201 protein-coding genes, 1 tRNA gene and 5 pseudogenes (2 of these 207 running past the window's edge) are annotated in these 227,430 nt (G+C 61.8%); 89 read left to right on the top strand and 118 right to left on the bottom strand.

The genetic code is table 11. The features are described from left to right. From sufC to SIN04_RS17100, 3 genes are all read right to left on the bottom strand, one after another. On the bottom strand, positions 1-681 hold the 5' portion of the coding sequence (gene sufC, locus SIN04_RS17110) for a Fe-S cluster assembly ATPase SufC (RefSeq protein ID WP_341264094.1). The gene continues 75 nt to the left of window position 1, outside the view; the window shows 681 of its 756 coding nt (coding positions 1-681); it begins with the start codon at positions 679-681; its stop codon lies beyond the left edge, outside the window. Between the two features lie 152 nt (positions 682-833). Further along, on the bottom strand, positions 834-2,306 hold the full coding sequence (sufB, locus tag SIN04_RS17105) for a Fe-S cluster assembly protein SufB (protein ID WP_134491147.1): 1,473 nt from the start codon (positions 2,304-2,306) through the stop codon (positions 834-836). A gap of 90 nt (positions 2,307-2,396) precedes the next feature. Continuing rightward, positions 2,397-3,578, bottom strand: a complete 1,182-nt coding sequence (locus SIN04_RS17100) for a cysteine desulfurase family protein (protein ID WP_341264093.1) — start codon at positions 3,576-3,578, stop codon at positions 2,397-2,399. Between the two features lie 589 nt (positions 3,579-4,167). On the opposite strand from SIN04_RS17100, the gene SIN04_RS17095 reads away from it, so the two are divergent. Beyond that, positions 4,168-4,857 (top strand): alpha/beta hydrolase, encoded by a 690-nt coding sequence (locus SIN04_RS17095; protein ID WP_174513778.1) that lies wholly within the window; start codon positions 4,168-4,170, stop codon positions 4,855-4,857. Positions 4,858-5,062: 205 nt separating this feature from the next. Here SIN04_RS17095 and SIN04_RS17090 read toward each other — a convergent pair whose 3' ends face one another. Next, a complete protein-coding gene (locus SIN04_RS17090) occupies positions 5,063-5,683 on the bottom strand; it encodes a hypothetical protein (RefSeq protein WP_134491143.1) in 621 nt (206 codons plus the stop codon). A 193-nt stretch (positions 5,684-5,876) separates the two neighbouring features. Between SIN04_RS17090 and SIN04_RS17085 the strand changes: the two genes are divergently transcribed. Both SIN04_RS17085 and SIN04_RS17080 read left to right on the top strand, forming a co-directional pair. Beyond that, a complete protein-coding gene (locus SIN04_RS17085) occupies positions 5,877-6,980 on the top strand; it encodes an anhydro-N-acetylmuramic acid kinase (RefSeq protein WP_423135983.1) in 1,104 nt (367 codons plus the stop codon). 81 nt (positions 6,981-7,061) lie between these two features. Then, the gene (locus SIN04_RS17080) at positions 7,062-7,631 is read left to right on the top strand and encodes a carboxymuconolactone decarboxylase family protein (protein WP_134491139.1); all 570 of its coding nucleotides are present in this window, start codon (positions 7,062-7,064) and stop codon (positions 7,629-7,631) included. Between the two features lie 99 nt (positions 7,632-7,730). On the opposite strand, the gene SIN04_RS17075 is transcribed toward SIN04_RS17080, so the two are convergent. Then, positions 7,731-8,648 (bottom strand): hypothetical protein, encoded by a 918-nt coding sequence (locus tag SIN04_RS17075; protein ID WP_341264092.1) that lies wholly within the window; start codon positions 8,646-8,648, stop codon positions 7,731-7,733. Positions 8,649-8,937: 289 nt separating this feature from the next. Here SIN04_RS17075 and tyrS point away from each other — a divergent pair, with 289 nt between their 5' ends. Next, the gene (gene tyrS, locus SIN04_RS17070; protein WP_134491137.1) at positions 8,938-10,197 is read left to right on the top strand and encodes a tyrosine--tRNA ligase; all 1,260 of its coding nucleotides are present in this window, start codon (positions 8,938-8,940) and stop codon (positions 10,195-10,197) included. A 229-nt stretch (positions 10,198-10,426) separates the two neighbouring features. Here tyrS and SIN04_RS17065 read toward each other — a convergent pair whose 3' ends face one another. Then, positions 10,427-14,023, bottom strand: a complete 3,597-nt coding sequence (locus SIN04_RS17065; protein WP_341264091.1) for a DUF3971 domain-containing protein — start codon at positions 14,021-14,023, stop codon at positions 10,427-10,429. Between the two features lie 307 nt (positions 14,024-14,330). On the opposite strand from SIN04_RS17065, the gene SIN04_RS17060 reads away from it, so the two are divergent. Further along, positions 14,331-14,798 carry a peroxiredoxin family protein gene (locus SIN04_RS17060; protein ID WP_134492619.1) on the top strand — a complete coding sequence of 156 codons (468 nt, stop codon included), beginning with the start codon at positions 14,331-14,333 and terminating at the stop codon, positions 14,796-14,798. Between the two features lie 241 nt (positions 14,799-15,039). Beyond that, positions 15,040-15,279: a hypothetical protein gene (locus SIN04_RS17055; RefSeq protein WP_134491133.1), complete on the top strand. Its 240-nt coding sequence runs from the start codon at positions 15,040-15,042 to the stop codon at positions 15,277-15,279. 148 nt (positions 15,280-15,427) lie between these two features. Here the strand turns inward: SIN04_RS17055 and SIN04_RS17050 are convergent, their stop codons facing one another. From SIN04_RS17050 to carA, 3 genes are all read right to left on the bottom strand, one after another. Then, on the bottom strand, positions 15,428-16,021 hold the full coding sequence (locus SIN04_RS17050; RefSeq protein WP_134491131.1) for a DUF1134 domain-containing protein: 594 nt from the start codon (positions 16,019-16,021) through the stop codon (positions 15,428-15,430). A 300-nt stretch (positions 16,022-16,321) separates the two neighbouring features. Then, positions 16,322-17,194 (bottom strand): 3'(2'),5'-bisphosphate nucleotidase CysQ, encoded by an 873-nt coding sequence (cysQ, locus tag SIN04_RS17045; protein WP_341264090.1) that lies wholly within the window; start codon positions 17,192-17,194, stop codon positions 16,322-16,324. A gap of 346 nt (positions 17,195-17,540) precedes the next feature. After that, positions 17,541-18,734 (bottom strand): glutamine-hydrolyzing carbamoyl-phosphate synthase small subunit, encoded by a 1,194-nt coding sequence (gene carA, locus SIN04_RS17040; protein ID WP_134491129.1) that lies wholly within the window; start codon positions 18,732-18,734, stop codon positions 17,541-17,543. A gap of 255 nt (positions 18,735-18,989) precedes the next feature. Between carA and SIN04_RS17035 the strand changes: the two genes are divergently transcribed. Next, entirely contained in the window at positions 18,990-19,445 is a 456-nt protein-coding gene (locus tag SIN04_RS17035) for a GatB/YqeY domain-containing protein (protein WP_134491127.1), read from the top strand. A 3-nt stretch (positions 19,446-19,448) separates the two neighbouring features. On the opposite strand, the gene panB is transcribed toward SIN04_RS17035, so the two are convergent. Beyond that, positions 19,449-20,261 carry a 3-methyl-2-oxobutanoate hydroxymethyltransferase gene (gene panB, locus SIN04_RS17030; protein ID WP_134491125.1) on the bottom strand — a complete coding sequence of 271 codons (813 nt, stop codon included), beginning with the start codon at positions 20,259-20,261 and terminating at the stop codon, positions 19,449-19,451. Positions 20,262-20,529: 268 nt separating this feature from the next. Here panB and SIN04_RS17025 point away from each other — a divergent pair, with 268 nt between their 5' ends. The 3 genes from SIN04_RS17025 (at position 20,530) to SIN04_RS17015 (ending at position 23,403) form a co-directional block, all read left to right on the top strand. After that, entirely contained in the window at positions 20,530-20,943 is a 414-nt protein-coding gene (locus SIN04_RS17025; protein ID WP_341264089.1) for a hypothetical protein, read from the top strand. A gap of 203 nt (positions 20,944-21,146) precedes the next feature. Next, a complete protein-coding gene (locus SIN04_RS17020; RefSeq protein WP_134491123.1) occupies positions 21,147-21,818 on the top strand; it encodes a carbonic anhydrase in 672 nt (223 codons plus the stop codon). 79 nt (positions 21,819-21,897) lie between these two features. Continuing rightward, positions 21,898-23,403 carry a SulP family inorganic anion transporter gene (locus tag SIN04_RS17015; protein ID WP_134491121.1) on the top strand — a complete coding sequence of 502 codons (1,506 nt, stop codon included), beginning with the start codon at positions 21,898-21,900 and terminating at the stop codon, positions 23,401-23,403. Between the two features lie 269 nt (positions 23,404-23,672). Here SIN04_RS17015 and SIN04_RS17010 read toward each other — a convergent pair whose 3' ends face one another. After that, on the bottom strand, positions 23,673-24,869 hold the full coding sequence (locus SIN04_RS17010; RefSeq protein ID WP_166795970.1) for an acyltransferase family protein: 1,197 nt from the start codon (positions 24,867-24,869) through the stop codon (positions 23,673-23,675). Between the two features lie 377 nt (positions 24,870-25,246). On the opposite strand from SIN04_RS17010, the gene dnaG reads away from it, so the two are divergent. Together dnaG and rpoD are read left to right on the top strand one after the other, a co-directional pair. Next, complete coding sequence (gene dnaG / locus SIN04_RS17005) at positions 25,247-27,205, top strand: DNA primase (protein ID WP_134491117.1); 1,959 nt, start codon at positions 25,247-25,249, stop codon at positions 27,203-27,205. Between the two features lie 448 nt (positions 27,206-27,653). Continuing rightward, on the top strand, positions 27,654-29,705 hold the full coding sequence (gene rpoD, locus SIN04_RS17000; protein ID WP_174513167.1) for an RNA polymerase sigma factor RpoD: 2,052 nt from the start codon (positions 27,654-27,656) through the stop codon (positions 29,703-29,705). Positions 29,706-29,873: 168 nt separating this feature from the next. Here the strand turns inward: rpoD and SIN04_RS16995 are convergent, their stop codons facing one another. Further along, positions 29,874-30,116: a hypothetical protein gene (locus SIN04_RS16995; protein ID WP_134491113.1), complete on the bottom strand. Its 243-nt coding sequence runs from the start codon at positions 30,114-30,116 to the stop codon at positions 29,874-29,876. Between the two features lie 560 nt (positions 30,117-30,676). Here SIN04_RS16995 and rpmH point away from each other — a divergent pair. Both rpmH and yidC read left to right on the top strand, forming a co-directional pair. Continuing rightward, positions 30,677-30,811 carry a 50S ribosomal protein L34 gene (gene rpmH, locus SIN04_RS16990; protein ID WP_012590238.1) on the top strand — a complete coding sequence of 45 codons (135 nt, stop codon included), beginning with the start codon at positions 30,677-30,679 and terminating at the stop codon, positions 30,809-30,811. Between the two features lie 61 nt (positions 30,812-30,872). Further along, the gene (yidC, locus tag SIN04_RS16985) at positions 30,873-32,690 is read left to right on the top strand and encodes a membrane protein insertase YidC (RefSeq protein WP_341264088.1); all 1,818 of its coding nucleotides are present in this window, start codon (positions 30,873-30,875) and stop codon (positions 32,688-32,690) included. Between the two features lie 107 nt (positions 32,691-32,797). On the opposite strand, the gene bluB is transcribed toward yidC, so the two are convergent. The 4 genes from bluB to SIN04_RS16965 form a co-directional block, all read right to left on the bottom strand. Then, the gene (gene bluB / locus SIN04_RS16980) at positions 32,798-33,454 is read right to left on the bottom strand and encodes a 5,6-dimethylbenzimidazole synthase (RefSeq protein WP_134491109.1); all 657 of its coding nucleotides are present in this window, start codon (positions 33,452-33,454) and stop codon (positions 32,798-32,800) included. A gap of 27 nt (positions 33,455-33,481) precedes the next feature. After that, positions 33,482-34,579 (bottom strand): redox-regulated ATPase YchF, encoded by a 1,098-nt coding sequence (ychF, locus tag SIN04_RS16975; protein WP_341264087.1) that lies wholly within the window; start codon positions 34,577-34,579, stop codon positions 33,482-33,484. Between the two features lie 485 nt (positions 34,580-35,064). Further along, complete coding sequence (gene pth / locus SIN04_RS16970; protein WP_341264086.1) at positions 35,065-35,661, bottom strand: aminoacyl-tRNA hydrolase; 597 nt, start codon at positions 35,659-35,661, stop codon at positions 35,065-35,067. 118 nt (positions 35,662-35,779) lie between these two features. Then, positions 35,780-36,463 (bottom strand): 50S ribosomal protein L25/general stress protein Ctc, encoded by a 684-nt coding sequence (locus tag SIN04_RS16965; protein ID WP_134491105.1) that lies wholly within the window; start codon positions 36,461-36,463, stop codon positions 35,780-35,782. Positions 36,464-36,707: 244 nt separating this feature from the next. On the opposite strand from SIN04_RS16965, the gene SIN04_RS16960 reads away from it, so the two are divergent. The 3 genes from SIN04_RS16960 (at position 36,708) to ruvB (ending at position 41,048) form a co-directional block, all read left to right on the top strand. Continuing rightward, the gene (locus SIN04_RS16960; RefSeq protein WP_134491103.1) at positions 36,708-38,510 is read left to right on the top strand and encodes a chloride channel protein; all 1,803 of its coding nucleotides are present in this window, start codon (positions 36,708-36,710) and stop codon (positions 38,508-38,510) included. Positions 38,511-38,928: 418 nt separating this feature from the next. Further along, positions 38,929-39,834, top strand: coding sequence for a 2OG-Fe(II) oxygenase (locus SIN04_RS16955; protein WP_134491101.1), 906 nt, complete (start codon positions 38,929-38,931; stop codon positions 39,832-39,834). A gap of 164 nt (positions 39,835-39,998) precedes the next feature. Next, the gene (gene ruvB / locus SIN04_RS16950) at positions 39,999-41,048 is read left to right on the top strand and encodes a Holliday junction branch migration DNA helicase RuvB (protein WP_174512388.1); all 1,050 of its coding nucleotides are present in this window, start codon (positions 39,999-40,001) and stop codon (positions 41,046-41,048) included. Here the strand turns inward: ruvB and SIN04_RS16945 are convergent. After that, entirely contained in the window at positions 41,025-41,855 is an 831-nt protein-coding gene (locus SIN04_RS16945; protein WP_134491097.1) for a lysophospholipid acyltransferase family protein, read from the bottom strand. The genes ruvB and SIN04_RS16945 overlap by 24 nt on opposite strands. Positions 41,856-42,045: 190 nt before the next feature. Here SIN04_RS16945 and SIN04_RS16940 point away from each other — a divergent pair, with 190 nt between their 5' ends. Beyond that, positions 42,046-42,957 carry a GNAT family N-acetyltransferase gene (locus tag SIN04_RS16940; RefSeq protein ID WP_134491095.1) on the top strand — a complete coding sequence of 304 codons (912 nt, stop codon included), beginning with the start codon at positions 42,046-42,048 and terminating at the stop codon, positions 42,955-42,957. A 7-nt stretch (positions 42,958-42,964) separates the two neighbouring features. Here SIN04_RS16940 and SIN04_RS16935 read toward each other — a convergent pair whose 3' ends face one another. Both SIN04_RS16935 and SIN04_RS16930 read right to left on the bottom strand, forming a co-directional pair. Beyond that, the gene (locus SIN04_RS16935; RefSeq protein ID WP_134491093.1) at positions 42,965-44,323 is read right to left on the bottom strand and encodes an MFS transporter; all 1,359 of its coding nucleotides are present in this window, start codon (positions 44,321-44,323) and stop codon (positions 42,965-42,967) included. 84 nt (positions 44,324-44,407) lie between these two features. Continuing rightward, entirely contained in the window at positions 44,408-44,623 is a 216-nt protein-coding gene (locus tag SIN04_RS16930) for a tautomerase family protein (protein ID WP_134491091.1), read from the bottom strand. A 277-nt stretch (positions 44,624-44,900) separates the two neighbouring features. Between SIN04_RS16930 and SIN04_RS16925 the strand changes: the two genes are divergently transcribed. Genes SIN04_RS16925 through fliI form a run of 3 tightly spaced genes read left to right on the top strand, consistent with a single transcriptional unit; the run spans position 44,901 to position 47,746 of the window. After that, positions 44,901-45,680 (top strand): DUF1217 domain-containing protein, encoded by a 780-nt coding sequence (locus SIN04_RS16925; protein WP_134491089.1) that lies wholly within the window; start codon positions 44,901-44,903, stop codon positions 45,678-45,680. 3 nt (positions 45,681-45,683) lie between these two features. Continuing rightward, entirely contained in the window at positions 45,684-46,409 is a 726-nt protein-coding gene (gene flgF / locus SIN04_RS16920) for a flagellar basal-body rod protein FlgF (RefSeq protein ID WP_341264085.1), read from the top strand. After that, positions 46,406-47,746 (top strand): flagellar protein export ATPase FliI, encoded by a 1,341-nt coding sequence (gene fliI / locus SIN04_RS16915; protein ID WP_134491087.1) that lies wholly within the window; start codon positions 46,406-46,408, stop codon positions 47,744-47,746. Before flgF ends, fliI begins: the two co-directional genes overlap by 4 nt. A 34-nt stretch (positions 47,747-47,780) precedes the next feature. Here the strand turns inward: fliI and putA are convergent, their stop codons facing one another. From putA to SIN04_RS16900, 3 genes are all read right to left on the bottom strand, one after another. Continuing rightward, complete coding sequence (gene putA / locus SIN04_RS16910) at positions 47,781-50,948, bottom strand: bifunctional proline dehydrogenase/L-glutamate gamma-semialdehyde dehydrogenase PutA (RefSeq protein ID WP_341264084.1); 3,168 nt, start codon at positions 50,946-50,948, stop codon at positions 47,781-47,783. 86 nt (positions 50,949-51,034) lie between these two features. Continuing rightward, complete coding sequence (gene rocD, locus SIN04_RS16905; RefSeq protein ID WP_341264083.1) at positions 51,035-52,267, bottom strand: ornithine--oxo-acid transaminase; 1,233 nt, start codon at positions 52,265-52,267, stop codon at positions 51,035-51,037. 103 nt (positions 52,268-52,370) lie between these two features. Continuing rightward, on the bottom strand, positions 52,371-52,841 hold the full coding sequence (locus SIN04_RS16900; RefSeq protein WP_244605999.1) for a YcgN family cysteine cluster protein: 471 nt from the start codon (positions 52,839-52,841) through the stop codon (positions 52,371-52,373). 157 nt (positions 52,842-52,998) lie between these two features. Between SIN04_RS16900 and SIN04_RS16895 the strand changes: the two genes are divergently transcribed. The 4 genes from SIN04_RS16895 (at position 52,999) to SIN04_RS16880 (ending at position 57,087) form a co-directional block, all read left to right on the top strand. After that, positions 52,999-53,412, top strand: a complete 414-nt coding sequence (locus SIN04_RS16895; protein ID WP_134491081.1) for a hypothetical protein — start codon at positions 52,999-53,001, stop codon at positions 53,410-53,412. A 170-nt stretch (positions 53,413-53,582) separates the two neighbouring features. Next, entirely contained in the window at positions 53,583-55,811 is a 2,229-nt protein-coding gene (locus tag SIN04_RS16890; protein WP_341264082.1) for a PBP1A family penicillin-binding protein, read from the top strand. An 80-nt stretch (positions 55,812-55,891) separates the two neighbouring features. After that, positions 55,892-56,512, top strand: coding sequence for a DUF1214 domain-containing protein (locus SIN04_RS16885; RefSeq protein ID WP_134491079.1), 621 nt, complete (start codon positions 55,892-55,894; stop codon positions 56,510-56,512). Continuing rightward, positions 56,509-57,087, top strand: a complete 579-nt coding sequence (locus tag SIN04_RS16880; protein WP_134491077.1) for a DUF1254 domain-containing protein — start codon at positions 56,509-56,511, stop codon at positions 57,085-57,087. Before SIN04_RS16885 ends, SIN04_RS16880 begins: the two co-directional genes overlap by 4 nt. 432 nt (positions 57,088-57,519) lie before the next feature. Here the strand turns inward: SIN04_RS16880 and SIN04_RS16875 are convergent, their stop codons facing one another. Further along, on the bottom strand, positions 57,520-57,897 hold the full coding sequence (locus SIN04_RS16875; RefSeq protein WP_134491075.1) for a DUF2267 domain-containing protein: 378 nt from the start codon (positions 57,895-57,897) through the stop codon (positions 57,520-57,522). Between the two features lie 239 nt (positions 57,898-58,136). Between SIN04_RS16875 and SIN04_RS16870 the strand changes: the two genes are divergently transcribed. Beyond that, on the top strand, positions 58,137-59,765 hold the full coding sequence (locus tag SIN04_RS16870) for an inorganic phosphate transporter (RefSeq protein WP_341264081.1): 1,629 nt from the start codon (positions 58,137-58,139) through the stop codon (positions 59,763-59,765). Positions 59,766-59,873: 108 nt separating this feature from the next. Here SIN04_RS16870 and SIN04_RS16865 read toward each other — a convergent pair whose 3' ends face one another. Both SIN04_RS16865 and SIN04_RS16860 read right to left on the bottom strand, forming a co-directional pair. Beyond that, entirely contained in the window at positions 59,874-60,590 is a 717-nt protein-coding gene (locus tag SIN04_RS16865; RefSeq protein WP_341264080.1) for a peptidoglycan-binding domain-containing protein, read from the bottom strand. After that, on the bottom strand, positions 60,583-62,415 hold the full coding sequence (locus SIN04_RS16860; protein ID WP_134491071.1) for a PAS domain-containing sensor histidine kinase: 1,833 nt from the start codon (positions 62,413-62,415) through the stop codon (positions 60,583-60,585). Before SIN04_RS16860 ends, SIN04_RS16865 begins: the two co-directional genes overlap by 8 nt. Before the next feature lie 273 nt (positions 62,416-62,688). On the opposite strand from SIN04_RS16860, the gene SIN04_RS16855 reads away from it, so the two are divergent. Both SIN04_RS16855 and SIN04_RS16850 read left to right on the top strand, forming a co-directional pair. Further along, the gene (locus SIN04_RS16855; protein WP_134491069.1) at positions 62,689-62,982 is read left to right on the top strand and encodes a hypothetical protein; all 294 of its coding nucleotides are present in this window, start codon (positions 62,689-62,691) and stop codon (positions 62,980-62,982) included. A gap of 86 nt (positions 62,983-63,068) precedes the next feature. Next, positions 63,069-63,497 carry a SufE family protein gene (locus tag SIN04_RS16850; RefSeq protein WP_134491067.1) on the top strand — a complete coding sequence of 143 codons (429 nt, stop codon included), beginning with the start codon at positions 63,069-63,071 and terminating at the stop codon, positions 63,495-63,497. 209 nt (positions 63,498-63,706) lie between these two features. Here SIN04_RS16850 and SIN04_RS16845 read toward each other — a convergent pair whose 3' ends face one another. Beyond that, entirely contained in the window at positions 63,707-64,120 is a 414-nt protein-coding gene (locus tag SIN04_RS16845) for a MucR family transcriptional regulator (RefSeq protein WP_134491064.1), read from the bottom strand. 563 nt (positions 64,121-64,683) lie between these two features. On the opposite strand from SIN04_RS16845, the gene SIN04_RS16840 reads away from it, so the two are divergent. Further along, positions 64,684-66,723: a S9 family peptidase gene (locus SIN04_RS16840; RefSeq protein ID WP_134492617.1), complete on the top strand. Its 2,040-nt coding sequence runs from the start codon at positions 64,684-64,686 to the stop codon at positions 66,721-66,723. A 19-nt stretch (positions 66,724-66,742) separates the two neighbouring features. On the opposite strand, the gene SIN04_RS16835 is transcribed toward SIN04_RS16840, so the two are convergent. Further along, a complete protein-coding gene (locus tag SIN04_RS16835; RefSeq protein WP_134491062.1) occupies positions 66,743-67,762 on the bottom strand; it encodes a hypothetical protein in 1,020 nt (339 codons plus the stop codon). A gap of 321 nt (positions 67,763-68,083) precedes the next feature. Here SIN04_RS16835 and SIN04_RS16830 point away from each other — a divergent pair, with 321 nt between their 5' ends. Then, positions 68,084-68,683 carry a superoxide dismutase gene (locus SIN04_RS16830; protein WP_341264079.1) on the top strand — a complete coding sequence of 200 codons (600 nt, stop codon included), beginning with the start codon at positions 68,084-68,086 and terminating at the stop codon, positions 68,681-68,683. 103 nt (positions 68,684-68,786) lie between these two features. Here the strand turns inward: SIN04_RS16830 and SIN04_RS16825 are convergent, their stop codons facing one another. Further along, the gene (locus SIN04_RS16825; protein ID WP_134491060.1) at positions 68,787-69,410 is read right to left on the bottom strand and encodes an HPF/RaiA family ribosome-associated protein; all 624 of its coding nucleotides are present in this window, start codon (positions 69,408-69,410) and stop codon (positions 68,787-68,789) included. A gap of 405 nt (positions 69,411-69,815) precedes the next feature. On the opposite strand from SIN04_RS16825, the gene lexA reads away from it, so the two are divergent. Next, complete coding sequence (lexA, locus tag SIN04_RS16820) at positions 69,816-70,535, top strand: transcriptional repressor LexA (RefSeq protein WP_134491058.1); 720 nt, start codon at positions 69,816-69,818, stop codon at positions 70,533-70,535. Between the two features lie 26 nt (positions 70,536-70,561). Here the strand turns inward: lexA and SIN04_RS16815 are convergent, their stop codons facing one another. Beyond that, positions 70,562-72,835 (bottom strand): ComEC/Rec2 family competence protein, encoded by a 2,274-nt coding sequence (locus SIN04_RS16815; RefSeq protein WP_341264078.1) that lies wholly within the window; start codon positions 72,833-72,835, stop codon positions 70,562-70,564. A gap of 398 nt (positions 72,836-73,233) precedes the next feature. Between SIN04_RS16815 and gltX the strand changes: the two genes are divergently transcribed. The 5 genes from gltX (at position 73,234) to xth (ending at position 79,527) form a co-directional block, all read left to right on the top strand. Next, positions 73,234-74,655, top strand: a complete 1,422-nt coding sequence (gltX, locus tag SIN04_RS16810; RefSeq protein WP_134491054.1) for a glutamate--tRNA ligase — start codon at positions 73,234-73,236, stop codon at positions 74,653-74,655. A gap of 458 nt (positions 74,656-75,113) precedes the next feature. Beyond that, entirely contained in the window at positions 75,114-76,403 is a 1,290-nt protein-coding gene (gene gltA / locus SIN04_RS16805) for a citrate synthase (protein ID WP_134491052.1), read from the top strand. A gap of 142 nt (positions 76,404-76,545) precedes the next feature. Continuing rightward, positions 76,546-77,799 carry an FAD-dependent monooxygenase gene (locus SIN04_RS16800; protein ID WP_341264077.1) on the top strand — a complete coding sequence of 418 codons (1,254 nt, stop codon included), beginning with the start codon at positions 76,546-76,548 and terminating at the stop codon, positions 77,797-77,799. Positions 77,800-77,829: 30 nt separating this feature from the next. Then, on the top strand, positions 77,830-78,648 hold the full coding sequence (blaOXA, locus tag SIN04_RS16795; RefSeq protein WP_134492615.1) for a class D beta-lactamase: 819 nt from the start codon (positions 77,830-77,832) through the stop codon (positions 78,646-78,648). A gap of 102 nt (positions 78,649-78,750) precedes the next feature. Beyond that, positions 78,751-79,527 carry an exodeoxyribonuclease III gene (xth, locus tag SIN04_RS16790; RefSeq protein WP_134491050.1) on the top strand — a complete coding sequence of 259 codons (777 nt, stop codon included), beginning with the start codon at positions 78,751-78,753 and terminating at the stop codon, positions 79,525-79,527. Between the two features lie 66 nt (positions 79,528-79,593). Here xth and SIN04_RS16785 read toward each other — a convergent pair whose 3' ends face one another. The 5 genes from SIN04_RS16785 to mntR form a co-directional block, all read right to left on the bottom strand. After that, positions 79,594-80,397 carry a DUF72 domain-containing protein gene (locus tag SIN04_RS16785; protein WP_134491048.1) on the bottom strand — a complete coding sequence of 268 codons (804 nt, stop codon included), beginning with the start codon at positions 80,395-80,397 and terminating at the stop codon, positions 79,594-79,596. 185 nt (positions 80,398-80,582) lie between these two features. Then, on the bottom strand, positions 80,583-81,014 hold the full coding sequence (locus SIN04_RS16780; protein WP_134491046.1) for a DUF1772 domain-containing protein: 432 nt from the start codon (positions 81,012-81,014) through the stop codon (positions 80,583-80,585). A gap of 75 nt (positions 81,015-81,089) precedes the next feature. Continuing rightward, positions 81,090-81,932 (bottom strand): tetratricopeptide repeat protein, encoded by an 843-nt coding sequence (locus SIN04_RS16775; RefSeq protein WP_244605856.1) that lies wholly within the window; start codon positions 81,930-81,932, stop codon positions 81,090-81,092. Continuing rightward, positions 81,916-82,245: a hypothetical protein gene (locus SIN04_RS16770; protein ID WP_134491044.1), complete on the bottom strand. Its 330-nt coding sequence runs from the start codon at positions 82,243-82,245 to the stop codon at positions 81,916-81,918. Before SIN04_RS16770 ends, SIN04_RS16775 begins: the two co-directional genes overlap by 17 nt. A 454-nt stretch (positions 82,246-82,699) precedes the next feature. Further along, the gene (gene mntR, locus SIN04_RS16765) at positions 82,700-83,146 is read right to left on the bottom strand and encodes a manganese-binding transcriptional regulator MntR (RefSeq protein ID WP_174512398.1); all 447 of its coding nucleotides are present in this window, start codon (positions 83,144-83,146) and stop codon (positions 82,700-82,702) included. A gap of 319 nt (positions 83,147-83,465) precedes the next feature. On the opposite strand from mntR, the gene SIN04_RS16760 reads away from it, so the two are divergent. Then, on the top strand, positions 83,466-84,782 hold the full coding sequence (locus SIN04_RS16760; protein ID WP_134491042.1) for an Nramp family divalent metal transporter: 1,317 nt from the start codon (positions 83,466-83,468) through the stop codon (positions 84,780-84,782). Positions 84,783-84,813: 31 nt separating this feature from the next. On the opposite strand, the gene SIN04_RS16755 is transcribed toward SIN04_RS16760, so the two are convergent. The 7 genes from SIN04_RS16755 to SIN04_RS16725 form a co-directional block, all read right to left on the bottom strand. Next, entirely contained in the window at positions 84,814-87,522 is a 2,709-nt protein-coding gene (locus tag SIN04_RS16755; protein WP_341264076.1) for a valine--tRNA ligase, read from the bottom strand. Positions 87,523-87,745: 223 nt separating this feature from the next. Further along, a complete protein-coding gene (locus SIN04_RS16750; protein ID WP_134491038.1) occupies positions 87,746-88,282 on the bottom strand; it encodes a PopZ family protein in 537 nt (178 codons plus the stop codon). A 243-nt stretch (positions 88,283-88,525) separates the two neighbouring features. Then, on the bottom strand, positions 88,526-89,893 hold the full coding sequence (locus tag SIN04_RS16745) for a TolC family outer membrane protein (protein WP_423135982.1): 1,368 nt from the start codon (positions 89,891-89,893) through the stop codon (positions 88,526-88,528). A 174-nt stretch (positions 89,894-90,067) separates the two neighbouring features. Next, positions 90,068-90,775 (bottom strand): protein-L-isoaspartate O-methyltransferase family protein, encoded by a 708-nt coding sequence (locus SIN04_RS16740; RefSeq protein ID WP_134491036.1) that lies wholly within the window; start codon positions 90,773-90,775, stop codon positions 90,068-90,070. Positions 90,776-91,138: 363 nt separating this feature from the next. Beyond that, positions 91,139-91,669 carry a hypothetical protein gene (locus SIN04_RS16735; RefSeq protein WP_341264075.1) on the bottom strand — a complete coding sequence of 177 codons (531 nt, stop codon included), beginning with the start codon at positions 91,667-91,669 and terminating at the stop codon, positions 91,139-91,141. Positions 91,670-91,852: 183 nt separating this feature from the next. Next, the gene (tsf, locus tag SIN04_RS16730) at positions 91,853-92,785 is read right to left on the bottom strand and encodes a translation elongation factor Ts (protein WP_134491032.1); all 933 of its coding nucleotides are present in this window, start codon (positions 92,783-92,785) and stop codon (positions 91,853-91,855) included. A gap of 61 nt (positions 92,786-92,846) precedes the next feature. Next, positions 92,847-93,878, bottom strand: coding sequence for a 30S ribosomal protein S2 (locus tag SIN04_RS16725; protein ID WP_134491030.1), 1,032 nt, complete (start codon positions 93,876-93,878; stop codon positions 92,847-92,849). Between the two features lie 264 nt (positions 93,879-94,142). Here SIN04_RS16725 and SIN04_RS16720 point away from each other — a divergent pair, with 264 nt between their 5' ends. The 3 genes from SIN04_RS16720 to SIN04_RS16710 all read left to right on the top strand — a co-directional run bounded on the left by SIN04_RS16720 (position 94,143) and on the right by SIN04_RS16710 (position 96,827). Further along, positions 94,143-95,630 carry an FAD-linked oxidase C-terminal domain-containing protein gene (locus tag SIN04_RS16720; RefSeq protein WP_134491028.1) on the top strand — a complete coding sequence of 496 codons (1,488 nt, stop codon included), beginning with the start codon at positions 94,143-94,145 and terminating at the stop codon, positions 95,628-95,630. 198 nt (positions 95,631-95,828) lie between these two features. Then, the gene (locus SIN04_RS16715; RefSeq protein ID WP_341264074.1) at positions 95,829-96,209 is read left to right on the top strand and encodes a nuclear transport factor 2 family protein; all 381 of its coding nucleotides are present in this window, start codon (positions 95,829-95,831) and stop codon (positions 96,207-96,209) included. 18 nt (positions 96,210-96,227) lie between these two features. Next, positions 96,228-96,827, top strand: a complete 600-nt coding sequence (locus SIN04_RS16710; protein WP_134491026.1) for a DNA-3-methyladenine glycosylase — start codon at positions 96,228-96,230, stop codon at positions 96,825-96,827. 89 nt (positions 96,828-96,916) lie between these two features. On the opposite strand, the pseudogene SIN04_RS16705 reads toward SIN04_RS16710, so the two are convergent. The 4 genes and pseudogenes from SIN04_RS16705 to dnaE all read right to left on the bottom strand — a co-directional run. Continuing rightward, positions 96,917-97,000 (bottom strand): annotated as a pseudogene (locus SIN04_RS16705) (IS5/IS1182 family transposase); the annotation flags it as partial. An 18-nt stretch (positions 97,001-97,018) separates the two neighbouring features. Next, on the bottom strand, positions 97,019-99,250 hold the full coding sequence (locus tag SIN04_RS16700; RefSeq protein ID WP_341264073.1) for a TonB-dependent receptor: 2,232 nt from the start codon (positions 99,248-99,250) through the stop codon (positions 97,019-97,021). 148 nt (positions 99,251-99,398) lie between these two features. Continuing rightward, the gene (locus SIN04_RS16695; protein ID WP_341264072.1) at positions 99,399-99,773 is read right to left on the bottom strand and encodes a DUF2946 family protein; all 375 of its coding nucleotides are present in this window, start codon (positions 99,771-99,773) and stop codon (positions 99,399-99,401) included. A 222-nt stretch (positions 99,774-99,995) separates the two neighbouring features. Further along, complete coding sequence (gene dnaE / locus SIN04_RS16690; protein WP_134491024.1) at positions 99,996-103,454, bottom strand: DNA polymerase III subunit alpha; 3,459 nt, start codon at positions 103,452-103,454, stop codon at positions 99,996-99,998. Positions 103,455-103,779: 325 nt separating this feature from the next. On the opposite strand from dnaE, the gene SIN04_RS16685 reads away from it, so the two are divergent. After that, on the top strand, positions 103,780-104,679 hold the full coding sequence (locus tag SIN04_RS16685) for a cupin-like domain-containing protein (RefSeq protein ID WP_166795968.1): 900 nt from the start codon (positions 103,780-103,782) through the stop codon (positions 104,677-104,679). 158 nt (positions 104,680-104,837) lie between these two features. Here SIN04_RS16685 and SIN04_RS16680 read toward each other — a convergent pair whose 3' ends face one another. From SIN04_RS16680 to SIN04_RS16660, 5 genes are all read right to left on the bottom strand, one after another. Continuing rightward, on the bottom strand, positions 104,838-105,164 hold the full coding sequence (locus SIN04_RS16680; protein WP_134491020.1) for a hypothetical protein: 327 nt from the start codon (positions 105,162-105,164) through the stop codon (positions 104,838-104,840). A gap of 135 nt (positions 105,165-105,299) precedes the next feature. After that, on the bottom strand, positions 105,300-106,070 hold the full coding sequence (locus tag SIN04_RS16675; RefSeq protein WP_134491018.1) for an amino acid ABC transporter ATP-binding protein: 771 nt from the start codon (positions 106,068-106,070) through the stop codon (positions 105,300-105,302). A gap of 1 nt (position 106,071) precedes the next feature. After that, positions 106,072-107,226: an amino acid ABC transporter permease gene (locus tag SIN04_RS16670; RefSeq protein WP_341264071.1), complete on the bottom strand. Its 1,155-nt coding sequence runs from the start codon at positions 107,224-107,226 to the stop codon at positions 106,072-106,074. Position 107,227: 1 nt separating this feature from the next. Beyond that, on the bottom strand, positions 107,228-108,448 hold the full coding sequence (locus SIN04_RS16665) for an amino acid ABC transporter permease (protein WP_244605855.1): 1,221 nt from the start codon (positions 108,446-108,448) through the stop codon (positions 107,228-107,230). A gap of 12 nt (positions 108,449-108,460) precedes the next feature. After that, on the bottom strand, positions 108,461-109,477 hold the full coding sequence (locus tag SIN04_RS16660; RefSeq protein ID WP_341264477.1) for an amino acid ABC transporter substrate-binding protein: 1,017 nt from the start codon (positions 109,475-109,477) through the stop codon (positions 108,461-108,463). A gap of 316 nt (positions 109,478-109,793) precedes the next feature. On the opposite strand from SIN04_RS16660, the gene metC reads away from it, so the two are divergent. The 5 genes from metC (at position 109,794) to SIN04_RS16635 (ending at position 113,852) form a co-directional block, all read left to right on the top strand. Continuing rightward, positions 109,794-110,981, top strand: coding sequence for a cystathionine beta-lyase (gene metC / locus SIN04_RS16655; protein WP_134491013.1), 1,188 nt, complete (start codon positions 109,794-109,796; stop codon positions 110,979-110,981). Positions 110,982-111,117: 136 nt separating this feature from the next. Further along, entirely contained in the window at positions 111,118-111,921 is an 804-nt protein-coding gene (locus tag SIN04_RS16650; RefSeq protein ID WP_134491011.1) for a hypothetical protein, read from the top strand. 277 nt (positions 111,922-112,198) lie between these two features. Then, on the top strand, positions 112,199-112,486 hold the full coding sequence (locus tag SIN04_RS16645; RefSeq protein WP_134491009.1) for a hypothetical protein: 288 nt from the start codon (positions 112,199-112,201) through the stop codon (positions 112,484-112,486). Between the two features lie 433 nt (positions 112,487-112,919). After that, positions 112,920-113,492 carry a TetR/AcrR family transcriptional regulator gene (locus SIN04_RS16640; RefSeq protein WP_134491007.1) on the top strand — a complete coding sequence of 191 codons (573 nt, stop codon included), beginning with the start codon at positions 112,920-112,922 and terminating at the stop codon, positions 113,490-113,492. Positions 113,493-113,633: 141 nt separating this feature from the next. Beyond that, positions 113,634-113,852, top strand: coding sequence for a hypothetical protein (locus tag SIN04_RS16635; protein ID WP_134491005.1), 219 nt, complete (start codon positions 113,634-113,636; stop codon positions 113,850-113,852). 163 nt (positions 113,853-114,015) lie between these two features. Here the strand turns inward: SIN04_RS16635 and SIN04_RS16630 are convergent, their stop codons facing one another. The 4 genes from SIN04_RS16630 to SIN04_RS16615 form a co-directional block, all read right to left on the bottom strand. Further along, entirely contained in the window at positions 114,016-115,692 is a 1,677-nt protein-coding gene (locus SIN04_RS16630) for a formate--tetrahydrofolate ligase (RefSeq protein ID WP_134491002.1), read from the bottom strand. 26 nt (positions 115,693-115,718) lie between these two features. Then, on the bottom strand, positions 115,719-116,660 hold the full coding sequence (locus tag SIN04_RS16625) for a D-2-hydroxyacid dehydrogenase (RefSeq protein WP_134491000.1): 942 nt from the start codon (positions 116,658-116,660) through the stop codon (positions 115,719-115,721). 253 nt (positions 116,661-116,913) lie between these two features. Then, positions 116,914-118,107, bottom strand: coding sequence for an aminotransferase class V-fold PLP-dependent enzyme (locus SIN04_RS16620; RefSeq protein ID WP_134490998.1), 1,194 nt, complete (start codon positions 118,105-118,107; stop codon positions 116,914-116,916). Between the two features lie 156 nt (positions 118,108-118,263). Next, complete coding sequence (locus SIN04_RS16615; protein ID WP_134490996.1) at positions 118,264-119,535, bottom strand: glycerate kinase type-2 family protein; 1,272 nt, start codon at positions 119,533-119,535, stop codon at positions 118,264-118,266. 425 nt (positions 119,536-119,960) lie between these two features. On the opposite strand from SIN04_RS16615, the gene SIN04_RS16610 reads away from it, so the two are divergent. The 5 genes from SIN04_RS16610 to cutA all read left to right on the top strand — a co-directional run bounded on the left by SIN04_RS16610 (position 119,961) and on the right by cutA (position 126,658). After that, positions 119,961-121,145 carry a malate--CoA ligase subunit beta gene (locus SIN04_RS16610; RefSeq protein WP_134492606.1) on the top strand — a complete coding sequence of 395 codons (1,185 nt, stop codon included), beginning with the start codon at positions 119,961-119,963 and terminating at the stop codon, positions 121,143-121,145. Positions 121,146-121,223: 78 nt separating this feature from the next. Continuing rightward, complete coding sequence (sucD, locus tag SIN04_RS16605; RefSeq protein ID WP_174511623.1) at positions 121,224-122,156, top strand: succinate--CoA ligase subunit alpha; 933 nt, start codon at positions 121,224-121,226, stop codon at positions 122,154-122,156. Positions 122,157-122,467: 311 nt separating this feature from the next. Further along, complete coding sequence (locus tag SIN04_RS16600; RefSeq protein ID WP_134490994.1) at positions 122,468-125,227, top strand: phosphoenolpyruvate carboxylase; 2,760 nt, start codon at positions 122,468-122,470, stop codon at positions 125,225-125,227. Between the two features lie 40 nt (positions 125,228-125,267). Then, a complete protein-coding gene (locus SIN04_RS16595) occupies positions 125,268-126,245 on the top strand; it encodes an HpcH/HpaI aldolase/citrate lyase family protein (protein ID WP_134490992.1) in 978 nt (325 codons plus the stop codon). 95 nt (positions 126,246-126,340) lie between these two features. Further along, entirely contained in the window at positions 126,341-126,658 is a 318-nt protein-coding gene (gene cutA, locus SIN04_RS16590) for a divalent-cation tolerance protein CutA (protein ID WP_134490990.1), read from the top strand. Here the strand turns inward: cutA and SIN04_RS16585 are convergent. After that, positions 126,655-127,086 (bottom strand): hypothetical protein, encoded by a 432-nt coding sequence (locus tag SIN04_RS16585; RefSeq protein ID WP_134490988.1) that lies wholly within the window; start codon positions 127,084-127,086, stop codon positions 126,655-126,657. The genes cutA and SIN04_RS16585 overlap by 4 nt on opposite strands. 172 nt (positions 127,087-127,258) lie before the next feature. On the opposite strand from SIN04_RS16585, the gene SIN04_RS16580 reads away from it, so the two are divergent. After that, the gene (locus SIN04_RS16580) at positions 127,259-127,747 is read left to right on the top strand and encodes a molybdopterin-dependent oxidoreductase (RefSeq protein ID WP_134490985.1); all 489 of its coding nucleotides are present in this window, start codon (positions 127,259-127,261) and stop codon (positions 127,745-127,747) included. 31 nt (positions 127,748-127,778) lie between these two features. Here SIN04_RS16580 and ada read toward each other — a convergent pair whose 3' ends face one another. The 4 genes and pseudogenes from ada to SIN04_RS16560 all read right to left on the bottom strand — a co-directional run bounded on the left by ada (position 127,779) and on the right by SIN04_RS16560 (position 132,030). Then, positions 127,779-128,864: a bifunctional DNA-binding transcriptional regulator/O6-methylguanine-DNA methyltransferase Ada gene (gene ada, locus SIN04_RS16575; protein ID WP_134490983.1), complete on the bottom strand. Its 1,086-nt coding sequence runs from the start codon at positions 128,862-128,864 to the stop codon at positions 127,779-127,781. Positions 128,865-129,096: 232 nt separating this feature from the next. Continuing rightward, complete coding sequence (locus SIN04_RS16570) at positions 129,097-129,792, bottom strand: hypothetical protein (protein WP_134490981.1); 696 nt, start codon at positions 129,790-129,792, stop codon at positions 129,097-129,099. A gap of 351 nt (positions 129,793-130,143) precedes the next feature. Then, positions 130,144-130,603, bottom strand: a pseudogene (locus tag SIN04_RS16565) (IS701 family transposase); the annotation flags it as partial. A gap of 248 nt (positions 130,604-130,851) precedes the next feature. Then, the gene (locus SIN04_RS16560) at positions 130,852-132,030 is read right to left on the bottom strand and encodes an alpha/beta hydrolase (protein WP_134490979.1); all 1,179 of its coding nucleotides are present in this window, start codon (positions 132,028-132,030) and stop codon (positions 130,852-130,854) included. Positions 132,031-132,286: 256 nt separating this feature from the next. Between SIN04_RS16560 and SIN04_RS16555 the strand changes: the two genes are divergently transcribed. Next, on the top strand, positions 132,287-133,171 hold the full coding sequence (locus SIN04_RS16555; RefSeq protein ID WP_134490977.1) for an AraC family transcriptional regulator: 885 nt from the start codon (positions 132,287-132,289) through the stop codon (positions 133,169-133,171). Between the two features lie 298 nt (positions 133,172-133,469). On the opposite strand, the gene SIN04_RS16550 is transcribed toward SIN04_RS16555, so the two are convergent. The 16 genes from SIN04_RS16550 to SIN04_RS16480 form a co-directional block, all read right to left on the bottom strand. Next, positions 133,470-133,545 (bottom strand) — tRNA-Glu (locus SIN04_RS16550). Between the two features lie 92 nt (positions 133,546-133,637). Continuing rightward, a complete protein-coding gene (gene recJ / locus SIN04_RS16545) occupies positions 133,638-135,455 on the bottom strand; it encodes a single-stranded-DNA-specific exonuclease RecJ (protein WP_134490975.1) in 1,818 nt (605 codons plus the stop codon). Between the two features lie 67 nt (positions 135,456-135,522). Then, on the bottom strand, positions 135,523-135,978 hold the full coding sequence (locus SIN04_RS16540; protein ID WP_134490973.1) for a low molecular weight phosphatase family protein: 456 nt from the start codon (positions 135,976-135,978) through the stop codon (positions 135,523-135,525). Positions 135,979-136,018: 40 nt separating this feature from the next. Then, positions 136,019-136,507, bottom strand: a complete 489-nt coding sequence (locus SIN04_RS16535) for a UPF0262 family protein (protein WP_174511631.1) — start codon at positions 136,505-136,507, stop codon at positions 136,019-136,021. Then, positions 136,504-137,805 carry a histidinol dehydrogenase gene (gene hisD, locus SIN04_RS16530; protein ID WP_341264070.1) on the bottom strand — a complete coding sequence of 434 codons (1,302 nt, stop codon included), beginning with the start codon at positions 137,803-137,805 and terminating at the stop codon, positions 136,504-136,506. Before hisD ends, SIN04_RS16535 begins: the two co-directional genes overlap by 4 nt. Before the next feature lie 1,246 nt (positions 137,806-139,051). Continuing rightward, on the bottom strand, positions 139,052-139,321 hold the full coding sequence (locus SIN04_RS16525) for a hypothetical protein (RefSeq protein ID WP_134490967.1): 270 nt from the start codon (positions 139,319-139,321) through the stop codon (positions 139,052-139,054). Next, a complete protein-coding gene (locus tag SIN04_RS16520; protein WP_134490965.1) occupies positions 139,308-139,538 on the bottom strand; it encodes a hypothetical protein in 231 nt (76 codons plus the stop codon). Before SIN04_RS16520 ends, SIN04_RS16525 begins: the two co-directional genes overlap by 14 nt. Continuing rightward, entirely contained in the window at positions 139,535-139,984 is a 450-nt protein-coding gene (locus SIN04_RS16515) for a hypothetical protein (RefSeq protein WP_341264069.1), read from the bottom strand. The genes SIN04_RS16520 and SIN04_RS16515 overlap by 4 nt, the downstream gene beginning before the upstream one ends. A gap of 4 nt (positions 139,985-139,988) precedes the next feature. After that, the gene (locus SIN04_RS16510; RefSeq protein WP_134490961.1) at positions 139,989-140,354 is read right to left on the bottom strand and encodes a hypothetical protein; all 366 of its coding nucleotides are present in this window, start codon (positions 140,352-140,354) and stop codon (positions 139,989-139,991) included. 75 nt (positions 140,355-140,429) lie between these two features. Beyond that, complete coding sequence (locus SIN04_RS16505; protein ID WP_134490959.1) at positions 140,430-141,206, bottom strand: glycosyl hydrolase 108 family protein; 777 nt, start codon at positions 141,204-141,206, stop codon at positions 140,430-140,432. Positions 141,207-141,287: 81 nt separating this feature from the next. Continuing rightward, complete coding sequence (locus SIN04_RS16500) at positions 141,288-142,553, bottom strand: SGNH/GDSL hydrolase family protein (protein WP_134490957.1); 1,266 nt, start codon at positions 142,551-142,553, stop codon at positions 141,288-141,290. Positions 142,554-142,557: 4 nt separating this feature from the next. After that, complete coding sequence (locus tag SIN04_RS16495) at positions 142,558-143,490, bottom strand: hypothetical protein (RefSeq protein WP_341264068.1); 933 nt, start codon at positions 143,488-143,490, stop codon at positions 142,558-142,560. An 86-nt stretch (positions 143,491-143,576) separates the two neighbouring features. After that, positions 143,577-144,050, bottom strand: a complete 474-nt coding sequence (locus SIN04_RS16490; protein WP_134490953.1) for a hypothetical protein — start codon at positions 144,048-144,050, stop codon at positions 143,577-143,579. Between the two features lie 72 nt (positions 144,051-144,122). Next, a complete protein-coding gene (locus SIN04_RS16485; RefSeq protein WP_134490951.1) occupies positions 144,123-144,908 on the bottom strand; it encodes a hypothetical protein in 786 nt (261 codons plus the stop codon). Next, entirely contained in the window at positions 144,841-145,047 is a 207-nt protein-coding gene (locus SIN04_RS20290) for a hypothetical protein (protein WP_166795967.1), read from the bottom strand. Before SIN04_RS20290 ends, SIN04_RS16485 begins: the two co-directional genes overlap by 68 nt. Continuing rightward, positions 145,044-147,641, bottom strand: a complete 2,598-nt coding sequence (locus SIN04_RS16480) for a phage tail protein (protein WP_341264067.1) — start codon at positions 147,639-147,641, stop codon at positions 145,044-145,046. Before SIN04_RS16480 ends, SIN04_RS20290 begins: the two co-directional genes overlap by 4 nt. Positions 147,642-147,751: 110 nt before the next feature. Here SIN04_RS16480 and SIN04_RS16475 point away from each other — a divergent pair, with 110 nt between their 5' ends. Beyond that, positions 147,752-148,024 carry a hypothetical protein gene (locus SIN04_RS16475; RefSeq protein ID WP_166795966.1) on the top strand — a complete coding sequence of 91 codons (273 nt, stop codon included), beginning with the start codon at positions 147,752-147,754 and terminating at the stop codon, positions 148,022-148,024. 74 nt (positions 148,025-148,098) lie between these two features. Here SIN04_RS16475 and SIN04_RS16470 read toward each other — a convergent pair whose 3' ends face one another. From SIN04_RS16470 to SIN04_RS16390, 17 genes are all read right to left on the bottom strand, one after another. Further along, positions 148,099-148,941, bottom strand: a complete 843-nt coding sequence (locus SIN04_RS16470) for a DUF2163 domain-containing protein (RefSeq protein ID WP_244605854.1) — start codon at positions 148,939-148,941, stop codon at positions 148,099-148,101. Between the two features lie 20 nt (positions 148,942-148,961). Beyond that, positions 148,962-149,570, bottom strand: coding sequence for a DUF2460 domain-containing protein (locus SIN04_RS16465; protein ID WP_134490940.1), 609 nt, complete (start codon positions 149,568-149,570; stop codon positions 148,962-148,964). Then, positions 149,567-151,831 carry a baseplate megatron protein TIM-barrel domain-containing protein gene (locus SIN04_RS16460; RefSeq protein WP_341264066.1) on the bottom strand — a complete coding sequence of 755 codons (2,265 nt, stop codon included), beginning with the start codon at positions 151,829-151,831 and terminating at the stop codon, positions 149,567-149,569. The genes SIN04_RS16465 and SIN04_RS16460 overlap by 4 nt, the downstream gene beginning before the upstream one ends. A 17-nt stretch (positions 151,832-151,848) precedes the next feature. Further along, positions 151,849-153,108: a hypothetical protein gene (locus tag SIN04_RS16455; protein ID WP_341264065.1), complete on the bottom strand. Its 1,260-nt coding sequence runs from the start codon at positions 153,106-153,108 to the stop codon at positions 151,849-151,851. A gap of 128 nt (positions 153,109-153,236) precedes the next feature. Next, a complete protein-coding gene (locus SIN04_RS16450) occupies positions 153,237-153,473 on the bottom strand; it encodes a hypothetical protein (protein ID WP_244605851.1) in 237 nt (78 codons plus the stop codon). Positions 153,474-153,535: 62 nt separating this feature from the next. Next, on the bottom strand, positions 153,536-153,844 hold the full coding sequence (locus tag SIN04_RS16445; protein WP_134490938.1) for a hypothetical protein: 309 nt from the start codon (positions 153,842-153,844) through the stop codon (positions 153,536-153,538). After that, the gene (locus tag SIN04_RS16440; RefSeq protein ID WP_134490936.1) at positions 153,844-154,581 is read right to left on the bottom strand and encodes a hypothetical protein; all 738 of its coding nucleotides are present in this window, start codon (positions 154,579-154,581) and stop codon (positions 153,844-153,846) included. Before SIN04_RS16440 ends, SIN04_RS16445 begins: the two co-directional genes overlap by 1 nt. Before the next feature lie 90 nt (positions 154,582-154,671). After that, positions 154,672-155,118 (bottom strand): hypothetical protein, encoded by a 447-nt coding sequence (locus SIN04_RS16435; protein WP_134490934.1) that lies wholly within the window; start codon positions 155,116-155,118, stop codon positions 154,672-154,674. A 48-nt stretch (positions 155,119-155,166) separates the two neighbouring features. Then, positions 155,167-155,613 (bottom strand): hypothetical protein, encoded by a 447-nt coding sequence (locus SIN04_RS16430; RefSeq protein ID WP_134490932.1) that lies wholly within the window; start codon positions 155,611-155,613, stop codon positions 155,167-155,169. After that, positions 155,610-156,437: a hypothetical protein gene (locus SIN04_RS16425; protein WP_134490930.1), complete on the bottom strand. Its 828-nt coding sequence runs from the start codon at positions 156,435-156,437 to the stop codon at positions 155,610-155,612. The genes SIN04_RS16430 and SIN04_RS16425 overlap by 4 nt, the downstream gene beginning before the upstream one ends. An 83-nt stretch (positions 156,438-156,520) precedes the next feature. Continuing rightward, positions 156,521-156,985, bottom strand: a complete 465-nt coding sequence (locus SIN04_RS16420; RefSeq protein WP_134490928.1) for a hypothetical protein — start codon at positions 156,983-156,985, stop codon at positions 156,521-156,523. Positions 156,986-157,069: 84 nt separating this feature from the next. Next, positions 157,070-158,587, bottom strand: coding sequence for a hypothetical protein (locus tag SIN04_RS16415; RefSeq protein ID WP_341264064.1), 1,518 nt, complete (start codon positions 158,585-158,587; stop codon positions 157,070-157,072). 172 nt (positions 158,588-158,759) lie between these two features. Further along, the gene (locus SIN04_RS16410; protein WP_244605848.1) at positions 158,760-159,884 is read right to left on the bottom strand and encodes a hypothetical protein; all 1,125 of its coding nucleotides are present in this window, start codon (positions 159,882-159,884) and stop codon (positions 158,760-158,762) included. Positions 159,885-160,032: 148 nt separating this feature from the next. Next, on the bottom strand, positions 160,033-161,388 hold the full coding sequence (locus SIN04_RS16405) for a phage portal protein (protein ID WP_134490926.1): 1,356 nt from the start codon (positions 161,386-161,388) through the stop codon (positions 160,033-160,035). Between the two features lie 52 nt (positions 161,389-161,440). After that, entirely contained in the window at positions 161,441-162,748 is a 1,308-nt protein-coding gene (locus SIN04_RS16400; RefSeq protein WP_134490924.1) for a phage terminase large subunit, read from the bottom strand. Between the two features lie 1,031 nt (positions 162,749-163,779). After that, positions 163,780-164,280: a hypothetical protein gene (locus SIN04_RS16395; RefSeq protein WP_134490922.1), complete on the bottom strand. Its 501-nt coding sequence runs from the start codon at positions 164,278-164,280 to the stop codon at positions 163,780-163,782. 2 nt (positions 164,281-164,282) lie between these two features. Continuing rightward, positions 164,283-164,624, bottom strand: coding sequence for a hypothetical protein (locus SIN04_RS16390; RefSeq protein WP_134490920.1), 342 nt, complete (start codon positions 164,622-164,624; stop codon positions 164,283-164,285). Between the two features lie 141 nt (positions 164,625-164,765). On the opposite strand from SIN04_RS16390, the gene SIN04_RS16385 reads away from it, so the two are divergent. The 5 genes from SIN04_RS16385 to SIN04_RS16365 all read left to right on the top strand — a co-directional run bounded on the left by SIN04_RS16385 (position 164,766) and on the right by SIN04_RS16365 (position 169,118). Further along, complete coding sequence (locus tag SIN04_RS16385; RefSeq protein ID WP_134490918.1) at positions 164,766-165,401, top strand: S24 family peptidase; 636 nt, start codon at positions 164,766-164,768, stop codon at positions 165,399-165,401. Positions 165,402-165,492: 91 nt separating this feature from the next. Next, positions 165,493-165,837 (top strand): hypothetical protein, encoded by a 345-nt coding sequence (locus tag SIN04_RS16380; protein WP_134490916.1) that lies wholly within the window; start codon positions 165,493-165,495, stop codon positions 165,835-165,837. A gap of 242 nt (positions 165,838-166,079) precedes the next feature. Further along, on the top strand, positions 166,080-167,369 hold the full coding sequence (gene egtB, locus SIN04_RS16375) for an ergothioneine biosynthesis protein EgtB (RefSeq protein ID WP_341264063.1): 1,290 nt from the start codon (positions 166,080-166,082) through the stop codon (positions 167,367-167,369). Continuing rightward, the gene (gene egtD, locus SIN04_RS16370) at positions 167,369-168,340 is read left to right on the top strand and encodes an L-histidine N(alpha)-methyltransferase (RefSeq protein ID WP_134490912.1); all 972 of its coding nucleotides are present in this window, start codon (positions 167,369-167,371) and stop codon (positions 168,338-168,340) included. The genes egtB and egtD overlap by 1 nt, the downstream gene beginning before the upstream one ends. A gap of 109 nt (positions 168,341-168,449) precedes the next feature. After that, on the top strand, positions 168,450-169,118 hold the full coding sequence (locus SIN04_RS16365; RefSeq protein ID WP_174511659.1) for a sterol desaturase family protein: 669 nt from the start codon (positions 168,450-168,452) through the stop codon (positions 169,116-169,118). Positions 169,119-169,235: 117 nt separating this feature from the next. Here the strand turns inward: SIN04_RS16365 and SIN04_RS16360 are convergent, their stop codons facing one another. Beyond that, a complete protein-coding gene (locus tag SIN04_RS16360) occupies positions 169,236-170,399 on the bottom strand; it encodes a glycosyltransferase (RefSeq protein WP_134490910.1) in 1,164 nt (387 codons plus the stop codon). 202 nt (positions 170,400-170,601) lie between these two features. Here SIN04_RS16360 and mutM point away from each other — a divergent pair, with 202 nt between their 5' ends. Continuing rightward, positions 170,602-171,480: a bifunctional DNA-formamidopyrimidine glycosylase/DNA-(apurinic or apyrimidinic site) lyase gene (gene mutM, locus SIN04_RS16355; RefSeq protein WP_134490908.1), complete on the top strand. Its 879-nt coding sequence runs from the start codon at positions 170,602-170,604 to the stop codon at positions 171,478-171,480. A 95-nt stretch (positions 171,481-171,575) separates the two neighbouring features. Here the strand turns inward: mutM and SIN04_RS16350 are convergent, their stop codons facing one another. After that, positions 171,576-172,325: a L,D-transpeptidase gene (locus SIN04_RS16350; RefSeq protein ID WP_134490906.1), complete on the bottom strand. Its 750-nt coding sequence runs from the start codon at positions 172,323-172,325 to the stop codon at positions 171,576-171,578. Positions 172,326-172,567: 242 nt separating this feature from the next. On the opposite strand from SIN04_RS16350, the gene SIN04_RS16345 reads away from it, so the two are divergent. After that, positions 172,568-173,134, top strand: coding sequence for a PadR family transcriptional regulator (locus SIN04_RS16345; protein WP_166795965.1), 567 nt, complete (start codon positions 172,568-172,570; stop codon positions 173,132-173,134). 9 nt (positions 173,135-173,143) lie between these two features. On the opposite strand, the gene SIN04_RS16340 is transcribed toward SIN04_RS16345, so the two are convergent. Then, positions 173,144-174,124 carry a phosphoribosylaminoimidazolesuccinocarboxamide synthase gene (locus SIN04_RS16340; RefSeq protein ID WP_134490904.1) on the bottom strand — a complete coding sequence of 327 codons (981 nt, stop codon included), beginning with the start codon at positions 174,122-174,124 and terminating at the stop codon, positions 173,144-173,146. 17 nt (positions 174,125-174,141) lie between these two features. Beyond that, positions 174,142-175,962, bottom strand: coding sequence for a translational GTPase TypA (gene typA / locus SIN04_RS16335; RefSeq protein WP_134490902.1), 1,821 nt, complete (start codon positions 175,960-175,962; stop codon positions 174,142-174,144). Positions 175,963-176,308: 346 nt separating this feature from the next. Here typA and SIN04_RS16330 point away from each other — a divergent pair, with 346 nt between their 5' ends. Further along, positions 176,309-176,536 carry a hypothetical protein gene (locus tag SIN04_RS16330; protein ID WP_134490900.1) on the top strand — a complete coding sequence of 76 codons (228 nt, stop codon included), beginning with the start codon at positions 176,309-176,311 and terminating at the stop codon, positions 176,534-176,536. 19 nt (positions 176,537-176,555) lie between these two features. On the opposite strand, the gene SIN04_RS16325 is transcribed toward SIN04_RS16330, so the two are convergent. Both SIN04_RS16325 and cysG read right to left on the bottom strand, forming a co-directional pair. After that, entirely contained in the window at positions 176,556-177,884 is a 1,329-nt protein-coding gene (locus SIN04_RS16325) for a TAXI family TRAP transporter solute-binding subunit (RefSeq protein ID WP_134490898.1), read from the bottom strand. Positions 177,885-178,004: 120 nt separating this feature from the next. Continuing rightward, a complete protein-coding gene (gene cysG / locus SIN04_RS16320; protein WP_244605847.1) occupies positions 178,005-179,468 on the bottom strand; it encodes a siroheme synthase CysG in 1,464 nt (487 codons plus the stop codon). Positions 179,469-179,645: 177 nt separating this feature from the next. Here cysG and SIN04_RS16315 point away from each other — a divergent pair, with 177 nt between their 5' ends. Then, complete coding sequence (locus SIN04_RS16315) at positions 179,646-180,488, top strand: transporter substrate-binding domain-containing protein (protein WP_341264062.1); 843 nt, start codon at positions 179,646-179,648, stop codon at positions 180,486-180,488. 15 nt (positions 180,489-180,503) lie between these two features. On the opposite strand, the gene SIN04_RS16310 is transcribed toward SIN04_RS16315, so the two are convergent. Next, positions 180,504-181,091, bottom strand: a complete 588-nt coding sequence (locus SIN04_RS16310; protein ID WP_134490894.1) for an SCO family protein — start codon at positions 181,089-181,091, stop codon at positions 180,504-180,506. A 318-nt stretch (positions 181,092-181,409) separates the two neighbouring features. Between SIN04_RS16310 and SIN04_RS16305 the strand changes: the two genes are divergently transcribed. The 8 genes from SIN04_RS16305 (at position 181,410) to thiD (ending at position 188,231) form a co-directional block, all read left to right on the top strand. Further along, on the top strand, positions 181,410-182,150 hold the full coding sequence (locus SIN04_RS16305; RefSeq protein WP_134490892.1) for a metal ABC transporter ATP-binding protein: 741 nt from the start codon (positions 181,410-181,412) through the stop codon (positions 182,148-182,150). Positions 182,151-182,179: 29 nt separating this feature from the next. Next, a complete protein-coding gene (locus tag SIN04_RS16300; protein ID WP_134490890.1) occupies positions 182,180-183,046 on the top strand; it encodes a metal ABC transporter permease in 867 nt (288 codons plus the stop codon). A gap of 29 nt (positions 183,047-183,075) precedes the next feature. Then, positions 183,076-183,987: a metal ABC transporter substrate-binding protein gene (locus SIN04_RS16295; RefSeq protein ID WP_341264061.1), complete on the top strand. Its 912-nt coding sequence runs from the start codon at positions 183,076-183,078 to the stop codon at positions 183,985-183,987. Positions 183,988-184,157: 170 nt separating this feature from the next. Next, positions 184,158-185,216, top strand: a complete 1,059-nt coding sequence (locus SIN04_RS16290; RefSeq protein ID WP_134490885.1) for a CobW family GTP-binding protein — start codon at positions 184,158-184,160, stop codon at positions 185,214-185,216. Between the two features lie 11 nt (positions 185,217-185,227). After that, positions 185,228-185,668 (top strand): hypothetical protein, encoded by a 441-nt coding sequence (locus tag SIN04_RS16285; RefSeq protein ID WP_134490883.1) that lies wholly within the window; start codon positions 185,228-185,230, stop codon positions 185,666-185,668. Positions 185,669-185,722: 54 nt separating this feature from the next. Beyond that, on the top strand, positions 185,723-186,730 hold the full coding sequence (locus SIN04_RS16280) for a WD40 repeat domain-containing protein (protein WP_341264060.1): 1,008 nt from the start codon (positions 185,723-185,725) through the stop codon (positions 186,728-186,730). A 105-nt stretch (positions 186,731-186,835) separates the two neighbouring features. Then, positions 186,836-187,339, top strand: coding sequence for a DUF2937 family protein (locus tag SIN04_RS16275; RefSeq protein WP_166795964.1), 504 nt, complete (start codon positions 186,836-186,838; stop codon positions 187,337-187,339). A gap of 76 nt (positions 187,340-187,415) precedes the next feature. Beyond that, the gene (gene thiD / locus SIN04_RS16270; protein WP_134490877.1) at positions 187,416-188,231 is read left to right on the top strand and encodes a bifunctional hydroxymethylpyrimidine kinase/phosphomethylpyrimidine kinase; all 816 of its coding nucleotides are present in this window, start codon (positions 187,416-187,418) and stop codon (positions 188,229-188,231) included. 15 nt (positions 188,232-188,246) lie between these two features. Here the strand turns inward: thiD and SIN04_RS16265 are convergent, their stop codons facing one another. Further along, a complete protein-coding gene (locus tag SIN04_RS16265) occupies positions 188,247-188,672 on the bottom strand; it encodes a DUF1810 domain-containing protein (protein WP_134490875.1) in 426 nt (141 codons plus the stop codon). Between the two features lie 186 nt (positions 188,673-188,858). Between SIN04_RS16265 and SIN04_RS16260 the strand changes: the two genes are divergently transcribed. The 3 genes from SIN04_RS16260 to SIN04_RS16250 all read left to right on the top strand — a co-directional run bounded on the left by SIN04_RS16260 (position 188,859) and on the right by SIN04_RS16250 (position 192,186). Then, positions 188,859-190,433, top strand: coding sequence for a peptide chain release factor 3 (locus SIN04_RS16260; RefSeq protein ID WP_134490873.1), 1,575 nt, complete (start codon positions 188,859-188,861; stop codon positions 190,431-190,433). Between the two features lie 125 nt (positions 190,434-190,558). Next, positions 190,559-191,506: an IS1595 family transposase gene (locus SIN04_RS16255; RefSeq protein WP_134490871.1), complete on the top strand. Its 948-nt coding sequence runs from the start codon at positions 190,559-190,561 to the stop codon at positions 191,504-191,506. 233 nt (positions 191,507-191,739) lie between these two features. Continuing rightward, entirely contained in the window at positions 191,740-192,186 is a 447-nt protein-coding gene (locus SIN04_RS16250; RefSeq protein ID WP_134490869.1) for a Panacea domain-containing protein, read from the top strand. 438 nt (positions 192,187-192,624) lie between these two features. Here SIN04_RS16250 and SIN04_RS16245 read toward each other — a convergent pair whose 3' ends face one another. The 4 genes from SIN04_RS16245 to SIN04_RS16230 form a co-directional block, all read right to left on the bottom strand. Further along, on the bottom strand, positions 192,625-193,506 hold the full coding sequence (locus SIN04_RS16245; RefSeq protein ID WP_134490867.1) for a hypothetical protein: 882 nt from the start codon (positions 193,504-193,506) through the stop codon (positions 192,625-192,627). Between the two features lie 169 nt (positions 193,507-193,675). Then, positions 193,676-193,993 (bottom strand): hypothetical protein, encoded by a 318-nt coding sequence (locus SIN04_RS16240; RefSeq protein WP_134490865.1) that lies wholly within the window; start codon positions 193,991-193,993, stop codon positions 193,676-193,678. Between the two features lie 427 nt (positions 193,994-194,420). Beyond that, the gene (locus tag SIN04_RS16235) at positions 194,421-195,776 is read right to left on the bottom strand and encodes a ferredoxin reductase family protein (RefSeq protein ID WP_134490863.1); all 1,356 of its coding nucleotides are present in this window, start codon (positions 195,774-195,776) and stop codon (positions 194,421-194,423) included. Positions 195,777-196,248: 472 nt separating this feature from the next. After that, positions 196,249-196,479: a helix-turn-helix transcriptional regulator gene (locus SIN04_RS16230; RefSeq protein WP_341264059.1), complete on the bottom strand. Its 231-nt coding sequence runs from the start codon at positions 196,477-196,479 to the stop codon at positions 196,249-196,251. Between SIN04_RS16230 and SIN04_RS16225 the strand changes: the two are divergent. Together SIN04_RS16225 and SIN04_RS16220 are read left to right on the top strand one after the other, a co-directional pair. Then, a pseudogene (locus tag SIN04_RS16225) lies at positions 196,478-196,696 on the top strand (IS481 family transposase); the annotation flags it as partial. The gene SIN04_RS16230 and the pseudogene SIN04_RS16225 overlap by 2 nt on opposite strands. Positions 196,697-196,909: 213 nt before the next feature. After that, positions 196,910-197,386 (top strand): annotated as a pseudogene (locus SIN04_RS16220) (SDR family NAD(P)-dependent oxidoreductase); the annotation flags it as partial. On the opposite strand, the gene SIN04_RS16215 reads toward SIN04_RS16220, so the two are convergent. Next, a complete protein-coding gene (locus SIN04_RS16215) occupies positions 197,294-198,067 on the bottom strand; it encodes a TMEM175 family protein (RefSeq protein WP_423136030.1) in 774 nt (257 codons plus the stop codon). The pseudogene SIN04_RS16220 and the gene SIN04_RS16215 overlap by 93 nt on opposite strands. 106 nt (positions 198,068-198,173) lie before the next feature. Continuing rightward, positions 198,174-198,761, bottom strand: coding sequence for a TetR/AcrR family transcriptional regulator (locus tag SIN04_RS16210; protein ID WP_341264057.1), 588 nt, complete (start codon positions 198,759-198,761; stop codon positions 198,174-198,176). Positions 198,762-198,882: 121 nt separating this feature from the next. Here SIN04_RS16210 and SIN04_RS16205 point away from each other — a divergent pair, with 121 nt between their 5' ends. The 4 genes from SIN04_RS16205 (at position 198,883) to SIN04_RS16190 (ending at position 203,880) form a co-directional block, all read left to right on the top strand. Continuing rightward, positions 198,883-199,746: a type 1 glutamine amidotransferase domain-containing protein gene (locus tag SIN04_RS16205; protein WP_134490853.1), complete on the top strand. Its 864-nt coding sequence runs from the start codon at positions 198,883-198,885 to the stop codon at positions 199,744-199,746. Positions 199,747-199,806: 60 nt separating this feature from the next. Next, positions 199,807-200,700, top strand: coding sequence for an alpha/beta hydrolase (locus SIN04_RS16200; RefSeq protein ID WP_341264056.1), 894 nt, complete (start codon positions 199,807-199,809; stop codon positions 200,698-200,700). A 639-nt stretch (positions 200,701-201,339) separates the two neighbouring features. After that, on the top strand, positions 201,340-202,086 hold the full coding sequence (locus SIN04_RS16195) for an SAM-dependent methyltransferase (RefSeq protein WP_134490849.1): 747 nt from the start codon (positions 201,340-201,342) through the stop codon (positions 202,084-202,086). Positions 202,087-202,524: 438 nt separating this feature from the next. Next, entirely contained in the window at positions 202,525-203,880 is a 1,356-nt protein-coding gene (locus SIN04_RS16190) for a tyrosine-type recombinase/integrase (RefSeq protein ID WP_134490847.1), read from the top strand. A gap of 36 nt (positions 203,881-203,916) precedes the next feature. On the opposite strand, the gene SIN04_RS16185 is transcribed toward SIN04_RS16190, so the two are convergent. The 10 genes from SIN04_RS16185 to SIN04_RS16140 all read right to left on the bottom strand — a co-directional run bounded on the left by SIN04_RS16185 (position 203,917) and on the right by SIN04_RS16140 (position 216,737). After that, positions 203,917-207,021 carry a DEAD/DEAH box helicase gene (locus tag SIN04_RS16185; protein WP_134490845.1) on the bottom strand — a complete coding sequence of 1,035 codons (3,105 nt, stop codon included), beginning with the start codon at positions 207,019-207,021 and terminating at the stop codon, positions 203,917-203,919. A gap of 11 nt (positions 207,022-207,032) precedes the next feature. Continuing rightward, positions 207,033-207,269: a DUF2158 domain-containing protein gene (locus SIN04_RS16180; protein ID WP_134490843.1), complete on the bottom strand. Its 237-nt coding sequence runs from the start codon at positions 207,267-207,269 to the stop codon at positions 207,033-207,035. A 307-nt stretch (positions 207,270-207,576) separates the two neighbouring features. Continuing rightward, positions 207,577-208,017, bottom strand: coding sequence for a DUF6527 family protein (locus SIN04_RS16175; RefSeq protein WP_134490841.1), 441 nt, complete (start codon positions 208,015-208,017; stop codon positions 207,577-207,579). Beyond that, entirely contained in the window at positions 208,014-209,186 is a 1,173-nt protein-coding gene (locus SIN04_RS16170; protein WP_134490839.1) for a ThiF family adenylyltransferase, read from the bottom strand. The genes SIN04_RS16175 and SIN04_RS16170 overlap by 4 nt, the downstream gene beginning before the upstream one ends. Then, on the bottom strand, positions 209,161-209,907 hold the full coding sequence (locus tag SIN04_RS16165; RefSeq protein WP_134490837.1) for a multiubiquitin domain-containing protein: 747 nt from the start codon (positions 209,905-209,907) through the stop codon (positions 209,161-209,163). Before SIN04_RS16165 ends, SIN04_RS16170 begins: the two co-directional genes overlap by 26 nt. Positions 209,908-209,989: 82 nt before the next feature. Further along, a complete protein-coding gene (locus tag SIN04_RS16160) occupies positions 209,990-213,391 on the bottom strand; it encodes a UvrD-helicase domain-containing protein (protein ID WP_134490835.1) in 3,402 nt (1,133 codons plus the stop codon). A gap of 1 nt (position 213,392) precedes the next feature. Beyond that, a complete protein-coding gene (locus SIN04_RS16155) occupies positions 213,393-213,968 on the bottom strand; it encodes a hypothetical protein (protein WP_134490833.1) in 576 nt (191 codons plus the stop codon). Further along, positions 213,965-214,822, bottom strand: a complete 858-nt coding sequence (locus SIN04_RS16150; protein ID WP_134490831.1) for a response regulator transcription factor — start codon at positions 214,820-214,822, stop codon at positions 213,965-213,967. Before SIN04_RS16150 ends, SIN04_RS16155 begins: the two co-directional genes overlap by 4 nt. Continuing rightward, positions 214,819-215,898, bottom strand: coding sequence for a nucleotidyl transferase AbiEii/AbiGii toxin family protein (locus SIN04_RS16145; RefSeq protein ID WP_134490829.1), 1,080 nt, complete (start codon positions 215,896-215,898; stop codon positions 214,819-214,821). Before SIN04_RS16145 ends, SIN04_RS16150 begins: the two co-directional genes overlap by 4 nt. After that, complete coding sequence (locus SIN04_RS16140) at positions 215,895-216,737, bottom strand: DUF6088 family protein (RefSeq protein WP_341264055.1); 843 nt, start codon at positions 216,735-216,737, stop codon at positions 215,895-215,897. The genes SIN04_RS16145 and SIN04_RS16140 overlap by 4 nt, the downstream gene beginning before the upstream one ends. A 280-nt stretch (positions 216,738-217,017) precedes the next feature. On the opposite strand from SIN04_RS16140, the gene SIN04_RS16135 reads away from it, so the two are divergent. The 4 genes and pseudogenes from SIN04_RS16135 (at position 217,018) to SIN04_RS16120 (ending at position 222,899) form a co-directional block, all read left to right on the top strand. After that, a complete protein-coding gene (locus tag SIN04_RS16135; RefSeq protein WP_134490827.1) occupies positions 217,018-218,214 on the top strand; it encodes a DUF932 domain-containing protein in 1,197 nt (398 codons plus the stop codon). A 234-nt stretch (positions 218,215-218,448) separates the two neighbouring features. Then, positions 218,449-220,533, top strand: coding sequence for a ParB/RepB/Spo0J family partition protein (locus tag SIN04_RS16130; protein WP_166795963.1), 2,085 nt, complete (start codon positions 218,449-218,451; stop codon positions 220,531-220,533). Positions 220,534-220,591: 58 nt separating this feature from the next. Continuing rightward, a pseudogene (locus SIN04_RS16125) lies at positions 220,592-221,643 on the top strand (DUF7146 domain-containing protein). 326 nt (positions 221,644-221,969) lie between these two features. After that, positions 221,970-222,899: a DUF2493 domain-containing protein gene (locus tag SIN04_RS16120; RefSeq protein WP_134490823.1), complete on the top strand. Its 930-nt coding sequence runs from the start codon at positions 221,970-221,972 to the stop codon at positions 222,897-222,899. Between the two features lie 16 nt (positions 222,900-222,915). Here SIN04_RS16120 and SIN04_RS16115 read toward each other — a convergent pair whose 3' ends face one another. Then, positions 222,916-224,184, bottom strand: coding sequence for a HEPN/Toprim-associated domain-containing protein (locus tag SIN04_RS16115; protein ID WP_166795962.1), 1,269 nt, complete (start codon positions 224,182-224,184; stop codon positions 222,916-222,918). Between the two features lie 185 nt (positions 224,185-224,369). Between SIN04_RS16115 and SIN04_RS16110 the strand changes: the two genes are divergently transcribed. After that, entirely contained in the window at positions 224,370-224,810 is a 441-nt protein-coding gene (locus tag SIN04_RS16110; RefSeq protein ID WP_134490821.1) for a hypothetical protein, read from the top strand. A 591-nt stretch (positions 224,811-225,401) separates the two neighbouring features. Then, positions 225,402-225,728: a DUF736 domain-containing protein gene (locus SIN04_RS16105; RefSeq protein ID WP_134490819.1), complete on the top strand. Its 327-nt coding sequence runs from the start codon at positions 225,402-225,404 to the stop codon at positions 225,726-225,728. A 92-nt stretch (positions 225,729-225,820) separates the two neighbouring features. Here SIN04_RS16105 and SIN04_RS16100 read toward each other — a convergent pair whose 3' ends face one another. Then, a complete protein-coding gene (locus tag SIN04_RS16100; RefSeq protein ID WP_134490817.1) occupies positions 225,821-226,075 on the bottom strand; it encodes a helix-turn-helix domain-containing protein in 255 nt (84 codons plus the stop codon). A 228-nt stretch (positions 226,076-226,303) separates the two neighbouring features. Here SIN04_RS16100 and SIN04_RS16095 point away from each other — a divergent pair, with 228 nt between their 5' ends. The 3 genes from SIN04_RS16095 to SIN04_RS16085 form a co-directional block, all read left to right on the top strand. Next, a complete protein-coding gene (locus SIN04_RS16095; protein ID WP_134490815.1) occupies positions 226,304-226,567 on the top strand; it encodes a DNA -binding domain-containing protein in 264 nt (87 codons plus the stop codon). A gap of 119 nt (positions 226,568-226,686) precedes the next feature. Next, positions 226,687-226,896 carry a transcriptional regulator domain-containing protein gene (locus SIN04_RS16090; protein ID WP_134490813.1) on the top strand — a complete coding sequence of 70 codons (210 nt, stop codon included), beginning with the start codon at positions 226,687-226,689 and terminating at the stop codon, positions 226,894-226,896. Continuing rightward, positions 226,838-227,430: the 5' portion of a DUF2285 domain-containing protein gene (locus tag SIN04_RS16085; protein WP_134490811.1), read on the top strand. The gene runs 43 nt beyond the window's last position; the window shows 593 of its 636 coding nt (coding positions 1-593); it begins with the start codon at positions 226,838-226,840; its stop codon lies beyond the right edge, outside the window. The genes SIN04_RS16090 and SIN04_RS16085 overlap by 59 nt, the downstream gene beginning before the upstream one ends.

Here is a 227,430-nt window from a genome sequence, read left to right as displayed (position 1 = left end):
CGTTTTCACGATTTTGCCCTTTGTCATGACATGCACGGTGTCGGGCACGATATAGTCGAGCAGGCGTTGATAATGGGTGATGATGAGGAAGCTGCGTTTTGGCGAGCGCAGCGCGTTGACGCCGCTCGCGACGATCCGCAGCGCGTCGATGTCGAGCCCCGAATCGGTCTCATCGAGAATAGCGAAGCTCGGCTCGAGCAGCGCCATCTGCAGAATGTCCATGCGCTTCTTCTCGCCGCCGGAAAATCCGACATTCAGCGCGCGCTTCAGCATCTCCTGCTTGATCTCGAGCTTGTCGGCGGCGCCTTTGACGCGCTTCATGAATTCCGGCGTCGTCAGCTCCGCCTCGCCGCGCTGCTTGCGTTGCGCGTTCAGGGCGGCCTTGAGGAATGTCATCGTCGCGACGCCCGGGATTTCGAGCGGATATTGGAAGGCGAGGAAAACGCCATGCGCCGCCCGCACGTCGGGCTCGAGGTCAAGGAGATTGACGCCGTTCAGGAGAACTTCGCCGGATTCGATCGTGTAATCCTTGCGGCCGGCGATGACATAGGAGAGCGTCGACTTGCCGGTGCCGTTCGGACCCATGATCGCGGCGACTTCGCCGTCCTGGACCGTCAGGTTGAGTTCGTCGAGAATGGTCCGTCCATCAATCGAAACAGTGAGATTCTTGACTTCGAGCATGATTTAAAATCCTTGCATTCATTTGGCTGACGCCAGGCGCGGCAAAGGCGCGCTCCCTGGCTGTTGCGGCGGCGCGGGCGGCCGCCGCCATTTGATGCTGAGCAGGTCCGCAGGGGCCGTCGAAGGCCGGACGTCAGCCCCGGCCTTTTTCGCTAACCGACGCTGCCCTCGAGCGAGATCGCGATCAGTTTTTGCGCCTCGACCGCGAACTCCATCGGAAGCTGCTGCAAGACGTCGCGCACGAAGCCGTTGACGATCAGCGCCGTCGCTTCCTCGGCCGAAAGACCGCGCTGCTGGCAATAGAACAGCTGATCGTCGGAAATCTTCGAGGTCGTCGCTTCATGTTCGAATTGCGTGCTCGTATTGCGCGATTCGATATAGGGCACCGTATGCGCGCCGCAGGAATTGCCGATCAGCAGCGAATCGCAATTCGTAAAGTTGCGCGCTCCCGTAGCCTTGCGATGCGAGGAGATCTGGCCGCGATAGGTGTTTTGCGACGCCCCCGCCGCGATGCCTTTCGAGATCACCCGGCTCGTCGTGTTCTTGCCGAGATGGATCATTTTGGTGCCGGAATCGACCTGCTGGCGTCCGTTCGAAATGGCGATCGAATAGAACTCGCCGCGCGATTCGTCGCCGCGCAGGATGCACGACGGATATTTCCAGGTGATCGCCGATCCGGTCTCGACCTGCGTCCAGGAAATCTTCGAGCGCGCGCCGCGGCAGTCGCCGCGCTTGGTGACGAAATTATAGATGCCGCCCTTGCCGTCCGCGTCGCCCGGATACCAGTTCTGCACGGTCGAATATTTGATCTCGGCGTCTTCATGCGTCACGAGTTCGACGACAGCGGCGTGAAGCTGATTTTCATCGCGCTTCGGCGCCGTGCAGCCCTCAAGGTAGGACACATAGGAGCCCTTGTCGGCGATGATCAGCGTGCGCTCGAACTGCCCGGTGTTTTGTTCATTGATGCGGAAATAGGTCGAGAGCTCCATCGGGCAGCGGACGCCCGGCGGGATATAGACGAAAGATCCGTCCGAGAAGACGGCGCTGTTCAGCGTCGCGTAATAATTGTCGGTGGTCGGCACGACCGAGCCGAGATATTTTTTCACGAGCTCGGGGTGGGAGTGAACCGCCTCGGAGATCGGGCAGAAGATCACGCCGGCTTTCGCCAGCTCTTCCTTGAAGGTGGTGACGACCGAGACCGAATCGAACACGGCGTCGACGGCGACGCGGCGCTCCGGGGCGACGCCCGCCAGAATTTCCTGCTCGCCGAGCGGAATGCCGAGTTTGGCGTAGACTTTCAGAAGTTCGGGATCGACCTCATCCAGCGATTTCGGTCCGGCCGCCGTCTTGGGCGCCGAATAATAATAGAGATCCTGATAGTCGATCTTGGGAAAGTCGACGCGCGCCCAATGCGGCTCGGGCATGGTCAGCCAGCGCCGGAAAGCCTCAAGCCGCCATTCCGTCAGCCATTCCGGTTCGTTCTTTTTCGCCGAGATGAATCTGACAATGTCCTCATTCAGACCTTTTGGGGCCTTTTCGGACTCAATGTCGGAAAAGAAACCGTACTTATATTCGCTGACGTCGACCGACTTGACCCGGTCGACGGTCTCCTGGACCGCTGCCATAACACTCTCCTCACCCTGCCGGTTTCAAGGACCGCCGGTTCAGACCTCAACCCTAGTCCGGGCTTCGTCCGCCGCCTCAGCGGCGTAACGTCACGCTGCCTGACCTGGCGCTCCCGGCAGTCTCGCCTTGAGAGAGCGAACCGCCTTTTCGAGCGCCTTGACGAACAATGCGCAATCGTCCTCAGACGAATCCCAGCCCAGACTGACCCGAATTGCTCCGTTCGCCAAGTTTGGCGCGACGCCCATCGCCGTCAAGACGTGGGAGCGCTTTACCTTTCCGGACGAACAGGCAGACCCGGACGAGACCGCGACGCCTTCGACATCAAGACACATGAGCAAAACCTGTGCCTCAATCCCGGGAACAGCAAAGCACGAGGTATTCGGCAACCGTTCCCGCGCCGCTCCGAAAAACGCCGCGTCGGGCGCGATGCGCGAGACTTCGGCCTCAAGACGGTCGCGCCAGGAGGCCAAAACTTCGCTCTGCCGCCGCAACCGCTCCGCCGAAATCCGCAAAGCCGCCGCCATCCCGGCGATCGCCGCGACATTCTCGGTGCCCGCGCGGAGCCCGCGCTCCTGACCGCCGCCGCGAATCATCGTGGCCCTTATATGGGAAGCCGGAGAGGCAAAACAAAGCGCGCCGACGCCCTGAGGGCCGCCAAATTTATGCGCCGAGAGAACGAGCGCGTCCGCGCCGAGCCGCGTCATGTCGCAATCGATCTTGCCGGCGGCCTGCACGGCGTCGCAGAGGACAAATCCGCCGGCGGCATGGACGAGCTCCGCCGCGGCCGCCACCGGCTGGATGACGCCCGTCTCATTATTGGCGGCCTGCAGCGCCAGCATGACGCGCTCCCCTTTGTGGCGCGCGAGCGCGGCGCCCAGCGCCTCAAGGTCGAGCGCGCCGTCGCCGGCCAGCGCAACGATCTCGGCGCGATCGGCCGGAAAGCGATGACCGTTTAGAACGGCAGAATGTTCCGCGGCGCCGATGAGCAGACGGTCGAACGGGCGAGGACCATCGGCTCCGTCGATCGAGGGCGTCAGCGCCAGATTGAGCGCTTCCGTGCCGCCCGACGTGAAAATGATCGCCTTCGCGGGCGCATTGACGAAAGCGCCAAGCTCAAGCCGGGCGTTCTCGATCGCGGCCCGGGCCGCGCGCCCTTCGGCGTGAACGGAAGAGGCGTTGCCAGGCCTCGCCAAGACCGCGCGCATAGCCTCAAGCGCCGCCGGATGCAAAGGCGTCGTGGCGTTATGGTCGAGATAGGCGCGCGGCGGCACGGCGGCATCATCCTGTTTAAAGAGACAAATTCTCGCTCATTCGCCTAAAGTGCTTGCAATCCTTTGGGGCGAACGTGCTAAAAAGGCGAGTATTCGCCTCGGGGGGCCAAATGAGCCTCATTTGGCGAGGTCGCCAAGAACCTGCTCGGGCGCTTTTCGGGATCCCGAAGGACCCTTCTCGGGCTCACATGAGACAAAGGAGCGTCTGGAGTTGATCTGCGGCGCTCTGGTTTTGACGACAAAAGGGCCCTCTCCATTTAGGGGTCGCGCGGGAGGCAAGTCAAGGATGAGCCGGGCGCCCATCGTCGCCCGCTTCGGCCAGACCCCGGAAGCGGGACGCCTGCGAGCTTGCTTGCGAACGAGGGCGTGTTTGCTTGCAGACAGCGAATGACGCGCCGAACACGGAAGGCGAGCGCCTCCGCGCCGCCGTTTTTTGAGAGAAATCATGGACGATAACGAAAAATAGGCGGCGTGGTGGAAACGATCATGCCGCAAGGTCCGGCGCGTTGATGGAGCGCCAAAGCGTGGCGGGGTTCTGGCGTAAAAACGCTCGCCGCGGAAAAATTCAAACCCTGATCATGGAGCAAAGATGCCCGAGGTAATGTTTAACGGTCCGGCCGGCCGCATCGAGGGTCGGTTTCACCCCTCGACCGTACGTGGCGCGCCGATCGCCATTATTTTGCATCCCCACCCGCAATTCGGCGGGACGATGAATAATCAGATCGTCTACAACCTCTATTATGCTTTCGCCGAGCGCGGCTTCGCGGTCCTGCGGTTCAATTTCCGCGGCGTCGGGCGCAGCCAGGGCGGCTTCGATCACGGCCAGGGGGAATTGTCGGACGCCGCCGCGGCGCTCGACTGGGCGCAGGCGATCAATCCGGAAGCCCGGGCCTGCTGGATCGCCGGCATCTCCTTCGGCTCCTGGATCGGCATGCAGCTTCTGATGCGCCGTCCGGAGATCGAAGGATTCATTTCGATCGCGCCGCCCGCCAACCGCTTCGATTTCTCCTTCCTCGCCCCCTGCCCCTCCTCGGGCCTCTTCGTGCATGGCGACCAGGACCGCGTGGCGCCTTTGAAGGAAGTCACCGGACTCATCGAGAAGCTGAAGACGCAAAAGGGCATATTGATCGAGCATGCCGTGATTCCCGGCGCCAATCATTTCTTCGAAAATTGCGTCGAGCCTCTGATCGAGGAAGTCGGCATCTATCTCGATCGCCGCCTCGGCAATCCGCCGCGCCTGCCGACGCCGACCCGCAGCGAGCCGGCGGAACGGCGCTAACGCATGATGCCGGAAAGTCGCAGGCTTTTCGGGCCGGCGGCATGCAGTAAAACAAAGGCTTAAAGAGCGGAATGCGATTGCGCCTGAACGCACCTGCTCTTTTTTGATCGAATGGAGTCATTCGATCGATCAGCAATCGCTCCAGATTCAAAAGCTTGAGCATATTCTTGTCGATCAGATCGAACCGATCTGACCGGAATATGCTCTAATCCGGCTCCATCGCCGGTGGACGCGGACAGCGGATTCCATTCATCAACTCGATATCGGGAACCGTCTTCCCGGCCTTTTTTGCCCGTAGGGCGTCGGCGCTCCGAAGGATGGCGCCGACAAAGCTGACGGCTTGCGGATCGACCACGAAAACGCCGTCTCTTTTTCTGACCGCATCGCTGGCGATGGCGAAAAGAGAGCCGTGAAAATCTCCATCCCGCCTGACGCTGTCGCCAGCGAGCAGTGAATAGATCGTCTGGGCAAGCCAGCATATAAATTCATTATCGGAGCGCCGCACGGGTTTGCCGGGGTGGGTGGCGTCGATCAACGCATGGGTGCCCTCGTGAATGATCTGCGCGCGACCGCTGGGCGTAGCGTAAAATCCGAGGTTTCGATTGCTGAACCTCAGCGTATCCGTCGTGTGATCATATTCGGCCGAGGCCGCTGGATCGACGACGCCGAATTTAATATCGACGCAGTATTGGGCGACAAGGTCAGCGAGGTAACCGTAATGATAACCCATGACCGAAATGCCCGCCGCCTGAAATGCGATCGCGCCACAGGCTTTCGAATTCAGGGCGCTCAGGACTTTGAGGCGGAGCTTGAATTCATCGGACATCTCAAATCTCCTTGACTCAGCCAGCTCGACCCGGTCGCTTTTCGCAGGTGGATCGACAGCGATCATCCGATTGAACAATGATGATGTCGGTGCGCGCTCACACGATGTTATGGTCTCTTGCGGGCGTGGCCGGCGCTGAAGCGTGTTTGCAGTTTATGTTGGCGGGACGCCAATCCGGGAGGCGATGATGACAATGGTTCGGACGATCGGCCTGATGAGCGGAACCTCCATGGATGGGGTCGACGTCGCCTTGATCGAAACCGATGGAGAAGCCGAGATTTCGTTCCGCGGCTCGGGGTTTCTGCCCTATCAGGACGAGGATCGCGCGCTGCTGCGGGCGGCCATCGCCGACGCCGCGCCGCTGCATGACCGCCGCGCGCGTCCGGGCGCTCTGGCCAGCGCGGAAGCCATGGTGACGCAGCGCCATTGCGAGGCGGTGCGGCGCTTTCTTGACGCGCAGGGCGTTGACGGCAAGACAATCGACGTCATCGGCTTTCACGGGCAGACCGTGCTCCACCGGCCAGAGAAGCGGCTGACCGTCCAGATTGGCGACGGCGCGGCGCTGGCGCGAAGCCTTGGGCATGACGTGGTCTATGATTTTCGCGCGGCGGATGTGTTGCGCGGCGGCCAGGGCGCGCCGCTTGTGCCGGTGTTTCACAGCGCGCTCGTCAGGGCGACGGGCTTTGCCGAGCCTGTCGCGGTGATCAACATCGGCGGCGTCGCCAATGTGACCTTTATCGAGAGGGAGCGGGAGCCGATCGCTTGCGACGCCGGCCCCGGCAACGCCCTTATCGACGACCTGATGCTGCTCCGCAAAGGCGTTGCTATCGACCGCGACGGCGCCACCGCCGCGCGGGGCAGGGCCGATGAGAAAATTCTCAAGGATCTGCTGGCGCATCCCTTCTTTGCGCTGGCCCCGCCAAAGTCGCTCGATCGCAATGCGTTTTCGGCGGCCGCCGTCGCCTCGCTCGCCACCGAGGACGCGGCGAGAACGCTGACGGCGTTCTCCGCGGCGGCGATCGCCCGCGCCCTCGATCTCATGCCCCAGCGCCCGGCCATCGCTGTGATCTGTGGCGGCGGCGCGCGCAATCCGACGCTCATGGCGGAGCTTTCCGCTCGCCTGCCGTGCCGCGTCGCCGACGCCGACGCTTTCGGCTGGTCGATCGACGCCATGGAGGCGCAAGCCTTTGCCTATATGGCGGTGCGGCGGCAGAAAAATTTGCCCATTACCTTCCCGCAGACCACCGGAATCGACGCGCCGCTGGCGGGCGGCCTCATCGCGCGTCCCGTGCGGTGAGGCGCCATCGAAATGATGTGATCGCGGCTTAGGCTGGTGCGTCCCCCCGGTCCGGGGACGCGATCATTTAACGGAGCCCTCATGCGCCTTCCGCTCATTCCTCCTTCCGAACTCACCCCAGAGCAGCGCGCCCTTTACAATGATATGAGCGAGGGCATCGCCAAGAATTTCAAAGGCTTCGTCGCAGTTCGCGAAGATGGCGCGCTGGCCGGGCCGTGGAATCCCTGGCTGCATGAGCCGGTTTTCGGCAAGCCGAGCTGGGAGCTTGTCAAGGCGCTGGCTGATAATCCCTCGCTGCCGAGGGCGGCGCGCGAGGTCGCCATTCTGGTGACAGGCGCGCATTTCAACTCGGCCTATGAGATTTACGCCCACGTTCTCGTCGGCGAATTGCGTGGATTATCGGATGAAAAGCTCGCCACCATCGTCGCGGGGCAGCGCCCCAACGATCTGACGCGGCACGAGGCGATCGCCTATGATTTCGCGAGCGCGCTGGTCAGGGGCGGCACGCTGCCGGAGCTGACCTATAACACCGCGGTCGAGGCTTTCGGCCAGCATGGCGCGGCGGAATTGTCCTATCTCGTCGGGCTCTATTGTCTGGTTTCAGTCACGCTGAACACGTTTGACGTGCCAGTTCCCGAGCCCAAAGCGTAGAGGCGCCGGTCGTTGGGAACGCATCTCGGCATCCCCGGAGCCGCTCAGGCGGCGGCTCCTTGAGGCTCCCGTAGGCTGGAGCGCTTTCCGTGGCGAACCTCAGCCGACGAAGGCCGAGACGTCGAGACTGTAGAGTCCTCTTTGCGGCGCCGGCGGCGCCTGAAGCAGCGTTGCGACGAGCCCGGTTCCATTCGCAAACCATTTTGGATGATTGCCGTTATATTTATAGTCCGTGACCTGCATGGCTGAATTCACGCCGCCAGAGTCCTGAACATAAATGGCGTAATGGCCGGAATTTGCCGGGGCGTCGCGGTTTGATTCAAAAGCGATCCAGTTTCCGTCCGGCGACCACCATGGCGCGCGCCCCTGATAGGCCGCTTCAAACGGCCCTGTGACGTTTGCGTTCTTGTCGAGCGGCCGGATGACGACGGGATCCTGCCCTCTGTCGACGAACCAGATATAGTTCGTATCTTGATTATACTTTATCTGGCTGCCGATATATTGGCCGGCGAAGGCGAATTGTTGCGGGTTTTGCGGATTGACCGAGGGCATGCCCGCCCAGACCGTCGTACCGGCGACGACGGGAATATCAAGCTCGCCAGAACCGCTGATGACCGACGTATGCGGATTGGGGGCCGGGTTGTTGTTCATCACCGCGAGGGCGGGGACGTTCGGATACCAGGCCGGATAGATCATTCCTTTCGTGGACGAAAGAAACGAGACATTTGAGCCGTCCGCGTCGGTTATGACGATGCCGCCGTCGATGCAAAACGCGATTTGGCCATTAGACCAGGACCAGTCCGGACGAGTGGCGGAGTTGTAATGCGAGTTCGGTGGAAACAGCGAAGGCTGAATGGGGCTGTTCAAAGCCGCGTAGAACAGAACAGCCGGGCTCTTGTTCACTGAGCGCTCGAAAATGATCTGATCGCCCTCAGAGTTGAGCGCGAAACGATAGTCGCTGACCGAAGCGTCAGGGTAATTTAGCAACGGGACTGGTGTGACGGGAGGCGGGGCCATTGGCTAAGCTCCAATAAATCCATGATCGACGAATTGAAATCTTGGCAGGCATAAGCATGGGCGTCCGGCGCGGAGTCGAGATCATCCGGCTGCGCGACTGGGGGCTCAGGCGCAGCTTTGCATTCTGGCTTCCAAACCGGGGGCGGATCAAGTTTCTATTGCAAGGCGGAGGTTTGCCGATCGAAGAGCACGCGCGACATTGCCTTCATCTCTCACTGCCCTTAAACCTCGCCCTCGCCGACGGCCCGCCCGCGCCCGACATTGGGCGCTTTGCGCCAGCAGGATAAACATGTCCGACGATTTCTCGCCCGCCTCCGATTTTCTGCGCGCCCTAATCGAGCGCGGCTATCTGCATCAATGCTCAGACCTTGCCGGGCTTGACGCCAAGGCGAAGTCCGGCGAACTCGTCGCCTATATCGGGTTTGACTGCACCGCGCCCTCGCTCCATGTCGGCTCGCTGGTGCAGATCATGATGCTGCGCTGGCTGCAAAAGACCGGCGGCAAGCCGATCGCGCTGATGGGCGGCGGCACGACGCGGGTCGGCGATCCGTCCGGCAAGGACGAAAGCCGGAAAATCCTGACGCTCGAGGCGATCGAGGACAATAAGAACGGCATCAAGCGCGTCTTCTCGAAGTTTCTGACTTTTGGCGAGGGGCCAAAAGACGCGATCATGCCAGACAACGCCGAATGGCTATCGAGCCTCAACTACATCGATTTTTTGCGCGACATCGGCCGGCATTTCTCCGTCAATCGCATGCTGGCCATGGATTCGGTCAAGACGCGCCTCGAACGCGAGCATGAGCTGTCCTTCCTCGAATTCAACTACATGTGCCTTCAGGCCTATGATTTCGTCGAACTTTTTCGCCGTTCCGGCGCGATCTTGCAGATGGGCGGCTCGGACCAGTGGGGCAATATCATCACCGGGCTCGACCTCGGCCGCCGGCTCGGCACGGCGCAGCTCTACGCCTTGACCTCGCCGCTCTTGACCACCGCCTCCGGCGCCAAAATGGGCAAGACGGCGCAAGGCGCGGTTTGGCTCGACGAAAGCCTTTTGCCTGTGTTCGACTATTGGCAGTTCTGGCGCAATTGCGAGGATCGCGACGTCGGGCGGTTCTTGAAACTGTTCACCGAGTTGCCCCTGGACGAGATCGCAAAGCTTGAAGCCCTTGGCGGGGCCGAGATTAATGAGGCCAAGAAAGTGCTGGCGACCGAGGCGACCGCCATGGTGCATGGGCGGGAGGCCGCTCTTTCTGCGTCAGAGGCCGCGCGCAAAACTTTCGAAGAAGGGGCGCTGGCGGAAAGCCTTCCCTCGGTCGAGATCGCAGCCAGCGAGATCGAGGCCGGGCTCGGCGTTCTCGCCGCCTTCGTCAAGGCGGGGCTCGTCGCGTCGACGAGCGAAGCGCGCCGCCAGATCAAGGGCGGCGGCCTCAGGGTCAATGATGAAGTAATCTCCGACGAGCGCGCCGTGATCGCGCCCGCCGCCGCCGTAAAGGGCGTCGTCAAACTCTCGCTCGGCCGCAAGCGGCATATTTTGCTAAAGCTGGTCTGAACGAAACGAGAGGGGATCGCGCATCGATTTCCTTTTGACGTCGACTGGATGAGACAAAACGTCAGCCAGCAGCACGGTAAGCCCATGGTCGGCAAAAACTGGGACGCCCCGGATTGACCGATGCTTTGAGCGCGCGGGACCACCCCGGTCTCGCTGCGATTGGCGCGGCGCGCAACGCCCCTCCCCCTTGAAAAAGGGGGAGGACCATCAAGGCATCCCGTCTTAAAAATTACTGCCCCGCGGCGCCTGTTGAAGGGATGTGGGCGCCGACGCCAAAAATCTGGCGGAAAATGCCGGGCGCGATCGCCGAGAGCGGATTGATGCTGAGCGTCGGCGCGCTGATCTTGCCCTCGACGCGGTAATTCACCCCGATCAACCCCTCATTCGATCCGCCGCCGAGAATCAGGCCGACGACGGGAATTTTCGAGAACAGATTATTGACCGCATAGGCGGGCACGAAGGTGCCCTTCATATCGACGCCGTCATGGGCGAAATCGAGCCAGCCGTCCACCGTCAGGCCGATGGCGTCGCCGTTCATTACGCCATCACGCAGCAGAAGCCGCGTTCCGGCGCGGTCATAGCGCACCTGGAGCCGGTTGAAGGCCATCGCCCCGGCGTCGATTTTCGGCATCCTGCCTGTGGCGTCGGGCGGGGGAACGCCTTCGGCGACAAGCCTTCGCAGCGCAGGTTCGTCGCGCAGGACAAAAGTGTCGATGGTAAGAACGCCGGACAACCCGCCGCCGATCTGCATGGTCGCTGAAAGCCGCCCGCGCTCCATGTGCTTATAAAGATCGGTGAACAGCAAAAGCGATCCGGCGTCATCGGAAAGGATCGTCAATTGCGACGCCGCCGGCGGCCCGGTGAGATTGCCGGACACCGTCTGGCGGCCGAAGCGCCCGGCGAAGGAGAGCTGCTTATAGAGCTCGTCACGCTTCAGCATGCGCAGTTCGAGGCCGGTCAGCACCTGTTTGTTGTAGCCGCTGAGCAGAGCCGATTTGACGTCGAGGTCGATCTCCTTGATCGGCGAAGGCGAAACGCCCGGCGGAAGAGAGGCCGCGGCGGACGGCGCCGGCGTATCGGAGGAGGACGCGAACAGGGTTTTCAGGAACGGACGCGCGTCGATGGTTCCCGCCCGCACCATGACCTTCAAGGTTTCGCCAACCCGCAGCGCGTCGACCTTCATATCGTCGCCAGGCGAAAATTTGACCTGGCCGAATTTCGCGCTTTGCAGCGACTGGTCGGGACCAAGTTCGATCTGGCCATGCGCCTGCACGGCGCCGGCGTCGAAGACGATCTGATCGAGCGACGTCAGACCATTGTTGACGGCGAGCAAGAACTTTGCCTTGCCGGGACGCCCCGGCGGCTTCGAGGCGCCAGGCCATTCGATGCCGGCGTGAGTGAGATCGAGCTCGACATCCGCCCTGATATTTTCTCCGGTCCCGAGCGGAGCGGTTATGGTCGCCGCGATCGGACCGGTGACGCCCGGCACGCCGCCGAGGCCCTGTTTGGCGCGCGCGGCGTCGTCCATGATGATATGGACCATCGCCGAGGCCGCTTTGCCGGAAGGCTGATTCATCTCGACCGTCGCAGGCGCGCCGAACATGCGTCCTTGCCCGCTCGCCTTGAGACCGCTCGCATCGACATTGATGGCGAGAGTCGCGGCCTCGAGCGCCTCCTTGCCGAGCAGATTGTCCGCCGTAAAATTGGTGACGACCGAATTGATCTTGAGGCTCGTATCGGCGGGGCTCATGTTTGGCCCGAGGTTAAGGTCGATTTCCAGCCGTCCGTCCACCTGCCCGCGCAAGGTCGAGGCGGCAAGAGGCAGATTGGCGTAAGGCTTCAGCGCGTCGCGCGCCAATAGATCGCCGATCGTGTCGACGGTGCTCGAAACCTTGGCGACGATGACGGCGGGCGTCGGCTTTTGATTCGCATCGGCGATGTGGAACGTGCCGCCCGGGGCTGTTGTCAATGTCCGGCCTTCGCCGGCGTCGAGCATGCCGACGCTCGTCGTCGTGAAAGTCGAGGTTCGGCCGGTGATGCGGCCAACCCCGTCTACGCCGGTCAGAGGCGGCACGCCCGACAGAAATTCGACGCTGCCATTGGCGACGGTGAAATCCAGCAGCAGGCTTTCATCCGGCGGCGGGTGCTCATCGCGCATGGCGTCGAGATCGGCGGCGTTGAAATCGATTTGCAGCGTCGCCTTCTCTACAGCCCCCGCCTTGACGTGATCCAGCAGATAGTTCCTCACCGGCGCGCAGATGAACGAGGGCCAAAGACGCGTCACGACGGAAATCGGCGTCGGATCGAGCGCGGCGCCGAAACGAAGCCGTGGACCATTCGTCCAATCAACGTCGCCCGCCATCGAAAAGCCGGCCTGCGGCCCGCCAAGCAGGATCCGATCGAACACAAGCCTTTTCTCGCCGAGCAACAGCCGGGCGGTCATTGCAACGTAATCGACGATGACGGTTTTCTGGCCCGGACGCTCGGGAGCGGCAATGATCGGCTCGGCCTGGACAATGTTGATCAGCCACGGATCGCCCTCCTGCACGGGCAAGGCGACCGAACCAGAAACCGCGCCATGCGTTTCTCCCGCCGTCAGCTTTACCGGATCGATGATGATGCGCCGCGTCGCGCCGTCCCAATGCGCGCCGCCCTGGATCGAGTCGACCATCATCGGCTCGTCATTTGGATCGTCGAAGCGCAGATAGCCGGCTCCCATGCCAAAAGAGGCGACGGCTTCAGACAGCACCCCGTCAGGGCGGAGGCCGATGGAGAATCTGGCGGATAGCGGCATGTCGAAATCGGCGCCGATCGAACGCGCGCCCGTCGCCAGCAGGATCTCGTCGATCGACAGATTTTGCAACTGCAGCATCAGGCTGCGCTGGGCGCCCGGCGCGCCGCTGGCAAGGCCCGTCGCCGACCAGCGCCCGTTGGGCCCATCGACGGCAAGGTTGAATGTCGTCGAGCCGGAGTTCCTCTGAAAGCCGAGGTTGACGCCATCGAACGTCACTTTCTGATGCGTCGTGCGGTCGTCGATGATGACGCGTCCGCGCGAGATGGCGATGCGATCGACCGCGGCGATCTGGCTGTCTGGACTGGTCAACGCATCCATCAACAGGCGCAGCGCCGACGACATCTGCCTGACAAGCAAAGCGCGCGGCTTCGGTTGCGTCCCCGCGGCGGCGGGCGGCGATCCGTTCTGATCGGCGGCCGGCGAAGAGGCGGCCACGCCAACCTCGGCCGGAGAGGCGCCCGCCTTCACAAGCGATTCCGCAAGGGGCGGCGTGATGGCGACGGTTTCGTCTGAACCCGGCGCGATCGGCTGCGCGATCGACCCGTCCGGCAGCAGCGCGAGGCGCACTTCGACGTCAAAAACCTCAAGCCGCTTCGGCACGACGCGTCCAGCGATCAGCGACAAGAGATCGATGGACACTTCCGCGCGGGGCGCCTTGAAGATCGTGCGCCCGGATCCGTCCTTCAGCGACAGTCCGTCTATGCTCAGCGTCGGCGAAACGCCATGCTTGACCATGGAAGTCTGGCCCAGAGTGAAATCATAGCCCCGGCCAAAACGCTGATCGAGCGCATCGGCGATGAGCGGACCGAGCCCGTCGATCGACATGGGTCCGCGCGTCAGGCGCGCAACCAGAAGGCCGCCGCTCAGCAGCGCAAGCACGAGTATGCCGACAACGGCATAACCGCAGGATTTCGCGACGAAGGCGCCCCGGCGAGGCTTTTTGAGGCGCGGCGCGTCACTCCCCGCGGGCGATCCCGCGCCGCAGGCCAGCGTCGCCCCATGCGCGGCGGCCGATTCCTTTTGCTGTTTCACCAACCGCTCGCGGCCCTTCCAATGCAAGCTGAAGCTGGAAACCTCGATGTTACGCCGAAACACCGGCCTCGTCGAAAGGCTGATTCCAGCGTTTTTCTTCAATCATCCCGTGCACGCCGCGCCCCTCAGGGCAACAGGAATTTACGAGCTGCGGGCCGCAACGCGGCGTGGCGATTTGGGACAGATTCTGATTTAAACTTAAGCGGATCAACGATCGCCAATCCGAACGTTTATCCCCAATATCGTGACTAGGATCGATGGCTTTTCAATGCGACGAAAGGAAGGCGACATGAGCAAGGACGCGACCATGAAACTCGGGGCGGGCGTCGCGGCGCCAAGTTTTGCTCTGCCGGGCGACGCCGGGGCCAAGATCACGCTCAAGAACTTCAAAGACCGCAAGCTTGTCCTCTACTTCTATCCGAAGGACGACACCTCAGGCTGCACCAAGGAAGCCATCGACTTCAATCGTCTCAAGGGCGAATTCGAGAAGGCGGGCGCTGCGATTGTCGGCGTATCTCCTGATTCGCCGGCGAGCCACGCGAAGTTCAAGGCCAAGCACGGATTGGAGCTCGAGCTCGCCTCCGACGAGACCAAGGCGATGCTGGAGGCCTACGGCGTCTGGGCTGAAAAAAGCATGTACGGACGCAAATATATGGGCGTCGAGCGCACGACGTTTCTCATAGAGCGCGACGGAACCATCGCGCAGGTCTGGAACAAGGTGAAAGTGCCGGGCCACGCAGAGGCCGTACTCGCCGCGGCGCAAGCGCTGAAGTGAGGCTGGCGTGAAGCATGTGGCGCTGCCGCCCGCCACACGCAAACTGACGAATATCACTTGATCGCAATTCCTACGTGCATACAATCGTGGCCAAGCCTCATTTCACAAAAGCAAAGCCTCCTTTCACAAAAGGATGAAATGAAGCGAAACGGAACAATCCAAAAAGGGGCGCCTTGGCGCGCCAACGCAACCTTTCCGGATTCACTTCTTGTCCGCCAAGCTGGAAACGGAGAAAGCCGTGATGCAAAATTTGGAGACCGAGGCAAGCCGCCGAGGCGCCGCTCCGGTCAAGTCGCCGCCGCCTTCGCATCATGCGATGGTTGGCGACAGGACTGAACCAGAAGCTCGCTCAACCGCGATTTATATTGCGCAGATGGCGGCTGAACTGATCAAACTGGCGCGACGGGAGCGGCTCGATCTCCTGACCCATCTGCTTGAAATGGCAAAGCTCGAAGCCGAGTTTTCAGTGGGAGCGCGGTAAAGCCAAGGCTTTCGAAGCAGCCGCGCCCGCCGGTCTCGAACACCGGCCGGAAGCTTCGCCGGCCGGCCCGCGATGGCGCGCACCGGCAGCCTCGGCCATCGCGAGGCTTGCCGCAAGCGTCAGCGTTTCCCCGAAAGCCGCCGGCGGCTCAGAACGGGTTCCATGTCGACGTCGGCGTGAATTTCAAATAGCTGACGTTGAAGCCGAGCCGCGCCCCAAGCCCGGAGCGAATGGGGACGACATAGACGTCATCGTTGATAAGGGCTGTCATGCCGAAGCCGCCGACGAGATAGGCCGAGCCGTCGACGCCGCCATAGCGGCGGAAAATAGCGTTCGTGGCCGGAAGATTATAGACCAGCATCATGGTGCGGTCGCCGTCGGCGCCAGCGTCGAGGCCAAGCGAGGGGCCTTGCCAGAACACGTGCAGATCGCCGGCGTTGCGCGTGTGCATGACGCCTTCGCCATAGCGCAAGCCGCCGATGAACGCCCCGCCCGCCTCCTGGCCCAGAATATAGCCGTTGGGCTTGCCCCAGCGCCGCGTCGCCGCTTCGACAACCTCCGCGAGGCCGCGCGAGATCGACCCGAAAAATCGATGACCATTGGCGACGATCTCGTCGGGAGCATAATCAGCTGGCCGGTCGGGCGCGGGATTTGCCGCCGCGGCGATTGGCCTTAGCCCCAGAAAGGAGCCGCCAACAGCGATCGCCGCCATTTGCCGCGTGAACTCTCTTCGCGATTGCATTTTCGATCCTCTGCGAACCAGTTATGCGTTCGGGCGCGCGCTAAGCACGACGTCGAAAAGTCGAAAGCTGGTTTTCGGACGGCATCATGCTCTGGCTTATCGACGAGAGACGAATTTAAGACTTCGAACGGAAACCGTCCCTCCGCAGTCATCCGGCTCTAAATGCCAAATTTGACGCAATAGAGTTAACGAAGCGTTGAAAGATTGAATCAATGCAAGCGCGACGCGAAAAAATGATTCTCCGCGTCTTTTCGCGCGCGCGGCTTCGCGGCAAAGGAGAAAGACGCTCCTGGGGCCCAATCAGCGATCGGCGGCGCTCGATGGCTTAATCGCCTTGCGGTCTCCCCAGGCGACGAAAGGCCCGTTCCTGAACTGGAGGCCAGCCTTGCCATATCGCAGTGGATGCTGTTCGCGATCCAGCACGATTCCACCCGCGGCCCGCAGCACGGCGTCGCCCGCGGCCGTATCCCATTCCATCGTCTGGCCAAAGCGCGGATAGACGTCGGCGTCGCCTTCGGCGACGGCGCAGAACTTCAAGGACGATCCCGCCGCGCGCCGCTCCTTGATCGGCAGTTGGGCGAGAAAAGCCTCGGTCTCGGGATCCGAATGCGAACGGCTCGCCAGCGCGGTCAATCCTTGGGTCGGCGCGGGTCGCACATGGATTGCGCGGCGCTCCCCGATTGGCGGCAGGGTTGCGCCCGGCGCGATTTTGCAGGAGGTGGCCGTGGCGCCGCCGATCCAGATCTGCCCGAGGGCGGGGGCGTAGACGACGCCGGCGAGAGGCGCGCCATCGACGATCAGGCCGATATTGATCGTGAACTCCCCATTTCGGTTGAGGAACTCACGCGTGCCGTCGACTGGGTCCACGAGAATAAATGTCGAGCCCGCGACGGTCTTTTTGCCATGTGCGGCGGCTTCTTCGGCAAGGACAGGGAAACTTGGAAGGCGCTCCGCGAGACGCTCCAATATGATCGCCTCTGCATATTCGTCGGCGTCGCAGACGGGGCTTTTATCAGCCTTGCGGCGCGCGTGGCTGTCGGATGTATAGACCGACATGACCGCTATGGCGGCCTCAAGCGCGATTTCGGCAAAGATTTCGGCGATTGCGTCGCGATCGACGGATGCGCCGCCATGCGGCGCTCCGGCGAGCAAAGAGTTCATCTCGGTTGACATGAATATCCGTTTGTTCGGCGCGCAGACCATCGCCCAAAAAAGCAGCGGATCGAAGCGGCTCTGCTTTAGCCGCCGCGCGGTCGACTGGGGCTTATAGTAACGTACGGTCGGCGCGACGGATATAAAGTACTTTTCAATTATTTAATAAATCGCTTTAAGGATTGTGATGAACACTCGAACGGGACCAGCGCGCGTTTGCGGCCGTCCACCCTATTATTCCTCAGACTGAGCCCTTCAGCGCTTTAAGCTGAAGCATAGCCGCTCTGTTCCAGCGCGCTCGATTCGAGCTCCGCTCAAACTTACCGCATCGGCGACGCGGGTGACAAGACCGCTTCGGCTTGCGGACTCAGGCCTGCGCTTTTTCCATCATCTGCGTGAAACGCTGGAACAAATAATGGCTGTCGCGCGGGCCGGGCGAGGCTTCGGGATGATGCTGGACCGAAAACGCAGGCCGATCCAACAATTCAAGACCGCAATTCGACCCGTCGAACAAGGAGCGATGCGTCTCCCGCGCATGAGCGGGCAGGCTGGAGGCGTCGACCGCGAAGCCATGATTCATCGAGACGATCTCGACCTTGCCCGTGGTAAAATCCTGCACCGGATGATTGGCGCCATGATGCCCCTGGCGCATTTTCATCGTCCGCCCGCCAAGCGCCAGGGCCAGCATCTGATGTCCAAGACAGATGCCAAACGTCGGCACCTTCTTCTCAAGCAAAGCCTTGATGACGGGAACGGCGTATTTTCCCGTTTCAGCCGGATCGCCGGGACCATTCGACAGAAATACGCCATCCGGCTTCAGGGCGAGAATGTCCTCGGCCGTCGCCGTCGAAGGCGCAACCGTCACGTCGCAGCCGGCCTCGGTCAGCAATCGCAAGATGTTGCTCTTGACGCCATAGTCAATGGCGACAACCTTGAACTTGCCTCCCTCTTTGGAGCCATAGCCTTCGCCCTGCCTCCAGGGGGTCTGCGTCCAGTCATAGCGCTGCGTCGAGCCGACGCTCGGGACGAGGTCCATGCCCTCCAGCCCCGGCCATTGCGACGCCTTCGCGCGCAGATTCTCAATATCAAAAACGCCATCGGGCGAATGGGCGATCACCGCGTTCGGCATGCCGCGCTCGCGGATGCGCGTCGTCAGCGCGCGCGTGTCGACGCCGCTGAGGCCGATAATGCCCCGGCTCTTCAACCAGGCGTCGAAATGCCGCGTCGAGCGGTAATTCGAGGGATTCGTGATGGGCGCATGAACGATGACGCCGCGCGCCGCCGCGCTGGCGGCGGGATTGCTCGTTTCGATATCCTCCTCATTGGCGCCGACATTGCCAATATGGGGAAATGTGAAAGTGACGATCTGTCCTGCATAGGAGGGATCGGTGAGAATTTCCTGATAGCCGGTGATCGCGGTATTGAAACACACTTCGCCAACCGCCTCGCCCACCGCGCCGAGCCCCGCTCCTTCGAGAACAAGGCCGTCGGCGAGAACCAGAAGCGCGGTCGCGCGCGGTTCCTGCCAAAAACCCGGCGCTTTATCTTGATCCTGCGTCATGCTCACTCTACACCCATGCGCTCGTCCAGCGTCGCGCCCATCGGCGCGGCCGGCCTAATTCTAACAGTTCTATTTGGGACTTCGATGGGCGCGAAGCTAGAGGCAACGCCGGCTTGCGTCAATTCTTTAGCAAGGCGCGGGCGCTTCGCCAGATAGCGATCGCGCTCCTTATGTCATTGGTTTGACGCATGATTCTGGCGGCGAAAATGAGCCGTCGCCAGCCGCGTCATAGGCTCAAAAAGAAAAGGACCAGCGATGCGCGAACAATTCACGAGTCAGTTGAAGCTAGCGATGAAGGCCGGAGAAAGGCGGCGCGTCGACACAATCCGCATGATCACGGCGGCGCTGAAGGATAAGGACATCGAAGCGAGAGGCCTGGGCAAGAGCGTCGGCGACGACGACATCCTCGCCTTGCTGCAGAAAATGGTGAAGAGCCGCCAGGAATCGCTTGAGATCTACGAGAAGGCCGGACGCGCCGATCTCGCCGGCCAGGAGGCTGAGGAGATCGTCATCATCCGGAGTTTCTTGCCCGAGCCGATGGATGAGGCGGCCGTCGAGGCGGCGATCACTGAGGCCATCACTGAGACCGGCGCGGCCTCGATCAAGGATATGGGCAAGGTCGTCGCCGCGCTCAAAGCGAAATACGCCGGCCGAATGGACTTCGGCAAGGCCAGCGCTCTCGTCAAGGCAAAGCTTGGGCCAGCAGGCTGAACCTCACGCGTTGACGCGCAAAAACAGCTCCAGCTCCTCCGGCGCCATATGCGTCAGATTTTCCTCGGCGGGAAAATCACCGTCGTGAACATCGCGCACATAGGCGCGCGCCGCCTCGACCATGATCTGGCCGACATTCTGATAGCGCCGATTGTGCCGGAAGTTCTTTGGGCCAAACCCCAGAACATCCGTAATGACCAGAACCTGACCGTCAGTCTTGCGCCCCGCGCCGATCCCGATCGTCGGCGCCTTGACCGCGCGCGTCACCTCGGCGGCGACTTCTTCGGGGATCATTTCGAGCACGAGCAGCTTCATGCCGGCGCCATCCAGCGCGAGCGCGTCAGCCAGGAGCTTCGACGCATCCGTGGCCGAACGGCCTTTGACGCGCTTTTCAAGATGGTTTTGCGGCTCGAGCCCAAGATGGCAGCAGACCTCGATCGAGGCGCCCGCGAGCGCTTCGACGATCGCAAGATGCGCGCCCTCGAACTTCACAATATCGGCGCCGGCCTCGATCAGGCTTCGCGCGCTGGCGACCGCCGCGCCTGGCGAATCATAGCTCCCGAACGGCAGGTCGCCGATGACGACAGCCTCGGGCGCGCCCCGGCGCACCGCGGCTATATGATGGCGCATGTCGGCCAAAGTGACGTCACGCTCGCTCTTGTAGCCGAGCATGCTCACGCCGACGCTGTCGCCGACCAGGATCAGGTCGACCTCCGCCTCCGCCTGCGCGCGCGCCGTCGGAGCATCATAAGCGGTCAGCACCGCGATCGGCGCGCCGCGCCGCTTCATCTCAAAAAAACGCGCTGTTTTGCTCATCGGCGGTCACTTCCATATTGACCGCGAGCCAGGGAGGCGCCGGCGGCCTTCGGGATGACGCGATATATAGGAGCGATCCGAGGGACGGAACACTATTCGTGCAAAATTCGCGTGCGCCCCGGACGCGCTCCGGTGTTTGGGCGCGTCCGCTCAACATGCGCCTCAAAAAAATGTGTGCAGTGCAGCACTACCGCCCGCGCCCATCCGGTGATACCTTGGCAGTATCGTCATAGGGTTGATTTTGATTAATTTTCGCTTGCCTCTACTGATGCGGGAGAAAGTCGTCGAGCCAAGGCTGCGCGGCGTTCGCTTGCTCATTCCTGCTCTTCTGACGATCCTTTTCGCGCATGTGCTTTTGGGATCGGCGGCGCAGGCCGGTTTTGCCAAGCCCCTCTCCGCAAGCTTCTGGACCATTGCCTCGAGCGCGCATGAACCGGGTTCTTTCATGGAATCCCGCGCGGACGCGGGAATTGAGACTGAGACCGATCATTTGGATCGCTTCGCGTCGGAACGTTTCGCCGATGACGACGACGGAGCCTACCCCGATTTCTCAGCCCCTTTGCTCTTCGCGTTTTCCTGCCGCCGCGGCGGCTGCGTTCGCCTTCGGCCCTCGCGCGCATGCCTTCCAGCGTCTGGCGCCTATGATCCGCCGCTGCGCCCTCCCCCACTGACCGGCGCCTGATCCTGCCGCGAGTCGGCCGCCGCTTTTGGCGGCTGCAGCCGCGCGACGCCGCTCGCTCTTGACGCCAAGAGAGCGAGCAAGAGCAGGCCATCGCCAGACCCCGCGGCGCGTCTCAAAAGACCTTGACCTCCCAAATTTCAGCTGGGCGCCGACTGCGTCGCGCGCAAGCCGACGCGCGCCCCTTACCCGAGCGAGAAAACGCTATGGAAAGTCTCATCGAAGGTTTCAACCACTTCCAACAGTCCGTGTTCCCCGCGCAGCGGGCCGCCTATGAGCGCGCCGCGAAAGCGCAGACGCCGCATACGATGATCATCACCTGTTCGGATTCGCGCATCCTGCTGGAGCGGATCTTTTGCTGCGAGCTCGGCGAATTATTCGTCTATCGCAATGTCGGTAACATCGTTCCGCCCTATGGCCAGCAGGTCACCGGGGAGGCCGCCGCGATCGAATATGCGGTGAGCGCGCTGAAGGTCAGGCATATCGTGATTTGCGGCCATTCCGACTGCGGCGCGATGAAGGCGCTCGCCCACCCGCACGAGCTTGAGGACAAGCCCTCAACGGCCGCGTGGCTGAAACACGCCGAAACGGCGCGCCACATCGTCGCCCATCGCAAGCACGGCGCCGATCCGAACGCGCAGTCCCATGAGCTCTCTCATCTGATCGAGGAAAATGTGATGGCCCAGCTCGATCATTTGCGGACGATGCCGATCGTCGCTGCAAGGCTGGTCTCCGGCGATCTCCAGATCCACGGCTGGATCTACGATATCGCCAAAGCGGAGCTGCGCAGCTTCGACCCGGCCGCGCGCATGTTCAGCCTGATCGAACCATCGCAGCCCTATGGGCCGAGGCGCGAAGGCGCCCTCGCCGCGAGCTGAGCACAGCGCTCACGTTAAGGGGCGGGTCCGGCGTCCGGGCCCGCCCCACCGCCCATCTCTATCATTGGAAAGGTTCGCCATGCGCGCTTTCTTTGCACGCCGATCGTTTGCGGACGATCTTCTCGCCTCCGTCGTCGTCTTTCTTGTCGCTTTGCCCTTATGCATGGGCATTGCGATCGCCTCCGGCATGTCGGCCGCGAGCGGTCTCATCACCGGCATCGTGGGCGGCCTCGTCGTCGGTTTTCTCGCCGGCTCGCCGCTCCAGGTCAGCGGCCCGGCCGCGGGCCTCGCCGTGCTCGTCTTCGAGCTCGTTCGCACGCATGGCGTCGCCGCCCTCGGCCCGGTTGTCCTGCTCGCCGGGCTCATTCAGATCGGCGCGGGCCTTTTCCGCGTTGGCGTATGGTTCCGCATGACCTCGCCGGCGGTCGTCTACGGCATGCTGGCCGGCATCGGCATTCTGATCGTCGCCTCGCAATTGCATGTCCTCGTCGACGCCGCGCCGCGCGCCAGCGGGCTCGACAATCTTCTCGCCATTCCTGAGGCGCTGCTCGGCGCCGGAGCCGGCGATGGCCTGATCGCGGGGTCTCTCGGATTGGCGACGATCGGGCTGATGCTCGCCTGGGAGAAGCTGCGGCCGGCGGCTTTGCGGGCTCTGCCGGGCGCCCTCATCGCCGTCGTCATCATCGCGGGTCTCGCGCAGGCGCTTTCGCTCGACGTTAAATATGTCGACATCCCCGCCAATCTGTTCGATTCGGCGCAATTCGTCTCACTCTCGACGCTCGCCTTCTGGCTCGATCCCAAGATCATCGTCACCGCCCTCGCCTTCGCCTTCATCGCCAGCGCGGAAACGCTGCTGTCGGCAGCCGCCGTCGACCGGATGCACGACGGCCCGCGCACGCAATATGATCGCGAACTCGCCGCCCAGGGCGTCGGCAACGCAATCTGCGGCGCGCTTGGCGCGCTGCCGATGACCGGCGTTATCGTGCGTAGCGCCGCCAATGTTCAGGCTGGCGCGAAAACGAGGGCGTCCGCGATTCTGCACGGCGCCTGGATTCTCGCTTTCGCCCTGCTCGCGCCCGGCCTCCTGCGCTCCATTCCGGTCTCATGTCTTGCGGGCATCCTCGTCTATACCGGCTTCAAGATGCTAAGCCCGGCCCATCTGCGCCAGCTTCGAGCCTATGGCTATGGCGCCATGGGCGTTTACGCCGCAACGGCGATTGCGATCGTCGCGACCGACCTGCTGACCGGCGTGCTGGTCGGCTTCGCCCTGTCGCTGTTTCGCCTGTCGCTGCGCTCCGCGGCGCTCGACGTCAGGCTCGTCGATTCGCCCAAGCCCGGCGAAGCGAGGCTTCATCTCGACGGCGCGGCGACATTCCTCAAGGCTCCCGCGTTGGCCAACGCCCTCGACAAAGTGCCGGCCGATACGGTTCTGCATGTCGTCATCGACCGCCTGACCCATATCGATCACGCCGCGCTCGAACTTTTGCGCGACTGGGGCAAGAACGCCGGCGCGCGCGGCTGCGCGCTTGTCGTCGATTGGCCGGCGCTGCAAAGCCGCACGGAAGGCGCAAGGCAGGCCGCCTAGAGCGCTTTTCGATCAGAAATCGATCCATATTTAAAAGCTTGAGCATATTCTTGTCGATCAGATCGACCGATCTGATCGGAATATGCTCTGGGACATGACGCCGAAAAGTGGAAACCGGATTTCGGACGACATCATGCTCTAGCTTATTGAGGAGCGCATTATCGCAGCGCTCCTCAAGGCGGGTTGGGGCGGGTTGACGCCGGAGGAGGCGCTGAGCGCCTCCTCCGGCGGATCCTGCGCGCAGCGGAGCAGAATCGCCGGCGACCGCGTTACGCGACCGCTGCGACCCTGGCGGGGGCGGCGAGGGAAGGCCCGAACAGTTTGCGTATGAAACGCCGCCCCCGTTCGACGCCGGGCCGTTCGACGCACCAATAGGTGATCGTCGCCAGAAGCATCGTTAGGCCAAGGGCGGGGAAGCCCAGCAACGCGAGCCGGACTTGCGGCGACAGCGCTTCGAACTGCGGAAATCCCAACAAAAATTCCTGTGCTTTATCAATGACAAAGATATGCAACAGATAGCCGCTATAACTAATTTTGCCGGCGTAACAGAAGAACGGATTGACGAGGCCCTTGAACGGAAAGGTCGCAAGCGCGTAGACGAGCAGCGCATAAGCGACGCCATAACCAATGTGGCCCGGAATTCCAGCAATCATTTCGACCCGGCCGGTCCATCGCATCGGTAAGCAGATGAGAACGACCAAGGCCACGGCGATGCCCGCGCGACGGCGCGGCCCGGCGGGCAAACAGGCTTCAATTCTTCGCAGTTTGGCGCGTTCCGCCCCCATGAGAAGGCCCAGGATTATCCCACAGAAAAAGACCGGCAATTGCGTGGGCAAGGAAAAATAAGCGAACTGGCTCATCAAACCCGGAGGCTCCGAGGGAAGGAGCCATGAGCCAAGGCCTTTGATCGCGGGAGACGCCGCGATCGCGATCAAGAGAGAGAGAACAAAGAGCGGAACGGCGCGCTTCAGCGTGCGAGCCCAGGCGAAGATCAGCGGCAGCAACAGATAGAATTGCATTTCGACCGCCACCGACCAGCCGCCGGGAACAACGCTATTCAGGGCGTCGGGGTCGAAGCCATGCAGGAAAAGCGACGCGACGGCGATGTCGTGTGTTTCGAGTCCGTTCGGCGCTCCCCATCTTGGTCCGAAACCCAGAACGACGGCATAAAGAACGATGGCGCACCAAAACATCGGCGCGACGCGGCAGAGACGGCGGATGAAATAAGCCCTTAGCGGCGCGGCGTCGTTCTTCGTGCGATTTGTCATGGAGTTGAAAAGGGTCAACGCCGAGACGACAAAAAACAGTTGAACGCCGGAAAAACCCCGCCCCAGAATATCCCCGAGCAGATTCGGAAGGTTTTCGATAGACTTACTTGCATGGAACCAGAATACAAGAAAAAACGCCAGCCCCCTGAGCGCATCTATGTAATGGACGTGGCCTTTTTCTTCGTTAGGTAATGCCATTAAGATTTTTTCAGCTCGCGCGCCACGAAGTTTGATACGGTGACCCATCGTTGCATATTATTGTTTTTTGAATGGATGAGGCGCGGATGCCTGTTCGCATTTTCCGAAAGAAATACACGATTTAAGACTATTTGAAGGAGGTGTTTTCTAAATTAAATTTTCATTCGCGCCGTCAGGACGTCGGCCACGAGAAGCAGCAGGCATGGTCCGCTCTCGGATTTTCGATGGCGGCCGCTTGCTCAGCCGCGCAAATCCGTTCAATCAGGCCGGAGGCGCCGAGGCTTAAAAGTCAGGGGCCATGTGTATAGCCGGGACAAGCGCGAAAGAGCGTTGCGTGGAACCGCCTCATCCGCGACACTGGATCTTGAAGAACGCCCATGCGATTTCCGCCCTCCTTTCTCGACGACGTCAAAGCCCGCCTCCCGGTCTCCGAGGTTGTGCGCCGGCGCGTGAAGCTGGTGCGGTCGGGACGCGAATGGAAGGGGCTCTCGCCCTTCAACACGGAAAAGACGCCATCCTTTTTCGTCAATGACCAGAAAATGGCGTGGTTCGACCTGTCGGCCGGCAAAAACGGCAATATCTTCGACTTTGTCATGGAAACGGAGGGGCTGAGCTTCCCCGAGGCCGTCGAACGTCTCGCGGGGGAGGCGGGGCTGCCGCTTCCCCAGCTCTCGCCCGAAGCGGACGCGCAGGAGCAAAAGCGGGCCGGGCTGCATGAGGCGCTGAATATGGCGGCGGATTACTTTTCCGCTCAGCTGAAGGGACCGTCCGGCCATCGTGCGCGGGAGTATCTGGCCCAAAGAGGCCTTGCGGAAAAAATGCAAAAGCAGTTCCGGCTCGGCTTCTCGCTGCCGGAGAAATTCGCTCTGCGCGATCACCTCGCCGCCAAGGGCGTCTCAAAAGAGGTCATGATCGAGGCCGGGCTTTTGATCCACGGCGAGGACATCGCCGTCCCATACGATCGATTCCGCGACCGCATCATGTTTCCGATCTGCGACCGTTCCGGCCGGCCGATCGCTTTTGGCGGCCGCGCGCTCGCCAAGGACGTCGCCGCGAAATATCTGAATTCGCCGGAAACCCCGCTCTTCCATAAGGGAGCCGTGCTTTACAATCATCATCAGGCGCGCAAAGCGGCGCATGACTCGGGGCAGGTCATCGTCGTCGAAGGCTATGTCGACGTCATCGCCATGGCCTCGGCCGGCCTTGCCGGGACCGTCGCGCCGCTCGGAACGGCTCTGACGCCGGATCAGGCCGAGCTTTTGTGGAAAATGGCGGAAGAGCCGATCCTCTGTTTCGACGGCGACAAAGCCGGGCGCAAGGCGGCCTATCGGGCGATCGACATGGCCTTGCCCCTCATCGGGCCCGGCCGTTCACTGCGTTTTGCGCTATTGCCGGAGGGCGAGGACCCTGACGATCTGATCCGGTCCGGCGGCGCGGGGGCGATGACGGATGTGTTGTCGCGGGCGCTGCCGCTCGCCGAGCTGATCTGGCTGCGGGAAACCGAAGGACAGGATCTTGCGACGCCCGAGCGCCGCGCCGGGCTTGAGCGCCGCCTTGGCGAGATCGCGCGCGAAATCAAGGATGAGACGCTGCGCCGCTATTATCAGGCGGACTTCAAGGATCGTCTTTTCAGATTATTCGACCAGCGGCGCCAGCGCCCGGTTCAGTCGCGGGAGGGGCAGAGCCGGCCGCGCGAAGGGCAGAGCCGGCATGGCGCCTTTGGGGCGCGCCCCGGCTTTTCGCGCGATGGCTTTTCGCGCGAGACGAAGGACCAGTCGCCACCGAGGGCGAGCATGAACCTCTCGCAATCGCCGCTTTTTCGCTCCGACAAAGCCAGCCTGCCGCCGCGCGAGGCTCTGATTCTTCTGATCCTGCTCAATCACCCCGGCCTTCTGGAGCGACATCTCGAGGCGATCGCGGAGATCGAGTTCGCCAATGCGGAGGCGGGCGCCTTGCGAGGCAGGCTGCTCGATTGCGCCGGTTCAGGCGCTCTCGATGAAATCGGCCTTCGCGGAGCGCTCGAGGGCGCAGGCTTCTCGGCGATCCTGAGAAAGCTTGACGCTTTGGCCGCGCATTCGTCGCACTGGTACGTAAAGGCCGGCGCGGCCGAAGCCGACGCCGAAGAAGTTCTAAAGCAGGCCTTGACCTTGCATCGCCGCGCCCGCAGTCTACATAAGGATCTTCACATTGCCGAGATGGCCCTTGCCGTAGAGGCGACTGACGCCAACTTGGCGCGTCTCATGGACATTCAAGAGCAATTGCTCGCGCTGAGCGGGACGGAGGCGACGGTTGAGGGGTTTGGCGCATCGTCTGGCCGCTCGGGGGGGACATTGTGACGGCGGGTCTTTGACTCCCGCAAATCCGATCATGTAGAAGGACGGGCGACCACCGGACGGCGACGTTCGGTCGCGGCGGGCCGCGCTCACGTTTTCAGGATGGGCGAGGTTGCGCGCAAGGGTCTCAACTTCAAATAGTCGGGTGAATTCAGTCCGTTCGGCTTGACGAATTTTCGCATCTTCACAATCTGATGAGTTATCGCGATTTCAAAGCCTGTCACGTTCTTGACGCCCAACGGAGCCGGGGCCGCCGCGTGCGGTTTTTGCCGGGCGGTTGATCGCGGTTTTGAATAAGGCCTCCTGGCTGCGGCTTGGCTTTATGTCCCAAAGACGCCGATTCGACGGGACGCTCGGACGAGGCGATATCGAATGTGTGCGCCGGCTTCGGAACCGGAGCGGGCTGAGCTGACTGAACGTCAGTCGAGTTTTTTAACGGCGGAGGCCATGGATGGCGAAGAAGGATAACGAGAAGACCGAAGCGGAAGGCGGTGCGGTGGAGACCGCCGACAGCCCCCTGCTCGATCTATCCGACGCCGCCGTCAAGCGGATGATCAAGGCTGCAAAAAAACGCGGCTTTGTGACTTATGCTGAATTGAACGCCGTGCTTCCCTCCGAAGAGGTCAATTCCGAGCAGATCGAAGACATTCTCGCGATGCTGAACGAAATGGGCATCAATGTCGTCGAGACGGAGGACCAGGAAGAGGGCGAGGGCGAGGAAGCCGCCGAGGAGGAAGAGGCCGAAGGGGGCGACCTCGTCGAGGTCGCTCAGCAGAAGGCCGTCGCCATTCGTTCGTCGGAGCCGGCGGATCGCACGGACGATCCCGTTCGCATGTATCTGCGGGAAATGGGCTCCGTCGAGCTTTTGTCGCGAGAGGGCGAAATCGCCATCGCGAAACGCATCGAGGCCGGACGCGAGGCGATGATCGCCGGCCTTTGCGAAAGCCCGCTGACGTTCCAGGCGATCATCATCTGGCGCGATGAATTGAACGACAGCAAAGTGCTGCTGCGCGACATCATCGACCTCGAAGCGACCTATGCCGGTCCTGACGGGCGCAACACGCCGAAGATCGACATGACGGCGCCGGGAGCGGCGGAACTCCTCGCGGAGCAGCAGGCGGCCCCGGCGACGGCGCCTCTCAATCCGCCCGCAAGGCTCCGGCCGGCGGGCGAGGAAGGCGTCGATCCGCCGATCCCCGAAGACGTCTTCGATGAAGAAGACGATATGGAGAACTCGGTTTCGCTCTCCGCGATGGAGGCTGAACTCAAGCCCAAGGTTCTGGACACCTTCGACCGCGTCGCCGACGCCTATAAGAAGCTGCGCCGCCTGCAGGATCAGAATGTCGAGAACAAGCTCAAGAACGAGACGCTGAGCCCCTCGCAGGAGCGCAAATACAAGACTCTCAAGAAGGAAATCGTCACCGACGTCAAATCGCTTTCGCTCAACCCGAACCGCATCGAGGCGCTGGTCGAGCAGCTTTATGACATCAACAAGCGCCTGATCGGCCTTGAAACCAGACTTTTGCGGCTCGCCGAGGGCTGCGGCGTCACCCGTGAGGACTTTCTCAAGAATTATCAGAATTCCGAACTCGATCCGAAGTGGCTGCTGCGCGTCTCAAAGCTTGGCGGTCGCGGATGGAAGGATTTTGTCGCCAGCGCGAAGGATGCGATCAAGGATCTCCTGAACGAGATTCACGCTCTCGCCACCGAGACGGGTCTCGAAATTCAGGAATTCCGCAAGATCGTCCATATGGTGCAAAAGGGCGAGCGGGAGGCGCGGCAGGCCAAGAAGGAAATGGTCGAGGCGAACCTTCGCCTGGTGATTTCCATCGCCAAGAAATACACCAATCGCGGCCTGCAGTTCCTGGATCTGATCCAGGAAGGCAATATCGGCCTGATGAAAGCCGTCGATAAATTCGAGTACCGTCGCGGCTACAAATTCTCGACCTATGCGACCTGGTGGATCAGGCAGGCGATCACCCGCAGCATTGCCGATCAGGCAAGAACGATCCGCATTCCGGTCCATATGATCGAGACGATCAACAAGATCGTGCGCACCTCGCGGCAGATGCTGCATGAGATCGGGCGCGAGCCGACGCCTGAGGAACTCGCCGAAAAGCTCGCCATGCCGCTCGAAAAAGTGCGCAAGGTGCTGAAGATCGCAAAGGAGCCGATCTCGCTCGAGACCCCGATTGGCGACGAGGAGGATTCGCATCTTGGCGACTTCATCGAGGACAAGAACGCGATTTTGCCGATCGACGCCGCGATTCAGTCGAACCTGCGCGAAACCACGACGCGCGTTCTCGCTTCGCTGACGCCGCGCGAGGAGCGCGTGCTGCGCATGCGCTTCGGCATCGGCATGAACACCGATCACACGCTGGAAGAGGTCGGCCAGCAGTTCTCCGTGACGCGCGAGCGCATCCGGCAGATCGAGGCCAAGGCCTTGCGCAAGCTGAAGCATCCCTCGCGCTCGCGCAAGCTGCGCAGTTTCCTCGACAACTGACGCATGAGCGCCCTCCGGCGCTTGCGTAACTGCTTATGCGCCAAACAGAAGGGACCACAAGCGACGCCCCGGCGGCGTTCGTGGTCCGTCAGTGTCATGCCTGGGTCCGTGGCGAGAGGCTGATGGCGCGACTGAGAGTCGCGCCTCCTCGCGTCAGACCGCGCGCGGTTAATGCCCGACCGTGAAGAGCTGCTGATGCAGCGCGTCGGGTATCTTGTCCTCAGGTATGGCGACCATCGTGTGGCCATCCATCTTCACGACATAGACCGTGGCCTTGCCGCCGTCGGCCATCGTGACTTCCTGCGATTTGATCATTTCCACTTTCATCATTTTGCCGTGCTTGGCTTCGGCGGCGAGGGCGAAGAGGACGGCGGCTGTTACGAGAGCAGCCGTGATTAAGCGCTTAGGCATGAAATCCTCCTTGTAGCTGGAAACGTTAGTCTTCAATTTAGCGCAAGAGGTCGTTCAGACTGCTCGCGGTTTTTATTGCGGGGACTGCCGGCCCCGCTCATCCATCAGGGAGATCAGCGCCGAACCGGCGCTTTGGAGTATGTTTTTTCAGCAGTACATGATGTGTACCATTTTCGTTTCATTTGGCCAGATGGCTTGAGCCAAAGGCTGTCATTTCGTCTGCTTTGGTAGACGGACTTCGCCCCGCGACTCTGCGGCGGCCCGGCCGGGCCGTGGGTCGCAGTTCGCCGTCAAAACAATCTTCGCCGCGAACCGCGATATGTTACGTCGCGCTTCCGGCGGATGACGCGCCGGAGCTCTTGCGGCCGAGGCTCTGCTTAAATTGACTTCGCTGCTTTCTTGCCCCTATAAGGCTCGCGATTTTCCGGCTCCCTTGATGCGCGTCAGCGGCGTCTTTCAGAAGCAGCCGGTTCTGTTCAGCGAAGCTGGTCCGTCGCCAGCGCGCCGCAAAGCTTGCCGGCGCGTCTGGACGCCCGCCTGTTCGAGATGGAGCATTTGAAGTGAAGCGGACATATCAACCGAGCAAGCTCGTTCGTAAACGCCGGCACGGGTTTCGCGCCCGGATGGCGACTGTGGGCGGGCGGCGCATCATCGCAGCGCGCCGCGCGCGCGGCCGCAAGAAACTGTCCGCCTGAGTTTTTGCAGAGGCCGCGCGAGGCGGCGCTGTTCAAAGCATTGAGGCAAGGCGGCGAGTATATGACGAAGGATTCTCGGAATCTTTATCTTGCGATCGGTCTGTCGTGTCTTGTGATCGTTGGCTGGAGCTATTTCTTTGCGCCGAAGCCCGATCGGGCGCGGCAGTTTGCGCAGCAGCAGGCGCAGACGGCGCCGGGCGCCGCGCCCTCCTCTTCACCCTCGGCCGCCGGCGCGCCGCAGGACGCGGTTTCGCGCGATCTCTCCGCGCTTGACGCCGCGGCGCCGCAAACCCGCGCTGAGGCCCTGGCTGATTCGCCGCGCGTCAAAATCGAGACGCCGGCGATTTTTGGCTCGCTGGCGCTGAAGGGCGCGCGCATCGACGACGTCGCGCTGAAGGCCTACCGCGAGACGGTCGATCCAGACAGCCCGAACATCGTCCTGCTGTCGCCGCCCGGCGCGCCCGACGCCTATTACGCCGAGGCCGGCTTTCTCTCGGGCGCCGGCGCGGCGCTGGCGCTGCCCCGCGCCGACACGCTCTGGCGCGCCGACCGCGACACGCTGACGCCGCAAACGCCGGTGACGCTGAGCTATGACAATGGCCAGGGCCTCGTCTTCCATCGCCAGATCGCGGTCGACGAACGCTATATGTTCACCATTCGCGACAGCGTCGAGAACAAGTCGGACAAGCCGGTCACGCTCGCCCCTTACGCGCTGGTGGCGCGGCACGGCCTGCCGAAAACGGTGAATTATTCGGTGCTGCATGAAGGTTTCGTCGGCGTCATCGGCGACGGCGGCGTCGAGGAGATCAAATACGACAAGATCGAGAAAGAGGATCACGCCGCGAAAACGCTGTCAGGCGTCGGCGGCTGGCTCGGCTTTACCGACAAATATTGGGCCGCCGCCGTCATCCCGGACCAGAAGGAGACGATCGAGGCGCGCTTTTCGGCCGGGCTGACAGGGCCGATCAAAAGCTATCGCGCCGATTTCGTCGGCCCGGCGCAGGTGATATCGCCAGGCGCGTCGAGCGAGGCGACGAGCCGCCTCTTCGCCGGGGCGAAGGAAGTGCATACGCTCGACGCCTATCAGGCCGATCTCGGCATCAAGAAATTCGAGCTGCTGATCGACTGGGGCTGGTTCTACTTCATCACCCGGCCGATGTTCCAGCTGTTGCACTTCCTTTATACGCTGACCGGCAATTTCGGCGTCGCCATCCTGATCGCCACGGTGATCGTCAAGGGCCTGTTCTTCCCGCTCGCCAGCAAGAGCTATCTGTCGATGGCCAAGATGAAGGCGGTCGCGCCGCAGATCGCCGCCATCAGGGATAAATATCCTGAAGACAAGATGAAGCAGCAGCAGGAAACCATGGCGCTTTACAAGCGCGAGAAGATCAATCCGGTGTCGGGCTGCCTGCCGATGCTGATCCAGATCCCGGTGTTCTTCGCGCTTTATAAGGTTTTATTCGTCACCATCGAGATGCGGCATGCGCCCTTCTTTGGCTGGATCAAGGATCTCTCCGCCCCCGATCCGACCAATATTTTCAATCTGTTCGGGCTTTTGCCTTTCGACCCGACGCAAATCCCGATGATCGGCCATTTCCTTGCGCTCGGCGTCTGGCCGCTCATCATGGGCGTCACCATGTTCGTGCAGATGAAGGCGAACCCCGAGCCGGCCGATCCGACGCAAAAACAGATCTTCACCTGGATGCCGGTGATCTTCACCTTCACCCTCGGCGGCTTTCCCTCCGGCCTCGTCATCTACTGGGCCTGGAACAATACCCTCTCCGTCGCCCAGCAGACGCTCATCATGAAAAGAGCCGGCGTCAAAATAGAGCTCTTCGACAATATCGCCGGAATGTTCAGAAAAAAGGCCACGAGTTAGAGCATATTCCGATCAGATCGGTTCGATCTGATCGGCAAGAATATGCTCAAGCTTTTGAATCTGGAGCGATTTCTGATCGATCGAATGACCCCATTCGATCGGAAATTCTAACGCGCATAAAGTTTGGCGTTCTGCGCCACATGCGCCTGCCAGCCGCGCCGCTCGAGCTCGGGATCGGCGTGCTCTTCCTCGGGAAATCCGACGCAGAGATAGGCGATCAGCTTCCAGCTCTCCGGCGCGTCGACCGATCTTGCAAGCTCCAGCGGATCGATGATCGACACCCAGCCAACGCCGAGCCCATGCGCGCGCGCCGCCAGCCAAAAAGTATGGACCGCCGCGACGACGGAATAATCCAGCATCTCCGGCATGGTTTTGCGGCCGAGCCCCATGCCCGCCCCGGTCGCGTGATCGCAGAATACGGCAAGATGCACCGGCGCTTCATGCAGCCCCGCGAGCTTCAGCCGGGCATAGAGCGCCGCGCGCTCGCCCTCATAAGCTTCGAGCGCCGCCGCATTGCAGGCGTTGAAATTGGCGATCACGGCCTGCCGCCGCGCCGCGCTTTCGACACTGATGAAGCGCCACGGCTGACTATTGCCGACGGAAGGCGAATGCGCGGCGATTTCGAGCAGATCCTCGATCAGCGTGATGGCGATCGGGTCCGTCTTGAAGCGGCGAACGTCGCGCCGCCATTTGAACAGATCCTCAAGGCGCCGGATAAAATCCGCGTCGAAGGTCGGGGGCGCATCGTCGAGGCAGCCGGTCAAGGCCGGCTTCCCCACGGCCGCGCGCGGTCAGTTCGCGAAGCGGAAATGCAGCACATCGCCGTCCTCGACCACATAGTCCTTGCCCTCAAGCCGGAATTTTCCGGCCTCGCGCGCTCCGGTTTCCCCGTTATTCGCGACATAGTCAGCATAGCCAATTGTCTCGGCCCGAATAAAGCCTTTTTCGAAATCGGTGTGAATGACGCCCGCGGCCTGCGGCCCCCTGGTCCCTTTTTCAATCGTCCAGGCACGGGCCTCCTTGGGACCTACGGTGAAATAGGTGATGAGATGCAGGAGGCCGTAGCCGGCGCGGATGACGCGGTTCAGCCCCGGCTCCTTGAGGCCGACCGCTTCGAGATAATCCTTCTGCTCGTCTTCCGGCAGCACCGCGATCTCGCTCTCGATCTTGGCCGAGACCGTCACCGCCACGGCGCCCTCCTCCTTGGCGCGCGCCTCCACCGCCCGCGAGAAGGCGTTGCCGCGATCGGCCGCGGCCTCCTCGACATTGCAGACGTAAAGCACAGGCTTTGAGGACAAAAGCCCCAGGCCATCGAAGAGCTTGCGCTCCTCGGGCTTGACCTGGGCGAGGCGAGCCGGCTTGCCCTCGCGAAGCAGCGCGAGGCAGCGCTGCACGAGGTCCAGCGTCTCCTTGGCCTCCTTGTCGGCGCCCTTCGCCTTTTTTTCCAGCGCGATGACGCGCCGCTCAAGGCTCTCGAGATCGGCCAGCATCAGTTCCGTCTCGATCGTCTCGATATCATCGACCGGCGCGATCTTGCCTTCGACATGGGTGATGTCGGTATCCTCAAAACAGCGCACGACATGGGCGATGGCGTCGCATTCGCGGATGTTGGCGAGAAACTGATTGCCGAGCCCCTCGCCTTTCGAGGCGCCGCGCACGAGGCCGGCGATATCGACGAAGGTCAGCCGCGTCGGAATGATCTCCTTGGAGCCGGCGATCTTCGCGAGTTTCTCGATGCGTTCGTCCGGCACGGCGACGTCGCCGACGTTCGGCTCGATGGTGCAGAACGGATAATTCGCCGCCTGCGCCGCAGCGGTCTGCGTCAGCGCGTTAAAAAGGGTCGACTTGCCGACATTCGGCAAGCCAACGATCCCGCATTTGAAACCCATTTTTGGTACTCGTGCTGAAGCGTGACCTTAGGAAAGTGTCAGACTTTCCGTAGATCATGCATTGAAGAAAGAAGAAGCCGGGCGGTCATAAAGCGCGGCCCGTTTCGGCAAATCGGCTGCGAGACCCGAAAAACCGGGGCCGTTCAGGAAAAACTCAAGCCCGGCGCTATCGCGCGGGGCGCATCCTTTGCGCGCTTCCCGGCGAACGCGGCTTCCCGCAAGCTGATTGCGACGTATTTTCATGACACGGCTATCGTGTCGTACGCGAGCCATGTCAAGTCCGGAACTCAGCCGGCCCTGTACCCCTTCCTAATGCAAAGTTCGCGCTATCGCGCCAACGATTTCCACCAATGCAGGGTTGTGCCAATTGACTTCATCAGGAATGGCCATCCCGGCCAATCTTACCCATTCATCATACGGCGCATAGAGGTCGGCGCGGCGGTTCATGCTTCGAGACGGGTCTTTCAGACCCTCTCCGGCACGCGCTACCCCGGCCCATCCTTACCAAACCCGGCCGCTTCCATGACCTTGAAAATCCTGGTCTGAAAGGCGTCGTCGTCGCCCTTGGCCAAAAGCCCGGCGTTGCCGGCGATGGCGCCGCACAAGGATTCGACCCAAGGGGCTTCGGATTTGGCGAAATCGCCCAGCACATAATTATGCACGAGCGCGCGATCGCCGGGATGGCCTATCCCCAAGCGCACGCGGCGATAGTCGTTGCCGATATGGGCGGTGATGGATTTCAGACCATTATGGCCGGCGTTGCCGCCGCCGCTCTTGACCCGCACCTTGCCGGGCGGCAGGTCGAGCTCATCGTGGAACACCACAATGTCTTTCGGCTCGATCTTGAGATAGCGCGCCGCCTCGCCAACCGCGCGGCCGGACTCGTTCATATAGGTCTGGGGCAGCAGCAGCGTGACGCGCTCTCCGGCCAGGTTGATCTCGCTCGCAAGGCTCTGGAATTTCGCCCGGAACACAGGCGCCGAGGTTTCCCGCGCGATCGACGCAATTGCCATGAAGCCGATGTTGTGGCGGTTGCCGGCATAGGCCCTGCCGGGATTGCCGAGGCCGACGAAAAGAAGCATGGCGTCCGCCCACAGCAGGATCGCGAAGAGACGCGGAGTTTTCGGATCAGCCTATACGCTGGAACATGATGAGACCCGCCCCCGGAGCGGAGGCGGGCCGTCGATCGCCGTGTCGGCGTTACTTCTTCTTGGCGGGAGCAGCTGCTGGCGCTGCGGCCGCGGGCGCTTTGGCGCCAGCCTTGCCTTTGGCCGGAGCTGCTGCTGCGGCGGCGGCGGCCGCGGCGTCTTCCGGCACGACCGCCGGCGGCGTGATCGTCACGATGGTGAAATCGCGATCACGCAGGGTCGGCTTGCAGCCGGCGGGCAGCGGCAGCGCCGTCAGATGCAGGGAATCATTGATGTCGAGCGCGCCGAGATCAGCAATCACCGCCTCGGGGATGTCATCCGCCGGGACGCGCATCTCGATCGAGTGCCGCACGATATTGACGCTGCCGCCCTTCTTGACGCCGGGGCAGGTGTCCTGATTGATGAAATGCACGGGCACTTCGACGCGCAGGCTGGCGCCCGGCTTGAGGCGCAGAAAATCGACGTGCAGCGGCTGATCCTTGACGGGATCAAGCTGATAATCGCGCGGAATCACACGCTGCTTTGCTCCGTCGACGTCGATTTCGAAGAGCGTCGTCAGAAAATGTCCGGCATAAATCAGTTTGTTCAGTTCGCGATAATCAAGCGCAATCGGCTCGGCGGGATCGCCGCCGCCATAGATGACGCCTGGAATGCGGCCTTCACGGCGAACGCTGCGGGCGGCCCCCTTGCCAATCCCGCTACGCACCGTGGCCGCGAGAGTCTTTGTCTCGGCCATGTTGCTGTCCTTTAAGAAGTGATGAGCGCCCACGCCTCCAGGGGTGTCGGAAGGGACGCGAGGCGGCTTATAGCGTTGGCGCGCCGCTTGCGCAAGATTTGGCTCATGGGCGCGGGATTTATGGCCAGGATCAGGCTGGCCGGTTAAGGAAGGCGGCAAGAAGCGATAAGTTTTTATTGCTAGGATCGCGCGGAGTTCGCCGCGCCCCATGTTCCGCGCCCCATTGTTCAAGGTGTAATCGCTGATGGCCAAGGTCGATGGCGCGCATGCAAAACCGCCGTTGCTTAAGATCATAGCCAGAAAATTGCGCGCGCTCATAAGGCGCGATGAGACCAGCCTGATTTTTCTCGGGCTTTTCAGCGGTTCGATGGCGGGCCTTCTGGCCGCCGGCATTCTGCGCGCCTCGCATTTCCTGCATTTATGGCTGTTCGGACATGAGCAATTGAGCGCCATGACGGCGCTCGCATCCCCCTGGCAGGCCCTTGCTCCGCTCGCGGGCGGACTGCTCCTCGGGATCACCGCGATTTTTATCCATAAATGGCGGCCCAACCGCCCGGTCGATCCGATCGAGGCGAACGCCCTGCGCGGCGGACGCATGTCGCTTTCCGACAGCCTCGTCATCACGGCGCAGACGGTGGTCTCGAACGGGTTTGGCGCTTCGGTCGGGCTCGAGGCCGCCTACACCCAGATGGGGTCAGGCTTCGCCTCCTTCATCGGCGGCGCGCTCGGCCTGAGGCGAGCCGATCTGCGCACTCTCGTCGCCTGCGGCGCGGCCGGCGCGATCGGGGCGGCGTTCAGCGCGCCGCTGACAGGCGCCTTCTACGCCTTTGAACTGATTCTCGGCGCCTATACGCCATTCGGGCTCGCGCCTGTCGGGGCGGCCGCGGTCGGCGGCGTTCTTGCCTCGCGCCTTGCCGGCTCCGCCGGAGACATCGCCAAAATGCCGCCGCCCGGGATCGACCTCACTCAGGCCGATATGGCGATGCTCATGGGGCTTGCGATCCTTTGCGCTTTCTTCGGCATCGCGATCATGCGCGGCGTGACCTTCGTCGAGGGCGCGTTCCGCTGGACGCGTCTGCCGCAGCCGCTCCAGCCGGCCGTCGGCGGTCTGATCGTCGGCAGTCTCGCGCTCATTTCGCCGCATGTGCTGTCATCGGGCCATAGCGCGACCGTCGAACTTTTCGAAGGGACGGCGCCGGCGATCGGCGCCCTCGCTGTGGCGATCGCGCTGAAATCGGTCGGGTCGGCGGTCTCCATAGGGTCCGGCTTTCGCGGCGGCCTGTTCTTCGCTTCGCTCTATCTCGGCGGCCTGTTCGGACGGTTCTACTCCTATGCGATCGCGCTTTATGATCCATCGCTCGCGCCCGACGGCTGGGTCAGTTCGATCGTCGGCATGGCCGCCCTTGCGGTCGCGATCGTCGGCGGGCCGCTCACGATGAGCTTTCTCGCCCTGGAGACGACGCAGGATTTTCCGCTGAGCCTCATGATGCTGACGGCCTCGACGCTCGTTTCGGTCATCGTGCGCAGAAGCTTTGGCTATTCCTTCGCGACATGGCGCCTGCATCTTCGCGGCGAATCGATCCGCAGCGCCCAGGACGTCGGCTGGATGCGCGATTTGACCGTCGGCCGGTTGATGCGAACCGACGTCCAGTTGGCAAGAACCGACATGAAGCTCGACGAGTTCACCAAACTTTTTCCTCTCGGCTCGGCCCAATGGGTCGTCGCGGTCGACGCGCTTGACCGCTACGCGGGAATCGTTTTCGCGCCCGACGCTTATCTCGTGAGCGCCGCCCCCGAAGAGGCGAAGACCGATTTCGCATCGCTGGCGCGTCTGCCGGAGCAATTTCTGCTTCCGCATATGAACGTCAAACTCGCCGCGCAAATGTTCGAACAGAGCGAGAGCGAGGCGCTCGCGGTCGTCGACAACGCGGCCGACCGCCGCGTCGTTGGCCTTTTGACCGAGGCGCATCTGCTGCGACGATATGCCGAAGAACTCGACAAAGCGCGCCGGGAGCTCTCCGGCGAGACATTCGCGGCCGCCAGTTAGTCGGGCGCCCATTCCTGAACGAGCTAATCGCGCCAAAGGAGAATGTGCGATTTTTATGAACTATGAATAATTTTCGTATTCGTCAATAGAGCATGAAAAGCATCAATTTTTGTTGCTTGCCCGCAGAATAACTCGCCGAAGCTTGACTTAAATCATTTATTGCCCGTAATAATCTCTATTATCGTTAGTTTGTTCTGAATTACCGACCCGCCGTGCGAGCCCCGCGGCAAATACGCATCAAAAGGGGCGGACATTCGAATGCCGTTTAACTCAGGCCAGGGCTTAGCGCCTGTTTCCTTTATTTATTTCTGACGCGCCACATTGTAATTTTGACTCAACTCCACGCTTTCAACATAACGCACAGCGGGCGACACGCCGCCTTTTTGCCGTCAGCCCACGCCGCAAGGATCGTTCGACCATGTCCGAGGCCTCAACACTCGCGCCGATCGCCCCATCCGCCATCCCGGAAGCGCCTCCCGCTGGCGACCACGTCGTCATCAATGGCGCGACGCTCGCTCTCGACGATATTGTGAATCAGGATTTTTTCGCGCCGAAGCGGATCGCGGCTCTGCGCGAGACCTTCCTCAATGCGAAGCCCTTCCCGCATCTTGTCTTCGAGAACCTGTTTTCGCCCCGGCTTCTGGAAATGGTATATGCGGATTTCGATCGCCTGAACTGGAACGATTGGCGCCGCTATGACAACAGCAACGAGTTCAAGCGGGGCTCGGCGCCAAAGACCTGGCTTGGACATGCAAGCCAACTCTACTTCAGCACAATTCATTCCGGCCGGTTTGTCGATTTCATTGAGCAGGTGACGGGAATTCACGGCCTCATCACCGATCCCGAGCTTTTTGCCGGCGGCCTGCACGACATCCCGACCGGCGGCAAGTTCGCCATGCATATCGATTTCAACCAGCACGCGGTGACGCGGCTCGACAACCGCCTCGTGTTCATCACCTATCTCAACAAGGATTGGCAGCCGTCCTACGGCGGCGGCCTCCAGCTCTGGGACGCGGCAACGGAAAAATGCGCCGCCGAGATCCTGCCGGAATTCGGACGCTCCATTCTTTTCTACCAATCGTCGAAAAGTCTGCACGGGCATCCGACGCCGGTCAACGCTCCGAACGGGCGTTCGCGCCGATCGGCCGCCGCCTATTTCTACAGCAATGGCCGGTCCGACGGCGAAGGCGAAGACTTCCACACCACGCAGTTCCCCAAAACAGTCGAACCGCCTCAGCACGAGAAATTGTCGAACATGATGAAATATCTGTTGCCGCCGGCCCTGGTCGACGGCGTGCGCAAGGTGAAATCACTGCTGCGGTAGCGGCCTCCCGATCGGAGCGGAGTGGGATTAGCCCGGCCAAGCGATAGAGGGCCTTTCAACTTCCGCGGGATCCGGAATCCTCTCCGACCGCCAAGCCGCCGGGCGATTTCGGCAACCTCCCGGGATCATGCTATAAGATAGCGATTCAGAAGAGGTTGCTGTCTTTGGCCGTTGGTACCCGCCGTCTCGTCGCTCCCGACTCTCACGAAGACGACGCAGAACTGTCGCTGCGGCCGCTGAGCCTTGCCGATTTTACCGGCCAGGCGGCGGCGCGCGCCAATCTCAAGGTTTTCATCGAAGCGGCGAAAGCGCGCCGCGAGGCGCTGGATCACGTCCTCTTTTGGGGGCCGCCGGGGCTCGGCAAGACCACATTGGCGCAGATCGTCGCGCGTGAGCTTGGCGTCAACTTTCGCTCGACCTCGGGACCGGTGATCGCCAAGGCCGGCGATCTCGCCGCCCAACTGACCGCCCTCGAAGAACGCGACGTGCTCTTCATCGATGAAATCCACCGCCTCAATCCGGCGGTCGAGGAAATTCTCTATCCGGCGATGGAGGATTTTCAGCTCGATCTCATCATCGGTGAAGGGCCCGGCGCCCGTTCGGTGAAGATCGACCTCGCCAAATTCACGCTCATTGGGGCGACGACCCGCGCCGGCCTGCTGACGACGCCGCTGCGCGATCGCTTCGGCATTCCGATCCGTCTCGACTATTATACGGCCGAGGAGCTGGAGCGCATCGTGCGACGCGGCGCGAAGGTGCTTTCGATCACCATGTCCGGGGACGGCGCCAATGAAATCGCAAGGCGCGCGCGCGGAACGCCGCGCATCGCGGGACGCCTGCTGCGCCGCGTCCGCGATTTCGCGGCGGTCGACGGCGACCCGGAAATCACCCGCGCCGTCGCCGATAAGGCGCTGCGGCTGCTCGACGTCGACGGCATCGGCCTCGACCAGATGGACCGGCGCTATCTGACGACGATCGCGCTCTCCTTCGGCGGCGGCCCCGTCGGCATCGAGACGATCGCGGCGGCATTGTCCGAGCCGCGCGACGCGATCGAGGACATCATCGAGCCCTATCTCATCCAGCAGGGCTTTTTACAGCGCACGCCGCGCGGCCGGATCCTGACCGGGCACGCGTTCCGCCACCTCGGGCTTGCCGAGCCGCCGCGCGAGAAAACGCAGTTTCAGCTGTTTTCAGAGAGCGACGGGGACGATTGAGGACGGCGCCGCCAGTCGCTCCATTTCGGCCGATGGCGCTGGCGTCAGAGCGCCTTCCGCGGGCCCCGCGGCCGCCCGCATCGCAGCGATTTTGACCGCAGCCTCCCGCGCGATGATTTTGCGATTCGTCCCGCGCCCGTAGCGCAGCGGCTCGCCGAACATCAGATCGCATCGGATCGGCTCTCCTTTCAGCACCGCCCAGACATGGGGCAGGAGCGAATCCTCGCCGAGCCACGCAGCCGCCGGCGAGGAATAGGAGATCGCCACCGGCTGCACGGCGACGCTGTCAATGCCGCTGGCGGCGATGAGAAGATCGCGCGCGGCGGCGAAATGCGAGCTGTGAAATTTGCGCAACAGGAGCCCGTCCCCGGTCGTGCCTTCGGGAAACAACAAGGCGGCGCGGCCATCCAGCATGCGCCGCGCCATCGCGGCGTTGGCGGCCGGAATCGACCGGCGCCTGTTGCGGTCGACAAAGACCGTCTCCTGCAATTTCGCGAAAAAGCCGATGAGGGGCCAGCCGCCGACCTCGCGCTTGGCGAGGAAGCAGATGGGCTCGACGCTGTAGAGCGCGAGAATGTCAATCCATGAGATGTGATTGGCGGCAAGCAGGCGGGTGGGCGCCGGGCCGGGCGCTCCCTGCGTGTAGACGCTCACGCGCAACAGCCGCGTCAGGATCCGGCAAAAAGCAACCGGAATCATCCCGCGCCAGGGCCAGCGCAAATACAGCGCGATCCATTGCAAAGGAACGGCGACGCCAAGAAACACAATAAGCGTCACGCCGATTAGGAGAACGCGAAAAAAGAGCAATGTGGCTCCGGGAGCAAGCGATGCAGCGGCGCCACTCTACAGCGCCAGACTTGCAGTTTGATGACAATGGCGAACGCCTGGCCCGCGATTATGTCGAGAGAGCCTCGCAACAGCATCATTTGCGTCATCAAAGCTTCGTATCATCACATTAAGTTTTTCTTTAACATTCCCCGGCGAGATTCGACAGCTCATGTGGCCCCTTGGCGCGCCTTTCGGCGAGATCGCACAGTCCCCCGCCCGCTTCATCAAGCCACGCCGCCTCATCCGCGATCTCGCGGGGCTTGATCCCGTCCTTGGCCGTTTTGGACCTTTCGAGATCCGGCTGGCGACGACGAAAAAGGAAATTCGAAAGGCGCAACGCCTGCGCTATGAAGTCTTCTACGAGGAAGGGGGCGCGATCGCCAATCAGGCGTCGGCGCTGGTGCGGCGGGACATCTGCCCTTTCGACGCCTTCTGCGACCATCTTCTGGTCATCGACATGGATCGCGTCAATCGCTTCGGGCGGCCGAAGCCGAAGATCGTCGGCACTTATCGCCTGTTGCGACGAGACGTCGCCGAACGCCATCACGGATTCTACAGCCAGCGGGAATTCGACATCGCGCCTCTGCTGGCGCGGCACGCCAACAAGCGATTCCTCGAGCTTGGGCGTTCCTGCGTCCACCCACAATACCGATCGAAGCGCGCGATAGAGCTGCTTTGGCGTGGATTATGGCGCTATGCGAAGCACCACCGCATCGATGTTCTGATCGGCTGCGCGAGCCTGCCGGGCGTCGACCCGCGCGCGCTCGCCGTGCCGCTCAGCTTCCTGCATCATCACGCCTCCGCGCCGCAGGAATGGAGCGTGCGTCCTGTTCGCGACCGATCAATCAGGATGAACATTCTTGACGAGAAAGCGATCGACCCGAGGCGCGGCGTCGCGGCGTTGCCGCCGTTGCTCAAGGCTTATCTGCGCGTCGGCGCGAAGTTCGGCGACGGAGCGGTGATCGACGCCCAGTTCGGCACGGTCGACGTCTTCACCGTGATGCCCTTGGCCGACATCGAGGAGCGCTACATCAGCTATTATGGCGGCCCGATGGAAATGCCGGAGCGCGCGGTGGCGTGAGGCGCCCTCACGCGCGACGCCACGTCGATGCGCCTATAAGGGCGGCGAAAAGAAGGACTCCGACCGCAACAGCCGAGGCGGCTCTGAGCCCTGCCGCGATCGCCGCCCCGTCCCCCGCCGCCAGAGCGCCGAATACGGCGACGCCCGCCGCGCCGCCGGCCTGCCGCGCCGCGTTGAACACGCCGGACGCAGTTCCCGACCAATGGCGATCGACGCTCGACAGTAAAGCGCTTGTCAGGGCCGGCACCGCCGCGCCCATCCCGGCGGGGATCAGGATGAACCCAGGAACCATCGCAATAAAAGGCGAAGCCGCAGATAGGGTCCCCGTCGCCGCGTAGCCCATCGCCGCGATGAGCACGCCGGCCACCGTCACCCGGCCCGCGCCGAATCGTTCGACCGCCGGCCCGCTCGCCAGATTGGACGCAATGAACGTCGCCGTCAGCGGCAGGAAGGCGAGGCCGGTTTCTATCGTCGAATAGCCGGCGGCGCGCTGCAGGAAAAGCGCGAGCACGAAGATCATCCCGTAATAAGCGAAGTTCAGCGTCACTCCAATGACGACGGCGCTGCTGAATATCCGGTTGCGGAAAACGCTCAAAGGCACGACAGGATGCGGCCCTCGCGCCTCCACGGCGAGGAAGCCCGCGGCCGCCGCGACCGCCGCCGCCAGAAGGCCGAGCGGCAGCCTGTCGCCCCAGCCAAGGCGCCCCGCCTCGATCACGGCGCCGACAAGGCTTGCAAGCGCCAGGAAGGCGAGCGCCTGGCCCGCGAGATCGACGGGGCGCTTTTTGTGCGCCGGCGCTTCGGGCGCGAAGACGACGGTCAAAGCCGCGCCGATGGCGCAGAGCGGCAGATTGACGAGGAAGATGCTGCGCCACCCGAGCGTCCCGATGAGAAGGCCGCCGACGACCGGACCGGCCGCAATCGAGACGCCGCCAGCCGCCGTCCACCAACCGACCGCTCTCGCTCGCGTCCGCGCATCGTCGCCGCAGGCGTGGGCGAGGAGAGCGAGAGACGGCGGCACGAGAAGGGCGGCGGCCGCTCCTTGCACGGCGCGGGCGGCGATCAGCATGCCGCTGTCGCCAGCAAGCCCGCACGCGGCGGAGGCGGCGGCGAATAGCGCAAATCCGGCGAGAAAGGCGCGCTTTGGCCCCGTCCGGTCGCCGAGCGCTCCGGCCGAGAGCAGAAAGGCCGCGAAAAGCAGGGTATAGGCGTCGACGATCCATTGGAGGTCCGACACCGGCGCATGCAAATCGCGCCCGATCGAGACGAGAGCCACATTGACGATGGTGACGTCCAACTGGACGACGACGAAGCCGAAGCTCGCCGCGAGGACGATCAGCGGCAAGCGTGGAACTGATGATTTCATAACAGGGTCTCGCCTCTCGCCGGCGTTGCCGGCGGCGCAGATCACGCGGCGGCCGAACCTCGAATTCAGATTCCGTTGAGGCTCTTATGAGCCTTTGGCGGCGGCCCGGCGCCGGAATTCATCGAGCGGCAGGCCGCCGACGCCCCAATTTTCGAGATCGACCTCGTCGATGACGACGAAGGTCCCGTTGGGCGATTTATTGAGGACTTTGACCAGCACGTCAGTCATCCCCTGGATCAGGGCGGCCTTCTGTTCGGGCGTCGCGCCATCGCGGGCGATTTTGATATTGACGAAGGGCATTTCGATATCCTGTCTTCGAGCGGGTCGCCGGTTTATGCGCGTCGTCCGTCCAGGTCGATCTCATGAGGCCGAGCCGGTCGGTTGCGCTCCGCTGACATAGTCGCCGCGCTTTCCCCCGTAAAGCCGCAACCGCCGGCCCATTCGATAAAACACGCTGCAAACCGGATGGGCTTCGTATACCGCCGCCTGCCACGATGAACGGCGAAAGCAGGCGCCGGTCAGGTCCGCGCAAGGCGGTGGGGAAAGACTGCGTCCAGCGTTGCGGGGACCCAAAGGCATGCTGACGTCAACGATCTACTATACGATGCTCACCAGGAGTTACTCGAAAACCCTGGCGACCACCGCAACCGACCCGACCGTACAAAGAGAAACCCAATATTTTCAGGCCAATATCGGTAAGGTCAAATCGGTCGACGACCTTTTGAAAAACGATAAACTCTACACCTATGTCATGAAGGCCTTCGGCCTCAGCGACATGAGCTATGCAAAAGGGCTCATCCGCAAGGTTCTGACAGGCGGCGTCGCCAACCCTAAAAGCCTCGCCAACACGTTGAACGATCCCCGTTACAAGGCGCTCGCCACCGCCTTCAATTTCGCGGCGAATGGCGCGCAGACGACGAGCTCGGCCTCCGTTCAAAAGACGACCATCAACGATTATGTCGAACAGGCGCTCGAGACCAATGTCGGCAAAACGAGCCCCGGCGCAAAGATGGCCCTCTATTTTCAACGCATGGCGCCAAATATCACGAGCGCCTACAGTATTCTCGGCGATAAAACGCTGCTCAACGTGGTGGAAACGGCGTTCGGCCTCTCGTCGTCGATATCGTTTCAGAACATCGACCAGCAGGCGAAGACGATCAGCGGCCTGTTGAAGATCAGCGATCTGCAGAAGCCGGCCTATTTGCAAAAATTCATCGAGCGGTTCACGGCAAATTACGACGCCCAAAACCCGACGAGCGCATCGGCGACCCCAACCAATGCGCTGCAGATCACGTCGCCAGGCATCAGCCAAAATCTGCTTCTCAGCATCGCCAACCTACCACAGGGAGGACGTTGATCCGTGCAATCCGGGCTCTATGTCACTCTATCCGCCGAGGTCGCTCTCGACAGGCGATTGACGACGATCGCCGCCAACGTCGCCAACCAGAGCACGCCAGGCTACAGGGCGGAAGAGATCGAATTCAAGTCCCTGATCTCGAAAGCCGATTCCAACCCGGTCGCTTTCGCTTCGCAGGGCGCCTCCTTCATTTCGAGACGCGCAGGCGTGCCGATCAAAACGGACAATCCGCTCGACGTCGCGGTTCAGGGCGAAGGATGGCTTGCGCTGCAAACGCCCGACGGGACGGTCTACACAAAAGATGGCAGAATGCAGATGGAGCAGAGCGGCGCTTTGGTGAGCGTCGACGGATATCCGGTGCTCGACGCCGGCAATTCGGCCATTCTGCTTGACCCGGCCGCCGGACCGCCGACCATCGCGCAGGATGGCATGATCACGCAGAACGGCCATCAGATCGGCGCCATCGGCATCTTCAGTCTCGACGCCGGCGCCAAGCTCAAGCGTTATAATAATTCCGGCGTCGTGAGCGACAGGCCGGCGACGGCCGAACTCGATTTCACAAGTAATGGGATCGCGCAGGGCTTCATCGAGGGAGCCAACATCAATCCTGTGCTCGAAATGGCGAAACTCATTATGGTCTCCCGCGCGTTCGAGAGCATCGCATCGGCGACGGAAGGATCCGAAAGCTCGCTGAAAGACGCCATAAAGACCCTCGGCGCCACCTCATGAGCCCGGCGCGGGGACCGCATAGCGCGCTCGCCGAACTGGAGCATTCCGTGGCGCAAGCCGCAGCGGAGCCGCTTGTCAGGATCAGCGGCGCGGTCAGCGAAGTCTCTTCCGCCCAGGCGCGCGTATGCGGTCTCTCGCCTGTCCTCAAGCTCGGCGAATGCGTCAGCTTCGGCGCCGGCGGATCGGCGCATCTCGCCGAAGTCGTGCGCATCGACGCGCAGGGCGCCAGCATCAAGGCGTTCGAGGCCAACACGCTGACGAGTCTCGGAGAGCGCGTTTATCGCGCTGGACCTTTGCGCCTCTCGCCACACCGGAGCTGGAAGGGACGCGTCATCAACGCGCTCGGGGCGCCGATCGATGGCGCGGGACCGCTGCGGCAAGGCGACGAGAGCGCCCTTATCGACGGCGTTCCACCGCCAGCCCTGCGTCGCGCCCGCGTATCAAAGCCACTTCGCACGGGTATCCGTGTCGTTGATCTGTTCACGCCCATTTGCGCCGGCCAGCGAATCGGTATTTTCGCAGGGTCCGGCGTCGGCAAATCGACGCTGCTCGCCATGCTGGCGGGCTCCAAGGACTTCGACACGGTCGTTCTCGCGCTTGTCGGCGAGCGCGGCCGCGAAGTGCGCGAATTTCTCGATGACGCCCTCGCCGGCAACCGCTCGCTCGCGGTCTCCGTCGTCGCCACGGGAGACGAAACCCCGACGATGCGCCGCCTCGCGCCGCGCACCGCCATGACTATCGCCGAGTTCTTTCGCGACGAGGGCGATTCCGTTCTGCTCATTATCGATTCAGTGACGCGCTTCGCGCACGCCGCGCGCGATGTCGCCCTGGCCGCGGGCGAGCCGGCGGTGGCGCGCGGCTATGCGCCGAGCGTCTTCAGCGATTTGCCGAAGCTCCTCGAGCGCGCCGGTCCGGGCGAAGAGGGCAAAGGCTCGATCACAGGCGTGTTTTCAGTCCTCGTCGATGGCGACGACCATAATGATCCGGTGGCCGACGCTGTTCGCGGCACGCTCGACGGGCACGTCGTTCTCGATCGCGCCATCGCCGACCAAGGGCGTTTCCCAGCCGTCAATGTGCTCGCCTCGATCTCGCGCCTCGCGCAGATTGCATGGACGAGTGAACAGCGCGATCTCGTCGTCAAATTGCGCGGGCTCATCGCGCGCTACGAGGACACGAGCGACCTCCGCCTCATGGGCGGCTACAAGGCCGGCAATGATCCCGAGCTCGACCAGGCCGTGGCGCTCGTTCCCAAGATCTACAAGGCGCTGGAGCAATCACCTGGATCATCGTCGAGCAGGGACGCTTTTCGCGAACTCGCCCAGGCCCTCGCGGCATAGGCCGGGATGATATCTGCCTTTGGGCCGGCGTTGTTCACTCCACGGCGTTGAGGAGGCCCACATTGCCGCCGACCGCGGCGGTGTTGATCGTTATCGTCTGTTCGATGCAGAAGCGCGCGAGATAATGCGGGCCTCCGGCCTTTGGCCCCGTGCCCGACAGATTGAAGCCGCCGAACGGCTGCGTGCCGACGACCGCGCCAATCATATTTCGATTGACATAGCAATTGCCGGCGAGGCGCCGGTCAAGGATATGCGCGATCGTCGCCTCGATGCGTGAATGGACGCCTAGAGTGAGCCCGAAGCCCTTGGCTTCGATCGCGTCGAGAAGCGCATCGAGCTCGGACGCCTTATAGCGGACGACATGCAGGATGGGCCCGAAAATCTCGCTTCTGAGATCGGCCGCCGAGCGAAGCTCGAAGATATGAGGCGCGACATAAAAACCGCCCTCCGGCGCGTCGGCCGGGAGTGTTCCGGTAAAATGCGTGATCGCGCCGGATTTGTCCTGCGCCGACATCCGTCCGATATGCGCCAGAAGCGCGCCTCTGGCGTCGGCGTCGATCACCGGACCGACATGGACGCTGACATCGCGCGGATCACCGACCGCGAGCTCGCGCGCGGCGCCTGCGATCATCGCAATCATCCTGTCGGCGACATCCTCCTGGACACAGAGAAGACGCAGCGCCGAACAACGCTGCCCTGCCGAGCGGAAGGCCGAAGCGACGACATCATCGCTGACCTGCTCCGGCAAAGCCGTCGCATCGACGATCATGGCGTTGATCCCTCCGGTTTCTGCGATCAGCGCGGCGATCGGCCCGTCTTTGGCCGCGAGCGCGCGATTGATCCGCGTGGCGACATCCGCCGATCCGGTGAAAGCGACGCCATCGACGCCGGGCAAAGCGACGAGCGCGGCGCCAATCTCGCCATCGCCGGGAATGAGGCGCAACGCGGAGGCCGGAACGCCGCAGCGATGCAGCAGGGCGACCGCCTCGATGGCGATCAAGGGCGTCTGCTCGGCAGGTTTTGCGAGGACGCTATTGCCCGCGACGAGCGCGGCCGCCACCTGCCCGACGAAGATCGCAAGGGGAAAGTTCCACGGGCTGATGCAAACGAAAACGCCGCGTCCGTGACAATGGAGCTTGTTGTCTTCGCCTGTCGGACCCGGCATGGATTGCGGCGAGCCCCAGCGATCGCGCGCCGAGGCGGCGTAATAGCGCAGAAAATCGATCGCCTCCCGCCATTCGGAAACAGCGTCGTCCAGCGTCTTGCCCGCCTCAAGCTGCAGCAGGCGCAGCCAGCGCGGCGCCTCCGCCTCGAGCCTTTGCGCCGCGCGATCGAGGCAGGCGGCGCGTTCATCAACGGGCTGGCGCGACCACAGCCGGAAACCCGCGCGCGCTTCATCCATGGCTTGCGGCAACTCGCTCGTCCCGGCGTCGGCGACGGCGCCAATCGCCGATCCGTCGATCGGCGAAAGCATTTCGCGCGTCGGTCCCGCCAGTTTTGGAATGGCGGCCTTTTTTCGCAGTTTCGTCTTTGCGCCGGAGACGATTACCGCCGCCTGCCGCGCCGCGGCGGTCTGGGGCAGGCTCGCGAGCAGCGCGCTCAAGGCTTGGGAATCGCCGAATTCGACGCCAGCGGCGAGCTTGCGCGAAGGCATGTGAATATCCAGCGGCAAGGCCAAGGCCGACGCGCGGGCGTTCGCCGCCTCACCGACGATCGCCTGCGGCCGGACCATGAGATCGGCGGCCGGAATATCGCGATCGCCGAGCCGCGCGACGAAGGAGGAATTGGCGCCGTTTTCGAGAAGGCGCCGCACCAGATAGGCGAGCAGATTCTCATGTGCGCCGACGGGCGCATAAATGCGGCAGGTGACGCCCGGGAATTCGTCGCGAAGGCCGGCGTAAAGATCCTCGCCCATGCCGTGCAGGCGCTGGAACTCATAACCGTCGACGCCGTCAGCGATGGCGACGATCGTCGCGACCGTCAGCGCATTGTGGGTGGCGAATTGCGGCAGGATGCTATCGCGCAAGGCCAGCATCTTGCGCGCGCAGGCGATGTAGTTGAGATCGGTCATCGCCTTGCGCGTGAACACGGGATAATCGTCAAGGCCGCGCTCCTGAGCGCGCTTGATTTCGGTGTCCCAATAGGCGCCCTTGACGAGCCGCAGGGTCAAGCGCCTTTGATGCTGGCGCGCCAGCGTCGCGACATGATCGATGACCGCGATCGAGCGTTTGAGATAGGCCTGCACGGCAAGGCCGAAGCCGCCCCAGCCTTTGAGCTGCTCGTCGGCCAGAGCGCGGTCGATGACATCGAGCGAAAGCTCGAGGCGATCGGCCTCCTCCGCGTCGATGGTGAAATGCAGACCATGACGCTTCGCCATGCGCGCGAGTTCGACAACGCGCGGCGTCAACTCCGCGAGGACCCGGGTGCGGGATAAAGGCTCATAGCGCGGATGCAGCGCCGAAAGCTTGATCGAAATGCCAAGCCGCTCGGGGTTTGCGGCGACCGCGCGCGATGCTCCGATCGCCTCGATCGCATGGGCATAGGCTTTGAAATAGATTGCGGCGTCGGCGGCCGTGCGCGCGCCTTCTCCCAGCATATCGAAAGAGTAGCGGTTTGACCGGCCCTCGCGCGACGACGCGCGCCGCAAGCTTTCCTCGATGGTTTCGCCGAAGACGAAATGCTGACCCATCAGCTGCATTGCCTGGCGCGCGGCGGCGCGCAGGGCGCCCATGCCGATGCGCCGCGCCGCCGCCGCGATGACGCCCTCGGCCGTCTTGCCTTTGTCGATCATGCGGGCGGTCGTTCCGAGCGCCCAGGCGGCGGCCGAAACAAGGAGAGGCTCAGACCCATGCGCTCCGGCATGGGCCTCGCCCTGACCACTCCAGCGCGCGGCCCCAATCTTTTCCTCGATCAGACGGTCCGCGGTGAAAGAATCCGGCACGCGCAGCAGCGCTTCGGCGAGCACCATCAGCGCAAGGCCCTCCTCCGAGGAAAGGGAATATTCGCGCAGCAAATCTTCAAGGCCGCCGATGCGCGAGGTCTTTTTCCCGCGCGCCGCCGCGATCAGATATGCGCCCAGGCGATCAATGCGCGCTTCCGCATTAGCGCCGAGCGAAGCGTTACGAAGAAGTTCGGCAGCGATCGGCTCGTCGGCCGGCGCATAGGGCGCGGAGAAAAGCGGAAAAGCGACGTCGGACGTCATGGCGGTCGGACCTCATCGGGCAGGACTGCGCAGGGAGGCGCCAGATATAGGCCCCCGCGCCCAAAATCGGATGATCCGTCGAGGCCTCACCCGGCGCAGCGCGCGGAACGGGCGCCGCCGACTTCGTCCAGCGCCTCGCGAAAAACGTCGACCGCCTGCAAGAGGTCGGCTTCCGCGATGACGAGGGGAGGCGCCAATCGCAACACGCTCTCATGCGTTTCCTTGGCGAGAACGCCGCGCCGCATCATGGCGAGGCAGACCTCCTTGGCCTTGACCTGATTGACGTCGAGCTCGACGCCCGCCCAGAGACCCTTGGCGCGCACCTCGACGATCGCGGGATGGTCGACGGCGCGCAGCGCCTGCAACAGCGTCTGCCCAAGGACGCGGCTGCGCTCAGCAAGTTCTTCATCGCGCAGCACGGCGATCGCCTCGCGCCCGACCGCCGCGGCGAGCGGATTGCCGCCAAACGTCGAACCGTGGCTGCCGGGGCCGAAAACATCCATCACGGCGCGCCGTGCGATGAAGGCGGAAACCGGCATCAGACCGCCGCCGAGCGCCTTGCCGACGATCAGGCCGTCGGGTCTTGCGTCCTCGTGCTCGAAACAGAAATTGCGCCCGGTTCGGCCGAAGCCGGATTGCACCTCATCGAAGATCAGCAAAATTCCGTGTCGGTCGCAGATGCGCCTGAGGCTCGCGAGATACCCCGGCGGCGGCACGATGACGCCGGCCTCGCCCTGGATCGGCTCGATCAGGACGGCGGCTGTGCGGCGGCAAATCAACGCCTCGATCGCCTCCGGGTCGCCGAAGGGCGCCGTGACGAACCCCGGCGCGAAGGGGCCGAAACCGCGCCTTGACGCAGGATCGCCGGAAAAGCCGATGATCGTCGTCGTGCGCCCGTGGAAATTGCCGCTGGCGACGATGATCTCGGCCATGCCGTCCGGCGCCCCCAGCTCATCATAAGCATAGCGCCGCGCCGCCTTGATCGCCGTCTCGACCGCCTCGGCGCCGGTGTTCATGACAAGACAGGCGTCAAGCCCGGCAAGGTCTGCGAGATCCTGACAAAAATCACCGAGGTTGTCGGAATGGAAGGCGCGCGAGACAATATCGAGACGCGCGAGCTGGCCCTGCATGGCCTTGACGAGACGCGGATGCAGATGGCCAAAGCTCGCCGCGGAATAGGCGCTCATCATGTCAATGTAGCGGCTGCCGTCGACATCGAAGAGATGCGCCCCGCGCCCATGCGCCAAGACGACCGGAAGCGGCGCGTAATTGCGCGCGCCGTAACGAATTTCACGGTCGATTGCGGTGTGAGCGGACATTGATGCGGCCCTGATCCGGCGTCAATTACAATTATCGCATGTTTTGGCGCAGATGATGGCGCAAAACCCGCGCCGGGCAAAACATCTCCGCGGAGCGATGCGTCTAACCGCCGCGGATTTTGCTCTTCGCGGCCGGCGCGGCGCTGCGCCGTTTCGCGGCCTTCGGCCGCTTGCCGGGCCAGGCGACGATGTGATCGACGTAGTCGTCGAGCCTGACCTCGGTCTCCAAGGCGGCGACCCGCCCCCGCACTGAAACGCCCGCCTCATGAACAGTCTCAGTCGAGCCCGACACAAGGGGATGCCACCAGGCGAGATCGCGCCCCTCGGCGATCAGCCGATAGGCGCAGGACGGCGGCAGCCACGCAAGGCTGCGCGCCGTCTCCGGCGTCAGCTTGATGCAATCGTGCACCTTGCGCCGCCGATTGGCGTAGTCCGCGCAGCGGCAGGAGCCCGCGTCAAAAAGCCTGCAGGCGACGTCGGTAAAGTAGATCGCGCCCGTGTCCTCGTCCTCGAGTTTGACGAGACAGCAGCGTCCGCAGCCGTCGCAAAGGCTCTCCCATTCCGTCTTGTTCATCTCTTCGAGAGGTTTTTCCCGCCAAAAAGGTTTTTCCGCGTCAAGATCCTGCCGGGGCCGGGCCGTGGGTTCGACGCACGGCGTCAGCCCTTTGGCCGCAGGCGCGGGCCGCTTCGGCGCGGCGCAAGCGCCGTCGGCTTTTGCATCTTGCTGCGACATGAATTTTGACGATTCTCTCAAAGGGTTGCGCAACCGGGCGTCCTGGACATCAGCACCCTATTTCGATCAAAAGCGGCTGCAAACATTGGAGCAATCTACGCAAGCGCGGTTTTGGCCTTCAGGTCCGGTCGGCATGCGCATATTGCTTCAGGAGATCGTTGAGTTCATCAATCCATTTCCTGATGCGGATGATGGTGGCGTCCCGCGCGCTCGCGGCAACGTCAGGTCCCGCCCTCATTTCACCGGATTCGAGAAGCTTAAGCTGCCGTTGAAGCTTAGAACGCATTTCGATCCATTCTTCAACAAAATCATGGACTATCGTCACGCAATACCCCCCATGTTTTGCCAGCAACTTAACACGAGATCGGGGCGCGCGGCCAACGAAAGTGAAATGGCGCCAAATTCGGCCTGACGCCACTGTCCGCCCCAGGCTCCACGATTCATGAAATCCCCAAAATGCGTCCATGTTTCCGCTATATCGCAGCGCCATGATGCGAAGCGGTAGCCACCCGGCGCGAAAATGCTCTAAACTGCGGTCAATGCCGATAGACCGCACCGAGTCTCATTCTGGAGCACAGAGCCGTGTTCGATCGCCTGCGTGAAACGCGGCTTTGGCGCAGGGCGGCGCGCGCCCTGCTGGCGTTCGACGCCTTTGTCGATTCGTCGCTTTTTAGCGGCGGCGAAGAAGCCAAGGAGCGCTATGCCGCTTTTTCCGCCTTCATGGACAGGTTTCATGTGGCCGGCTGGCGGCGCGCCGCTGTGGAGCTCGCCTGCGAGACGCTTACGCTCGGCATCGCGGGCGGCGTCGTGGCGCTCACGCTCGCCGTTCCGGCGTTTCAGGAAACCTCCGAGGACTGGCTGAAGAAGCAGGACCTCGCCGTGACGTTTCTCGACCGCTATGGCCAGGAAGTCGGGCGGCGCGGCATCAAGCATGATGATTCGGTCTCTTTCGACGAATTGCCTGAAAATCTGATCGAGGCGGTGCTGGCGACCGAGGACAGGCGCTTCTTCGATCATTTCGGCGTCGACGTGATCGGCACGTTGCGGGCTCTGACCGTCAATGCGCGGGCCGACACCGTGGTTCAGGGCGGCTCCACCATCACGCAGCAACTCGCCAAGAACATTTTTCTGTCCAACAAGCGCACGCTCGAGCGCAAGATCAAAGAGGCCTATCTCGCCGTCTGGCTCGAATTCCGGCTGTCGAAACGCGAGATCCTGCGGCTTTATTTCGATCGCGCCTATCTTGGCGGCGGCGCTTTCGGCGTGCAGGCCGCTTCGCAATTCTATTTCGGCAAATCGGTGCGCGACCTCACGCTGGCGGAGGCCGCGATGATCGCCGGCCTTTTCAAGGCGCCGACGAAATATGCGCCCCATGTCAATCTGCCGGCCGCACGCGCGCGAGCCAATGACGTTTTGAACAATATGGTCGACGCCGGCTATCTCACGGAAGGGCAGATTTACGCGGCGCTGCGCAATCCCGCGACCCCCGTCGACCGCAACAAGACGACGAGCCCGGACTGGTATCTTGATTACGCCTATGACGAGGTGAAGAAGCTCAGCGAAGCGCACAAGCTCGGCGATGAGCGCGTCCTCACCGTGCGCACCGCGCTCGACTCCGGCCTGCAGGAACACGCCGACGCGACGATTGAGGATCAGTTGCGCCAATATGGCGCAAGCTATCACGCCAAGCAGAGCGCCATGGTGATCTTCGAGCCGAACGGCGCCTTGCGGGCGATGGTGGGCGGGCGCGATTATGGCGCGAGCCAGTTCAACCGCGCGACCGACGCGCTGCGGCAGCCGGGGTCCTCGTTCAAACCCTTCGTTTATCTGACGGCGCTGGAGACCGGCAAGTTCAAGCCGACGACGATCGTCGTCGACGCGCCGATCTGCATCGGCAACTGGTGTCCGCGCAACTACAAGAACAAATATGCCGGCTCGCTGCCTCTGGTGACGGCGCTGGCGCACTCGCTGAACACCGTCGCGGTCCGGCTGTCGATCGCCATCGGCGAGGCCAGTCCTGTCCCGGGACACAACAATGTCTTCGAGAGCGCCAAACGGGGACGCGCGAAGATTGTCGAAACCGCGCGCCTGATGGGGCTGACGACGCCGCTCCCCGACACAGTGTCGCTGCCGATCGGCGCGGATGAAGTAACGGTGGTCGATATGGCGTCGGCCTACTGCGCCTTCGCCAACGGCGGCCTGCGTGCGCCGCCTTATGCCGCCGTCGAGATCGCCAACGGCCGCGGCGAAGTGATCTACCGGCATGATCGCGACGAGCCGCCGCCGCGCCGGATCATCGACGCCGACACCATCGTGACGATGGATTCGATGCTGCTGCAGGTCGTTCTGGCCGGCACAGGCAGGCGCGCGCAACTCGACAATATCGAGGTCGCCGGCAAGACCGGCACGACGAACGGCTATAAGGACGCCTGGTTCGTCGGCTTCACCGGCAATTATGTCGGCGCTGTCTGGTTCGGCAATGACGACAACACCTCGATGAACAATATGACCGGCGGCTCCTTGCCCGCTGCGACCTGGCATGACGTCATGGCCTATGCGCATCAGGGCATCGAGCTGAAGCCTCTGCCGGGGCGCCCCGCGCCGGCGCCGCCCGCCCCGCCCGCCGCCGAAGCCGACGCATCGGCCAGCGGCGCCCCGCAGCGACCGGCAAGCCTGTCGTCCCGCTCGATCGAAACATTGCGCGCCATCGCCAGCGAGATCGAGGCGGCTGAGAAGCTGCGGCAAGGCGCGGGCGTCGGCGCGAACGCAGCCTCGGCCGCTCGCCCGGCCGCTTTGCCGGGCGGCGGATGAGCGGCGCTCTTCTCTGCGCATCTATGCAATTCAATCGGCAGCGGTCATAGCGAGCAGGATCGATCGGATTTAAAGACCTCATGCTCTACCGCGACCCCTCCCGACACAGATTACGCGACCGCGCCGCCCTCCTCGGAAAGTTCCTGCTCGTCGCCGTCGCCGGCGGCGTGATCGGCCTTTGCGTCACTTTCGCGGCGCTGCGGAACGGCTTCGGCTTCGGCGCCGTCGAGGCGGGTCCGTGGACCGCCTGGCCGAGGAACGGCGCCGGCAATATCGACCCTTATTCGCGCGCCACGCTCGCTCTCTCGGGCGAGATTCCCCTCGGCGCATCGGAAGGCATCAGCTTTGTCGCGCTGGATGACAGCGCCGGCAATCGTTTCGACGCCTCCTGCGACTATACGGTGAGCGGGCAGACGCCGCAGGCGCGCTACTGGACGCTGACTGTGATGACGCCGAAGGGCCGGCTGATTGCGAACCCGGCCGAGCGCAACGGCTTCACCTCCAGCGAAATCCTGCGCTCCGCCGATGGCGGCTTCGCCATCACCCTGTCGCATAACGCCCGGCCGGGGAACTGGCTGGCGCTCGGCAGCGACAGGAGCTTCATCCTTGTCCTGCGCCTCTATGAGACTGAATTCAGCGCCGCGACGCTCGCCTTCGACGCATCGAGCCTGCCGACGATCGTCAGGGGAGCATGCCGATGAACCGTCTCGATCGCCTCCTTGCCGGCGTCCTCTGGCTGCTCGGCGTGCTGTTCGTGGCGGCGGCGGTTCATATCCTCGCCGTCTTTTATCTGCCAAGGTATGAGGGGAAAGACCCGTTCAGCCGTCTGTCGGCCTTCGCCAAAACCAGCGAACTCACCGTGCTGCCGCGCGCGACGCCTCAGGCCGAATGGGCGCCCTTCTCCGATCCGGCTCTCGCGCAGGGCGCTTGTCTTTATGACCTGTCGCGCAATCCGATGCGGCTTTCCGGCGAAGTCGACGCCGACCGGATGCTCACTCTCTCGTTTCGCACGCCGACGGGTGAAATTTTCTATTCGATGACCGAGCGCGCGGCACAGCGAGGCAAGATTGACGTGCTGGTTCTGACCGCCGAGCAACTCGAGTCCCTCGAGGCTTCGGACGAAGAGGACGAGGCGCCACAGGAGCTGCGGCTTGTCGCGCCGACAACAAAAGGAATTGTTCTTATCAACGCCCTCGCCGCCTTTCCGAGCGAAAGGCTTGAGGCCGAACAGAGGGTGAAAGCCATGAGCTGCACACCCGAGGCCTCGCCGGAATAGGAAGGCCGCCCGGCTCAGCGTGAGTCCTTGCCCTGACCCTTCCCGGATGATTTCGCGTTGTCTTCGTGGGGGGCGCACAACAGCGCGGCCTCGCATATGGCTTCCCGGCGGATGCCGGTGAAAAAAATAATCTCGCCCCTGCCTCGCGCCATCGGCGGCCGGCCGGATCTTGCGCCTTTCGGCACTTTGAAAGCTACGAGTTCACCCATTGGCGTTGTCTCCGAAAAGATCGACCGGGCGCTTCGCCTTTGCGCGCTGGCCCCAGTCCCTGCTCCGATTCACAGTACCGCGCCGATCTTGCCAAAGTTTCAAAAGCCGATCCAAAATGGGACGCATTTGCTTAGCGCATTTGAGGCAAGGTCGATACGTTCGACCCTGCCCGAACCCGGGCCATCCGACTGTGAGCAATCGCACGTCGCCGCGCGCACTCCGTCAAAGGAACTGGCTGAGGCCCGGAATGGCGGCGGCAACCTGCCGGATGCGCTCCTCGCCGGCCCGTTCCTTGACATAGGCGAACACCTCATGGCCCACCGCCTGCATCTGCCCCATGCTGAGGCCGAGCCCCGAGAGCCTCGCGGCGAGCCCCATGAGGCCGCCGCCCATCATGCCCATCAGGCCGCTGATCAGGCCGCCGCTCTCCGCGCCGGCCGCGGCCGCCTCCGCGGCGCCCGGTACGGTCGCGAATAATTCGTCGATCTCCCCCTTCGGCCCCTCCTTCCGCAGGAAAGCCAATATGACCCCGACCGCCTTCTCGGCGGTGCCTGGCTCAATGCCGGCGGATGCGGAAATGCGCGCAATGAGATCTTGCATGGAAGCCTCGTTCCTGGTCGGGATGTGTTCGAGCTAGCGCCAAGCGGCCGCCAAAATCAAGCGCGCGCCGGCAGCTCCGAGCCGCCCTTCCGATGCAACCTGACGATGCAGCCGGCCAACCTCACGCGCGTTCATGATGATTGCGTCATGAAAGTGTCGCCGGTCAAAGATAGGTGAAAATACCCATAGCCGCGTCATTCCCGCCCGGATACCGGCTTGGCGAAAACGAGGAGATTTTCATGACGTCGCTATCCTCGCCAGATATTCTGGCGACGCCAAAAGTCGATTCAAAGCCCTATCTCAACCAGCCGATGTCGCTGCAGGCGATACTGATTTTCCTGGCGATCGTCGCGCTCGGGTTGTTCTTCACCGCTTTCAGCATTTATCGCGACATCGCTGCGTCCGGCACGAGCGTCACCACCATCCTTCCCTTTCTTCTGCTCGGCCTCGCCCTTTTGATCGCCCTCGGGTTCGAGTTCGTCAACGGCTTCCATGACACCGCCAATGCGGTCGCAACAGTCATTTACACCCATTCCCTGGCGCCACCCGTCGCCGTCGTCTGGTCGGGCTGCTTTAATTTCCTCGGCGTTCTGTTTTCGACCGGCGCCGTCGCCTTCGGCATCGTGTCTTTGCTGCCGGTCGAACTGATCCTCCAGGTCGGCTCTGAGGCGGGCTTCGCCATGGTCTTTGCGATGCTGATCGCGGCCATCATCTGGAATCTCGGCACATGGTGGCTCGGTTTGCCGGCGTCGAGTTCGCATACTCTGATCGGCTCGATCATTGGCGTCGGCGTCGCCAATGCGCTGATGCGCGGTCGCGACGGCACCTCCGGCGTCGACTGGAGCAAAGCCACCGAGATCGGCTACGCGCTGCTGCTTTCGCCGGTCGTCGGATTCGTCTGCGCGGCAATTCTTCTACTGGTCATGAAGATCCTCATCAAATGGCCGGAACTTTATTCCGAGCCAAAACCGCACGCCGCCCCGCCGCTCTGGATTCGTGGCTTGCTGATTTTCACGTCCGCCGGCGTTTCATTCGCGCATGGCTCTAACGACGGGCAGAAGGGGATGGGCCTCATCATGCTCATCCTCATCGGCACCGTGCCGACGGCTTATGCGCTGAACCGCGCAATGCCGGAAAGCCAGGTTGCGAGCTTCATCGAGCATTCGCACGCGGCGTCAAAAGTGGTCGACGCCAAGGCCTCAGGCTATGAAGTGTTGGGCGACCCCCGGCCAGCCGTCACCAACTATATCACCTCGCATGAAATGAACGAGGGCACCTTCCCCTCGCTCGCCGCGCTGATCCGTGACATCGCGGACCAGATTCAGCAATATGGGTCCATCGCCAAAATTCCAGCGGCGAAGGCCGGCAATACCCGCAATGATATGTATCTGGCTTCCGAAGCAATCCGCGTCCTGCAAAAGGACAAGGCGGGCGACCTTACGAAAGGGGACCTTGCGACTCTCACGGCCTACAAGAAGAACCTCGACAGCGCGACGAAGTTCATCCCGGACTGGGTCAAGATTTCGGTCGCGATCGCGCTCGGCCTTGGCACGATGATCGGCTGGAAACGCATCGTCGTCACAGTCGGCGAGAAGATCGGCAAGACGCATCTGACCTATGGCCAGGGCGCCGCCGCCGAACTCGTCGCGATGGGCACCATCGCCGCCGCCGATAATTTCGGCCTGCCCGTCTCGACGACGCATGTGCTTTCGTCCGGCGTCGCCGGGACCATGGCGGCTAACGGCTCGGGGGTGCAGATGTCGACGATCCGGAGCCTTGCGCTGGCCTGGGTGTTGACGCTGCCTTGCGCCATCGCGCTCTCCGCGTTGCTGTTCTTTGTGTTCCGCAAGGTCGAGCTGTTATTCTAGGCTCAATGGGGGCCTAAACGCCGGCGCGAAGCGCCAGTCCATCGAGGCGATCATGCTCCGGCAGGGTCGCCTCTGTACTTTTTGCGGAAGCGGCGGCCCCGTCCAAGTCTAATTGATCGGAACGCCCGATTCCGCGCTGAGAAGGCGCGAAATGGCGGGCGTCAGCTCGCCGCGGCTGGCGCGGCCATGATCGCGCTCATAGCGCTCGATCGCCTGCCTCGTCGTCGCGCCCATGACGCCATCTGGCTTCAGCACAAAGCCCAATTTGACCAGGGCCTTTTGGGCCGCGAGCACGGTCTTGGACGGGCCCACGGCCTGGACCTCGTGTCCGTTGCCGAGCAACAGCTCAGTGATGGCGTCGCGCGGCTTGGTCTCGGCTTCGGCGCCGGCCGGAGCCGGGGCGGACGCTTGATGAGCATGAGGGAGGCTGCTCTTGTCGTCCGTCGGCGTCTTTGCGGACTGGCTGTCATCCGCCTGCGCTGGCGCGAGCTGTTGCGGCCGGGGCGCTGGAATGGGAAGCGTCGCGGGAGCCAGCTCGATTGTGCTTGGCTCTCTTGTCGCGTGAGCGGGCGCGGCGTGACCGAACAAAGGGGCCGGATGGCGCGTCTTCTGCATCGTCAGCGCGTTGATCGCAATACCCCCGAGCGCCGCGACGCAGAGCGCGCTGCCGACAAGCACGAGGGCGCGCCGCGTCTTTACGGACGATTTGCGCGACGAACCGCGCCGTTTCGAAGACGCCCCCTTGTCGCGCTTTGACCGCGCCCTCGGCTTTGAAGGTTCGGTCAGGATGTAATCATGATCAGCCGTAGCCAGAGCTTCACGCAATTTTCTTCACCGTGATTTGTTGGAATAGATCGCCCATTTCGTCGCCGCGACGATAGCGCGCGATGGTCTCAATCTTGGCGCATGTCCGCGCCTTATCGGCGGCGGAGCGGCAATCCATCGGCAGGCGCACGAGAACGCATGTGCCTTCGTCTGGCTCGCTCGCCAGGACGATCGATCCGCCATGCAATCCGACAAGCCCGCTGACGATGGAGAGGCCAAGCCCCGTTCCCTCATAAGGCCGGTCGAGCGCGCCCTTCGCCTGGAAGAAAGGATTGCCGAGGCGCGCGAGATCCTGCGCGTCTATGCCAACGCCTGAGTCGGCGACAAGGATGAGCAGCGTATTGCCCTCGGGCTTCGCGCTGATCCACACCTTGCCGTCGTCGGGCGTGAACTTCACCGCGTTGGAGAGAAGATTGATCAGGATCTGTTTGCAGGCGCGCTTGTCGCCGATAACCTCTTCAAGGCCGTCCGGACACGCCCGCTTGATCTCGATGTTGCGTTCGGCCGCCTTGAGTTTGACCATGTCGCAGCAGATGTCGATCAGAGGGGCAATCGAGAAGTGCGCCGGCGTCAGATCAAAGGAGCCGGACTGTATTTTCGACAGATCGAGAATCGAGTTCACGACGGAGAGAAGGTGCTGCCCTGATTGATGAATGATTGCGGCATATTCGCGTTGCTTTGCGCCATCGCGCGGGGTCTGCTCGGCGTCGCCAAGAATTTCTGAAAAACCGATGATCGCATTCAAGGGCGTTCTGAGTTCATGACTCATATTGGCGAGGAAATGATCTTTCGAGTGATTGGCTTCCTCGGCGCGGGCTCTTGCGGCTTCGAGTTCGTCCTCGCGCCATTTCAGTTCGGTGATGTCGCGATAGATCGCGATGGCGCCTCCGCCATTCGCCGCCCCCCGCCCTCCGGGGTCCGCCTCGCAGCGGCGCGCCCGCATGTCGAGCCAGACAAATACCGGCTCCGCGTAATGGCCGCGATCGACGACGCTTGAGCTCCTGAGGCGCAAGGTGGCGTTGACTGTCGCGCCGCCGGCGCTCGCCTCGGCGATCGCTTTCAGAAACGCTGGGCGATCGGCGACGTGAACATGTTCGAAGAAGCCTCGACTCATCAGTTCGGCGGGAGGCAGCCCGAAGAGGCCTTCGCAGGTGGGGCTGACCGAGGTCGCGGCTCCCGTTCGATCATGAGTGACGACGAGATCGCCAACGGTTTCGGTGAGGATGCTGAAGCGCTCGGCGCGGCGCTGCTCGGCGCGGGAGCGGGCGGCCTGATCCCGCACGAAGGAGAGCGCGACGAGCGTTGCATAGGCGATGGCTGGGAGCAGAAAGAGGGAAGGACGCGCCAGCCCTGAAACGGCGTCGCAGACTCCCAGCGCGTCAGCCGCGGCGACCCCTGCGACGGCGAGCGCCGCGACAAGGCCGCTGGCGCCGATGACCGCCAGATTGAAGGAAAACAGGCTGTCGAGGGGCGCGAGAATGAGCCAGGCGAGGGCGCCCTCGCCCGCGCCGCCGATCGCCGCCGTCAGCCCGGCTGCGATGAGGCCAAAGGTCGACAGCGCCTCCGCCCGCATGAGCCTGCCGGTCGAAGACAGAAGCACGACGGCGGCGAGAGGCAGCGTCAGCCAGGCGAACACAAGCGAATCAACGAGGCCTGGGCCGCCATGCGAGGCGAGATAAAAGGGCGCCGCCGCAACGATCGCGAGCGAAACCGAAAGCCGTCGCAAGATGAAATTCTCATGGCGCGCCCGCTCGTCCGGGGAGGATAGGGCGCCAGGGTGGACGAGGCTGGCGATCCGGCCTTCAAGACTGAGGGGGTAGCCCAAGTTTCGCTCCGCACATGCCGCTTCCTGCCGCGGCGGTTCGAGCGCCACGCTGCCATCGGCGTCTTAAGTTCGCCCTAAATTGCTGCGGCGCGTCTGCATCAAAAGCGGGAAAAAGCCGGGATTAGCCGGCGCGGATCCGCCAAATTCTGTCTATGGTGTAGAAATCCTTGCTATTTTGGTCTTGCGCCATCCCGGCGAGATCCTGCCCGCGGCTTTGTCCGGATTTTAATAAACATCCCCTAACGGCTTGATCTCCAGCAAGGAGATCGATCGATGTGGTTTCTCATCCGCGCCGTTTTCTGGCTCTCGATCGTGTTCGCCCTGATGCCCTGGCCGGAAGGCGCCGGCCTGCATTCCTCCACCGCGATCTGGACGGGCGCGCGCAACGCCATCGGCGCGGCGGTCGGGCAGGCCCGCGCCAAGAGCCAGCAGCTTTGCACGGACGCGCCCATCGCCTGCCTTGAAGCGGCGGCCAAACTCGGTCAGCTCACCGTGGACAAGCGGCCGGACGAAGCAAGGCCTAAGGCCGAGGTCAAGACGGTCCCGGCGGGCGGCCCCCCACGGTGAGCCGGGTCCATCGCGCATTTTTCGGTGGCCCCCCGAGCGCCATCCCCATATAGAGAAGGATCATCCATTCAGCCGCCCGGACCGCCATGAGCCTCGACGAAATCCTTGAGAACTTCACCTATCTTGATGATTGGGACGATCGCTATCGCTATCTGATCGAGCTCGGACGGACGCTGGAGCCGCTCGACGAAGCAGCTCACAATGACGTGAACAAGGTGCGCGGCTGCGCCAGCCAGGTCTGGCTTGAGACGAGCGTTTCGCGGGATCCTTCGGAAAAACCCGTCCTGAGGTTCAAGGGCGACAGCGACGCGCACATCGTGCGCGGCCTCGTCGCTCTCGTGCTTGCGATCTATTCAGGCCACACGGCGGATAAGATCTTGGCGACGGACGCGCAGGAGCTGTTCCAATCGCTCGGCCTGTCCGGCCATTTGACGCCGCAGCGCAGCAACGGCGTGCGCTCCATGATTGAGCGCATCAAAACCGACGCGCGCATGGCGGCGGCTCACGTCTCTTGAGAAGCGCCTGAAGCTGCACGAAACACTGGCTTATCGCGGCGTCGGGCGAGGTTGCCACGCCGCCTCTTGCGCGAGTTGTCGGCCGGCATAGGCGACGTCAGCGAACCCGGCCAAAGGCGGACGCGTCTGCGCGCAGGCGCCGCGGCCGGAGATGACGCAGACGGTGAGACGGCCCGACGACAGTCAAGGCCGCCTGCATCCAGCGGCGTTCAGGCGCGCCGGCGCTGCTGCCCGAGGCCCATCTGCTTGGCGAGATTCGAGCGGGCTTTGGCGTAATTCGGCGCAACCATTGGATAATCGGGCGCAAGACCCCATTTCTCGCGATACTCGTCTGGAGACATATTGTATTGGGTGCGCAGGTGCCGCTTCAATGACTTGAATTTCCGGCCGTCTTCCAAACACACGAGAAAATCGTTGGTGACGGACTTCTTCGCCGGAACCGCGGGCTTTGGCGTCTCGACCGTGGGCACCACGGCGCCGGAAGTGACGCGCAGCAAGGCCGAATGAACTTCACTTATGAGTGAAGGAAGATCGCTCGCAGGCACTGAATTGTTGCTGACATAGGCAGACACAATGTCCGCGGCCAATTCTATATAACTGTTCGAACCTGACGTATCGCTCATGACGATCAATATCCCGAGTAGAAGGCGTCGCCGCTGGAACATGGCCTAAATAGGGGCGCCGCAATTTTCGCAAATGGCGACAAAACCATGTCACACAGAAGTTCTTTTAAGCGACCGCCTCGAATCGACTCTATGAAACATGTTTCTTTTCTAGAACTGAAACACGGTATCCGCAAGTAGCTACCAGCAGACTTTATTGCTAACAAGCAAAAAAAGCGGAAGACGCGCGCGCTTCGATCAAATCAAGGTAGAGGTGAAAGAAGCGGCGCCCAAGGTTGATGTTGGTAGGGCGACCGGCATTCGCGTCGGAATAACCACGGTGGAAGGCGAGGCCCGGTAACCCTGACCCGGCTTGCTCATAGAGAACTAAATAAATATCTTGCGCTAACAGACGCGACTGTCAAAGCGCGGCCAAAAAGTCGGGTTGTGAAGGGCCAAAGCAATATTTGCGGCGGCCTCAAGACCGAATCGTCCCCCCCGAGCAGAGCAAGGAATGCCGCCCAGTGGCCAACCGACTTCCAGAGCCGCCGCCTCCCATCCAGAAAGAACTTGAGACGAAAACGATGCATGGCGTCGCCATCGCAGACGAATATGCGTGGCTCAAGGCCGCCAATTGGCAGGAGGTTCTGCGCGACCCGGCCGCCCTTCCCGCCGCCATCCGGACCGTCATCGACGCCGAGAATGATTTCGCCGCCAGGGCGCTCGAGGCGCAAGAGCCCTTGCGCCAGGCTCTGGTTAAGGAGATGCGCGGGCGCATCAAGGAGGACGACGCCGAAGTTCCGCTGCGCGACGGCCGCTTTCTCTACTATCTCCGCTACAATGAGGGCGGCCAGCACCCGATTTTTTGCCGCTCCGAAGAAGATGGCGCCGCGGTGGAGACCCTTCTCGACGGTGACGCCGAAGGCGCGGGCAAGATTTTCTTCGACATCGCCGAAGCGCGCCATTCCCCCGATCATCGCAAATTCGCCTGGAGCGCCGACGAGAATGGTTCCGAGCTTCACGCCATCCGTGTGCGCGATCTCGATCAGGGCCGGGATGGCGCGGACATCGTGAAGGACACCGATGGAAGCCTCGTCTGGACCGCCGATTCCGGCAGCTTCTATTATGTGCGCGTCGATGAGCATCACCGCCCGGCGGCCGTGTTCCGGCATCGGCTCGGCGAAGACCCCTCGACCGACGCGCTGATCTTCGAGGAGCGCGATCCGCGCTGGTTCATCCACGTAAGGCGCAGTCAATCCGGCGCCTTCGGCATCATCAGCGTCAGCGACCATGACGCGTCGGAGTGTCACCTCCTCGACCTTCATGATCCCGCCGCGCGGCCGCGTCTGATCGAGCCGCGGGCGCCTGGCCTTCGCTATGAGGTCGAGCATCGCGGCGATCAGCTCCATATCCGCGCCAACGCCGACGGCGCCGAGGATTTCAAGATCGTCGTCGCTCCGCTGGCGACGCCCGCCAAGGCGTTCTGGGCCGACGAGATCGGCCATAAGCCCGGCCGGATGATCATCGCCCTGTCCGTGTTCCCGGAGTATCTCGTTCGGCTCGAGCGCGAGGAGGGACTGCCGCGCATCGTCATCAGATGTTTCGAAAGCGGAGAGGAACACGCCGTCGCTTTCGCGGAAGAGGCCTATTCGCTCTCGATCAATGAACGTCTCGAATTTGATACGCGCCTGCTGCGCTTCACCTATTCTTCGATGACGACGCCGCGCGAGACTTACGACTACGATCTTGCGACGGGCGCGCGCGTCCTGCGCAAGCGCCAGACGATTCCCTCCGGCCACGATCCCGCCGCTTACGTCACCCGGCGGCTTTTCGCTCCCGCCGCGGACGGCGAGCTTGTGCCGGTTTCGATCCTTTATCGCCGCGACCTCCCTCTCGAGGATTCGGCGCCTGTGCTGCTCTATGGCTACGGCGCCTATGGCCATCCGACGCCGGCCTCGTTCAGCGCGACGCGCCTCTCACTCGTCGATCGCGGCTTCATTTATGCGATCGCCCATGTTCGCGGCGGCACGGAGAAGGGCTGGCGCTGGTATGTCGGCGGCAAGCTCGCCAACAAGCCGCACAGCTTTTCGGACTTTGTCGCCGCCGCGCGCCATCTGATCGCCAAGGGCCTGACGAAGGAAGGGCGCATCGTCATCCAGGGCGGCAGCGCCGGCGGCATGCTGATGGGCGCCGCGGTGAACCTCGCTCCGGACCTCTTCGCCGGCGTCATCGCCGATGTGCCGTTTGTGGACGTGCTCAACACCATGCTCGACGCCGAACTGCCGCTGACGCCGCCGGAATGGCTCGAATGGGGCAATCCGATCACGGACGCCGAGGCTTTCGCGGCGATCCGATCCTATTCGCCTTACGACAACATAGTTGAAAAACGCTACCCGCCGATCCTTGCCCTCGGCGGTCTGACCGACCCACGCGTCACCTATTGGGAGCCGCTGAAATGGACGGCGCGGCTTCGCGCCACCATGACCGGCGGCGGCCCGATTCTCTGCAAGATCAACATGGGCGCGGGACATGGCGGCGCGCCGGGCCGCTTCGATCGGCTCCAGGACGCGGCGCTGCAATATGCTTTTGCGCTCGCATGCGTCGAGGGCGCTTTTGGGGCATGACCGCTCGAAGGCGCGCCGGTTACTCCCCCCGCGCCTGGGAATCCATGAAGACCTTGAGTTCAGCCATCGAGGTGAAATGAAAGGCGCCGCGCTCGGAACGGGCCTCGATCGATCCATCCGCGAACATCACATAGGTCGTGCCTTCGGATTCATAACGCCCGATGACGGCGCGCCTCTCTTGCGCCGGGTCGGAGCGGGTTTCGGCCGCGCTCTCGGCGGGAGAGGCGGGCGGGCGAGGCGCGGCCGGATTTAACGCCGCCTCCGCTTCGCGCCGGCCCCTTTCCAGGGCGAGCGACGAATTGTCTTCGCTTCCCGTTTCAGCTTCGGACCGCGCCGCCGGCGCCTGCGCGGCGTCGAAAGGCTGCGGGATTTCCTTCAAGCCGAGCGCGCGCGGCAAACCAAAAGATAGCGGCGGCGCTCGCCGCCTCTGAACCTGCTCGACTGGCGGCTCGGCCTCCTGCTGCGCCGGAGCCGCGTACGACGGCTCCGCGCGAGCCTGCGATCTGCCGGCAAACGCATCGCCTTCTTCATGGCGAGACGTCTGCGGTTTGCTTTTGATAGTCTCCGCGACGACACGGCGGATGTCTTCGATCGAGGCCTGGGCGACAGGCGAGGCCGCCGCCTCGACGCGTTGATTCGGGACGGAGGGCGTGGGGCCGGGCTCCGGCGGCGGAATCTCGGGCTCGGCGCCAATCCCGGCCAGGGAGGCGAACGCTGCGTCCTGCAATGCCGCCTCTTGCCAGGGAGCGACTGAGGCTTGCGCGCCGGCTGCCTCGCTAACGCGCAGTTCGGCCTGCCATGGCGCCTCCGCCGCCTTTGCGCGCGCATCGCGCTCGGCCTTGAGAAACGCGCGCAGTCTCGCGAGGCTGTGCAAAATGGTCGCGAGCGCCATTGTCACGATGCCGCCGGACAAGGCCGTCGCGCCGGCAATGAGGCTCGACCAGCCGCGCTCGACATTGATGATGCCATAGCCAAAGGAAATCGAGGCGGCGCCGCAGACGGCAAGCAAAAGTCCGAGGCCGAAAATCAGGTAACTCATCTTGTTCTATCCACGCGGCCTCTTGCGGATCAGAGCATTGGCGAACGAAATGCGCCGCAAATCCGACAGGCTGAGAAATTAGCCGCAAAACATCCGCGCGCAAAGCTTGGAAAAAATTGCCTGACGGACGACGGCGGCCGGCTTTCCCATTCTCGAAGGCGCGCGAACGAACCACGAGCCGAATGCATTGAACGAACGCGCCGGAACCTCGTCCAATGCGCCGCTAGAAGGTTGCTGCGCAGCTTCGCGCCGTCTACTTAACACCATGCGGCCGCGGGAGGCTGCCCTTCCGGGCTGCATTTTCTCATCAGGAGATCCAAGATGTCGTTCACCCTGCCTGAGCTTCCCTACGCCTATGAGGCGCTCCAGCCCTATATGTCCAAAGAGACGCTGGAATATCACCACGACAAGCATCACGCGGCCTACGTGACCAACGCCAATAATTTCATCAAGGACAGCGGCCTCGATGGCAAGTCGCTGGAAGACGTCGTCAAGGACTCATTCGGCAAGAACGCTCCTTTGTTCAACAATGCGGCGCAACACTACAACCATCTTCATTTCTGGAACTGGTTGAAGCCAAATGGCGGCGGCGCTATTCCCGGCAAGATCGAAAAAGCCATTATCGACAGCCTCGGGTCGGTCGCGAAAGCAAAGGAAGACTTCATCCAGGCCGGCCTCACGCAGTTCGGCTCGGGCTGGGCCTGGCTCTCCGTTAAGGACGGCAAGATCATCGTGAGCAAGACGCCGAACGGCGAAAATCCGCTGATTCATGGCGCCGCTCCGATCCTTGGCGTCGATGTGTGGGAACATTCCTACTACATCGATTATCGCAATCGCCGGCCGGATTACCTCAAGGCGTTCGTCGATAATCTCATCAACTGGGAATATGTCGAGCAACTCTACGAAAAGGCGATCGCCTGAGCGCAGGCGAGACCGCCACGCCGTTTCGCGGCGACGCTCACTAAAAAAACCGGGGCCGCGACATGCGCGGCCCCGCTCGAATCCGCATCCTGCACGCAAATGGTCAGGCGCCGGTCACGATCGGCTCAAGCGCGCCTGCCGGTCGCGCCGCTTTGTCGCGTCCCGTCTCGCGCTGCTCCAACACATAGACGGCGCTGGCCTGGGGGCCCATCACCCCTTCCGCAGCGGCGCGCGTGAAATGCACCATGGCGCCGATCTTCAGATTGTCGAAGCTTCCCCGCATCACGCAGCTGCGGGAGAAGTAAAGATCCGGGCCGCCTTTCACCTCCACGAAGCCATGGTCCTGCTCGGGAAACAGACGCACCACGACGCCCGACTCGATACCGTTCTCGTGCCGCTTCACATTTCCCTTGATGATCTCGGCAAGCTGCTCAAGCTGGCGCTGAACAGCGTCGAAAACGCGATGGACGAGTGTGTTCTGCTGGCCTTTCCGCTTCGCTTCCGACTTTGCGACGATCAACGGCCGGCCGGGCACCTCGACTTCGACGCAGAGGGCGAGCGGCGCCACCGTATTCCTCGGTCCGCGATGAGACGCGCCCGCGACCACGCGGCACCCGATGATGTGCGCGTAAATATGTTCGAGCCGTTGCACTCTCTCCTCGATGAGCTTCGCGAGGGCCTCGGAGTGCTGTATGTCGCGGAATACGATCTGCAGCGGTCGATCCATGCGTGGTCTCCTCTCGTAAGAGGCCGGAACCACTCGGCGAAGAAGAGACGCCGTGCGCCGGCCGTTTACATCAACGTATGGCAAAGCTGAAAGTTCCGTGAACGATCCGTCGTGCCCAGCGCGCAAAAAAGCGCCGGGGTCTCGCATCAGGCGCCTTGCGGAACGCAGCGCGAACAGATATGGTCTGTTCACTCTTTGTGCGAGTTTACTGGCCGCCCATGATCCGCGATCCATCGGTTTTGCGCTTCGCTATCGCCCTGCGCCCTGTTTTATCCCTGGCCTTGCGGCAGCGGCCACGCTTAACCTTTGAACACAGAGTCGGAGCTTGCCGCGGAAGCGCCAGCTAAAGCGCGCCCGCGCCGCCGCGGCGGGACGTGCAGATCGTTTACGAGAAAGTCAGAGCCGATGTTGACGAAAAAGCAAAGCGAGCTGTTGCGCTTCATCCATGAGCGGCTCAAGGAGACGGGCGTGCCCCCCTCTTTCGACGAGATGAAGGACGCGCTCGACCTGCGGTCGAAGTCGGGAATTCATCGTCTGATCATCGCGCTTGAGGAGCGTGGCTTCATCCGGCGCCTGCCCAACCGGGCGCGGGCGCTGGAGGTATTGCGCATGCCCGATTCTTCGACGCCGCCGGAGCTCAACCGGAACAAGAAATTCGAGCCGAGCGTCATCGAAGGCAATCTTGGGCGGGTGCGCTCCTTGCCTGCGAGCCCGAGCCGGGAAGAAGAAGACGGCCCTCGGGGGACCGTCGCCATCCCGGTCATGGGGCGAATCGCCGCGGGCACGCCGATTACGGCCCTGCAGAACCGCAGCCACACCATCAGCCTGCCGCCGGAGATGCTGCCGCAAGGCGAACATTACGCCCTTGAAGTGCGCGGCGACTCAATGATCGAGGCCGGAATATTCGACGCCGACACGGTAGTGATCCGCAAGCAGGACACGGCGGAAACGGGCGACATTGTCGTCGCGCTGATCGACGACGAGGAGGCGACGCTGAAGCGGCTGCGCCGGCGCGGCGCCTCGATCGCGCTCGAAGCCGCAAATCCCGCCTATGAGACGCGCATTTTCGGACCGGACCGCGTGCGCATTCAAGGCAAGCTCGTCAGCCTCATTCGCCGTTATTAAAGCGTGATGTTTGGCAGCTTGCGCGCCTACTCAAGCGGCGAGGCGTCGCCGTCTTCGTCCTCGACGGCGCCCCGCGCCTCGCCAGCGTCCCGCGCGACGCTGGAAGGGTCAAGATCGGAAGATGCGGCCCGCGTTGGCCGCGACGCTGCGAACGAACGCGAGCTTGGGCCCCATTTTCGCCTGGGCGCAGGAGACCAGGGGCGGTCCTCGTCCGGCGTTCGAGCCGCGCGCCTTGCGACGCCGGACGCGGTAAACGACAAGGTTATGGCGCCGGTTTCTTTCAGTTCCCCCCGATCGATGACAAGGCCCGCGGCGCAGCCCGCCGGCGCGAAGAGCGGCGTCACGATGATGTCGGCGCGCCCGCAATCTTCGGCGAACGCAGCTTTGTCGAACACCAGCGACAGGGAACGGCCATCCGCGAGATATCCAACGCAGCCAACCTTGTCGCAGGCGGCTTTTTTCACCGCCTCGCGCGCGGGGCGGCCGTCGGCGTCGGCGCGAAGCCACTGCTCCGAAGCAAAAAGGCTCGGGCGCGACGCGATGACCGCGAGCCGGCCATCCCGCCCGCGAAACGCTGCGGCTTCGCCGTTCGGGGCGACCGCCATGTCGAACGAGGGTCCGCAGAGCGCGCCCCACACGCCGATAACTGCGAGCGGCAAAGCCATCGCGCGAAAAACGGCGGTCCGCCACAGCACGGAACAGAGCATTGCGAGGGTCAGGAAGATGATGGACCAGGGCGCGAAGGCGGGCAGATGGAGGGTCGCCCCCGGCAGCCTTCCGATTTCCGCCGCCGCCCACATGATGCCGTCGATGCCAAGCCCGACATATCGCCAGACCCATGCGTCAAGTCCGAGCGGATAGAGCAATGTTCCGATAAGCGCCCCGGGCACTGCGAAAACCTCGATCACGGTCAGGGTCAGCGGATTGCCGATCAGCACATAGGGGCTGAGCTCGTGAAAATTATAGGCCATGAAAGAGGCCGTCGCGGCGGTGGCGCAAAAGGTCGCGAACAAAAGACCTCCGGGGCCACGCGCCAGCAGATTTTTGCAGGCGCGCCAGAAGAGCCGCAGGCGCTCGCCTTCGACGGCGCGAGCGCGCAGAATCAGCCCATCTTCGCGATCGGCGGCGGCGGCGGCCATACGCGCCTCATAGACCGCGACCAGCGCGGCGACCGCGGCGAAAGATAGCTGAAAGCTCGCGCCCATGATTGATTCCGGCTCGGTCAGAATGACGATCAGCGCGGCGAAGGCAAGATTCCGCATGGTCAAGGCCTGACGGTCGAGAAGCACCGCGCCGAGCATGATCAACGTCATGAACAGTGCGCGCTCGGTCCCGACCCGGGACCCCGTCGCGACGTCGTAAAAAACCGCGCCGGCCATAGCGAGGGCCGCCGACCATTTCTTGATCGGATAGCGCAGGGCCAGCGTCGGGCTTAAAGCCAGAAGCCGGCGAAAACCGACGAAAAAAATAGCGGCGACCAGCGTCATCTGGACGCCGGAAATCGTGATGATGTGAAAAATGCCGGCCTCGCGGATGACGTCCTTGGCCGCATCGGACAAAAGATCGCGTTTGCCGGTTACCATGGCGGCGGCGATTGCTCCCGCGTCGCCGCCGACGATCTGGTCGATGCGGCGGGCCAGCGCGTTGCGCCCGCGATCGAGCGCCATCATGGTTCGCAGCGCCAAACCGGGCGGCGCGGGCGGCGCGGCGGTTTCGATGCGGCCTAACGCATTGCCGACGCCTCCGATGCCGGCAAACCAAGCGTCCTTGGCAAAATCATAGCCCCCCGGAAGACTGGCGTGGGCCGGTGGAAGCAGCCGCGCCTTGAGCCTGACATAGGCTCCCGCCTCAAAGGGCGGCGCGCGGCGTATTGAAAGCCGGACGCGGTAAGGCGTCGCCGCGGCGGCGAGCCCCTCGATCGCATACACCCGCAGGACGAAACGCGCGCCGGCGCGGCGGAAATCCATTTGTTCGATAAAACCCTCGACAACGCCAATCGTCGTCCTGTCGATGATCGGGGCGGCGACGCGCGCCGAGCGCCAGGCTGCCGAAAGATCGCCCGCGAAAAAGGCGCAGAGGCCGCAGAGCAGGAAAAAGGCGAGACGCCGCCCGCGCGCCAAAAACGCAAGGCCTGCGAAAGCGGCCGTGAGCGGGACGAGCAGCCACAAGGAAGGTTCACGATCGGCCGCCATGTAGCTGACGACGCCGGCGCCAGCCGCCGCTGGCAGCCAGAGAAACATGCGGCGAAGCGCGACCTCCGTCTCGAACGCATCGACAAAGATGCGGCGGAGCTGCGACACGGCGCCACTGAGCCCGGCCGAAATTCTGCCCGCTCCGCGCGAACTTCCATCGGCTATGGCTGTTTCCGCTGGTCTCGACAATAGCGCCGCCGGTCATACATTCAGGATGAGCCAGCCTCGGCGCCGCATCGGCGGCCCGACGGGCGGGGCCCTTCCCCCAATCGCTTTGCCGATCAGCGGCATATGCCTCTATTTTTTCGGCGGTTCTATGTTACACGAGCCGCAGCGGCGCGTAAGGCCCGGCGTCGAAGCGCCGAAGATTTTATCGCCGCGAGCGCGAGCGCTCCCGCTTGGATCGATCATGCTCCTGATATGCTTGTTTTTAACGCGGGATCTTTTTGGCAGAGCGCGCCGCTTTTCCACGGAGAGACCGTAGGCCATTAGTGGAAATCTGCCTTATGTCCGATGCGGTCGTCACTCGTTTTGCGCCCTCCCCGACGGGGTTTCTTCACATCGGAGGGGCTCGCACGGCGCTATTCAACTGGCTCTATGCGCGCCACTTCGGCGGCAAGATGCTGCTGCGCATCGAGGACACCGATCGCGAGCGCTCGACCGAGGCGGCGATCAGAGCCATTATTGACGGGCTGAAATGGCTCGGCCTCGACTGGGACGGCGAGGTCATCTACCAGTTCCAGCGCGCGGCGCGGCACCGCGAGGTCGTCGAAAACCTGATCGCCTCCGGCAATGCTTATTATTGCTATGCGACGCCGAAGGAGCTCGACGAAATGCGCGAGAAGGCGCGCGCCGAGGGACGCCCGCCGCGTTATGACGGGCGCTGGCGCGATCGGGCCGCCTTTGAGGCGCCGGGCGACGTCAAGCCTGTAGTGCGGCTCAAGGCCCCGCTCGATGGCGAAACCATTATCGAGGACAAGGTTCAGGGCCGCGTCAGCTGGGCCAACAAGGATCTCGACGATCTCGTCCTTTTGCGCTCCGACGGCACGCCGACCTATATGCTCGCCGTCGTGGTCGACGATCACGACATGGGGGTCACGCAGATCATTCGCGGCGACGATCACCTGACCAATGCGGCGCGGCAGATGCAGATCTACGCCGCCCTCGGCTGGAGCGCGCCCGCCATGGCGCATATCCCGCTGATCCACGGCGCCGACGGCGCCAAATTGTCGAAGCGGCACGGCGCTCTCGGCGTCGACGCCTATCGCGCGCTCGGCTTTCTGCCGGCCGCCGTGCGCAATTATCTCGTTCGTCTCGGATGGAGCCAGGGCGACAAGGAGTTCTTTTCGACGCAGGAGATGATTGACGCTTTCGATCTCGCTCACGTAGGCCGCTCGCCGGCCCGCTTTGATTTCGCAAAGCTCGAAAATATGAACGGCCACTATATCCGCGCGACCCCCAATGAGGCTCTCGCCCGCGAGCTTGAAGAAACGTTGCCCTATCTGCCAGGCGGCGCCGAGCGCAAGCATCAGCTTGACGCTGCGATGCGAGAAAAATTGCTGGCCGCCATGCCCGGACTGAAGGAACGCGCCAAGACGCTGATCGAGCTTCTCGACGGCGCGGCGTTTTTGTTCGCCCGCCGGCCGCTGCCCATTGACGCCAAGGCCGAGGAGATTCTCGCTAACGGAGGCCGCGCCCACATCGCCAATCTGCTGCCCTTGTTCGCCGCGCTGGAAGAGTGGTCGGCCGCGGGGGCTGAAGCCGTCGTGCGCGACTATGCCGAAAGCGCCAGGGTCAAACTCGGCCAGGTGGCGCAGCCATTGCGCGCGGCGTTGACTGGCCGCTCAACATCGCCTGGCATCTTCGACGTCCTCGCCGTGCTCGGGCGTGACGAAAGCCTCGGCCGCCTGCGAGACCAGGCCGGCTGACGAGGCGCGACGCCCTGTGGCGCGGATTGGATTGTTTTTTGCTTCACATGGCGACCAAGGCCGGGAATGTCATCGTCTGTAGGTTATTGACGTATAAATGTGCATATCGCCTATCCGCGCGGCGCTAGCTCGACGTGTTGGCGCCCCGACGCTGCCGGCTGGTTCTCAAGCGATGAAATATCCGCCTGCGAATTTGCAGGTATATCTCGCGTTAGCACAGGCATTATGCATAACTGAACAATATTGAATTCGCAGATCTACAATAATGGAGACAAACGCAGGCGATAGACTTGGCGAAATGAGCGGCGCGAGCGGGCGCCGCTTGAACCCAAGCTTCTCATGGGCTAAGACCATCGCATCGCATTATTAGTCATTGCGTTGGAGTTCTCACATCCAAGAAAAGCGCCCGGATGATGAATTCGGCGCCCCCCGCCACCCTTTGGTAAAAGGCAGCCTTCATGAGCACGACGACTGGGTCTTTTAGTATCGGTGAAGCTACAGTCGAAATGCCGGTCAAAGCTGGATCGATTGGCCCCGCAGTCGTAGACATTGGAAAGCTCTACGCCAAGACCGGGATGTTCACATACGATCCCGGCTTCACATCGACGGCGAGTTGCGAGTCCGAAATCACCTATATCGACGGCGACGAGGGCGTGCTGCTGTATCGCGGTTATCCGATCGCCCAGATTGCTGAACACGGCGACTATCTCGAAACATGCTACCTTTTGCTCTACGGCGAGTTGCCGACCCCGACGCAAAAGCGCGATTTCGACTATCGGATCACGCGCCACACGATGATCCATGAGCAGATGGCCCGCTTCTTCCAGGGCTTCCGGCGCGACGCGCATCCGATGGCCGTGATGGTCGCAAGCGTTGGCGCATTGTCGGCCTTCTATCACGATTCGACCGACATTTCGGACCCGCGTCAGCGCATGGTCGCCTCCATGCGGCTCATCGCAAAAATGCCGACGCTGGCGGCCATGGCGTTTAAGTACACGATCGGCCAGCCGTTCGTTTATCCGAAGAACGAACTTGATTACGCGTCGAATTTCCTACGCATGTGCTTCGCGGTTCCGACCGAGGAATATAAGGTCAGGCCGACCCTCGCACGCGCGCTCGACCGCATCTTCATTCTCCATGCCGATCACGAGCAGAACGCGTCCACCTCGACGGTGCGCCTCGCCGGATCCTCGGGCGCCAATCCGTTCGCCTGTATCGCCGCGGGCGTCGCCTGCCTCTGGGGGCCCGCGCATGGAGGCGCCAATGAGGCGGCGCTGAAGATGCTGACGGAAATCGGAACCGTCGAAAATATTCCAAAGTTCATCGCCCGCGCCAAGGACAAGAATGACCCGTTCAGGCTGATGGGCTTTGGCCATCGCGTCTATAAGAATTACGATCCTCGCGCGAAGATCATGCAGCAGACCTGCCACGAAGTGCTGAACGAACTCGGCCTCAAGAACGATCCGCTTCTGGCGGTTGCGATGGAACTCGAGCGCATCGCTCTCCACGACGAATACTTCATCGAGAAGAAGCTTTATCCGAACATCGACTTCTATTCCGGCATCACGCTGAAGGCGATGGGATTCCCCGTTTCCATGTTCACCGTGCTCTTCGCTGTCGCGCGCACCTCCGGCTGGATCGCGCAATGGAAGGAAATGATCGAAGATCCTGGCCAGAAGATCGGCCGCCCGCGTCAGCTCTATACGGGCGCGCCGCAGCGCGACTATGTGGCGCCCGATAAACGCTAAACGCTTGACGAGACAAGATGTCGCGGGAGCCGGCGCCAGCGCCGCCTCCCCGTCGCAAGCATTGAGCCGGGCGCCAAGAAAACCACCGCGCCCGCTCGCCATCCGCGTGTTGCCGGTCTAGAAAGACGGCGAGGGATGCGCGATGATAGAGGTTGATCCGTTTCACGTCGATATTCTCGTCGCTGGCGCCGGCGCCGCCGGGCTCTCGGCCGCCATCGCTCTCGATCAGGCGGGCTTTTCCGTCGCTTGCGCCGGTCTCGTCGATCGTCGCGCCAATGGCCGGACGGTGGCTTTGTTTGAAGCCTCCCTGCGCTTATACAAATCGCTTGGCCTCTGGCCGCGCTTTCGGGACAAGGCCGCCGCGCTCGAAAAGATCGCGATGGTCGACGCGACAAATGCCCGATTCCGGGCACCCTCGGTCTCCTTCGCCGCAAGCGAGATCGGCCTTTCAGCCTTTGGCGCGAATATCGAAAACAATGTTCTGGTCGATGGACTCGCGGAGGCCGCCGCCGCGCGCTCCGGCCTCGCCCTTTGCCAAAGCCTCATCGAGGACATTCGTTTCGATGACGACGACGTGCGCGCCACGCTCGCCGATGGCCGGAGGATTAAAGCCAAGCTGGTCGTCGCCGCCGACGGCCGCGGCTCGCTGGCCCGAACCAGGGCCAATATCGACGCGCGCAGTTGGACCTATCCCCAGGTCGCCCTGACGGCGCTTCTCGCGCACGCCAAGCCGCATCGAAATATATCAACCGAATTTCATACGAGATCAGGCCCCTGCACTCTGGTGCCCCTGCGCTCGCAGGGCGAAAAGCTTCATCGTTCGAGCCTTGTGTGGCTGATGTCGGCCGCCGACGCCGAGCGCCGACGTGATCTCGCGCCCGGCGAACTGGCGCGCGAGATCGAGTTGCAGGTCGGCGGACTTTTGGGCGCTATGGAGCTCGACGGACCGTGCGGCTTCTTTCCGATGGCCGGCATGAGCGTCGCAAAACTGTTTGGCAGGCGCATCGCGCTCATCGGCGAAGCCGCGCATGTTTTTCCGCCGTTGGCGGCGCAAGGGCTGAACCTCAGCCTGCGCGACATCGCGGCTCTCGTTGAAACCCTCGAAGACGCTCGGGCGGATGGAAAAGACATCGGCGCCGCGGCAAGCCTCAAATCCTACGGGGCTGCGCGCCGGGGCGACATTTCCTTGCGCACCAATGGCGTCGATATTCTAAATCGCTCGCTGCTCACGGAATTCCTGCCCGTCGACCTCATGCGCGGCGCGGGATTCTTCGCCTTTTCGATGATCGGTCCGCTGCGGCGGGCGCTGATGCGGGAAGGCGTCCTGACCCATCAAACTTTGCCGCGTCTGATGCAGGCGCGGCCCCGGCGCGGCGCGGTCGCCACAGGCGGCTGAGGCATTGGTATCATGCGTTCGACTAAAGTCATGAAGAGAGTTGCGCCCTTCGCGGCCTTGCTGTGTTCGATTTCTACCGCCTCTTTGGCGGCGCCGGTTTGCACCCTGCTCGTCGACGCGGACAGCGGCGCCGTTCTTCGTCAGGACGGGCGATGCGATCAGCGAAACAGCCCTGCGTCCACCTTCAAGGTCGCGCTCAGCGTTATGGGTTATGATGCGGGAATTCTGACGGATGCACACTCTCCCGTTTGGCCGTACCGGGAAGAATACAAAGCGTGGCGTGAGAATTGGAAGACGAATGTCGATCCGGCGTCCTGGATGCGCGACTCGGTTGTTTGGTATTCGTGGGGCATTACACGCGCGTTGGGAGCGCAACGGCTCCAACAATACGTGGATTTATTTTCCTACGGCAACCGTGATCTTTCGGGTAACGCCGGGAAGGACGACGGATTGACGCACGCATGGCTTAGCGCCTCTCTCCAGATCTCCCCAATTGAAGAGGTCGTTTTTCTGCGAAGATTGCTCAAACTGCAATTGCCAGCGTCCGCGCCTGCGCAAGAGAAAGCAATCGCGATCATACCCCGTTTCGCGGCCGCCGACGGATGGACGGTTCAAGGCAAGACAGGCGCGGGGTTTCAGCGCGGCCAGGACGGGGTTTTGGACGAGGACCGTCAGTTCGGGTGGTTCGTAGGCTGGGCCATCAAAGGCGATCGACGCGTAGTGTTCGCACGTTTGACGAAGGACGAAACCAAGGTCGCCGAAAGCGCCGGCATTCGCACGCGGGACCTCTTTCTCGCCGAACTCCCCGCGCTTCTCGGGAACTTTGCCGGAGCCCAAAATCCCAATTGAATTGGCAGCCTCCTATCTCGTTTTCTGTAGTAGGACGTTATCTGCTTCAGCATTCAATCATCGGCCTGATTTAGCCGATGTGAATTCCCCGCGAGGACCTGCGTGCAAATCGCCACCTGGAACGTCAATTCGGTGCGGCAGAGGACCGAGCATCTCCTGCGCTATCTGCGCGAGGCGTCGCCCGACGTGCTCTGCCTTCAGGAGCTGAAATGCGTCGACGAAGCCTTTCCCTGGCAAGAGATCGAGGCGGCCGGCTACAACGCCGCGGTTCACGGCCAGAAGGGCTTTAACGGTGTCGCCATTCTGTCGAAGGCGCCGATCGAGGTGACGCGCGGCCTGCCCGGCGATCCTGCCGACGAGCATGCGCGCTACATCGAAGCGATCGTGCCTCACGATGGCGGGGCCGTCCGCGTTGCGTCGATCTATTTGCCGAACGGCAATCCGCCGGACACCGACAAATACGCCTATAAGCTCGCCTGGATGGACCGCCTCATCGCTCATGCGAAAACGCTTTTGACGCTCGAAGAACCGCTGATCCTTGCTGGCGACTATAATGTCATCCCGGCCGCGCGCGACTGCGCCGACCCCGCCGCCTGGATCAACGACGCGCTGTTTCTGCCGCAGACGCGCGCGCGTTTTCGCACGCTCGTGAACCTTGGCCTGACCGACGCCTTGCGCGCCACCACGGACGATGCGGGACTCTATACTTTCTGGGATTATCAAGCCGGGGCCTGGCAGCGCAACAAAGGCATTTGCATCGATCATCTTCTGTTGTCGCCGCAGGCCGCCGATCGCCTCGTCAAAACAACTATCGACAAGGCGCTGCGCGGCGACGACAAACCCTCCGATCACGTGCCGGTTCGAATCGAACTGGCGTGACTTATCGGCCAGAGATGGTTTGTGCGTGATGGGATGGCGCCCCAAGGCGCGTCCCGCTTTTCGGCGTCATGCCTTAAGCCGCTCGATCAGGGCGCATGCGGCGGCCGGGTTTTTCTCTTTGGCGCCGCTGATGAAATAGACGAAGACGTCGCGCGCGGCGCGCTTTTTCTCCGGTGCGCCGCTCACATAGGGCAAATCCTGTGGTTGCTCGCCTTTCGCCCATTGCCTGGCGCGACCGGACCATATGTCGATTTCACTCGGACAATAGCCCGCGGCATAAGCGGCTGAGCTTTTCTGTAGCCGGGCGTACACGAAATCAGCGCTGAGATCCGCAATCAGCGGATATGTGTCGGACTGAGCGAGGCAAATCGCGACCTGGTGATGGCGCGCGAGAGAGACGAACGGTTCAACGCAAAAGCTTTCGTGCCGCACCTCGAGAACATGGCGCAGCCGCAGCCCGTCCAACTGCCCTGGAAGAAGCTCGAGAAAGGCGGCGAAATCATCGGCTTCAAATTTCTTGGTTGGCGCGAATTGCCAGACAATCGGCCCCAGCTTTCCGCCGAGCTGCAAGAGGCCGCTCGACAGAAAATGATCGATCGCGGGCTTGCTTTCGGCGAGCAGCTTGCGGTGCGTCGTCAGCCGATGTGCCTTGACCGAAAAAACAAAATCATCGGGGGTCTCCGACGCCCAGCGGCGGAAACTCTCCGGCGTCTGCGTCCGGTAGAACGTCGCGTTGATCTCTATGGACGTCAGTTTGCGGCTGGCGAAATCGAGTTCTTGCCGTTGCGGCAGGCCTTTCGGATAGAAGCTCTCTCGCCAGGGCGCGAAGCTCCAGCCGCCAACGCCGACCCTTATCTGTCCGATCGTCATAAGCCGGCTCAAAATGACGCAAAAAATTAAAAATGAGGAAGCGGCGAGCGGTCCGCCCGCGCCCCTCTATCCCACGACGACGAGGGTTTCGCTAGATATAGCGCGAACAGGAGGTGAAACGATGCGCTGTCGCCGATTCGTCGCTGATTCGTTCAGCATCTCGTCCAAAGCTTAACGGGGCGCGATCATCTTACTGAGGCCCATAGGAACGCCAGAGTGGCCAAGCCGCCGAGGCCGCTGCGAACCGCGTGCAGCTTACCCCATCTCAGGATCAACTCCCGGCTCTCCAAGCCCGCGTTCTGCGGTTCGGTCGCTTCGAGACGGCGATTGGTTGGCATGATGACGAGCATGGTGAAGGGCCAGTTGCAGAGGAGGACGACAGCGCCCGGCGCCCAGCGCCAGTCGCGTAGCTCATAGGCCGCGATCAAGCCCAGCACGCCGCCAGCAAGCGCCAGCGAAGCCTGCATCCTGAAGCCGCGCTCATAGGCCGGCTTCCATTGCTGCAGCAGCGATCTATCATCGAGCCCAAGACGCGCCGGCTGCTCGACGAGATTGATGTAAATGGCGGCGCCCGTGAAGAGCGCCGCGACGGTGAGCGCCAATTGCCCCGCAAGCATCGCGCTGCTCCCAGCCCGCGCGGCTTAGGCTCGATGAGCAAGCCATGCGAACTTAGCCGGCGTCTCTCCCCGCAATCAATTCCGCCGTTTCAGATGATCTTCGAGATAGGAGAGCGCAACGCGGCGTTCGCTTTCGCTCGCACTAGCCATCGCCTTGTCGTAGACGTCGATGATCCATTGATCCTTCTTCGCGTCCATCGCGGCTTCGCGCGCCAATGTCAGCCACATGAGGGCGCGCGCGCGCTGCGGACGCAACCCCTCCTGCCCGGAGAAGAGCATCTGCCCGAGCAGAGCCTGGGCCTGCACATGGCCCTTGTCCGCGGCGAGATAAAGCCAGCGCAAACCTTGCCGGACATCCTTATCGCCGCCAACGCCGTCAAGATACATTCTCGCGAGGCTATATTGGGCCGTCGCGTCGCCGAAGTTCGTGGCCGCATATTTGAACATGTCGAGCGCGCGCGCCGGATCCGGGCGCACTTTAGTGTCGGCTATGCCGTTCAGGCTATAGGTTCCGATCGCGACGAAGGCGTTCGAAACGACAGACTTGTCACGCCAGTTCGGATCATCCTCATCGTAGCCATGGATGATCTGTGAGAAATACTCATAGGCCTTGACGTCATCGTGTGGAACGCCGTCCCCAGCCGCGTAAATGGTCGCAAGCTTCCATTGCGCCAATGCCTCGCCGCCGGCGGCGGCATATTTCAAGGCGGCGATCGCCGAGTCGGCCGCGCCCGAACGAAAGTCCTGAAGGCCCGCGAGCAAGGCGGCGCGCGGCGTCTTATAGGCCTGCGACACGATCGATTTATCGCCCGCGGCGGCGCTGTCGGCCCCTTCCAGGGCGCGGATATTCGTAACCGGCATGCTCGCAGCCAGTCCGAACAGAGCCAAAGCTCCAAGGCGACTAAACCTCATAGACATGGGCAAATTCCGAGCGCCAGGAGTCATTGCTCCGGTCGCTGCAGGGCCAAAAAACTGCGTATGGACCCATAACGCGCAAAAACCCATTTTGGTCGCGCCCGTTCCAAAATAATTTGCGGTCGATCAACCGCGCATCACCCAGATGGTGGCTAATCGCTTCATTTGTCATAAAATTCTGATCGTTTCGCAGAAGCCGTGCAGCGCGATCGTCTCCAGCGCCCGCGAAGAGATACGCCTCAAGCGGCGCGCGCGAGGTGACGTTCGTCACACGACGTCTGGAAGACATAACCTCTTTGACAACGCGCGCGCTCATAGATGCCGCCCTGCATGATCTGGCGAAAAACAGCTCTCGATTGGAAGGGAATGCCGTGTGAGCAGGCGGGCGTCGAATTGTATGACGCCATTCGTCCGACTCGCGCAGGCGCCGTCGAGGATATGTTTACTTGAACCACAATTACCCAGTTGAATGGGGCTGAAAAGTGATCTTCTTCTTGCCGCGTCAAGTTGAGGTTAAGTTATCTCCGCATGTGTCAAAAAAAGCACAGATAATCGTGCCAGATCAGGACATTCGCCACGTCGAGGACCAACCGCCGCCAGCCATGCCTTTTGCGGCGATCACCAGCCGCAAAAAACATGATCTGCGAAGAGCGCCAGCTCCCGCAGACCACACCGATCAACCTCCGGCGAAGTGCATCTCAATCGCGTTCGCTTTATGGCGAACCGCCCGCGGCGCATTCAAATTTCTCGTTACCGATTGAGGATTTGCGTTACCGCTTGAGAAAACGTGAGAAGGCGTCCAGCGCGACGTCGGACACGTGATGCTCGATGCCTTCGGCGTCGAGTTCCGCGCAATGCAGCGGCACGCCGACGGCGACCAGCAAATCGACGACAAGCCGGTGTCTCGCGCGCACGCGCGCGGCGAGCGCCCGGCCCTCGGGCGTCAAAAAAACGCCGCGATAAAGCTTCGACGTTGCAAGCCCTTCCCGTTTCAGCCGCGCGATGCTTTTGATCGCCGTCGCGTGTGAAACGCCGAGCCTGCGCGCGATGTCGGTCGGACGCGCCTCGCCGCCGTTCGTCAGAAGGTCATCGATCAATTCGACGTAGTCTTCGAGAACGGCGCCGGCTTGCGCCGAGCGCGCCTTTTCGAAGCGAAGCGCCTGCTCCGCCTCGGCCGGGAGTTCAGCCGCGCAGGCATGAGGCTCTTGATGCTTCATCGTCATCTTCGGCTTCCCTCCGGCCTGCGATCTGGCGCTCTTTGCGATCACGCGTTTCAGCCCTTCCGGCCGCCGCTTTCGCCCGTCGCCGTCCCCGTCAGCTATTCGACATAAGGCGTCAGTCCTTCTTGTTTTAGCCTAACGATCCTGAATTGTCGCAACTCCAAGCCGCCCTTGATCGCAGGGAGGCGCTGGCGAGCGCCATTGACTAATCCGTAGCCACGGCTACATTATGCAGCATCAATAGCAGATCGCCAGCAAGGTCTCCCGAACTCATGCCGTAGCGTGGCGTCGCCAGCTTCGACCGCAGGAAAGCCGAATGACGGATATCGCAGAGCGCGGCGGAATCGTCGCTCACCCGACCCAAATCCAGCGCGCGATCCGCGAGGTTCTCGACGGGCGCCGGAGTGGATTTCGCGCATTCATTCCGATGGTTGGACCAGCGGTCATCGCCTCGATCGCCTATATGGACCCCGGCAATTTTGCGACCAATATCCAGGCGGGCGCCAGATATGGCTACAGCCTCCTTTGGGTGGTCTTGCTCGCCAACCTCATTGCAATGCTGTTTCAGGCCCTGTCGGCGAAACTGGGCATCGTGACGGGCCGGAATCTCGCGGAGATGTGCCGCGACGAATTGCCGCGCCCGCTGGTTTGGGTCATGTGGGTCGTCAGTGAAATCGCCGCGATGGCGACCGACCTTGCCGAATTCCTCGGCGGCGCGATCGGGCTTTCGCTCCTCTTCAACTTGCCGCTGATCTGGGGAATGGTTGTCACCGCGATCGTGACCTATGGTATTTTGACCCTCGACCGGCGCGGTTTCAGGCCGCTCGAACTGGTCATCGGCGCGCTGGTCGCGATGATCGGGCTTTGTTATGTGATCGAATTATTCATCGCCCCCGTCGACTGGGCCTCGGCGGCTTTTTCCTTAGTGACGCCCCAACTGCAGGACGCGGCCGCGGTGACGATCGCCGTCGGCATCATCGGCGCGACCGTCATGCCTCATGCGATCTATCTGCACTCAGGCCTGACGCAGGCCCGCACGATTGCGCGCGACGACGGCGACAGGCGCAAGCTGCTGGGCTATTCCAACCGGGAGGTCATCGTCGCGCTGGCGATCGCCGGCGCCATCAATATGGCCATGGTGATGATGGCCGCCGCCGCCTTTCACGCGGGCCACAGCGGCGTCGCCGAGATCGAGACCGCATATCATACATTGACCCCGATTCTTGGCGCGGGAGCCGCGACAGTCTTTCTGATCTCGCTCCTCGCGTCCGGCATATCGAGTTCGACGGTCGGAACCCTCGCGGGTCAAATGATCATGCAGGGTTTCGTCGGCTTCAGAATTCCAGTCTGGCTGCGGCGGCTCGTCACCATCATCCCGGCCTTTATCGTCGTTGCGCTCGGGGTCAACGCCACCAACGCCCTTGTCGTCAGTCAGGTCGTGCTCAGCATTGCGCTGCCGCTCCCGATGATCGCGCTGCTTTATTTCACGCAGCGCCGCGACATCATGGGAGCTTTCGTCAACGGCCCCATGACGCGCGCCGGCGCCGTCGTCGGCGCCGCGGTGGTGCTGTTCCTCAATACGATTCTTCTGCTGCAGACGTTTGGCGTTTCATTGCCATTTTTGCAGGGATAGGCCGAAAAAAGAGCGTGTGAAAGCGGCGGGTTCAGCCAAGCCGCTTCAGCGCCGCCTCCAGCTTCGCGGCGCGCGCGCGCGCCTCGTCCAATCTTTCGCGATTTTCCTCGACGACTTCCTCGGGCGCCTTCGCTACGAAATCGGCGTTGCCGAGCTTCGCCTCGATTTTCCAGGCGTCCGCCGCCAGCTTGCCGATCTCTTTCGCCAGCCGGCTTTTTTCAGCGTCGAAATCGATCACCCCTTGCAGCGGCAGAGCGGCGACGGCGCCGCGCACGACAAGCTGAACCGATTTCTCGGGGGCCTCGGCGGCGAAGGATATGTCCGAGAGCCGCGCGAGGCGCCGCAGCGTCTCGTCCCAATTTTTCGCGCGCGAGCCCACATCGGTATCGGCGTTGACCAGAACGAGAGGGATCAGCGCGCCGGCTGGCACGTTCATCTCGGAGCGCACCGAGCGCACTTCCGAGATGAGCTCGACGACCCAGCCGATTTCGGACTCCGCGGCGGCGTTCTCGAGGCCTTCGAGCCGCGGCCAGGCGGTCAGCGCAAGAAGACTTGCGCGCGGAGAATCCTCGGTCGCCTTGATCGCCCAAAGCTCCTCCGTCAGGAATGGCATGAACGGATGCAGCAGCTTGACAATCTCATCGAGGACGAAGGCGGTCGTCGCACGGGTCTCATCCTTGGCGGGACCGTCCTCGCCTTGCAGCAGGGGCTTCGCCAGTTCGAGATGCCAGTCGCAGAAAATGTTCCAGACGAAGCGATAGGCCGCGTTGGCGGCGTCATTGAAGCGGTAGGTTTTGATCGCGCCCGTTACTTCGGCGACGGCTTTGGCCGCTTCTCCGATGATCCAGGCATTGAGGGTGATGCTGACGCCCCTGGGGTCGAAACCCGTGACGCGGACGCAGCCGTTGATCTCCGCGAAGCGCGCGGCGTTCCAGATCTTGGTCGCGAAATTGCGATAGCCTTCGACCCTTTGCGTCGAGAGCTTGATGTCGCGTCCCTGCGCCGCCATCGCGGCCAGAGTGAAGCGCAGGGAGTCCGCGCCATATTGCTCGATCAGGCTCAAAGGGTCGATGACATTGCCCTTGGACTTCGACATCTTGGCGCCCTTCTCGTCGCGGACGAGCGCATGGATATAGATGTCGTGGAACGGTATCTCGCCCATGAAATGAAGACCCATCATCATCATCCGCGCGACCCAGAAGAAGATGATGTCAAAGCCAGTGACGAGCACATTGGTCGGATAATAGCGCTTGAGCTCCGTCGTCTCGTCCGGCCAGCCGAGCGTCGAGAAAGGCCAGAGCGCCGAGGAAAACCAGGTGTCGAGAACGTCCGGATCGCGCGCCAGAGCGGTCGGCTCGCCATAATGCGCGCGCGCCGCCGCCGCCGCTTCGGCTTCCGTGGCTTCGACAAAGACTTTGCCGTCCGGCCCGTACCACGCCGGAATCTGGTGCCCCCACCAGAGCTGACGCGAGATGCACCAGGGCTGGATATTCTCCAGCCAGTCGAAATAGGTCTTTTCCCAGTTTTTCGGGATGAAGCTCGCCTTGCCCGAGCGCACCGCATCGAGCGCCGGCCGCGCCAGAACCCCTGCGTTGACGTACCATTGATCCGTCAGCCACGGCTCGATGATGGAGCCCGAGCGATCGCCGTGCGGGACCATGTGAGGATGCGGCTCGATCTGGTCGAGAAGCCCGCGCTCCTCCATCAGTTCCACGATTTGCTTGCGCGCATTTTCCCGCGACGCGCCATGCAGGCCGTCGAGCCCCTCGATCGGCTCCGCGCCGGCGCGGAAAGGCTCGTTCCCGATCAGCGTCAGTTTGGCTTCGGCGTCAAAGATATTGATCAGCGGCAGGCCGTGGCGCCGTCCGACTTCGAAATCGTTAAAGTCATGCGCCGGCGTGATTTTGACCGCGCCGGTCCCCTTTTCAGGGTCTGAATACTCGTCCTCAACGATCGGAATAAGACGCCCGACGAGCGGCAACCGCACGCGCTTGCCGCGCAGGTGGAAATAGCGCTCATCTGCCGGATTGACCGCAACCGCGGCGTCGCCCAGCATGGTTTCCGGCCGCGTCGTCGCGACGATGACGAATTCGCCGGTCTCGGCGCCAGCCTCATCGACCACCGGATATTTGAAATGCCACAAATGGCCTTTGGTCTCGACCTGCACGACTTCGAGGTCGGAGATCGCCGTCAAAAGCTTCGGGTCCCAATTGACCAGCCGCTTGTCCTTATAGATCAGCCCTTCCCGGTAGAGCTGGACAAACACCTTGATGACGGCGCGCGAGAGGCCCTCATCCATCGTGAACCGCTCGCGCGACCAGTCGCAGGAGGCCCCTAAACGCTGCAGCTGGTTGACGATGGCGCCGCCCGACTCGGCTTTCCAGGCCCAGACCCGCTCCAGGAATTTCTCGCGGCCCATCTCGCGCCGGCCGGGCTCCTGGCGTTCCATCAGTTGGCGCTCGACGACCATCTGGGTCGCGATGCCGGCGTGATCCGTTCCCGGCTGCCACAGCACGTCCTTGCCGCGCATCCGCTCGAAGCGCGCGAGAATATCCTGCAAAGTCGTATTAAGGGCGTGCCCCATGTGCAGCGCGCCGGTGACGTTCGGCGGCGGAATGACGATCGCAAAGGGCTCCGCCTCGGCGCGGTCCGGCCGCCCGGCCTTGAAGGCGTCGGCCTCGCGCCATGCCGCCGAGATGCGGCCTTCGACCGCCTGGGGATCGAAAGTCTTTTCCATCATTGAATCATTTTCTGTTCGTCTGGACCGCGCGCGCAGCGCCGCGGCGCAGGTCTTGCCATGCGGATTAGGTCAAGCGATCGCAAAAGGCAGGGCAAAAGGCAAGTCCGCGCCGCTTGCGGCTCGCCCGGAAAGAAAAGTAAGCGATACGGTCATTCAGCAAGGCGGCCCTTTTGGGCTCCACCCATGATCCCGTTAGAAAAACCCGCGCCTTTTCGCGATGGGTTTAGTCGCCCTTTGTCATCCGTTCGATCTCGGCGCGGACGAGACGCTCGACAAGCGCCGGCAAATGCGCGTCGAGCCAGGCCTCCAGCAAGGGGCGCAAAGCTTCGCGGGTCATCGCCAGAACGGCATCGGAATTTTGCGCGAAGCGGCTGGCGATAAGCGCATTGAATGCTCCCGCGACGGAATCATCTGTTCTTTTTGAAACCAGCGGCTCGTTTTCAGCTCCGCTCCAATCGGCGCCCGGCTCTGACGGATCCGCTGCTTCCCCTCTTGCGCGGTCCTCCTCCTGATGGTCCGCAAGGCCCTGCGCGGCAACAGACTGCGCCAGCCCATAGACAGCGGAATCGGCGCCGTCATTAACCTCTTCCGAGCCGGTTTCTTGGCCCGCCTCCTCCCGCGAGGCGTCCTCAGCAGCGAAAAGCGCTTGATCCTGGGCGATGATGCGCCGGATCGAGGCCAGAATGTCCTCCATCGAAGGCTCCCGCGGTTTGGCGTCGGACGGCTCGCCGGAGGTTTGAACAAGATTGGCTGCGCTCATGGCCTCTACTGCTTTCCAACGAAAATGCGCCGATCAGACGGATGCGCATCGAGGCAATCACGCGACAGGCAACCCCACATGATCCGCGCCGCGGCGGATCGACGCGTTAAGGTAGTCTTAGCTCATCCATGCTGGCAAGACGAACAATCGACGGTCCACAGCCATAAGGGGAATAATGGCGGAAGGCTCGCCCGACGCCGCGAGATGGAGACGCAGCCGCGCCGCGCCCGCGATCACCCTGGCTCAGCGGCCATCGGGCGTGCGCAGGCCGATCCATTTGTCCTTGACCTGTTCGAAATGGACCGTCGGATCATATTCCGCGACGTTGAGGCTGAGGTTCGCCGCTGAAAGCCGGCCGATGGCCGCCATCACATTATAGGAAGCGACGACCCTGTCGCGCTGAGCGGAGACGAGGCTGACGCGTGTATTGAGCAAGGTCTGCTGCGCAAAGAGGACGTCGAAGGTCGTACGCTGCCCAACCCTCGCCTCCTCGCGGATGCCATCGAGCGCGATCTCGGCGGACTTGACCGCAGCTTTCGCCGATTGGATGACCGCCTTCGCCGAATCGAGCGAGCCCCAGGCGGATACGACGGCGGCCCGCACAGTGTCGCGTTGCAGATCGGCCTGCAGCCGGGCCTGCGCCAGCGTTTCCTTCGCCTGACGGGCGCGCGCATACACTTCGCCGCCTTCATAGATCGGCACGGAGAGCTGGCCGACGACCGAACCGTTCAAAAAGGTGGCGTTGCGCACGCCGATATAATCCGTCTGATGCTGGACATTGCCGACAACGTTGAGAGTCGGGTAAAGCTCGCCCTCGACCAGCTTGACCTGCAGGGCGGCGGCGTCGACCGCGTGCAGCGCCGCCTGTACCACCGGGTGCTCTTCCAGCGCGAGAACGACGGCCGTGCCCATATCTTTCGGCAGCAGAGCTTCGATGGTTCGGGCCGGCTCCAGCCGCGTCGGTTCGACGCCGATGATCTGGCGGAAATTTGCGACGCTGTTCTGCAGATTGGCTTGCGCCGTGAAATAGTCGGAACGGGAGCTCGCGAGGCTCGATTCAGCCTGGGCGACGTCGGTGCGCGTCACCTCGCCGACATTGAAGCGATCGCGCGTCTGGCGCAGCTGCTCTTCGAGAACGGTGATGTTGTTGCGGCGCAGATCGAGGATCGCGGTGTCGCGCAGCACGTTCATATAGGCTGTCGCGCCGTTCTGGAGAACGTTCTCCTCGGTGGTGCGGAGATTTTCGCGCGAGCCGAAAATGTTCGATTCCGCCTGCCGGACGCTGTTTTGCGTGCGATTGCCGTTGAACAAATTTTGCGTGACGGTCAGCCCGACAGCCGTCGGCGGCGTGCTTCCGCGAGTCCGCACTCCCCCTTGCGTCGTATCAAGGTAATTATAGCCGAACTGGCCATCCGCCGTGACGGTTGGGCGTCCGAGTGAGGAGGCTCGCGGCAGGTTTTCGTCCTGCGCGCGAACGCCGGCGCGCTGCTGGTTGAGATCCGGGTTGCCGACATAGGCGCGAACAAGCGCGCTCGACATGGTTTCCGCCGCGACCGGCGAAGCCAGCGCGAAGCCCCCAGCGAGGATGACGGCGAACCTCTTCACAGACAAAGAGACGCGATGCGGCAGATAAAGCAAATTCGTTTGTCCCTGTCTTAGCGATGTCTACGCGCACGCTCTGGCCGGCTCGCTTCGAGGCGTGCGCCGGTCGCACCATTGATTGGTCATGCCAAAGCGCCGCCCAAGCTAGCACGAAGAACCGCGGCGAAACGGGTGTCCTCGGAGTCAAGAAAACGTGAATTCTTCCGCCGGCTGAAACGCGTCGAGGACAGGGGCCGAAGCATCGAACAAGATGCGATAGCCTGTCGCGCCATCTGCCTTGTCGTAGCGTACGGCTTTGCAGACGCCATCGGCCAGGCGCTGAACCGTGACGAGCCGGCCGCCGTCCTTCAATTGCGCGAGCAGCGGATCGAGATTGGCGGCGACCCCGCCGTCGACCAGGATCACGTCGAAAGGCGCTTCCTTCGGCGCGCCCGCCCCAAGGGGGCCGAGAAGCGCGCGAACGTTCTTTAGTCCGAATGCGTCGAGATTGACGCGCAGTTCTTCGAAAAGCGCCGGATCGCTCTCGACAGCGACGACGTCGGCGGCAAGGCCCGCAAGAAGGGCGGCCGAATAGCCGCCTGCGGCCGCGACGACCAGAGCCTTGTCGCCCGCGAGGACCCGGGCGCTTTGAATGAGACGCGCCAGGATCAGGGGCGGCAGAAGGCTCCTCGGCTTCGCGCCTGGAGCGTCCGATTTTAGCTGCAAACTTGAATCCGAATAAGCGACAGGCTCAAGCTCCGGCGGTAGAAACCGCTCGCGCGGCACATCGAGCATGCGCGCAAGCAGCGCCGAATCCGTTACGTCGAACGTTCTGATCTGGCAGTCGACCATCGTCCGGCGGGAAAAAGCCGAAGGATCGGAGATGCTCGGGTCGATGCTGGTGTTCTGCATTGTCGTCGAGATCCTAGTCGGACAGGCTCATATGCCGCCGCAACGGTGGAGTTTATATGATGCCCCGCTTTCTCTGTCCATTCGATCGGCCCGGCCGGCGCGGATTGTCAAGGGTGTGTGGCTTTTTCGCCAGCGCCCCGTGCCGTCCCCGGCCTCAGAGCATGATCCCGAAAAGTGGAAGCCGGTTTTCGGGCGACATCATGCGATTGATGAGCGCATTGCAGCGGACCGATCAGCCATGACGAATCCTCCGGCCGAGCCTTATGATGCTCAGCCGCGTCAAAGAATGACGCACATCGGCTTATCGCCAGACGCCGGCCAGCGCGACGCCCAGGATCTCGTGATCAAAACGCGCGACCGCGATCAGCTCTTGAGGCGCGCATTGCATTGGCTGTAATAGCCGCCGCCCTTTTGAATCCATTTCAGGCCGCCGTTAGCGTTGGTCGCTTTATTGGCGTTGTACTGGTCGAGGCATGTCTTCATGCGCGCCTTGCCTGGCTTTTCATTGGCGTAGGCGGCTGAGACGGCTGAGGGAAACACAGCATTGCCGACCGCCGCAGGGGCCGGCGCCGGCTTCAGCGGATTCGCCGCGGGCGGGGCCGCGGGCGGCGGCGGCGGCGCCGCCGGCGCGGGAGCCGCGGCTGGCGTCGCGGCAGGGGTCGCGGCAGGCGCGGCGCCCTTGGCCTCAGCCGCGCACTGGCTATAAAATTGCGGCCAGGCTTGTCCGTTCAGCGTGCCGGCGGCCTTGGCCGCCTGATATTTTTGGCTGCATTCCTTGCGGACCGATTCCGCCGCCGCGGGGTCAACCAGCGCCAAGCCAAAGGCGCTGGAAAGGATCGTGAATGCAATCAGTTGGCCTTTGAGGCGAAGCGAGGGTGCGAATCGAGACGGCATGAGCGTTCTCCAACGCGGGAAACACGAATCAACGCAGCGCCGCGCGTTGAGCTTCAACCTTCCTGCGAAATCGGACATCGGTCAATTTGGAATCACTCGGCTTCGCCACATGCAAAAAGCCGCCGACGCGTCGGCGTCTGCGGCTCTTCATTCAATGTGTTCGCAGGGCTTTCGTGTACCGGGTCAGACCTGCCCGCCGACGGCGGCGGCGACTTCGGCGGCGAAATCGCTCTCCTGTTTCTCAATGCCCTCGCCGAGGGAATAGCGCACAAAAGACGCCAGCTTCACAGGCGCGCCCGCCGCCTTTTCGGCTTCTTTCACCACCTGCCCGATGGTCTTGTTCGCATGTTCCGCGTGGATCGACGGCTGATCGAGGAGGCAAACCTCTTTGTAATAGGTCTTGAGGCCGGATTCGACGATCTTTTCAAGCACATGAGCCGGCTTGCCGGCGTTTTTGTCGGCGAGCACCGCCTTTTCCCGCGCGACGATCGCCGGATCGAGTTCGGATGCTTCGAGAGCCAGCGGACTCGCCGCCGCCACGTGCAGGGCGATAAGCCGCGCGAGCGGCGTAAGCGCGACCGTATCGCCGGTGGATTCCAGCGCGACGAGGACGCCGATCTTGCCCAGTCCGTCGGCGACCGAATTATGCACATACTGGCCGACGACGCCCTGCGCGACATGCACCGCGGCGACGCGGCGCAAGGTCATGTTCTCGCCGATCGTCGCAATGGCGTTGGCGATGGCGTCCGCGACCGTCCCGCCGCCTGGGTAATGCGCCCCCTTGATCGCTTCGACGTCGGTCAACCCCTTTTCCACCGCGACGAGCGCGATCGTACGGGCAAGCGCTTGAAATTCCTCGTTGCGCGCGACGAAATCCGTCTCCGAATTGACTTCGGCGACAACGCCGTCCGTGCCATGCACGGCGACGGCGACAAGGCCCTCCGCTGCGACGCGGCCGGACTTCTTGGCGGCCTTCGAAAGGCCTTTCTTACGCAGCCAGTCGACCGCCGCCTCGATATCGCCCTCGGTCTCGTTGAGAGCGTTCTTGCAATCCATCATGCCGGCGCCGGTCTTCTCGCGAAGATCCTTCACCATTGCGGCCGTGACGCTCGCCATAATCGTGTTCCTTCAAGTTCCGTTTTGTGACCGCTATCGTCCGGCCCGCCGACCGCCGTGTTCAGGCGGCGACGAGGCTGCGCGCCAGATTGATCCAGCCGTCGCGAGCGATGCGGCCGCCAAGCTTCAGGTCATGATCCGTCTTCGCCGCGTCTTCCGGCGTCATCGCGGCGATCTGCCAGAAGTGGAAGAGGCCGGCGTCGTTCAGCTTCTTGACGATCTGCGGGCCGATGCCCGGCAATTTGCCGAGATCGTCCGGCGCGCCGCGCGGCGCGGTCAGCAGTTCGAAAGCCTCGGCAGGCGCCTCGAACGCCTCAGTGGCTACGGCGGGCTCAGAAGCTTCCACCGGCAAAACCTCTTCCGGCGGCTGTTCGGCTTCGCCGAAATCAATGCCGCTTGATCCCTGGCCGCGGGCGATGCCGTCGAGCGCGGCGCGGGCGATGAGATCGCAATAAAGGGTGATGGCCCGACCAGCGTCGTCATTGCCGGGAATCGGGAACGTGATTCCGTCTGGATCGCTATTGGTGTCGAGGATCGCCGCGACCGGGATGTGCAGCCGCTCGGCTTCCTTGATCGCGAGTTGCTCCTTATTGGTGTCGATCACGAAAATGAGGTCGGGGATGCCGCCCATTTCCTTGATGCCGCCAAGCGCCTTTTCGAGCTTGTCGCGCTCGCGCGACATCATCAGGCGTTCTTTCTTGGTCAGGCCGACGGCGCCGCCGCCCAGAATGTCTTCGACCTTGCGCAGGCGCTGAATCGAGGCGGAAATCGTCTTCCAGTTGGTCAGCATGCCGCCCAACCAGCGCGAATTGATGTAATATTGCGCCGACCGGCGGGCGGCGTCCGCGATCGCGTCCTGGGCCTGCCGCTTGGTGCCGACGAACAGCACGCGGCCGCCGCGCGCGACGGTGTCCGACACGGCCTTCAGCGCCTGATGCAGCAAAGGCACCGTCTGCGCGAGGTCGATGATATGAATATTGTTGCGGCTGCCGAAAATATAGGGCTCCATTTTCGGGTTCCAGCGATGCGACTGGTGGCCGAAATGAGCGCCGGCGTCGAGCAGGCCGCGCATTGTGAAATCAGGCAGGGACATAGCGTTTCTTTCTCCGGTTAAAGCCGCCGCGGAGCGTTATGGACCTTTTCCGAAGCGCCATTTGAAGGCGCCATAGGAAAAAGCCACCGGGAGCGGCCCTTAAATCAGGGTCGCGCGATCCGCGTGTGGAATGGGCGTGCTTATAAGGGCGCTTGCGCCCAAACGCAAGGCGAAGGTTCGCAGGCCTTAGGGCGCAAAGCCTTTGCCTCGGCGGCGGCGCCGGCGCATATTGCGCGGCTAATTGATATCATATGGGCTTTGGCAATGAAACCGATGGACGTCGATCAAACCATTCTGGCGCGGCGCGAGACAATCATCGCCGCCTTGCGGAAAATTGTGCGCGGCGAAGGCGTCATCGACAACGAAATCGGCCGCCGCCCTTATGAAAGCGACGGCTTCACCGCTTACGCCAATCTGCCGCTCGCGGTGGTGCTGCCCTCTTCTGTCGAAGAGCTCCAGGCCGTCCTTTCCTATTGCCACGCTCATGACGTCAAGGTGGTGCCGCGCGGCGCCGGCACCTCGCTCTCCGGCGGCTCGCTGCCGCTTCAGGACGGCGTCCTCATCTCGATGATGAAGTTCAACAAAATCAAGGAGATCGACTTCGAGAACCGGTTCGCTGTCGTGGAGCCGGGCGTCACCAATTCGGCGATCACCCGCGCCGTCGAGCACAAGGGCTTCTATTACGCGCCGGACCCTTCCTCGCAGATCGCCTGCTCCATCGGCGGCAATGTGGCGGAAAACTCCGGCGGCGTGCATTGCCTGAAATATGGCCTCACGACCAATAATATCCTCGGCGTTGAAATGGTGCTGATGAACGGCGAAATCATCAGGCTCGGCGGCGGCTATCTCGATTCTGACGGCTACGACCTTCTCGGGCTCATCGTCGGCTCCGAGGGAATGCTCGGCGTCGTCACGGAAGTCACGGTCCGCATTCTGCAAAAGCCCGAATGCGCGAGAGCTTTGATGATCGCTTTCGATTCCAGCGAAAGCGCCGGCGCGTGCGTCGCTGACGTCATCGCGGCGGGCATCATTCCGGGCGGCATGGAGATGATGGACAAGCCGGCGATCGAGGCGGCCGAGGATTTCGTCAACGTCGGCTATCCGCGCGAAGCCGAAGCCATGCTTCTTGTCGAACTCGACGGGCCGCCGGTCGAAGTCGATCATCTCGTTGGGCTCGTCGAGGCGATCGCGCTGAAGCGCGGCGCGACGCAATGCCGGATTTCAACCAGCGAGGCTGAGCGCCTCGCCTTCTGGGCGGGGCGCAAGGCGGCTTTTCCCGCCGTTGGGCGCCTCTCGCCCGATTATCTCTGCATGGACGGCACGATTCCGCGCAAAGCCCTGCCGCGGGTGCTGGCCGGCATCCGCGATCTTTCCGAAAAATACGCGCTGCGCGTCGCCAATGTGTTTCACGCGGGCGACGGCAATCTGCACCCGCTGATCCTTTATGACGCCAACAAGCCCGGCGAGTTGCAGCGGGCCGAGGACTTTGGCTCGGACATCTTGCGCCTCTGCGTAAAAGTCGGCGGCGTGCTCACCGGCGAACATGGCGTCGGCGTCGAGAAGCGCGATCTGATGCCGGAGATGTTCAACGAGATCGACCTCGACCAGCAGGTCAGGGTCAAATGCGCGTTTGACGAAAAGCGCCTGCTTAATCCGGGAAAGGTTTTTCCAACGCTGCACCGGTGCGCCGAAATGGGCCGCATGCATGTGCACGCGGGGCAGCTGCCGTTCCCGGACCTGCCGCGGTTTTAGGAGATTTGCGCCACCAGCGGACATCAGGAAAATCCCGGCGTAGGCCGGTCTTGGCCGGAAGCGGACTGGTGGCTTTCGGGTGTGTCCAGGTGAAAAGGGGCCGCCCGGCCTTCGCGCTGGGAATGGTCTTCCTGCCCTAGCTGGAAGGCTGTTACAGGCCAGCGCATGGTACGACGGAGATGGTCACGGAGCTTTGCTATGGAAGACCGAGAGATTCGAGCGGCGCTGGATCGCCACTGGGCCGCCTCCGATGCGAACGACCTCGAGGGGGAGCACCAAATTTACCGAGAGGACGCGGTGCTCGAATATCCTCAATCGGGCGAGCGCATCCGCGGGCGCCGGAAGATTCAGTCGTCTCGCGCCGCGCAGCCGAACCGGAAACGCTTCGCAGTGCGGCGGATAATCGGCGCGGGCGGCCTCTGGGTCACTGAATATGTCCTAACCTATGACGGGCGGCCGTCTTACACCGTGAGCATCATGGAGTTCCTCGATGGGAAGGTGGCCCGCGAGACCCAGTATTTCGGCGATCCGTTCGAGCCGGGCCCCTCGCGCGCGCAATGGGTCGAGCGGATGCCCTGACAGCTGGACGCCATAAGGATGGCCATCGGCCGCGCGCTCGCCCGCCCGGAGTTGCCGGTTGATACGGTCTCTCTCGCCCGCCATCTCATTGGCAAGGCAGTGGTGCGGGAGTTGCCTGAAGGCGTCGCGAGCGGTCGTATTGTTGAGACCGAGGCGTATGTCGTCGGCGACGCCGCCGGGCACGCCTACCGCGGGATGACCCGGCGCAATCAGTCGCTGTATCTCGAGCGTGGCCACGCCTACATCTATTTCGCCTACGGCAGCTCATACATGCTGAATGTCTCGAGCGAGACGCCCGGGATCGGAACCGGCGTCCTGATCAGGGCGCTCGAACCGCTCGAGGGCATCCCGATCATGCGGCTCAATCGCGGCGTCGAGCGCCTGCGCGACCTGGCGCGAGGACCCGGAAGGCTCACCGCGGCGTTGCGGATTGATCGTCGGCTCGACGGGCTCGATCTTTGCCGGGAAGGCCCTCTATGGCTCGGATGCGGCGACGACGAACCCGGCGAAATCGGGCAGAGCATCAGGATCGGCATTTCGCGGGATGCGAACCGCCTCCTGCGATTTTATCTTCGGGACAATCCGTTCGTCAGCGGTCCAAGATCGCTCAACGAATAAGAGGCCGCCGAAACCCCCAAATATTGCGCGATCATGGCTAGCTCCGCGCCACGCGCATGAAGTCCCCAAGCGGCGGACCATGCGCTCGATGCGTTGCGCTTGCGGCATAGGAAGGGCGAGAAGCAGTTCTTCCATTTGCAATTCGCCTTTAATGGAATGTTCTGCATCGCGCCGGGCTCCTAATTCGGCAATTAAAACTTTACAGACAGACGCGTATTGAATGAGCGGCCCGGCCCGGCTACCGGATAGCCATAGATGGACGACGTTCCCATCATGGAGGTTTCTCGGTAATTTACGAGATTGGCTCCGCCCAACGGCAGGTCGTAGTTCTGGTTGAAGATATTGTCGATGCCGAAATCTATCCTGACCGCCTCCCATTGATAGCCCACGCGAAAATTGAAGAGAGCGTAAGCTGATGTTGCGAGTTCGTTTCGAACCTGGCTCACCAGGGTCTTCGACCCGACGAGCTGGAGTTCGAGGCTCGAGTTCCAGGCGGCGTAGGTCTGATCTATCGCCAGCGTCGCGTTCACAGGCATCATGTGGTAGAGGTTGACGCCATCCGTGCGCTGACCCCGCACGAAATTCAGGTTCCCCCGGAAGCCCCCCTGGCCGAATGTGTCGGTATCCCAGAGCGCCAGTTTTCCATCGAGGTTTACGCCGTAGAGCCAGGCGTCATGGTTGGCGAACTGCAGATACACGAAGTTGTTTGTCGTGGTCAGATTTGCGGGAAGATTCGCAAGGCAGCCGGAGAGCGCGCAGCGGTCGGCGTCGATGTAATCCTCAACATAGCTGTAATAGGGAGAAACCTTGAACTCCCACGCCTTCCTGTCGGGGTCGCGCCACGCCGCAGTGAAACTGACCGTATTGGCCTTCTCCGGCGCGAGGTTGATGTTGCCAACGTAGCCGTTGCCGTCGCCAAACCAGCCGATCATCTTCATCGCCATGGCGCTCGTCGACCAGCTGTAACGTTCATAGAGATTGGGCGAGCGCGTCTTGCGCGCAAAGCCGAGCTCATAAAGGCTCACCTGATCGGGCTCATATCGGATCAGGGCCGACCCGTCGATGTTGACGTCGGTCCGCGCATGATTGAGGGCGTTGAAGGCGGCGGCCGAGGCGCCGTACATCATTGTGTTGTAGCCCTGAACGTCGCCCGTGTTCATCATCACAACGTCGTTTCGCAACCCGAAGACGGTTGTCCACGGCGCGTCCCAATGTCGCTCCCACTCAGCGAAGGTCCCAACGCGCGTGCGCTGTCCGTTGTTGATGTTGACGAAGGCGTCCGGTCCCATCATCGCCGAGTTGGAGACAGGGGGCCACCAGTCGTCGAGATTGTTATAGTAAAGTTCGTTGCCGATTCTGATGAGGTCCTGCGCCGATATCCGGATCGTGCCCTTGATCGTATATCCGGCGTCGGTGCTCTTTGTGTCCATCGGCATATCGCCGCTCTTGTCGGGCTCAAGAAAGCCCATCGTGTGCCGGACGTGATTGAAGAACGCCGTCGTCTCAAGCTTGCCCCAGTCAAACAGGCCTTCATAACGTCCGTTGACGTAGAAGCTGTGATTATCGACCATGTCCATATATTGATTAGGATAGCCCTGATAGGGAATGGCCTGGCCGCCGACCTCCACCGAAAGGAGGCCGTCCTGGACCTTTTTCGCAACGCTGAGCGCGTAATTTTGCGTTTCGTACAAGGTGGATTTGATTTTCATCCCGTTGCCGGCTGTGTAGTCGCCGCTGCGCGCCCAACCGCCGCTAAAGGCAATGCTCGTATCCGCGTTGGACACGGTGGTGTTCTCGTTCACGCCGTAAGAGGCGCCGTTGCTGCGGAAAAATCCGGAGATGCTTCCGCTCGTGATCCATTCTGGGCCGGACGCGAAGATCGGCGGCGCCACGGCGACGTCAACCCTCGCCCCCGTGTAGTCGCCGCCAGCGCTCACGGGTGCGGCGGCGTTATAAACGCGCATGCTGGAAACCATCGCCGGATTGACGAAAGAGAGCGGCGGATTCATCTGGTTCGGACAGGCTGGAGCGAACAGCATGCTGTTGATAGACACCTGAACGCGGTCGGCGCCCATGCCGTTAACGGTCGGCAGACTCGACACGCCGCCTGCGCCCCAGGCCCCGCCGCCTGGGATGTCCTTGATCAAGGATGCTGAGTCGCTGCTCCAAAGATCCGCTTTGGCGGCGTCGGCGCCGGAGATCGTTGTCGCATCCGCCGGAATGAACGGGCCGTAGGAAGAGCCGTCGTCAGTCGCCCGCGGCAGACCTGAGCGGACGACCACGGTCGGGAGATCCTGCCCGGCCTGGGCGGCAGCCGCGGCGACAAAGAGTGAGTTGAAACACATAAGGGCAAGCGATGGGCGCACGAGCGCGCTTGTGAGACGCAAGGCCGCGCGACCGCGGCTAATGGACGAGGTTTGCATGGTGATGTCCGTAATGAGGGCGGCAAGCCGGCGCAGGCGCGACGCCCAACGGGTCGCGCGTCTTGCAGCCGTCTTCACGACCAGCTCAGCGATGGAGGAATGAAGCTAGATTTTCCCGCGCGCGCGGAGCGAGCGCCGGGCGGCGTTCTTACGCCTGCGCCGGAGGAGCGCGCGGCTGACAGGCGGAACGAGGCTCAAAGACACGAAGCGAGCTGCGCAAGACAGCCCGGAAATGAAATTCTACGGCGATGCGGTCGATGATCGGCGTGGGCGGAGGGGGAGGCAGCGCCGCGGCGGCCACACGCAATACGCACAGCGGGCAATGGGATTTTAGGTGGCCGCTCTCACCGTCGCTCGGCGATGAATTGCTGCTGAGACAGAGACGGCCGAGGCCGCTGAATTGGGCCGCCGGAATGCTGGCGGCAAGCGCGCTCGTCAGGACAACCTGTAAAACAAGCGCATAGGCGGCCACGCAAGCGGCAATCCGCCCGATGTTTCCTAACCGCCCCAACCGCCCAGTCATCGCAAGCCTTCCCTCGAAAGCTGGCAATAACACAAAAATGTTACGACCGGAATGGCCGCGCTCGCCCGCCTCGCCAAATGTGACGACAAAGCCCGCGTTTCCCGGGCGATAGGATGTCGCAGCGTGACGGCGCCGTGATGGACCCGTTTTCGCGACGTCATCCGCTTTTAGGGTTTAAGAGCGCATACAGCTTCTGGACCCCGGGGCGTCCCATCTCAAGCCTCACACATGCTCCACGCCGATGATGCCCGGAATCGCCTTGAGCAGCCCCGCCGCCTGCGCCGACACCAGATATTTGCCGGGCAGCTTTAGCTCCACTTCGCCTGTTGACGTTTGCAGGATCAGCGCAACCTCGCCGTCGCCCTGGGGGCGGAGGTTCTGCTTGATCTCGGGCAATGGCCGATCGTCGGCGACGAAGATCCTCAAGCCTTTTTGCACACGGCTCGCGGCGAGGTCCAAAGGTTCGGCGGAGACGATGCGGGCGCGAACGTCCTCCCCATCGGCGCTGGCCTGCAGGCCGAGCAGGAGCGAAGCGCCTTTTTCCAGAAGGTCGCGATATTGGTTGAGGCCCTCCTGAAACAGGATCGCCTCATACTGGCCGGACTGATCGGAGAGCTGCACGATCCCCATTTTCGAGCCGGATTTGGTGCGCCGCTCCTGCCGGTCGAGCACGGTGGCGGCGAGCCGCCCCCCGGACGCCCCCTGTTTGACCGAGCGGGCAAAATCCGTCCAGCGCTGCACGCGCAACCGGCTCAGCACGGCGGCATAGGCGTCCAGCGGATGGCCGGAGAGAAAAAACCCGACGGAGTCGAATTCGCGCTGAAGCCGGTCGGCGAGCGTCCAGGGTTTTGCTTTCGGCAGCGGCAATTGCGCGTCGGCGCCTGCGCCAAAGAGTGCGCTCTGGCCGGCGCGGCGCTCCTCGTCGCGCCGGTGGGCATAGGCGAGGACCGCTTCGATGGCGCCAAAAACGCGGGCGCGGTCGGGCTCCAGCTCGTCAAAGGCGCCCGCCGCGACGAGGCTTTCGAGCATGCGCTTGTTGATCCCGCGCGGATCGACACGCCCGGCGAGATCGGCAAAATCCCGGAACGGATTCTCGCCCCGCGCGGAAACCATCGCCTCGGCGTGGCCTTCGCCGACGCCCTTGATGGCGCCGAGCGCGTAGCGGATGGAAAGTTCGCCGGAAGCGTCGGGATGAACCTCGAAATCAACGCCCGAGCGCTGGATCGAGGGCGGCTCGACGCGCCCTTTCAGGCGGCGGACCTCGTTTGAAAATTCGGCGAGCTTATCGGTGTTGGATTTTTCCAGCGTCATGGAGGCGGCCAGAAATTCCAGCGGGTAATTGGCCTTGAACCAGGCGGTCTGATAGGCGATCAGCGCATAGGCCGCCGCATGGCTCTTGTTGAAGCCGTAATCAGCGAATTTGGCGAGCAGATCGAAGATTTCGTTGGCCTTGGCCTTGTTCAGCCCATTATCAATGGCGCCGCGCACGAAGCGGTCGCGCTGGGCGTCCATCTCGGCCTTGATCTTTTTGCCCATGGCGCGGCGCAGGAGATCGGCTTCGCCGAGCGAATAGCCGGAGAGGATCTGCGCGATCTGCATCACCTGTTCCTGATAGATGATGACGCCGAAAGTCTCCTTCAGGACCTGCTCGATCTTGGGGTGGATGTAGTCGGCCTCCTCCTCGCCCGCCTTCACGGCGCAATAGCGCGGGATATTGGCCATCGGTCCCGGCCGGTAGAGGGCGACAAGCGCGATGATGTCCTCGAAGCGGTCCGCGCGCATCTCGACGAGCGCCTTGCGCATGCCGGCGCTTTCCAGCTGGAACACGCCGACCGTCTCGCCGCGCCCCAGCATTTCATAGGTTTTTGCGTCATCGAGGGGGATCTTGTCGATTTCGACCGCAATGCCGCGCCGGGCCAGAAGCTTGACGCATGTGGATAGCGTCGTCAGCGTCTTGAGGCCCAGAAAATCGAATTTCACGAGGCCGGCCGGCTCGACCCATTTCATATTGTACTGGGTCGCCGGCATGTCGGATTTCGGATCGCGATAGAGCGGCACGAGTTCTTCGAGCGGGCGGTCGCCGATGACGATGCCGGCCGCATGGGTGGAGGCGTTGGAGTAGAGCCCTTCCAGCGTCTGAGCGATCTGCAGCATTTTGGCGACGCGAGGCTCAGCTTCGGCGGCTTCTTTCAGGCGCGGCTCGGTGTCGATCGCCTGTTTCAGGCTGACGGGCGCCGCCGGGTTCTGCGGCACGAGCTTGGCCAGCCGATCGACCTGGCCGAGCGGCATTTCGAGCACGCGGCCGACATTGCGCATCACGCCGCGCGCCAGAAAGGAGCCGAAGGTTATGATCTGCGCGACCTTGTCCACGCCATAGCGACGCCGGACATAGGCGATCACCTCGTCGCGGCGGTCCTGGCAGAAGTCGATGTCGAAATCCGGCATCGAAACGCGTTCGGGATTGAGAAAGCGCTCGAACAGGAGGCCGAAGCGGATCGGATCGAGATCGGTGATGGTCAGCGCGTAAGCGACGAGCGATCCCGCTCCCGAGCCGCGGCCCGGGCCGACCGGAATGCCTTGCGCCTTGGCGTATTTGATAAAATCAGAGACGATCAGAAAATAGCCCGGAAACTTCATTTTGACGATAACGTCGAGTTCGAAAGACAGCCGCGCGCGATATTGCTCGGTCGTAAATCCGGGCGTCAGACCATGCGCGGCGATGCGGGCCTCAAGCCCCGCCTCGGCCTCAGCGCGCAGCGCGGCCGCCTCTTCCTCGAACGCGCCAGTCGCGGAAAAACGCGGCAGCAGCGGCTTGCGCGTCAGCGGCCGATAAGCGCAGCGCCGCGCGATTTCGACGGTGTTGCGGGTCGCCTCGGGCAGATCGGCGAAGAGAGCGATCATCTCCGAGCGGGTCTTGAAGCGGTGCTCGGGCGAGAGCTGGCGGCGCGCGCCATCACCGACGACCGCGCCCTCGGCAATGCAGATCAGGGCGTCATGAGCCTCATAATCGGACGCGGCGGCGAAATAGGCCTCGTTTGTTGCGACGAGCGGAAGGGAGCGGCGATAGGCGAGATCGAGGAGGCGCGGCTCAATCTCGCGTTCGGACGGCAGATTGTGCCGCTGAAGCTCGACGTAGAAGCAATCCGGGAAAAGTTCTTGAAGCGCCTCTGCGCGCAAAGTGGCCTGTTCGGGGCGATTGAGAGCGAAGGCGCGGTCGAGCGGGCCGCCTGGGCCGCCGGACAGCGCAATCAGACCTTCGGTGTGGCCGCGCAAGCGCGCAAGCGCGACGTGAGGCGTCTCGCCGGGCTCTGGATCAAGCCACGCGCGGGAGGCGATATGCATCAAATTCAGATAGCCGGCTTCGTTCCTGGCGAGGAGAACGACTGAAGCGCGCCCGGCGCCGGTCTCCTCTCCGCGCGGGGCGAGCGTCGCGCCATCGCCGAAATCGAGCGTGATCTGCAGTCCTGCGATCGGCTGCACGCCCTCTTTCGCCAGCTTTTCGGAAAATTCGAGCGCGCCGAAGAGATTGTTGGTGTCGGTGATCGCCAGCGCCGGCATTTTGTCGGCGCAAGCGAATTTGGCGAGCTTGCCGATGCCCATCGCGCCTTCGCGCAGGGAATAAGAGCTATGGACATGAAGGTGCACAAAGCCGACGTCGGCCTCGATGCGGCTTAAAGACATGGGATCCATTGAGGTCTCGACATTCGGCCGCCATACAAAATCCGGCAGGATGGATTCTAGCGCCAGTCGGCGCTGAAAGCGACGGCGCGTTGCGACGGCCGCGCTGTCATCCAACGTTTTAGGGAGGCAGCGTGGCCGGGCGGGGTTTCGCCTGCGGACGCTAAGAACAGTTGCGTTGGCGCGCCAAACACAACCGCGCACTGCATTTTTGATCTTCATTCATATCCGGATACCGGCATCCAATTCAGAAATGATGCTTGGTTTGCCCTCATTGGCGACTCGCGGTATAGAGCCGGGCTCTGGCCCCGCTTTGAAGAGACGTTCAATGCTGACCATGCCCCCGTCAGCCCGTGTGGCTGAAAAATGGACGACGGTCGATCCGATCGAGGAATGCCGCCAGGCGCTGCACAAGAAGGCCTTTGCAGTTCATCATCCCCTTGCCGGCCATCCACTGTTCAGCATTGAAGCTTTAGCCGCGGCGGCGGAGCGGGCTGCGAAACGGAGCGGCGACCTTTACGCCGATGTCGGCGATCTTTCACTGACCGATAAATGGGGCTCCGTTCCGGCGCCCACCATGCCGATTCCCGAGATTATCGAACGAATTGAAACGGCCGGCGCATGGATCGTGCTGAAACATGTGGAGGTCGATCCGGCCTATAAGCGGCTTCTCGACGAATATGAGGCTTTCGTGCGCGAAATCGCGGGGCCCGAAGGCTCAAAGCTTCTGACCAACGCCGAAATGCTGGTGTTCATCACATCGCCGAACCGCAAAACGCCCTATCATTTCGACGCCGAGGTCAATTTTCTCGTGCAGATCACCGGATCGAAAAATCTTTGGGTCTGTGATCCAAATGATCGCAGCGTCACAACGGAAGAAGAGATCGAGCAATATTACGGCGTGTCGATATCGGCGGGGACCTATAAGCCGCACGCAGAAGAGGTGGCTCGGCAATTTACGCTTCATCCGGGCGACGCCGTGCACATTCCGACGCATGGCGCCCATTGGGTGCAAAACCACAATGAGGTGTCGGTCTCGCTGAGCCTCAATATGGAATTTCCGAACTGGCTGCAGGCGGATGTCTACCGCGCGAACCACTATCTGCGCCGTCTCGGCCTGTCGCCGCGTTCGCCCGGACAATCGATCGTCGCCGACCGTTCCAAGGCGGCGATGATCCACGCCATGCGAGCCGCCAGAAAAAACGCGAGGCGGCTCCTCCGGCGCTGAGCTGGCGCGGCCGAAGGCCGCGGCGTTTTCGCGTCAGATCATGCGGCGATATAAATCAGCGGCATGAACGACCGTTCGAATCATTCATGCCGCTCGCGCCCTGAGGTGTTGGGAAATCCCTCGCGGCGCTGCCGCCGCGCCGGAGGCGGAAGAGCCGATCAGTACGGCGGAGCCGGATAATATCCGCTCCATCCCGCGCCATCGAAGGGGCGCACATAGATATAGGCGCCGGGCGGCCGCGCGGCGGGCCGGGGACCCCAATAGCCGGGCTTCCAGACGCAGGGGCCTGCTGGCTGGCAGACCCATTCCGGCTTCCGGTATCCAGCCTCCGCCCGCGATTCGTCCCTCAAATCCTCAAGCGACCGATAGGTGTGGTCGAGCGCATTGAACGGCGCGCCGGCTTGCGCGGACGCCGTTTGCGGCGCAAGTCCAAAGGCGCAAAAGCCGAGAGCCGCGCTAAGCAACAGGCTCTTCTGGATCTTCATGACTTCCTCCAAATGGGCCAGCGACGGTCCAACCGAATGACGCCCCCGACTCTCCGTGGCTCACACGCATTGGAGCGCACACGCCCTCAACCATTCCATAAACGCTCGACCAAGCTCGGCTGTTCCAAACCTTTGCTATAATATTTGCCCTAAGAAAAGCTTGGTGCGGGGATGTTTGGGGGAGGAAAAAAACGCTTCGGGGCGATTGATCTCGACGATTGCCCCGGCGTCCATGAAAATCACCCGATCGGCGACCTGACGGGCGAAAGCCATTTCATGCGTGACGCAGAGCATGGTCATGCCGTCGCGCGCCAATTGCACCATAGTCTCCAGGACCTCCTTGACCATTTCGGGATCGAGCGCCGAGGTCGGCTCGTCAAACAGCATGATTTTCGGATTCATGCAGAGCGCGCGCGCGATGGCGACGCGCTGCTGCTGGCCGCCGGATAATTGACCTGGATATTTGTCGGCCTGCTCGGGGATCTGAACCTTGCCGAGATAGTGCATGGCGACCGCTTCCGCCTCCGCGCGATCCATTTTGAGCACATGGATCGGCGCAAGCGTGCAGTTTTCCAGGATCGTCAGATGCGGAAACAGATTGAAATGCTGGAACACCATGCCGACCTCGCGGCGCACCTCGTGAATCTGGCGCAGATCACTCGTGAGTTCGGTTCCCTCCACGATAATGCGGCCGCTCTCATGCGCCTCGAGCCCGTTGACGCAGCGGATCAATGTGGATTTGCCGGAGCCGGAGGGGCCGCAAATGACGATGCGCTCGCCGCGCTCCACCAAGAGGTCAATGTCGCGCAGCGCGTGATAGGCGCCGAACCATTTGTTGACGGCGATCATCTCGATCGCGATGGATTGTTCCGTCGACGCGGCGCCGGACCTGTCCTCATCGGTCATCTTAGCGATCTCTTGCCAGCGACAGGCGCCGCTCGACAAAGAGCGAATAGCGCGACATGCCGAAACAGAACACAAAATAGAACAGCGCCGCGAAAATATAGCCTGTCGTTGAAATGGTAGGCCCCGCCCAGACAGGATCGAGCCGCGCCGAATCGACTGTTCGTAGAAAGTCGAAGATGCCGACGACGGCGACGAGGGTCGTATCCTTGAAGAGGCCAATAAAGGTGTTGACGATGCCGGGGATGACATGCCGGAGCGCCTGCGGCAGGATGATCAGCCGCAGCATCTGCCAGCGGCCGAAGCCGAGCGCCTGCGCGCCCTCGAACTGGCCTTTGGGCATGGCTTGCAAGCCGCCGCGCACGACTTCCGCCATATAGGCCGAGGCGAAAAGCGCGACGCCGATAAGCGGGCGCACGAGCCTGTCAGGGGCCAGATCCTCAGGCACGAACAGCGGCAGCATCGTGTTAGCCATGAACAGGACCGTGATCATCGGGACGCCGCGCACGATCTCGATGAAGCTCGCGCAGGCGATGCTGAGCGCGGGCAAGGCCGAACGACGCCCGAGCGCGAGGAGAATTCCAAGCGGCAGCGAGACGACGATGCCGACGATGGCGACGAGAAGGCTCACGAAAATGCCGCCCCAGAGATCGGAATCAACGCGCGGCAGGCCTGCCCAAGGCGCTCCATGCAGCAGAATGAAGGACAGAATAGGATAGACGCCGAAAAAGAGAATCGCCGCCGTCAAACGGCGCGAGGCGTCGAGCCAAAGCAACCAGACGATCAGGCCGGCGCCGATGATCAGCGTCACGTCGACGCGCCAGCGTTCCGCCAGCGGATAGGAGCCATAGGTGAAATAGGGAAGCTTTTGCCCAATGAACGCCCAGCAGGCTCCGGCGCCGGGCGCGCGGCAGAGATCGCCGTTGGGCGCGGACCAGACCGCGTCAAACACGAGAAAGCGCAAAAGCGCCGGCAGAAAGAGCCCGATCAACGCCAAAGCGCCAATGGTCAGAAGGCTCGCGCGCCAGCCATCGAAGAGATTGCTTCTGATCGCCGAGGCAAGGCTCGGCCTGACGTCCGGCGGCGGACGGGCGGCGACGCTCTCGCGCCTGAGATAAAAGGCCTCCCGGCCTGTGGCTCGAAGTCTGGCGGCGGCCATCTCAGCGCTCCTTCAACGCGAAGCGCCGGGCGTAGAGATTCATCGCCAGCGAAGCCAGAAGCGAGATCGCAAGATAGACCGCCATGGTGATGAAGATCACCTGCACCGCCGCGCCGGTCTGGTTCAGCACCGTTCCCGCGAAGATCTGCACGAGATCGGGATAGCCGATGAACACCGCGAGGGACGAATTCTTGATGAGGTTCAGATATTGGCTGGTGAGCAGCGGAATGATGAGGCGCATCGCTTGCGGCGCGATAATGAGGCGGTTCGCGTCCGGCGCGGAAAGGCCGAGCGCCGCCGCCGCCTCGCGCTGGCCGCGCGGCACCGCCTCGACGCCGGCGCGCACGATCTCGGCGATGAAGGCGCCCGTATAAAGACTCAAGCCCAAAACCAGCGCGACAAATTCCGGCAGCAGGCGAACGCCGCCGCTGAAATTGAACCCCCGCAACTCCGGCCGCACGAAATCGATCGGATTTCCGGCGAGGACGAAAGCGGCGAGGGGAAGCACGAGCAGCAACGCCGCGGCGACGCCGCTGAGAAAAGCGGCGCGATCGCTACCGAACTTTCTGCGCGCCGGCATGGAGCGCAGCGCAATCGCGCCGAGGCAACTGACAAGCGCCGCGAGGAGGATCCAGACCGCCCCGCCGCCAAACACGGGCTCAGGCGCGAAAAGCCCGCGATTGTTGAGAAACAGGCCAAAAGGCAATTCGAGCGACTCGCGCGGCGGCGGCAGCGGCTTCAGAACGGCGTTGTACCAGAACAACAACTGGAGCAGCAGCGGCACATTGCGCAAGGCTTCGACATAGGCCATCGCGCATCTGGCGACGATCCAGTTCTTTGAAAGCCGCGCGAATCCGACGGAAAAGCCGATGATGGTGGCGAAGATCAGGCCCAGCGCGCCGACGAGGCATGTGTTCAGGAGGCCGACGACAAAGGCGCGTCCATAGGTCGAGGCGGCGCTATAGGGAATCAGGCTCTGGTTAATGTCAAAACCAGCGACTTTGCCAAGGAAGCTGAAGTCCGTCGCTATGCCCCGCGCCTGCATATTGTCGCGGACATCAAGGAAAGCCATCGCCGCAAGAGCCGCGAAGCCAATGACGAAGGCGAGCTGGATCAGCGCGGCTCTCGCTTTGGCGTCATACCAAAGCGCAAGCGCCGGATGGCGCCGCGCATGGCCGGGCCCGTCTCCGCCCGGCGTCAGAAACCCGGCCTTCTCCGCCACGCGGCCTCGGCCCTATCGGATCGGCGGCGCATATTGGAGGCCGCCCTTGGTCCAGAGCGCATTGATGCCGCGCTTGATCTTCAGGGGCGACCCTTCGCCGAGGTTTCGATCGAAGACTTCGCCATAATTGCCAACGTGCTTGATGATGCGATAGGCCCAATCCGCGCCAAGACCAAGGCCCTCACCGAAATTTCCTTCAAAACCGAGCAGCCGCCGGATCTCCGGGCGCTCGGATTTCGCTTTTTCATCGACGTTTTTCGAGGTGACGCCCAGTTCCTCCGCATCGACCATCGCGAAATTCACCCATTTTACCAGATTGAACCACGGATCGTCGCCCTGCCGGACGGCCGGGCCCAAAGGCTCCTTGGAGATGATTTCCGGCAGCACCACGCTGTCGTCGGGGTTCGCGAGCTTTTGACGTTCGACGTAAAGGCCGGACGCATCCGTCGTGTAGGCGTCGCAGCGGCCGCCGTCATAGGCTTTGACGGCTTCGTCGGCATTGGCGAAATTCACCGGCTCATATTTCATATTGTTGCCGTGGAAGAAGTCGGCGAGGTTGAGTTCCGTCGTCGTGCCCTGCTGAACGCAGATCGAGGCGCCGGACAGTTCGAGCGCCGACGACAGATTGAGCTTTTTGCGCACCAGAAAGCCCTGGCCGTCATAATAAGTGACGCCGACGAAGAGAAAGCCCTGCCCTGTCTCACGCGATATCGTCCAGGTGGTGTTGCGGGCGAGTACATCAACTTCGCCCGATTGCAGGGCGGTGAAGCGATCCTTGGCGCTGAGAGGAATGAATTTCACCTTGGTCGGATCGTTGAAGATCGCGGCGGCGACAGCCCGGCAGAAATCAACGTCGAAGCCGGTCCAGACGCCCTTGTCATCGGGAAGGCCGAAGCCCGGCACGCCAGGGCTCGAGCCGCACATCAGATAGCCGCGCTTTTGGACCTGATCGAGCGTGCCGGCCTGCGCCGCCGCTTGCGCGAACGCCGTCAGCAGGGCGAAGGCAAGGATTTTCATCAACACGTTCATCTTGAGCATGTGAAAAAGTTCCGGATTTGATCCTGCGCGAGGATGCGTGGCCACTTGTGCAACTAGAGGGCTTTGGCAAATCCGGTCAAGGGAGCCAATCCTTCGCCGCCCGCCCCTCGTCTCGGCGGTCTGGGCTTGCGTCGACCGAAATTTGCATCAATCAAATGGATCAGGCGGCAAACAGAACCCTATTTGACTTTGCCGGGATCAAAATAGCGCCAGACCATCTTAAGGGCTCCTTAACTCGACGCGGGCTTGACGAGGAGGACGAGAGACCCGCAGTTTGCGCCGCACATAAGGCTGAGTGGACGACCCCATGACCGAGACGACCGAAAAAGACCGCAAAAATCTCAAGACGCGCACAAAGCTCGTCTATGCCGGGCGCCACCCCTCGGAGCAACATGGTTTCGTCAATACGCCGATCTATCGCGGCTCGACGGTGCTGTTTCCGACCTTTCACGATCTCGTGACGCGCAATGCCGAGTTCACCTATGGGACGCAAGGCTCTCCAACGACGAAGGCGCTGACGGACGCATGGACGGAGTTGTCAGGCGCGGCGGGGACCATTCTCGCCCCGACAGGGCTCGCAGCGATCACCCTCGCTTTGCTGACCGCGGTCAAAGCCGGCGATCACATCCTCGTCACTGATTCGATTTACCGGCCTTCGCGCATCTTCTGCGACACGATTTTGGCCCGCATGGGCGTTGAGACGACCTATTTCGATCCCTGGATCAGCCATAAGGTCGAGCACTTGATACGCCCCAACACCAGCGTGATATTCCTCGAGACGCCGGGCTCGCAGAGTTTCGAGCTGCCGGACGTTCCCGCTATCGCCGCCCTCGCGCGGGCAAAAGGCGTTTGCGTCATTCTCGACAATACCTGGGCGACTCCCCTGTTCTTTCCGCCGCATGAACGCGGCGCCGATATGGCGATCGAGGCCGGAACGAAATATCTTTCGGGCCACTCTGACCTGCTGCTCGGGCTCGTCTCCGCCAATGCCGAGTGGCTCGGCCGCCTCAGCGCCACCGCCGACGCTTTCGCCATGTGCGCCGGCCCGGAAGATGTTTTCCTCGCCCTGCGCGGCCTCAGAACGCTCGAACTGCGGCTGCGCGAGGCGCAGCGCCAGGCGCTCGATATCGCGCGATGGCTGGAGGGCCGGCGGGAAGTCGCCGCCGTGCTGCATCCGGCGCTGCCGTCCTGTCCTGGACACGCCTTATGGAAACGCGACTTTTCGGGCTCATCAGGGCTTTTTTCGGTGCTGCTCGCGCCTTGTTCGCAGAGAGCTGTCGCCGCCATGCTGGACGGACTCGAACTGTTCGGCATGGGATTTTCCTGGGGCGGCTTCGAGAGTCTCGTCATTCCCTTCGACTGCCGCTCCTACCGCACGGCGACGCCATGGAATCCGCCAGGTCCGGCGCTCCGCTTCAACATAGGCCTCGAAGATGTCGAAGACCTCAAGGCCGATCTCGACCGGGGTTTTGAACGTTTGCGCAAAGCGGGCTGAGGAGCTTGCGGGCGAGTCATTACGGTCTCTTCGGGCTGAACGCCGCCATCGTGCGTCCAGGTCGCGAGGAAGCTTGCCCTGGCTCACGGTTGTGGGGCACATTCAAGCGCAAAATCGGTCAGGGAGAACGGCCGGCATGAACACGCTGCGGCTCGCGCTGCTGAGCCTCGCCGCGCTCGTCGCGATCATTTTGGGCTGGACATTTTTGCATAATGCCCCTCGGGAACCCGATTCCAGCGCTCGGACCGATGGGAGACGAGCCTCGCCGCAAGAGGTCGCGGCGATGCGGCGCGCCATCGAGCGAACCGTCGCGGGAGAGCCAGACTACGCGGGTTTCTTCGATGAGCTCAAAGCCGCCTTTCCGGCTGAGTACGAAGCCTTTATCGCGCGCGCGGCCGAGGCTTCCGCCGAAGCGGGCGAAGGCGCGAACGCGGACGCCCTTATGATCGACGCGGCCCGCGGATTGCGCAGATCGCATGGCATTTTGGCGGCGAGCGCGGACGGGCCTGCTCTCGACCATTATTTCGATGCGAAGCTCGCCTTTCTTCGTGCGCTCGCCGGCGCCGACAAAGCCCTCTGCGTTGATTTTCTCTCAGGCGGCAATGGCGATTTCGTCGCTTTTTCGCGCGACCATCGCCCGCTCTTCGCCGCTATGGCGGCCGCGGGCCTCGACGCGATCAATGACGGACGGGCCAAACGGATCAAACGGGCGGCGCCGACCGACGAGGACTTCCATACGCTGGAGAACGCTCTGCGCGCGCAGGGGCTGTCCAACGCGGCGATCGAAGCCCTCCTCGACGGAAAGGCGACCATCCCTCCGCTGGAAGACGGCGAGATGTGCCAGGCGGGCGAGGTCTACCTCCAGACCCTCGCCGCGCTGCCGGACGCCGCAAGGCGCCGCATCTACGGCTTCGCCGTCCAATTGGCGGTGCGCTCCTAGAAAATGACGCCGAAAGGTTGTAGACTTCCGGGCCAACATCATGCGTCACAACAAAGACTTAAGGAGCAGGATGCGATTTCGTTTGAACGCATTCTGCTTGAGAGCGCCGCGTCCTGCGCCGCGCCGGGGCCGTTCCCAAAAACCCCTTGCTGAAGCCAAACCTTTCACCTTCGCGTGAGACTGATCAGTTCACGCCTCCAGCTACTGGATTTTCAATATGACCGGTCATATTTACTTGGAGCGGTGGGAACCAAACATCTCTCGAAAGCGAAAAGCCATGAACAACACCAAAATTCTCCTCGCCGCCGGCGCTTTATTGGTCTCGGTCGGCGTCGCGCAGCAGGCGGCGGCGCTGGGCGTCTCCGGCCATGGAGCAACCGTCGTTAACACGGATGTAGGGGCTGCGCCCTTAGGCGTGACATATGCCACAGCTGGTTCGAACGGGATTGATCGCGCGCGTTCGGGACAGGGCGCTGGCGCACAGGATCTCTTCCATCGGACACAGGGCCTCAGCATGGCTGAAATGGCCGGCTTCGGCAGCCTGAACGGCGCCGGTCGCTTTTAGCCATAGGTTGAAGCGCCTCCTTTGATTATCACCGGCGCCTAGAGCGGAGTGCGTTCAAGCAAAATCGCATTCCGCTCTTTAAGCCTTTGTTTTACCGCATGATGTGGGCCCGAAAAGTCTGCAACTTTTCGGCATCATACTCTAAAGAGCAGGACGCGATTCTTATTGAACGCATTCTGCTTTCGAGTTTCGGCGGCGAAACGAAAAGCGCCGCCAATTTGCGGCTCTGATGCGATACACAGAAGGCGTGTTTTGGACCGAGCGGATCAGTCCCGGCGATGGGCGGCTCCCGCCTCACCCGCGCCTCGCCGAACGCTCGAGGGCGCCGCAATCATCGGGGTCGCCTTGCGTTTAATGCGACCGGTCATATATGACCCTTGTGACCATCACACGTTAAAAAATCAAATAAAAATCAAAAATAGGGGAGGAGACGATGGCTAGAGCGAGCCTACGCGAGAAGATCGTCGACGCCGCCGTGGAGCGCTTTCACGCACAAGGCTTCAACGGCTGTAGCGTCCAGGATATCACCGAAGCGGCCGGCGCGCCGAAAGGGTCCTTTTACAATCATTTTAAAACCAAGGAACTGTTGGCGCTGGAAGCTTTGACCCGCTATCGCAAGGAGAGCCGAACCGCCATGCTGTTTGAAGGCGACAAGCCGCCCTTGCAGCGTTTGAGGGCTCATTTCGAGTTTCTCGCCGAGAGGCTGGAAGGCTGGAACTTCGAGCGGGGATGCATGGTCGGCAACTTCGGAGCAGAGATGGCCGATGCTTACCCCGACATGCGCCGGGCGCTCGCGGAAACCCTGCTGGTGTGGAGCGCCAACATCGCCTCGGTCCTGCGTCAGGCTCAGGCCGCGGGGGATTTATCCAAAGACAAAGACCCGGAGCTTCTTGCGCGTTTCCTGGTCGACGCATGGGAGGGCGCCGTCAACAGGGCCAGAATGATCAAGAGCCGCGCCCCTTTCGACGAATTCCTGATCGTCGCCTTCAAAGCGCTTCTGGCCTGAAGGGCGCCCTCATATGGCGAATTGCATTCGTTGACAGCACATCCCCATTATCCGTAAGCGGCGCCGTATTAGCGCCGCATCTTGAGCTTTCCATATGGTTACCGGCCGCGCCGACGGTCGGGCTCAGGAGGGGGAAATCATATGCTTCACGAGCTCAAGGCGCGTCGCAAAGAGATCGAAACGCTGGTCCAATCCTCTGAAAAGGCTCTTGTCGAGGCGCGCAATTCGGCCGCCCTCGGCGGACACAGCCGCGCCGTGCTGCTTCATCTTGAAAGAAAGGTCCACGCCGGCAAAAAGGATCTGGCCCGGCTTGATTCGCAATTGGCGATCGGGGCCGCTTCCATGGATGCGCGCGAATAGGCAGAGCGATCTCTATCGTCACGCGCAGAGCGATGACGAAACTTTGCCGAACGATCAAAATTCTGCTTTCGGCCTCAATATGAAATAACCGGCGGAAGCGCCCGCCGGCTGGATGATTGACGGCATGAACATAAACGCGAGGAGCGGCTCGCGCCCCGCTCAATCAGAACAGCCCGACAACATTGCCCTTATCGTCGAGATCGATTTTCGTCGCCGACGGAACCTTTGGCAGACCCGGCATGGTCATCACATCGCCGCAGACGAGCACAATGAACTCGGCGCCCGCCGCGAGCCGCACTTCGCGAATGTTGATCTCGTGGCCGGTCGGCGCGCCGCGCTGCTTTGCGTCGGTCGAGAAGGAGTATTGCGTCTTGGCGATGCAAATCGGGAAATGGCCGTAGCCATCGTCCTGCAGCTTCTTGATCTGATTGCGAACCTTGGCGTCCGCCGTGACTTTGCTGGCGCCATAAAGCTTGGTCGCAACCGCCGTCGCCTTATCCCACAACGTCGCAGATTCGTCATAGACGAAATGGAAATCGCTGGGGACCCTGTCGATCAGGTCGACAACCGTGCGAGCCAGTTCTTCGGCGCCCTTACCCCCTTCCGCCCAATGGCGGCAGACGACGATTGGCGCGCCGAGATCGGCGACGCTCTTGCGCAACAATTCGACTTCCCCTTCCGTGTCGGCCGTGAAGTGATTGAGCGCGACGACGACGGGCAAGCCGTAATGATTGCGGATGTTGTTGACATGTCGCTCGAGGTTGGCGAGCCCTTTACGCAAGGCATCGAGGTTTTCGGCGTTGAGTTCTTTGAGTTCAACGCCGCCATGATATTTGAGCGCGCGTATTGTTGCGACGATGACCGCCGCCTGCGGGCGCAGGCCGGATTTGCGGCATTTGATGTCGACGAATTTTTCGGCGCCGAGATCGGCGCCAAATCCCGCCTCCGTCACAACATAGTCAGACAATTTGAGCGCCGTCTTGGTGGCCAGCACTGAGTTGCAGCCATGCGCGATATTGGCGAAGGGACCGCCATGAATGAACGCCGGATTGTTCTCGAGGGTCTGCGCGAGATTCGGCTTCAGCGCGTTCTTCAACAGCACGGCCATCGCCCCATGCGCGTGCAGATCGCGGGCGTGAACGGGCTTTTGATCGATGGTGTAGCCGATCACGATAGCGCCGAGCCGCTGCTTCAGATCATCGATCGAGGTGGCGAGACAGAAGATCGCCATCACCTCGGAGGCGACGACGATGTCGAAACCGTCCTGGCGCGGAAAGCCGTTGGCGGTTCCGCCCAACGCAATCGTAATGTCTCGAAGCGCGCGGTCGTTCATGTCGACGACCCGCTTCCATGTGATGCGGCGAACGTCGATCCTGAGCTCATTGCCGTGATGGACATGATTGTCGATCATCGCCGCCAGCAGATTTGTCGCGAGCGCGATGGCGCTGAAATCTCCGGTGAAATGAAGGTTGATATCCTCCATTGGAACGACCTGCGCGTGGCCGCCGCCCGCCGCGCCGCCCTTCATGCCGAAGACCGGACCAAGCGATGGCTCGCGGAGGCAGATCGAGGCTTTTTTGCCGATGCGATTGAGCGCGTCCCCGAGCCCCACCGTCGTCGTCGTCTTGCCCTCGCCGGCGGGCGTCGGGCTGATCGCAGTAACGAGAATCAGCTTGCCGTCCGGCCGGTCCGCAAGGCTGTCGATATAGTCGAGCGAAACCTTGGCCTTGTAGTGTCCGTATGGCTCAAGATGTTCATCATCGATGCCGAGCTTTTCAGCGGCTAATTTGGTGATGCGCTCCATCTTGGCGCGCTGGGCGATTTCAATGTCCGAGGACATGGCGGCTCCTGAAACTGTCTTGAGGCTTAGGCTTCGACGACATTCTGCGGCTTGCCGGCGGCAAAGGCTTCGACATTGTCGATCAGCTGATCGGCGAGGATTTGCATCGCCTCCCGGCTGGCCCAGGCGACGTGGGGCGTGATGATGAGATTGGGAAGCCGGAGATCGAGCAGAATATTGCCTTGCTTTGGCGGTTCGACAGTCAAAACGTCGAAGCCCGCGCCGCCGATTTTGCCTGCCGTCAATGCCTCGGCCAAAGCCGCTTCATCGACGAGGCCGCCCCGGCCGGTGTTGATGAGCAACGCGTCGGGCTTCATCATGCCGAGTTCGCGCGCGCCGATCATGTTCTTGGTCTCGGGCGTCAGCGGCGCATGCAGGGTGATGATGTCGCTTTCGCGGATCAAAGTATCGAGGTCGACGAGGCCCGGCTGCGGAAACACGTCATAGGCGAGCACCTTCATGCCGAAAGCCTCGGCGATGCGTCCGACCACTTTGCCGAGGGCGCCATAGCCGACGATGCCGATGGTCGAGCCGCGCATGTCGCGGATCGGATGATCAAAGAAGCAGAACTGGTCGCTTTGCTGCCAGCGGCCCGCGCGCACGTCTTCGACATAAGGAATTATGTTGCGGCGCAAAGCGAAGGCCAGCGCGAAGACATGTTCGGGAACAGTATTGAATGCATAGTTTCGAATGTTCGAAACAACAACGCCATGTGCTTTGGCGTAGGTCTTATCGACGACATCAGTGCCCGTCGCAGCAACCGCAATCAATTTGAGATTGGGCAATTGCGCGAGAGTCGCTTCGCGCAGCGGCACCTTGTTGATGATCGCGATTGTCGCATCGCGCAGGCGATCGACGATCTCCTCGGGCGCAGTGGCCGCATATTCTTTGTAGCTGTGCGGAAAGGACGGCCTCCGCACATTGGCTTCAAGAGTCGAACGGTCGAGAAAGACGATCGAATGTGACACGGCGCTCCCTTCTGAAACTGTTATTTGAGACAATGTTGGCCAGCACGTCGCAGGACGGCGTCAATTCCCTAGCGTAGCCTCGCGCGGTCGGCAGCATCGACGCTCAACAAGCGAGACGCCCCGCTCATTGCAAGGCAAGGGGAAGGCTCCAAGGCCACGCGCGGCGAGCGAGCGCGGCTCAAGGAAGGCGCGGGTCATGGGCCGCGCGGCAGCGAGCGGGAAAGCGCGTGGCGCTTTCCCCATTTTGAAAAGGCTACGCCGCCTTTTCAGCCTTGGCCGCCGCGTTTGCGGCACGATAATGGGCCTGCGCCGCCGCGACGCCGCTGCCGAGTTCAACGGGGATGCCGACATCGGCCATCGCCATCTCGGCTCCGGAGATCGCGCCAAGCAACATCAGTTCGTTGAGGTCGCCAAGGTGGCCGATGCGGAACACTTTGCCAGCGACCTGCGACAATCCGGCCCCGAGCGACATATTGTAGCGGTTGTAAGCCGTGCTGATAACGTCGACGGCGTTGTAGCCTGGCGGCACGACGATCGCCGTCACGGTGTCAGAATACCATTTCGGTTCTTTGGCGCAGGGCTGCAGACCCCATGCCTTGACGGCCGCGCGCACGCCGCCAGCCAGCCGGTGATGGCGCGCAATGACGTTATCAAGGCCTTCTTCGGACAGGATTTTCAGCGCCTCGCGGAGGCCGTAGAGCAGCGGCAGCGGCGGCGTATAGGGGAAATAGCCGGTTGCGTTGGCCTTGGTCATATCCTCGAAGTCGAAATAGCAGCGCTTCGACGTCGCCTTCTTCGAGGCGGCGATCGCTTTCGGGCTCGCCGAAAGCACGCTGAGGCCGGCCGGCAGCATCAGACCTTTTTGCGAGCCGGAAATGGCGAGATCGACGCCCCATTCATCCTGACGGAAATCAAGGCTCGCAAGCGAGCTCACGGTATCGACATAGAGCAGAGCCGGATGGCCGGCCGCGTCAATGGCCTTGCGCACGGCCCCAATGTCGCTCGCGACGCCGGTGGCGGTTTCATTGTGGCACGCCGTGACCGCCTTGATCTGGTGCGACTTATCAGCGCGCAAAATCTCCTCGATCTTTTCCGGCTTCACGCCGGTGCCCCACTCCTCCTCGAGAACCTGCACCTCGAAGCCAAGGCGCTGCGCCATATCGATCCACAAATGCGTGAACTGGCCGAAACGCGAAGCGAGAACCTTGTCGCCGGGCGACAAAGTGTTGGTGAAGGCGGCTTCCCACGCGCCCGTGCCGGAGGACGGGTAAAGGAAAACCTGCCCATCCGTCGTCTTGAAGATCTTCTTCAGATCCTGAAACAGCGGCAGAGTGAGCTCAGGGAACTTCGGCGACCGGTGGTCTTCCATCGGCACGACCATAGCGCGCAGGACTCGATCCGGGACATTGGTCGGCCCTGGGACGAAAAGAAAGTGGCGGCCCGCCATTATGCATCCTCCATTAGTACTACTTTTGTAGTGTCCACGAAAAAGCCGACAATCGCAAGTCTTCGGCTAGAGCTAGACCGATTTCGCAAGAAATCGAATATATTCTACTTCGCTCAGCACCGGCGCGCGGCGCATGACCGCCCGCTCAATCAAGAGCTAGCCTTGCCGAGCGACCAGAATGGCCCGGAAATCATTCACATTAGTGCGCGTCGGCCCTGTCACGACTAGATTGTTGAGCGACGCGAAGAAGCCATAGCCGTCATTGCTGGCGAGCCGGTCCTTCGCGAAGACGCCCGCGGCCGCGGCCTTCGCCAGACTATCAGGAAAAAGCAGCGCGCCAGCATTGTCTTCAGTGCCGTCGATGCCATCGGTATCGGCTGCGAGCGAGTAGATGCCGGCATGCCCGTCGAGAGCGACGCCAAGCGCGAGCAGAAATTCCGCATTGCGCCCGCCGCGCCCCGCCCCGCGCACGGTGACCGTTGTCTCGCCGCCCGAGATCAGCACGCACGGCGCCGCCGCCGGCTGATCGAAATGATAGACCTGGCGCGCAATAGCGGCATGCACCAGCGCCACATCGCGCGCCTCACCCTCGATGTCATTGGCGAGGATGAGCGGCGCGACGCCGGCGCTTCGCGCGACCGCCGCGGCTGCCTCGAGCGACATTTGCGGCGTCGCGATGATCTTATTGACAACCCCGTCAAGCCGGGGATCCCCCGGCTTCAACGTTTCGGACTGAGTTGATTCCAGATAGGCCCGAACATGCGCCGGCGCGGCGATCTGATATTTGTCGATAATCGCGAGAGCGTCGGCCGACGTCGTCGGATCGGCGACGGTCGGTCCAGACGCAATGACGCTTGGATCATCGCCAGGCACGTCGGAAATCAGCAATGCGATGACCCGCGCCGGCGCCGCCGCGGCCGCAAGCTTGCCGCCTTTGATCGCCGACAGATGTTTGCGCACGCAGTTCATTTCGGAAATGGTCGCGCCGCTCTTCAACAACGCTTTGTTGACGCCCTGCTTGTCAGCGAGGGTGACGCCCGGCGCTGGCAGGGCGAGCAACGCCGAGCCGCCGCCCGAAATAAGGCACAACACCAGATCATCCGCGGTGAGACCTTCGACGGAGGCGAATATGCGCTCGGCCGCCTCCCGGCCCGCCGCGTCGGGCACAGGATGGCCCGCCTCGATCACCTCGATATGGCGGCATGGCGCGCCGTGACCATAGCGTGTAACGACCAGGCCTTCGAGCGGCCCCGTCCAATGATCCTCGACCGCCTTGGCCATTGCCCCCGCCGCTTTGCCGGCGCCAACCACGATCGTGCGGCCAGCGGGAGCGGCCGGCAGATGCGGCGGCAGACATTTCCCAGGCGAGGCTGCGTCAACGGCCGCCTCGAACATATCCAGAAGAAGTTTGCGCGCGTCGAAAGCCATGGAGAGTTTAATTGCCTAATGTTTTTTGTCGGGTTCTTATCGACGCTTTTCTAATCAGCCGCAACCCATCTAAGCATTGCGGGGCGCATAATTTTAATGAGGCTAAACTAAAAAAAATGAAGGCGCATCCGCTACGGCGATGAAGCTATAAGAACGCTGGCGGCAAGCTACGGAAACTGTGACGAAGCCGTTAAGCTATTGTGGTTGACTATAGCTTGATTGAGATTTCCTATAGCGCGCGGCTGTGGCGCGCGATGGCCAAGGATCGAAAGGGCTGATAGTCTTGAGATTGGGTCCCGCGCCTTATTCAGCTTAGCGTAGAACCTCGTTAAGGAAGCCGGCGGCCTTAACGGCCCGCCGCGAAAAAATGCAATATCGGGCAGGCCCGCGCAAAGCGGAGCGCCCTCAATGTGGAGGAGGGGAAGCTGGACATTCACGAGTATCAGGCCAAGGAAATATTGGCCAATTTCGGCGTCGCAATCCCGCGCGGCGCTGTCGCCTATAGTCCCGATCAAGCCGTTTATTGCGCGACGGAGCTGGGCGGATGGCACTGGGCCGTGAAGGCGCAGGTTCACTCAGGCGGACGCGGCAAAGCCGGCGGCGTCAAGCTCTGCAAAACATATAATGAGGTGCGCGCGGCTGCGAGCGACATGCTCGGCAAGACGCTCGTCACCAACCAGACCGGGCCCGAAGGCAAGGTCGTCCAGCGCGTCTATATCGAGGTCGCTGAGCCCTTCGAGCGCGAGATCTATCTGGGTTTTGTGCTCGATCGCAAAGTCGAGCGCGTGCGCATCATCGCTTCGCGTTTCGGCGGCATGGAGATCGAGGAGATCGCCAAGGAGCATCCCGAGGAAATCCTGCAAGTCGTCGTCGAGCCCGCGGTCGGCCTTCAGCCTTTCGAAGCGCGCGAACTCGCCTTCGGCCTTGGCCTCAATCTGAAGCAGGTCAGCCGCGCGGTGCAGAGCATGCTTGGCTGCTATCGCGCCTTCCGCGACCTCGACGCAACGATGGTCGAGATCAATCCGCTCGTCGTGACAAAAGACGATCGCGTGCTCGCGCTCGACGCGAAAATGTCCTTCGACGACAACGCCTTGTTCCGCCGCGGCGCCATCGCCGACATGCGCGATCATTCGCAGGAAGACCCGCGCGAAGTTCAGGCCGCCGAACATAACCTCAACTATGTCGGCCTTGAAGGCGACATCGGCTGCATCGTCAACGGCGCCGGCCTCGCCATGGCGACGATGGACATGATCAAATATGCGGGCGGCAACCCGGCGAACTTCCTCGACGTTGGCGGCGGCGCTTCGCCGGAGCGGGTCGCCGCGGCGTTTCGCCTCGTTCTGTCCGACCGCAACGTCAGAGCGATCCTGGTCAATGTGTTCGCCGGCATCAATCGGTGCGACTGGGTCGCCGAGGGCGTCGTCCAGGCCTGCCGATCGCTCAACGTCGACGTTCCGCTGATCGTGCGGCTGGCCGGAACCAATTACCAGGCTGGCCGCGACATCATCGTCAACAGCGGACTGCCGATCATCTCCGCCGATACTCTCGCCAACGCCGCCCGCGCGGCGGTTGACGCGGTGGCGGCCGCGCCAGCCCGCGCCACGGCCTGAGCTGAACTGGGATCAAGAGGGCCTTTCCTGCGCGAGCCATAACCGGGCGAGCGGGAACAGGCCCGGGGAGCTAACGAGATGAGCATTCTAATCGATGAAAAAAGCCGGGTCCTGATCCAGGGCTTCACCGGCGACAAGGGCACTTTCCACGCCAAGGAAATGATCGAGTGCGGCACCAACGTCGTTGGCGGTGTGACGCCCGGCAAAGGCGGCTCGACCCACCTCGGCCTGCCGGTCTTCAACACCGTCAAGGACGCCGTGCGCGCGACCGGCGCGAACTGCAGCATCACCTTCGTCGCTCCGGCCTTTTGCGCCGACGCGATCATGGAGGCGGCCGACGCCGGCGTCGCGCTCGTGTGCTCGATCACGGACGGCATTCCGGCGCAGGACATGATGCGCGTGAAACGCTATCTGCTGCGCTATCAGCGCGGCCGCCGGACTTTGCTGGTTGGGCCGAACTGCGCCGGCATCATCAGCCCCGGTAAAGCCATGCTCGGCATCATGCCAAGCAACATTTACATGAAAGGCTCGGTCGGCATCGTATCGCGCTCCGGCACGCTCGGATATGAGGCCGCTTCGCAAATGAAGGATCTCGGCATCGGCGTTTCGACCAGCGTCGGCATCGGCGGCGATCCGATCAACGGCAGTTCGTTCCTTGATCATCTCGTTCTGTTCGAGCAGGATCCCGAGACGGAAGCCGTCATGATGATCGGCGAAATCGGCGGTCCGCAGGAAGCCGAAGCCGCCGCGTGGATCAAGAGCAATATGACCAAGCCGGTCGTCGGCTACGTTGCCGGGCTCACGGCGCCGAAAGGACGCCGCATGGGTCATGCGGGCGCCATCATCTCAGCGTCCGGCGACAGCGCCGCCGAAAAAGCGGAGATCATGAAGTCCTACGGGCTGACCGTCGCGCCGAGCCCAAGCGAACTCGGCTCGACTATGGCCAAGGTGTTGGGGCGCACGGGCGCTGCAGGCCAAACGCCGGCGCAACAGCCCGCGCACGCGCACTAATCCCCAGGCTGGACTGCGGCGAAGCGCATTGCCGCAGTCCAACAGCGCAAGGGGGCGCTCAAAGCCCGGCCGCTCCATGCTCCAGGAAATCCGCGAGAGTTGAGATTGGCTGGGAGGACGGCGGCTCGGCAAAGGATCGCACCGCCTCATATCCATTGAAGCGAACCGCCTGGCTTGGTTCGCTCGGGTTGTTTCACCATTCGATGCCGACGGGGGAAGCCAACCTCCGCAATCCAGCCAAATTCAAAGAGGGGGACGTGCCCAGATGACGAACGGAAACGCTTTCTGGCGGTCTCTTCGGAGCGTTCGCCATGACTGAGGCCAAGTTTCACGGGCGCCGCGACCCGATCGTGAGCGCGGTCGACGTCAGCGACGGCGCGCCATCCGGGGATCGCATCGCCACCATCCTGTTTCAGCTGCTGCTCGAGGTCGTGCAGCGACAACACCCTGAGATCGCGCCGGTTCTCGCCGGCGAGTCCGTCATCAAGAGCGCTTCGCCTGAAACGCTCTCGCGCATCTTCCAGGCGCATGGCATCTGGTTCCAGCTGCTGTCAATCATCGAGCAGGACGCGGCGATGACGGAACGGCGCCAGACCGAAAGCGAACGTGGCGAACAAGCGGTTCCGGGCACATTCGCCAACGCGATCGCAAAAGCCGCCAAGCTCGGCGTCGCCGCTCAAGATCTCGGCGAGAAACTGGCGTTGACCCGCGTGCGCCCGGTTATCACGGCGCACCCGACCGAAGCCAAGCGCGTGACCGTGCTGGAAAAGCATCGTCGCATCTACCGCCTCCTGGTCGAGCTCGAACAACCGCGCTGGACGCCACGTGAACGCGCCGGCATCATCGACCAGCTACGCGACGAAATCGAACTCCTGTGGATGACCGGCGAACTGCGGCTGGAAAAGCCCTCGGTCGAACAGGAAGTCGCCTGGGGTCTGCACTTCTTCCATGAAACGCTTTTTGACGGCGTCCCCGAACTTTTGAAAAAACTTGATCGCGCGCTGCAGCGCTCCTACCCCGGCGAGCATTTCGCGCTTTCACATTTCTTTCAGTTCGGCTCCTGGATCGGCGGCGACCGCGACGGCAATCCTTTCGTCACCAATAGAGTTACGCGGCGGGCTCTCACCGCCAATGCGATCGCGAGCCTGCGCTACTACGAGCAACGGCTTCTTCAGTTGATGCGAAGCCTCTCGATCGCTGAACGAGCGCTTCCGCCGCCGGCTGGTTTTCGCGAGGCGCTCAATCGCGCTCTGGCGGAAAGCGGCGAAGGCCCCGAAATTGCGCTGCGCAATCCCGGCGAGCCTTATCGCCAATTTCTGTTCTGCGTCCATCGCAAGCTGAAGGCCACTCTCGCGCTTTACGAAGGCGCGCGGCCGTCGGCTCCCCCTTACATCACCGCTGACGACCTCATCGCCGATCTCGCCGTGACCGAAGAGGCGTTGGCCGAAAGCGGCAGCGTCGGGCTTGCGCTGGACCTCGTGCGGCCGCTGCGCTGGGCTGTCGAGGTGTTCCGCTTCCGCACGGTCAGGCTCGACCTGCGCGAGAATACGACGCGGCTGACCCAAACCCTGCAGGCGCTTTGGCGCTCCATGCACACTGAGGCGGACGGGGAGCCGCCGCCGCACGATTCCAAGGAGTGGAAGGCCTGGCTCCTTGCCGAACTTGCGCGTCCGCACAACGGGCCTTCGATTCATCGCTCCTTGCCGCCGGAAGCCGAAGAAACGCTCGGCATGTTCAAGCTTGCGCGCGACCAGAACGAAGAATTCGACCGCGAGGCTTTTGGCAGCTTCGTGCTCAGCATGACGCGATCAGCCGCCGATGTGCTTGGCGCCTATCTTCTCGCCAAGGAAGCTGACCTCTACCACGACGCAACGCGGGTCGAGGCCTGCAACCTGCCCGTCTCGCCCCTTTTCGAGACGATAACGGACCTTCGCGCGGCGCCTGCGATCATGCGCGAATTGCTGTCGCTGCCGCTTGTCCGGCGCAGCGCCCGCATGCAGGGCGGAACGCAGGAAGTCATGATCGGCTATTCCGACTCGAACAAGGACGGCGGCTTCCTGTCCTCGAACTGGGAGCTCGCGAAAGCGCAGGACCGGCTGACGAAGATCGGCGCGGAAGCCGGCATCCCGATCTCCTTTTTCCACGGCCGCGGCGGGTCCGTGAGCCGGGGCGGCGCGCCGACGGCGCAGGCGATCGCGGCGCAGCCGGCCGGCTCCATCAGCGGGCGCTTGCGCGTCACCGAGCAAGGCGAGGTGGTCTCGTTCAAATATGCCAATAAAGGCACCGCCGCCTATCAGATGGAGATGCTGGGGGCGAGTGTTTTCGAGCATGCGCTGATATCGGAACGCGCCGCCCCGGCGCTGCGCGCCGAATTTGAAGAGGCGATGGAAGCCTTGTCCGGCGCCTCGCACGCGGCCTATGCGGGCCTCATCAATCATCCGGACCTTCTGACCTATTTTCAGTCGGCAAGCCCGCTTGACGAGATTTCGATGCTGAATATCGGCTCGCGTCCAGCGCGCCGCTTCGGCGCTCGTTCGCTGAGCGACCTGCGCGCCATTCCATGGGTCTTCGCCTGGGCGCAGAACCGCCACGTCATCACCGGCTGGTACGGCGTCGGCAGCGGCGTCGCCAGCTTCCTTGATGTCCGCAAGGAGCGTGGGCTCGCTCTGCTCCGTCGCATGTTTGCAGAGTCCGAGCTGTTTCGCATGATCGTCGGGGAAGTGGAGAAAACCCTCGGCCTCGTCGATCTCGACATCGCGCGCGAATATGCCGGGCTCGTCTATGACGATGACGTGCGCGAGGCGATCTTCGGCATGATCACGGCCGAATATGCCCTGACGCACAAAATGATCTTGAAGATTACAGAGGAAGACGAAATCGGGCAGCGCTTCCCCTCTTATCGAAGCCGGCTCGAACATCGGCTGCCGACCATCAACAAGATCAATCGCGAGCAGGTGGAGCTCTTGCGCGGGTTCCGGGCCTGCACAAACGAACTGAGCAAAGAGGCCTATAAATCCAATCTTCTGCTCTCGATCAACTGCATCGCCAGCGGTCTCGGCGCCACCGGATGAAGCCGCACCAATATAGTATTTAGGAAAAGGAAATGACGCTATGAGCTTCACCATCATCGAACAAGCGACGCCGCGCTTGCATCGCTCGGAACTCGCCGTTCCCGGCTCCAACCCCGGCCTCTTCGAGAAAGCCGCGACGTCAGCAGCCGACATCATCTTCCTCGACGTCGAAGACGCCGTCGCGCCGGACGACAAGGAGCAGGCCCGCAAGAACATCATCGCGGGTCTCAACGAGATCAATTGGGGTTCAAAGACCATGATGGTGCGCATCAATGGTCTTGACACCCATTACATGTACCGCGACGTCGTCGACATCGTGGAGGCATGCCCGCGCCTCGACATGATCTTGATTCCGAAGGTCGGCGTGCCGGCCGACGTCTACGCGATCGACATGCTGGTGACGCAGATCGAGGCCGCCAAGAAGCGCCAGAAACGCATCGGCTTCGAGATCTTGATCGAGACCGCGCTCGGCATGGCCAATGTCGAAGCCATCGCGCAATCGAGCAAGCGCCTCGAAGCAATGTCTTTCGGCGTCGCGGATTATGCCGCCTCGACCCGCGCCCGCACCACCGTCATCGGCGGCGTTAACGCGGATTACGGCGTGCTGACCGATAAGGACGCCAAGGGAGACAGACAGTATTTTTGGGCTGATCCCTGGCACGCCGCGCAAACCCGCATGATGGTCGCCTGCCGCGCCTATGGCCTGCGCCCCATCGACGGACCCTTCGGCGATTTCTCCGATCCCGACGGCTTCATCGCGGCGGCCAATCGCGTCGCAGTGCTCGGCTATGAAGGAAAATGGGCGATCCACCCTTCGCAGATCGAGCTCGCCAATAAGGTCTTCACGCCGTCCGACGCGGAGGTCAACAAGGCGCGCCGGATCGTGGCGGCGATGGACGAGGCGGCGAAAGCCGGAAAGGGCGCCGTCTCGCTCGACGGCCGCCTTATCGATATCGCCAGCATCCGCATGGCGGAAGCCCTTCTGGCGAAAGCCGATTCGATCGGCGTCGCCGCCTGAGTCCAAACGGCAGCTCTTGAAAAGGTTGACGGCTCGGCCGAAACTCGCCCGCGGCGCAAGCTGCGGGCGAGTTCATTTGGCGATCGGCCTATCCGATGAAGATCTTTTACGTCACGCTCAACACTGTCGAAGAGGCTCGCGAGATCGCGCGGGCGGTCTTGGAGCGGCGCCTGGCCGTCTGCTGCAACTGGTTTCCAATTACCTGCGCCTACCGCTGGGAGGAGGAAATCAAGGAAGAGCCGGAAGTTGTTCTGCTCATAAAGACGCGGGCCGGTTACCGGCCAGCGGTCGAGGCGGCGATTGGAAGCGTCGTCAGTTACGTCAATTGCATTGCCGAATTCGCGCCCGACTCGGTGAATGCCGCGTTTCTCGACTGGCTCCACCGCGACGTGCCTGAACCCGTGAAAAGCTAGGCTGGAACCGACAAGAGGGCAGTTGCGCCTGCCGATCGCGCGCGCTCTTTCGCTTGCATGACGCCGTCCCAATCAGGAGCGCCGGTCGTCAGAAAATTGACGATCGCGCGGGCGGCGCCGCACGCCTCCGCCCGCCATCCGGGATGGCGATGGTTGACCGTGAAATCTGGGAAAAAGAGCGCCGCCAGCGGGCTGTCGCACTGGGCTTGATTTTGCACGTAACGGCGAGCGCCGCGAACGGAAATACCGTGCGCGAGAGCCATGTGGCCGCCGATGCAGCCAACCGAACCGCAATCTGCAGCCGCTCGCGTCATGTCGAGCGCAACGGTTCCGTCCATAAGCTTCAACGCGAGTGCGATCAGCTCTTCTCTTTCCCATTCTTCGATGCCGAGCGCGGTTGCCGGCTGATAGGGGTCGTGGTGCTTCATCGACTGCTCCTGGAGGCGATTAACCTTACACGCAGTGACTTGTGAGTCTTGAAGCCTCTCATGAGAGTCAGGGTGTGACAAGAGGCGCGTCGTCAAGGGCGGCTTTGATATGGAGCTTATGATTTCATTAGGATATGGAAGGGTGGGATTGGATCCAAGATTGGAAGATCTCATGAGACCGCTCTGCACGCTGACTGCCCTTTTTTTGATCGTCAGCGGCCCCGCGAGCGCTGAAGATGGCGCCGCGGGCGTTGCGCTCACGGGGCTCGGCGGCGAGCAGGCGTCGATAACGCGCGCCGAGCTCGACGCTCTCCCCCGCGTAAAAATCAGCGTCGACCAGCATGGCGCCACTCACGCTTATGAAGGCGCCCTCCTCGGCGATGTTCTGGCTAAAGTCGGCGTTCCTCGAGGCAAGGCCATCCATGGACCGGAGATGGCCGACATCGTCATCGTCGAGGCGCGTGACGGCTACAGGATCGCGCTCGACCTGGCCGGAACGGATGCGGCGACGAGAAGCGATCGCGTGATTCTGGCTGACAGTATGGACGGCGCGCCGCTGGAAGATGAGAAAGGCCCGTTTCAGCTCGTCGTCGAAGGCGATCTGCGTCCAGCGCGGGCCGTCCGTATGGTTTCAGCGATCAAGGTCGAGCGCGTCCGCTGAGGCGCAAGGCAGCTGCTGGGTTAAGCAGCTTTCATTTCGCTTTCATTTCACGCGCGAGCAAAGCCCGTTTGCGCTCGACGCCCCAGCGATAGCCTGACAATGCGCCATCCTTGCGGATCACCCGGTGACACGGGATCGCGAGGGCCACCGGATTGGCGGCGCATGCGCCTGCTACCGCGCGGACTGCCTTTGGCGCTCCGATCCGCCCGGCGATCTCGGCATAACTCTCTGTTGAGCCCATTGAGATTTCCTGAAGGGCTTTCCAGACGCGCCGCTGAAAGGCGGTGCCGCGCACATCGAGCGGCAGCTCAAGACCAAGCGCTGGCGCCTCGACAAAACCGACTACCTTCGCGATCAGCGCCTCGAATGCCGCGTCAGCGCCAATGAGCCTGGACTGCGGGAAGCGATCCTCAAGATCGCGCAGAAGCGCGGACGGATCATCACCCATCGAGATGGCGCAGACCCCTTTGGCGCTTACCGCGACAAGAATCGCGCCAAGAGAGGATTGACCGATGGCGAAGCGGATTTCCGCGCCAGCGCCGCCGGCCTGAAAAGCGGTGGGAGTCATGCCCAAGATCTGATTGGCCTTTGCATAGAAGCGGCCGCTCGAGTTGAAGCCCGCATCGAAAATAGCTTCGGTCACCGTCTTGCAGCTGGCAAGTTGGCCCCTGAGCTTGCGGGCCCGCTGCGCGCTCGCGTAGTCGGTCGGCGTCAATCCCGTCGTCGCCTTGAAAACATGATGAAAATGAGAGGCGCTTAACCCTGCCGCCTTGGCCAGCCGGGCCAACCGCGGAGGTTCTTCGGCGGCTTCAATCAAGCGGCAGGCGTCAGCCACTTTCGCGGCGTATCGTTGCGCTAGCGGCGCGGCGTCGGGGCGGCAGCGCTGGCAGGGACGAAAGCCTGCGGCCTCCGCGGCCGCCGCCGTGGCGTGGAACCGGACATTCTTCGGGTTGGGCCGCCGCGCCGGACAGGATGGGCGGCAGTAAACGCCAGTCGTTTCAACGGAATAGAAAAACGAGCACTCCGCCGAAGGATCGCGGGCGACGATTGAAGTCCAGCGCGGATCTTGCGTCGCTGGCGCGTCGGGCTGCTGTCGTTGCTTGGGGCGCGGGTTCATGAACGGATCCTTTCACGATTCGTATCGTGAAGCGTCACTTGCCAGCTGACCACTCGCGCCGCACTGCGAGTCTTGCTATTGAATCGAAAAACCTTCGGTCATCGTCGTCGCCGCGGACGGCGGCGCAAATGTCGCGAAACGTCAACAATGCCGCTTCTCGTCGCAATTCTTTGTTTCGCGACGGCCAGATTTCAACACGTCGGAACGCGTTCCGCATGCTTAGCTAATCCCGTCAATTGTAATAGCCCGCGAAAAAGGGCGTGCCATAACCATCGACGGGGTCGAAAATGCCATGGCTATTGGTATTAACAAAGCCGTAGCCTTGATCAAAATCATAGGCAATTGCTTCGCTGGCCATCGCTGTGCCTATCGCGTTCCGATACTGGATCTTGCGATGCTGCCGCTCTTGCGCGGCGCCGATGCGATATTGTGGCGGCAGCGGATAGAACCCCGCTCCGCTCTCCCCGTCTTGCGAGAGGGCGACAAAGCCGGAAGATCCGTGTGCGGGGCGCCGCCGCCTTTCTTCCGCGGCGTAGCTGAGGCTGGTGCGCTGCGCATGAGCGCGGCGGTGGGACGCCGCGGTCCCTTTGGTCGCCTCGGAGGCCTGTCCAGCGGACATCATTAAAGCGAGCGCAAGAGTTGCGATGGCCGCAAGAGTGGCCGCCGTCTTTTGAAAGCGCATTATCCTCATCTCCAAATGCCGGCGAATCTCGCGTCGCGACCAAAAGAAAAGCCTCAAGCGGATACGCCTTGGACGCATCCGCCAATAAACAGGCAAGGCAATTGCGCTTCCTTGAATCGCTGTCCTCGACCTCCAACTTGGCATGTTTTCTTTAAGCCAACATCTTTCTGGCGAGAAGCTTTTATCGATACCAGGAGAAATCGCCTTCCCGAGGGGGCCTGGAGAGGGATCGGCCGGATTCTTCATTCTACGGAGCCGCGAGGGATCTGACCTCGTTTTTTCTTGCGAACTGCGCCGACGAATATTTTTCCATTTTGGAACCGCCCCCCGTACGCGTCGCACATTTCGTGATGACGGCGCACGCCAGCAGCACGCGATCATTAAGGAACGGCTCGCCGCGGTGGCCGGAACTCTGAAGCGCGGACGAACGGCAATGAAGGCTGACAAGCGTACAACGCGGTCCTCGCATGCCCCCCAATGGCGCGCGCCCCCGGTTCGGGCCAATCTCGCAAGGCCCAAACCGCCGCGTTAATTATCGTCACGCGGGCACGACGTTGTAGGCTTGACCCCGGCTTCTCCAAAATCGGACTGAAAATTGACCATCACCGGCACCTCGCGCGACGCCAACGTTACCGAGACCAGCGACTGACAGTTGGCAGTCTTTCCGAGCGACGAGGCATATTGTGGCGCGACGCCAACCGAGTGACGTCCCTTCTTGGGTAACGCCGTGTCATCGATGACAAGAAAACCCGCCTCATCGCCAACCAGGCCATCTGCTTCCTTCAGCAGAGCAGCCTCGAGTGGAGCGCTGTCCCAAACTCCGGCTGCGACGAAATGATGAAGCTGATCGTAGCCGACCTCGCTGGCGCGCGCCGCCATCGACTGAACGCTCTTGCGGTCCCCTGGACCAATCAAACCCGCGACATAGAGAGGGCACATCCGCGCCCGAGTCTTATGCTGTAGCGCCGCGACAAACGGCGCAAGCCAGCGATCGAGATCGGCTTGCCAGTCCACGTCCATTGATCGGCCCTCCATAGGCCGACCTCTCATGAATCACGCAAACCCTCCCTCGGGAATCCCAAAAACTCGCCTGCAGCTAAAAATTTGCCAAAGTAGTGCTAACTTGTTTTGCTTGGTTAAATATAGATCTGACGGAGTAGACCGAACGTTCCGCCCCAACGCTGCAGCGGAAGAAGAACGCACCGGTATAACAGTGCTCCCTGCGCCGACTGTGACCATTACTTTACATATGCGTGCAAGTAACAGCCCTGCGCCGCGCGAGGCGGGCAGGGCTTTTCCGCATGATCAATAATGAGACGGCCAGTAGTTGTGGTCGTGGTCGTTGTTCACATACCCGTCCAAGTTGGCCTTCTTCAGGAACTTGTCCAGGAGAGATGCAACCTTGTCGTTGTCCATGTCGGCAAACGCGATGTGCGTGCTTCCTTTGAGCCCCGCATCGTCCCCGAGCTTGAGGACTTCCGCGTGGCCGCCATACTTGTTGATGAGCTTGGCGCACAGGCGGGACTGCGCAACGAAGGTGCTAACGAAGGTGCCGGTTTCAGGCCGGTGGTCACCCCACACGAACTGGATCGATTTGAGCTTCGCCAGTTTCTTGAAGTCCGCGAGCGGAACGCCGATGGGTCCGAAGGCGCAGGCCGGCCCCGGGTCTGTGCAGAGCTTGGGGCTCTCGGGGTCACCGATGGGGAACACGTATCCGATGCTTTCGTAAGTGACGATGCCCTTGATGTTGTCGTTCTGGCTCTTGGTCGTCGTCCGCATAGCGCGAAGTCCACCCGCGGAATTGGTGAGGTAAACGATGCTCTTACCCAGTCTGCCGGAGTCAGCCGCTATGGCTGCTGCATCCGTCTCAATCTCGATATTCTTCGCCATATCGAACTCGTCATAGCGAGCGCTAGTCGCCTGGGCCCAAGCATAGGCATTGGTGGTCGGAAACTGCACGTCGGGCCACCATTCTGCTGCCGTCGGCAATAATCCGGCGGGAGTCACGGGGCCGAAATTCCACGCCGCGAAATTGCCCTGATCCCGGGATGAAGGCACGTAGTTGATCGGCTCGCAGCTCCAGTTCGCGCGCCCGACCCTTGGCCCATCCCACAAGTAGACGGGGTAATCGCGGCGCAGGAACATGTCCTTGTAGCCTTCGCCACCGTCCCAGCGGTTCTGCCACACCTGCGTGCTGGAGCTGTGCCACATGACGAGGCTCGTCTTGCGCGGGTTAGCCGGCAAGAAATACTCAACGTACCCGTGATCGCACGACAGCGTCCGATTGGGGGTCGCGGGGTCGATGGGGATGACCTTACCGCCGACTTCGAATCCGCCGGAGCTGTCGAGCACGATGGGCTTGCGAGCCTCCCAGGCCAAGGCGCCGCCGCTTGTCGCTGCGATGAGCAAGAGCGCAGCTAACGGACAATAATTTCTCAAAGCCCGAGGACTGGATTTCGCCAGTCGATTGTTTTCATTGTTCATAATTCCTCCGTTTGCTTTTTAACGACCAGCGTTTTCGATCTTCGTCGAAAACTAAAGTGCGCTCGTCAAAAAGAACCCTAGAGGTGGACGCGGGAGGAAACGACAATGATCCTGTGCATTTGAGCATGATCCTGCACGTCACATAATTAAAGTTCACAACGTCGTGAGCTCTAGCTAAAGGAACGAAATTGACAGTGAGTCGTTAATCACAAAAGCGTGAACCATTATCGGCCCTCGCTGAGAACTGGACCTGTCAATGAGTGCGACGCGAATTGAATTTATCGCACAAGGACGGCGCGTGCCGTTGTTCCGCACGGCGGATTTGATGAGTGCCGATCACCCCTGGGCCGGTTTTAGCTTCGAAGAGGCGAATGCGCCGGGCGGGCCGATGCCGAGCCATTCCTGGTCAAAGACCACGCTATTGTATGTCACGGGTGGTCAGGGTTTTTTGCGTTGGAAGCACCGAGGCATTTGGAGCGTTGACCCACTCGAGCCCGGAACCGTGTCCATTACACGCCGCAACGTGGAGATCCAATCTGTCCTGCCAGGTGGCTCATTTCGGATGATGGTGCTGCAGCTGGATGGCTCTAGGTTGGAGGACCTCGCACCCGCTCAAGTTCTTGCAATTGATAAGTCGTTGAGTCCTGTGCAGGTGACAGGAGATTTCAGGCTTGCCACGCTATTGTCTGCAATGTCTGCGGAAGTCAAAGATGGATGCACCTCTGGCAGGCTATTTGGAGAATCGATCTCCGTCGCATTCCTGACGTATCTCGCGGGTAGATACGCCACCCCTCAGCTTCTGACCGGTTGCGAGAAAAGCCTGTCGCCGGCTGAGATGCGGACCCTCGTCGGCTACATCCGAGAGCGGCTGGTCAGCGACATCTCCGTAACGGAGCTGGCCAGACTGATGCAGATGAGTGCCTCTCACTTTGCTCGTATTTTCAAGGCTTCGTTCGGGATGACGCCCTATCAATTTGTAATGCGGGAACGTGTTGCGGGAGCGAAGGACCTGTTTACAAGCACGACCCTGTCCGGAAGTCAGGTGGCCGCGGAAATCGGCTTTTCGAGTCAAAGTCACTTCGCGAAGGTCTTCCGCCAGTTCACGGGCGTCACTCCCAAGCAGTACAAAGCCGGCCTCTAGTCGAGACGTGCAGCGCGTCGCGTACCGGTCGCCGTTTCGATCGAGAGAGGCATTCATGGCTGACCTTAAGACTGTCGCACCGCCAGCACCGGATTAAAGCTCGGAAGAGCGGTCGCAAATAGCTCCTATTTCGACCGTCTCTGTGTCCGCTGGGAACTACGACCTGGAGCAACTCAAAGGTCAGCGGCCCGTGGCGCAACGCGGCCGCCTGCCGCCCAGCAACGAACTACCCGTTCGCCACGACCGCAGATGCTTGTGTGAGACGGTATCCGAAATCGATTTAAGTTGTTGATTTCACTGGCGCGCCCAAGGGGAATCGAACCCCTGTTTTCGCCGTGAAAGGGCGACGTCCTAGACCGCTAGACGATGGGCGCGCGGGCTGAAACGCTCATGTTTCGCATGTTCGTCACCCAGCCGTGGGAGATATAAAGGGCGATTGGCGGCCTGGCAAGTTCAAGAAAGCGATTCACGCCATACGTTGGTCAACGCGAGCGATATCCAGCAAGCGCAGCTGAACGCGCTCCGCGCCACCCCACTGATCCAAGGCCAAAGTCCCCGCCAAATGAACCATCGCGCCGCGGGCTGCGCGAAGCGCATGCTCCAATGGCTGTCCGCTTGCGCGGAACGCGATCCCGTCGATCTTCGCCCCATCGCCCGCTTGGGCGCGCAGCCGAATGTGTCCGTTGCCCACCTCAGAGACATCGAGAAGTCGATGGGCCGGCAAAGCGAAAACGGGTTCGGCATTGCCGGATCCATACGGGCCGGCGCGCTCCAAAGCCTTGACCAGGGTCGGCGTCGCGCCAGCCGCGGTCAGAGCCGCGTCGATCAGGAGAGCCTGCTCCGCGCGGCCTTCGGCCACCTTTTTAGCCAGGGCGATTTCCAGAAAGGCGCGAAAATCCTCGACCCGCTCCGGTCGGATCGTAATTCCGGCGGCCATGGCGTGGCCGCCGCCCTTCACCAGAATCTCGGCCTCGACCGCCTCGCGGACGACGAAGCCAAGATCAACACCGGGAATCGAACGCCCCGATCCGGTCCCTGATCCGCCATTTGGGGAAAAAGCAATCGCAAAGGCTGGCCGGCGGAATTTGTCTTTCAGCCTTGAGGCGACAAGTCCGACGACGCCAGGATGCCAATCGTCCGAAGCGACGAGGATCGCCGCGCCAACGTCATCGGCGCCAAGTCTGGCGAGCGCTTGCGCCTCGGCCTCCTCCAGCGTCCCGCCTTCGAGCACCTGCCGCTCGCGGTTGAGGCGATCGAGCTCTCCCGCGATGCGTCGGGCGTCGGCCGGATCGGCGATGCTGAGGAGCCGTGCGCCGAGCGCTGCATCGCCGATCCGGCCACCGGCGTTGATGCGAGGACCAATCAGAAAGCCAAGATGATAGGGCCTTGGCGGTCCATCGATCTTGGCCACGTCAAAGAGCGCCGCAAGGCCCGGTCGCGCTCGCCGCCGCATGACCGCCAATCCTTTAGTGACGAAGGCGCGGTTGAGGCCGCTCAACGGGGCGACATCGGCGATGGTCGCCAGCGAAACCAGATCTAGTCCCGCAAGAAGATCCGGTTCCGGGCGAAAAGAAAAGAACCCCCGAGCCCGCAAGAGTCGATTGAGAGCTATCAGAGTCATAAATACGACGCCGGCCGCGCACAGCTGACCCAACTGTGAGAGATCATCCTGCCGGTTCGGATTGACGACGAGCGCGTCCGGCAACGTCTCCGGCGCCTGATGATGGTCGATGACAATCGGATCAAGGCCAAGGCGCCGCGCTTCGACAAGCGGCGCGTAGCTCATTGTGCCACAATCGACAGTAATCAGAAGCTTGGCGCCGGCTGCGGCCAATGTTTGTATGGCGGCGATATTCGGACCATATCCTTCAAAAATGCGATCGGGGATATAGACGACGGACGATATGCCGCAAGCCTCAAAATAATCAGCCAGCAAGGCGGAGGACGCCGCGCCGTCGACGTCATAATCGCCGAATATCGCTATTTTGTCGCCGCGCTCGACCGCATGTGCGATTCTGTCCGCCGCAGCATCCATGTCCTTCAGGCAGTGCGGATCGGGCAAGAGTCGCCGCAAACTCGGATCAAGATAATCTTCCGAGGTCTCGGGGCCAACTCCGCGGCCGGCGAGAATGCGGGAAAGAATGTCGCCGTGACCCTGCAGCTGGGCGATGGCGAGGGCTCGCGCCTGTCCGTTGGCGTCAAGCCGATCTCGCCAGGCGAGCCCAAGCGCAGAGCGCTGCACGCCAAGAAACGGACGGCTCGACGAGGTAATAGAATCGCTCATGGCTTATCTTAGCGGCTCGGCCGGCCCAGAGCGAGCCTTGACCGAAGCGACGCAGCGCGCGGGAATCTCAAAGATTCCCCATCGGCCGATAATCCAGCAGTTTTTCGATGCGCTCCAAAAGCCCGTCTCGGACGTTGCGATAAGCGTCGAGTACGCGCTCCCGCGAACCTTCGACAGCCGTTGGATCGAGCGTCGGCCAATATAACACTTCAATCGCAAGCGTCCGCGTGAACTCAAGCGCCTTGTGATGAGCCTCCGGCGAAAGGGTCACGATGAGATCGAAAGAACTGTCTTCAAGATCCTCAAAAGTATGAGGTCGATGCTTGCTCATGTCGATGCCAAGTTCTTCCATGGAAGAGACGGCAAAGCGGTCCGGTTCGCCCCGTTTCAATCCAGCTGAGGCAAAATAGATCTCTTTCCCAAAAAAGTGTCTCCCCAAAGCCTCCGCCATAGGTGACCGCACCGAATTTTGCGTGCAGGCAAAAAGGATGGATTGCGGACGATCCTTGACCCCGACCTTCATCTCGGCGGCGCCTTGGCGTCCCCTTCCAAAGGCATGGATCCTAGCCCTTCCAGTGCAATGCGGCGACTAGCGTGAAAATCCGGCGCGCCGTATCGATATCGCAATCGATTTTGCCTTTGAGGCGCTCTATCAGCATCTGGGCGCCTTCGTTGTGGAGCGCCCGCCGTCCCATGTCGATGGCCTCGATCTGTCCTGGCATCGCCGTTCTGATCGCGGCATAATAGCTTTCGCAAACAAAAAAGTAGTCTTTGAGCAACCCCCGCAAAGGCGTCAAGGAAAGAATATGCGCCACCAGCGGAGCGTTGCCTTCGTCGAGAATTTCCAGGACGAGCTTCGAATCCTGGAGGCCAATCTTGAGCGCATAAGGGCCGGCGTCGTGTCCAGGCACGCCAAAGCTGTTCTCTTCCAGTAAATCGTAGATCGCGATCTGGCGCTCGTGTTCCTTGTCAGCCGTGCTTCGGCCGATTGAGGCCTCGTCAAGCGTCACAGATACGAGCCGATTGCGGGCGCCGGGATCCGTTCCGCTCATGCTGACCCTTTATCGAGGCGGAGCGCGACAGAGCGCGCATGAGCGTCGAGGCCCTCGGCCCGCCCGAGCGCGATTGCAGCGGGCCCGAGGACGGAGAGGCTTTGAGCGACACATTTCAGGATCGACGTCTTCTTCATGAAGTCGAGGACATTTAGACCGGATGAAAATCGCGCGGAGCGCGCGGTGGGCAAGACATGGTTGGAGCCACCGACATAATCGCCAATCGCCTCCGGGGTATAGGCGCCAAGAAATATCGCGCCGGCATTTCGTATGCCAAGGCTCAGCGCCTCGGGGTCCGCCGTAACGATTTCAAGATGTTCAGGCGCCAGACGATCCGCCAGCGGTATGCTATCCCGCAAGTCGGCAACAAGAATGATCGCGCCAAAATCGCGCCAGCTGGCGGCGGCGATTGCCTGGCGCGGAAGCGACGCCAATTGACGCTTCACAGCGGCTTCGACAGCGTCGGCAACGCTTGCATCGTCAGTAATCAGGATCGATTGAGCCGCCGCGTCATGCTCGGCCTGGGCGAGGAGATCGGCCGCGATCCACTCTGGGTTAGCGTGCTTGTCGGCGATGATCAAGACTTCGGACGGTCCAGCAATCATGTCGATGCCGACGGTCCCAAAAACGCGGCGCTTGGCGGCCGCGACATATGCATTGCCTGGACCGACGATTTTGGCGACCGGCGCGATCGTCCTCGTGCCATAGGCCAGCGCCGCGATCGCTTGCGCGCCGCCAATGCGATAGACCTCATCGACGCCAGCAAGTTTTGCCGCCGCCAAGACCAGCGGTTTGATTTCGCCTCCCGGCGCGGGCACGACCATAACAACACGTTCGACGCCGGCGACCTTAGCCGGGGTCGCATTCATCAACACCGACGAGGGATAGCTTGCGGTCCCCCCAGGCACGTAAAGCCCGACAGATTCAATCGAGCGCCAGCGCCATCCGAGTTCAACCCCCAGTTCATCCGTGAAGCGCTCATCGTGCGGATACTGCCGCTCGTGAAAGGCGACGATTCGTGTGTGCGCCAGCCTGAGCGCGGCTAGAGCTTCCTCATCGCAGAGACCGAACGCAGCATCAACGTCGGCGGAGCTGACGCGCAATCCCAGTCCAGCGAGGTCAACTTTGTCGAATTTTCGCGAATAGCTGATGAGCGCATCGTCTCCGTTCGCGACAACATCGGCGATAATCCCCTGCACGAGTTGATCGACGTCTTCGGCCGCCTCCCTTTTCATGGCGAGAAGCGCCTGAAAGGAAACGCTAAAATCCGCTCTCCTGGCATCCAGCCGCAAGGGCATAAACCGATCTCCTCAATCTCTGCGCAGCTTTTACGTCGACCCGTGTAGCCGTCTGCGCAGAGGGTGGCAACATTTTGGCGCGCCCTTTCGTGCTCCGCCCAGAACACGCGTCCAGCGACGCTTTCGTAACAAAGCATCACGAGCGCCATCAGCCGGGAGGGGGACCGTGCGAAGGGTTGTTTGCAACGGCCGGAGCTTATAGCAATCTTTCGATTTTGACCGAAAGGCTTTTTTGGCCTTCTCAAGGCGCAAAAAGCCCGCGGTGGCGCTTGAGCTTCACGCGATTCAGTCTAGTTTATTTCTCTGATCGGGATGAAAGCGCCACAACATGTTAGTTGTAAATAAATAACAACTGGTCTATTTTGTTGTATTTCATTTATTATAGCGCATATATTACAATTTTACTTATATAATAAGCGTGGATAAGTGGCCCAGCGCGGGAACAAGGCTCCCACCTCTCGCGTGCAATAGGGCTAGGATGGTGCAGAAACCCTGCCCCGGCCGAGAGTCGATGCACCCGGATTACCGATTGCTGGGTTGCGTGGATACAGCTTGACCGAATGGTGACGCCAGATTGATCCAACGCTGTCTTTTTGGGTTTGTCGCGCTCGCCCCGCGCGCCTCTTCTACGGATCGGTTTGAAGCTAGCGCAAATTCCAGCAGCAACCTGGATGATCGGGATCAACCTTTCCGCCAGCGTTCAAGTCGCACTTGTAGAAATTCCGAGGACAGACCGCTTTGTAAGGACGGCCTGCCGCGGGACTCCAGCAGCAACCGGGATTGGCCGGATCAATCCGTCCGCCTTCATTCAAGGAACACGCATAGTAATTTGTGCGGCATTCCTGGGCGTTCACAGCACTTGCGTTTCCCAACATGGTGATAATCACCGCGACAAGCGTAGTCAGGACCCCGAAGATTTCACAGCGCATGACGAGCCCTTAACGACTTCGGTTCCCACGGATCAGTGCACGGACGACACCCTTGCGCACTCCTCTTACTAAGAGCGCGCATAATGCGAAAATCAAGAAGATCGCATGAAAAATGTCAACGGTTTCTGAAATAGTTGCGATCATTTACGCACAAACGGTTGTACTTATTGAAAGATACTTCAGAAAAAGGGCATACTGAAGTGTTTACACGGGTAACCAGACCTTGCAGCCCAATTTTGACGTCGGCTCATGGCGTGCAGAGGCCGCTTGAACCGCCGAGACAAAGCGGCAGCCCGCTACCTTCAGACCACCCCTGCTCATATTCCAATTCCGCGACTCGCTTTCGCCTCTTCGAGCGCTTTGGTCAGAGCGTTGACCTTTGCCTCGAGTTTCTGAATTTCCTGTTGCAGATCGTTGACGTGCTTTTCGTATCCTTCGATCAGCGTGCGGATGCGTGCGTCGATCAGGACAGCCATCGGCGGCTGGCGATTGATCATGGCGACGATGATCGTCCCGAATACCCCGAGAGCTGTTCCGATGCTCCCGGCGCCGATTGTCGTCCACATGGCGGCGTCAGGGTCGGCCATTGGCGGCATGCTCCTCTTTCGCTGGGCGCCCGCAGATGATCTTGGTCCAAAGGCCGTCCTGGCCGCGCGGATCGCTCGCGGCCGTCGTCAGGCCCGCCATGGCGCATTCCATGAGCGAACCGGCAACGACCTCGCGGACGTCGATTGCGGTTTGCCGCGTGCAATCTTCCTGCGGCGTCGTGGCGAGGCAGGTGAGAATCAGGACGATGAGTTTCATTTCGCCTTCCCGAGCCAGGAGGAGACGTTGCTTGTCCCGAGCGTCACGGCGTGAACCAGAAAGAAGCTGGAGACGATCGCCCATTCGAACGTGTCATAGGGCGCGGGCAGCTTGGCGACGCCGAAAAAGGGCGCCCCCATGAAGAGCTTCGACGCCAGAATGGTGTCGATAAAGATCAGCCCGAAGTGCAGCGCGGGGGGAACGCCCGCGATCAGCATGATCAGCCGGTTGATCGGCTGGCCGTAGACCTGGACTTTCAGCGCGTTCAGCTGAACGTCGCTGATCAACGCCTGCTGCAAGACAGAGGCGTCGGCGGCGGCGCCGGCCGCAAAGCCCTGCTCCCTGATCGTCAACGTGTTGGTTTTGTAGTCCGTCCACGTTTTCGCAAGAGTCGTCAGCGCGCCGCCGAGAAGTGAATTCAGAATGGGAAGAAGGATCGCCAGCATCGGCTCAATCCTCCTTTTTCGGCTCGATCTTGGCGGCCGCCGCTATGCCGAAGATATGCGTCACCGTCATCAGCAACATGATGGCGCCGCTGATCTTCAGGGCGATGTCGGCGGTGAAAAACGCCGAGAAGTCGACGAGATGCAGTTGTTCGAGCGCGCCGGGCAGCGCCGTCACCAGAACGCCGATGAGGCCGGAGAGAGGCGTCTTGAGGCCAAGGAGCCAGAGCTTGATCTTCTGCCAGCGGGTCACGCCGTCGGTTTCAATCTTGGCGATGATGTCGGCCGTGACGCGAAACTTTTGCAGCTCCGGCAGGATGATTCCGAAGAAGACGCCGAAGCTTGCGACGGTGGCGAGCAAAAACCAGAACATGGGGATCTCCAATTGTGATCGCGCTCGCGAAAGTGACCTTTCGCAAAGCGGCGGAATCGGGCGAAAACTTTCGGATTAGGATTTGGCGGGAGCGGTCGCCGGCGCCGCGGCCTTCGCGGCGGCTTGTGCTGCGTCCGCCGTCTGGGCCGCGGCGGCGTTGGCGAGAATTGTCGCGCGCTGGCCCTGCCGCCAGGCGTTGTAAGCCGCAACAGCCGCGACGGCGACGATTGCCGCCACAACGGCAATCGTCGCCCACAGATGGCTGCCAGTCGCGTGCGCCCCGGCGCCGGCGGCCGCTGCGATCGGCGCTGCCGATTTGGCCGATTTGGAGTTAGCCTTTTGCTGCGCCTTCGCGCTCACGGCGTTCGGCGCGATCGGCAGACCAGCCATCTTGAGGCTTGCCGCCTCGATGCGCGCTACGCGCGCGCCCCAGCCACGGCCAAACGCCCGCCAGGTCGTGAGGCCGTGCAAAAACGACAGCCGCGCCGTTGCGATGTTCTCTATGACTTTGGCGAGCGGCGGCGCAGCGGCGTTCGCCGTGACGATCGCGGCTCTGGCCTTCGCCGGCCCCGAGTTCACGGCGTAATCGAACGCGGACAGATCCTCGCCATGCCGCAGTTGCTCGGCGCCGATCGCGTCCCAATAGCCGGTGCGATAAAGATCCTGCAGCTCGCTCTCTGAAATCAGCGAGACGCTTTTCGGCTGCAGGCGCTTCGCCGCGCGATACTGATCATAGCGCGCCTGCGTCACCCCCCGATTGGTGTTGCCGCCGGGATCGCGCGGATCGTTCGATTCGCCGCCCTCTTCCCTCAGCGTATAGGGTAGGCATATGCTGAATTTTCCGATGGCCATGACGAGCTCCGGATATGAAAAAGCCGCCCGAAGGGGCGGCGGAAGGAAGAGGAAGCGGTCAATCTTGTGAGGCGCCCTGCGTTACGCCTTGCCCATGATGGCGGTCAGCACCCCATCGGCCATGCGGTATCCGAGATGGGTATGGCCCGCGACATTCGGGTGAGGGCTACCCGAGACCGCGAAGTAGAGGTCCGAGTTTCCGTCCCCGGCGGGCGCGGCGACCGAGCCGGACCCGGTGAAGGTTGGGCCGGCGGGATCGGTGACGATCGGGACATAGATGATGTTCGGATCGTTGAGGGCGGATAAATAGGCCGAAAGCGACGCCTCCCAGGAAGCATGCGCCGCCGCCAACGCGCCGCCCGCGCTTCCGATGACGCCGAACACAAGGACCGGAAGGGTCGCCGAATAAGCCCTCGCCTGTCCTATGCAGGACGCGAGGCCGGGCTGCGACGCGGCCCATCCGAAGGCCGAGTCGTCATTGATTCCGGCGCAGAGGCCAATGATGTCCGGGCTCCAGTTCAGCGCGTCGAACATATGCTCCTGCATCCGCAGGCCGGCGCCGTTGTTGTTCGCGGCATATCCAGTGCCGCCATTGCCCGCCGGCCGGTAATCGCTGATGCCGAGGCGGTCCGCCATGACATGCCCGAAGCCGTCGCCGGGAACCGCGGGGGTTCCCGTCATCGTGTCGAAAGTGATGCTGTCGCCCATCTGGATGTAGCGGATGTGATCGACGCTCGATACCGCATAGAGGCCCTCTGTCGGGCCAACATCGACGCCGTAGAATGCGGTGTTACTCTGCGTTTCAATTGATATGCGCCGACGCTGGCGACCTCCGACGCTCGTGAAATCAACAAGGGTGAGGCTGGGCGACGCCGCACTGGAGACGATCGGCGAGAGGCTCACATATTTGCCATCCACAATCAGGCGAAAATTCGAGCTGCCGGTCGTCCCGACCAGGAATTTTGCGGAATCCGCGATAAAGGTATGCCGCCCCGACGATGCGGCGATATTTGGATTGGAGCCCGCGTTGCCATTGCCGGTCGGGAATACCGTTGTGCTCGGCAATCTCAGATAGTTTGTGGCATACCAAGTTGTCCATCCCCCGGTCGAATAGAAGATATTTTGATTCGCCAGAGCGGTGTAAACTTTCGAATATCCCGCCGTCGTCGCCGCCGCCTGATTGGCGTACGCGCCTGCCGTGATCGTCGGCGGGTTCGCCATAAGCTGCGGCAGACCGGTCGTTGGGTCAATCATATGGGGGTGATTGTCCTTCGCCACGCCCGCGACGCGGCGGATTTTGGCGTAGATGGTTTCGCCGGAAGCAACGTTCGCTGGAAGAGCGCCCATTTTCTTAGCCCTCCCAGGCGGTGAATTGCTGGAAAGCGACCTGCCCAATTACGGATATAGCGTTGCTTGGAACGCGATTCGCAGCCCACTCATACCCCCCGCCGCTTGGGTAGAACGTAGTGGTGCCGAGTGAGCCAAATGCGGCCGCGCCGGAAAGCGATACGCCCAGATTCGCGGAGGCGCTTTCGTTGCGGATGGCAAGATACTGACGCCCGGCGTTCGACGTCGCGACCTGAGTCGAAAGGGGCGTGAAAGTCGCAAGATTGACCGTCGCACCCACCCCCGACCCCGATGTTGAAGTCGGCGTCACTGGATTGGTCACGGGCGCCGCATAGACGCCCGGCGTTGTGACCCCGAGAGCTAAGATCGCCATCTTGAGGTTGACCACCGCGCCCGTGAGGCCACCGCCCGTGACCGGCTCCGAGGCCAAATTCGTCGGATTTACGGTGTAATTGCCGGCAACGCTGATGGAGCCGATCGCCGTGAGCACGCCACCAGCGATCGTGCCCGACAGCGTAAACCTAGTGCCGGTTCCGGTCGTGCCCGTCAATGTTACGGCGCCGTTGGTACCGCCGGACCCCGCATTGACTAGAGTGGGAACCGCACCGAGCTGCGTACTCTGCACATTGAGAACCGCCGGCGACGAAACGCCGGCGCTCATCGGCAGGGTGAGCGTGTCGCCCGGAACCCAGCCTTGCGTTCCGATCGACTGGACGGTCGCCGAGGCCACCCCACCGTTGATATAGCCGGAGCGATCGGTGACCGAGATTGCCGCATCCCCAGACTGGATCGCGCTGAGGATGGCGGCTAGGCTGCTGATTTCAGCGGTCTGATTAGCGGCGGTGGCCGCGCCTGTTGGAAGCGGCAGCGCCGATGCTGTGACTGCAATGGCGGCTTGATCCGTCGCCAATGCGACTGAAATACTGCTTGCAGTCACAGCAGGCGCATTCGGCAACGTGTTGATCGTTGCGCCAGATCCAGGAGTGACGTCTAGTGTCGGTAAAGCCATTGCTCAGCTCCACATTAGGCTGCGAGCGCAGCGATCAATCCACTATTCAGAGGATTGCTGAAATCCAGATTGACCACGCCGGCAGGCGCGGTAACCGTAAACGATCCGGCACTCTCATCGATTTCGACGCTGAAGCGGTGCGGCCCCGGCGTAAGCGTTCCCGTCGGAATTGACCAGGCGCCCGTTGCATCGGCGATCGTCACGCCGGCCGGCGTCGCCGCGCCATCGATGTAAAGCCGCACTCCGACGCCTGCGGAAGAACCTTTCGGAGTTTGCACGACGCCGCTGACGGCGCCAGATGCATAGGCCGAAGTTGTCGCCGGCGGGAGCGCTCCTGCGCCATCAGTCCATCCGTTTGCTTCGAGCGTCGGAACGTCGAAAGTCGGCACGACGATCGCGACGCCAGGCATGCTCTCATAGAGGCGGCCGTTGACGATCACAGCGTTACGGCGGCCGTCCTCCGGAGGCATCAGGAATTGTGTCATCATGCGATTTGACCCCGGCGACGAAAAAACAAAGGCCCGCCATCACGGCGGGCCTTGAGGCGGATCTTGCAATTATCAATTCAATGCTTCGATAATAAGCTGGCTTAATTTGATCTGGTTCACTCCAGTTCCCGCAGAAGCCCACAGCGTCGAGACTTCGAGAGCAAGCACGCCATTTGTCGGAACAAGGACAGGCATTGGCGTCACACTTGTGTTGGTCGCACTGCCAACACCGCTTGGGATTGACGATAGCGCACATTCGATGCCGGATGCGCCAGAAGGATCTGCGATAGCCTGGATAAGCCAGGACACCGCCGCCTGCACGTTCGTCTCTCCGGGATTTGGCGTATATCCGCCAGTCTGGCCGACAATCACGGAGCCCAATTTGATCTTATGGGTTAGAAGAGGCGGCGCTGATCCCACCGTCACCCGATAGTGCGCCGAGACGCGAATGGCTCTCCCCGCTCTCAGGAAGTTAGGCGGAATCGAAAATGCTAGTGAATAATCATGGTCCAGCCCGGCTCCAGAAGAGGAATCGTTGACGTCGCCACTATTTTGAATAGACAGCGTCCTTTGCACAATGCCATCGATCCAAGTAGACCCATCGGCCGACGTCTTGAGATGGAAGTTGTCATCTCCGCAGAGCCCCATCTCAGCGCGCCCCGAATACCCAGTCTGATAGAGTAACGAGGCGGTGTCCGTATCTGCGCTCTTGTTGACCTTGAACTGTACGCCATGGCCAATGTTGTCAAAAAGGACCGCCGAGGATTTGACCGCAAGCTTGTTCGTTACGTCAAACGACGTGTTTACGCCAACCCCTGGCGCATTCTGCAGACTCGGCACCTCCGAGAGAAGAGCCACCGGATGCCCCCCCCGCGGTGGCGCCATCATGAACTTGTACTCGCCATGCGGTTGTGTCGACGAGCAATTCCCCCACCGCACCGACATATGTGGAAAGGAAGGAAGCCGCTTCGCGGCGCCTTTTGACTTGAACGCTCATGCTGATGCCAATCCCAAATCGATAGTGATCACATAAGGATCAGAGGCTACGCCGAAATCATCAGATTCATTGACGCCGGAGGCCGCCGATCCATAATCAAGGGCTGCCCCAACCCCAAGCGCCTGAGCCACCGGTCCGCTTATACCGGACCCAACTGGAGTGTACGTGTATACCGCGCAGGTCGACAAATCTTGCACGGACGCGCCGAAGATATTAAAGCTCGGGAATTTCAAATAGACCGGCATCCCAACGAAGGCGGCTGGCAGCGGATACTTGAAAATCGCGTCATCGAGGCGAGCGAAAGGCGCGTTCACATTGTGGGATGACGCGACAGAGCCATAAAGTCCGCGCTCCAAATAGGTCAGCGCGTAGGCGTTGGCTGCTGTGAGGGTCGCCGTTTGGTAAGAGAACAGCTCATGATCAACAATGCAGAGCGTTACTCCGTTCCGAGCGTCAGCGGCTGTGCCCGACGCAAGAGCGCCGCCGCTCCCTGCAAGGTCCACCGAAATCGCGTTTGCGACATCCGGATTGCTTCCGGTTGGTGCGGGCGCCGAAGCCGTTAATACGCCCTGGCGCGAAGGTCCGCTGATCTTGCCGATCTGCGCGTAGGTGGCGTTGTCTGTCGAAAGATAAACAAGCGCTCCGCCCCAATAGGGATCCGCCGCTCCCGCGGACCCCTCGGGCGTCGCCAGCGTCGTCGCCACGATCGTAGCGCCGATTAACTCGGGCGCGTTAGCTGAAGCCGACAAGCTTTCGAGTCCGGTGGCGAGCTCTACATCCCAGACATAAAGGCCGCTTCCGGGCGCGCCAGCATACGAAATCGTCCCGATGGGGTCCGCGAGACACAGTGAAAAAGACGGCACGGTGGAAGCGGCTTTGAGTGGAACCGACGCCGAGATCACTTTAAATCCACGAGCCCCTTCAACAATAGAGACCGCTGAGAATGCGCCCACCGTGCTTTGCGTGGCGGTCATTCCGGTCAGATCAAAATCACATTGGTTGACCGCCACGCCATCATTTGCACGCAAGCTGACGGCATTGCGTTCCGCAGCCTGAATCAAAATGGTGATGGTAGCTATATCGCCTATGGCGCCAACTGGTCCATTCCACCTCGCTTCATGATTCCCCGTCGTTCCGTCCTCAGCCAGCTTATATATCGGCGCGAGGCCACCGGAGATGGCGATCCACACCTCCGCAACGCCGTTCGTCAGATCCGGCGGCGGTTCGAATATGATGACCTGATTGACCGGCGAGGGAGATACGCCATGATCCAAGGCCGTATTCGACCCCGCCTGCACGGGATAAGCCGCCGCAGTTGCAGCTCCTCCTGTGAAGTCCTCAGCCGTAAGGCTGAGAATCCCAGACCCATCCTCTTCAATGGATACAATGCGTACAGGAAACTTATTCATTCCCAGGCCTACGTCACTAATCGCGACGAGATCCATCGGTTCGAGCAAACAATACTCGAATCCCAGTTTGAATTGGTAAGTGTTTCTAACGTACAGACTGCGCTGAAGAAGTAGCTGCGCCGATATTCGACCAATCGAGGGCTCGCAAATCTCATGCGCCGTGATCGAGGAGTCCATGTGGAGCCCATACAGCTCTATTGCGTTTTGATCCCACACTTGAACGGGCGTCGCATCATACCAATTGTTCCGGTCGAGGGTTTCAAGGGTCACCCAATTCTTTGCGGTAAAAGGGTCGCTTCTTACGACCTCAACAGGGTCGGCGTCGTCGCTGATGACGAAGTCATCATCCGCCAGATCGTAGATCGGCGTGACGTTCGGAATGAAGGAAACGCCGCTCTGCGTTAAGGGAGCGTCACCATAGGTGATGAATTTCAATTTGCCGCCGGACCACACAGCGGCGGTATTGGTCAATTGAAGCCACCGGCTGAGGATGCTGCTTGCCGCTTCCTGGTTGGCGAGCACGGGGGAAAGGGCAAGGTGCGCCGCAGTACAGTAGGCCTGGTATGACGAGCCTCCCGAACCGCCCAGCAGAGTTGTCGAGTCGATGCTAGCTGCTGGAAAGCCGACGCCATATTGTGGATTAGTTAGAAGATCCTGGATCACGAGCGCCGGATTCGCGTCCCACGAGTTAATGAGCCCTGTCCCTACGAGTAATCCATGCACGTCGAAGGAAAGCGAAGGCAAGCTGGGGCTAGACCCAAGGTCAAACGACGCCGTGGCGACATAGGCAAGTCCGCCATACGCCAGATCTTGTCCGGGAAAGGAAGCCGTCAAATATCCCCAAGGGGTCTGGGGCATCGAGCCGTAGAAGAGCCCTAATCCGAGATTCCACAGATATGTAATGGACTGGCCGCTCCACACGCCGCCAACGGCATTGATTGGGCCTTCGCACAAGCCGAGGGCGAAGCCGCATCTGTAGTCATAGCCGCTAATGGATCCGCCACCTTTCCCTGCCTTCGTCTTCTCCGTTGTATAGCTGAACCCTCCGGTCCATATGACGTTCGGCGCAATCTTGTTAGCGCCGTAAACAATTTGGATCGGAACAGCCGAGCTGGACGTCTGGATTTGAAGACCCGTATAGAGCGGGATTTGCGATGTAGTTTTCCTCTGGCGCAGGAAGCTCACAATTATTCTCCTTTCCAGAGACTAAAATACCGTCTTGGCCTCTTCGGCTCGACCAGCTGAGCGTTCCGCCTCACCTCTTCTTCGAAAACGACGCCGTATGGCTGGAACGCATGAACAATCGTGATCGGATTTTCTTCCGTCACAATGGCTCCATGACTAAAGCATCGGCCATATTTAAAGACGACGATGTCGCCCAACCGCGGCGCCGCTATCTCTTTGCACGTCTTCACTATGAACCCAAGATAGCGCTCAGCGCTCCGATGCAAATGCCAATCTTCCGGATAGGGCCGCGGATCGAAGGGCGGCACGAGCCCAAGATCAACATACACCCGGACGAGCAGCATACCGCAGTCAACGCCGGCTCCCAGAATGTCCGCACATGAATGATAGGGCGTGCCAATCCATCTGCGCGCCTCCGCTACGATCCGGGCGCGTTGGCAATCGTCAGTATTCATGTCTACAACGCATAAGTAGGTGGCGGGACGTAGGGAAACCCTCGAAAATTCGCAACATTGCCAAACTTGGCTTGGCAGGTCGCTTGCGTATGATCACACCCTTGGTAGACCGTGAATGCGTCTCCAGCCGCTGGAACATTGAGCAGCGGCGCGCTTAGATAGAGCGTTGCCGCATCAGCTGATTTTACATTCGCAGTCGCGCCCGTATTCACGCCTGATGAGAAGGTAAGTGTTCCCTGAGCGTAAGCGCTGCTAGACCCTGACCAGAGAATCTTCAATTGTGTCGATCCATCGCCAGCCGTTGCCTTCGCGCCGTGCGCTTTTTTTATCAACCCACATCCGGAGTCATAGAGGACGTGCTGGCAGTTCGGCGCATAGAGATTTCGCGGCATGTTTACGTCCAGCAGGACGAGATCAGAGTTCACAGTGATCTTCGCACTGGTGCGCCCGACACTGTCGACGGTTCCCACGCGGCCTTTGAATAGAACAACGCTTCCGACCGGCGCCTCCGTCCATGAAGTCAGAAAGGCTCGTTCGCGCTGAACTTCGGCGCCATCGAGGATTCCATTTCGAATGGCTTGCAAGAACGGAATACCGCCGATGGTGTCAGTCGGCTGCGCCGCCAGCGTGATCTGTTGCTGATCTACCTGGAGGCCCACTTCGCATTTGAAAGTCAGTCCATCGACCAACACTGAGTTCGCTGCGAAGATTGCGCCATTGAGCGCGATAGGAACGTCCGCGCTCGTATAGGTGAGAATCAGACCAGTCTGCAAAATGAAGGTATAACAATCAGCGACGAGAGCTAGCGAGTCACGTTGTGAGCGCAGGCCATCGAGAAAGGCCATCAAGGCTTGTGACGTAGCTCTCATGGCTTCACCGATCTAAATTTCAACGACTGAACTTGCCAGAGCCCGGCCATAAAATTCTCAAAGTCATTCTGATCATCGAGAAACCTGCATTCGAATGCGAAGATGAAATCCGCCGAGATGAACACATTACTCGCCGGAGGCGCCAAGAAAGTCAGATTATTGGGCGTTGATAAGGTCCATCCACCTGTTTGGCGCGCGCCGTCCAGGTAGACGTTCTGAACAGAAAGCACCCACCCGACAGGCTCCGTAAAGCCCCCCAATGTTCGGACGAATGGAAAAGCCGTCGTAACGCCATCGCCAACGGCAATGGCCTGTCCAACCATAGCGCTGTCACCCGGATCCGTGTAGAGGAAGGTGCCGAACTGACCCTGGCATTGCAAATAGAGCCCTAGCAAACTTTGGAGGGAGTTCGCGCCGAGCCCGGGAAGCGCCGAGGTCGAAGCGAGGCCTTCAAAAGTCAATTCGAATTCATAGAGCGGATAAGTGTAGAGTGGCGTTCGCGCTTCCCTGCCAGAAGAGTTGCTGACGATTCGGGTCGAGAATGTTGGTCGCTTGTGGACAGACCATGCTTGTCCAGGCAACGTGGGAAAGGCGGCCGGCGTCATACCTTTACAGTCCTCAGAACCACCGTTTTAGCCTGCCAGATTTGGTTCATGAACGCCTCCAGATCTGCTTGGTCGTCTGCAAAGCGACAAAGAACAGTCGGACCAAGGCCGAGCGCGGGTGAAACAGGAAACGCAAAGGGCGTTGTCTGCCCGCGCGCTGATTCATAGAACCCGGCCAACACTTCCAAGTCATGATGTACGTCATCCATACGCAAGGCATCGAATGAGAGTTCGATTTCCCAAACAGCCGTCGCCATTCTCGCCACCCTGCTGGCGCGACCCGAAGCGCGCTCGGTCGCGACCGTCGAAAAAGAGGGCTTGTAATGCACAGACCAGCTCTGCCCGTTCAATGTCGGAAAGCTCGGCGGACTCGCCGGCGTTGGCGCTAGATCCAGAACCGGCGGGGGTATGAAAGGCCCCTTGCCGCTCAGCCAATTGCCGGAGGGCCAGTTGGCCGCATCTCCCCAGACATCGCTACGCGCAGGAAATGCAGGAAAAGGGCGCGCATCCCAGTTCCACGCTGACATGAAGGTCGGCTCGATCATCTTTACGCCGGCGGCGGACGTCTCGTTCTGCCCGTCCTCTACCCAATATTCATAGATCGCCTGCAACGCCAACAGTGTGAGATTTGCGTCTTCCGCTGGGGCATATCCGCCGACCTCGGCCGGTTGCCAGACTGACCAGAACGGCGTCGCGCTCTCGCTGGACTTTGCGTCAAAGAACACATTCGGCTGATTGGTTGCCCGATCGCAGGTCGGGAAGCCGTATTCGGTGAAGGTAATTGGCTTCGATTGCGCGGTCCATGCCGTGCTCGGCCCGTGTGCCGCGAAGCCATTTCCGTCGCCGTCATCGTAGATCGCCCGGTGCGAATTATTCCACCACCAGCGCAATTTCTTGTTCGCAAGTAGTTCCTGGTTTGCGTAATAGGGTTGGCGGTCCTGTGCGAGTCGGTCGCCACGTGGAAGTGAGACCCGGAGGTCCGTGCCGTTGGGATCGAGTCCCCGCCCCAGATTTGTGCTGTCCCCATAGAACCAATTGAATTTCTCTCCGCCTTCGATATTCGCTTTCAGATAGGCTTTACTCGTGAGCGTCGGCGGTCCGGTGAGACCAAGGCCAACGCTGGAGACGTCAGGAGGCGGCCAGCTTGATGGCCGCGGCGACGCCCAATTGCCGGCGTCTATCCCGCCACCCCCGGTGGTCCAATCGCTCAGAGGAAGATAGTTGTCAAAACAGACGAGATCGATATTCTCGTGAGCCCACAATTGATCGAGATGTGGCCATTGCCCGTCGGCGGCTGGATGCTGATAGCCCATCCACGCGGACCAATCGGCCGCGTAGGAAATGAGATTATGCAAGCCGGTCTCGTCTTTGGTCAGACCGGCCTGGTCGAACACGGAGCGGACGTCGTCGCACAAAGTCATGAGACCCGAGACAAAAGGATAATCCCAGACCGCGGCGCCCGACGCGTCACGAGTTCCAGCCTTGGTCCAGGCCGGCCCACGAATTGTCTCAAGTCCGCGAAGCTCGGATCCGAGCAGGAAGAGATCGACGCCACCCCCTACAACGCAGAGGTTCGCATAGTGCAAAATCATCCGCCTGAATGAATAGTCCGTCGTCGCGCCGGTGTAGGCGACCGTAAGATTGGCCGTATCGCGCACGAATTGTGCCGCCGTCGCGGCTCCAAGAAAGTTTGCGGCCGCGGCCGAGGCGCCAGATGAGACATCATCGGATTGATAGGCAATGCGCCCGCGCCAGGGAAATCCTGGCGCATCCATTAACAGGAAAGGGTAGAAAACCACGCGCAATCCCCGCGCCTTCATATCGCGGATACAGCGCACGATAGATTGGTCGGAGGGAGTGCCGCCATAATTGAATGAAGCGCCATTCGAGGAAATCGGGATAAGCTCCGGCGAAGTCTGCGTCAGCCCGGAGCAGCGCCAGACATCTGGCGCCCACCCGGCGCCGTCCCACTTCTCGAACACGCCGCCAATGTAGGTTGTGGACGGATAGATCCTGCAGCTCGACGCGTCGACCGAATCGCCGAACCACGCGACGACGATCGCGACCGTTTCGCAATCCGGAAATTCAGCCTGCAATTGATCAATAGAATAATCCAGATCTGTCCTTTGTCCGCCGGAGGCAAAGTAGGTGTTAATCGGAGTTAAGGCCAATTCGGTCACGCGCCTGCCAAGATATGGCGTAGCGTCATAGGTCCACTCCCCCGTGGCGGGGAGCAGATTGACTCCTTTGATATAGCCCATGTGATATAGCCCATGTGTCAGACCGCGCCGCCGATTTTGCTGAGTCCGAGGTGCGAACCGGTGCGCACGCCATCATTGATCGTGCGCAAGATTTGTCTCCCGTTGTTTTTGAAAAATTGTCTCACTCCCGAGGCGTCGATAGCCTGGACGCTAAAATTCGTCGAATGATGAACGTGCACGGTTCCGGCGCCGCCCGCTCCGCTGGACAACGCATTTCGCAAGGCGCCCGCCGGTCCTGCCGGAACAATCATTTCGCCCTGATGCACCTGTGCGATCATATCGCTTGGCAGGCTCCATGCGCCGACTGCGAAAGAGGCGAGCCCTGTTGCAACGCTCAGAACCGTGGCTTCGCCGGCCGCGGCGGGTCCGGCGGCCGCCGGCCCCATCACCGGCGCAAGAAAGCCGAAAATCCCGGCAAAGGCCTCGCCCGCGGACGCGGTAATGCTTTTCAGCACATTCGAGACGATGCTCGCGTTGGAGGCCACCGCCGCGGTGCTTTCAAATCCGGCCCGCGCAGAGGCGCCGGCGGCGACGGCGCTGGTCTGCGCCGTCTGCGCGGCCGTTGTCGCAGCCGTATTCGTCGCCAGACCGGCGAGCCAGTCAGCTACGAATCTCACACGCGCCGCAATGAAAGATTGGACGATCGACAAAGCGACGCCTTGAGCGGCCTGTCCGAGCGTCCGCTGCCCTTGAACCAGGCCCATCATGGAGTTTGTTACGCTTGATCCAATCTGCTCGAAGGTGCGCTTGTAATCAGCGTAAATCTGCTGGTTGACCTGGCTTTCGATCTGCTGCCGCTTTAGTGCCGACTGGCTCGCAAGTTCCTCGATTTGGCGCTGGACCGCCGCATAGGCGAGCGTTCCTTGTTGATAGTCGCCTTGAAGAACTTGAAGATGCTGCGCCTCGATGTTTTCGCGTTGCTTTTCTGACGCTAACAGGCTCGCAAGCTCTTCCTGCCGCGAGATCTGCCCTGTTTGCGCCTGCTGCTTGATCAGCGAGGATTGCAGCGCAACGCCGTTGAGGGCGATATTATAGCGCCCCTGCTCCGTCTGGTGCGCAATTGCAAGCTGAGTGTCGCTGGCGGCCTGCGCCGATGTAATTGTCTGCGTGGCATTGGCCGCATAGGCTTGCGACAGGGTGGCGAAAGAAGCATTTATTTGCGTCGCGCCGCTGCGGAACGCCCCCGTGGTCGAGTCTACAGCGCTCGACGCCTGCCGCAAGCCTTTTTGCAAATCTCCGACGTCAGCGGTAAATCGGATGGAGACATCATCAGTCATGCGCAATGATCCTTACATGATTTGCTCGCAATCGTGACTGAACGAACGAGGCGATTTTGTAACGTCGGCCAGATCGCGCGCAATGCTTCGCGGGACGCGACGGTGATTGCTGGACGAGCTTCGGGAATTCACCCGCCTTCCGCCGCGCGCACGAACCCATCCGGATATCGTGCGATCAAGCCGCCGATTCCGCTCGGGTCGGCGGCGCTCTTCGATGAAACAACCTGAGGCTTGCGTTCGATGCGATGAACGCATTTCAGGATCTCATGCGCCGGCGGATAGTCACGCCAGTAGGAAAAAAGCGCTAGGATATCGTGCAGCGTCATCTCGTCGATCTCGGCCGGTGTATAGCCGCAGGCGGTCATGAGCCGGGCGTAGATGTGATCGAAGTCTATGCGGGCGGCGGCATCGCATCCGCCGCGCCCGCTCAGGCTTCCCCCGCGCCGGCGTCTCCTTCTGCCGACGAAGGAAGAAATCCGCCGAGACGCAGGATAGCCGCCATCGCGGCGGCAATTTCGGGGGACGTCGCCTCGACGTCTCCAAGCGACGCCGCCGCCTCGGCATGATCGCGCCGCAACGCGATCGCAACGATCGCCATCGCGGCGGCGACATTGCCTTTCGCTTCTGATGCATTCGCCATGAGAACTGGTTCGATTTCCTGTACCTGGCGCAGCGTCAAGGGCCTGATCGGCCATTCACGCTCGCCAAGCCTTATCATCTCGGTGCGCATGCGCATCAGGAAGCCTCCGCGAAGGACCAGGTCATCACATTGCCGGCCGGGTCGGCAAAGCAGGAAAAGTCAAATTCCGGCATGACGAAATCCTCCAGTTTGGTCTGGAAGCTCAGCTTGCTCGAAGTGCAATTATTGAGTTTCAGCGAAAGGGCCTGGCCCTGGAACGTTGTGTAGAACACCGCCTGGAAGGTTGGCGTCGTGCCCAGCAACTGATTGCTCACCGTGAACTTCTGCCCCGAATTGTTAGCGGTATATGTATAGCTTATCAGCACTGCCGAGCCTGCGTCGGCCGCGTTGAATGTCACGACGCCGGAGGAGATGGAATATTGCCCGGGAGATGGAGCCGAGGCGACTTTGATCAGCGGTAGGCCCGTCGCGGCATAGAGAACGCCCTGGTCGTCCACGAAATTCGTCGCGTTTGCGACGGTGACCGCATAGGGCGCCGCGGCCGGAACCGACGCCGCTTCGGCAAAGGATGTCGCGACTTGCCCCGCGGAGGGCGTGACGCCATAAAAAAGATTGGCGAAGGCCAATCCGGAAATGCGCGCCACCTTTGCCTTTCCCGTTGTCTTGATCGTGCCGCGCGCAATAGCGACCGGGCGCTGGTACTGCCCGGTCAGTTCCTTGATACTCGCGGTTTCCTCGATGGTGACTTCCTGCACCAGACCGAAATTGACTGGCGTGGCGTTCGCAATATCCGTGCGGGTTCCGAGCAGAACGCCCGAGCCGAAGCTATACATGGATGACCTCTTTTGTTCGACCAATGCTAATGCCGTCGCCGCCGCCACTCCACAGGATGACGGCCATCGCGACCGCGACTTTCGGAACGCTTATGGAAGTATCAGCTTCACGGGAACGATCAGCAGCGCGTCGCCATCAAGATCGCCTGGATCTTTCAATGTCTTGCCGTCGATGCGGCAATGATGAACAGCGCCCCCCAATGTGTTGCGGCCCATGGCTAGATCCGCTCCCGAAAGCGCGAATGCGTCATCCAGCGCGTCCATAACGTCATTGATAAGCGTGGCGCCAATGACCGCGGGGTCTTTGGCGTTGAGGTAGACGAAAAGTTTAAGATCGATCGCCCGCTTCGGCGTTGCGCCTTCATTCCAGGAATATGTTTCCTGTCCGCCCTCGAACATGAAGCACGCTGGCCGGCTCGTCGCCGGGACGTCGCTCCAGAGCTTTAGACGCCGCGCCGGCCCCGTCTTCCACGGGTAGGCGCCCGAGACGAGGCTTTTCAGCGCTTCGATTGCGATTTCACGCCTTGCCGCGGTCATGCCTTTTCCTTTCCCGCTATTGCGCTGACGTCAGCAACGCCGTCAGCCTCAGCCCTGTCCCAACGCCTCGAGCGCCGCCTGTTTCAGGCCAGCGGCGATCTCATCGCTCATTTCCGCAAAGGAGCTGCCGATGTAGGACCGTGACGGGATAGTCGAACCTGGATGATGAACCATCTTGGCGAAACTCTGCCCCCCGCCGGCGCTGAAGGCCAACGCTTTCGCCTTAACTGCGACGATGTCGTGCGCCGCGGTCTTGCCGCCGAATTCCTGGATGGCGGCATAGGGAACCCCGCTGCTGTATCCGACTATCGTCAAGGCAGAGCCGTCATCTTCGACCGAAGATTGAATTGAAGCGGCGAGCGCGCCTGATCTTGTCTGCAGGACTCCACCCGACAGCTTCTGTTGAATCCGGGATTCGAGGACATTACGGAGCGCATTCGCCTCTTGTACGAGCGCATCCTGCACGGCCCCGATGTCGAGCGTGACCTCGATCATGGCGTCACCAATCGGCGGTATGGTTGCAATGCCGCCGCGACGAAGTCTGGAACGTCCTTTACGATGAACGCCATCGTTTCCTGACCTCCAAGCGATTTCGATTGCTGCCCGATGCGCGAGCGATAAGCGTAGCGCTCGGCCGCCCAATCCATGCAGCAGACTGCAAGGTCGGCTGGCACATAGCCGTATGTGATGTTCAACGCAGCGCCCGCGTCGGACGGCGCGAATGTGTACACGCCATTTTGAACAACATATTGCCCAGCGATGGGGTTCCCAGCGACGGGCGACAATGCAACGCCATTCGCATAAGCGACGCCGCCGTCGCTGGCCCAGTCTCCGTAGGGCGCGAGCACGGACATGGCGTAGGGCGGCGCCTGCGGCGCCATTGCGGCCTCTCCCGTGATTTGATAGCCCGCCAAATAGGAGACCTGGACATTTTGCACGCCAACCGTGAATCGGCGACCCCGCAGCGATAACCGCTGCATCCGCCCCGGTGGCGCGGAGTCCGCGCCGTCAAGGACAAATCCGGCCTGGAAGGCGGCTCCGGCATCAATGGGCGGCGACGGTGGGATCGGAACGCCGTTGACGCCGCAAAGCGAAACAGAATTGACCGGCCACTGCCGCAGGATGATCGAACATTCATTGCCGCCGTCATATGTCTCCAAATAGTTCCCAGGCAGAATGGAGGGCCGATCGAGTATGTTGAGGATCGCCCGGCTGATCTGCGTAATGAGTTGCGACAGGAGAAGGTCGTCCTCGCTTCCCGCTATATCTAGCCAGGTTTTGAGATTGGACAGGTTGGTGAGATCATAGGCAGAGGCCATAAGCTGAGGTCCTCAAAGTGACGCGGACAAGATCTCGATCGGCGTTCGTCGGCCTTGTTCCGTGGAAACGGCGCAAGGCGGCATCACGCGAGGCCCATCGCCTGACGCGCCATGGCGCGCAATTCCTCATTCGTCACAGGGAGGGAAACCGAGACGCCCCTGCCCTTGAGGAAGGCGAAAAGCCCCTGGCGGCTCAAGGCCGACACGGACTCAGCACTGGCATTGACGTTAGCCCCTGCTCCTGCCACGCCTGATGTCTGCTCGAAAGGCAGAACCGATGCCTCCGAAGCCGTTAGGCGCGTCCGAATTTCTTCCGTGCCGATCGTCTGCAAAGCTCGCAGCGTCGCGTTCATCGCAGCGACGATGAGCTCTTCACGGTTCATCGAGGCAAGCTCGCGGAGATCCTCCTCCTCCCACAGGCGGAAGCCATGGGCGGAAAGAGCGGGCCAGTCAGCGTCATCAACCTCTATCGAATTATCCTCGGCGATTTCGAGGCTCCGCCCCAGATGCGAAACGGCGCCGCAACCGGCGGGAACACGTAGTTTCATGGCGACCATCCTTGTTTGCGCCGCGCTCCATTTACGCGGCTTCGAAGCAATCCGGGCGGCCGCGGACGACCGCCCGCACAGCGGTCAGCCGTTGCCGATGTTTGTGATCAGGGCTAGAGCCGGGGGGAAATAATGCTGCAGCACTTCATCGGCATAAACGCCATATTCATATTTGCGAGTGCGCAGCGGCCACTCGATCTGATAGTAGTCTTGCCGGGTGCGGATTTGCATGACGTTGCCGACGCCGGCGAGCGGGTATGGCAGACCCTTCGTCGTGAAAAGAATCGTGCCGGCCGGCATGTTCGGATGAACCTTGATATCCACGACTCCGCCACCCTGCATCGAGAAGCGGTTGAGGTAGGTGCGGACCATGATGCCGCCGCCCACGAGGTCCTGCGCCGTCTCGAACACGAAGCGTTGCGCCGAGCTCTGCGAGGCCGCCAGTATTTTCTTCGAAATATTCAACGCTTCCTGCGAGCTCACCCACATCGTGTCGGGCGACAGGCGATAATTGTCCCACATGGATTTCAGCACGGTGTCGATTTCGATGATGCCGCCGGATCCATCGGCGGTCAGCGGCGAACCGGTACCTGCGGTCCCCGGGCTCATCGTATAGACCGACGCTCCCGACCCCGGCTTGAACGCCTGATAAATGAGGCCATCGAAGGCCAGCACGTTAGCTGAATTGTCATTGCTGCCGAGTGAAGCCGCCGTCTGTGATCCAGCTGCCGCCGCGCTGATCACAAGCGAATTGATCGTCGTGATGGCGCCGAGCACTTCAGCGCCGGCGGCGCCCCAGAACCACGCGTATCCGAGCGCGCCCGGAACGGGCATGACGCTTGCGCTGATCGAACCAGTCGCGCCCGTTGTCGCCGCCGTGGCGCTTGCGCTCTTTGCAGCGACGCCGCCACCGAAGGTGTCGGACGAACCATCGGCGTTGGTGCGGGTGATCTGGCCCTGCACGCCCCCCTGGATTGAGCCGTTCATCATACCGTCGAGAGTCAGCGCCGCGCATATAACGGACCATGTCTGCGCGGCCAGCGATCCTCCGCTCGTGGAAGCCGCGAGAGAGGGCGTCGGCGTGACTCCAAGCGCGCCCGAAGCGCAACCTCCAAGAATCATCGCCTCTTCGCCGAGCATCAGCGCTTCGAGGCCGGTCTTGGCTCCGATCGCCCGAACGTCGTCAAATTCTTGACCCGCGAATTGCGCTTCGAAATCAACGCTTGTTTCAACACCGATGCCCTTGTAGGAGGCGGTGTAGTCCTGTGTCGCGACCGCAAGCACGCCGCCGCGGTTGGCTGAGGAAACGCCAAAGCGCAAGCCCGTCGTATTGATCTTCGTGATGGCGCGCCAAGCCGCCTGAATGCCGCCCTTGCCAGAAACGCGTGGGATCATATTGCGCAGTGGCGTCAACACCGGATAAAGAAATTTCGCGCCGAGTTCGAGATCGTAGAAGGTCAGCCCTGAAGTCGCGCTCTGACTCTGCGAAAACGTGCTTTTCTCAAGTCCGATCAGGCTCTTGAAGCGCGGGTCGCCGAGCGGCTTCGACTGCGCGGTCTTGAGCCGGTCGAGGACGTCTTGCGCATCGGTGTGCATGGTCATGGCTTACTCCTGGCGGATGGAATTGGTGGAAGAAACGTAAGGGACGTCGGACGTCCACACGCTGTGGGGGGACGTTCGGTCGAGACCGGCTAACCGGGCATAAGCGCGCTTCGTAATGTCTTGGCCGATGGCGCTCCGGAACGCTGGCGCGGGCGCTAGTCACACAGTGTTGTCATCGTATCGGCGCGCGGCCATTGCGCTGCGCGAGTTTGATCGCGAGAACGGAGAGCGCCTCCGGATCAAGAAGGAGTTTCTCGACAGCATCGCCGTTGCGTGTGTCCAAACCGGCGTCTTCGCTTTTTGAGATCGATCGCGCCGAGCCCGCGAAGGGAAGTGGAAGGGGTTGCGATTCGATCTGCTTCACGCGGCGCAGCACGTCGTCAATCGTCGTCGCCAGCGCATCGAAGCGCTTTTCCAATCCGCCGGACATGCTCTTCTGTGCGTTGCATTCGGCGCCGAGATCGACGGATGTGTCATGCATTTGCTGCACGCGATGTTGGTCGGCTTCGCTATTGCGGGCGCCGATCTTTGATAGCTTGGCGCTGGCGCGAGGGCGGCGCACAGAAGGCGCCGCCGACATAGCCAGAGATTGCGCCCCAGAGGGCTGAGCGGGGCCCAGCTCCGCAGTTTCTTCATTCGCCATCGCGCGCAAAATGGCCGAGGCCCGCGTGACGAGATCACGCAGTCTGTCGGGCACGTTTGAATCATCCTGCTCAGCATTCGCTTCAGAGGCGGCGTCGCTTTGCAGGTCATTCAATTCGTCGATGAGACAGGCCAGGCGCGCGACCGCATCGAGGTCTTTGCCAAAGCTGCGCAGCTCTCGTGTGCCATCGGCTTTGATCATCTCAAAATGAGCCTGTGGGAGGCAAGGCAAATCGACGAGTGAAATCTCGGTGGGATCCGCCGTATAGCGCGTCAACCCATCCTCGTCGGTCCAACGCCGCGCATAGGCGCCGCCTTGGGAGAAGCCGGTATAGACGCCTTCCGCGACCTTCACCCATTCCGCGTCATCAATCACCTTGGCGCAGATTTCGATCTGTTTGCGCGTATCGTTGAAATTGATCTCCGTCACTTTGCCCGCCGCCACCGGCCCATGCATCGCACGGAGATTGCCAAGCGACTTCCCCGCGGTGGATTTGGCGATCTCGGCCGACCATTTTTCATAAAGGGGCTTGGTCGAGGCGTAGTCACAAATTTCGCCGGCGCGGTCTTCCGCCTCCGCCGTCGCAAGGCCATAGACGAGGCGCTGCGCCGCGTCGACCTTCGTAATCGGGATGAACATTCGCAACGCGGACATGCGTGCTCCTTGGTTTTCGTTAAAGTAATGGAGGCGCGGGGATGGCAAGCAGACAAGCCGGCGGCGCTAGGCCTCCAGCGCCTCTGCGTAAAATGCGGAAGCAACTGCGAGAGTAGAAAGAGCAATCCAGCAAGCGCTGAGCGCTTCCCTACTCCGGCAGCGGCACATAGCCCCCAGCGGTCAACGCCATCGCCATATTCGCCGATGCCGCGGGCAACGGCGGACGGCCGAGCGCGGCGCGCGCCTCGTTGATTGTCAAGATGCCCTTCGATGTGAAATTCGAAAGGATCGTTTCCTGAGTCAGCGGATCGGTCTCGTGGCCAGCACTCCAGATGAATTCAAGATCTGGCGCATCGAGTTCATTCGCCAGAATATCGTCGATCAGCGCTTTGACCCAGGCCAGGATTGGCGCGAGACCTTCCTCTTCGGCAAGGTCCTTCTGTGTTTCCGCGGTGGCGCGATTCAGTGTTTGTGTCAATGCTTGGGGCGAGATCGAGAACGCAAAGCACACAATGCGCGCCAACCACTCGTCGAAGGGACCTTTGAGTTCGGGCTCCTTGGTTTGAATGAAGGTTTTGGCGACGCCTCCAGGGACAAATTTTGCGCGCCGTCTACGGCCGAGTTCGCCGTCGAAATAAGCGTCCCAATATTTTTGATAGGTGGCGATCTGGTCGGGCGTCCAGTTTTCCGGCACGCCGATCAGACTGTCTGGAATATTGCCTTCTGTAAAATAATCGAGAAGATACATTTGGCGCCGCAACGCGATATTCACTGTTGTGACGATCTGCTCGACGGGACTCATGCCGTAAACGCGGTTGACGCGGAGATTGCGCGGCCTGTAGATCAAGTCGCGCACCGAGTAGTCAATAGCTGGGTAGCCTTTGAGGACCTGCTGGTAGGCCGTTGGATAGACCAATGCGCCACCGTCAAGATATGGCTCTGGCGTGCGGCCGAATCCATCGATCACAGGTTTGATCGTCGCGCCATCGAGCGGCATAAGCGCGGTCAGCCGACCCGAGCGATCACGCCGCAAATACAGCGCCGCCGCGTCTGTGACAAAAACCTCTTCCAGTAGAATGCGCAGCCAGTCGGCAAAGCAGCGGTTGCCATCCGGCCGAGCAATAAAGCCCGTCGCCGCGGTGATGCGATCGACATTGCCGGCGATGAGAGCGGTCTTGTCACGCGCAACGATGGTCCACGATTGGCGTGAGGCCTGATCCTTGCGCGTCTCGATCACGAGCCGAAGAAGATCATAGCCGTCAGCGAGGCCGCGCAAGGTTGCAAAAGTGATCGGCTCGAAATTCCGAGTTGTTGTCGATAGATTATAGCCGGATGGATAGTCCCATTGCCGTCCGGCGACTTCGGGTGGCGCCAACGGAGTCATTGGCTCCAATGGGCCAAACCAACCATTTTCCCCGGCGGCGGCGGTGGAATTGGCGAAGCGAATATCGATCTCATAAGGGCTGAGCGACCAGCTTCTTGTCCCGGCGCGGCGATCGACCATGCTGCTTCCTTCGTGATTTGACGTTGTTGTGCGGTGCGCGCTAACGGGCGACTCAGGCGCCGCTTCCGCCTTCCGCCTCGCGACGATAGAATTCTATGATGCCTGCGCCGTCGTCGCGCGCGAAGAGATGCGTCAGCGCCCAGATCGCCGCATCCGCGTGGTCGGGGCTGCCGCTGCCGCTGTAGCCAGCGCTCGAGAACGCGCAGAGCTGATCCTCGAGCTTCCCAAACCGGCCGACATGATGAACCTGGCCCTGCGCGTAGCGGACCGAAATTGGCTCGGCCCTCACTGCCTTGCCGCGACTGGCTGTGACAAGGCGGACTGGAACATTTCGATCCGCCGCCTGGATTGTGGCGCGAACCATTTCACCACCGAAATTGCTCTCCGCAACGATGCAATCCGCCCGGTATTTGTGAAAAGCGATGACGGCGCGCCTGCCCCAAACGATGGGCGCTTCCCGGCAGGACAGATCATCGAGTATGTAACCGTCGCCATCAAATCCCCGGGCCGCCACAATGATCCCGATTTCATCCGATCCGAGATCATCACGGCCCGCGGCTCCGGAAGGATCAACGGCAACGACCACGGCGGCGCGCTTGTCCGCTGGAATGGTGTCTTCGGGGCGCCGGTTCGCGTCGATCAAACCATAGGTCCAGAGAGCGCCGTCGACTTCATCCACGTAGATCCCTTCATAGAAGCGTTTGCGTTGTTTCTCCGGCAGGTTGGAGAGGCTCGTCAGGAATTCCGTCGAGAGATTTGCGCTGTTGTCCGGTGGATTGAGAAAGGTGCGGCAGTAGTTTTCCGGATCATTTAGATGCTTCATCGAAACGGGATCACGCTTTTCGCCAAAGAGCTGATTTGTCCAGTGTGTCTTGCCGACGGGGTTGAGATCAACGAATGCTCGTTGAGGGATATTTGGCGCGACTTGCGCGAGGCGCGTGAAGGCGATCAGCGCCGACGAGTAAGGAATCTGCGAGGCTTCATTCAAGAAGACAGTCGAATATTCGAGACCCAGGATCTTTTCGACGCGATCCTTATCGTCGAGACCCCCGATCCAGATGCGCGAGCCGTTGTCGAACTCAAAATAGCCGTCCTGCCGGCGCTCCTTCAGCGGCGTACCGGGAAAGCAGCGCCGCATCACCTGAGGCAGCGAATCGAGAGCGATGGAGGCGCGCGCGGCATTGGCGTGGAAGCGCAGAATCGCATGACGCGTTCCTTCAGCCTGAAGCGCACGGCGGACGATCGCGCGGATGATAAGAAATGTCTTGCCTGAGCGCGTGCCGCCGGCGAGACAGGCGTAGCGTTGCGGTCCCTCCAGCATACGGCGCGCCGCATCCTGGCCTGGGCTGAATGTCACCATGCGCGATCCAGTCTTCGTAAGTGAAGGATTCAGCAAATTGAAACGCCCGGCATGCGAGCGCTAAGACCTTCATTGGGCAAACCGGAATGACGACGATGGGTTATCGGCGCCTTGTCTCAGACATCCCGGATCGGCTGACGCGATAACGTCAGGAGCGCAGTTGGGCGCTTCGCCGCGCAATGCCGAAGGTGTGTTTCGATGAGCAAAGGCGCGTAAATCGTAGATGCAGATCGTGCACTGCATACGCGCATATTGCCCTCACAATCTGTTGCAAGTCAACGCTTGACGCCAGTAGTCGATTTGCCAATCTTACGTCATTTTCTCCGTCAAAGCGCAGAGTCCAAAGGCAACTGTCAAGATCCAGAGCCGGTACGCGCTCGGCTTGGACGAAGTCACACATCAATGGCGGTCGATGCTGGCTCAAGCGCACGATTGAGATGATCAAACGCGGCGATCGTGTCCGGCGCGACAGCGGTTCACCACATGTGAATGATGAAGGCGAAAGGCAAGCTGAATGCCTGCTGCAGTTGGGGCGCTGCATACGCGTATAATTCGATCGCAAATTGTTGCAAGTCAATGCACCGGGTCCAAGGCGCAATCGCGCATCGCACATCATCGCCATGATCAAGCGAATGCGGTTCGAGTTTTGGCGATGCTGCATGACGCAGAAGCATAGGCTTGAAGCGCCGTGAGCAAGCGATGGCGGCCACGGATGATGGCGGAGAATTACATATCGCAATGGACATGCGATTGAAGCGGGCGCGCGATTGCGGCCTGAGGTTCGCGCATGTAGAGCTTGCAATGCGACGCATGTCAACGCGTTCAGACCGCGGTCGCGATCGACATCTTACCTGTTGCAAGGCTTCAGGACATGCACATCGTGGCGGCGCCGCCACCTGACCGCCCGCGCGCCATTCGGCGCGAGGGGTCAGCTTTTGGGACGTGACCGCCGCAATCGAAATTTGTTGTTTCGCGGCGTCACATTCGCCACTTTTTTGGGGCGAACGTCGATGGGCGCGACAGACTACAGGCTAGAAGACCAATACGCTGCGGGCGTTGAGCGAGGCGGCGAGATGAATCAAGGCCTTTGCTCGCTTGCGATAGAAAGTGTGAGGGGCCCATTTTTTTTCAGCGCACAGAGCCTTGACGGATCGCCCGCGCGCGGCGCGGAGAGCCCATAGGCTGGTCACCAAGGCCATTCCACTGTCGAGCGTCCGCAATTCGCGCAACCAGTCGAGAGCCGCATCCATCTGCGCAATTTCGATGCTCGTGGGGCGCAGCATGGTTCGATTGCTTGCGGCGTTGCGAGCCTGGCGATCGCCCGGATTGATTTCGGCCTGCGCCGCGACGGCATGGCTCGGCCAATGGCCGCCCGGTTCGCGAGGTCCCCGCAGGCGAGGCATCCGGTCGAGGGTGGCGAATGCCTTGACCAGAGCCTTCGCGACCTGCTCTGGCTCCCAACGCGCAGGCAGCGCGCATTGGCCGCCATGATCGTCCCCTTCAAGGGCGTTGATCTTCGCATCGAACTCCATGATCAAAACCCATCGTCAAGGATATTATCGAGGAGCGCCGGGTCAGCCGCGACGACAAGGAGCAAGAGCCTGATCATGGCTTCTCGGGTCAGACTGCGTTTGGTGGCCGCCGCATCGTAAAGCTGCGTCGCTTCAGGTGGGAGGCGCAGCGCGAGGGCGGCCGCGGCGGCGCGAAAGGCAAGACCAAAGCGCTGCGCCTGGCGATGAACATTGTTCGGAGTCGACGCGATCAGCGGATCTTCGGCAATGCGGCGGGCGTCCCAGCCCATACCGAGGAGAAAACCTAGTCTGGCAATGCGCTCCCCCGTCCAGCGGGCTTTACGGATCTCGGTTTGAATAGTCACGGCAAAGTCTCCCTCGGCTGCCGATTGCGTCGCCGCAGGTTTGGGCTCTGTGGCGCAGGGAATGGTTTAAGGTATTTCTACCGTGTTGTAAAGGTATTTTTACCTGATGCGCTCGCGGCCGAGTACGGTTATTCTACCGCAATGGATTTGGAAGACGTTCTCACGCGTATCGAAAGCCGCCTTACTGCTTTGGGCCTTTCCGCCCATGCGGCCTCGCTCGCCGCAAAGAAGCCCGACGCCATTCGCAACCTCAAGCGCGCCGTCAAGAACGGCGACAGGCGCGGCGTCACCACCGAGACGCTCATCGCGCTCGCGCCCGTGCTGAAAACGACGGCGGCGTGGCTGCTCGAGGGCGTTGGCGACCCGACGCCCGGCAATCGCGTCCGCGTCGTCGGCCGCATCGGCGCCGGCGCGGAGATCCTGCCCGAATTCGAGCAGATACCCCCCGAAGGTCTCTATGAAATCGACGTTCCGTTCCCGATCCCTTCGGACGCGATCGCGTTCCAGATCGAGGGCGACAGCATGTGGCCCCGCTACGATCCCGGCGATGTCATTATCTGCTGGCGCGAGGGCGTCAACGCGGACGATGTGATCGGCTCGGAGGCCGCCATTCGAACCGCCGACGGCAAGCGATATCTGAAACGGATCCTGCGCGGCGCAAGGACCGGCACTTTCGACCTCGAGAGCCATAATGCGGCGCCGATCCGGAGCGTCAAAATCGAATGGGCGGCGGCCGTTCAGGGCGTAGTCCGATTCGGTCAATGGCGCCGGAGATGATCGGGTAAGATCGCCCAGGTTTAGGTATAGATACCGTGTATATGGTAAAAATACCTGTTATGGTCGCCCCGGTCAATCCGGAGCAGAATCCATGTCACTGCAACTTTCATCCGCGCAAACGCAACTTTCCGCCACCTTTCAATCGCAAGCCGATCGGACGACACGCTATCTGGTCAAATGCCGCGCACAAGCCTATGCAGAGCGGCCCGTCGATCTCGACGCCATCGCAACCGGCCTGTCAGGCGCGGCGCCTGAAACACTCATCGCGGTCGGAGCCGACCTGCTTCGCATCGAGGCGCGCACGCCAAAGCGCTGGTTCGGCTTCGGAAGCGAAACCGCGGCCTTAAACGCGCGAGCGCTCATGCTGCTCGGCCGGACGCTCCGCCGGTTTGGCGCGCCCCGAAAGCTCGTGCGCCCTGTTCAACCAAGTGAATGACGCAGGCGCCCTTGTCCTCGGCCGTTGTTGATCCTAATTTTGCCTTGATGTCGGTCGACTGAGGCGGAGCAGAAGCATGAGCGAAAGCCTTGGTCCCCGGCGGCGGCCCACGATGAATGACCTCGACGATTTCAAACGATAAGCCTCATTTGCCACGATGTTCATGTCTCAGCGGCCCCGGTTGATGGAACCGGACCGCCAGCGTGTCGTTCTTGCGTCGTGGGGTCATAGGGAGAGTCGCAATGAGTGCGCCCGCAGTTGCATCATCAAAAGTCGAGCCGCTCCCCACACCCTCCGATTTATCCCAAAGCCTGTTTCGCACGCGCCAACAAACGCTTTCCCTCGCAGCGCCTCTCGGCGCGGAAGATCAAGCGGCGCAGGCGAGTGAAGACGCGAGCCCGACAAAATGGCATCTCGCGCATACGACCTGGTTCTTTGAGACGTTTGTTTTGCAGCCCTTTCTGCCTGGATATAAAGTCTTCGACGAACGCTTCAATTACTGTTTCAATTCCTACTATGAAACACAAGGAGCGCGACAGCCGCGCCCGATGCGCGGTCTCCTCACTCGGCCGACCTGCTTTGAAGTGCAAGATTACCGCGCCTATGTGGATGAGGCGCTGCAATCCCTGTTTGGAAGCGCCGTCGCGGATGACCCAGAGGCGCGGAGCCGCATCGCGCTCGGCGTCAACCACGAACAGCAACATCAGGAGTTGCTGTTGACGGACGTTCTCAGTTTGTTTGCGCTGAGCCCTCTGCGTCCGGCCTATCGCGACGGCGGCCGGACGCATGCGCGCGAGGACGTTTCGCCCCTGAATTTCGTCGGTTTCGACGGTGGACGGCGCGCCATCGGCCACATGGGCGAAGGGTTCGCGTTCGATAATGAATCCCCGCGCCATGATGTTCTCTTGCAGCCGTTCACACTCGCAGATCGCCTGATCACCAATGCGGAATGGCTCGAGTTCATGCGTGGAGGCGGCTACGGCGCCTCCAATCTTTGGTTGGCCGACGGCTGGGCGAGGATCACGAAAGAGGGCTGGTGCGCGCCGCTCTATTGGGAAGAGCGCGACGGGCAATGGTTGCAGATGACATTATGGGGCCTGCAAACGATTGATCCCGCGGCGCCTGTCTGCCACATCAGCTTCTACGAGGCCGACGCTTACGCGCGCTGGGCGGGCAAACGGCTGCCGACGGAATTCGAGTGGGAAGTCGCGGCGGAAGACATTGCGGTCGCTGGCAATATGCTGAGCCGGGGCGCTCTCCAGCCGCTTCCGGCGTCCGGGGGCAACGGCGTGCGCCAAATGTTCGGCGATGCTTGGGAATGGACGCAAAGCGCCTATGCGCCCTACCCGCGCTATCGCTCCAGCGCGGGGGCTCTCGGCGAATATAATGGAAAGTTCATGTGCAATCAGCAGGTGCTGCGCGGAGCTTCCTGCGCGACCCCTGATTCGCATGCGCGACGAACCTACCGTAATTTCTTTTATCCCCACCAGCGTTGGCAGTTCTGTGGACTGCGCCTAGCGGATGACGCCTGATGTCACAGATCGCAGAAAAACAGACGCCCGACGCCCCCGGCTCGGCGAAGGATCCGGCCGCGCGCGTCATTTTGGCGGGTTTGTCGCAGTCGCGGAAAACATTGCCATGTTTTCTTTTCTATGACATCCGCGGCAGCGAATTATTCGAGGAAATCACCCGGCTGCCAGAATATTATCCAACACGAACGGAAGCGGCGATCATTGAGGCCGCGGCCAAGGACATCGCCCTCCACACGCCGCCTGGAAGCGTGCTCGTGGAATTCGGCTCGGGCTCGAGTCGCAAGACCGAGATTTTGTTGAGCGCCCTGCCGAGCCTTTCAGCCTATGTGCCGATCGACGTCTCGAGAAGCGCCCTCGATGAAGCCTCCAGCCGGCTCGCAGTGCGATTCCCTAGCCTTCGAGTCCTTCCAACGCTCGGCGACTTCGCCGAACCTTTATCCTTGCCACAAGCGCTTTCAAAGCGCCCGCGTCTCGGATTCTTTCCCGGCTCGACCATCGGCAATTTCGCGCCTGCCGACGCCTGCGATCTGCTGTCGCATATGGCGGAAAACCTTGGGCCTTCAGGGCGGCTCGTGATCGGGGTCGATCTTCGCAAGGATCTCTCGATCCTGCTTCCCGCCTATAATGACGCGGCCGGCGTGACGGCGGATTTCAACCTCAACATTCTCGTCAGGCTGAACCGCGAGATGGGAGCTGATTTCAACGTCGATGATTTCGCGCATAGAGCGGTTTTCAACCGCGAGGAAAGCCGGATCGAGATGCATCTTGTCAGCCTCAAGGCCCAGAGCGTGGAGCTGCTCGGGCACAGCTTCGCCTTCGCAGAGGGCGAGAGCATCCACACCGAGAATTCCTACAAGTATTCCATTCCGCTGTTCAAAGAGCTGGCGCGGCGCGCCGGCTGGTTTCCGCGCGAGGTCTGGACCGACCCGAAGTCGCTCTTCAGTCTGCACGAATTGACCATCGCGCATTGAGCCGCCCGTGCAGTTCATTGGACCTTGCCTTCGGCGCGCGCCGGATTTCCGCTTTTCCGAAAAATGCTTTAAGAAGCTAGGGTATTGGCTTCTGGGATCCGTTCACATCATGACGCCGACGAAAAACAACTTCGATTACAGCATTCCCCAGCAGGTCGATCGCCTGCGCGCGTCGCCGCGGCTTTTCGACAATGCGTTGCTCGACAAACTATCGCGCGTGCACTGGTCTGTGCCCCTTTACGTCTATATTCCCGTCATCGCGCTTCTGGCCGTGAAGAGCTTCCAGTCCTTCAGCGCCATGGTCGTCATTGTCTCGGCGGCGCTTGGGTATCTTCTATGGACCCTCACCGAATATTTCGGGCATCGATTCCCGTTTCATTACAAGCATCCGAGCAAATTCGGAGCGCGCATCCATTTTCTGGTGCATGGCGTCCATCACGACCACCCGAACGATCCGCTTCGCCTCGTGATGCCGGTGCTGCTTAGCGCTCCGATCATGTTGATCGCGCTGCTGGTGGTCAGGGTCTTGTTCGGCCTGCCTTACGGCTATCCCGTCCTCATGGGCTTCATGATCGGTTATCTCGCCTATGACATGACGCATTATTATACGCATCATGCGAAGCCAACGACGCGGCTTGGCCAGACGTTGCGGCGGCTCCATCTCATGCATCATTTCCGCGATCCAACCCGCGGCTTCGGCGTCAGCGCGCCGTGGTGGGATTACGTGTTCGGCACGCAGCACGTCAAACAGGAGCGTGAGCGCGCCTCACAGGATTAGGGCGCGATCTCCAAAAAGTTGCTGACTTTTTGCATAAGATCATGCGCTACGACAGGCAAAATGGAGAGCATGGTCGATTCCGTGAGGGACCCATCATGCTTCCGACGGACTTGGCCGTTACCCCTGTTTCTGAGTCGGCGCGCTTTTCTGCGAAGCTGGCGCTGGTCCGCGCCGCGCGTCGAATCGGCTGCTTGCCCAAATCACCTGATGCGTCGTCCAGCCGCGGAGCCACGCCGCAAGAGCCAGCACTTCCCGGCCGAGGAAGGCCACCGGCGACCAGACTGAAATTCGCCATCCCTTCGCCGCGGCGAACGCCGTTTCAGCGCAGAACCATCCGGCGAGCGTAACGCAAAAAGCGGTGAAAGCCGGATAGCCGGCAAGGGGCGACGCCAGCGCCGCCGCGACCGCCGCGGGCAGCGGACTGGCGAGCGGCTCCAGCGGATAGGACAGCACATTCGAGCGCCGAATCACGCTCCATCGGACCTGGCGATGATACACGTCGCTTAAACGGCGAAAGCCGATCTCCTGCGCAACGGTGCGGTGGGCGAAGACGGTCTTCAGCCCGAGCCGCGCAAGGCCCATCGAGATGGCCGTGTCTTCCGCCAGATTTCCGCTCATCGCGGCAAGCCCCCCGGCGCGATCGAAGTCGCTGCGCCGAAAAACCATTATTTTGCCGACGCCGAAGCCAAGGCCCAGCACAGAGGCCGAAAGCAGAAGCCGCGCATGCGCATTGATAAGGCAAGCCTCGATCTCCCCAGCGACGGATTCCGGCCGCACGGCCACCGGGGTTCCGACGACAAGGCCAACGTCGGGAGCAAGGTTCTGGAGGAAAGCCGCCATGGTCTCAGGCTCGAGCGTGATATTCGAATCCTTGGTCATGATGACGTCATGCTTCGCTTCGGTCAGCGGCGCAGCCAGATTATTGAGCTTCGGACTGACTGCCAACCGGCTATCCGACTGAAGGAATCGGCACGGCCGCGAGGGATGCGCCGCCGCCAGACGACGGGCCGCACTGAGGGCTGGCGAATCGCCCTCGGCGGCGCTGATGAGGATCTCGTAATCGGGGTATGTCTGCGTGAAAATCGAAGCCTGCGCGGTCTCGAAACCCGGGTCGAGGTTTTTGATTGGCAAAATCGCCGAAACCGGAGGCTGTGCGGACGCGGTGGCGCGACGCCTTTGGACCAAAGGCTGCGCCAGTCCGAAAGCTAAAGTCAGCAGAAAAAGCGCAATGGCAAGGCACCACCAGATCGCTCCGGCAAAGCTGAAAAAAGTCGCCGCCATTCTGTTCCTATTCTCCCATTGCGCTCCGATAATGCCACGCAAACGGGAGCCCCGCCCGCCTTAGAGCATGTTTGACGTTCCGGAGCCATCCCTCGCGTCGCCGCGGCGCGCGCACGGCCTCCCGGTTGCGCGTTACGAGGAACAATGCCATCAAACTATTCTCAAAAAGACGCGTCTTCGGGCCGACAGTAAGGACCTCAGAGTGCCGGAACTGCCTGAAGTGGAAACGGTGCGGCGCGGGCTCGAACCCGCGATGATCGGCGCGAGAATCGTCGGCCTCGACCAGCGACGGCCGGATCTTCGCTTTCCATTCCCAGATCGTTTTTCGGAGCGCCTCACGGGCCGCGAAATCCTGGCGTTAGGGCGGCGGGCGAAATACCTTCTCGCGGACCTCGACGATTCCAGCGTGCTCGTCATGCACCTTGGCATGTCGGGATCTTTTCGCGTCGAGGATATGGGCGCAGCAAAAGCTTTGGCCTCATCCGGCGCGCCATCCAAAAACGCTGCGCATGATCACGTCGTCTTCACCCTGTCGACGGGCGCGCGCATCGTCTACAACGACCCGCGACGATTCGGCTTCATGCAGTTGCTGGCCCGTCACGAGCTCCCAGATCATCCCTTGTTCAGGGCGCTTGGAATCGAACCGCTCGGCAATGAACTCGACGGCGCGGTCCTGGCCCGTCTTTTCACTGGTAAGGCCACCCCTCTGAAGGCGGCCCTGCTCGATCAGAGTCTTATCGCCGGCCTCGGCAATATTTACGTCTGCGAGGCCCTGCATCGCGCGGGCCTGTCGCCGCGGCGCGCCGCCGGGAGCCTTGCATGCAAAGACGGACGGCCGACGCAGCGCGCGCGTCTGCTGGCGAAAATGATCCGGGAAGTTCTCGAGGAGGCCGTCGCGGCGGGCGGATCATCGCTGCGCGATCATCGCCAGACTAATGGCGCGCTCGGCTACTTCCAGCATAAATTTCGCGTTTACGACCGCGAACTCAGCCCTTGCCCCACGCCGGAATGCGGCGGCGTGATCCGTCGGATCACGCAGTCAGGACGGTCGACCTATTTCTGCGGCGCCTGCCAGCGTTAAACGGGCCCGCCCTTAAAGCAGCGCCCGCTCGCATTTATACGATCAAGCAGGGCCTTCGTTCGAGCACGCCGCGCTGAGGCAGTTTCTTGGCGCGATCAGGAATGCGCGACTTTCTGCGGCTGCGCATTTCCAAGCACAACGACTTTGGTGCCTATGGTCGTGCGCTGATACAGATCCATCACATCCTGATTGACCATGCGGATACAGCCCGAGGAAACGCTTTGACCGATTGTCGCGGGCTCGTTTGTGCCATGGATGCGGAAATAGGTATCCACGTTGTCGTGCCACAGATAATGGGCCCGAGCGCCAAGGGGATTTGCCGGACCGCCAGGCATTCCCGTTCCACTCTGCAACTGGCTCATTTGCTTCAAAAGTTCGGGCCGGCGCTCCAGCATTTCCTTCGGAGGATACCAGTCTGGCCATTCCTGTTTGCTATGGATCGTCGCGTTGCCGGACCACGCAAAACCCTCGCGGCCGACGCCGACGCCATAGCGCATCGCCTGGCCCCCGCCCTCGACATGGTAGAGATAGTGATTGGCCGGATCGACGACGATCGTTCCCGGCGCTTCCGTGCCAGAATAAGCGACCCTGGTGCGACGGAACGCCGGACCGAGATCGGCCTCCCTGACCGCGGGAACAACGAATTTTCCGTCGTTGATTTCCGCGTACATGGACCGGAAATCGCCGCCGGCGACCGGCGTCGCGGCGGATTGCCCGGGCGATGGGGCCGCCGCGGGTACGGCGGATGCGATCTGACTTTGCTGACCGCCGACGCAGCCGGCGAGGCCGAACGCCGCCGCGGACGAGACGCCAGTAATGAGGGTACGGCGATTCAACTGATGCATGGGGCGAATCACGGGTAAGAATTTAAGGTAAGGGATATCTTAATGCAGAAAAGCGGACTGCGATATTGCAGACAAGTCACGCTTCTATTTTCTTTCATAAAAATTTTCCCGTTAAGCTTGCTTCTTTTCGATCGCGACGAAATCCGCGGCGCGTCTCTTGCCAAAACCGTATTTAGATATATCTTACTGTTAGACATATCGAAATACGGTTTGATGATCATTCCGCAACAGGAGACAATCCAATGAGGCTTCACTCACATTTCCACGCTTTTGCCCATGGCGAAGGTCCCCGCGGTCCGGAGTCCGGGTCTTTCGGCCTGTTTCGCCGGCATGGAAGAATGGGCGGGCGCCAGCGCATGTTCGAACAGGGCGATCTGCGCTTCGTCGTGCTCAAGCTGGTTTCAGAAAAACCGTCACACGGCTACGAAATCATCAAGGCGATCGAGGATCGTCTCGGCGGCGCCTACGCGCCGAGCCCCGGCGTCATCTATCCGACCCTGACGCTGCTCGAGGAAATGGGCGCGATCCGCGTTCAGGAAACCGACGGCCCACGCAAGCTTTACGCGATCACAGCCGAAGGCGAAGAGCTGTTGCGGCAGAATCAGACCGCGATCGAAGCCATTTTTGGGCGGATGGCCGACATCAACGCGCGGCATGGCGGCGGCCCGGCCCCGCAGATCCTCCGCGCCACGGAAAATCTCAGGACGGCCTTGCGGCTGCGGCTGGCGCGTGGTCCGTTGAGCGCAGAGCAGATCGCTGAAGTTGCGAGCATTCTGGACGCCGCCGCCAAAGCCGTGGAGACGAGCTGAAGATCTCGCTCACCTGGTCCAGTAGACCGCCAGATTGGCGCGAATTCGCTCGAGCGGCGGCTCGAAGCTCTCGGGGAGTACAAAATTCCTGCCGGTGATGGTTTCGAAGATCCGTATATAGGTGGCCGCGGCCTCGAGGATCACCTCACCGGGGATTTCCGGGATCGGATCGTGATAAGGATCGCAGCGCGCGCTGACCCAGTTGCGGATGAAATCCTTATCGAGGCTGTCCGGTTTTTCCCCGCGCTCAAGACGCTCGGGATAGGTTTCGGCGAGCCAAAAACGGCTACTGTCCGGCGTGTGGATTTCGTCCGCAACGACGATATGGCCTTCACTGTTAAAGCCAAACTCATATTTCGTATCGGCGAGGATAAGGCCGCGCCCCGCCGCGATCTCCCTGCCGCGGGCGAAAAGAGCCAAAGCTTTTTCAGCAACATCGTCCCATTGTCGCGGAGTCAGAAGCTGCCGCTCAATGATCTCCCTCGGGGTGAGCGGCGCGTCATGCGCATCGTGCCCCGCCTTGCTCGTCGGCGTAATGATCGTTTCCGGCAGCCTTTGATTGTCGCGCAGACCGTCGGGAAAATCGATCCCATAGATGTTTCGGGCGCCAGCCTTGTACATGGGTAGAATGGAGGTTCCGGTCGAACCCGCGAGATAATCGCGCACGATGATCTCGACCGGCATCATTTCAAGACGCTGCACCACGACCACATTGGGATCGGGATTGGCGCGCACGTGATTTTCGCAGATGTCGGTCGTCGCCTCGAACCAGAAACGCGCAATATCGGTCAGCACCTGTCCCTTGAAGGGGATCGCAGCCAGTCCCTGATCGAACGCACTGACGCGATCGGTGGCGATGAGGATGCGCTGCCCGTCCGTCAGGTCGTAGTTCTCCCGCACCTTGCCGCGATAGTAATTCGGAAGCTCCGGGATGAAAGCTTCGGTCAGCACATAGTCGCGGTAAGGGGCAAGGCTCGCAGCGTCGATCATAAGGCGCCCGCTCTGGCTCAGGCGGTTTCCTTGGCCCGCGTCGCGCGCTTGCGATCATTCGGGTCGAGGAAAAGCTTGCGCAAACGGATCGACTTCGGCGTCACTTCGACCAGCTCATCATCTTCGATGTAGGCCAGGGCGCGCTCCAGCGTCATCCGGATCGGCGGCGTGAGACGCACAGCTTCATCCTTGCCGGCGGCGCGGATATTGGTCAGCTGCTTGCCCTTCAGGACGTTGATCTCAAGGTCGTTCTCACGCGTATGTTCGCCAACGATCATGCCGCGGTAGACCTTCCAGCCCGGCTCGATCATCATGGGACCGCGATCTTCCAGCTTCCACATGGCGTAGGCGACCGATTCGCCATTGTCGTTGGAGATGAGGACGCCATTGCGCCGGCCGGCGATCTCACCCTTCCAGGGCGCGTATTCATGGAACAGGCGGTTCATGATCGCGGTGCCGCGCGTATCCGTCAGCAATTCGCCCTGATAGCCGATCAGCCCGCGCGTCGGCGCGTGGAACACGAGCCGCAGGCGATTGCCGCCCGACGGGCGCATTTCGATCATTTCGGCCTTGCGCTCGGCCATCTTCTGAACGACGACGCCGGAATGCTCCTCATCGACGTCGATCACGACCTCTTCGATCGGCTCAAGCAAGGTTTTGCCGTCCTCGGCTTTCTGGAAAACCACCTTCGGACGCGAGACGCTAAGCTCGAACCCTTCGCGGCGCATGGTCTCGATGAGGATCGCAAGCTGCAACTCGCCGCGGCCGGAAACGATGTAGGAATCAGAGCCCGGCGAATCTTCAATGCGCAAAGCGACATTGCCTTCGGCCTCCTTGTAGAGGCGGGCGCGGATGACGCGGCTCGTCACCTTGTCGCCCTCGGTTCCGGCGAGCGGCGAATCATTGACTGAAAACGTCATGGACAGGGTCGGCGGATCAATCGGCTGCGCCTGCAAGGGCTCAACCACCTCGGGCGCGCAGAGCGTGTCGGCGACGTTGAATTTCTCAAGGCCCGCGATGGCGACGATGTCGCCCGCCTCAGCCTCGTCGATCGGCGTGCGTTCGATACCGCGGAAAGCGAGAATCTTGGACACGCGGCCCTGTTCGACGACATTGCCCTTGCGGTCGAGGACTTTGACGGCCTGATTCGGCTTGACGCTGCCGGCAAACACCCGCCCCGTCACAAGGCGCCCCAGATACGGATTGGCCTCGAGCAGAGTGCCGAGCATACGGAAACCGCCTTCTTCGATGCGCGGCGCCGGCACATGCTTCAGCACCAGATCGAACAGAGGGGCCATGCCCTCTTGCGGACCATCCGGACTATCGGCCATCCAGCCCTGTTTGGCCGAGCCATAAAGAATGGGGAAATCAAGCTGCTCGTCAGTCGCGTCGAGAGCGGCGAAAAGGTCGAATACCTCATTCACCACCTCGGTGATCCGGGCGTCGGGCTTGTCGACCTTGTTGACGGCGACGATCGGCTTCAATCCGATCTTCAGAGCTTTGCCAACGACGAATTTGGTCTGCGGCATCGGCCCTTCCGAGGCGTCCACCAGAACGATGGCGCCGTCGACCATCGAGAGAATGCGCTCGACTTCGCCGCCGAAATCGGCGTGGCCGGGCGTATCGACGATATTGATCCGGGTCTCTTTCCAGGCGATCGAGGTCGCCTTCGCCATGATCGTGATGCCGCGCTCTTTTTCGAGATCGTTCGAATCCATGACGCGCTCCGCGACTCTCTGATTGTCGCGGAAAGCGCCCGACTGTTGCAGCAGGCGATCGACAAGAGTTGTCTTGCCGTGGTCGACGTGGGCGATGATGGCGATATTGCGCAGCTTCATTTTTGTGCCGTATCTATATTCATGTGCGAGCGATGCGCTCTACCGCCAGATGGCGAACGGAGCACCGCCCATCAAAACAGGCCCTTCTGCTCAGTCGCGGTATCCTGAGCCGGGCCGACTAACGATTTGGGGTAGTTTTTCGCGTTGCAGCAATGCAATATACGAAAGAACCGGATTTGAAAACCAATATAATGCCTTCTGCGCGCCAACGCCAGACCGGCAGCGAGACGGGGCGCAAAAGGGCTCGACATTACGGCGCAGCTTAAGGACTGATCAATCTTATGCCCGTTCCGCCACTTCGCCCGTCCAGAAAGTCCGCTTCGCCCCGGCACAATGAAGGCGCTGAATGGACGGATTGACCCTTTTCGGCCTTTTCGCGGTTACCGCCATGCTCGTGACTTACGCATTGGAACGCCGGAGCCGCTGGTATGTACTCGGCTTCGCCGGCGCCTGCTCCCTTGGTTCGGTCTACGGCTTCCTGCAGGGCGCGTGGCCGTTTGGGCTCGTCGAGGCGATCTGGAGCCTTGTCGCCTTGCGGCGCTTCATGATGAGCCCCGGAACCGCGATCGGATGAGCAGCTAAAACTTTTCCCTCTATTCACCGACGAGCCGGGGCGCGAAAGGCGCGCGGGGAACGGCGAGGTAAGCGCGGCGTTCGGAGATCGCCTGGCGCGCCTGATTCAGCGCGAGGCTCGTCGCGGCGAGGCGGCTCCCGCTCAATGCGTGATTCCAGTCATGCGCCAGGGCCTTGGCCAGAAGGTCATCGGCCTCCCTTTCGAGATCATCCAGCGCGTCAGCCCGCGCGGCCGCCCGCGCCGCCGCGATAATTTCCAGCAGGCGCTGCAAAATAAGCTCGAGATCTGTATTTTGCCGGCGATTGAAGCGCGCCGCGAAGGTCGCGATCGCGGTGCCGCACAAGCTTGCCAGCATAGCGCCTATATAAATGAAATCGCTATATTTATCGAAAAAGCTCTGCTCTTCGTCGCCAAGATAGGCCAGCGTTCCGGGATGGACCGGAAGAGCCGCTCCCTTATCGGTCGAGGGCGCCTCGATCCGGTTGGCGATGGGGTCCTGCGCGGCGAGCGAGGGCCTTGCATTCAGCATCAGTTCCGTCAGTTCGGACACGACGTCATTGCTGAGGGTGGGCTTTGCGATGAGCCGGGTGCTAACCCCCAGCGTCTCGAAACTAGCAGATGGCTTTGGCTGCGCGCCGCCAAACGCGCCGCGCAAAACCTCGACCGGTTCAAAATTCGGCGCGCGTTGGGCAATGGCCCTGGCGTCTTCGATCGGGAGGAAAACCGGCGGCCCGCGCCCGGCCTGGGCTACCGCGGCGACCGCCTCTGTCAGATTTGCCGAACCGGGAGTGTCGACGGCGAGCACCGCGTCGACCTCACGCCGCTCGATCGCCTCGGGCAATTCGGCGAGCGTCAACGGAATCCGCCTTACTGTCCCGAGCGATACGTCGTACTGCGCAAGGGCGGCGTCGAGCAGGGTGTGGTTGCCCATCCGACCGGTCTGTTCGGCGTCGAGCACGCCGAGCTTGTGGCCCTTGAGATCCTCAATATCGTGAAGGTCAGAACCCGCCGGGGCGACGACAACCGCGGCGTTGCGGCGCATGATAAGGACAGTCTGACCGCTGACCGGCATGTCAATGTCGCTGCGCACGATCGCAAGGTCGACCTGGTCCTCCTCGAAAATCCGCGCGCTTTCAGCCAGCGACTCCACAGGGACAAGCTTGAGCCGCAGCGATTCGTGTTTTTGCGCGAATTCATGCGCCGCGGCGGCGAGCACCCGTTGGTCATGGCTCTCGCGCGTGACAGCCACATGCAGCACGGTCGGCCGTTCATAGTAGTAAAGCGCAAGAGCCGCGGCTCCGATGGCAGCGAAAGCTGCGCCGATCGCCACGATGATAAGTCGACGCATGGCATTCCCCTTGACGCCGAAACATTAGGGCATCGACGCTAAAACAATAAATTTGCGCCAGCAACGTTAAACAGCAAGCATCGAAACAAGGCCGCATCAAGGATATTTCTCGGCGCCAGCCTAGTCTATCTGCGCCGCCTCTTTTGCCGGCGCTACTTCCCCCTCGATCGTAGCGAAGACCGCGCCGATAAAAATAAGGCAGGGTCCGGAAAGCGTCTCCGCCGCGACTTTGCCCGGCAGCGAGGCGATCGTAGCGCCGATGCGGCGCTCATCCGCGCAGGTCGCGCGCTCGACGAGAAGCGCCGGCGTCGCGGGATCAAGGCCATGCGCCAAAAGCCGTTCGACCAGAACGCCCAGCGTTCTCGCGCCCATATAGACGACGCTAGAGGCGCGCGGATCGCTGAGCGCGCGCCAGTCGATGTCCTGGGGCAGCTTGCCGTCATGCGCATGGGCGGTGATGAACTGGACCCTTCGCGCCTTGTCGCGCTCCGTCAACGAAACCTGCAGCGCAGCCGCCGCGCCGAGCGCCGCCGTGACGCCGGGCACGACTTCGATCGCAATCCCGGCCGCGCGAAGCGCCGAAATTTCCTCTGTGGCGCGCCCAAAGATCATTGGATCGCCCCCCTTCAGCCGCACCACGCGCTTGCCCTCCTTGGCGAGCCCAATCATCATGGAGATGATATGATCCTGCTGGCACGAGGGCTTATACCCGCGTTTGCCGACGGCAATTTTTTCCGCCTCCCGGCGCGCCATATCGACGATCGCGGGGGCGACAAGATCGTCATACAAGACGACGTCGGCGGATTGCAGCATTCGCAGCGCCTTGAGGGTCAAGAGCTCGGGATCGCCGGGACCAGCGCCAACCAGAACGACCGATCCCTTTTCAACGCTTTGCGACTGCCGCCCGGCCTCGGCCAGCAACTCCGCGAACAGATTTTCACCCGGCCCCCCGTTTGCCGCGAAAGCTTTGGCGTTGAACAGCTCCCAAAAGCGCCGGCGCGCCTTCGGCGGCAAGGCCAGCGCCTTCAACGGTTTTCGCCAGCTTTTCGCAGCCGCGGCCCAGAGCTTGATGGCGCCCGGCAGAATGGCTTCAATCCGTCCGCGCAAGGCCTGCGTCAGGATTGGCGAAGCGCCGTCGGTTGAAATCGCGATGACGAGGGGCGAGCGATCGACGATCGCGCCAAATTGAAAATCCGAGAAGGCTGGCTTGTCGATGACGTTCGCCGGCGCGCCCGCGGCGTTCGCGGCGGCGCGGAACCGCTCCGCTTCGGCGGCGCTCCCGACATCGGCGATCGCAAGCGTCGCGCCGTTCAGGTCTTCATTTTGGACATCGCGCAGAAAAAGCCTGACCGACGGACGCCGGTCGGCGAGCTCGGCCAGCCCCGGGCACGGCGCGATGGCGTAGACTTCAACGTCAGCGCCAGCGGCCTGAAGCAGCTCCGCCTTCCACAGAGCCGCATTCGAGCCGCCGGCAAGAATCGCGCGCTTGCCCTTGAGATTGAAGAAGACAGGGAGCGAGGCAAGGCCCGTCATGATCGGCCGCCCCGCCTCGCCAGAGGCCCGCGCCGGTAAAGCTCTGGTCATAAAAGCGCTTTCGTCCTATTCTCGCTGGATGGCCCGCCAAGACATTCATGGCGCAAAGGGCGTTTCTTCATTGGCGCTTATATCATCACGCTTTGACGAGGTCTGGAAGATGCTGAGGCGTCGCGCCGTTTCGAAGGGACAGCCAGAAAACGCCGGGCGCCGGCCATGAGATTTCGAGTGCTCGATTGGCCTGCCGCCGCGGTCTGCCTCCTCGCCAGCCTTCTCGTCTCATCGAGCCCGGGGCTTGGCGATCCCGCCGTATTCACGCCCGGCTTCTGGGACCCCCATGCGCGGCCCATAAAGCCAGACCTTGCCAGTCTGCACAGCCTGCGCTTCCTGACAGAGGATGATTACCCGCCGTTCCATTTCGCCGCGGCGGACGGGACCCTTGCTGGTTTTGACATCGATCTCACCCGCGCCATTTGCGAAGATCTGAAACTGAGCTGCACGATTCAGGCCCGCCGGTTCGACACTTTGGTCGATAGTTTGAAAGCGGATCAGGGCGACGCCATCATCGCCTCGATCCGTATGGATGAGAAATCCCGTGGCGAGCTTGATTTTACCGCGCCTTATTCAAAGAATCCGGCGCGGTTCGTCACCTTGAAGTCAACGGCGTTAACCGACGCGACGCCGGAAACGCTGCGCGCCAAATACATCGGCGTTCTCGCGAAAACCGCCCATCAGGCCTTTCTGTCCGCCTTCTTCAAGAGCTCCGTGCAACGGCCCTTCGAGACGCAAAAGGCGCTGACCGAGGCCCTGAACAAAGGAGAAGTCGACGCGATCTTTGGCGACGGCATTGCTCTGAGCTTCTGGCTGCAGGGTCAGGACGCTCATAATTGCTGCGCTTTTCTCGGCGGCCCCTTCCTCGACAGCCGCTTTTTCGGCGACGGCGTCGGCATCGCCGTCAAGAAAGACAATCCGCTGCTGCGGCAGGCGCTCGATTACGCTCTCGCCGATTTATCGGCGAAAGGCGTCTACACGGACCTCTATCTCAAATATTTTCCGCTCGGCTTCTATTAAATAAAGTGGCGAGGTCTAAAGATAGCGCGTCAATTCGTCGGCGGCCTGCTTCGCCGGCCGGTCAAGATTAAAGGCGCTGACGAAGCGGCCATTCTTGTCCATGAGATAGACCACTCCCGTGTGGTCCATCGTATAGTCGCCGTTATCGGCGCCTTCCTTCTTGAAATAGACCTTATAGGCTTTGGCGATGGCTCGGGTCTGCGCTTCGTTCCCGCTCAATCCGATGATGCGCGGATCGAAGCTTTCGAGATAAGTCTTCATGGTGTCCGGCGTGTCGCGCTGCGGATCGATCGTGACGAACAGCGCCTCGATCTTCTTGTCCGGACCCATCTCTTTGAAAACGCTTGATATCTGCGTCAAGGTCGTCGGACAAAAGTCCGGGCAATGGGTGTAGCCGAAGAAAATGAGGGTCGGATGACCTTTGAGGTCCGCGTCGGTTAGGGCGCGGCCATCCTGCGCCGTCATGGCGAAGGGGCCGCCGATCGCGGCGACGCCTTGCGCGCCATTGTCGGCGAGGTTGCGGAAAGCTAGACCGCCGAGCACCATCAGCCCGAGGGCCAACGCCACGGCGATGAACAGAAATTGGCGAGACGCTTTGGTCATGACTTTCGTTAGCAAATCGGACCGCCCATTCCAATCGGCGAAATGCGCCCCACGGAAAATTGAGCTTCGCATCGGGCAAAGAGGCGCGAACTGCGGCCTTGCCGGACGCCGCACGTACGTTATAATGTTACTTCACCGTGGAGACGTTATGAGCATCACCCATTCCCACCGCCCGGAGAGGATTTCAGCGGCGCCAGCCTTTTCGCTGCTGCGCCTCTCGGCTGCCGCCCGGCTGAGCGGAGTCTTGGTTCTCAGCGCGGCTTTATGGGGCTTGGTCTATTGGGCGTTGCATTAGGGTCGCTTTCGTATGAGTCTTCAATGACCGCCGCCATCCGCTTCAGCAATTTGACCCTTGGCTATGACCGTCACCCGGCGGTTCATCATCTCGACGGAGACGTCGAGAGCGGGTCTTTGCTCGCCATATGCGGGCCTAACGGCGCCGGAAAATCGACATTGCTGAAGGCCATCGCCGGATCGCTCGCGCCGCTCAGCGGTTCGGTCGCGCTGCCGCATGTCAAGACGCGCGATATTGCCTATCTGCCTCAGGCGGCCGATATCGATAAAAGCTTTCCGATCAACGTATTCGATGTCGTCGCCATGGGCTTATGGTCCCGCTGCGGCCTGTTCGGCGCCGTCGCGCGGCGTGAATTGGCGCGGATCCACGACGCCATCTCGGCTGTCGGGCTGGATGGTTTCGAGGATCGCGCCATTGGCGCCCTCTCCGGCGGCCAGTTGCAGCGCATGTTGTTCGCAAGGCTGCTGCTGCAGGACGCGGCAGTCATCCTCCTCGACGAGCCCTTCACCGCCATCGATTCAAAGACGACAGCAGATCTTCTCGCCCTCGTCGCCCGCTGGAGCAGCGAAAAACGCACGGTGCTCGCCGTGCTGCATGATTTCGATATCGTGCGGGAGCACTTTCCCCAAACGCTTCTGCTGGCGCGCGAAAAAATCGCCTGGGGAAAGACGGCCGACGTGCTGACCCCGCAAAATCTCTTGAGGGCGCGCTCGATGATCGAGGCTTTCGATCGCGACGCGCAGGCCTGTTCCCGCGCGGCCTAAGTGTTGAACAGGCTTCAAAGAGGCTGCGTTTGTACAATTTTCTGATCTCGCCTTTCGTCGAATTCGAATTCATGCGGCGCGCGCTGGTCGGCGCCATCGCTCTGGCTCTGGCCGGATCGCCGCTCGGCGTTTTTCTCCTCCTGCGGCGAATGGCGCTGACCGGCGACGCCATGGCCCATGCGATCCTGCCCGGCGCCGCGATGGGCTATCTCGCGGCGGGCCTCTCGCTCGGGCCCATGACCGTCGGGGGCTTCATCGCCGGCCTTATCGTCGCCGTCGGGTCCGGCGTCGTCGCGCGCACGACGATCTTACGCGAAGACGCCTCGATGGCGGCTTTCTACCTGATTTCGCTGGCGCTTGGCGTCACCGTCATTTCGTTGCGAGGCTCGAACATCGACCTGCTCCACGTGCTCTTTGGCAGCGTCCTCGCGCTTGACGACGCAACGCTCCTGCTTCTCGCCTCGATCGCGACGCTGACGCTGATCGGCCTCGCCTTTCTTTATCGGCCTCTCGTGATGGAAACCGTCGATCCCGGCTTTCTCGCCTCCGTCGGGAACGCCGGCGGGCCAACGCAGATCCTTTTTCTTATGCTCGTCGTGCTGAATCTGGTGGGAGGGTTTCACGCGCTCGGCACTTTGCTCGCCGTCGGCATGATGATGCTTCCCGCCGCCGCCGCGCGGCTGATCGCCAAAGACATCGGTTCGATGATCGCGCTGGCGGCCGCGCAAGGCGTCCTCGCCAGCTATGCTGGTCTGATTATTTCATTTTACGCGGGATTGCCTTCGGGGCCCCTGATCATTCTCATCGCCGGGGCGCTCTATCTCCTCGCCCTGGCTTTCGGCCCGGCCGGCGGCGTGCTTCGCCGCCTGCGGTCGCGCCGCCACCTCGAAGCCTGACGTCGTCAGCCCCACAAAAGGATATTTTCATGCGTACAAGGCGCAACGTTATAACCTTAATGGCGGCCAGCGTCATAGCTGGCGTTTCGCCCGCGCTCCGGCAGGCGCAGGCCGCAGCTGCGAATAAACTGCCCGTCGTGGCCACCTTTTCGGTCCTCGCGGATCTCGCCCGCAATGTCGGCGGCGACCGCGTCGAGGTCATTTCCCTCGTCGGACCGAACGGCGACGCTCATGTCTATCAGCCATCGCCCGAGGACGCGAAGCACCTGAACGCGGCGAAACTGATCCTCGTCAATGGGCTGGGGCTCGAAGGCTGGCTCGATCGTCTGATCAGCGCGTCCGGCGCCAAGGCTCCGATCGTCGTCGCGACAAAAGGGATCGAGCCGCGCCAGATGGAGGAAGAGGGAAAAATCGGCCAGGATCCGCACGCCTGGCAATCGATCCCCAACGCGAAGATCTATGTCGAAAATATCCGTGACGGGCTGATCGCAGTCGATCCGGGCGGCGCCGACGCCTATCGCGCCAACGCTACGGCCTATCTCGCGAGGCTGGACGAACTCGACAAAGAGGTGCGCGCGGCGCTGGCCGCGATCCCGCCGAAGCGCCGGGAAATCATCACGACCCATGACGCTTTCGGCTATTTCGGCGCGGCTTATGATTTCAAATTCATCGCGCCCGAGGGCGTGTCAACGGAGACCGAGGCGAGCGCCAGGGACGTCGCAAGGATCATTCGCCAGATCAAAACGGAAAAGATCCCCGCCGTTTTCCTCGAAAACATCACTGATCCGCGCATCGCCAGGCGGATCGCCGAAGAGAGCGGCGCGACAATCGGCGGCGCCCTGTTTTCCGATGCCCTCTCGCCGCCGGATGGGCCCGCCCCGACATACGTCGAGATGATGCGCAACAACATCAAGCAATTGACCGCCGCGCTCTCGAAATAGTGCGCCGGGCCTCTTCAGGCCGGCGCCTGATCCGGCTTGACGTCTTTCTGCAAACAAGGACTTAGTCCGGACCGAAATCGTCGAGGGTTGGCGCCGCCGCTCGCGTTTCCCGTTTTGGCGGGAGGCGTCGCCCTGAGGCAAAGATGGTCGCCAAGTCCCCGGAGGATCGAATGGCCGAAAAAATTCCCGTCACCGTGCTCACAGGATATCTCGGCGCCGGCAAGACGACGCTTTTGAACCGCATCCTGTCGGAGGACCACGGGCGGAAGTTCGCCGTCATCGTCAATGAATTCGGCGCGATCGGCATCGACAACGACCTCGTCGTCGGCGCCGACGAAGAAGTCTTCGAGATGAACAATGGCTGCATCTGCTGCACGGTCCGCGGCGATCTCATCCGCATCATCGAAGGCCTGTTGAAACGAAAGGGCAAATTCGACGCCATCATCGTCGAGACGACCGGGCTCGCGGACCCCGCGCCCGTCGCGCAAACCTTTTTCGTCGACGCCGACGTTCAAAACGCCGCGCGGCTCGACGCCGTCGTGACGGTCGCCGACGCCAAATGGCTCGCCGAGCGGCTGAAGGACGCGCCCGAGGCTAAAAGCCAGATCGCCTTTGCCGACGTCATCATTCTCAACAAGACCGATCTCGTGAGCGCCGAAGAGTTGCGCGACGTGGAGGCGCGCATCCGCGCCATCAACCCTTACGCCACATTGCATGAGACTGTGAAATGCGCCGTACCCATCAATGAAGTGCTGGGCCGCAACGCCTTCGATCTCGATCGCATCCTCGACATCGAACCGCAGTTCCTCGAAGTCGAGGACGCTCACGACCACGATCATCACGACCACGCCCATCATGATCATGACGATCATCATCATCACGGGCACGAGCATCATGAGCACGCCTCGCACGGCCTCAAGCATTATCATGACGAGGACATGCAGTCGGTCGCCCTGACGATCGAGGGCGATGTCGACGCGGATAAATTCATGCCCTGGATCAACACCTACATTCAGACCGAGGGCGCCTCGATTTTGCGTTCCAAAGGCATTCTCGCCTTCAAGGACGAGCCGAAGCGTTTCGTTTTTCAGGGCGTCCACATGATCCTTGACGGCGATCTGCAACGGGATTGGAAGCCGGGCGAAAAGCGCGTCAGCCGCGTCGTCTTTATCGGCCGCAACCTGAAGGAAGATGAAATCCGCAGCGGCTTTCTGGCTTGCGCCGCCTGAGGGAGGGCCACATGGATGGAAAGCGGGACCATATTCCAGATGAAGAATTTCAGAAATGGCTGGCAAATGAGCGCGCAGAGCTAAACGATGTCTTCGACCCTCTTTTCAAAGGCCTGAACTATCTCTTTGTTGCTCATGGGGCTGGCTTGTTTGGCGCCATCACGCTAGTCAAAGATGGCAAAGGATCTCCTTACAATCATGGGATAACTATTTTCTTTTATTTTTTCCCAATCGGACTTATCACCGCGATAATATCGTATATTTATTTTACATCCGCTCGACTTGGTCTATTTATTCGCGCTTCAGAAAGGTATGAAAAAACCCATCCTAATCTGTTGATGAAAAGCAATCCATCAACAACGGCGTATATCGGTCTTGGGTTTTGCGCAATATCAGCAATATTATTAATATCAGCGCTGATTCTAATCTCAATTAAAGCCAGATCGTTGTAAAGTATCATTTATAGTACCTGCAGTTAGTGTGCACCAAACTCACTTGAGCGAGACATGGTCGAGCCGATTAATTCCCTGACTTCCAATGTCGCCCCTATCGACGCAGGGGCGCCGGTGACCGCCGCGGCCTTCATCGGCGCGACGCCCGCTTTGGCGCTCGGCGATGGCCATGTGCTTCTGACCGGGACAGGCGGACAAAAACGCATTGCCGTGCATCCCGACGCCGCCATTCTGGTCGCGGCGAAAGCCGGAAAGGAGCTGGCCACGGGTGGTGACGACGGCAGGGTCGTGCTGATCTCCGAAGACGGCGCGCCGCGTCAGATCGCCTATGAGAAAGGCAGATGGATCGACGCGCTTGCCGCGCGCGGCGACGGCGCGCTCGCCTGGTCAACAGGCAAACAGGTCTTCGCGCGCGATCCCAAAGGCGAAATCAAGACAACGACAGCGCCCTCGAGCGTGCGCGGCCTCGCTTTCCTGCCCAAAGGCTACAGGATTGCGATCTCGCATTATAATGGCGCACGCCTGTGGTTTCCGAACGCCGCCGCCCCGCCCGAGGAGCTGCACTGGAAAGGCTCGCATCTCGAAATCACGGTTTCCCCCGACGGCCGCTTCATTGTGACGGCGATGCAGGAAAATTCTCTGCACGCTTGGCGGCTCGCCGATAAAAAAGACCTGCGGCTCAGCGGCTATCCGGCCAAGCCGCGCTCCATGTCCTGGTCGTCCGACGGCCATTGGCTGGCGACCTCGGGGGCCGACGCCAGCATCATATGGCCGTTTAACTCCAAGGAGGGGCCGATCAATAAAGCGCCGCGCGAATGCGGCGTCCGGCAAGCCAAGATCAGTTGCGTCGCGTTTCATCCAAAGAGCCCCGTTCTGGCGCAGGGCTATGAGGACGGCATGATCCTGCTCTGCCGCCTCGCCGACGGCGCCGAGCTTCTTGTGCGCGCCAGCGGAGCCGGCGAGAACGCCGCTGTCACCGCTCTCTGTTGGGACGACGCCGGCCGCAGGCTGCTGTTTGGCTGCGCCGACGGCGCGTCCGGTATCTTGACCATGCCAGCCTGACTCCGCGCGGCCCGCGCCGCGAAGATTGGAGCCGAGGCTTGCCGGAACTCCGCCGCGCCGCGCTCATTGACGTTGCAGGCTTGCGCGCCCCGGGGGATGATTCCAATGCTGAGGTCGAGACTAGCGCTGTTTGTTGGCGCCGTCGTCGGGCTGACCGCGTCGCAGATTCCTGAATATGCCCAGCAGTACCGGCAAAGACTTGGCGGCGCGATCGACGAATTGCAGAAAATCGTCTCCCAATTCGACGCGGATAGCGCCCAGCTTGGCCTGAGCGAGGAGCAGGGCATTGCGCGTCTTTCCGGCGACGGCGATGAATTTATCCGCGAACGCGGCCTTCAGATGGAGCAGATCGTTGCGCGTCTGCAAACGCTATCGCGCGCCAACGCAGACATGGCGCGATCCGGTTCGCTTGGAAGATTGGCCGCACTGGCGGCCGATTTCGACCCCTTGATCGCGCGCCAGGCCTATGCGAGCTATGAGCCCGCCGTTCCTGTGACAAGCGAAGGATTTGTCCTGGCAGGACTGGGCTTCCTGACCGGCGTCGGCCTCTTTCGGGCCTTGACGGCGCCCCTGCGGCGCTTCCGCCGCAGGAGGCCGATGTCGGCGTGACGCGTCAAAACAAAGACTTAAAGAGCAGGATGCGATTCTGCCTGGACGCATTCTGCTCTAGCCGGAGAGAGAGAATATGATTCCAAACATTCTCTCCATCGCCGGCTCCGATCCGAGCGGAGGCGCCGGCATACAGGCCGATCTCAAGACCTTCGCCGCGCTCGGATGCTACGGCATGGCGGCGATCACGGCGCTCACCGCCCAGAACACCACGGGCGTGCGCGGCCTTCACCTCCCACCGCCGGAGTTCGTCGGCGCACAGATCGACGCGATTTTCGAGGATATCGACGTCGCGGCGGTCAAGATCGGCATGTTGGGATCGGCCGCGATCGTCGAAACCGTCGCCGCGCGCCTCGCCGTGCGCGGGCCCCGCGCGGTCGTGCTCGATCCGGTGCTCGCTGCAACGAGCGGCGACCCGCTGGCCGCGTCAGGCGTCGAGCAAGCGATGATCGAGCGACTGTTTCCGCTCGCAACGCTCGTCACGCCCAACCTCGATGAAGCCGCGCGGCTCTCGGGCCTTCCGAGGGTAAGGGACGCCGCTGAGATGCGCGCGGCGGCCGAGCGGCTGCATCGCCTCGGCGCCAGGGCCATATTGATAAAGGGCGGCGACGCGGCGGGCGCATCCTGCGACGATCTTTATTTCGACGGCGCATCGGAGCGGATCTTTTCAGCTCCCCGCGTCGCGACGCCTAACACGCATGGCACGGGCTGCACGCTATCGTCGGCGATCGCAGCCTATCTTGGCCTTGGCTTTGCGCTGCCGGAGGCGATCGGCGCCGCGAAAACCTATCTGACCCGCGCGCTCGAAGCCGCCGATGAGCTGAGCGTCGGCGGCGGACACGGCCCGCTCAACCATTTTTTCGAGCTCTGGCGGCCGACGTCCAAAGCTTGAAGATCGCCTTGAGCCTCAAAGCCGTTGCAGCGTCGCCTGGTCCAATTCCCCTGCAAAATATTTCTGCAGCGCGTCCCTGAATATCTGGCTGTCGTCCGCCGTCCGGGCGAACAAAGTCATCGAGGAATGAAACTTCATGTCGTCAGGCGATCCGAAAATCTGATTGATTGAACGCCCAATCGCCCGATTGACCAGATGCGTGCAGCGCCGCAGCCTTGGCCCAAGAACCGGATGACGGACATAGGCCTCGGCCTCCGCGCGGCCTGAAATCGCATAGCGTTGCGCCATGGGACTATGCCCGAGACCCGCGATCTGCGGGAAGATGAACCACATCCAATGGGTTTTCTTGCGGCCTTCCTCCAGTTCGGAGCAAACCTCCTCGAATACGGAATTTTGAGCCTCGACGAAGCGTTGCAGATTGTATTTATCGCTTGTTTCCATCGCGGTCGCGCCTCTTTCTGGAAACCGACGGTTTCCGTTTACAATCCGGGAGCGTCAGGAACCAGGCTGCGCCACGGAAAGCTAAGCCCCTTTTCGCGCGCCGCAAGCGATCCGCGCGAGGCGGCATTGGCTGGCGCGTCATTCGATGATTGACATAAGCGTCGCCCCTTGCGACGTAGCAGCGCCATGAGCGCTTCTGATCCGGTCGCCCGGCGGCGAACCTTCGCCATCATCTCCCACCCCGACGCGGGCAAAACCACGCTGACCGAAAAGCTGCTGCTGTTCGGCGGCGCGATCCAGCTCGCCGGCGAAGTGCGCGCCAAAGCCAACCGGCGCCAGACCCGCTCCGACTGGATGGGCATCGAGCGCGAACGCGGGATCTCGGTCGTCACATCGGTGATGACCTTCGAATATGGCGATTGCGTCTATAATCTGCTCGACACGCCCGGCCATGAGGACTTTTCCGAGGACACCTATCGCACCCTCACCGCCGTCGATTCAGCGATCATGGTGATCGACGCCGCCAAGGGCATCGAGGCGCGCACGCGAAAGCTGTTCGAGGTCTGCCGCCTGCGCGACATTCCGATCCTGACTTTCATCAACAAGATGGACCGCGAAACGCGCGATCCCTTCGATCTTTTGGATGAGATCGAAAAAACGCTCGCCCTCGATGTCGCGCCGATCACCTGGCCGCTTGGCAGTGGGCGCAGTTTTGCCGGCACTTATGATCTCGAGCATAATGTCGTGCGCCGGCTCGACCGCGACGCCGAAGCCGTGCCCGTCGCCGGACCCGATGATCCCTTCATCAAGGGACTTTTGGGCGAGGCCGAGTTCGAGGCGGCGAAAGAACAGATCGAACTCGCCCGCGCGGGCCTCAAAGCCTTCGATCAAAAGGCCTTTCTGGAGGGCCATCTGACGCCGGTTTTCTTCGGCAGCGCGCTGCGCAATTTCGGCGTGCGCGACTTGATCGACGCGCTGGCGAAATTCGCCCCGCCCCCGCATGGGCTGGAGGCGGCCTCGCGCAATGTCGATGCGCGAGAGGACAAGATGACGGGCTTCGTGTTCAAGATTCAGGCGAATATGGACCCGAACCACCGCGACCGCATCGCTTTTATGCGCGTCTGCTCGGGCAAATTGCGGCGCGGCATGAAGGCGAAGCTCGTGCGCACGGGGAAAAACATCGCGCTCAACGCGCCGCAATTTTTCTTCGCGCAGGATCGGCAATTGGCGGAAGAAGCTTACGCGGGCGATGTCGTCGGCATTCCGAACCACGGCACGCTGCGCATCGGCGACACGCTGACCGAGGGCGAGGATCTTGTGTTTCGCGGCGTGCCGAGCTTTGCCCCGGAAATTCTCCGCCGCGTCAAGATCAGTGACGCCATGAAGGCGAAAAAACTGCGCGAGGCGCTGGGCCAAATGGCCGAGGAAGGCGTCGTGCAGCTCTTCTTGCCGAACGACGGTTCGGGCGCGATCGTCGGCGTCGTCGGCGCCTTGCAGCTCGACGTGCTCGCCGAACGGCTCGAGGCCGAATATGGGTTAGGCGTCAGTTTCGAGCAGAGCCGTTTTGAATCCTGCCGCTGGATCACGGCCGCGCCGGCCGAACTCGACAAATTTATTCGCGCGCACCCCTCCTCCATGGCGGTCGATCTCGACGGCGCCCCGGTCTTCATGGGCGCCTCTGCCTGGGACCTGAAATATGAGCAGGACAAATGGCCGGATGTGACCTTCTCCGACATCAAGGACTATCAGAAGGCCGCGTGACGTCGCCGATCCCACAGCTTTTCCCTCGCGCGTTCATGGTTTGTTTGCGACAATACAGAACGGCGATGTTACACTTGACATACCCAGCCACTATTGGTAGATTGGCGGTTAAGGAGTAGACCGCCATGCAATCCGCCCTTTCCGCCGCTCATTTTCATAACGAGGTCGCCGCCTTCGCCTATGTTGAGGAAAGGCTTTGGCCCGATGGCCCGATCTGCCATCACTGCGGAGAGACCGCGCGCGTCAGCAAATTGCAGGGCAAATCGACCCGACCCGGTCTTTATAAGTGCTACGTCTGCCGCAAGCCTTTTACCGTGCGGATGGGGACTGTTTTTGAGTCCAGCCATGTTCCGCTGCATATCTGGCTTCAGGCGATTTATCTGCTCTGCTCAAGCAAGAAGGGCATTAGCACTCGCCAGCTTCAGCGGACTTTCGGCGGCAGCATGAAAACCGCTTGGTTCCTTGGTCACCGCATTCGTGAGGCCATGAAGGAAATCCACGGCCTGTTTACCCCGCCACTAGGCGGGGCTGGTGAAACTGTCGAGGCCGACGAAACCTATATTGGCAGGAGTTCTCTAACCCGAGCCTTTCTGGCGCCGGGACCCAAGCAAGCCGTTATGTCTTTGGTCGAACGTAACGGGCGCGTGCGCAGCTTCCACGTTCCTAACGTGACTGCGCAGACCCTTCGTCCGCTCATCGGGCGGCACGCCCATGCCGATAGCCGCTTCGTTACCGACGACTCGACCGTGTATGGTCCGATTGGCTGGAATTTCGCTGCGCACGACACCATCAATCATACTCGCAAAGAGTACGTGCGGGGGGATGTGCACACCAATACCATCGAAGGGTATTTCTCCATCCTTAAGCGTGGCCTTTATGGCGTCTATCAGCATGTTTCTGAAGCCCATTTGCGGCGCTATTTGAGCGAATTTGACTTCCGGTATTCTAATCGGATTAAGCTCGGCATTAACGACAAAGAGCGCGCTAATATTGCGTTGGTCGGCGTCAAAGGCAAGCGGCTGACTTATCAAACGACTCGTCGCGGAAGGCCAGCGGAACAGGCCAAAGCCTAAGCCTAAACCTAAACCTAAGCCCAGCAAGAGCTGGCGCCGCCCGCCAACCGTCTTATTCGACCCTAACCAGCCCGAACTGCCATTGGATAATGGGGCGGGAATTGAACCAGCTTCCATGAAGCGACGGTACGAAAGCTGATTCAAAATCAATACGTTGTCTGTAACACGTTGATTTTCATTGATGTTTTCAATAAGAGAAACTATATTCTTATTGAAAGTGAGGGAGTGAAGCCATGACCGCACGGATAGACTCTGTGTGTCGATTGATTTGTGAGCTTGGAAGCTGGAAGGTGACCAACTTGCAACTGCAGAAGATATTGTACATGTCTCAGATGTATTATATGGGCAAAAGCGGCGGCACGCCGCTCGTCGATGCAAGGTTTGAGGCGTGGGATTATGGCCCTGTCGAACCTAGTGTGTATCGGAAAGTAAATATGTTCGGGGCCAACCCTATTAGAGATGTCTTTATCGACTCGCGCCCGTTTAAAGACGATGATCCGCGACGATTCGCAATCGGCGAGGTTTGCAGTGCGCTTCTGCCATTGAGGCCGGGGGCGCTAGTCGATATCACGCATGATTCAAAAGGGGCATGGGCCAAACATTATGTCCCAGGAGTCAGAGGGATCCCGATCCCTGACGCAGATATCCTCGCCGAATACTACAGCCGCGACGCCCGCTGAATCTGGAATATTCCGCCCCCCTGTTTACGGCGGGCCAACCGGGGATAGCGCAGCGGCGCTTGAATCGCAGCTTGAGTCATGCAAGTTCGAGCGGAAGCAAGAGCGATTTTTTTGGATACTTGTTTCCGCGACGTTGGCGAACACCCTCATTTTTGCAGTCGCCCCGACCTCCGCCGCGACCGTATTCCTGCTGTTTTCCTTGATGACCCTTATCGCCTGCTCGCATTGGCTCGAAGTTCCATGGATTGTGTCGCACCTAGAGCGGCTGTTTGATCGCACGAGCGTAACGAAGGCTAAGAATGAAACAGAATAGCCCCAAGCCAGACAACCCGGAACAATCCAAGCGCTTCATCGACATGGCGCGCGAGGTCGGCGTTGACGAACGCCCTGAAGCTTTTGACGAGGCGTTCAAAAAGGTCGCGGCGCCCAAGCGCCCGGCTACCCGACCTCAGGCTCGGAAAGCCTAATAGCTACGTGCCTCATCACGGTCCGCACATTTAAGAACACGGCTTCGGCCCGTTCCTCATCATAGCGGTCACGTAGATGCATAGCGTGATTGCGCCATGCGTCCTTGATAAGCCGAAGATGGGCGGCGGCTTCGGAATAAAACTTTTGGTCCGCTTTCCAGTCCGGCGCATGGGGGCCTTCCCCGCTTCCGATCAATCTGACCGCCCTATCTATCTGATCAAGAATCGTATTCCAGCCCGCGCGATCAAAAGTAACCCCTAGTGCCGTCGCTAAGCTGTTCAACGCCGGTTCAACTGCTCGCATGAGATGAGTGACGCAGGCCGTCGACCGGCGCAGGGCAAGACATTTCCCAGCTTCTTCAATCTCGTAATTTGCTGACGGAAAGCGATTAGCAACCTCAACGCCGAAATGAGGTTCCTTCGGCTCATAGTATTCCGCTCTTTTGGCGTCTATAACATAAAGAGAAGTTGCGCTAAGTTCATCTCTCATGCGCCCCTTCAATTCGGTTATTAGCTTAGCAAAACTATTATAAGTACATTGGCGCGATTTAAGTGTTTTTGCAGCACGAGAAACTGTGATAACAGAAAGCCTTATATCAAGAACATTAAGTTTTTCTACCGAATCATTTAATAATTTTAGAAAAACCCGCCTGTCTTTAGCAGCAATAATTTCGTTTAAACGATCTTTCCTGCTATCATCCTCGCCGATTTGAGTAATTACGGCATCCATGTGATTTAATAGGGCAACAGTACTATAGAGGGCCGACCCTTTTATTTTAAGCATTTCCCACAGACCCAAAAGGCCGCCCGACTTGAAAGCATCGTCGAGCTTGGCAGAAAAGGACGCGTTCATCTACGCGCCCTTCTAGTACGTGCCCTTCTAGCATTTGTGTGTGGGTATGTAAAGTGTAACGTCGCCTACAGAACACCGGATCACTCCTGTCCCGGCGGAGGATCCGAAAAAAGAAACGGATGATCCTCTTTACGAAGAACAACGAGCCAGCGCTTGCGAATGTGCTGGACTAAGTGAGCATATTGACGCCTCCGCGCTCAGCCGGGTTTTTTGCTCTCGACGCATTGGCGCCCTCGCTCGCGACGAGCCCATGCCGCAGAGCAAGGCTTACGCCGATGTCTGTCTCGACGCTGTCAGCGTCGCAAGTGGTCTCGGCATAGCTGTACACGATATGCTGCTTATCGACGTCGAATACATACGCCGCAGTCGCCGCATATCGAGACCGGAAGATATTGCGGTCTTTTATGTGCAGTATCGCCAGATGAAGGTCCGTGTAAGCAGCGCTGCCGACTATCCTGTCATCTCTTAGAAATTCCACTCTGAACATTTTGCCCTCCGCCCGGCCGCTGTTCGCTTTGCTCAGTTTTCTTGCGGCCGGCCGGAACAACGATTAACGATCGGTAATGTTCCCGCGGGTTTCGGCCTTCGCGTTGATGCTGTGAGAGAATTTTTGGGCGCCTTAGAGCATATTCCGATCAGATCGGTTTGATCTGATCGACAAGAATATGCTCAAGCTTTTGAATCACGCCCCGCCCCGGTTTTTCGCCATTCTCAGGGAGTGAGGACGTCTATCGGATCCCGCGCGACGCGGCATTGCAGGCCAGTCATGGCCCCATCATGAAAGGGCTGCATTCCAGTCGGGGCAACGGCCCTTCCCCTTGGCGACGTCATTGGGCCTCGGCCCGCAATGGAAATTCCGTCGCAGCTGTGGTCCTGACGCCGCGTTCCTCGGCTCGCCCCGTGGGAGCCGCCCCTCACCGCATCGCGAACAGTTCTTGATGGAAACGCTGTGTCACGGAGAACCCATGCGCGGCAAAGTCCCGCCGCAGCGCCTCGCCGAAACTTGATGGACCACAGAACCAGATGCTGGCCTTGGGCCAGTCGGGAACCAACGCGCGGATGCGTTCGCCGCTTAAGCGACCGTGACTGGCGTCAAGCAGAACATGCAGGCGAACGTGCGAGGCCCGCGCATCGGCCCTCAACTTGCTCATGGCTTCCTCGTCATAGTCGGCGGTGGTATGAAACAGCTCAATTTCCTGCGCTCGGGGCCCACTCAAGCTTCCGTCCGGCCCTAGCGCAATATGTTTCATGCGCGCGATAAAGGGGGTAATCCCGATGCCGCCGCCGATCCAAATCTGGCGCGAGCAGTCGTCATCGAAGGTGAAACAGCCGTATGGCCCCTCAATTTTCATCACCTGCCCCACGCGCAGCATCGTGCGGAGGCGGCGGGTATGGTCGCCAAGTTCCTTGGTGATGAAGGTGATCCGCGGTTTGTCTTCATTCCAGCTCGAGGCGATGGTGTAGGGGTGTGCGCCTTCGGAGGCGTCCGAGGTGGCAAAGGCAAACTGGCCGGGCTTGTGGCCGGGCCAGCCACGCGGCACATCGATCTGCGTCTCGAGAGCCCGCACGCCGGCATAATACTGAATTGAGGCGATCCTGCCTTCAACCTGCCGATTAGCGCCTACTCGCCGCAGCAGGACAATGACCGCCGCTAACGCGCCGTAGGCCAGCAGGAGCGCCATGACCAAGCCGACGGGCGAGGTCCAATAGCTGAACTTCATCAGCACCACAGCGTGAAACGCCAACGCCACATACGCCACCGCCAGCAACCGGTGCGTCTTGTAAAACAGCCGGTAGGGAAAGTGTTGAACAAGCGCCAGCACGATCAGCAGCGCCGCAGCGTAGAATGCCCATTCGCCCAAGTCCCCCGCGGGACCGCGCAGAGTCGTGAAAAATTCCGGAGCATGGCTCCCCGGAATAAATCTCGGTCCATGCGCAGGCCGCACAAGCCAGCCAAATCCCACAGCCCATTTGGGACCCTTCACCCACAGCCAGTGGATCACGGCCATGACAAGGCCAGCGATGCCGAACCACTTATGCAGGCGATACATTTTATCGAGCCCACCCAGCCAAGACTCCGGCCAACGCGGTCGCAGCGCCAAAATCATGGCGACGCACATGCAGGCCATAGCGATGACGCCGCTGTACTGCACCATGCTCGCACGAAGCGCGAAGAAATTGGCCGGCCAGAACACCAGGGGTTCCGCGACAAGCCATAAGACCGTCAGCAGGATCAGCGCGCCCCAAAAAGTTCGCTTTATGTTCAGCATAGCGGGCCTTCATCTATATTCGAACGGATGGCTGGGGATTTCGCCATCTCATCCGAACATACGCATGCGTTCTGAGTGACGCATTGAGGGGCGTCAACGACGAGCTGGGCGCTGGGCGCCGCTCTTGGAGACGCGGCCATTGATCCCTCGTTCGCCGCCGCTGTCTTCAAGACAATAAAGAGACGCCGCGCGCGGGACCGGCGTCGCTCCTAAGCTTTAGCTGGGTGCGCTCGCTGCCTCCCTTCCAAGCCGAAATGACTTGGCGAAGAATTTCCTGTCGCGCTTGTGAGCGGCGTTGGCGCACCCGGGAGGTTCCGAAGCGATTCAATCTGCTTCTCTTTGCTTCGAAAGGATTCTCTCACACCTGTACATCTGGGACGCTGTTAACCGGCATGGGGTCCGACGTTTTGATCCAACAAGTCATGAAGGCGGGTCAATCTTGAATACACTTCCCGGCAGCAGGTAGGTGATGTCATAATTGTAAGCAATGAACTTGGCGCCACCGAAGGGGTGCTAGGCCGGAAAGGCGTTTGAATACCACTGTGAAGTGCGCCTGGGAACTGAATCCGATCGTCAAGGCCAGCCCAGCAATAGGCACATCTGTTGTCTCCAGCATAATCTGCGCTTTCGCAATACGGCGGCGTACCAGATGTTCATGGGGGCGAACGCCAGTGGCTGCGCGAAACTGCGCCGCGAAATGCATGGACGGCAAGCTGATTATGTTCCTCGCCATCTATCGCGCCTCGAAGTTCACCAATGTCGAGTTCCACGATCACGCCGGCAAGATGGAGGGCGCAGCTTTCCTGCGCAACGTCGTGGCGGCCTTTCCTTACAAGATCCACACGGTGCTGACCGATAACGGAATGGCTTTCGCCGACCTGCCCAAGAACCGCAGCGGCCCCAGCCGCCGGTTGCTTGGCGCGGTCCTGTCGAAGGCGACGTTCAAAAAAAGCAAGATTTTGAAATACCACGCGTGGGATTTGAAAAGACCCTGCGCAGCATTTCGCTTAGGTGCGCAGTAGATTGCAGGTCAACAGGTGCTGGTCGAGTTAAAGCGTCGCATCTGGAGTGCTCCCTGGCGTCGACCAAAGATGAATACGTCGGGTTATCCCATTGTCGAGGAGAGGTAGATCATGAAAACGTTTCTTAGCATTGGAGCTGGTCCGGGTATGGGCCTTGCGACAGCCGAGCGGTTTGCCGGCGAAGGGTTCCGGATCATCTTGAGCGCCCGGAACGAGACCAAGACGAAAGAGCTTGCGGGGCAGCTCGAGGCGAAGGGCCATAAGGTCGAAGTACGCACAGTCGATGCAGCTGAACCGTCAAGCGTCGCAGCGCTCGTGTCTCAAGTTGAAAGCGAGTTCGCCGGGATAGATGTTCTGCACTTCAATGCGGCCTCGACGCGAAAGGCCACGTTGGCAGATCAACCGCGCGAGACGTTCAACTATGATCTCGCCGTCAATATCGGTGGCGCCATGGTCGCTGCGCAGGCTGCGGGGCCCAACATGATCGCACGCGGCTCAGGCTCCATCCTGTTCACAGGCGGCGGCTTCGGCCTTCAGCCGCACCCGGATTATCTCTCTCTGAGCATCGGTAAGGCAGGTATTCGCGCGCTGGCGCAAGGCATCTTCAAGCCCTTCCAGGAAAAAGGCGTCCACGTCGCGACCGTTACCGTCGCAGACCTTGTCATGAACAGCAAAGACGCCAATGCCGTCGCCGAACAGTTCTGGCAACTGCACAGCCAGCCTGCCGGTTCGTGGCAGGTGGAGAATTGCGGCACGGCGTTCGGCGGCAAGTTCCGCCAATGGCGCTAAAAATGCCGTAAACATAAGTACTTGAGCAGCGCTCGGCCAAATCAATGAGATCAGTGCTGAAAAGCTTAGGATGCCCGCCGCACAGAGTGGAGAGATCAGAAATGTCAATCGAAACGCCTGCTTGCGTTTCCGTTTCGTCTCGAATGTCGTCATCCACAAAGCCGCATTAAAGAGCGAGATCAAGGCGAGGTGGCCGTTGTAAATGGCGACGACATCGCCAACATTGCCTTTACTTCCGTAGAGCGCCGTTGTGGCAGGCAGGCACACGATCGTAAACAGGAAGACGATGTTCATGAGAAGCGCCGCGCGGGTTTCATGGTCGCCCAGGACAAGGCGGCGGTGATGGCTGAACCAGAAAAGCGCGGCAACGAAAAAGCTCAGGCATAATGCCGATATCGCCCTGCCGCTGGTCGCCAAAATTTCGGACCAGCGCGGTGCGGCGCCCAAGGGGCCGGCCGCCGGAATATTATACACGAGCATGGTCATCGCGATCCCGAATATCGTGTCGCTCAACGTTTCCAGGCGCCGAAATACGAAGGCCCCGTCCATTTCCCTGCTTTCCTTCCTTGCCGGGAGAGTGCGGCTGTCAGGATGGTTTGAACAGCCTCGACACCTCGACCAGTTCCGCCAAGGGACGCGTGATGTGCCCGTCGGCCTTCAGCATGACCAGCCCGTGCAATTGGGCCCAAATGAGTTGGGCTTCCTCCTGGATGCGGTCCGCCGGAGTGGTGGGGGACAAGGCTTCGCGCAATCGGCTGAAGGCCTCGACGGCCGCGGTTTCCAGTGCGCCGCCCGTGCCGGCTTCGGGCACAAGGCGCGATGCGAACATCAGTCGATAGAGTTCGATATTCGCTTCGCCGAATGCAACATAGGCGAGAGCCATCGCTCTCAGGGCGCCATCCCGCCCTCCTGCCGCAGCGGCCGCGGTCAGCGCGGCGGCAAACTCCTCGAACCCTTCCGTCGTGACCGCCTCAAGCAATGCCTTGCGGTCGGAAAAATGCCGATAGGGAGCTGGCTGGCTTACGCCGGCAAGCCGCGCGAGAGAGACGAATGACATCGCATCCGCCCCGCTTTCCGCGATCTGGTCGCGTGCGATCCGCACCAGCGTGCGGCGCAGATCGCCGTGATGATAACCAGCCCGGCCAGGGGCTTTTTTTCTTGGGTTCACCTTCATGTGATTACCTATAACATTTTGCTTGACGGCCGGTCAAGCGATGATGTTATATGCTATTACATTGACTGGGCGGGACGACAAACGCCACTCCGCTTCCGGGCCGCAACCAAGGAACCTCGCCATGAGCCTTATTCTACTCCCGATCCCCAGTCGCGATTTCGACCCCACGGAAGTCGCGGTGAGCTGGAAAATACTGACCCAGCGCGGTCATCGGGTCGTTTTCGCGACGCCCGACGGCAAGCCGGGCGCCTGCGACCGGATCATGCTCTCCGGTATCGGGCTCGACCCGTGGAGCGGCATCCCGGTGCTCCGCCATATTCGTATCCTGGGCCACCTGCTGAGCGCCAATGCCGACGCCCGGAACGCCTATGCCGAGATGCTGCGCGATCCGGCCTTTAAGAGCCCGATGCGCTGGGACCAAATCCAGTCCAAGGACTTCGACGCCCTGCTGCTCGGCGGTGGGCACCGGGCACGCGGCATGCGCGAATATCTCGAAAGCACTGTTCTTCAGCGGATCACCGCCGAGTTCTTCGCGGACGAAAAGCCGGTGGCCGCGATCTGTCATGGCGTGCTGCTGGCCGCCCGCAGCAAGCGTGCCGATGGCCGGTCCGTGCTGCATGGCCGGAAAACCACGGCGTTGCCCTGGGCGCTGGAACGCAAGGGCAGCATTCTCGCCCATGTCGGGCGGTTCTGGGACCGCAACTATTACCGCACCTATACGGAAACAGCGGGACAGCCCGCCGGATACATGTCCGTGCAGCAGGAGGTCACGCGCGCACTCGCCAGCTCTGCGGATTTCATCAACGTTCCCGAGAGCGATCCCGGGTTCAAGCGCAAGACGAGCGGCATAGCGCGCGATACGGCGACGGATGATCACCCCGCCTGGGTCGTGCGGGATGAGAATTACGTCTCGGCGCGTTGGCCCGGCGACACCCATAGCTTTGCCCGCACATTCGCCGCGGTGCTCGAGGCGAAGGCATCGTGACCGATCACGATGATGCAGCACCTTCAACTCAACTTTCAGACATAACGAACGAGGAAGATCATGGTTAGTCAAAATGAATTCGACTATACGCTCCGCTGGTGGCCCGATCAGAAACCGGAGTTTCTGTCGTTAACCCCCGGCGGCCCGAAGGTGCGCTATTTGCGGGCGGGCCAGGGCCCGGCGCTCGTTCTGCTGCATTCGATTCGGACCGAGCTGGACTTGTTTCAACGGGTGATCCCGAAGCTGATCGATCACTTCACCGTCTATGCGTTCGACTATCCGGGATTTGGCTGGTCGGACATCGTGCCGGGCGCCGACTATCGGGAACCGGCGATGCGAGCGCATGTCGTTCATTTTGTCGAACGGCTCGACTTGCGCGACGTCACTCTGGCTGGCGAATCGATGGGCGCCACATTGGCATTGACCGCGGCAGCGGCACTCGGCGAGCGCGTGAAGCAGGTCGTCGCCTTCAATCCCTACGACTATTTTCCGGGCGTGGAGCGGGCGAACCTGCTCGCGTCGCTCATTATCAAAAGCGTGCGCGCGCCCGTTATCGGGCCGATTTTCGCCGGCATGGAAAGCGGCGCCTCTCTCGCCGGCATCTTGAAGGGCGGTTTTTACGACCGGCGCCGCTTGCCGTCGGACTTTCTCGACGAGTTGGTGAAAGGCGGCAAACGGCCGGGCTACACAAAGGTTGCGCGCGCCGTTTATAGAGGCCTTCCGAGCTATGTCGCGGCGAGAGCGCATTATGCTCAGATCGACGCCCCGGTGACGCTGGTCTATGGCGATCATGATTGGTCGCGCCCGGCCGAGCGCGAAGCGAACCTGGCTCTGATCAAGCGCGGGAAGACGATCGCCCTCAAGGACGCGAGCCATATTGCTTCGCTGGAAAGGCCGGAAGAATTCGCCCGAATTCTTATTGAGACCCTGTCAACAGCCCGCTCCGCCGCTTGAGGTGGAATCGGCAATGCGCGCCTCGCGAGGCGCGAAGGAATTAGACGCTCCGTGGGCCGATCCAGAAATCGACCTACACTGCACCCGTTCCTCCTGAACCCGGACTAAACGATGACTCAGCCGAAGCCGATTAGAGCCTGTGGACATTTAAATCCTCGATCGCTGTTCAACCTGTTGGTTAGCGGCCGTTTCGATTGGATCGTATTGGAGGTGACTCAGGCAGCGTGGGCGGCCCAGGCCTCGGCGTCGGCCTTGAGCGTGAACGATTGAGTGAGTGTTGTGTGGCCCTGGCGTCGAACCTGAACCTGCCACTTTAAGCCGCGTTTGTGAAACGTCGCCATAGTTTGCCGTCTTTGCGTTGTGACAGCATTGTGCCAGCGGCGGCTATGTCTTTGAGGGTTTTCGGTCGCTCTCGAAGAAAACCTGGGAAAACACTAGGTTAACTGGCGCACCCGACAGGATGAAGATGGGCACTGCTACGTGATTGTTGCAGCTATATAATTTCGAACCCCGCGGCGGCAGGGGGTGGCTGTCGGGGCGTTGCACGTCTGCACCGGGTGTGGCAGAAACGGCTTCAATGGCTGGAACTGCTGCTTGCCTGCGATTGGTGATCCAGTTCCCACGTAAGGCGGTGCTGCCATGGACATCCCCCGGATCTTCAACGTAACGGAGAGCGCTCACCGCATCCATAACCCCTTCACGCCCGACAAGCTCGCCACTCTCGGAGCGGCGTTGCGCCTGGAACCGGGAACCCGTGTCCTCGACCTTGGCAGCGGTTCGGGCGAGATGCTGTGCACCTGGGCACGCGACTACGATATCATCGGCACCGGGGTCGACATGAGCCGGTTGTTCAGCGATCAAGCGAAACGCCGCGCCGAAGAACTCGGCGTCGCTGATCGTGTGGAGTTCATCCATGGCGACGCTGCCGGCTATGTCGCCGACGAGAAGGTCGGTGTCGCGGCCTGCGTCGGTGCGACGTGGATCGGAGGGGGAGTCGCCGGCACCATAGCGCTTCTGACGAAGAGCCTCAGCAGTAACGGGATCATCCTCATCGGCGAGCCCTACTGGCGGCAGTTGCCGCCAACGGAAGACGTTGCCAAGGGATGCGGCGCCAGATCGATCTCCGACTTTCTGTTGCTTCCCGAACTTGTCGCGTCTTTCGACAACCTCAACCTCGACCTCGTGGAAATGGTCTTGGCCAACCAAGACGGCTGGGACAGGTACGAGGCGGCCAAGTGGCTAACCATGCGCCGATGGCTCGAAGAGAATCCCGACGACGACTTTGCGAAAGAAATTCGAGAGCGACTGACCTCGGAGCCCAGACGTCATGTCGCGTACACTCGTGAGTACCTGGGCTGGGGCGTATTCGCCCTGATGGCACGGTGACGGAAGTCGACAGGCGTCACGCGCATCGTTGACAGGTTTGCCGCCATGGAGGCGGGGTGCTTGCCGGGACGAGCAACCCTTCAATACCTCCGCTTCCACGTCGGTCAGATCATCTCGCCCCTTGCCGCTCCTCCTGCGCAGGCCGCAGCCCGCCTCACCTTCGAGGGGCGATGGCGGACCTCAATGCCCGTTTCGTTCCGAATGTGGGAAATTTGGCGCACCCGAGAGGATTCGAACCTCTGGCCTCTGCCTTCGGAGCAATTTAACCTGCCCTTCGCCGCTTTTCGATGGGTTTCACTCCAATGCGCTATGTTACTGTAATCACTAAACAAATTGAAATTCCAGCGCGTCCGACGTACTCTCGGACACGCTCCGACTTGCGTCCGGCTGCTTACGTGGTGCTTACGCGAGAGTGGGAGTTTGGACGGGAGAATTCCCATGGCTAAGCTCACAAAGCGCCTCGTCGACGCTGCCGAGTCCCGCGAAAAAGACTACGTCATCTGGGATGACGAGCTACCAGGTTTCGGGCTGCGCGTCTTCGCTTCTGGCAAGCGCAGCTATGTCCTTCAATACCGGGCATTGGGTCGCTCGCGCCGCTACACCATCGGCTTGCATGGCGTCTGGACCGCCGAGGGCGCGCGACAGGAGGCGAAGGTTCAGTTGGGTCGTGTTGCTCAGGGCGACAACCCTGCCGAGGAACGCCAGCTCGATCACAAGGCGATCACGGTCAAGGAGCTCTGCACGCTTTACGTCAACGACCTGAACGCAGGCCTCATCCTTGGGAAAGGCGGGCGGCCCAAGAAGCCGACAACCGTCGTTACGGATACCGGACGCATCGAGCGGCACATCATCCCACTCCTGGGTACGCGACGCGTGAAGGACCTGACCAAGGCCGACATCAACAAGGTCCTGAAGGACATTATGGCCGGCGAGACGCGAGTGTCGGTCAAGACGAAGAAGCTGCGTGGCAAGGCCATCGTCCGTGGCGGCGCTGGAACGGCGACACGTACGGTCGGGCTCCTTGGCGGCATTCTCACCTACGCCGTCGAGGCCGGTATCATAGCGATCAATCCTGCCCATGGCCTGCGGAAGCCGAAGGACAACGTCCGCACCCGCCGGCTCACGGAAGCGGAGTACCGGACGCTGGGTGAGATGCTGCGCACAGCTGAGAAGGAGGAGAAGTACGCGACGACGGTGGAGATCATTCGTCAGATCGCACTGACCGGCTGCCGCCGCAGCGAGATGATCGGCCTGATGTGGACCGAAGCGGATACAGACGGGAGTTGCCTGCGGCTGATCGACAGCAAGGAGGGGACGTCGGTCCGCCCTGTCGGCCTGCCCGTTGTCGAGTTCCTCGAGGCACGTCGGGATACAGCATCCGGCTCGTATGTCTTCCCTGGCTACGGCGACGACAATGCGTTCGGCAGTTTCCCGAACCATTGGGAGCAGATCTTTAAGGGCTCGCCGCTCTCGGATGTCACGCCCCACGTCTTGCGACATAGTTTTGCCAGCATCGGCAACGATCTCGGCTTCACGGAGGTGACGATCGCGGCGCTGGTCGGCCATGCCAAAGGTTCCGTCACCAGCAAATACATCCACACGCTCGACACGGCCCTCATAATGGCGGCGGACACGATCGCCGGCTACATCGAGGGTCTGCTGGATGGGAAGGAGTTCAAGCAAACAGCCTATGCGCTGGACCGCGATTCCCGCAAAGCAGCACTCGCGCGCTTCCTCCGAAAAGCCGCCGGGGACGAAGCGGAGCACGAGGAGGAAGAGCGACTGGCTGCTTAGGACAACGCAGTCCCTCCCGCGCTTGTTGCGCGGAATTTAGGCGACGTACGCTCCAAGGATCGGGACGGAAGGCGCTGCCGCTTCGGCCCGGCGCTTGGCAACGCGCTTCGCCGCATTGCGCACAAGTTCAAGCTTGCGCCTGTCCTTGTCCACGCATGCCAGAATCTGGTCGTCAGTTGCTGCACCGATCTGCTCGGGCTCACTGAGCTGCGCGGCCGCCAAGCGGCAGTAGTCGCCCCGCAGCAAATCGGCTCCGGCGAACTGCGCGAGGTCGACGGCGGCGCCGGGGACGCCATACGTCAACCGGATCGCTAGGCGCCCTACACGATCACCGAGATCGAGCGTCGGGTGCAGGATTTCGGCGACGCGAGCCGCGACCGGCATCAGATCGCACGTCCGCGCTGCGACGGCGCGTATCGGGCCGGCGGCACCGCCGAATGCACCGCCGAACTGCGTCAGCACGCGCTCGATCTCGCTCATGGCGCGGCCGGACACGAACAAAAGACAAGCGACGGCCTTTTTCGCACGTAGCGTCGCCTGATGGTCTTCTGTTGTCCCCCGCTGAAGCGCATTCAAGACTTGCCACGGCACACCTTGCCGCTGCAGCTCGTTGGGCCATACCTGAGGCTCTTTCTGCGTGCTTTTCCGGTTTATTGGAAAGAGGAGTTGATCGAGCTCGACCGTCGTTTGGGTTGCGGCAATCAAGACAGGATCGCTGATTTCTTGGGGTTGAAGCGAGCCGAGACAATCCACGAGCGCGATGATGGACCCGACCTCTGCTGCGCTCTCGCCAGCGAGACGGCCGAGCTTGGTCAGCTCAGACGCGCCTGTGGCATTCTTCTGCACAAGGCCGTGGCGTTCCAAATCCGCCAATGCCGAAAGCAGGTCCGGCCGGCTCCACTGCCACGCGCTGTGGGCGCGCCGCGCCTGGAACGCGCCGAAGCTCGATTCCAGAAACTCGATGATCTCCTCGCTCGGCACGCCTTCGCCGGCCGCACGTCGTGCCGCGACCAAGACGCGGATGATAAGGGAGCGTGGGTCGGTCGTGCCGTCGAGGAAGCGGGAGACCAAATCTTCCGGCTCTGCAGTCACGTATCGCGACCACAGATCATGCTCGGCACGCGGATCGAGCGCTAGCAGATACGACGCCCCCTTTTCGGCGAAGCCAAGCCTTCCCGCGCGACCGACGAGGTTCTTGTATTCCGCAACCGAATACGGCTCGTCGCCGGGATGATTCAAGCCGGCGATGATGACTGATGATGCGGGCGTGTTCACGCCCATCGCCAGCGTTGTCGTGGCTGCGATAACACGCAGGCCCGAGCCGCCGCGGCGGAATTCTTCCTCGACGACACGCCGCTCTTCGCGGTCGAGATCCGAGTTGTGGAAAGCGACGCCGCGCCCCAGCGCGCTCCGCAAGTCAGCGCTGGCCTGCGACGGGTCACCGCCAGGCATCTGCACTAGCGCCTCGGCAGCCGGAGGCAACCCGAGCGTCTCTGCGAGATAGTTGGCGCATCCGCGGGCTTCGCCCTTGGTTTCGCGAAACACGATCACCTGCTGGCCTTCGGCGACAAGCTTGCGGACCAGCGGGATGATCCAATCCTGGCTGGATCCCTTACCGCCGACAAGACGCCGAACGAGCGGCCCCTCCACCCGCTCATTACCGGTCTCCGGGTCAAGGAATCGGAAATGCCCGGTGCCGAGCAACAAGCCCTCCTCAAGCGGAACGGGCCGTTCCGTGCGCCGCAAGAGCCGCGCGCCAAGCCATTGCTCGAGCCCGTTTGTGTCACCGATCACCGCCGAAAGCGCGATCAGTTGGGGCTCGATCCCTTCACGCCGGCGCATTCGGATGAGCGTCAGAATGAACTCCAGATTCGCGCCGCGGCCGCGGTCGGCGATCATCTGCGCTTCGTCGACCACGATCACGCCGACCTGCGCCAGCACATGAGGGAATGTCAGCGCGATCGCGGCGAACTTCTCATAGGTCAGGAGACCGACATCGTATTGGCCACGCAGCAGAGGCCCGATGTCGTCCGTCTCCCCCGTCGCTTCCACCGTGCGGACCCCGAAACCGCCATAGACGCTCTCGAAGTGCCGCCGCTTGTCCGCTACGAGAGCCTTGAGTGGCAACAGAAACAAAGCCCGTTTGCGATCCAGCACGTTCCGGAGCGCCGCGAGCTCGCCCACCATCGTCTTGCCCGAGGATGTCGGGGCCGACACCACCAGGTTCTCGCCGTCCAGCACGCCGAAGTCGGTGATGGCGGCGATCTGAAGCGCATTTAAGGACGGGATCGCTCCAGCCCAGGCTGTGACAAGCGGGTCGGGGAAACCGGCCGACGAGAGGCTGGCAAGATCGGACGTCACCTTGGCAGGCAGACGCGCCGGGAAGGCCGCCCGATATTTCGCGCCAAGCACGAACACGGGCCACTCGACATCGCCGTCGATGCTCCCGCGCATGGTCGGGTTCTGCTCTTTGCCGCCCTGCAGCGCGGCTGCCCTGACGCGGCTCGTGACATGCTCAAGCAGGCGGTACAGCGAGAGCTTGCCGCCGCTCACGACTTCCTCGGCGCCACATAGCGCCTCCAGCAGGAAATGGGTCAGAAAGCCGTGCCCGAACCGGCGGTGCTCATAGGCGGGCTCGGTCGCCGCGGAGGCGGTGAAGATGATCCGGCCGGCGCCGCCAAGCTGAGCCAGGCGCGCCTCGACCGACAAAAGGCTGCGCGGCTTCGCATCGACGTGCAGAACCTTCGCGCCGATGCCGCCCGAAAAACAACAGTCGAGGAACAGGATCAGGCGCTTCGCCGGTATCCGCGAGAACCATTCCTGCAACAGCTCGAGTGGGATCGCGGAGCCGGCGAGATTATCTGGATTCGCGTCGTGGGTGACGAGCTCATGCGTCTCCGACCCATGGCCTGAGAACGCTATCACCACCGTATCCTCGGGGCCACAGCCGGCCAGGTCGGCAAACGCGCCCTCAATCCGCTGTCGCGTGGCCTCCGCATCCGTCAGCAAGACGGTGCTGCCGCCCAGCGTGTCGAAGAACAGCGCCTCCAGCGCCGTCGCGTCGCGACGCGCGCAGGTCAGCTCATCAATGCCGGTGGAGCTATAGCGGTCGATGCCGATGAACAGGCCGCGAAACGACATGAGGCACCACGCTACGCCCGAACAACGCCGACGGAGAACGCGGCTCGCGGCTTCTCAGCCTTCTCCAGCACGACCGGCGCAAAGGTGTCTTTCTGCGCGACCTGCTTGTTGCCAACCTTCTCAAACCAGACACACCAGACGGCATCTTCCTCTATCATGGCCGTCTTCCCGACCTGCTCAACCGTCATGATCGGCCCGCCCGACTTCACCCGCACGAGGTCGCCGGGCTTGAATTCAGTCTCATCCATTTTTCGCGCTCCTTCTCAATGCCTGTATGTGTTCACCATGCATCGGGGAGACCACAATATGCGCACGTCAACCTTTCCACGACCGTGGATAGAAGCGCGCATGTTCTAGGAGATCGCCCCATGCCTAGCATCAATATGTGGTGTGTCGATGATCCCTTGCACAAGGATTTCGCCGAAAATCTTGTAAACCCTTGAATGAATGTTCTTAATCCGTTCTTCAAGGGCTCCTTCGCTGCGAAGCGGTCGCCTGACTACGCTGCCTTTGAGGCGAGATAAGCCCGACGGCAGCTTGCCGCCGGGCTTATCGTTACGATCTGCCAGACACCCAGTCCCAGACACGGCGCCAGAAGCCTGGTTCCGCCTTGACCAAAGGGGGCTGAGCAGAAGGCTCGACCTTTGGCGTCTGCCCGTAGAAATGCGCTTTGGCGGCGCGATCACGACGGCGCTCGGCTTCAACCTGCTCGTCACTCCAAGGGCCAGCTTCGATCACCTTGCCGCGGTCGATCACGTAGTGTGACCGGCATTTCAGGGTCCAATTGCCGATCGACGGCCGAAGCGAGATGGTCTCGCCATCGAACGTCATCTTCCAGTCCGTCGGCGTGAAGGGCGCGACAACCTCCTCGCCGCAACCGCAGCAGCAGCTATGGGCTGATGTCGCATATTCCATCGAAACATAGAGAATGCCTGGCTCCAGGCGTTCAGGAATGTGTTCGACGAAACGATGATCGAGTCGCTTGTGCCGCATCACGCAAGGTCCCCGTTGATCAGCATGTTGCCATCGGTCGTGTAGGTGCAGTGATGCTCGCGCTCGAGATCGCGATAGAACCCGCGGATCTTCTTCCACTTCACGACCGCGAGGACGGCATTCAAGGCGTTGAGGTCCGCGACCTGAATGTTGGACGCGTAGATGTCCTTGGCGCCCCCGCCGACAAAGGAGATGCGCTGCCGGGCGTGATCCCGCTTCTCCGGCGTGCTGGCGGTCACGCGCAGGATGCCGCCGAGCGATCCGTCGTCGAGCTCAAGACCCATGCCGACATCGACGAACGCGGCACCTATTGCCTCGAGCTTCTCCACGATCAATCGCTTCGCGTCACCCGCATCGAGGGACAGGAATGCGAAGGTGATCCCGTCAAGGAAGTGGATGTTGTCGGCTCCCAGCGCGACATCGTGCGCCACAATGTTCCGGTGCATCCGGCTGTAGATGCGCTTCAGATAATCGACCTTCTTCGGCGCTTCTCGCAGTTCCTCCAGACTCGGAGCTCCCGGCGCGCGAAACGCGTTGTGGGTGAGGAACTCGTCCCTATCGAAGAGCCGGATTTCGCGAACGGGCGTCTTGGCGACAAAGTCCAGAATGTAGCCTCCGGTGCCGCCGCCGCCGATGATGGCCACCCGCTCGTTGATGAGCCGCTCAGTCAGAACGCCGATCCCGACACGATCGGAGGCGGTCTCGACGTAGTTGAAGACGCTTTCTTCCTCCTGTTCCGGCTCACGGAAAGTGCGCGCCGTCGTGCCGGGCTTCAACACCGCGGCCGGACCCGCGATGATGTTCGCGTAGCTCGTCATCTTGTGATGGTAATCGGTGTACCCTCCATCCGGCTTGCTGGAGAAGCTGTGCGTTGCCTTCAGGCCGTGGCCCAGATCGAAGGCGCCGGCAGCGTGCGAGATGCCGTTGATGCGCGAACCATCGGCGTGACACGGGAAGTCGCCGTCCCAGTGGACGACATGGGTGTCGGGCGTGCGCGTCTGATCTCCGGCCAACGTGAGGCTGGAGATGAGGGTGCCGATGCGCACCTCCCGGCGCGCATCGACATAGGGCACCTCGCGCATGACGAGATACCCGCCCTGCTGCTGGACGAAGTAGCCTTCGTCCCGCAGCCGCTTGAGGTCCGGATTACGACTGAACAGTGCGCGTGACATTGAACACCGTGCCCTTCTTCTTGACATCGACAGAGCCGCCAGCCCCGAGCTCACCGGCGTGCGGCGTCGACGCCGCGTGCCGGTAGGTCATCGAGAAGACGACGTTGGGTTCGTGCTGGCCCGGGAAGGCGAGCTGGACGATCTGCTCGAACGTGACCGTGCGGGCGTTCACCGTGCGCGGCCGCGAATTGACGATGATCTCGAAGGTCAGCCGCGCGGTGATGAACCGCTCGATACCGGGCTGGGTCAGATCGATCAGTTCGCCATGCTCGACCAGCCGGTCTTCACCGCCGGGGACTTCAAGGAAGACCCCTTCGCCGTCTGCCGGCTTGGCGAGGCCATAGAGGATTGTGCCGCTGATGACCGGCTTGCCCCAGAGCAGCTCGTGGTCGTTGAGGGTCAGCTTGAAGTCGCGGTCGGTCAGGAAGGCGATGAACCGCTCGGCGCCGCGCTCACGCAGGTCGAAAGGCTCGTTGAGCCTCACCTCCTCGAAATCGCCCGAAGGCAGGATCGCGACGAGGCTGTAACCGCTCCGCGGGTCGAGTGCCCCGGCCTCGAGCAACTGGCGGCCGAGCGGCACGGGATCGCTCACTACGCGGGACTGGAAATTAAGATCGCCCTGCGCGAGGAGAAAGCGATACCCCCGCGCCGGACGCAACGCCCGGCCTTCGCGCAGGGCGTCGCCGAGATCGTCGTAGTCAATAAGCTCTTCGGTGCTCATAAGATTGGGTCCTTAGGTTTCGGCCGAGGCAGCGCCGCGGCTCTAAGGGTCCAATCGGAGCGAGATCCGCCGACCGGTAAGGTCAGACGAACTTTTTTTGTAAAGGCCCGTCGGGGGTCTGCCCGCAGATGAAGAAGGCCGGGCAGTTCGGACAGGTGCGCGACGAGACCTCGGCCGGAAACCGTCCAGCGCGGATGTCGCCGAGAAACTTTCCGAGCTTGTCCTTGCGCCCCTTCAGCTCCCGATCGGATAAGGCAAGCGCGTGCGTCTCGCCGTCGGAAAGATGGACGAGCTCCGCGACCGCGCCGGGAAAGGCCTGCTTGACCGCCAGCATCAGCGCCGCCGCGCCGACATCCTTGCTCTCGGCCGACCGCATGTGACCCGTGCGGATCCGGCGCACGGCGCGCACACCGTCCGGCCGCACCAGCACGTCGTCCGGCCGAACGATGATCTCCTCGCCGCCGAAATTGAGGCTGAGCGTAATCGGCGCTTCGGCGACTGCTTCGGCGCGGTTCGTCAGGAAGAAGCGCAGCATCGCCAGCGCCAGATCGCGAAATTCCGCGCGATAGCCGTGCTCGCCGAGCCCCTGGCCGTCCAGCGCCGCGTCGGTGCGATCCTCCAGGTCCCGCTCTGTCACGGGCTGGTCCGCCGCGATCACCGCCTCGACCACCAAGCGAACCGCCTCGTGCAGATGCATGAAGGCGGTCGCGGTCCGTCGGCCACCGACCTGCAGGACATGGGTATAGAAGAAGCGGCGCGGGCAAGATTCATAAAGAGCGATCTGCGGGGCCTCGAACCGGAGCCGCCCGTCGACGACTAAATCGATATCCCGAGCTTCCGCGGCCACGGGAAGCGGCTGCGCCGGCAAGACTGAGCGGCGCGTCAAGGTGGCCCCGAGACGATTGAGGAAGGGCGATAATGGTCGATTGTGGCCGTTGCTCTTCTCGGTCGGCGCATAAAGGATCAGGCGGTTGCGGGCGCGCGACTGCGCCACGTAGAACAGACATTCCTGCTCCTCGGCCTGACCCGCGCGGAACGCGTCTAGCGCGCTGCCTTCGGCGCCCGCGATCATGCCGTCGGGTGCCGGACAGGGTGGCGCCGGTGGCGTGCGCGGGATGGTGTCGCTGTTGAGCCCTGGAATATGGACGCCGCCGAACTCCAGGCCCTTGGCACCGTGAATGGTCATCAGCCGCACGGCGTCGAGATGCTGGGCCGCCGCCGGCAACTGACGCAAGTCGCGGTCGTCGCCGAGCCGGACAAGCCTGCGCACGCGATCGAGCACGCGCGTGATCGGCAGTCCGCGGCCCGCCGGCTGAACCCGCAGGAAGTTGAGGAACTGCCAGATCGCGATTCCGCGCGTGCGATCGGCGAGATCCTCGGACGCGCCCAGGCGCGCGGCGATGCGTGTGCGATCGAGCAGCAGCGTCGCAAGGACGGTCCAGGGCGAGGTCGTTTGGTCGAAGCCGTCGAGCACGATCGCGAGACTGGTGAGCGCCTCGCGACCGGCATCGCTGACACCCGGGATCGTATCGGCGTGCGGAAGCCAACTGCCCGGGCTGTGCTCGGTCACCCGCAGATGCTCGAAGACCGCCGCCACGTCAGCGAAGGACATGGTGAAATCGGGCCAGCAGGCGATCCGCACCAGGCCCATTGCGCGCCGATCGACAAAGACGGAGAGCAAGGCCAGCAGATCCTTGACCTCGGCCCGCTCGAACAGGCTGCCCAGAAACAGGACCGGCACGCCGAGCCGTTCCAGGTCCTGCCCGATGGCCGACAACTTCTCGTTGCCGGTGCAGAGGACCGCCTGGTCACGATAGGCGTAACCGTCACGGCGAAGCGCCTCAATCGCCTCGGCCAGCGCCACTTGCTGCTGCTCGGCACGCTGCACCGTGCGCAGCTCGGGCTTTAGACCATCGCCGTTGCGCTCTGCTTCGAGCCCGCTGTCTGGGTCGCCCGCGCGCATCGTGATCGCGAAGCAGGAAAAGCTGGCGACGATCTCCGGCACCGAGCGGTAGTTACGCTTCAATCGACCGCGCTTGCCGCCGGCGAAGTCCTCTTTGCCGAACCGGGTCATGTTGAACGATGAGGCGCCGCGAAACCGGTAGATCGACTGCTTGGCGTCACCGACCATCCAGAGATTGCGGCCATCAGGCCGTAGCGCGCTCAACAAACGGACGCTGCTGCGGTTCACGTCCTGATACTCATCGACCAGGACATGATCATACTGCGCCTGCAGCGCTTCTCGGATGGCCGCATCGGTTTCAAGCAGCTTGACCGGGAGGGCCACAAGATCGCCGAAGTCGACGCAATGCGCCTTGCGCTTGAGCCGTTCATAGGCAGCGTAGACGCGCGCCACCTCGCCGGCGCGCTCGGCAGCCTCGCGCGCCGCAGAGTCCTCCGCCTTGGCAAGCTTCGCGTCGGCGAGCGCGGCGTAGGTTTCGGCGTCGACCACCTCGTCCTTCGCCCGAGAGACGGCGGCCAGCATGTCAGCGATGATCTGGGTGGGATCATAGAGGTTGCGGTAATGCGCGAGCCTCAGCCGCGGGAACTCCTCCTCGAGGAGCTCGACCGCCTCAGTTCGATCCATCATCCGCGGGTCCTTCGGCAAGCCGAGCTCCGCATGGAAGCGACGGATGATATCGAGGCCGAAGGCATGGAACGTGCCGACCCACATCGCGGCCGCCGCCCCTGGCCGCTTGCGCGCGATCCTTTCGGCCATCTCGCCCGCCGCCTTGTTCGAGAAGGTCAGGAGCAAGATGCGCCTGGGATCGATGCCCTCTTCCAGAAGGCCTTCGACACGCGCGATCAGTGTCTGGGTCTTGCCGGTGCCAGGACCCGCTTCGAGCAGATAGGCTTCGCCGCGATGCACCGCCGCCGCCGCTTGCAGCGGATTGAGCGGCCGTTCGACGGGCGTCGCCGCCAGCGTAGGCGGCACCGGCGGCAACAGCAAGGCATCGAACAACTGCTGCGCCACGACCTCGAACGGCGCGCCGAGTTTCGCAGCGATCTCAGAAGCGGAAAAGGCTCCATCGACATGAAGCGCCCGCACCACGTTGCGCGGCAGCAGCAGTTCGCGCGCGAAAAGATCCATCTGGACCTCGCGACGCTGCCTGCGCCCATAGTCGATCACCCGATCGATCCCTACCGGCGACGGCTCAGCCGCGCGGGCCGGATCAATCGTCGGCGCCGGTTCGCCATCAGGATCGTCGCCAAGCTCGACATGGCCGATCTCGTGCGCCACGAGGAAGGCTTGCTCAAACCGAGACCCGATGTTCTCGTGGAGGATCAGATCGTCGGCGGCGACAAAGGTCGCGCGGCCGCCGTTGAGGACGGCTGCGCCGGCGGCGGTCGGTTCGACGTCAATCCCCCGCCGCTTGGCCTCGGCGACAGCGAAATCATAGGGCGACCAGGGATCGGCGCCGGATGCGACGAGGCGAGCGTGAAGCTCGGCGGCGACTTGCCTGGCGAGCTCCACGCTGTCCATGTCAGTCCGCCTCCGCCAACAGCCGGGCGCGTTTCTCCGCCGGGACGCCGGCATCGATCAGCACTTGCTCGAGGGTGACCTGCTCGCCGGCCACCGGCTTGGCGTCGGCCTTATAACTGCGCGCGACCAACTGGGCCGGGCCCCAGGACGACTCCAACTGCGCGACAGAGCTGCGCATCGCCTCCGCCAACATCGCCAGGAAGCGTCGCGGGATACTGACGAGAGAGACCCGCCGTTCGCGCAGCGCGGTCACGACCTGCCGGGGCACGTCCAGACGCTGGGCGACGGCGCGCCAGTCATCGACCGTCAGCGCCGCGAAAGGGTCGGCTGCTGCCGCCGGCATAGCCTTCGCGTGTTGCGACCAGGCGGCGTCGATCAGTGCCCGATCGGCAGCAGAGAGGGGTGCGGCATCTTCATAAGCCTCGCGGCTGAGTTCGCGCGAGAGGTCGATGAGCTCCCCGGCATATTCCGGGTATTGCCGCAGATAGCGCTCCAAGGTCGACGGGCCGGGCTCGCTCTCGACTGCGAACGCGTCGAGCACGGCCTCGCGGGATGGGCGTTCGCCGGCGGGGCTCACCGCTCGTCTCCGTCGGCCATAGCGGCTCGCAGGGCGGCGAAGGCCTTGTCGCGGTAGGTTCGGACGGTCTTTTCGGAGCGACCCAAGGCCTTGGCGATGGTCATGACGTCCGGCTCCTTGGAGTCGATGGGGAGGCCTTGTCTCAGCATGTGAATGATCCTGCTTTGTTCCTTCGGTAGTGCCTCAATCGCTGCATCCAGGCGCGACCGGTAAGCCGGATCGTCGAAATCCGACGCGGCGAAGGGATCATGGGTCCCTGCGGCCGCCTCGACCTCCGGTGCCAGCTCTCCACTCTCCTCGTCATATTCGAGGGGCTGGGAACGATTTTCGTCACGCCAGGCCTTTTCCTGCGCATCGCGCCGCAGGCTCGCTAGCGCGCCGTCGAAGCGCACCTCGAAGTAGTCAACCTTTTCGTCATAGGCGGCGCGGTCCGCCGAAAGGAGCTCGACGAACCGGCCGAACACCTTGTCGCGCACGATCCCGCGCGTCAGCGATTCCGTCTTGCCATCGGAGCTTTCCGCCCTGGGCAAACTGCGCAGCACCCGTTCGGTCAAGATCCGATAGAGGCGCTCGAACCACACCTCGTTGTTGTCGCGACGGCTCGCGCGAATGAAGTACACGAGACATTCGCTGGGAACGTAGCCCGGGTCCGAGCGCTTCGTGATTTCCGCCCTGGCGATCAACCCGTCACGCGGCAGGGCCGCCAATTCGGCGATGAGCGCTTCTATCTTCGGGTCGCGCTCGTAGAGTTCACCGCTGAGGCGGCGTTTGCGCAGCGGGGTTACGATCGCTTCACCCGCGCGGCGCGCGTCTGCCTCTTGCCCGGTGTCGACAGCTCCCTCCAACTGGTTCATCGCGCGGCCCCGCTTCCCGTATCGCCCTTCTCGTTCAGACGCGTCTCGAGCGAGCCGATGCTGTCGAGCACCGCCTCGAAATCCGGTGGATCGCCGAAAATCATGCCCTGCATGGCCCTGTAGTCGACGCGCAGTTGCTCGATCATCGCGTCATGCGGGGCGAGTGCGAATGAACCGGGTGCAGCGCTCGCGAGATCGAAGTCCGGTCGATTGAAGAACATCCGGGCGTGCGCGACGCAATCTGCGCCGAGCACCGGATCAGCGATAGCGGCGGCGCCGACGGGGGCCGCGGTGAGCTGGTGCAGATCATAATAGTGACGGGACACGCGTTGGCCGCCGCCGCGCAGCTCGCCGCGCTTGTCGAACCAGCGCCGCAGCCCGTGGAGGATGACGACCTTGTCCCAGAAGGTCCGTGCTGGATCGACCGTGCGGACGGCCGGCACGGTCAGGTCGAGTGCCGGCAGATCGTCATCGACATAGGGTTTGATCGGCACTTCGCTGTTCGGATCGAGCGCGGATTTCGCGCCCGACTCGATCTTGATCGCCGCCCGCACATAGTCCGATCGCGGCGTCGCCGCGGGATACCAGATCAGCAGCGTCTGCCCGTCGGGATCAGCGTCGTCGGCTTCCACGCGGGCCGCGCTGGCATCGAGGCCGGCGGCCTGGAGCCGGTCCTGCAGGATCTGCGTCAACTCAGCCCGCAGCGGGCCGTTGATGTAGACTTGGCAGGCATCCTTGATCGCATCGAGGCGCGCCCGGCGCTTCTTGCCGCTCAGCGCGTCGAGCTCCTCGATGGTCGCCGGCTCGCCAATGTCGTCTCGAAAAACCGTGACATCGATGTCTTCGGAGAAGCGGTTGATCAGACCGAACCCCTTGGATAGGGAGGTACCGCCCTTGAAGAGGAGGCGCGGTCCGCCTTCTTTCAGGCCATGGAACAGCGCATCCAGCGTCCAGCAGACCCAGAAGTCTTTCTCGACGTTCTGGGATGCCGTGCCGAGGCGCAGCGCCGTCGTATCGAAGGCGCCCAATATCGCGCCCGGCCCGGCCGCGAGAACCTCATCGAACGCCGGATTCATGTTTTCGCCGCCCGGGTTGCACCGCGCTTGGCGGTTTGTGTCGTCTGGGTGGAGACCGGTTTGCGCCTCGGGCGAACGCCGGCAGTGTGATGCTGATCATCATCCCCCTGCCTCCCTCTTTGATGACGATCATGATCGTTAGCATCAGCGGCATCAGCATCACGGTCATCGCGGATGTACCGACGATGATCGTCGGCATCGCGTTCGATGAGCGGCTTGAGAAACGCCCACATCCATGTCGGAAGCGCCGTCATGCCGGCGGTGAGGTCGGCTTTGAGGGGCGGCCCGGCTATCGGATCTTCGAAAAGCTTGCCTAGCTTACGCCTGACCTGATCGCTCTCCCCTTCACGAACCAGGAGATCTCGGAGCCAGTGAAGCGCTTGGACGACGCGCATCGCCGGTCGCCCGGCCCAGAACAGCTTGCTGGGCGCGGTCGGACGGAAGGTGATCGTCACGTTGCCGAGCTTGATCGCGCGACGGCGTGCGTCGGTGTGCACCACGATTTTGGCCGGAACCGCGTCGGTCAGACCCAGATCGTTCGCTGCGGTCATGCCATCAACCAGCATCCGGGTTTGGTCGCGTCGCGCAACGGCGTCGATGACCGAGCGCGGGTCAGGCGGATTGGGTTTTTGGGTGAGTTTGTTGAAGCTAGGTTGATCGTAGAGCCCGCGGTCGATCCGCCTAAGGGTTTCGGCCTTTGCCAACCGCTGCAACGCCTTGTCGACGGCGTCCCGCGAGGCGAGATCGACGAAATCGCTGGGCGTCCAGACCTTCCGCGGCGCGTCCGCACGGATGCGCTTGAGCATAGCTGTCTTCAGGTCGGGTGAGTCGCCGTTCATGTCCGAAACTTGTAGCTCTTTTTCGGACAGGAGGCAACCGCGGTCTGAAATATGTATACAAACTTCGGACAACACGCCTCGGCGGCGCTCATGAAATCCCGATCTACGGTTTTGCGGGGAAGGCCTTCCCCTGCGCCCAAGCCCTGCCGGTCTCGACCGACCCCTTCTGCGGGGCCTGCTGCCCCGCAACGCCCCGCCAAGAGTGAGAGTGCGGACCGGTTTTCCGTGACGGGTTGAGGGTTGGAGGAGAGGCCTCCGGCGCCCGTCATGGAGACTAGCCATGACCCATATGGAGATTCTGGACGCCGCTCGCGACCGCGCTGGCGGCTACAAGGTAGATGTAAGCCGCGGCGAGCGGATCGGCCGCGTGTCCTCCGAATGGTTTTCGAGGCCCGCTGACGAGCGCTACCTTTCCCTGTCCGACCTCTATGCCGCCGTGCATGGTCGGACCGAGCGTAGCCGCACCCGAACCGTCGAGAGTGCGGCGATCCGCGTGGAGGCGAGCCGCGACGATGCAGAACGCCTGGCGCTGCTGCTGCCCGGCTCGGATGCGCCAATCGCGCCAACCCATTGGAGCTTTGGTCAGCTCGCCGGCCTGGTGGGAGCTCCGGCGGCCTATCTGCGCCAGCTTCCCGCGCCACTCGCCGGCATCAACCTGCAATACGGCCTGACCTCACACCGCGCCGACCAGGTGAAGACGCTTGAGATCGAAGACGGACGCGTCGAGCTGCGCGCCGTCACAGGGCCCGACTATGGGCGCATCTTCGATCACGAGCTGGCGGCGGCCGTGCAGCGCATTGCCGGCAACGGAACGGGCGATACGCGCTGGAAGGTGCCGGGCGTGCTCGACTGGTCGACCGGGGCCTACAACCCGCGCGTCGACATCACGCAGGATACGACGACGCTCTACGCCTCCGATCGCGATGTCTTCCTCTTCCTGGTAGACGACCTCAACCCGATCGAGGCCGGGCGGCTGCCCGACGGCTCGCCCGACCTCTACTTCCGTGGCTTCTACTGCTGGAATTCCGAGGTGGGGGCGAAAACGCTCGGCATGGCGAGCTTCTATCTCCGCGCCGTTTGCCAGAACCGCAATCTCTGGGGTGTCGAGGATTTCGAGGAGATTACCATCCGTCACTCGAAATACGCCGCCTCGAGGTTCGCGTATGAGGCTGCGCCGGCGTTGACCCGCTTCGCCAACTCTTCGCCAATGCCCTTCGTGAACGGCATTAAGGCGGCGCGGGAGAAGATCGTGGCCCGTACCGACGACGATCGCAGCGAGTTCCTGCGCAAGCGCGGCTTCTCGAAGACCGAGACGGCGAAGATCATCGAGACCGTCCTTGCCGAGGAAGGGCGCAAACCCGAGAGCGTCTTCGACTTCGTCCAGGGCATCACCGCCGTCGCGCGCGACAAGACCCACCAGGATGCCCGGCTCGATCTGGAGGTACGCGCGAAGAAGCTGCTCGACCGTGCAGCCTGATTCCCGGAAAGCCGGATATGCGGAACGGCGCGTTTCCGGCTTTCGACGCGGGGCCAGCCTGACGCCGGCTAATTGGGAGTCAAAGGCCCGCTGATTGGAAGCGACTAACCGCTTCCTCCTTTCTCGATCGTCGGTTCTGCGGCGCCGCTCTCAGAGGAAGAGGGCGGCGCTGCGCTTCGTGACGAGTTGATGCCGAGAGAGAGGCTCCCGGCGCTCGTCGCGGAGTATCATCCCATGGCGACTACCGTTCAGAAGATCACCCTCTCGCCCTCGCGCGACATCCCCTTCAACAAGCTCTTGCTCAGCCAGTCGAATGTCCGGCGCGTGAAGGCCGGCGTCTCGGTGGAGGAGCTGGCCGAGGACATCGCCCGCCGCGGCCTGTTGCAGGGCCTCAGCGTCCGGCCCGTAACCGACCAGGCCGGCGCCGAGACTGGCATGTTCGAGATCCCGGCCGGTGGTCGGCGCTACCGGGCGCTGGAACTGCTCGTGAAGCAGAAACGCCTCGCCAAGACCGCGCCGGTGCCCTGCGTAGTGCGCGACAGCGGCATCGCTGAGGAGGACTCGCTCGCCGAGAACGTCCAGCGCGCGCCATTGCACCCTCTCGACCAGTTCAGGGCGTTCCTGGCATTGCGCGAGAGGGGCCAGTCCGAGGAGGAGATCGCTGCCGCCTTCTTCGTCTCGGTCAACGTGGTGAAGCAGCGCCTGAAGCTGGCGTCGGTGTCGCCGACGCTGCACGACGTCTATGCCGAGGACGGCATGACGCTCGACCAGCTCATGGCCTTCACCGTCTCCGGCGACCACGAGCGTCAGGAACAGGTGTTCGAGCGCCTGAAGGCCTCCCACGACAAGCAGCCCTACACCGTTCGTCGCATGCTGACCGAGGGCGCGGTCCGCGCTTCCGACAAGCGGGCGCAGTTCATCGGCCTCGACGCCTATGTAGCGGCCGGCGGCACGGTCCTGCGCGACCTGTTCCAGGGCGACGATGGCGGTTGGCTGCAGGATGTCCCGCTCGTCGACCAGATGGTGGCCGACAAGCTGAAGACGGAATCGGATGCGGTCTCCGCCGAAGGCTGGAAGTGGATCGAAGTTGCGCCCGATTTCGCTTACGGCCATGCCTTCGGTCTGCGCCAGCTTCGTGGCGAGACCGTCGCGCTGACGGCCGAGGAAGAAGCAACCCGGGACGCGCTCCAGGCCGAGTTCGACCGGCTGTCCGAGGAATACCAAGACGCCGACGAACTGCCGGATGAGGTGGATGAGCGCCTGTCGGAGCTGGAAACGGCGCTGGAGGGCTTCGAGAACCGGCCTGTCGTGTTCGAACCGATCGACATCGCCCGTGCCGGCGCCTTCGTCAGCATCGGCCCGGACGGCCAGCTTCGTGTTGAGCGCGGGTACGTCCGGCCCGAGGACGAGTTGCCGGTCGAGCCGGAGCCCGAGCCGTCCGCGGACGGTGAGGACGAGCGCGCTATGGCCGCTAGCTACGAAGGCGCCAACCCCGCCGTGGCGGCCGAGCCCGAGGGGGAGGAGGATGAGGGCCTTTCGCCCATCTCCGACCGGCTGATGACCGAGCTGACCTCGCACCGGACGCTTGGCCTGCGTCACGCGCTCGGCGAGCGGCCGGACGTCGCCTTCATCGCGGCGTTGCATGTCCTCACGCTGAAGACCTTCTACCACTACGGCTCGGATAGCTGCCTCGAACTCGACTTGAAGAGCGTCAGCTTCGGCGCGCAGGCGCCGGGACTGAACGACAGCGCCTCGGCCGAGGCGATCCGCGCACGGCATGAAAGCTGGGCGAAGGCGCTACCGAAGGAGTCGGCCGATGTCTGGGACGCGCTGCAGGAATGGGACGGCGATAGCCAGGCTGGCCTCTTCGCTCACATCGTCAGCCTCTCGGTCAATGTGGTGTACGAGCCCTGGAACCGGCGTCCGCGGGCGTTCGCCCATGCCGATAAGATCGCGCAGGCGGTCGACCTCGACATGGCGGCTGCCGGGTGGAAGCCCACTGTGGACAACTTCCTCGGCCGGGTGACGAAGGCCCGCATCCTGCAGGCCGTGGCTCAGGCGAAAGACCAGCGGGCTGCCGATCGGATCGAGCACCTGAAGAAGGGCGACATGGCAGCCGAGGCGGAAACGCTCCTGGCCGATACCGGCTGGCTGCCCGAGCCGCTTCGCACGCCGGACCGAGCCACTGGCGACGAGCAGGCGCCGGAATCTGCGACCGAGGAAACTCCAGAGCAGTCCAGCGAAAAACTGCCGGAGGACGAGGACGAGCCGGCCGCCCAGAATGACGACACAGGCGAGCCGATGATCGCAGCCGAGTAGCTGCCCTGCGCAACGAGGCCCGCCGGCGACGGCGGGCCTTTTCTTTTCGAGGACCATCATGACCGATACCGTGCGTGATCTCGCACAACGCCTTGGCCAGCAAGCCGAGGCCGTGTGCCGCCATTACCTCTCGTCCGGCCGACGGGAAGGGGGCTATTGGCTCGTGGGCGACGTCCGCAACACGTCTGGCCGCTCGATGTTCGTGCGGCTCAAGGAGTCGCCGAAAGGGCCGCCCGGCAAATGGACCGACGCCGCGACCGGCGAGCACGGCGACCTGCTGGACGTGATCCGGGAAAGCTGCAGCCTGACCGACTTCAAGGACGTCGCCGATGAGGCACGTTCGTTCCTCAGCCTGCCGCACCCGGAGCCTGAGCCGGATCGTCCCGATCGCGAACGCCCAGCGCTCCAACCGGATCGCCAGAGGCGGCACGGCGACTGTTCACCATGTCGCAGCCGATCGAACGCACTCCCGTAGAAGCGTATCTCCGCAATCGCGGCATTACGTTTTTGCACGGAACAGGAAGCCTGCGTTTCCACCCGCGCTGTTACTATCGGCCGGACGAGCACAGCCCGACCGAGACCTGGCCAGCGATAATAGCTGCCGTCACCGATCTTGCCGGCCATCTGGCCGGCGCGCATCGCACATGGCTCGATCCCGGCGGCTTCACCGAGGCGACGCTCGGCAAGGCGCCGATCGACACGCCGAGACGGGCGATGGGCGACCTTCTCGGTCATGCCGTTCGATTTGGCGTGGCGGGCGAAGTCATGGCGGCCGGCGAGGGTATCGAGACGATCCTGTCGCTCCGATGCGTCTTGCCGACCATGCCGATGGTCGCAGCCCTCTCGGCTGCGCATCTCTCCGCCCTCCTGTTCCCGGACACGCTGCGGCGACTCTACATCGCCCGCGACGACGATCCCGCCGGCGACGGCGCGATGGCGACTTTGATCGACCGGGCGCAGGAGGGCGGAATCGAAGCGATCGTGATCTCGCCACGGCTCGGCGACTTCAACGAGGATCTCCGCCTGCTTGGGATCGACGCGCTTCGAGCGGCCAGTCGGGTGCAGATCGCGGCGCAGGACGTCGCCCGCTTTATGGAACTGGCGGCATAGCCGGAATGGGACGAGAGGCGTTTCGCCAGCGTCGTCACCGTAGGGCGGTGCCATTCTTTCCTCAGCGCCGGAGAGGATCGCACCCACGGCCTTCTGAGAGGGCGATCGGGCAGCAAGCGGCCCGGACCAGCAACCTTGTGGGCCGACTATTTTCCGTCGGCGGCTGAGCCGCCTTTACATCGCGAAACAAAATAGTGGGCCCCCTTCGGTCCTCCGCTTAAGGCTTCGGCCCTCCGCTGCGCTGCGGGTGCAAGTCCGTTCCGCCCGCCGCCTTCGTCGCCATGAAGGCCGCGATGGGCGCGGTCGATCCGACAAGGAAAGCCGCGATGACCACCGACCACGACGACGATTTCGAGCCGCACCACAGTTCATCCTCGACCGATCAGGTCCTCCACGAACTCCAGCTCTATGGCTACCGTCCCTTCAACGACGAGCCCGATCCCAGGCCGCTTCCCGAAGCGAACATCCTCGCCGGCAGCATCTCCGACATCTTCGACGCCCTCGTGGTGGCGCTTTCAGACACGCGCCTCGAGCCCGACCTTGAGGACCTGCTCTGGTCGACGGTGAACGTCTTCCACCGCGCCATCGACCGGATCGAGCGCGAACTCGACGACAACGAGTTGGCCCAGCAGCGCTCGCAACGGCAACAGGATGGCAGCGAGGTCAAATCCGTCGAGCTGGAACGATTGACAGCGGAAGGCCAGACGCTGATCGAGCGCCGCAACGCCTTCGAGCTGATGCGCGACCAGGCCGCCGACCAGTTCGAGCACCACACCCATTCAGCCTGGCGGCCGCGCAACGGGTCGAAGGTCAATCACCGCAATCTGACCTCCGCGATGATCGACAGCCGCGATTTCCTCAGCGCCAAGAAGCGCGCCGACAACCAGGTGCTCCTGCCCGCAGGGCCGAAGGTGGCGCTCACCGGCGGGCTCGATTTCAACGATCACCGGCTGATCTGGGCCAAGCTCGATCAGGTTCACGCCAAGCACCCCGACATGGTGCTGCTGCACGGCGGATCGCCCAAGGGCGCGGAGCTGATCGCCGCCAAATGGGCCGACAACCGCAAGGTCCCGCAGATCGCCTTCAAACCAGACTGGACGAAGCACGCCAAGGCCGCGCCGTTCAAGCGCAACGATGCGATGGTGGAGACCCTGCCGATCGGCGTCCTGCACTTCCCGGGCACCGGCATCCAGGACAACCTCGCCGACAAGGCGAAGAAGCTCGGCATCCCGGTCTGGAAGTTCGGCGGCGCGTGAGCGCCGCCGTCTTCCATCACTCCACGTCGGCGACGCGGTCGTGTAGCTTCCGTTCTGCCGCCTCGGCCGCCTTCTCGACCGCGTAAAAGATCGCGGTCCACACTTCAGCCAGCTCGGGATACGCCTTCCGCGCCTCGACCGGGTCCGAGCAGTTCGCCACGGCGCGAAGGAATGCAGCCTCTACCTCGGCCTTTCCTTCGACCTCGCCCTGATAGGCGTCGGCAGCGGCATTGTAGCCGCTCCAGCGAACTCGTCGCAGCACGCTGTCTTTCGTCAGGGCCACCTGGCCTAGGTACAGCTCGATACTCGCTGCTTTGCCGTTGACGTCGACGACGTGCTCACCCTGAGGGCCGATCGTCGGATATCGACGCGCAAGTTCTGTGTCCGGCAGTGCAACCACTATCATGTTGTCCGGCAGCCCCAAGGCGCCGGCTTGCTTGCGCGCTTGCCGCCCCGCCGTATCGTTGTCGAAAACCGCGACCAAGCGCAGCGGCGCTCGCGCCGCCGCGAATGCCTTTAGGAACTTCACGAGATAGGCAGCACCACCATCCACGCTCAGCTCCGCGTGGTTGAAGAACGAGAAGTAGTCTGCCCGCTCGGGGAATAGCGCCACGAGCGAGCGCTGCAATATCCGAATATCCGAACTCCCCTCAGCGAGAATGACCGTCGTCGCGAGCGGACGAGGGTCGAGCGGAGCCGACGCCCGCCTGTCCTCGCAGACTCTGGCGTCCGGCTCGATCCAGCCGCCGCCAATCAACGCGGTGATGTCGAGCGTCACGGACCGCACATCGGCACAGGCATCGAGCAGCGCCCGCAGACTCATCAGCGAGCCGTAGCCATCGAACCAAAGCCAGCCATCGCCGTTTCGATCGCGCATATGCCGATCGACCTCGTCCGTCGCATCCTCGCGGCTGTAGAGCGTCGCGAGCACCTCAGGTGCCCGGCGATACCATTCGTCGACGGAGAACGAGCGGAGCGCGACGGCTGTTTCTTCCGCCCAAGCGCCGTCGGATCGATATTCCTCCCAGGTCTCGCGCGTCGCTGCGAGCCAAGCCATCAACCGCTCGCGCGCCACGTTGGCCGTGCAACCTAAGAGATCCAGGCGCGACAAGACGACCGCTCGGCATGCCTCGTAGACGACGTCAGGGCTTTCGTCATCTTCGTCGTCAGATGGTCTGACCACCCGATCGCTTTCCTGGAACAGTGCGCAGAAATGATCGGGGACCGCGGATTTTGCGCCACACACTTCGGTCTTGTCGAAATAGATCTCGCAGTAGCTTCCCATCCATCGCTCCCTCCGCTCCAACACCCAGAATAGCGCCAACTTGCTCACGAGATCGATTCCGTTCCCGACTTCCGCCGGGCGATTTGCTCTCCCGTCCGAGCGCAGATTAGGCTGTATTTCATGGTGCGCTGTGGTGGTGGTGGAAGGCGCGACCGTCAGACCTTTATCTCACGGAGTACACCGCCATGGTTATCTTTGGGCCTCTGCTTGTCATCGTCGGCATCGGCTTCTTCTGCTGGCTGCTGTTCACCCTTGCTGTCTTCGCGCTGCCGTTCTTCGTCGGTCTGACGATCGGCCTATGGGCCCTCCACACCGGGGCCGGTGCGCTCGGTGGAATCACCGTGGGCTTCGTGGCGGGCGGCGTGACCTTCGGCGTCGGCCAGCTCGCGCTCGCCTTCGTGCCATGGGCGTGGCTTCGCCTCTTGATCATTCTGCTCTATGTCGCGCCCGCGACCGTCGCCGGTTACAGCGCCACGCATGGCATCGCCCAGTTGGCGATGCCATCGCCCACCTGGCAGACCATCTTCGCCGTCATCGGCGCGATCGCCGTCAGCGTCACCGCGTTCGTCCGCTTCACCGGAATGGCCGCGCCCGGACCAGCCGGACAGGGCTTGGCGCGGGGCTGACACCGTCATGTCGACGGCGCGGGGCTGGATCAGGCATTCGCTATGTCCGTCGTCCTCGTCGTCGAACGCGGAGTGAGGGCGGTCCGGCGTCGACGCTCATCGGATCATCGCAGAGTACTGGGAGTCGTGGCGGGTCGTTGAGGCGCTTGGCCGAGGTGGCGAGGTCTCATGCATACGGCCAACGAAGCGCGTGACGGTGCGCGCAGCCGGAGCTTGGTTCCGAGGTAGGAGACCCGTTGGTGGAGGGGACAGGGTCCATACTACCGTCGAATTTACTGGCCAGCCTCTGTGGTGACTCGAAAGTCGCCACGTTCCCCTTGATGTCTGCTCTGTCAGGCCGAGCGCACCGAACGTCCTCTTCGATGGATTGATCTGGCCGAAGGCCGGCTAAAGCCTCGACCGCCTATGGCGCAACAGCGGCGTCAAAACTTTCTTCCCCTGCCGGCTGCGCCGTCATTCCTCGCGAGACAAGAAAGCCCCTCCTTTGCTGTCGAGCCCCTTCGGGGTGCGCCGTCGATCACCTCCGGCCCTTCGATCACCATCGAGGCCGCAACGGTGCGGGCTCGGAAACAGAGATCAAGGAGAACTACCATGGCCACCATCGGCACCTTCAAGAAGACCGGCTCGAACGAATTCACCGGCGAAATCGTCACCCTCTCGGTCCAGGCCAAGAACGTCCGGATCGTCCCCGAAACCAACCGCTCCAGCGACAACAGCCCCAGCCACCGCGTCTATGTCGGCCGGGTCGAAATCGGCGCCGCCTGGGCCAAGCGCTCCAACGAGGGCCGCGACTATCTGGGCCTCAAGCTCGACGATCCGAGCTTCACCGCCCCCATCTTCGCCAACCTGTTCGACGACGAAGAGGGCGAGGGCTACAGCCTGATCTGGTCCCGCCCCAACGGTCGTCGGAGCGACTGACCACGCCTCCAATGCCCCGTCCGGCTGGTCCGGGCGGGGCATCGCCTAATTCTCCAGGGCAAATGCCCGATCCGAGAGATGAACCGCCCTGGTCATGAGACCTGAGGCTCGACTGGCGCCCTTTTCCGAGACTTCGAAGGCGCGGCACGCACGAGTTCGGCCGCTTCCACCTCAAGCGCCTCTGCGATCCGGCCGAGCACGGTGACGCTGGCCGAAACGTCGGCGCGTTCGATCCCTCCGACGTACCGGGCGCTCAACCCGGCCCTCTCGGCCAATTCCTCTTGCGTCATCTTTTTCGCATGACGCAACCGACGCAGATTGACCGCCATGACCTCCTTGAGATCCATGGCGATGATGGAGCCGATATAGGAACTATCGTTCCAGGAATGATAGTTCCGATTCGTACACGCCCGTGCTATTCATCGAAGCTGGGGAGGCCCCAGTTCGCCATTTTCCCGAGCAACGTGATGCGCCCCAAGCATCGCGGAATAAGTGTCGCGCGGCGCAAATCTTGCAAAAATTCGCGGTAAATGAATGGCTAACACATTGCTTTGATCTCTTGGGGGTAGATCGCAATGACTGAAGCGTCATTTCAGGACCGGCCGCCGCACACCGAGCGCGTGAACGCCTATGACGAGCAACATCTGGCGATCTATCTTCGGTTGCTGATGGCCGAGGAAGAAGGCGCTGACTGGCGCGAGGTCGTCCGGGTGATCTTCGGCCTCGATCCCGCGCGGGATCCGGCGCGTGCCAAAACGGTTCACGACAGCCATCTGGCGCGGGCCCGCTGGATGACCGAGACGGGTTTTCGGCACCTGCTCGAGCCGAGGATGCAGTAAACAGATGCCCGACTGGCACCGCTCGCAGCCACGCGCGATGCAACCTTAAGGACTACTTTTGCCGACGAGTTTTCCGGATCGTGGAAGCCCCCGGGAGGGACAAAACGAGAGGAAACGCCATGCCCACGGAGTATTGGCGCTCGCCGGAGACGATTGATCGCCTGAACCGCCTCGAACGCCCAGGCTTCGCCGTCGAATTCCTGCGCCGCAACCATGATTACCGCCGCGACTTCGTCCGCACACAGCGCCAGATCGCGCGCGCCTCCGTCGATGCCGAAACCGCCCGTGTCGGTCTCGCTCGGCGATGGGGGTTGCGTTTTCGCCCATGACCCAAGCCTCCCCGTTGGGCCCGCCCCGGTTACCTGGCTGCCCGAACTATCGCCCGGTACGCTGATCCTCGAAACAGCGCCGGGCGGGTTCGACCAACTCACGTCGCTCGATCCCGCGCAGCTAGGGTCAGTCGTCGCCGATGACGTAGACGATGACGGCCGTGAGCTTGTTGTCATCGACGGCTCCGGCGAACTCCACGTTCGTTTGCCCGGCGATCAGATCAGCACGCGGCCTGCCATTCTACTGCCGCCCGACATCTCATTTGAACTCCGGCTTGATGTCGCACTGCGCTTCGTGCGCCGTCTTCGTGGCCAGCGCGTCAAACTTCTTCCTGCCGCCCTTCGCTTGACGCCTCAGCAGAAGCGCCGGCTCGTCCAGCTTCTGCACGCCTTCGACGTCCACGAACTTGGGGGTGGCCCCCGCGACGTCGCCGAAATAATCCTCCGCTCCGAACACGCACGATTTCCATCAGTCGAGTGGAAGGATTCACACGCACGCCGCACCGCCAACCGTCTCATTCACGACTCGATTGC

Origin of the sequence: Methylocella tundrae (assembly GCF_038024855.1) — a bacterium.
In the GTDB taxonomy this organism is placed as follows: domain Bacteria; phylum Pseudomonadota; class Alphaproteobacteria; order Rhizobiales; family Beijerinckiaceae; genus Methylocapsa; species Methylocapsa tundrae.
Note: the sequence above shows the minus strand (reverse complement) of the source record. Positions and strands in the feature narration are given on the sequence as shown.

Excerpts from the sequence above, each read along its gene's own strand:
- sufB (WP_134491147.1), bottom strand. The coding sequence starts at position 2,306 with ATGGCAGCGGTCCAGGAGACCGTCGACCGGGTCAAGTCGGTCGACGTC.
- SIN04_RS17095 (WP_174513778.1), top strand. The coding sequence starts at position 4,168 with ATGCCCGAGGTAATGTTTAACGGTCCGGCCGGCCGCATCGAGGGTCGG.
- SIN04_RS17090 (WP_134491143.1), bottom strand. The coding sequence starts at position 5,683 with ATGTCCGATGAATTCAAGCTCCGCCTCAAAGTCCTGAGCGCCCTGAAT.
- SIN04_RS17085 (WP_423135983.1), top strand. The coding sequence starts at position 5,877 with ATGGTTCGGACGATCGGCCTGATGAGCGGAACCTCCATGGATGGGGTC.
- SIN04_RS17080 (WP_134491139.1), top strand. The coding sequence starts at position 7,062 with ATGCGCCTTCCGCTCATTCCTCCTTCCGAACTCACCCCAGAGCAGCGC.
- SIN04_RS17075 (WP_341264092.1), bottom strand. The coding sequence starts at position 8,648 with ATGGCCCCGCCTCCCGTCACACCAGTCCCGTTGCTAAATTACCCTGAC.
- tyrS (WP_134491137.1), top strand. The coding sequence starts at position 8,938 with ATGTCCGACGATTTCTCGCCCGCCTCCGATTTTCTGCGCGCCCTAATC.
- SIN04_RS17060 (WP_134492619.1), top strand. The coding sequence starts at position 14,331 with ATGAAACTCGGGGCGGGCGTCGCGGCGCCAAGTTTTGCTCTGCCGGGC.
- SIN04_RS17055 (WP_134491133.1), top strand. The coding sequence starts at position 15,040 with ATGCAAAATTTGGAGACCGAGGCAAGCCGCCGAGGCGCCGCTCCGGTC.
- SIN04_RS17050 (WP_134491131.1), bottom strand. The coding sequence starts at position 16,021 with ATGCAATCGCGAAGAGAGTTCACGCGGCAAATGGCGGCGATCGCTGTT.
- cysQ (WP_341264090.1), bottom strand. The coding sequence starts at position 17,194 with ATGTCAACCGAGATGAACTCTTTGCTCGCCGGAGCGCCGCATGGCGGC.
- carA (WP_134491129.1), bottom strand. The coding sequence starts at position 18,734 with ATGACGCAGGATCAAGATAAAGCGCCGGGTTTTTGGCAGGAACCGCGC.
- SIN04_RS17035 (WP_134491127.1), top strand. The coding sequence starts at position 18,990 with ATGCGCGAACAATTCACGAGTCAGTTGAAGCTAGCGATGAAGGCCGGA.
- panB (WP_134491125.1), bottom strand. The coding sequence starts at position 20,261 with ATGAGCAAAACAGCGCGTTTTTTTGAGATGAAGCGGCGCGGCGCGCCG.
- SIN04_RS17025 (WP_341264089.1), top strand. The coding sequence starts at position 20,530 with ATGCGGGAGAAAGTCGTCGAGCCAAGGCTGCGCGGCGTTCGCTTGCTC.
- SIN04_RS17020 (WP_134491123.1), top strand. The coding sequence starts at position 21,147 with ATGGAAAGTCTCATCGAAGGTTTCAACCACTTCCAACAGTCCGTGTTC.
- SIN04_RS17015 (WP_134491121.1), top strand. The coding sequence starts at position 21,898 with ATGCGCGCTTTCTTTGCACGCCGATCGTTTGCGGACGATCTTCTCGCC.
- SIN04_RS17010 (WP_166795970.1), bottom strand. The coding sequence starts at position 24,869 with ATGGCATTACCTAACGAAGAAAAAGGCCACGTCCATTACATAGATGCG.
- dnaG (WP_134491117.1), top strand. The coding sequence starts at position 25,247 with ATGCGATTTCCGCCCTCCTTTCTCGACGACGTCAAAGCCCGCCTCCCG.
- rpoD (WP_174513167.1), top strand. The coding sequence starts at position 27,654 with ATGGCGAAGAAGGATAACGAGAAGACCGAAGCGGAAGGCGGTGCGGTG.
- SIN04_RS16995 (WP_134491113.1), bottom strand. The coding sequence starts at position 30,116 with ATGCCTAAGCGCTTAATCACGGCTGCTCTCGTAACAGCCGCCGTCCTC.
- yidC (WP_341264088.1), top strand. The coding sequence starts at position 30,873 with ATGACGAAGGATTCTCGGAATCTTTATCTTGCGATCGGTCTGTCGTGT.
- ychF (WP_341264087.1), bottom strand. The coding sequence starts at position 34,579 with ATGGGTTTCAAATGCGGGATCGTTGGCTTGCCGAATGTCGGCAAGTCG.
- pth (WP_341264086.1), bottom strand. The coding sequence starts at position 35,661 with ATGCTTCTTTTCGTCGGCCTCGGCAATCCCGGCAGGGCCTATGCCGGC.
- SIN04_RS16965 (WP_134491105.1), bottom strand. The coding sequence starts at position 36,463 with ATGGCCGAGACAAAGACTCTCGCGGCCACGGTGCGTAGCGGGATTGGC.
- SIN04_RS16960 (WP_134491103.1), top strand. The coding sequence starts at position 36,708 with ATGGCCAAGGTCGATGGCGCGCATGCAAAACCGCCGTTGCTTAAGATC.
- SIN04_RS16955 (WP_134491101.1), top strand. The coding sequence starts at position 38,929 with ATGTCCGAGGCCTCAACACTCGCGCCGATCGCCCCATCCGCCATCCCG.
- SIN04_RS16940 (WP_134491095.1), top strand. The coding sequence starts at position 42,046 with ATGTGGCCCCTTGGCGCGCCTTTCGGCGAGATCGCACAGTCCCCCGCC.
- SIN04_RS16935 (WP_134491093.1), bottom strand. The coding sequence starts at position 44,323 with ATGAAATCATCAGTTCCACGCTTGCCGCTGATCGTCCTCGCGGCGAGC.
- SIN04_RS16930 (WP_134491091.1), bottom strand. The coding sequence starts at position 44,623 with ATGCCCTTCGTCAATATCAAAATCGCCCGCGATGGCGCGACGCCCGAA.
- SIN04_RS16925 (WP_134491089.1), top strand. The coding sequence starts at position 44,901 with ATGCTGACGTCAACGATCTACTATACGATGCTCACCAGGAGTTACTCG.
- fliI (WP_134491087.1), top strand. The coding sequence starts at position 46,406 with ATGAGCCCGGCGCGGGGACCGCATAGCGCGCTCGCCGAACTGGAGCAT.
- putA (WP_341264084.1), bottom strand. The coding sequence starts at position 50,948 with ATGACGTCCGACGTCGCTTTTCCGCTTTTCTCCGCGCCCTATGCGCCG.
- rocD (WP_341264083.1), bottom strand. The coding sequence starts at position 52,267 with ATGTCCGCTCACACCGCAATCGACCGTGAAATTCGTTACGGCGCGCGC.
- SIN04_RS16900 (WP_244605999.1), bottom strand. The coding sequence starts at position 52,841 with ATGAACAAGACGGAATGGGAGAGCCTTTGCGACGGCTGCGGACGCTGC.
- SIN04_RS16895 (WP_134491081.1), top strand. The coding sequence starts at position 52,999 with ATGAATTTTGACGATTCTCTCAAAGGGTTGCGCAACCGGGCGTCCTGG.
- SIN04_RS16885 (WP_134491079.1), top strand. The coding sequence starts at position 55,892 with ATGCTCTACCGCGACCCCTCCCGACACAGATTACGCGACCGCGCCGCC.
- SIN04_RS16880 (WP_134491077.1), top strand. The coding sequence starts at position 56,509 with ATGAACCGTCTCGATCGCCTCCTTGCCGGCGTCCTCTGGCTGCTCGGC.
- SIN04_RS16875 (WP_134491075.1), bottom strand. The coding sequence starts at position 57,897 with ATGCAAGATCTCATTGCGCGCATTTCCGCATCCGCCGGCATTGAGCCA.
- SIN04_RS16870 (WP_341264081.1), top strand. The coding sequence starts at position 58,137 with ATGACGTCGCTATCCTCGCCAGATATTCTGGCGACGCCAAAAGTCGAT.
- SIN04_RS16855 (WP_134491069.1), top strand. The coding sequence starts at position 62,689 with ATGTGGTTTCTCATCCGCGCCGTTTTCTGGCTCTCGATCGTGTTCGCC.
- SIN04_RS16850 (WP_134491067.1), top strand. The coding sequence starts at position 63,069 with ATGAGCCTCGACGAAATCCTTGAGAACTTCACCTATCTTGATGATTGG.
- SIN04_RS16845 (WP_134491064.1), bottom strand. The coding sequence starts at position 64,120 with ATGAGCGATACGTCAGGTTCGAACAGTTATATAGAATTGGCCGCGGAC.
- SIN04_RS16840 (WP_134492617.1), top strand. The coding sequence starts at position 64,684 with ATGCATGGCGTCGCCATCGCAGACGAATATGCGTGGCTCAAGGCCGCC.
- SIN04_RS16835 (WP_134491062.1), bottom strand. The coding sequence starts at position 67,762 with ATGAGTTACCTGATTTTCGGCCTCGGACTTTTGCTTGCCGTCTGCGGC.
- SIN04_RS16830 (WP_341264079.1), top strand. The coding sequence starts at position 68,084 with ATGTCGTTCACCCTGCCTGAGCTTCCCTACGCCTATGAGGCGCTCCAG.
- SIN04_RS16825 (WP_134491060.1), bottom strand. The coding sequence starts at position 69,410 with ATGGATCGACCGCTGCAGATCGTATTCCGCGACATACAGCACTCCGAG.
- lexA (WP_134491058.1), top strand. The coding sequence starts at position 69,816 with ATGTTGACGAAAAAGCAAAGCGAGCTGTTGCGCTTCATCCATGAGCGG.
- gltX (WP_134491054.1), top strand. The coding sequence starts at position 73,234 with ATGTCCGATGCGGTCGTCACTCGTTTTGCGCCCTCCCCGACGGGGTTT.
- gltA (WP_134491052.1), top strand. The coding sequence starts at position 75,114 with ATGAGCACGACGACTGGGTCTTTTAGTATCGGTGAAGCTACAGTCGAA.
- SIN04_RS16800 (WP_341264077.1), top strand. The coding sequence starts at position 76,546 with ATGATAGAGGTTGATCCGTTTCACGTCGATATTCTCGTCGCTGGCGCC.
- blaOXA (WP_134492615.1), top strand. The coding sequence starts at position 77,830 with ATGAAGAGAGTTGCGCCCTTCGCGGCCTTGCTGTGTTCGATTTCTACC.
- SIN04_RS16785 (WP_134491048.1), bottom strand. The coding sequence starts at position 80,397 with ATGACGATCGGACAGATAAGGGTCGGCGTTGGCGGCTGGAGCTTCGCG.
- SIN04_RS16780 (WP_134491046.1), bottom strand. The coding sequence starts at position 81,014 with ATGCTTGCGGGGCAATTGGCGCTCACCGTCGCGGCGCTCTTCACGGGC.
- SIN04_RS16775 (WP_244605856.1), bottom strand. The coding sequence starts at position 81,932 with ATGTCTATGAGGTTTAGTCGCCTTGGAGCTTTGGCTCTGTTCGGACTG.
- SIN04_RS16770 (WP_134491044.1), bottom strand. The coding sequence starts at position 82,245 with ATGAGCGCGCGCGTTGTCAAAGAGGTTATGTCTTCCAGACGTCGTGTG.
- mntR (WP_174512398.1), bottom strand. The coding sequence starts at position 83,146 with ATGAAGCATCAAGAGCCTCATGCCTGCGCGGCTGAACTCCCGGCCGAG.
- SIN04_RS16760 (WP_134491042.1), top strand. The coding sequence starts at position 83,466 with ATGACGGATATCGCAGAGCGCGGCGGAATCGTCGCTCACCCGACCCAA.
- SIN04_RS16755 (WP_341264076.1), bottom strand. The coding sequence starts at position 87,522 with ATGATGGAAAAGACTTTCGATCCCCAGGCGGTCGAAGGCCGCATCTCG.
- SIN04_RS16750 (WP_134491038.1), bottom strand. The coding sequence starts at position 88,282 with ATGAGCGCAGCCAATCTTGTTCAAACCTCCGGCGAGCCGTCCGACGCC.
- SIN04_RS16740 (WP_134491036.1), bottom strand. The coding sequence starts at position 90,775 with ATGCAGAACACCAGCATCGACCCGAGCATCTCCGATCCTTCGGCTTTT.
- SIN04_RS16735 (WP_341264075.1), bottom strand. The coding sequence starts at position 91,669 with ATGCCGTCTCGATTCGCACCCTCGCTTCGCCTCAAAGGCCAACTGATT.
- tsf (WP_134491032.1), bottom strand. The coding sequence starts at position 92,785 with ATGGCGAGCGTCACGGCCGCAATGGTGAAGGATCTTCGCGAGAAGACC.
- SIN04_RS16725 (WP_134491030.1), bottom strand. The coding sequence starts at position 93,878 with ATGTCCCTGCCTGATTTCACAATGCGCGGCCTGCTCGACGCCGGCGCT.
- SIN04_RS16720 (WP_134491028.1), top strand. The coding sequence starts at position 94,143 with ATGAAACCGATGGACGTCGATCAAACCATTCTGGCGCGGCGCGAGACA.
- SIN04_RS16715 (WP_341264074.1), top strand. The coding sequence starts at position 95,829 with ATGGAAGACCGAGAGATTCGAGCGGCGCTGGATCGCCACTGGGCCGCC.
- SIN04_RS16710 (WP_134491026.1), top strand. The coding sequence starts at position 96,228 with ATGGCCATCGGCCGCGCGCTCGCCCGCCCGGAGTTGCCGGTTGATACG.
- SIN04_RS16700 (WP_341264073.1), bottom strand. The coding sequence starts at position 99,250 with ATGCAAACCTCGTCCATTAGCCGCGGTCGCGCGGCCTTGCGTCTCACA.
- SIN04_RS16695 (WP_341264072.1), bottom strand. The coding sequence starts at position 99,773 with ATGACTGGGCGGTTGGGGCGGTTAGGAAACATCGGGCGGATTGCCGCT.
- dnaE (WP_134491024.1), bottom strand. The coding sequence starts at position 103,454 with ATGTCTTTAAGCCGCATCGAGGCCGACGTCGGCTTTGTGCACCTTCAT.
- SIN04_RS16685 (WP_166795968.1), top strand. The coding sequence starts at position 103,780 with ATGCTGACCATGCCCCCGTCAGCCCGTGTGGCTGAAAAATGGACGACG.
- SIN04_RS16680 (WP_134491020.1), bottom strand. The coding sequence starts at position 105,164 with ATGAAGATCCAGAAGAGCCTGTTGCTTAGCGCGGCTCTCGGCTTTTGC.
- SIN04_RS16675 (WP_134491018.1), bottom strand. The coding sequence starts at position 106,070 with ATGACCGATGAGGACAGGTCCGGCGCCGCGTCGACGGAACAATCCATC.
- SIN04_RS16670 (WP_341264071.1), bottom strand. The coding sequence starts at position 107,226 with ATGGCCGCCGCCAGACTTCGAGCCACAGGCCGGGAGGCCTTTTATCTC.
- SIN04_RS16660 (WP_341264477.1), bottom strand. The coding sequence starts at position 109,477 with ATGAACGTGTTGATGAAAATCCTTGCCTTCGCCCTGCTGACGGCGTTC.
- metC (WP_134491013.1), top strand. The coding sequence starts at position 109,794 with ATGACCGAGACGACCGAAAAAGACCGCAAAAATCTCAAGACGCGCACA.
- SIN04_RS16650 (WP_134491011.1), top strand. The coding sequence starts at position 111,118 with ATGAACACGCTGCGGCTCGCGCTGCTGAGCCTCGCCGCGCTCGTCGCG.
- SIN04_RS16645 (WP_134491009.1), top strand. The coding sequence starts at position 112,199 with ATGAACAACACCAAAATTCTCCTCGCCGCCGGCGCTTTATTGGTCTCG.
- SIN04_RS16640 (WP_134491007.1), top strand. The coding sequence starts at position 112,920 with ATGGCTAGAGCGAGCCTACGCGAGAAGATCGTCGACGCCGCCGTGGAG.
- SIN04_RS16635 (WP_134491005.1), top strand. The coding sequence starts at position 113,634 with ATGCTTCACGAGCTCAAGGCGCGTCGCAAAGAGATCGAAACGCTGGTC.
- SIN04_RS16630 (WP_134491002.1), bottom strand. The coding sequence starts at position 115,692 with ATGTCCTCGGACATTGAAATCGCCCAGCGCGCCAAGATGGAGCGCATC.
- SIN04_RS16620 (WP_134490998.1), bottom strand. The coding sequence starts at position 118,107 with ATGGCGGGCCGCCACTTTCTTTTCGTCCCAGGGCCGACCAATGTCCCG.
- SIN04_RS16615 (WP_134490996.1), bottom strand. The coding sequence starts at position 119,535 with ATGGCTTTCGACGCGCGCAAACTTCTTCTGGATATGTTCGAGGCGGCC.
- sucD (WP_174511623.1), top strand. The coding sequence starts at position 121,224 with ATGAGCATTCTAATCGATGAAAAAAGCCGGGTCCTGATCCAGGGCTTC.
- SIN04_RS16600 (WP_134490994.1), top strand. The coding sequence starts at position 122,468 with ATGACTGAGGCCAAGTTTCACGGGCGCCGCGACCCGATCGTGAGCGCG.
- SIN04_RS16595 (WP_134490992.1), top strand. The coding sequence starts at position 125,268 with ATGAGCTTCACCATCATCGAACAAGCGACGCCGCGCTTGCATCGCTCG.
- cutA (WP_134490990.1), top strand. The coding sequence starts at position 126,341 with ATGAAGATCTTTTACGTCACGCTCAACACTGTCGAAGAGGCTCGCGAG.
- SIN04_RS16585 (WP_134490988.1), bottom strand. The coding sequence starts at position 127,086 with ATGAAGCACCACGACCCCTATCAGCCGGCAACCGCGCTCGGCATCGAA.
- SIN04_RS16580 (WP_134490985.1), top strand. The coding sequence starts at position 127,259 with ATGAGACCGCTCTGCACGCTGACTGCCCTTTTTTTGATCGTCAGCGGC.
- ada (WP_134490983.1), bottom strand. The coding sequence starts at position 128,864 with ATGAACCCGCGCCCCAAGCAACGACAGCAGCCCGACGCGCCAGCGACG.
- SIN04_RS16570 (WP_134490981.1), bottom strand. The coding sequence starts at position 129,792 with ATGAAGAATCCGGCCGATCCCTCTCCAGGCCCCCTCGGGAAGGCGATT.
- SIN04_RS16560 (WP_134490979.1), bottom strand. The coding sequence starts at position 132,030 with ATGAACAATGAAAACAATCGACTGGCGAAATCCAGTCCTCGGGCTTTG.
- SIN04_RS16555 (WP_134490977.1), top strand. The coding sequence starts at position 132,287 with ATGAGTGCGACGCGAATTGAATTTATCGCACAAGGACGGCGCGTGCCG.
- recJ (WP_134490975.1), bottom strand. The coding sequence starts at position 135,455 with ATGAGCGATTCTATTACCTCGTCGAGCCGTCCGTTTCTTGGCGTGCAG.
- SIN04_RS16540 (WP_134490973.1), bottom strand. The coding sequence starts at position 135,978 with ATGAAGGTCGGGGTCAAGGATCGTCCGCAATCCATCCTTTTTGCCTGC.
- SIN04_RS16535 (WP_174511631.1), bottom strand. The coding sequence starts at position 136,507 with ATGAGCGGAACGGATCCCGGCGCCCGCAATCGGCTCGTATCTGTGACG.
- hisD (WP_341264070.1), bottom strand. The coding sequence starts at position 137,805 with ATGCCCTTGCGGCTGGATGCCAGGAGAGCGGATTTTAGCGTTTCCTTT.
- SIN04_RS16525 (WP_134490967.1), bottom strand. The coding sequence starts at position 139,321 with ATGGCCGACCCTGACGCCGCCATGTGGACGACAATCGGCGCCGGGAGC.
- SIN04_RS16520 (WP_134490965.1), bottom strand. The coding sequence starts at position 139,538 with ATGAAACTCATCGTCCTGATTCTCACCTGCCTCGCCACGACGCCGCAG.
- SIN04_RS16515 (WP_341264069.1), bottom strand. The coding sequence starts at position 139,984 with ATGCTGGCGATCCTTCTTCCCATTCTGAATTCACTTCTCGGCGGCGCG.
- SIN04_RS16510 (WP_134490961.1), bottom strand. The coding sequence starts at position 140,354 with ATGTTCTGGTTTTTGCTCGCCACCGTCGCAAGCTTCGGCGTCTTCTTC.
- SIN04_RS16505 (WP_134490959.1), bottom strand. The coding sequence starts at position 141,206 with ATGGCCATCGGAAAATTCAGCATATGCCTACCCTATACGCTGAGGGAA.
- SIN04_RS16500 (WP_134490957.1), bottom strand. The coding sequence starts at position 142,553 with ATGGGCGCTCTTCCAGCGAACGTTGCTTCCGGCGAAACCATCTACGCC.
- SIN04_RS16490 (WP_134490953.1), bottom strand. The coding sequence starts at position 144,050 with ATGATGACACAATTCCTGATGCCTCCGGAGGACGGCCGCCGTAACGCT.
- SIN04_RS20290 (WP_166795967.1), bottom strand. The coding sequence starts at position 145,047 with ATGAGCGTTCAAGTCAAAAGGCGCCGCGAAGCGGCTTCCTTCCTTTCC.
- SIN04_RS16475 (WP_166795966.1), top strand. The coding sequence starts at position 147,752 with ATGAACAATCGTGATCGGATTTTCTTCCGTCACAATGGCTCCATGACT.
- SIN04_RS16470 (WP_244605854.1), bottom strand. The coding sequence starts at position 148,941 with ATGGCCTTTCTCGATGGCCTGCGCTCACAACGTGACTCGCTAGCTCTC.
- SIN04_RS16465 (WP_134490940.1), bottom strand. The coding sequence starts at position 149,570 with ATGACGCCGGCCGCCTTTCCCACGTTGCCTGGACAAGCATGGTCTGTC.
- SIN04_RS16460 (WP_341264066.1), bottom strand. The coding sequence starts at position 151,831 with ATGGGCTATATCAAAGGAGTCAATCTGCTCCCCGCCACGGGGGAGTGG.
- SIN04_RS16455 (WP_341264065.1), bottom strand. The coding sequence starts at position 153,108 with ATGACTGATGATGTCTCCATCCGATTTACCGCTGACGTCGGAGATTTG.
- SIN04_RS16450 (WP_244605851.1), bottom strand. The coding sequence starts at position 153,473 with ATGACCGCCTGCGGCTATACACCGGCCGAGATCGACGAGATGACGCTG.
- SIN04_RS16445 (WP_134490938.1), bottom strand. The coding sequence starts at position 153,844 with ATGCGCATGCGCACCGAGATGATAAGGCTTGGCGAGCGTGAATGGCCG.
- SIN04_RS16440 (WP_134490936.1), bottom strand. The coding sequence starts at position 154,581 with ATGTATAGCTTCGGCTCGGGCGTTCTGCTCGGAACCCGCACGGATATT.
- SIN04_RS16435 (WP_134490934.1), bottom strand. The coding sequence starts at position 155,118 with ATGACCGCGGCAAGGCGTGAAATCGCAATCGAAGCGCTGAAAAGCCTC.
- SIN04_RS16430 (WP_134490932.1), bottom strand. The coding sequence starts at position 155,613 with ATGATCGAGGTCACGCTCGACATCGGGGCCGTGCAGGATGCGCTCGTA.
- SIN04_RS16425 (WP_134490930.1), bottom strand. The coding sequence starts at position 156,437 with ATGGCCTCTGCCTATGATCTCACCAACCTGTCCAATCTCAAAACCTGG.
- SIN04_RS16420 (WP_134490928.1), bottom strand. The coding sequence starts at position 156,985 with ATGAAACTACGTGTTCCCGCCGGTTGCGGCGCCGTTTCGCATCTGGGG.
- SIN04_RS16415 (WP_341264064.1), bottom strand. The coding sequence starts at position 158,587 with ATGACCATGCACACCGATGCGCAAGACGTCCTCGACCGGCTCAAGACC.
- SIN04_RS16410 (WP_244605848.1), bottom strand. The coding sequence starts at position 159,884 with ATGTCCGCGTTGCGAATGTTCATCCCGATTACGAAGGTCGACGCGGCG.
- SIN04_RS16405 (WP_134490926.1), bottom strand. The coding sequence starts at position 161,388 with ATGGTCGATCGCCGCGCCGGGACAAGAAGCTGGTCGCTCAGCCCTTAT.
- SIN04_RS16400 (WP_134490924.1), bottom strand. The coding sequence starts at position 162,748 with ATGGTGACATTCAGCCCAGGCCAGGATGCGGCGCGCCGTATGCTGGAG.
- SIN04_RS16395 (WP_134490922.1), bottom strand. The coding sequence starts at position 164,280 with ATGGAGTTCGATGCGAAGATCAACGCCCTTGAAGGGGACGATCATGGC.
- SIN04_RS16385 (WP_134490918.1), top strand. The coding sequence starts at position 164,766 with ATGGATTTGGAAGACGTTCTCACGCGTATCGAAAGCCGCCTTACTGCT.
- SIN04_RS16380 (WP_134490916.1), top strand. The coding sequence starts at position 165,493 with ATGTCACTGCAACTTTCATCCGCGCAAACGCAACTTTCCGCCACCTTT.
- egtB (WP_341264063.1), top strand. The coding sequence starts at position 166,080 with ATGAGTGCGCCCGCAGTTGCATCATCAAAAGTCGAGCCGCTCCCCACA.
- egtD (WP_134490912.1), top strand. The coding sequence starts at position 167,369 with ATGTCACAGATCGCAGAAAAACAGACGCCCGACGCCCCCGGCTCGGCG.
- SIN04_RS16365 (WP_174511659.1), top strand. The coding sequence starts at position 168,450 with ATGACGCCGACGAAAAACAACTTCGATTACAGCATTCCCCAGCAGGTC.
- SIN04_RS16360 (WP_134490910.1), bottom strand. The coding sequence starts at position 170,399 with ATGGCGGCGACTTTTTTCAGCTTTGCCGGAGCGATCTGGTGGTGCCTT.
- SIN04_RS16350 (WP_134490906.1), bottom strand. The coding sequence starts at position 172,325 with ATGCATCAGTTGAATCGCCGTACCCTCATTACTGGCGTCTCGTCCGCG.
- SIN04_RS16345 (WP_166795965.1), top strand. The coding sequence starts at position 172,568 with ATGAGGCTTCACTCACATTTCCACGCTTTTGCCCATGGCGAAGGTCCC.
- SIN04_RS16340 (WP_134490904.1), bottom strand. The coding sequence starts at position 174,124 with ATGATCGACGCTGCGAGCCTTGCCCCTTACCGCGACTATGTGCTGACC.
- typA (WP_134490902.1), bottom strand. The coding sequence starts at position 175,962 with ATGAAGCTGCGCAATATCGCCATCATCGCCCACGTCGACCACGGCAAG.
- SIN04_RS16330 (WP_134490900.1), top strand. The coding sequence starts at position 176,309 with ATGGACGGATTGACCCTTTTCGGCCTTTTCGCGGTTACCGCCATGCTC.
- SIN04_RS16325 (WP_134490898.1), bottom strand. The coding sequence starts at position 177,884 with ATGCGTCGACTTATCATCGTGGCGATCGGCGCAGCTTTCGCTGCCATC.
- cysG (WP_244605847.1), bottom strand. The coding sequence starts at position 179,468 with ATGACCAGAGCTTTACCGGCGCGGGCCTCTGGCGAGGCGGGGCGGCCG.
- SIN04_RS16310 (WP_134490894.1), bottom strand. The coding sequence starts at position 181,091 with ATGACCAAAGCGTCTCGCCAATTTCTGTTCATCGCCGTGGCGTTGGCC.
- SIN04_RS16305 (WP_134490892.1), top strand. The coding sequence starts at position 181,410 with ATGACCGCCGCCATCCGCTTCAGCAATTTGACCCTTGGCTATGACCGT.
- SIN04_RS16295 (WP_341264061.1), top strand. The coding sequence starts at position 183,076 with ATGCGTACAAGGCGCAACGTTATAACCTTAATGGCGGCCAGCGTCATA.
- SIN04_RS16290 (WP_134490885.1), top strand. The coding sequence starts at position 184,158 with ATGGCCGAAAAAATTCCCGTCACCGTGCTCACAGGATATCTCGGCGCC.
- SIN04_RS16285 (WP_134490883.1), top strand. The coding sequence starts at position 185,228 with ATGGATGGAAAGCGGGACCATATTCCAGATGAAGAATTTCAGAAATGG.
- SIN04_RS16280 (WP_341264060.1), top strand. The coding sequence starts at position 185,723 with ATGGTCGAGCCGATTAATTCCCTGACTTCCAATGTCGCCCCTATCGAC.
- SIN04_RS16275 (WP_166795964.1), top strand. The coding sequence starts at position 186,836 with ATGCTGAGGTCGAGACTAGCGCTGTTTGTTGGCGCCGTCGTCGGGCTG.
- thiD (WP_134490877.1), top strand. The coding sequence starts at position 187,416 with ATGATTCCAAACATTCTCTCCATCGCCGGCTCCGATCCGAGCGGAGGC.
- SIN04_RS16265 (WP_134490875.1), bottom strand. The coding sequence starts at position 188,672 with ATGGAAACAAGCGATAAATACAATCTGCAACGCTTCGTCGAGGCTCAA.
- SIN04_RS16260 (WP_134490873.1), top strand. The coding sequence starts at position 188,859 with ATGAGCGCTTCTGATCCGGTCGCCCGGCGGCGAACCTTCGCCATCATC.
- SIN04_RS16255 (WP_134490871.1), top strand. The coding sequence starts at position 190,559 with ATGCAATCCGCCCTTTCCGCCGCTCATTTTCATAACGAGGTCGCCGCC.
- SIN04_RS16250 (WP_134490869.1), top strand. The coding sequence starts at position 191,740 with ATGACCGCACGGATAGACTCTGTGTGTCGATTGATTTGTGAGCTTGGA.
- SIN04_RS16245 (WP_134490867.1), bottom strand. The coding sequence starts at position 193,506 with ATGAACGCGTCCTTTTCTGCCAAGCTCGACGATGCTTTCAAGTCGGGC.
- SIN04_RS16240 (WP_134490865.1), bottom strand. The coding sequence starts at position 193,993 with ATGTTCAGAGTGGAATTTCTAAGAGATGACAGGATAGTCGGCAGCGCT.
- SIN04_RS16235 (WP_134490863.1), bottom strand. The coding sequence starts at position 195,776 with ATGCTGAACATAAAGCGAACTTTTTGGGGCGCGCTGATCCTGCTGACG.
- SIN04_RS16230 (WP_341264059.1), bottom strand. The coding sequence starts at position 196,479 with ATGCATTTCGCGGCGCAGTTTCGCGCAGCCACTGGCGTTCGCCCCCAT.
- SIN04_RS16215 (WP_423136030.1), bottom strand. The coding sequence starts at position 198,067 with ATGCTCGTGTATAATATTCCGGCGGCCGGCCCCTTGGGCGCCGCACCG.
- SIN04_RS16210 (WP_341264057.1), bottom strand. The coding sequence starts at position 198,761 with ATGAAGGTGAACCCAAGAAAAAAAGCCCCTGGCCGGGCTGGTTATCAT.
- SIN04_RS16205 (WP_134490853.1), top strand. The coding sequence starts at position 198,883 with ATGAGCCTTATTCTACTCCCGATCCCCAGTCGCGATTTCGACCCCACG.
- SIN04_RS16200 (WP_341264056.1), top strand. The coding sequence starts at position 199,807 with ATGGTTAGTCAAAATGAATTCGACTATACGCTCCGCTGGTGGCCCGAT.
- SIN04_RS16195 (WP_134490849.1), top strand. The coding sequence starts at position 201,340 with ATGGACATCCCCCGGATCTTCAACGTAACGGAGAGCGCTCACCGCATC.
- SIN04_RS16190 (WP_134490847.1), top strand. The coding sequence starts at position 202,525 with ATGGCTAAGCTCACAAAGCGCCTCGTCGACGCTGCCGAGTCCCGCGAA.
- SIN04_RS16185 (WP_134490845.1), bottom strand. The coding sequence starts at position 207,021 with ATGTCGTTTCGCGGCCTGTTCATCGGCATCGACCGCTATAGCTCCACC.
- SIN04_RS16180 (WP_134490843.1), bottom strand. The coding sequence starts at position 207,269 with ATGGATGAGACTGAATTCAAGCCCGGCGACCTCGTGCGGGTGAAGTCG.
- SIN04_RS16170 (WP_134490839.1), bottom strand. The coding sequence starts at position 209,186 with ATGTCACGCGCACTGTTCAGTCGTAATCCGGACCTCAAGCGGCTGCGG.
- SIN04_RS16165 (WP_134490837.1), bottom strand. The coding sequence starts at position 209,907 with ATGAGCACCGAAGAGCTTATTGACTACGACGATCTCGGCGACGCCCTG.
- SIN04_RS16160 (WP_134490835.1), bottom strand. The coding sequence starts at position 213,391 with ATGGACAGCGTGGAGCTCGCCAGGCAAGTCGCCGCCGAGCTTCACGCT.
- SIN04_RS16150 (WP_134490831.1), bottom strand. The coding sequence starts at position 214,822 with ATGAACCAGTTGGAGGGAGCTGTCGACACCGGGCAAGAGGCAGACGCG.
- SIN04_RS16145 (WP_134490829.1), bottom strand. The coding sequence starts at position 215,898 with ATGAATCCGGCGTTCGATGAGGTTCTCGCGGCCGGGCCGGGCGCGATA.
- SIN04_RS16140 (WP_341264055.1), bottom strand. The coding sequence starts at position 216,737 with ATGAACGGCGACTCACCCGACCTGAAGACAGCTATGCTCAAGCGCATC.
- SIN04_RS16135 (WP_134490827.1), top strand. The coding sequence starts at position 217,018 with ATGACCCATATGGAGATTCTGGACGCCGCTCGCGACCGCGCTGGCGGC.
- SIN04_RS16130 (WP_166795963.1), top strand. The coding sequence starts at position 218,449 with ATGGCGACTACCGTTCAGAAGATCACCCTCTCGCCCTCGCGCGACATC.
- SIN04_RS16120 (WP_134490823.1), top strand. The coding sequence starts at position 221,970 with ATGACCACCGACCACGACGACGATTTCGAGCCGCACCACAGTTCATCC.
- SIN04_RS16115 (WP_166795962.1), bottom strand. The coding sequence starts at position 224,184 with ATGGGAAGCTACTGCGAGATCTATTTCGACAAGACCGAAGTGTGTGGC.
- SIN04_RS16110 (WP_134490821.1), top strand. The coding sequence starts at position 224,370 with ATGGTTATCTTTGGGCCTCTGCTTGTCATCGTCGGCATCGGCTTCTTC.
- SIN04_RS16105 (WP_134490819.1), top strand. The coding sequence starts at position 225,402 with ATGGCCACCATCGGCACCTTCAAGAAGACCGGCTCGAACGAATTCACC.
- SIN04_RS16100 (WP_134490817.1), bottom strand. The coding sequence starts at position 226,075 with ATGGATCTCAAGGAGGTCATGGCGGTCAATCTGCGTCGGTTGCGTCAT.
- SIN04_RS16095 (WP_134490815.1), top strand. The coding sequence starts at position 226,304 with ATGACTGAAGCGTCATTTCAGGACCGGCCGCCGCACACCGAGCGCGTG.
- SIN04_RS16090 (WP_134490813.1), top strand. The coding sequence starts at position 226,687 with ATGCCCACGGAGTATTGGCGCTCGCCGGAGACGATTGATCGCCTGAAC.